The organism is Pseudomonas pichavaramensis (assembly GCF_050473265.1).
Lineage (GTDB): Bacteria > Pseudomonadota > Gammaproteobacteria > Pseudomonadales > Pseudomonadaceae > Aquipseudomonas.
Map to the genome: position 1 here is coordinate 109,530 of NZ_JBJKFJ010000007.1, position 178,381 is coordinate 287,910.

General features: G+C 61.9%; 161 protein-coding genes and 4 pseudogenes (1 of these 165 running past the window's edge). 84 read left to right on the forward strand and 81 right to left on the reverse strand.

Annotated features, from left to right (window positions below; translation table 11 throughout):
* The 5 genes and pseudogenes from ACJRW5_RS13375 to cobA form a co-directional block, all read left to right on the forward strand.
* Positions 1-432, forward strand: partial view of a polysaccharide lyase family 7 protein gene (locus ACJRW5_RS13375; protein WP_484570994.1) — the 3' portion only. The gene continues 258 nt to the left of window position 1, outside the view; the window shows 432 of its 690 coding nt (coding positions 259-690); its start codon lies off the left edge, out of view; its stop codon occupies positions 430-432.
* A gap of 48 nt (positions 433-480) precedes the next feature.
* Positions 481-927, forward strand: coding sequence for a thioesterase family protein (locus ACJRW5_RS13380; protein ID WP_484570995.1), 447 nt, complete (start codon positions 481-483; stop codon positions 925-927).
* A 658-nt stretch (positions 928-1,585) separates the two neighbouring features.
* A pseudogene (locus ACJRW5_RS13385) lies at positions 1,586-2,785 on the forward strand (NAD(P)/FAD-dependent oxidoreductase); the annotation flags it as partial.
* A gap of 104 nt (positions 2,786-2,889) precedes the next feature.
* Positions 2,890-5,601 (forward strand): nitrate reductase, encoded by a 2,712-nt coding sequence (locus tag ACJRW5_RS13390; protein ID WP_484570996.1) that lies wholly within the window; start codon positions 2,890-2,892, stop codon positions 5,599-5,601.
* Positions 5,602-5,621: 20 nt separating this feature from the next.
* Complete coding sequence (gene cobA / locus ACJRW5_RS13395) at positions 5,622-6,365, forward strand: uroporphyrinogen-III C-methyltransferase (RefSeq protein WP_484570997.1); 744 nt, start codon at positions 5,622-5,624, stop codon at positions 6,363-6,365.
* Between the two features lie 67 nt (positions 6,366-6,432).
* Here the strand turns inward: cobA and ACJRW5_RS13400 are convergent, their stop codons facing one another.
* The 8 genes from ACJRW5_RS13400 to ppsA all read right to left on the reverse strand — a co-directional run bounded on the left by ACJRW5_RS13400 (position 6,433) and on the right by ppsA (position 14,598).
* Entirely contained in the window at positions 6,433-7,410 is a 978-nt protein-coding gene (locus tag ACJRW5_RS13400) for an OmpA family protein (RefSeq protein ID WP_484570998.1), read from the reverse strand.
* A gap of 108 nt (positions 7,411-7,518) precedes the next feature.
* Positions 7,519-8,109: an RNA polymerase sigma factor SigX gene (sigX, locus tag ACJRW5_RS13405; RefSeq protein WP_484570999.1), complete on the reverse strand. Its 591-nt coding sequence runs from the start codon at positions 8,107-8,109 to the stop codon at positions 7,519-7,521.
* 82 nt (positions 8,110-8,191) lie between these two features.
* On the reverse strand, positions 8,192-9,016 hold the full coding sequence (locus ACJRW5_RS13410; protein ID WP_484571000.1) for a mechanosensitive ion channel family protein: 825 nt from the start codon (positions 9,014-9,016) through the stop codon (positions 8,192-8,194).
* A gap of 1 nt (position 9,017) precedes the next feature.
* Complete coding sequence (locus tag ACJRW5_RS13415; RefSeq protein WP_484571001.1) at positions 9,018-9,263, reverse strand: CrfX protein; 246 nt, start codon at positions 9,261-9,263, stop codon at positions 9,018-9,020.
* A gap of 55 nt (positions 9,264-9,318) precedes the next feature.
* Positions 9,319-10,305, reverse strand: a complete 987-nt coding sequence (locus tag ACJRW5_RS13420; protein WP_484571002.1) for a zinc transporter ZntB — start codon at positions 10,303-10,305, stop codon at positions 9,319-9,321.
* Between the two features lie 4 nt (positions 10,306-10,309).
* Entirely contained in the window at positions 10,310-10,798 is a 489-nt protein-coding gene (gene rraA, locus ACJRW5_RS13425) for a ribonuclease E activity regulator RraA (protein WP_484571003.1), read from the reverse strand.
* A gap of 211 nt (positions 10,799-11,009) precedes the next feature.
* On the reverse strand, positions 11,010-11,999 hold the full coding sequence (locus ACJRW5_RS13430) for an alpha/beta fold hydrolase (RefSeq protein WP_484571004.1): 990 nt from the start codon (positions 11,997-11,999) through the stop codon (positions 11,010-11,012).
* Positions 12,000-12,225: 226 nt separating this feature from the next.
* Complete coding sequence (ppsA, locus tag ACJRW5_RS13435; protein WP_484571005.1) at positions 12,226-14,598, reverse strand: phosphoenolpyruvate synthase; 2,373 nt, start codon at positions 14,596-14,598, stop codon at positions 12,226-12,228.
* Between the two features lie 178 nt (positions 14,599-14,776).
* Between ppsA and ppsR the strand changes: the two genes are divergently transcribed.
* Positions 14,777-15,595 (forward strand): posphoenolpyruvate synthetase regulatory kinase/phosphorylase PpsR, encoded by an 819-nt coding sequence (gene ppsR, locus ACJRW5_RS13440; protein ID WP_484571006.1) that lies wholly within the window; start codon positions 14,777-14,779, stop codon positions 15,593-15,595.
* A 66-nt stretch (positions 15,596-15,661) separates the two neighbouring features.
* Here ppsR and prpF read toward each other — a convergent pair whose 3' ends face one another.
* The 5 genes from prpF to ACJRW5_RS13465 all read right to left on the reverse strand — a co-directional run bounded on the left by prpF (position 15,662) and on the right by ACJRW5_RS13465 (position 22,385).
* Positions 15,662-16,849, reverse strand: a complete 1,188-nt coding sequence (gene prpF / locus ACJRW5_RS13445) for a 2-methylaconitate cis-trans isomerase PrpF (protein ID WP_484571007.1) — start codon at positions 16,847-16,849, stop codon at positions 15,662-15,664.
* Positions 16,850-16,967: 118 nt separating this feature from the next.
* Complete coding sequence (gene acnD / locus ACJRW5_RS13450) at positions 16,968-19,577, reverse strand: Fe/S-dependent 2-methylisocitrate dehydratase AcnD (RefSeq protein ID WP_484571152.1); 2,610 nt, start codon at positions 19,575-19,577, stop codon at positions 16,968-16,970.
* A gap of 13 nt (positions 19,578-19,590) precedes the next feature.
* Positions 19,591-20,748, reverse strand: a complete 1,158-nt coding sequence (gene prpC, locus ACJRW5_RS13455; RefSeq protein ID WP_484571008.1) for a bifunctional 2-methylcitrate synthase/citrate synthase — start codon at positions 20,746-20,748, stop codon at positions 19,591-19,593.
* Between the two features lie 30 nt (positions 20,749-20,778).
* Positions 20,779-21,666, reverse strand: coding sequence for a methylisocitrate lyase (prpB, locus tag ACJRW5_RS13460; RefSeq protein WP_484571009.1), 888 nt, complete (start codon positions 21,664-21,666; stop codon positions 20,779-20,781).
* Positions 21,663-22,385, reverse strand: coding sequence for a GntR family transcriptional regulator (locus tag ACJRW5_RS13465; RefSeq protein WP_484571010.1), 723 nt, complete (start codon positions 22,383-22,385; stop codon positions 21,663-21,665). The genes prpB and ACJRW5_RS13465 overlap by 4 nt, the downstream gene beginning before the upstream one ends.
* A 304-nt stretch (positions 22,386-22,689) precedes the next feature.
* Here ACJRW5_RS13465 and rloA point away from each other — a divergent pair, with 304 nt between their 5' ends.
* Genes rloA through ACJRW5_RS13480 form a run of 3 tightly spaced genes read left to right on the forward strand, consistent with a single transcriptional unit; the run spans position 22,690 to position 25,749 of the window.
* Entirely contained in the window at positions 22,690-23,226 is a 537-nt protein-coding gene (gene rloA, locus ACJRW5_RS13470; protein WP_484571011.1) for a retropepsin-like aspartic peptidase RloA, read from the forward strand.
* Between the two features lie 5 nt (positions 23,227-23,231).
* Positions 23,232-24,758, forward strand: a complete 1,527-nt coding sequence (rloB, locus tag ACJRW5_RS13475; protein WP_484571012.1) for an osmotic stress tolerance membrane protein RloB — start codon at positions 23,232-23,234, stop codon at positions 24,756-24,758.
* A gap of 4 nt (positions 24,759-24,762) precedes the next feature.
* The gene (locus ACJRW5_RS13480; protein ID WP_484571013.1) at positions 24,763-25,749 is read left to right on the forward strand and encodes an alpha-L-glutamate ligase-like protein; all 987 of its coding nucleotides are present in this window, start codon (positions 24,763-24,765) and stop codon (positions 25,747-25,749) included.
* 172 nt (positions 25,750-25,921) lie between these two features.
* Here ACJRW5_RS13480 and ACJRW5_RS13485 read toward each other — a convergent pair whose 3' ends face one another.
* The 7 genes from ACJRW5_RS13485 to ACJRW5_RS13515 all read right to left on the reverse strand — a co-directional run bounded on the left by ACJRW5_RS13485 (position 25,922) and on the right by ACJRW5_RS13515 (position 36,668).
* Positions 25,922-27,073 carry a MalM family protein gene (locus tag ACJRW5_RS13485; RefSeq protein ID WP_484571014.1) on the reverse strand — a complete coding sequence of 384 codons (1,152 nt, stop codon included), beginning with the start codon at positions 27,071-27,073 and terminating at the stop codon, positions 25,922-25,924.
* Between the two features lie 4 nt (positions 27,074-27,077).
* On the reverse strand, positions 27,078-28,667 hold the full coding sequence (locus ACJRW5_RS13490; RefSeq protein WP_484571015.1) for an outer membrane protein transport protein: 1,590 nt from the start codon (positions 28,665-28,667) through the stop codon (positions 27,078-27,080).
* Between the two features lie 18 nt (positions 28,668-28,685).
* The gene (locus ACJRW5_RS13495; protein ID WP_484571016.1) at positions 28,686-29,690 is read right to left on the reverse strand and encodes a transporter; all 1,005 of its coding nucleotides are present in this window, start codon (positions 29,688-29,690) and stop codon (positions 28,686-28,688) included.
* Positions 29,691-29,728: 38 nt separating this feature from the next.
* Entirely contained in the window at positions 29,729-30,490 is a 762-nt protein-coding gene (locus tag ACJRW5_RS13500; RefSeq protein ID WP_484571017.1) for a C39 family peptidase, read from the reverse strand.
* A gap of 83 nt (positions 30,491-30,573) precedes the next feature.
* Complete coding sequence (locus tag ACJRW5_RS13505) at positions 30,574-30,996, reverse strand: DUF6160 family protein (RefSeq protein ID WP_152488800.1); 423 nt, start codon at positions 30,994-30,996, stop codon at positions 30,574-30,576.
* Between the two features lie 237 nt (positions 30,997-31,233).
* Positions 31,234-33,957: a helix-turn-helix transcriptional regulator gene (locus ACJRW5_RS13510; protein ID WP_484571018.1), complete on the reverse strand. Its 2,724-nt coding sequence runs from the start codon at positions 33,955-33,957 to the stop codon at positions 31,234-31,236.
* Complete coding sequence (locus ACJRW5_RS13515; RefSeq protein WP_484571019.1) at positions 33,954-36,668, reverse strand: winged helix-turn-helix domain-containing protein; 2,715 nt, start codon at positions 36,666-36,668, stop codon at positions 33,954-33,956. Before ACJRW5_RS13515 ends, ACJRW5_RS13510 begins: the two co-directional genes overlap by 4 nt.
* Positions 36,669-36,834: 166 nt before the next feature.
* Between ACJRW5_RS13515 and pabB the strand changes: the two genes are divergently transcribed.
* Positions 36,835-38,178: an aminodeoxychorismate synthase component I gene (gene pabB / locus ACJRW5_RS13520; protein ID WP_484571020.1), complete on the forward strand. Its 1,344-nt coding sequence runs from the start codon at positions 36,835-36,837 to the stop codon at positions 38,176-38,178.
* A 77-nt stretch (positions 38,179-38,255) separates the two neighbouring features.
* On the opposite strand, the gene thrH is transcribed toward pabB, so the two are convergent.
* Entirely contained in the window at positions 38,256-38,873 is a 618-nt protein-coding gene (thrH, locus tag ACJRW5_RS13525) for a bifunctional phosphoserine phosphatase/homoserine phosphotransferase ThrH (protein ID WP_484571021.1), read from the reverse strand.
* Positions 38,874-39,048: 175 nt separating this feature from the next.
* Between thrH and ACJRW5_RS13530 the strand changes: the two genes are divergently transcribed.
* Positions 39,049-39,669, forward strand: coding sequence for a phosphoadenosine phosphosulfate reductase domain-containing protein (locus ACJRW5_RS13530; protein WP_179544796.1), 621 nt, complete (start codon positions 39,049-39,051; stop codon positions 39,667-39,669).
* A gap of 61 nt (positions 39,670-39,730) precedes the next feature.
* On the opposite strand, the gene cysB is transcribed toward ACJRW5_RS13530, so the two are convergent.
* From cysB to ACJRW5_RS13555, 5 genes are all read right to left on the reverse strand, one after another.
* Positions 39,731-40,705 (reverse strand): HTH-type transcriptional regulator CysB, encoded by a 975-nt coding sequence (gene cysB / locus ACJRW5_RS13535; RefSeq protein ID WP_484571022.1) that lies wholly within the window; start codon positions 40,703-40,705, stop codon positions 39,731-39,733.
* Positions 40,706-40,811: 106 nt separating this feature from the next.
* Positions 40,812-41,312: a universal stress protein gene (locus tag ACJRW5_RS13540; RefSeq protein ID WP_484571023.1), complete on the reverse strand. Its 501-nt coding sequence runs from the start codon at positions 41,310-41,312 to the stop codon at positions 40,812-40,814.
* 120 nt (positions 41,313-41,432) lie between these two features.
* Entirely contained in the window at positions 41,433-42,338 is a 906-nt protein-coding gene (locus tag ACJRW5_RS13545) for a 5'-nucleotidase (RefSeq protein WP_484571024.1), read from the reverse strand.
* A gap of 2 nt (positions 42,339-42,340) precedes the next feature.
* A complete protein-coding gene (locus ACJRW5_RS13550) occupies positions 42,341-43,297 on the reverse strand; it encodes a putative 2-dehydropantoate 2-reductase (protein WP_484571025.1) in 957 nt (318 codons plus the stop codon).
* Positions 43,297-43,683, reverse strand: coding sequence for a YbbN family protein (locus ACJRW5_RS13555; protein ID WP_484571026.1), 387 nt, complete (start codon positions 43,681-43,683; stop codon positions 43,297-43,299). Before ACJRW5_RS13555 ends, ACJRW5_RS13550 begins: the two co-directional genes overlap by 1 nt.
* Between ACJRW5_RS13555 and ACJRW5_RS13560 the strand changes: the two genes are divergently transcribed.
* Both ACJRW5_RS13560 and ACJRW5_RS13565 read left to right on the forward strand, forming a co-directional pair.
* A complete protein-coding gene (locus ACJRW5_RS13560) occupies positions 43,682-44,095 on the forward strand; it encodes a PilZ domain-containing protein (RefSeq protein WP_484571027.1) in 414 nt (137 codons plus the stop codon). The two genes, ACJRW5_RS13555 and ACJRW5_RS13560, sit on opposite strands and share 2 nt — an antisense overlap.
* 213 nt (positions 44,096-44,308) lie before the next feature.
* Positions 44,309-45,385: a 3-deoxy-7-phosphoheptulonate synthase gene (locus ACJRW5_RS13565; RefSeq protein WP_484571028.1), complete on the forward strand. Its 1,077-nt coding sequence runs from the start codon at positions 44,309-44,311 to the stop codon at positions 45,383-45,385.
* Positions 45,386-45,446: 61 nt separating this feature from the next.
* On the opposite strand, the gene ACJRW5_RS13570 is transcribed toward ACJRW5_RS13565, so the two are convergent.
* On the reverse strand, positions 45,447-45,725 hold the full coding sequence (locus ACJRW5_RS13570) for a GNAT family N-acetyltransferase (protein WP_484571029.1): 279 nt from the start codon (positions 45,723-45,725) through the stop codon (positions 45,447-45,449).
* A 132-nt stretch (positions 45,726-45,857) separates the two neighbouring features.
* Positions 45,858-47,231: a GntP family permease gene (locus ACJRW5_RS13575; protein ID WP_484571030.1), complete on the reverse strand. Its 1,374-nt coding sequence runs from the start codon at positions 47,229-47,231 to the stop codon at positions 45,858-45,860.
* A gap of 269 nt (positions 47,232-47,500) precedes the next feature.
* On the opposite strand from ACJRW5_RS13575, the gene oprI reads away from it, so the two are divergent.
* Positions 47,501-47,752: an outer membrane lipoprotei OprI gene (gene oprI, locus ACJRW5_RS13580; protein ID WP_003239826.1), complete on the forward strand. Its 252-nt coding sequence runs from the start codon at positions 47,501-47,503 to the stop codon at positions 47,750-47,752.
* Positions 47,753-47,882: 130 nt separating this feature from the next.
* Here oprI and ACJRW5_RS13585 read toward each other — a convergent pair whose 3' ends face one another.
* The 3 genes and pseudogenes from ACJRW5_RS13585 to ACJRW5_RS13595 form a co-directional block, all read right to left on the reverse strand.
* Positions 47,883-48,839, reverse strand: coding sequence for a L,D-transpeptidase family protein (locus ACJRW5_RS13585; RefSeq protein ID WP_484571031.1), 957 nt, complete (start codon positions 48,837-48,839; stop codon positions 47,883-47,885).
* 74 nt (positions 48,840-48,913) lie between these two features.
* Entirely contained in the window at positions 48,914-49,195 is a 282-nt protein-coding gene (locus ACJRW5_RS13590) for a hypothetical protein (protein ID WP_484571032.1), read from the reverse strand.
* 77 nt (positions 49,196-49,272) lie between these two features.
* Positions 49,273-49,608: pseudogene (locus ACJRW5_RS13595) on the reverse strand (SGNH/GDSL hydrolase family protein); the annotation flags it as partial.
* Between the two features lie 188 nt (positions 49,609-49,796).
* Here ACJRW5_RS13595 and ACJRW5_RS13600 point away from each other — a divergent pair.
* The 3 genes from ACJRW5_RS13600 to ACJRW5_RS13610 all read left to right on the forward strand — a co-directional run bounded on the left by ACJRW5_RS13600 (position 49,797) and on the right by ACJRW5_RS13610 (position 52,256).
* Positions 49,797-51,083: a tyrosine-type recombinase/integrase gene (locus ACJRW5_RS13600; RefSeq protein ID WP_484571033.1), complete on the forward strand. Its 1,287-nt coding sequence runs from the start codon at positions 49,797-49,799 to the stop codon at positions 51,081-51,083.
* Positions 51,084-51,402: 319 nt separating this feature from the next.
* Complete coding sequence (locus ACJRW5_RS13605) at positions 51,403-51,633, forward strand: hypothetical protein (protein WP_484571034.1); 231 nt, start codon at positions 51,403-51,405, stop codon at positions 51,631-51,633.
* A gap of 110 nt (positions 51,634-51,743) precedes the next feature.
* A complete protein-coding gene (locus ACJRW5_RS13610) occupies positions 51,744-52,256 on the forward strand; it encodes a BRO-N domain-containing protein (protein WP_484571035.1) in 513 nt (170 codons plus the stop codon).
* On the opposite strand, the gene ACJRW5_RS13615 is transcribed toward ACJRW5_RS13610, so the two are convergent.
* A complete protein-coding gene (locus tag ACJRW5_RS13615) occupies positions 52,225-52,698 on the reverse strand; it encodes a hypothetical protein (protein WP_484571036.1) in 474 nt (157 codons plus the stop codon). The two genes, ACJRW5_RS13610 and ACJRW5_RS13615, sit on opposite strands and share 32 nt — an antisense overlap.
* A gap of 789 nt (positions 52,699-53,487) precedes the next feature.
* Here ACJRW5_RS13615 and ACJRW5_RS13620 point away from each other — a divergent pair.
* The 3 genes from ACJRW5_RS13620 to ACJRW5_RS13630 all read left to right on the forward strand — a co-directional run bounded on the left by ACJRW5_RS13620 (position 53,488) and on the right by ACJRW5_RS13630 (position 55,462).
* Positions 53,488-53,772, forward strand: coding sequence for a hypothetical protein (locus ACJRW5_RS13620; protein ID WP_484571037.1), 285 nt, complete (start codon positions 53,488-53,490; stop codon positions 53,770-53,772).
* Between the two features lie 249 nt (positions 53,773-54,021).
* A complete protein-coding gene (locus ACJRW5_RS13625; protein WP_484571038.1) occupies positions 54,022-54,408 on the forward strand; it encodes a hypothetical protein in 387 nt (128 codons plus the stop codon).
* A 37-nt stretch (positions 54,409-54,445) separates the two neighbouring features.
* A complete protein-coding gene (locus ACJRW5_RS13630; RefSeq protein WP_484571039.1) occupies positions 54,446-55,462 on the forward strand; it encodes a hypothetical protein in 1,017 nt (338 codons plus the stop codon).
* A gap of 449 nt (positions 55,463-55,911) precedes the next feature.
* On the opposite strand, the gene ACJRW5_RS13635 is transcribed toward ACJRW5_RS13630, so the two are convergent.
* Positions 55,912-56,517, reverse strand: a complete 606-nt coding sequence (locus ACJRW5_RS13635; protein ID WP_484571040.1) for an arylesterase — start codon at positions 56,515-56,517, stop codon at positions 55,912-55,914.
* 11 nt (positions 56,518-56,528) lie between these two features.
* Between ACJRW5_RS13635 and ACJRW5_RS13640 the strand changes: the two genes are divergently transcribed.
* Genes ACJRW5_RS13640 through greB form a run of 3 tightly spaced genes read left to right on the forward strand, consistent with a single transcriptional unit; the run spans position 56,529 to position 60,268 of the window.
* The gene (locus tag ACJRW5_RS13640; RefSeq protein ID WP_484571041.1) at positions 56,529-57,212 is read left to right on the forward strand and encodes an ABC transporter ATP-binding protein; all 684 of its coding nucleotides are present in this window, start codon (positions 56,529-56,531) and stop codon (positions 57,210-57,212) included.
* Positions 57,212-59,716: an ABC transporter permease gene (locus ACJRW5_RS13645; RefSeq protein ID WP_484571042.1), complete on the forward strand. Its 2,505-nt coding sequence runs from the start codon at positions 57,212-57,214 to the stop codon at positions 59,714-59,716. Before ACJRW5_RS13640 ends, ACJRW5_RS13645 begins: the two co-directional genes overlap by 1 nt.
* Positions 59,717-59,770: 54 nt before the next feature.
* Positions 59,771-60,268, forward strand: a complete 498-nt coding sequence (greB, locus tag ACJRW5_RS13650; protein ID WP_484571043.1) for a transcription elongation factor GreB — start codon at positions 59,771-59,773, stop codon at positions 60,266-60,268.
* Between the two features lie 61 nt (positions 60,269-60,329).
* On the opposite strand, the gene ACJRW5_RS13655 is transcribed toward greB, so the two are convergent.
* Positions 60,330-60,638 carry a class I SAM-dependent methyltransferase gene (locus ACJRW5_RS13655; RefSeq protein ID WP_484571044.1) on the reverse strand — a complete coding sequence of 103 codons (309 nt, stop codon included), beginning with the start codon at positions 60,636-60,638 and terminating at the stop codon, positions 60,330-60,332.
* A gap of 500 nt (positions 60,639-61,138) precedes the next feature.
* On the opposite strand from ACJRW5_RS13655, the gene ACJRW5_RS13660 reads away from it, so the two are divergent.
* Both ACJRW5_RS13660 and ACJRW5_RS13665 read left to right on the forward strand, forming a co-directional pair.
* Positions 61,139-62,092: an alpha/beta fold hydrolase gene (locus ACJRW5_RS13660; RefSeq protein WP_484571045.1), complete on the forward strand. Its 954-nt coding sequence runs from the start codon at positions 61,139-61,141 to the stop codon at positions 62,090-62,092.
* Positions 62,093-62,198: 106 nt separating this feature from the next.
* Positions 62,199-63,221: a lipase secretion chaperone gene (locus tag ACJRW5_RS13665; RefSeq protein WP_484571046.1), complete on the forward strand. Its 1,023-nt coding sequence runs from the start codon at positions 62,199-62,201 to the stop codon at positions 63,219-63,221.
* A 5-nt stretch (positions 63,222-63,226) separates the two neighbouring features.
* Here the strand turns inward: ACJRW5_RS13665 and gntR are convergent, their stop codons facing one another.
* The 4 genes from gntR to ACJRW5_RS13685 all read right to left on the reverse strand — a co-directional run bounded on the left by gntR (position 63,227) and on the right by ACJRW5_RS13685 (position 67,937).
* Positions 63,227-64,246, reverse strand: a complete 1,020-nt coding sequence (gntR, locus tag ACJRW5_RS13670; RefSeq protein WP_484571047.1) for an HTH-type transcriptional regulator GntR — start codon at positions 64,244-64,246, stop codon at positions 63,227-63,229.
* 171 nt (positions 64,247-64,417) lie between these two features.
* Entirely contained in the window at positions 64,418-65,431 is a 1,014-nt protein-coding gene (locus ACJRW5_RS13675; protein ID WP_484571048.1) for a TRAP transporter substrate-binding protein, read from the reverse strand.
* Between the two features lie 57 nt (positions 65,432-65,488).
* The gene (locus ACJRW5_RS13680; RefSeq protein ID WP_484571049.1) at positions 65,489-66,766 is read right to left on the reverse strand and encodes a TRAP transporter large permease subunit; all 1,278 of its coding nucleotides are present in this window, start codon (positions 66,764-66,766) and stop codon (positions 65,489-65,491) included.
* 49 nt (positions 66,767-66,815) lie between these two features.
* On the reverse strand, positions 66,816-67,937 hold the full coding sequence (locus ACJRW5_RS13685; protein WP_484571050.1) for a gluconokinase, GntK/IdnK-type: 1,122 nt from the start codon (positions 67,935-67,937) through the stop codon (positions 66,816-66,818).
* A 266-nt stretch (positions 67,938-68,203) separates the two neighbouring features.
* On the opposite strand from ACJRW5_RS13685, the gene ACJRW5_RS13690 reads away from it, so the two are divergent.
* The gene (locus ACJRW5_RS13690) at positions 68,204-70,138 is read left to right on the forward strand and encodes a sigma-54-dependent Fis family transcriptional regulator (protein ID WP_484571051.1); all 1,935 of its coding nucleotides are present in this window, start codon (positions 68,204-68,206) and stop codon (positions 70,136-70,138) included.
* 158 nt (positions 70,139-70,296) lie between these two features.
* Here the strand turns inward: ACJRW5_RS13690 and aldA are convergent, their stop codons facing one another.
* Both aldA and ACJRW5_RS13700 read right to left on the reverse strand, forming a co-directional pair.
* A complete protein-coding gene (aldA, locus tag ACJRW5_RS13695; protein ID WP_484571052.1) occupies positions 70,297-71,730 on the reverse strand; it encodes an aldehyde dehydrogenase in 1,434 nt (477 codons plus the stop codon).
* A 62-nt stretch (positions 71,731-71,792) separates the two neighbouring features.
* Positions 71,793-73,970: a PQQ-dependent dehydrogenase, methanol/ethanol family gene (locus ACJRW5_RS13700; RefSeq protein WP_484571053.1), complete on the reverse strand. Its 2,178-nt coding sequence runs from the start codon at positions 73,968-73,970 to the stop codon at positions 71,793-71,795.
* A gap of 496 nt (positions 73,971-74,466) precedes the next feature.
* Between ACJRW5_RS13700 and ACJRW5_RS13705 the strand changes: the two genes are divergently transcribed.
* A complete protein-coding gene (locus tag ACJRW5_RS13705) occupies positions 74,467-76,539 on the forward strand; it encodes a TonB-dependent receptor family protein (protein ID WP_484571054.1) in 2,073 nt (690 codons plus the stop codon).
* Between the two features lie 72 nt (positions 76,540-76,611).
* Here the strand turns inward: ACJRW5_RS13705 and ACJRW5_RS13710 are convergent, their stop codons facing one another.
* The 3 genes from ACJRW5_RS13710 to ACJRW5_RS13720 form a co-directional block, all read right to left on the reverse strand.
* Positions 76,612-77,739, reverse strand: coding sequence for an acyl-CoA dehydrogenase family protein (locus ACJRW5_RS13710; protein WP_484571055.1), 1,128 nt, complete (start codon positions 77,737-77,739; stop codon positions 76,612-76,614).
* 84 nt (positions 77,740-77,823) lie between these two features.
* A complete protein-coding gene (locus ACJRW5_RS13715) occupies positions 77,824-79,014 on the reverse strand; it encodes an acetyl-CoA C-acyltransferase (protein ID WP_484571056.1) in 1,191 nt (396 codons plus the stop codon).
* Positions 79,015-79,097: 83 nt separating this feature from the next.
* Entirely contained in the window at positions 79,098-79,865 is a 768-nt protein-coding gene (locus tag ACJRW5_RS13720; protein ID WP_484571057.1) for a 3-hydroxyacyl-CoA dehydrogenase, read from the reverse strand.
* A gap of 86 nt (positions 79,866-79,951) precedes the next feature.
* Between ACJRW5_RS13720 and ACJRW5_RS13725 the strand changes: the two genes are divergently transcribed.
* From ACJRW5_RS13725 to ACJRW5_RS13760, 8 genes are all read left to right on the forward strand, one after another.
* Entirely contained in the window at positions 79,952-80,332 is a 381-nt protein-coding gene (locus tag ACJRW5_RS13725; protein WP_484571058.1) for a MerR family transcriptional regulator, read from the forward strand.
* A gap of 73 nt (positions 80,333-80,405) precedes the next feature.
* Positions 80,406-81,569, forward strand: a complete 1,164-nt coding sequence (locus tag ACJRW5_RS13730) for an isovaleryl-CoA dehydrogenase (RefSeq protein WP_484571059.1) — start codon at positions 80,406-80,408, stop codon at positions 81,567-81,569.
* Between the two features lie 89 nt (positions 81,570-81,658).
* Entirely contained in the window at positions 81,659-83,266 is a 1,608-nt protein-coding gene (locus ACJRW5_RS13735; RefSeq protein ID WP_484571060.1) for a carboxyl transferase domain-containing protein, read from the forward strand.
* A gap of 109 nt (positions 83,267-83,375) precedes the next feature.
* Complete coding sequence (locus ACJRW5_RS13740) at positions 83,376-84,170, forward strand: gamma-carboxygeranoyl-CoA hydratase (protein WP_484571061.1); 795 nt, start codon at positions 83,376-83,378, stop codon at positions 84,168-84,170.
* Positions 84,171-84,172: 2 nt separating this feature from the next.
* Entirely contained in the window at positions 84,173-86,098 is a 1,926-nt protein-coding gene (locus ACJRW5_RS13745; RefSeq protein ID WP_484571063.1) for an acetyl/propionyl/methylcrotonyl-CoA carboxylase subunit alpha, read from the forward strand.
* 84 nt (positions 86,099-86,182) lie between these two features.
* Positions 86,183-87,106: a hydroxymethylglutaryl-CoA lyase gene (locus tag ACJRW5_RS13750; protein ID WP_484571064.1), complete on the forward strand. Its 924-nt coding sequence runs from the start codon at positions 86,183-86,185 to the stop codon at positions 87,104-87,106.
* Between the two features lie 185 nt (positions 87,107-87,291).
* The gene (locus ACJRW5_RS13755; RefSeq protein WP_484571065.1) at positions 87,292-89,250 is read left to right on the forward strand and encodes an acetoacetate--CoA ligase; all 1,959 of its coding nucleotides are present in this window, start codon (positions 87,292-87,294) and stop codon (positions 89,248-89,250) included.
* 63 nt (positions 89,251-89,313) lie between these two features.
* Entirely contained in the window at positions 89,314-90,063 is a 750-nt protein-coding gene (locus tag ACJRW5_RS13760; protein ID WP_484571066.1) for a substrate-binding periplasmic protein, read from the forward strand.
* A gap of 3 nt (positions 90,064-90,066) precedes the next feature.
* On the opposite strand, the gene ACJRW5_RS13765 is transcribed toward ACJRW5_RS13760, so the two are convergent.
* Positions 90,067-91,287: a PilT/PilU family type 4a pilus ATPase gene (locus ACJRW5_RS13765; RefSeq protein WP_484571067.1), complete on the reverse strand. Its 1,221-nt coding sequence runs from the start codon at positions 91,285-91,287 to the stop codon at positions 90,067-90,069.
* A gap of 149 nt (positions 91,288-91,436) precedes the next feature.
* Between ACJRW5_RS13765 and ACJRW5_RS13770 the strand changes: the two genes are divergently transcribed.
* Complete coding sequence (locus tag ACJRW5_RS13770) at positions 91,437-91,715, forward strand: peptidylprolyl isomerase (RefSeq protein ID WP_484571068.1); 279 nt, start codon at positions 91,437-91,439, stop codon at positions 91,713-91,715.
* A 7-nt stretch (positions 91,716-91,722) separates the two neighbouring features.
* Here ACJRW5_RS13770 and ACJRW5_RS13775 read toward each other — a convergent pair whose 3' ends face one another.
* From ACJRW5_RS13775 to ACJRW5_RS13790, 4 genes are all read right to left on the reverse strand, one after another.
* Positions 91,723-92,634, reverse strand: coding sequence for a LysR family transcriptional regulator (locus ACJRW5_RS13775; protein WP_484571069.1), 912 nt, complete (start codon positions 92,632-92,634; stop codon positions 91,723-91,725).
* Between the two features lie 67 nt (positions 92,635-92,701).
* Entirely contained in the window at positions 92,702-93,181 is a 480-nt protein-coding gene (locus ACJRW5_RS13780) for a nuclear transport factor 2 family protein (protein ID WP_484571070.1), read from the reverse strand.
* Positions 93,182-93,215: 34 nt separating this feature from the next.
* Positions 93,216-93,782 (reverse strand): TetR/AcrR family transcriptional regulator, encoded by a 567-nt coding sequence (locus ACJRW5_RS13785; protein WP_484571071.1) that lies wholly within the window; start codon positions 93,780-93,782, stop codon positions 93,216-93,218.
* Positions 93,783-93,899: 117 nt separating this feature from the next.
* Positions 93,900-94,820 (reverse strand): LysR family transcriptional regulator, encoded by a 921-nt coding sequence (locus tag ACJRW5_RS13790; protein WP_484571072.1) that lies wholly within the window; start codon positions 94,818-94,820, stop codon positions 93,900-93,902.
* A 142-nt stretch (positions 94,821-94,962) separates the two neighbouring features.
* Here ACJRW5_RS13790 and ACJRW5_RS13795 point away from each other — a divergent pair, with 142 nt between their 5' ends.
* Positions 94,963-95,358, forward strand: coding sequence for a RidA family protein (locus tag ACJRW5_RS13795; RefSeq protein WP_484571073.1), 396 nt, complete (start codon positions 94,963-94,965; stop codon positions 95,356-95,358).
* A 48-nt stretch (positions 95,359-95,406) separates the two neighbouring features.
* Here ACJRW5_RS13795 and nfsB read toward each other — a convergent pair whose 3' ends face one another.
* Entirely contained in the window at positions 95,407-96,057 is a 651-nt protein-coding gene (nfsB, locus tag ACJRW5_RS13800) for an oxygen-insensitive NAD(P)H nitroreductase (RefSeq protein WP_484571074.1), read from the reverse strand.
* Positions 96,058-96,481: 424 nt separating this feature from the next.
* On the opposite strand from nfsB, the gene ACJRW5_RS13805 reads away from it, so the two are divergent.
* The 10 genes from ACJRW5_RS13805 to ACJRW5_RS13850 all read left to right on the forward strand — a co-directional run bounded on the left by ACJRW5_RS13805 (position 96,482) and on the right by ACJRW5_RS13850 (position 106,227).
* Positions 96,482-97,396, forward strand: a complete 915-nt coding sequence (locus ACJRW5_RS13805; protein ID WP_484571075.1) for an ABC transporter substrate-binding protein — start codon at positions 96,482-96,484, stop codon at positions 97,394-97,396.
* On the forward strand, positions 97,396-98,397 hold the full coding sequence (locus ACJRW5_RS13810; RefSeq protein WP_484571076.1) for a FecCD family ABC transporter permease: 1,002 nt from the start codon (positions 97,396-97,398) through the stop codon (positions 98,395-98,397). Before ACJRW5_RS13805 ends, ACJRW5_RS13810 begins: the two co-directional genes overlap by 1 nt.
* Before the next feature lies 1 nt (position 98,398).
* Positions 98,399-99,463 carry a FecCD family ABC transporter permease gene (locus tag ACJRW5_RS13815; protein ID WP_484571077.1) on the forward strand — a complete coding sequence of 355 codons (1,065 nt, stop codon included), beginning with the start codon at positions 98,399-98,401 and terminating at the stop codon, positions 99,461-99,463.
* Positions 99,460-100,281 (forward strand): ABC transporter ATP-binding protein, encoded by an 822-nt coding sequence (locus ACJRW5_RS13820; protein ID WP_484571078.1) that lies wholly within the window; start codon positions 99,460-99,462, stop codon positions 100,279-100,281. The genes ACJRW5_RS13815 and ACJRW5_RS13820 overlap by 4 nt, the downstream gene beginning before the upstream one ends.
* A gap of 240 nt (positions 100,282-100,521) precedes the next feature.
* Positions 100,522-101,055, forward strand: a complete 534-nt coding sequence (locus ACJRW5_RS13825) for a Csu type fimbrial protein (RefSeq protein ID WP_484571079.1) — start codon at positions 100,522-100,524, stop codon at positions 101,053-101,055.
* Positions 101,056-101,104: 49 nt separating this feature from the next.
* Positions 101,105-101,605, forward strand: coding sequence for a Csu type fimbrial protein (locus tag ACJRW5_RS13830; RefSeq protein WP_484571080.1), 501 nt, complete (start codon positions 101,105-101,107; stop codon positions 101,603-101,605).
* Positions 101,606-101,640: 35 nt separating this feature from the next.
* On the forward strand, positions 101,641-102,183 hold the full coding sequence (locus tag ACJRW5_RS13835; RefSeq protein ID WP_484571081.1) for a Csu type fimbrial protein: 543 nt from the start codon (positions 101,641-101,643) through the stop codon (positions 102,181-102,183).
* 3 nt (positions 102,184-102,186) lie between these two features.
* The gene (locus ACJRW5_RS13840; RefSeq protein WP_484571082.1) at positions 102,187-102,945 is read left to right on the forward strand and encodes a fimbrial biogenesis chaperone; all 759 of its coding nucleotides are present in this window, start codon (positions 102,187-102,189) and stop codon (positions 102,943-102,945) included.
* A gap of 61 nt (positions 102,946-103,006) precedes the next feature.
* Positions 103,007-105,268: a fimbria/pilus outer membrane usher protein gene (locus tag ACJRW5_RS13845; protein ID WP_484571083.1), complete on the forward strand. Its 2,262-nt coding sequence runs from the start codon at positions 103,007-103,009 to the stop codon at positions 105,266-105,268.
* Entirely contained in the window at positions 105,265-106,227 is a 963-nt protein-coding gene (locus ACJRW5_RS13850; RefSeq protein WP_484571084.1) for a Csu type fimbrial protein, read from the forward strand. The genes ACJRW5_RS13845 and ACJRW5_RS13850 overlap by 4 nt, the downstream gene beginning before the upstream one ends.
* 4 nt (positions 106,228-106,231) lie before the next feature.
* On the opposite strand, the gene ACJRW5_RS13855 is transcribed toward ACJRW5_RS13850, so the two are convergent.
* Complete coding sequence (locus ACJRW5_RS13855) at positions 106,232-106,528, reverse strand: hypothetical protein (RefSeq protein ID WP_484571085.1); 297 nt, start codon at positions 106,526-106,528, stop codon at positions 106,232-106,234.
* A 149-nt stretch (positions 106,529-106,677) separates the two neighbouring features.
* Positions 106,678-107,550 (reverse strand): pyridoxal kinase PdxY, encoded by an 873-nt coding sequence (pdxY, locus tag ACJRW5_RS13860; RefSeq protein WP_484571086.1) that lies wholly within the window; start codon positions 107,548-107,550, stop codon positions 106,678-106,680.
* Positions 107,551-108,161: 611 nt separating this feature from the next.
* Here pdxY and ACJRW5_RS13865 point away from each other — a divergent pair.
* The 7 genes from ACJRW5_RS13865 (at position 108,162) to tauD (ending at position 115,809) form a co-directional block, all read left to right on the forward strand.
* Positions 108,162-108,881, forward strand: a complete 720-nt coding sequence (locus ACJRW5_RS13865) for a gluconate 2-dehydrogenase subunit 3 family protein (protein ID WP_484571087.1) — start codon at positions 108,162-108,164, stop codon at positions 108,879-108,881.
* Positions 108,882-108,921: 40 nt separating this feature from the next.
* Entirely contained in the window at positions 108,922-110,691 is a 1,770-nt protein-coding gene (locus ACJRW5_RS13870; RefSeq protein ID WP_484571088.1) for a GMC family oxidoreductase, read from the forward strand.
* A gap of 11 nt (positions 110,692-110,702) precedes the next feature.
* The gene (locus ACJRW5_RS13875) at positions 110,703-112,025 is read left to right on the forward strand and encodes a c-type cytochrome (protein WP_484571089.1); all 1,323 of its coding nucleotides are present in this window, start codon (positions 110,703-110,705) and stop codon (positions 112,023-112,025) included.
* Between the two features lie 313 nt (positions 112,026-112,338).
* A complete protein-coding gene (tauA, locus tag ACJRW5_RS13880; RefSeq protein WP_484571090.1) occupies positions 112,339-113,319 on the forward strand; it encodes a taurine ABC transporter substrate-binding protein in 981 nt (326 codons plus the stop codon).
* Positions 113,320-113,349: 30 nt separating this feature from the next.
* Entirely contained in the window at positions 113,350-114,132 is a 783-nt protein-coding gene (gene tauB, locus ACJRW5_RS13885; protein WP_484571091.1) for a taurine ABC transporter ATP-binding subunit, read from the forward strand.
* Complete coding sequence (gene tauC, locus ACJRW5_RS13890; RefSeq protein WP_484571092.1) at positions 114,129-114,962, forward strand: taurine ABC transporter permease TauC; 834 nt, start codon at positions 114,129-114,131, stop codon at positions 114,960-114,962. The genes tauB and tauC overlap by 4 nt, the downstream gene beginning before the upstream one ends.
* A 13-nt stretch (positions 114,963-114,975) precedes the next feature.
* A complete protein-coding gene (gene tauD / locus ACJRW5_RS13895; protein ID WP_484571093.1) occupies positions 114,976-115,809 on the forward strand; it encodes a taurine dioxygenase in 834 nt (277 codons plus the stop codon).
* 172 nt (positions 115,810-115,981) lie between these two features.
* Here the strand turns inward: tauD and ACJRW5_RS13900 are convergent, their stop codons facing one another.
* From ACJRW5_RS13900 to ACJRW5_RS13910, 3 genes are all read right to left on the reverse strand, one after another.
* The gene (locus tag ACJRW5_RS13900; protein ID WP_484571094.1) at positions 115,982-116,530 is read right to left on the reverse strand and encodes a peroxiredoxin family protein; all 549 of its coding nucleotides are present in this window, start codon (positions 116,528-116,530) and stop codon (positions 115,982-115,984) included.
* Between the two features lie 12 nt (positions 116,531-116,542).
* Positions 116,543-117,163, reverse strand: a complete 621-nt coding sequence (locus ACJRW5_RS13905) for a cysteine hydrolase family protein (RefSeq protein WP_484571095.1) — start codon at positions 117,161-117,163, stop codon at positions 116,543-116,545.
* Between the two features lie 91 nt (positions 117,164-117,254).
* Positions 117,255-118,076: a hypothetical protein gene (locus tag ACJRW5_RS13910; RefSeq protein ID WP_484571096.1), complete on the reverse strand. Its 822-nt coding sequence runs from the start codon at positions 118,074-118,076 to the stop codon at positions 117,255-117,257.
* A 293-nt stretch (positions 118,077-118,369) separates the two neighbouring features.
* Between ACJRW5_RS13910 and ACJRW5_RS13915 the strand changes: the two genes are divergently transcribed.
* Positions 118,370-120,433 carry a PAS domain-containing sensor histidine kinase gene (locus ACJRW5_RS13915; protein ID WP_484571097.1) on the forward strand — a complete coding sequence of 688 codons (2,064 nt, stop codon included), beginning with the start codon at positions 118,370-118,372 and terminating at the stop codon, positions 120,431-120,433.
* 139 nt (positions 120,434-120,572) lie between these two features.
* Positions 120,573-120,923 carry a hypothetical protein gene (locus ACJRW5_RS13920; protein WP_484571098.1) on the forward strand — a complete coding sequence of 117 codons (351 nt, stop codon included), beginning with the start codon at positions 120,573-120,575 and terminating at the stop codon, positions 120,921-120,923.
* A 15-nt stretch (positions 120,924-120,938) separates the two neighbouring features.
* Here ACJRW5_RS13920 and ACJRW5_RS13925 read toward each other — a convergent pair whose 3' ends face one another.
* The gene (locus ACJRW5_RS13925; RefSeq protein ID WP_484571099.1) at positions 120,939-121,316 is read right to left on the reverse strand and encodes a response regulator transcription factor; all 378 of its coding nucleotides are present in this window, start codon (positions 121,314-121,316) and stop codon (positions 120,939-120,941) included.
* A 90-nt stretch (positions 121,317-121,406) separates the two neighbouring features.
* Positions 121,407-122,036: a response regulator transcription factor gene (locus ACJRW5_RS13930; RefSeq protein WP_484571100.1), complete on the reverse strand. Its 630-nt coding sequence runs from the start codon at positions 122,034-122,036 to the stop codon at positions 121,407-121,409.
* A 361-nt stretch (positions 122,037-122,397) separates the two neighbouring features.
* Here ACJRW5_RS13930 and ACJRW5_RS13935 point away from each other — a divergent pair, with 361 nt between their 5' ends.
* The 5 genes from ACJRW5_RS13935 to ACJRW5_RS13955 all read left to right on the forward strand — a co-directional run bounded on the left by ACJRW5_RS13935 (position 122,398) and on the right by ACJRW5_RS13955 (position 127,130).
* On the forward strand, positions 122,398-122,913 hold the full coding sequence (locus tag ACJRW5_RS13935) for a hypothetical protein (protein WP_484571101.1): 516 nt from the start codon (positions 122,398-122,400) through the stop codon (positions 122,911-122,913).
* 87 nt (positions 122,914-123,000) lie between these two features.
* Positions 123,001-123,825, forward strand: coding sequence for an alpha/beta fold hydrolase (locus tag ACJRW5_RS13940; protein WP_484571102.1), 825 nt, complete (start codon positions 123,001-123,003; stop codon positions 123,823-123,825).
* A 53-nt stretch (positions 123,826-123,878) separates the two neighbouring features.
* Positions 123,879-124,445, forward strand: a complete 567-nt coding sequence (locus tag ACJRW5_RS13945) for a cysteine hydrolase family protein (protein WP_484571103.1) — start codon at positions 123,879-123,881, stop codon at positions 124,443-124,445.
* 103 nt (positions 124,446-124,548) lie between these two features.
* On the forward strand, positions 124,549-125,985 hold the full coding sequence (locus tag ACJRW5_RS13950) for a catalase (RefSeq protein ID WP_484571104.1): 1,437 nt from the start codon (positions 124,549-124,551) through the stop codon (positions 125,983-125,985).
* Between the two features lie 92 nt (positions 125,986-126,077).
* The gene (locus ACJRW5_RS13955; protein WP_484571105.1) at positions 126,078-127,130 is read left to right on the forward strand and encodes an aldo/keto reductase; all 1,053 of its coding nucleotides are present in this window, start codon (positions 126,078-126,080) and stop codon (positions 127,128-127,130) included.
* Positions 127,131-128,002: 872 nt separating this feature from the next.
* Here ACJRW5_RS13955 and ACJRW5_RS13960 read toward each other — a convergent pair.
* Genes ACJRW5_RS13960 through ACJRW5_RS13975 form a run of 4 tightly spaced genes read right to left on the reverse strand, consistent with a single transcriptional unit; the run spans position 128,003 to position 129,525 of the window.
* Positions 128,003-128,281 (reverse strand): Rho-binding antiterminator, encoded by a 279-nt coding sequence (locus ACJRW5_RS13960; protein ID WP_484571106.1) that lies wholly within the window; start codon positions 128,279-128,281, stop codon positions 128,003-128,005.
* Positions 128,282-128,292: 11 nt separating this feature from the next.
* The gene (locus ACJRW5_RS13965) at positions 128,293-128,547 is read right to left on the reverse strand and encodes a DUF2024 family protein (protein ID WP_484571107.1); all 255 of its coding nucleotides are present in this window, start codon (positions 128,545-128,547) and stop codon (positions 128,293-128,295) included.
* On the reverse strand, positions 128,547-129,284 hold the full coding sequence (locus ACJRW5_RS13970; protein ID WP_484571108.1) for a hypothetical protein: 738 nt from the start codon (positions 129,282-129,284) through the stop codon (positions 128,547-128,549). The genes ACJRW5_RS13965 and ACJRW5_RS13970 overlap by 1 nt, the downstream gene beginning before the upstream one ends.
* Before the next feature lie 10 nt (positions 129,285-129,294).
* Positions 129,295-129,525, reverse strand: a complete 231-nt coding sequence (locus ACJRW5_RS13975; RefSeq protein WP_484571109.1) for a thioredoxin family protein — start codon at positions 129,523-129,525, stop codon at positions 129,295-129,297.
* A gap of 116 nt (positions 129,526-129,641) precedes the next feature.
* Here ACJRW5_RS13975 and ACJRW5_RS13980 point away from each other — a divergent pair, with 116 nt between their 5' ends.
* Positions 129,642-130,208 (forward strand): MarR family winged helix-turn-helix transcriptional regulator, encoded by a 567-nt coding sequence (locus ACJRW5_RS13980; protein WP_484571110.1) that lies wholly within the window; start codon positions 129,642-129,644, stop codon positions 130,206-130,208.
* A complete protein-coding gene (locus ACJRW5_RS13985; protein WP_484571111.1) occupies positions 130,205-130,900 on the forward strand; it encodes an MOSC domain-containing protein in 696 nt (231 codons plus the stop codon). The genes ACJRW5_RS13980 and ACJRW5_RS13985 overlap by 4 nt, the downstream gene beginning before the upstream one ends.
* A gap of 241 nt (positions 130,901-131,141) precedes the next feature.
* Here ACJRW5_RS13985 and ACJRW5_RS13990 read toward each other — a convergent pair whose 3' ends face one another.
* On the reverse strand, positions 131,142-131,987 hold the full coding sequence (locus ACJRW5_RS13990; RefSeq protein WP_484571112.1) for a TetR/AcrR family transcriptional regulator: 846 nt from the start codon (positions 131,985-131,987) through the stop codon (positions 131,142-131,144).
* Here ACJRW5_RS13990 and ACJRW5_RS13995 point away from each other — a divergent pair.
* The 14 genes from ACJRW5_RS13995 to ACJRW5_RS14060 all read left to right on the forward strand — a co-directional run bounded on the left by ACJRW5_RS13995 (position 131,881) and on the right by ACJRW5_RS14060 (position 147,105).
* The gene (locus ACJRW5_RS13995) at positions 131,881-133,119 is read left to right on the forward strand and encodes an NAD(P)/FAD-dependent oxidoreductase (protein ID WP_484571113.1); all 1,239 of its coding nucleotides are present in this window, start codon (positions 131,881-131,883) and stop codon (positions 133,117-133,119) included. The genes ACJRW5_RS13990 and ACJRW5_RS13995 overlap by 107 nt on opposite strands.
* 591 nt (positions 133,120-133,710) lie before the next feature.
* On the forward strand, positions 133,711-134,769 hold the full coding sequence (locus tag ACJRW5_RS14000) for an alpha/beta fold hydrolase (protein WP_484571114.1): 1,059 nt from the start codon (positions 133,711-133,713) through the stop codon (positions 134,767-134,769).
* A gap of 74 nt (positions 134,770-134,843) precedes the next feature.
* Positions 134,844-135,614, forward strand: coding sequence for an alpha/beta fold hydrolase (locus ACJRW5_RS14005; protein ID WP_484571115.1), 771 nt, complete (start codon positions 134,844-134,846; stop codon positions 135,612-135,614).
* Positions 135,615-136,008: 394 nt separating this feature from the next.
* On the forward strand, positions 136,009-137,247 hold the full coding sequence (locus ACJRW5_RS14010; RefSeq protein ID WP_484571116.1) for an SfnB family sulfur acquisition oxidoreductase: 1,239 nt from the start codon (positions 136,009-136,011) through the stop codon (positions 137,245-137,247).
* Positions 137,248-137,250: 3 nt separating this feature from the next.
* Positions 137,251-138,444: an SfnB family sulfur acquisition oxidoreductase gene (locus ACJRW5_RS14015; protein ID WP_484571117.1), complete on the forward strand. Its 1,194-nt coding sequence runs from the start codon at positions 137,251-137,253 to the stop codon at positions 138,442-138,444.
* A complete protein-coding gene (locus ACJRW5_RS14020) occupies positions 138,444-139,850 on the forward strand; it encodes an LLM class flavin-dependent oxidoreductase (protein WP_484571118.1) in 1,407 nt (468 codons plus the stop codon). The genes ACJRW5_RS14015 and ACJRW5_RS14020 overlap by 1 nt, the downstream gene beginning before the upstream one ends.
* 56 nt (positions 139,851-139,906) lie before the next feature.
* Positions 139,907-140,701 carry a MetQ/NlpA family ABC transporter substrate-binding protein gene (locus ACJRW5_RS14025; RefSeq protein WP_484571119.1) on the forward strand — a complete coding sequence of 265 codons (795 nt, stop codon included), beginning with the start codon at positions 139,907-139,909 and terminating at the stop codon, positions 140,699-140,701.
* Between the two features lies 1 nt (position 140,702).
* A complete protein-coding gene (locus ACJRW5_RS14030) occupies positions 140,703-141,800 on the forward strand; it encodes a methionine ABC transporter ATP-binding protein (RefSeq protein ID WP_484571120.1) in 1,098 nt (365 codons plus the stop codon).
* Positions 141,784-142,434, forward strand: a complete 651-nt coding sequence (locus ACJRW5_RS14035; protein ID WP_484571121.1) for a methionine ABC transporter permease — start codon at positions 141,784-141,786, stop codon at positions 142,432-142,434. Before ACJRW5_RS14030 ends, ACJRW5_RS14035 begins: the two co-directional genes overlap by 17 nt.
* Positions 142,435-142,585: 151 nt before the next feature.
* Positions 142,586-142,888, forward strand: a complete 303-nt coding sequence (locus tag ACJRW5_RS14040; RefSeq protein ID WP_179527598.1) for an ArsR/SmtB family transcription factor — start codon at positions 142,586-142,588, stop codon at positions 142,886-142,888.
* Positions 142,889-143,041: 153 nt separating this feature from the next.
* Positions 143,042-144,031: a zinc-dependent alcohol dehydrogenase family protein gene (locus tag ACJRW5_RS14045; protein WP_484571122.1), complete on the forward strand. Its 990-nt coding sequence runs from the start codon at positions 143,042-143,044 to the stop codon at positions 144,029-144,031.
* A gap of 26 nt (positions 144,032-144,057) precedes the next feature.
* Entirely contained in the window at positions 144,058-144,396 is a 339-nt protein-coding gene (locus ACJRW5_RS14050; protein WP_484571123.1) for an antibiotic biosynthesis monooxygenase family protein, read from the forward strand.
* A 337-nt stretch (positions 144,397-144,733) separates the two neighbouring features.
* Entirely contained in the window at positions 144,734-144,994 is a 261-nt protein-coding gene (locus ACJRW5_RS14055) for a DUF2790 domain-containing protein (protein WP_484571124.1), read from the forward strand.
* 203 nt (positions 144,995-145,197) lie between these two features.
* Positions 145,198-147,105 (forward strand): patatin-like phospholipase family protein, encoded by a 1,908-nt coding sequence (locus tag ACJRW5_RS14060; RefSeq protein WP_484571125.1) that lies wholly within the window; start codon positions 145,198-145,200, stop codon positions 147,103-147,105.
* Between the two features lie 29 nt (positions 147,106-147,134).
* Here the strand turns inward: ACJRW5_RS14060 and ACJRW5_RS14065 are convergent, their stop codons facing one another.
* From ACJRW5_RS14065 to ACJRW5_RS14125, 13 genes are all read right to left on the reverse strand, one after another.
* A complete protein-coding gene (locus ACJRW5_RS14065) occupies positions 147,135-148,139 on the reverse strand; it encodes an ABC transporter substrate-binding protein (protein ID WP_484571126.1) in 1,005 nt (334 codons plus the stop codon).
* Positions 148,140-148,379: 240 nt separating this feature from the next.
* Complete coding sequence (locus ACJRW5_RS14070; protein ID WP_484571127.1) at positions 148,380-149,246, reverse strand: ABC transporter permease; 867 nt, start codon at positions 149,244-149,246, stop codon at positions 148,380-148,382.
* A gap of 12 nt (positions 149,247-149,258) precedes the next feature.
* On the reverse strand, positions 149,259-150,128 hold the full coding sequence (locus ACJRW5_RS14075) for an ABC transporter ATP-binding protein (RefSeq protein WP_484571128.1): 870 nt from the start codon (positions 150,126-150,128) through the stop codon (positions 149,259-149,261).
* Positions 150,129-150,133: 5 nt separating this feature from the next.
* Positions 150,134-151,177 carry an ABC transporter substrate-binding protein gene (locus tag ACJRW5_RS14080; protein WP_484571129.1) on the reverse strand — a complete coding sequence of 348 codons (1,044 nt, stop codon included), beginning with the start codon at positions 151,175-151,177 and terminating at the stop codon, positions 150,134-150,136.
* 53 nt (positions 151,178-151,230) lie between these two features.
* On the reverse strand, positions 151,231-152,121 hold the full coding sequence (locus ACJRW5_RS14085; protein WP_484571130.1) for a TauD/TfdA dioxygenase family protein: 891 nt from the start codon (positions 152,119-152,121) through the stop codon (positions 151,231-151,233).
* 212 nt (positions 152,122-152,333) lie between these two features.
* The gene (locus ACJRW5_RS14090; protein ID WP_484571131.1) at positions 152,334-153,176 is read right to left on the reverse strand and encodes an alpha/beta hydrolase; all 843 of its coding nucleotides are present in this window, start codon (positions 153,174-153,176) and stop codon (positions 152,334-152,336) included.
* Complete coding sequence (locus tag ACJRW5_RS14095; protein WP_484571132.1) at positions 153,173-155,548, reverse strand: TonB-dependent siderophore receptor; 2,376 nt, start codon at positions 155,546-155,548, stop codon at positions 153,173-153,175. Before ACJRW5_RS14095 ends, ACJRW5_RS14090 begins: the two co-directional genes overlap by 4 nt.
* Before the next feature lie 64 nt (positions 155,549-155,612).
* Positions 155,613-156,530: a DUF4880 domain-containing protein gene (locus tag ACJRW5_RS14100; RefSeq protein ID WP_484571133.1), complete on the reverse strand. Its 918-nt coding sequence runs from the start codon at positions 156,528-156,530 to the stop codon at positions 155,613-155,615.
* Positions 156,527-157,045 (reverse strand): sigma-70 family RNA polymerase sigma factor, encoded by a 519-nt coding sequence (locus tag ACJRW5_RS14105; protein ID WP_484571134.1) that lies wholly within the window; start codon positions 157,043-157,045, stop codon positions 156,527-156,529. The genes ACJRW5_RS14100 and ACJRW5_RS14105 overlap by 4 nt, the downstream gene beginning before the upstream one ends.
* Before the next feature lie 234 nt (positions 157,046-157,279).
* Positions 157,280-157,600 carry a DUF2149 domain-containing protein gene (locus ACJRW5_RS14110; RefSeq protein WP_484571135.1) on the reverse strand — a complete coding sequence of 107 codons (321 nt, stop codon included), beginning with the start codon at positions 157,598-157,600 and terminating at the stop codon, positions 157,280-157,282.
* Positions 157,600-158,076, reverse strand: a complete 477-nt coding sequence (locus ACJRW5_RS14115; protein WP_484571136.1) for a MotA/TolQ/ExbB proton channel family protein — start codon at positions 158,074-158,076, stop codon at positions 157,600-157,602. Before ACJRW5_RS14115 ends, ACJRW5_RS14110 begins: the two co-directional genes overlap by 1 nt.
* The gene (cobN, locus tag ACJRW5_RS14120) at positions 158,073-161,927 is read right to left on the reverse strand and encodes a cobaltochelatase subunit CobN (protein WP_484571137.1); all 3,855 of its coding nucleotides are present in this window, start codon (positions 161,925-161,927) and stop codon (positions 158,073-158,075) included. The genes ACJRW5_RS14115 and cobN overlap by 4 nt, the downstream gene beginning before the upstream one ends.
* Positions 161,927-163,882 (reverse strand): TonB-dependent receptor domain-containing protein, encoded by a 1,956-nt coding sequence (locus tag ACJRW5_RS14125; RefSeq protein ID WP_484571138.1) that lies wholly within the window; start codon positions 163,880-163,882, stop codon positions 161,927-161,929. The genes cobN and ACJRW5_RS14125 overlap by 1 nt, the downstream gene beginning before the upstream one ends.
* A gap of 602 nt (positions 163,883-164,484) precedes the next feature.
* Here ACJRW5_RS14125 and ACJRW5_RS14130 point away from each other — a divergent pair.
* A complete protein-coding gene (locus ACJRW5_RS14130; protein ID WP_484571139.1) occupies positions 164,485-166,071 on the forward strand; it encodes an ABC-F family ATPase in 1,587 nt (528 codons plus the stop codon).
* A gap of 61 nt (positions 166,072-166,132) precedes the next feature.
* On the opposite strand, the gene ACJRW5_RS14135 is transcribed toward ACJRW5_RS14130, so the two are convergent.
* Positions 166,133-166,741, reverse strand: a complete 609-nt coding sequence (locus ACJRW5_RS14135; protein ID WP_484571140.1) for an FMN-dependent NADH-azoreductase — start codon at positions 166,739-166,741, stop codon at positions 166,133-166,135.
* A 117-nt stretch (positions 166,742-166,858) separates the two neighbouring features.
* Between ACJRW5_RS14135 and ACJRW5_RS14140 the strand changes: the two genes are divergently transcribed.
* Complete coding sequence (locus tag ACJRW5_RS14140; RefSeq protein WP_484571141.1) at positions 166,859-167,761, forward strand: LysR substrate-binding domain-containing protein; 903 nt, start codon at positions 166,859-166,861, stop codon at positions 167,759-167,761.
* Between the two features lies 1 nt (position 167,762).
* Here ACJRW5_RS14140 and ACJRW5_RS14145 read toward each other — a convergent pair whose 3' ends face one another.
* Both ACJRW5_RS14145 and ACJRW5_RS14150 read right to left on the reverse strand, forming a co-directional pair.
* Positions 167,763-169,445 (reverse strand): methyl-accepting chemotaxis protein, encoded by a 1,683-nt coding sequence (locus ACJRW5_RS14145; protein WP_484571142.1) that lies wholly within the window; start codon positions 169,443-169,445, stop codon positions 167,763-167,765.
* Between the two features lie 116 nt (positions 169,446-169,561).
* Positions 169,562-170,881, reverse strand: coding sequence for a Na+/H+ antiporter family protein (locus ACJRW5_RS14150; RefSeq protein WP_484571143.1), 1,320 nt, complete (start codon positions 170,879-170,881; stop codon positions 169,562-169,564).
* A 420-nt stretch (positions 170,882-171,301) separates the two neighbouring features.
* Between ACJRW5_RS14150 and ACJRW5_RS14155 the strand changes: the two are divergent.
* The 3 genes and pseudogenes from ACJRW5_RS14155 to ACJRW5_RS14165 form a co-directional block, all read left to right on the forward strand.
* Positions 171,302-172,369, forward strand: a pseudogene (locus ACJRW5_RS14155) (cache domain-containing protein); the annotation flags it as partial.
* A gap of 342 nt (positions 172,370-172,711) precedes the next feature.
* A pseudogene (locus tag ACJRW5_RS14160) lies at positions 172,712-173,227 on the forward strand (methyl-accepting chemotaxis protein); the annotation flags it as partial.
* Between the two features lie 87 nt (positions 173,228-173,314).
* Complete coding sequence (locus tag ACJRW5_RS14165) at positions 173,315-173,911, forward strand: NADPH-dependent FMN reductase (RefSeq protein WP_484571144.1); 597 nt, start codon at positions 173,315-173,317, stop codon at positions 173,909-173,911.
* A 13-nt stretch (positions 173,912-173,924) separates the two neighbouring features.
* Here ACJRW5_RS14165 and ACJRW5_RS14170 read toward each other — a convergent pair whose 3' ends face one another.
* From ACJRW5_RS14170 to ACJRW5_RS14185, 4 genes are read right to left on the reverse strand one after another with little or no spacing between them, the layout of a single operon-like run.
* Complete coding sequence (locus tag ACJRW5_RS14170) at positions 173,925-175,238, reverse strand: ATP-binding protein (RefSeq protein ID WP_484571145.1); 1,314 nt, start codon at positions 175,236-175,238, stop codon at positions 173,925-173,927.
* Complete coding sequence (locus ACJRW5_RS14175) at positions 175,235-175,903, reverse strand: response regulator transcription factor (RefSeq protein ID WP_484571146.1); 669 nt, start codon at positions 175,901-175,903, stop codon at positions 175,235-175,237. Before ACJRW5_RS14175 ends, ACJRW5_RS14170 begins: the two co-directional genes overlap by 4 nt.
* The gene (locus ACJRW5_RS14180; RefSeq protein WP_484571153.1) at positions 175,903-176,181 is read right to left on the reverse strand and encodes a PepSY domain-containing protein; all 279 of its coding nucleotides are present in this window, start codon (positions 176,179-176,181) and stop codon (positions 175,903-175,905) included. The genes ACJRW5_RS14175 and ACJRW5_RS14180 overlap by 1 nt, the downstream gene beginning before the upstream one ends.
* 35 nt (positions 176,182-176,216) lie before the next feature.
* Positions 176,217-176,525 (reverse strand): PepSY domain-containing protein, encoded by a 309-nt coding sequence (locus ACJRW5_RS14185; protein WP_484571147.1) that lies wholly within the window; start codon positions 176,523-176,525, stop codon positions 176,217-176,219.
* Positions 176,526-176,670: 145 nt separating this feature from the next.
* Here ACJRW5_RS14185 and ACJRW5_RS14190 point away from each other — a divergent pair, with 145 nt between their 5' ends.
* Positions 176,671-177,750, forward strand: a complete 1,080-nt coding sequence (locus ACJRW5_RS14190; protein WP_484571148.1) for a patatin-like phospholipase family protein — start codon at positions 176,671-176,673, stop codon at positions 177,748-177,750.
* 124 nt (positions 177,751-177,874) lie between these two features.
* Positions 177,875-178,231 carry a 6-carboxytetrahydropterin synthase QueD gene (gene queD / locus ACJRW5_RS14195; RefSeq protein WP_119690949.1) on the forward strand — a complete coding sequence of 119 codons (357 nt, stop codon included), beginning with the start codon at positions 177,875-177,877 and terminating at the stop codon, positions 178,229-178,231.
* Positions 178,232-178,381: the final 150 nt, after the last annotated feature.

Genomic DNA, 178,381 nt, shown 5'->3' on the forward strand with positions numbered 1-178,381 from the left:
GTACTCAAGGTCGACCAGGTCCCCAGCCGCAACAAGGTGGTGATCGGGCAGATTCACAGTACGGACGTCCCTGGCAGCCAGAATGACCCGTTGCTCAAGCTGCAGTATCACTACCTGCGCGGCGTTGGCCGGCTCGAGCTGCTGTTGCGCGCCCGCCCGGGCGACAGTGAAGTGAAGAACATCCTGCTGGCTGAAAACGTGCAGCTGGGCGAGCGCTTTGGCTACGACCTGCGCGTCACCCCCAGCGGTCGCGTTGGCATCAGCGTATCGAGCACCGACGGCGATAGTGGCTCCTACTATCGCCAATTGAGCAGCAGTTGGGACACCCAGTACCTCTACTTCAAAGCAGGTGCCTACATCCAGGACAACTCAGGGCCGGACAGCGAAGGCGGTCGTGTGACCTTCTACCACCTCAACAGCCTGCACCGCTGAGCTGGCCAGCCGCTTACAATCGCCACTTTCCCTGACAGTGACACGATCATGGCGCGCCTGACCCTCGAGTTTCCCGAAGACCAGTACTGCTACAGCACCCATCTCACCGTTCGCGTTACCGACATCAACGGCGCCAACCACCTCGGCAACGATTCGATGATCTCGATGATTTCCGAGGCCCGGGCGCGCTTTCTCTTCGAGTTCGGCATCCGTGAAACGGACGGCAACGGCGTTGGCATCATCGTCACCGATCTGGCGACGACCTACCGCGCCGAAGCGCATGCACGCGACCAGTTGATGTTCGAAGTGGGCGTCATGGACTTCAACAAGTACGGCGGCGATATCACCTTCCGCATTACCCGCCCTGCCGATGGCAGGTTGATCGCGATGGCCAAATCCGGCTTCGTGTTCTTCGATTACCCTCAGTCGAAGGTCGTGCAGATGCCGGAGCAGTTCAGCGCCAAGTTCCCCAAGGTCAATCGCGTGGTCGGATAACTGACCTGTTGGCGTGACAGTTGCTGAATCCTCTGCTACGCCTTAGGGCATAACGATAAACGGCCTGTCACGCCAGGTTCATCGACGAATCGAAACATGGCAGGTCGACCTTGGGAGGAATCGCAATGCCAGCCATACGCAAACGCGCACAACGCACCGCACTGATCGCAAGCCTTGCAGCCTGGTCCCTACTCGCACTCCCCTTGCCCACTCACGCCCTCTCCTCATTCATGCATGCCACGTCTGGCGCAGCGACTTCGTCTGAGACAGTCGCTTGTAACAGCCCGCTCAGTTCCTGAGCAGAATGCGGCAAGCCGCACCATTTCAGCGCCCTGCGCCTTGAAAAAGTGCAAATAACCGGCCCGAGATCGCAAACGATCGCCTGCAACGCAGCGGTAGCCGCACCTCTGCCGACCTGGCACAAGCGCTGCATTGGCCACACTACAACTTGATTAAAGCGCGACGCTCAACGAAGAGCGCCGCACTTCCCGGAGTTTCGGGACTTGGACAAAGGCGTCCTCGCTAGGTGACTAGCGGGACGCCTTTTTTGTTGCGTGCCGTTCGGCCGCCACTCTGAACGCTTTCAAGCCCGGACAAGCGATCCGAAGATCGCTTCCGGCACCGGCCTTGCGCAGTGGCTCATTCAGGAGAATGCCGCATGGAAAAACTCAAACTGGTCATGATCGGTAACGGCATGGCAGGTGTACGCACGCTGGAAGAGCTGCTCAAGCTCGCACCGGACCTCTACGACATCACGGTATTCGGCGCCGAGCCTCACCCCAATTACAATCGCATCCTGCTCTCTCCGGTTCTCGCCGGTGAACAGAGCTTCGAAGACATCGTCCTCAACGACCTCGACTGGTACGAGCGCCATGGCATCAGGCTGCTGCTGGGGCGCAAGGCGGTGAAGATCGACCGCAAAGCGCGCCGCGTGCTGGCCGATGACGGCAGCGAGGCGCGCTACGATCGCCTGCTGATCGCCACCGGCTCCAGTCCCTTCATCCCACCGCTGCCCGGCACGGAGCTGGAAGGGGTGATTGGCTATCGCGACATCGCCGATACCCGAATGATGATGAACAGCGCCACGACTCACCGCCATGCAGTGGTCATCGGCGGCGGCTTGCTCGGTCTGGAAGCAGCGCATGGCCTGAAGCGGCGCGGCATGGACGTCAGCGTGGCGCATATCGGCCAGTGGTTGCTCGACCGACAACTGGATCGCACCGCCGCAAGCATGCTGCAGCGCTCGCTGCAGGAACGTGGACTGAACGTCCTTCTGGGTAAACACACTGCAGAACTACAGGGCAATGCTGAGGGTCGCGTCTGCGCGGTGAAATTCAAGGATGGCCAGGTGATACCCGCCGACCTGGTGATCATGGCTGCCGGCATCCGCCCCAATATCGAGCTGGCCCGCAGCGCCGGGCTTCCCTGCCAGGGCGGCATCGTCGTCACTGACACACTGCAGACCTACGACCCGCGCATCTACGCGATCGGCGAATGCGCCGATCACCGGGGTATTGCATACGGCTTGGTAGCGCCGCTCTACGAACAGGCCAGGGTGTGCGCCAATCACCTGGCCCGACTGGGCTTCGCCCGTTATTCAGGGTCGGTCACCTCGACCAAACTCAAGGTCACGGGTATCGATCTATTTTCCGTCGGCGATTTCATGGGCGCCGAGGATAGCGAGACCATCACCCTGTGCGACCCCATCGGCGGGATCTACAAGAAGCTGGTCATCAAGGACGAGATACTGATCGGCGCCTGCCTGTACGGCGATACCGCCGACGCCTCCTGGTATCTGCAGCTGATCCGGGGAAAACAGCCTATCGGCGAGATTCGCGACTCGCTCATCTTCGGCGATATCACCGTCCGGCACACGGACGAGGCCGCCACCGACCAGCCCTTTGCAACCGTCAGGCAATGCGCCTGAGCACCCTGCCCGACTGCCGCCAGGAGCGCCCAGCCATGAACTCTCACCAAGTCACCGCCTCCACCTGCTGCTACTGCGGGGTCGGCTGCGGCGTACTGATCGAACACGACGGCGAAAAGATTCTCGGCGTCAGCGGCGATCCGGATCATCCGGCCAACTATGGCAGGCTGTGCAGCAAGGGCTCGACGCTGCACCTGACCGGCGACCTCGATGCCCGCGCGCTGTACCCCGAACTGCGCATGAGCAAAAGCCTGGCACGCGTCCAAACGGATTGGGATGCCGCCCTGGATCATGCAGCCACCCTCTTCGCCGAAACCATCCGCGAGCACGGCCCGGACAGCGTTGCCTTCTACATATCCGGCCAGCTGCTGACCGAGGATTACTACGCCTTCAACAAACTCGCACGGGCGCTGGTCGGCACCCACAACATCGATTCGAACTCGCGCCTGTGCATGAGCTCGGCGGTGGTCGGTTACAAGCGCAGCCTGGGCGCCGACGCACCGCCCTGCTCCTACGCCGATATCGAGCAGAGCGACTGCCTGCTGATCGCCGGCTCCAACATGGCCTACGCCCACCCCGTACTGTTCCGACGACTGGAAGAAGCCAAGGCCAGACGGCCACAGATGAAGGTCATCGTCATCGACCCCAGGCGCACCGACACCTGTGAGCTGGCCGACCTGCACCTGGCATTGCAGCCTGGCAGCGACGTGGCGCTGTTTCACGGGATCATGCACGTACTGCTACAGCATGGCTGGGTCGACCGTGGTTTTATCGAAGCGCATAGCGAAGGCTTCGAAGCCCTGGAAAACCTGGTACAGGACTATCCGCCATCCGTAACGGCGCAAATCTGCGGTATCAGCATCGACGACCTGATGACCTGCGCGCGCTGGATCGGCGAAGCGCCGAGTTTTCTATCGCTGTGGTGCATGGGGCTTAACCAGTCCAGCGCCGGCAGCGCCAAGAACAGTGCGCTGATCAACCTGCACCTGGCCACCGGGCAGATCGGCAAAGCCGGCGCCGGCCCGTTCTCCCTGACTGGCCAGCCCAATGCCATGGGCGGCCGTGAAACCGGTAGCCTGAGCAATCTGCTGCCCGGCCACCGAGACGCCAGCAATGCCGAACATCGCGCCGAAGTGGCCAGCTACTGGGGCGTAGATGGCCTATCGGACATTCCGGGGCTGTCCGCCATCGAGCTGTTCGACGCCGTGCACGACGGGCGTATCAAAGCACTGTGGATCGCCTGCACCAACCCCGCGCAGTCGTTGCCCGATCAGCGCAAAGTCCACGAGGCGCTGGCGAAGTGCCCGTTCGTGGTAGTTCAGGAAGCCTTCCACACCACAGAAACCTGCGCCCATGCCGACCTCCTGCTGCCCGCTGCCAGCTGGGGAGAAAAGGAAGGTACGGTGACCAACTCCGAGCGCCGCGTCAGCCATGTGCGGCGCGCCGTACCAGCACCAGGACAGGCACGTGCCGACTGGTCGATCACCTGCGACTTCGCCCGGCGTCTGGAAAAACGACTACGCCCCGGCCTGCCCAGCCTGTTCGACTTCAGCAACGCCGAGGCCTTGTTCGAGGAATACAAGCACCTGACCGCTCAGCGCGACCTCGACCTTTCCGGCTTGAGCTACGCCTATCTCGACGACCTGGGGCCTCAGCAGTGGCCATTCCCGCCCGGCGCCGAACAAGGCTGTGCGCGACTGTACGTCGATGGCCGCTTCCCGACTGCCAATGGCCGCGCCCGCTTCCATGCAGATCCCTATCGAGCGCCGCAGGAACGGCGCAGCAGCGCCTACTCGTTGACCCTCAACACCGGCCGCCTGCGCGACCAATGGCATGGCATGAGCCGCAGTGGAACGGCCGCACGCCTGTTTGGCCACGTCGACGCAGCTCTGCTAAGCCTGCATCCGGACGACATGCACAGCCGTGACTTGCACGATGGCGAGCTGATCAGAGTGCAGAGCCGCCGCGGCAGCCTGATCCTCCCGGTACAGGCCGATGACGCATTGCAACCCGGCCAAGCCTGGCTGCCGATGCACTGGGGCAACCGTTTTCTCAAGGGGTTGGGCAGCAACGTGCTGACCTTGCCGGCGTTCGACCCGCTGTCCAGGCAGCCCGAGCTCAAGCATGCAGGCGTCGAAATCAGCAAGGTCGAGCTGCCCTGGCGCCTCTTCGCCCTGGTCGAAGGCGACGTACAGGCACGCCTGCAGGCGCTGCGTCCGCTGTTCGAGATGTTTGCCTATGCCAGCCTAGTGCCGACCGGGCGAGAGCGCCCGGCCCTGTTGATTCGAGCTGCCAATGTCGAGCCTGTCAGCGCAGAACAGCTGAGCCAGATCGACCGCCTGCTGCAACTGACTCAGGGCCCAGTGCTGAGCTACGACGACCCACGGCGCAGCGTGAGCAAACACCTGCGCATCGAAGCCGGCCGTATCGTCAGCTTCCGTCTCGCCGGCGAGACGGCTGCCTGCGAATGGCTGCGCAGCCTGTGGCAGGAAGGTCGCATCGACGGCGATCTGCAGCGCTGGCTGCTGGCACCTCTTGCGGCACCGCCGGGCAATAGCGCGGTGCTTGCGCGCAGCAGAGTCCTGTGTAACTGCCTGAACGTCAGCGAAGCCAGGGTGCGCGCCGGCATTGAGGAAGGGCTCGACCTCAATGGCCTCAAGGAGACGCTCAAGTGCGGCACCAGTTGCGGCTCCTGCGTCCCCGAAATCAAGCGCCTGCTGGCCCAGCAGGCTGCAACGACCGCATGACACTAGGCGAGGAATTGGAGATGAATGCAAAAGTCTGGCTGGTGGGTGCCGGTCCTGGCGATCCTGAACTGCTGACCCTCAAGGCGGTGAAGGCGCTGAAGCAGGCGGAAATCGTCATGCTCGACGATCTGGTCAACCCGGTCGTGCTCGAACACTGCCGCCAGGCACGCGTCATCGCCGTGGGCAAGCGCGGTGGCTGCCGCTCAACACCACAAGCGTTCATCCATCGCCTGATGTTGCGTTATGCGCGCCAGGGCAAGTGTGTGGTACGCCTCAAAGGCGGCGACCCATGCATTTTCGGACGCGCCAGCGAGGAAGCCGACTGGCTGACCGCACGGGGTATCGAGGTCGAGATCGTCAACGGCATCACCGCTGGCCTGGCCGGCGCCACCCAATGTGGTATCCCGCTGACCTTACGCGGCGTGGCCCGCGGCGTGACCCTGCTGACCGCGCACACCCTCGATGACAGCGCCTTGAACTGGTCCGCACTGGCACAAAGCGGTACTACCCTGGTGGTCTACATGGGTGTGGCCAAACTGGCCGATATCCGCGACGGCCTGCATGCCGGCGGCATGTCAGGGCAGATGCCGGTGGCAATGATCGAGAATGCCTCATTGCCACAGCAACGCGAGTGCCGCAGCCACCTCGGCACGATGCTCGAAGACGCCGCAGCATTCGCGCTGAAGAGCCCGGCCATAGTGGTGATAGGTGAAGTCGTGGCCGAGGCAGCTCTGGCAGAGATAGCCCTGCTGGAACACGGCTAAAGCTTTTGTCAGCCTCATAAAAAGAAAAACCCGGCCAAGGCCGGGTTTTCTCAGAGCACCAGAAGCATTACTGCTGGATCTGGGCTTCTACTTCAGCTTCAACGCGACGGTTGATGGCGCGACCGGAATCGGTGGCGTTGTCAGCAACCGGGCGAGTCTCACCGTAGCCAACAGCGTTCACGCGGTCACCGTCTACACCGTACTGGTTAACCAGCACGTTGCGCACGGCGTTGGCACGACGCTCGGACAGACCCTGGTTGTAAGCGTCAGTACCGACGGAGTCGGTGTGACCTTCAACGGTGGTGGTGGTCTGCGGATACTGGTTCATGAAGTCAGCCAGGTTTTTGATGTCACCGTAGCTTTCTTCTTTCACGCGATCCTTGTCGAAGTCGAACTTGACGTCCAGCTCGACGCGAACGGTTTCCATGGCCGGTTCCGGAGCCGGCTCAGGAGCAGGCTCGGCAGCGGCAACAACCGGAGCCGGGGCCGGCTTGCTGCCGCCACCGAAGTTCAGACCAACACCCACGCCAGCTTGCCACTCGGTGTCGCCCTGGTCGATGTTGTACAGAGCGTCAACGCCAGCACGGGCGTAGAACATCTCGGTGAAGTAGTACTTGGCACCCGCGCCAGCGATGGCCAGGGTGGAGTGATTACGACCGCTGCCATTGGCATCGCCGATGCTCTGGTGACCGAAGCCGGCAGACACGTACGGACGCAGACCGGCAGTCGGCTGACCGAAGTGGTAGATGGCCTTCAGGTCAGTCAGGTTGCCTTTGATGTTCTTGCTACCGGCAGAACCTTCACCACGCAGATCGTGATACTCGCCGTACGACAGTGCGAGTTCGACATCATCGGTCAGGTAGTAGCCAATGCTGCCGCCGAACAGGTTGCCTTCATCCTGAGCGAAGTCACGCTGAGAGTCGGTGAAGTAGCGATTGACGAAACCCTCCACCTCGACAGCGCCTTGGCCTTGTGCCAGCGCACCGAAGGAAGTTGCGGCAACGATAGAGCCAATTACAACGCCCAAGGTGTTTTTTACTTTCATCCGTTAAATCCCCATCTTGGTGGTTAGTCAGTTGCCAGGTAAATCAGTCGGCAACTTGGCGGCGATTTTATCAGGTCTCGCCATCCCCTTAGTGGTCGGAAAGCTGAACTAAGTTTCGGAGGTTTCCGAAAATTTATCCCGCAACCGATCCAATGCTCGCTTGTAACGCATTTTCGTTGCGCTCAAGCCCATGTGCATGATGTCTGCGATCTCCTGAAACTCGAGCTCTGCAACAAAACGCAACACGAGAATCTCTCGGTCGATTGGATTGACGTGGACCAACCATCGATCCAGACCGCCTCGCTCTTCGACCTTGGGCGTCTTTTCGTCGGACGCTTCCTCAAGCGGATCCAAACTTAAGGCGTCAATCAGTCGACGCTTACGCCGTTCTTTCCGGTACTGAGTAATACATTCGTTGTAAGTGATGCTGTAAAGCCAGGTCTTGAACTTGGACTTACCTTCAAAGTTCTTCAGGCCGTAGAGCACTTTAAGCATGACCTCCTGACAGACATCGTCAGCATCCCTTTCGTTCCCTAAATAACGCGCGCAAACATTGAATAATGTTCGCTGGTAGCGCCTCATCAACTCCTCGTAGGCACGAGTAATGTGAAACAGCTCGTCGTGGGCGCGCGCCACCAGCTCTTCATCGGTGAGCTCGCGGGGGTCATAGCGCTTGGGCAGTGGCTGAACTTTGTTCAAAACGGGTCGGGCCGACGGTCAGGACGAAAAGTGCCCGACAGGTCATGCCTGCCGGGCAGCTGCATAAAATACCAGATTGGCGTCAGCGACTGTTCACACGTTGCTCAAGCATCACTCGATTTGCGACCGAAACCAGCTCGCCGCTGTCGGTCAGTAACGTGGTTTTCACCGTGCCGATCTCTTCGATCTGCCCTTCGACCTCACCAACCTGCACTTGTTGCCCGACCTGGTACAACTCACGCACGTAAATTCCCGCCAGAATCTGACTGGCGATATCACGACTTCCCAGCCCCAGTGCCAGCGCCACCGCCAGGCCGACGGAAATCAGCACGATGGCGATCACGTTGTTGAGCAGCTCGGTCTTGACTTCCAGCTGGCCAATGGCCACCGAGATACTGATGATGATCACCAGACCCTGCGCCACCCGGCCCAGTCCGTGGGCGTAATCCAGGCCCACGCCATCTGCCGCGCCACGTACCAGGCTGCTGACCAGTTGCGCCAGCAGGACACCAGCAAGCAGCACCAGCGCGGCACCAAAGACCTTGGGCAGATACAACGCCAGAACGTCGAGCGTGGCAGAAACACGCTGCAGCCCCAGGGACTCCGCCGCAGAAACCAGAAAGATCAGCAGTACGAACCAATAGACGATCTTGCCGATCAGGGTCGAAACCGAGGCATGAATACCGACACGGCCGAGCATCTTGGTCAGGCCGGTGCCCATCATCAAGCGATCCAGGCCAACCTTGCCAAGCAGCTTGGACAGCAAGGTGTCGAGCAGCTTGGCCACGACGAAACCGAGCAGCACCAGAACCAGCGCGACGAACAGATTGGGAATGAAGCCGGCAACCTTAGTCCACAGTGCGGTCATCGCGGAAATCAGGCTTTGGGTCCAGGGGTCGAGTTCCATTTCAATCGGCCTTATCAGCAGAAGCAGAGGATTGGGTACGGCGCGAAACCGGCGCCACATGCGCCGAACCGTTGTTCAGGGCGATCATCAAGGCCTGCACCCAGTTGCCCACCAGGCTGAACAGGTCACCCGCACCGACTTGCCGGTTGGCAGTCTTGAGAACCCGATGCAGGCAAGCATCGTCGTCATGGCTGGACGGCGAGGACTTGAGCAAATCGCGTAGAGATTCTTCAAATGGATCGTGCATACGCACCTCACGGGATGTCACGGCTAGACGACATGGCCTGGCAGCGAGTCACACATCACAACCAGCGCCAACGGCGGAAAAGCAGTAACTGCCCCACGGCAAGCAGCACCATCAGGCCGCAGGCAATGAAAAAACCGGTCGGATTGTCCGCCCCGGGAATCCCGCCTACGTTGATCCCCAACAGCCCGGTCAGGAAGCTGAGCGGCAGGAACAGCCCGGTAATCACCGTGAAGCGATACATGATCCGATTCATGCGCTCGCCCAGCCGACTGCTCTCCGCCTCGAGCACCAGACTGACCCGCTCACGGACCAGCTCCAGCTCTTCCAAATAGCGAGTCAGCCTGTTGTTGAGTTCGTTCCAGTAATCGTCGTCGTCCTCGACGAACCATGGCTGCTTGTTACGAGCCAGCTGCGCATACAGGTCGCGTTGCGGCGCCAGAAAACGCCGCAGGCTGGCAGCGCGTCGGCGCACTTGCAGCATCAGGCCATGATCGGGACGATAACTCTCATCTTCATCGAGACGATCCTCCTCATCGTCGAGCTGTTCACTCAGTTCGGTGACCAGATCATCGACGCGACTGGTCAGGTGTCGCGCCAGCTCCAGCAACAGTTCGGAGGAGGTTCTCGGCCCCTTGCCAGCCTGCAGATCGGCAATCAGCGCATCAGTGGCCAGCAGCGGGCGTAAGCGCAGGGAAATGACACGCCGCGCGTCGGCAAAGATGCGTACCGAAACCATGTCCTCCGGCTCGGCCCCCGGGTTGCGATTGACGCCGCGCAAAAATACCAGCAGCTCGTTGTCCGGTAGCGGCAGCAACCGTGGCCGGGTATTCTCTTCCAGCAACAGATCGCAGCTGAACTCATCCAGCCCACTGTCCTGACGCAGCCAGCGTTGCGCCTGCTGCTGGCTTCGATCCCAGTGCAACCAGAGACTTTCCTGTTCACCCAGCTGCAGGTTGTCCAGCTGGGCCCGTTCGATGCTGCGCGCCCCGCCCTTACCATCGAGTACGAAGGCATGCAGCAGCGCCAAATCCTGATCCTGCATCGGCTTATTCCGGCATCTTCAGGGCTTGCGGGGAAACGATGGCGCCATTGTTATCGGCATACAGGTATTCACCCGGCTTGAAGGTCACGCCGCCAAAGGTGACCGGCACATTCAGGTCACCGATGCCGCGCTTGTCGGTTTTCATCGGATGGCTGGCCAGCGCCTGCACACCCAGATCGGTCTGTGCGATCACGTCGACATCACGGATGCAGCCATAGATCAGGATGCCTTCCCAGCCGTTCTTCGCGGCTTTTTCGGCAAGCATGTCGCCTAGCAGCGCACGACGCAGGGAGCCGCCGCCATCAACCACCAGCACCTTGCCCTGTCCAGGTAGATCGACCTGCTCCTTCACCAGCGAGTTATCTTCGTGGCACTTGATCGTCACGATCTGCCCGCCGAAGGAGTCGCGCCCGCCGTAGTTGGCGAACATCGGTTCGACTACTTGAACCAGTTCCGGATAGGCGTCGCACAGATCAGGGGTGATGTAGTGCATGGCAGAACTCCTTTCGACAATGAATGAGCGATTAGCGCCTGGTGATCCTGTTCATTGACCGGCCATGGCCATGACAATTCAGCGCATGGCCGTTGTTGACAGAAAACCGCCAAGTGAACGAAGGGCAATGAGCAACCCCGGAAATGACCAGCTGCGCACAATGCGTCACATATTAGCGATAAGCGCACCATGAAGAAACGCCCGCAACACCTCAGGCACCCTCGACGCCGACAGGCACGGTAACGCTCTCGGGCAGGCGCAGATGTCGCAACCAGTATTCGGCGAGCGGCCACACCTCACGTTGCGCCTCTTTGCTGACCAGCATCTCGATGTGACCGAAGTCGCTGGAGAAGCCGTTTTCCCTGGCCAGCAGCAGGAAGTGTCTGGCAGCACCGGTGCATTGCTCAAGCAGCTTGCGACACGCCCAAGCCGGATCCTGATGATCATTTGCGGCGCTGACCGCCAGCACGGGCACACTCACGCGCGCCAGACCTGCCCACCAGTCCTGCTCGCCATTACCGAAACGACCGAACAAACGAAGCCAGCGCAGTGCTTCCAGCGCCAGGCCGACGGGTTCGTCTTCGGGTCCGCGCTTGAGTCGTCGCCCGGACAAGTAAGGCATGGCTCGCAGCAAAAGGCGGCTGCCCCACTCCACTGGTGGGATTTTCAGCGGCCAGTAGCTACGACTGACCTGACTGCCAAACAACGCAGCCGAACCTATACGCGCCTCATCAAGGTGAGCGCCACCCAGTGCAGCGGCAAGAATCACCCCGCCAAGCGAATGGCCGAGCCAGTGAGCCGGTTGACCGCTTTGCTCGTAGACGAAGTCGGCGATGGCCGGCAGGTCGTAGCGGACATACTGGGCCACGTTGTTGTCCCGATAGCCCTGGTTTCGCGGCGACAGCCCATGACCACGCATCTCGCTGATCCACACGTCGAAACCGGCGCGAGCCAGGTAGGCTCCCAGCCCGATACCTTTGGGCGAGTACCAGAAGCGTCGATTGGAGAAGCTGCCATGCAGCAGGACCACGGGTACGCCCCGTTCACTTCGATCGCCGGCCAGGCCAAGACGGGTCAGCGCCAGTTCGACGCTAGGGTCAGGACTGTTGTTGGGCTTGAGAAGATAGATGTCTTCGCTGAGATCACCACGCAGTTCGGCACTGATCAGGGAGACGGGGAAAAGCTCACTACTGCTTTGCATGGACCATGAAAACCACAATGGAGCTGAGCGACTGCCGGAAAATTGCCGTGAGCATTCCCTGCTGTCGCGGGCAGCTGAGCGGAAGGTTGCCTGTCGGGATAACAGGCAACAAAAACCGCCGTGGCGATTTATACATCGCTAACGACGGCCCGACATCAATAACGAAAAAGCAGCGGGCATCAAAAAGGGCGGGATCAACCCGCCCTTTTTGGGATGGCCCTAGGCCTCAGGCTGGCTGCGCTTCTGCCAGGAAGAACCAGGTATCGAGTACCGAGTCCGGGTTCAGCGAGACGCTCTCGATGCCCTGCTCCATCAGCCAGCGCGCCAGATCCGGGTGGTCCGACGGGCCTTGACCGCAGATGCCGATGTACTTGCCAGCCTTGTTGCACGCGGCAATGGCGTTGGCCAGCAGCTTCTTCACCGCCGGATTACGCTCATCGAACAGGTGCGCCACGATGCCCGAGTCACGGTCCAGACCCAGAGTCAGCTGAGTCAGGTCGTTGGAACCGATGGAGAAACCATCGAAGAACTCGAGGAACTCGTCGGCCAGCAGGGCGTTGGACGGCAGTTCGCACATCATGATGACCTTCAGGCCATCCTGACCGCGAGCCAGACCGTTGTTGGCCAGCAGCTCGACGACCTGGCTGGCTTCGCCGAGGGTACGCACGAACGGCACCATGATCTCGACGTTAGTCAGGCCCATCTCGTTACGCACTTTCTTCAGCGCGCGGCACTCGAGCTCGAAGCAGTCGCGGAACGACTCGCTGATGTAGCGCGAGGCGCCACGGAAGCCCAGCATCGGGTTCTCTTCTTCCGGCTCGTAGAGCTTGCCGCCGATCAGGTTGGCGTATTCGTTGGACTTGAAGTCCGACAGACGCACGATGACCTTCTTCGGCCAGAACGCGGCGGCCAGGGTGCTGATGCCCTCGACCAGCTTCTCGACGTAGAAGTCGACCGGATCACCGTAACCGGCGATGCGCTTCTCGACGCTGTCCTTGATCTCCGGCGGCAGGCCGGCAAAGTTCAGCAGCGCTTTGGGGTGCACACCGATCATGCGGTTGATGATGAATTCCAGACGAGCCAGGCCCACGCCCTCGTTGGGCAGCTGGGCGAAGTCGAAGGCACGATCCGGGTTGCCGACGTTCATCATGATCTTGAACGGCAGATCGGGCATGGCGTCGACCGAATTCTTACGGATGTCGAAGCCCAGTTCGCCTTCGAAGATGAAGCCGGTGTCGCCTTCGGCGCAGGAAACGGTAACGCCCTGGCCGTCTTTCAGCAGCTGAGTGGCGTTGCCGCAACCGACCACTGCCGGAATACCCAGCTCGCGGGCAATGATCGCCGCGTGGCAGGTACGACCGCCACGGTTGGTCACGATGGCGCTGGCGCGCTTCATTACCGGTTCCCAGTCCGGGTCGGTCATGTCGGAGACCAGTACGTCGCCCGGTTGCACCTTGTCCATCTCGGACACGTCGTGGATCACGCGGACCTTGCCGGCGCCGATGCGCTGACCGATGGCACGGCCTTCAACCAGTACGGTGCCCTTCTCTTTCAGCAGGTAGCGCTCCATCACGGTGGCGCTGGAACGGCTCTTCACGGTTTCCGGGCGGGCCTGGACGATGTACAGCTTGCCGTCGTCACCGTCTTTCGCCCATTCGATGTCCATCGGACGGCCGTAGTGCTTCTCGATGATCAGCGCCTGCTTGGCCAGTTCGCTGACCTCAGCGTCGGTGATGCAGAAACGCGCACGATCAGCACGGTCGACGTCGACGGTCTTGACCGAGCGACCGGCCTTGGCCTCGTCGCCGTAGATCATCTTGATCGCCTTGCTGCCCAGGTTGCGACGCAGGATCGCCGGACGACCGGCTTCCAGGGTCGGCTTGTGCACGTAGAATTCGTCGGGGTTGACCGCACCCTGCACCACGGTCTCGCCGAGGCCGTAAGCGCCGGTGATGAACACCACGTCACGGAAGCCCGACTCGGTGTCGAGGGTAAACATCACGCCGGCGGTGCCGGTTTCCGAACGCACCATGCGCTGCACGCCGGCAGACAGGGCGACCAGCTTGTGGTCGAAGCCCTGGTGCACGCGGTAAGCGATGGCACGGTCGTTGAAGAGGGAGGCGAAAACTTCCTTGGCTGCGCGGATCACGTTGTCCACGCCGCGAATGTTAAGGAAGGTCTCCTGCTGACCGGCGAACGAGGCGTCCGGCAGGTCTTCGGCGGTGGCCGAGGAGCGCACGGCGACAGCCATGTTATCGTTGCCGGCGCTCATGGCGGCGAAGGCTTCGCGGATTTCGGCGTCGAGGCGGGCCGGGAATTCGGCATCCATGACCCACTGGCGAATTTCAGCGCCAGTCTTGGCCAAGGCATTGACGTCATCGACGTCCAGCGCATCCAGAGCAGCGTGGATGCGGTCGTTCAGACCGCTCTGCTCGAGGAAGTCACGGTAGGCCTGAGCGGTAGTGGCGAAACCACCGGGAACCGAAACGCCGGCGCCGGCCAGGTTGCTGATCATCTCGCCGAGGGATGCGTTTTTGCCCCCCACATGCTCTACATCGTGGACGCCGAGCTTATCGAGGGAAACTACGTACTCTACCAAGGTGATCTCTCCACTAACGGTGTTGGAAAAGCTCAGTGGGCTGCGCAATGTCGAACGACTCAAGTCGTGCGATTGTGGCCTGGCCCTTGAATAAGTAACAATGCCGAGCCAGGGGCCCGGTGAAAAACGCGGCCTATCATAGCCAAGAATCGAACTCAGCTTAAGGCCTTTGGTGCAAATGAAACGAACCGCTTTCTTCATCTCCGACGGCACCGGCATCACAGCCGAAACCTTGGGTCAGAGCCTGCTCGCGCAGTTCGAAAACATTCAGTTCACCAAACTTACGCGCCCTTATATCGACAGCGTCGAAAAAGCGCGCGCAATGGTACAACAAATCGACGCAGCTGCCGAAAGGGACGGCGTACGCCCGATCATCTTCGACACCATCGTCAACCGCGATATTCGTGCGATCCTGGATACCGCAAATGGTTTCATGATCGACATCTTTTCTACCTTTCTCTCGCCGCTGGAGCAGGAGTTGAGTTCGCACTCCTCCTACTCCGTTGGCAAGTCCCACTCCATTGGACAGAACTCCAATTACATGGAGCGGATCGAGGCGGTTAACTTCGCCCTGGACAACGACGACGGCGCACGTACGCATTATTACGACAAGGCCGACCTGATCCTGGTTGGCGTCTCGCGCTGCGGTAAAACGCCGACCTGCCTCTATATGGCCATGCAGTACGGCATCCGCGCCGCCAATTACCCGCTGACCGAAGACGACATGGAGCGCCTGCAGCTGCCCGATTCTCTGAAAAAGTATCGCGACAAGCTGTTCGGCCTGACCATCGACCCGGACCGCCTCACCGCCATCCGCCACGAGCGCAAGCCCAACAGCCGCTATGCCAGCTACGCGCAATGCGAGTTCGAAGTACGCGAGGTGGAAAGCCTGTTCCGCCGCGAAAACATCGCCTTCATCAACTCCACGCATTTCTCGGTCGAGGAAATATCAGCCAAGATTCTGGTGGAGAAAGGTGTTGAGCGCCGCCTTAAATAACCCTCGTAACCAATTGATCTAAAAAGAAAAAGGCTCGTAACTTCGAGCCTTTTCTAGCTTGCTTGATCAGAAGCTGTCGCCTGGCACCCTGATCCAACCCTCCATCAGCACGCGCGAACTGCGGCTCATCACCGCCTTGGTCACCTGCCACTGCCCGTCATTCAGGCATGCCTCTGCGCCGACGCGCAGCACACCGGATGGATGACCGAAGCGCACCGCCCCACGCTCGCCACCACCTGCAGCCAGATTGACCAAGGTCCCGGGAACTGCCGCCGCCGTCGCAATGGCGACCGCTGCAGTGCCCATCATGGCGTGGTGCAACTTGCCCATCGACAACGCTCTTGCCAGCAAGTCTATCTCCGCGGCATGCACCGTCTTGCCACTGGAGGCGACATAGTTCGTTGGCTCAGCGACAAATGCGACCTTAGGCGTATGCTGCCGAGTGGCGGCCTCTTCGGGGTGGGCGATAAGCCCCATACGCAGCGCACCGGCGATACGGATTTGCTCGAAGCGCGCCAACTGCTCTGGATCGCCGTTGATGTCTTCGCGCAACTCGGTACCTCGATAGCCGATATCCTTGGCGTTAACGAACACCGTAGGGATCCCGGCAGTGATCATGGTCGCCTTGAGCGTGCCAATGCCTGGCACATCCAGATCGTCGACCAGGTTGCCGGTGGGGAACATCGAACCGCCCTCCTCGCCGTCATCGGACGGATCGAGGAATTCCAGCACGATCTCCGCTGCGGGAAAGGTCACACCGTCCAGTTCGAAATCGCCGGTTTCCTGCACCTGGCTATTGGCGATCGGCACGTGGGCGATGATGGTTTTCTGGATATTGGCCTGCCAGATGCGCACTACGCAGGTACCGTTCTCGGGAACCCGTGCCGGGTCTAGCAGGCCAGCATGAATGGCAAAGGCTCCGGCGGCCGTAGACAGATTGCCGCAGTTGCCGCTCCAGTCGACGAAGGCCTTGTCGATGGACACCTGGCCGTAGAGGTAGTCGACGTCGTGTTCCGGCTGGCTGCTTTTCGACAGGATCACGCACTTGGAAGTGCTCGACGTGGCACCGCCCATGCCATCGATCTGCGCCGAATACGGATCCGGGCTGCCAATCACGCGCATGAACAGCTTGTCGCGTGCTTCACCTGGCACCTGGCAGCGCTCGGGTAGATCCTGCAGACGGAAGAACACCCCTTTACTGGTGCCGCCACGCATATAGGTAGCGGGGATTTTCACTTGCGGCAGAAAAGACATAGCTGCTGTCCTGATAAGTAGCCCGGATGCAACCCGGGAATGACGACGCTCAGTTCTCCCCGGCTTGCATCCGGGCTACGCGATTGCCTCGCTCTCCCATGAATGGGAGAGCGAGCGATCAAGCCACTGCGCCTTCGAGGAAGTCCTTGGCAAAACGCTGCAGCACGCCACCGGCCTTGTACACGCCGACATCGGCAGCAGTGTCCAGGCGACAGGTAACCGGCACCCTTAGCACTTCACCGTTACGGCGATTGATCACCAGGGTCAGCTCGCAACGCGGCGAAATCTCGCCTTCGATGTCGTAGGTCTCGGTGCCGTCCAGCCCCAGAGTCAGGCGCGTGGTGCCCGGCTTGAACTCCACCGGCAGTACGCCCATGCCCACCAGGTTGGTACGGTGAATGCGCTCGAAGCCTTCGGCGACGATCACTTCCACGCCAGCCAGGCGTACGCCCTTGGCCGCCCAGTCGCGCGAGCTGCCCTGGCCGTAGTCGGCACCGGCAACGATGATCAGGTTCTGCTTGCGGTTCATGTAGGTTTCGATCGCTTCCCACATGCGCATCACCTGGCCTTCCGGCTCCACGCGCGCCAGCGAGCCTTTCTTGACGGTGCCGTCGACCACCACCATCTCGTTGACCAGTTGCGGGTTGGCAAAGGTGGCACGCTGCGCGGTCAGGTGATCGCCACGGTGCGTGGCGTAGGAATTGAAGTCCTCCTCCGGCAGGCCCATCTTCGCCAGGTACTCGCCAGCTGCCGAGTCCGCCAGGATGGCATTGGACGGCGACAGATGATCGGTGGTGATATTGTCCGGCAGGATCGCCAGCGGACGCATGCCCTTGAGCGTGCGTTCGCCAGCCAGGGCGCCTTCCCAGTAAGGCGGACGGCGAATGTAGGTAGACATCGGCCGCCAGTCGTACAGCGGGCTTTCCGCCTCCTGCACGCTACCGAGATCGAACATCGGAATGTAGACCTGGCGGAACTGCTCCGGCTTCACGCTGGCGGCGACGATCGCGTCGATCTCCTCGTCGCTCGGCCACAGGTCTTTCAGGGTGACCGGGTTGCCGTTCGAGTCTGTGCCGAGCACGTCCTGCTCGATATCGAAGCGCACGGTGCCGGCAATGGCATAAGCCACCACCAGTGGCGGCGAAGCAAGGAAGGCCTGCTTGGCGTAGGGATGGATGCGCCCATCGAAGTTGCGGTTACCCGAAAGCACGGCAGTGGCGTACAGGTCGCGATCGATGATCTCCTTCTGGATCTTCGGATCGAGCGCACCGGACATGCCGTTACAGGTGGTGCAGGCGTAAGCGACGATGCCGAAGCCGAGCTTCTCTAGCTCCGGCAGCAGCCCGGATTCCTGCAGATACAACTTGGCGACTTTCGAACCCGGCGCGAAGGAGGTTTTCACCCAGGGCTTGCGCTGCAACCCCAGGGCATTGGCCTTCTTCGCCACCAGGCCAGCCGCGACCACGTTGCGCGGGTTAGAGGTGTTGGTGCAACTGGTGATGGCCGCGATGATCACCGCGCCATCGGGCATCAGCCCCTCGGCTTCCTCGCCCTTGCCGGACTGCAGCTTGGCTTCATCGGCGATGCCGCGCTCGGCCAGGGCCGAGGTCGGCAGGCGTCGATGCGGGTTGGACGGCCCCGCCATGTTGCGCACCACGCTGCCCAGATCGAAACGCAGTACCCGCTCGTACTCCGCGCTTGTCAGCGCATCGCTCCACAGCCCCAGGGTCCTGGCGTAGTGCTCGACCAGCGCCACCTGCTCCGGCTCGCGACCGGTGAGCTTGAGGTAGTCGATGGTCTGCTCGTCGATGTAGAACATCGAGGCCGTGGCGCCGTATTCCGGGCACATGTTGGAGATGGTCGCGCGGTCGCCGATGGACAGGCTGTCGGCCCCTTCGCCGAAGAACTCGACGTAGGCACCCACCACGCGCTCCTTGCGCAGGAACTCGGTCAGGGCGAGGACGATATCGGTGGCGGTGATGCCTGGCTGGCGTTTGCCGGCCAGCTCGACGCCGACGATATCGGGCAGGCGCATCATCGACGGATGGCCGAGCATCACGGTCTCGGCTTCCAGGCCGCCGACGCCGATGGCGATCACGCCCAGCGCATCGACGTGCGGAGTGTGCGAGTCAGTGCCGACGCAGGTGTCGGGAAACGCGATGCCGCCACGCGCCTGGATCACCGGGCTCATCTTCTCCAGGTTGATCTGGTGCATGATGCCGTTACCGGCCGGGATCACATCGACGTTCTTGAACGCGGTCTTGGTCCAGTCGATGAAGTGGAAGCGGTCCTCGTTACGACGGTCCTCAATGGCGCGGTTCTTCTCGAAGGCATCCGGGTCGAAGCCCGGTGCCTCCACGGCCAGGGAGTGGTCGACGATCAGCTGGGTCGGCACCACCGGGTTGACCTTGGCCGGGTCGCCGCCCTTGTCGGCGATAGCGTCGCGCAAGCCGGCCAGGTCGACCAGCGCGGTCTGCCCGAGGATGTCGTGGCACACCACGCGCGCCGGATACCAGGGGAAATCCAGGTCGCGCTTGCGGTACACCAACTGCTCCAACGAAGCAGTCAGATCCTGCGGGTCGCAGCGGCGCACCAGTTGCTCGGCGAGCACGCGCGAGGTGTAAGGGAGCCTCTCCCAGGCACCGGCCTGGATCGCCTCGACCGCCTCACGGGCGTCGAAGTAATCCAGCGCGGTGCCGGGCAGGCGCTTGCGGTATTGGCTATTCACGGTGTCGTTCATTTTATTTACGATCCTTGAGCGGCACGAACTTCAGGTCTTCGGGGCCTGTGTAGTTGGCGCTCGGGCGGATGATTTTGCCGTCGATGCGCTGCTCGATGACGTGCGCGGACCAGCCGGCGGTGCGGGCGATGACGAACAGCGGGGTGAACATCGCGGTGGGCACACCCATCATGTGGTAGCTGACGGCGCTGAACCAGTCGAGGTTGGGGAACATCTTCTTGATGTCCCACATCACGCTCTCCAGGCGCTCGGCGATGTCGTACATCTTGCTGTTGCCCTGCTCCACCGAGAGCTCGCGAGCCACTTCCTTGATCACCTTGTTGCGCGGGTCGCTGACGGTATAGACCGGATGACCGAAGCCGATCACCACTTCCTTGCGCTCGACCCGGGCACGGATGTCGGCCTCGGCTTCGTCCGGGCTGTCGTAGCGCTTCTGCACTTCGAAGGCCACTTCGTTGGCGCCGCCGTGCTTCGGCCCGCGCAGCGCACCGATGGAACCGGCGATGCAGGAGAACAGGTCGGAGCCGGTGCCGGCGATCACCCGCGAGGTGAAGGTCGAGGCATTGAACTCGTGCTCGGCGTACAGGTTGAGCGAGGTGTGCATGGCACGCACCCAGGACTCGCGCGGTTTCTCGCCGTGCAGCAGATGGAGGAAGTGGCCGCCGATGGACTCATCGTCGGTGTCCACCTCGATACGCTTGCCGTTGTGGCTGTAGTGGTACCAGTACAGCAGTGCCGAACCCAGCGAGGCCATCAGCTTGTCGGCAATGTCGCGGGCACCCGGATGGTTGTGATCGTCCTTCTCCGGCGCCAGGCAACCGAGCACGGACACCGCGGTACGCATGACGTCCATCGGATGCGCCGACGGCGGCAGCTGCTCCAGCGCGGCCTTCACCCCGGCCGGCAGGCCACGCAGCGCCTTGAGCTTGGCCTTGTATCCGGCCAGCTCGGCGACATTCGGTAACTTGCCGTGGACCAGCAGGTGGGCGATTTCCTCGAACTCGCAGCGATTGGCGAAATCGAGCACGTCATAGCCACGGTAGTGCAGGTCGTTACCGGTGCGGCCGACGGTGCACAGTGCGGTGTTGCCGGCGGCGGTACCGCTCAGGGCGACGGACTTCTTCGGTTTGAAGCCAGGGGTGGTTTCAGTGGCACTCATGGTTATCTCCTCGAATCCTTGTTCTTGTCTTTATTTCTTGCCGGCGGCGAACAGCGCATCGAGCTTCTGCTCGAAGGCGTGGTAGCCGATACGGTCATAGAGTTCGGCGCGGGTCTGCATCAGCTCGATCACGTCCTTCTGGTGGCCGTTCTGGCGAATCGAGGTGTAGACACTCTCGGCCGCCTTGTTCGCCGCACGGAAGGCGGACAGCGGATAAAGCTGGATGGCGACGCCGACCGAGGCCAGCTCATCGCGGGTGAACAGCGGCGTGGCACCAAACTCGGTGATGTTGGCCAGTACCGGTACGTTCAGCGCATCGACGAAGCGCTTGTAGGTCGGCAAGTCGTAAGCGGCCTCGGCGAAGATGCCATCGGCGCCGGCCTCGACGTAGGCCTGGCAGCGTTCGATAGCGGCGTCCACGCCCTCGGCCTGGATGGCGTCGGTACGGGCAATGAGGAAGAAATCGGGGTCGGTCTTGGCATCGGCAGCGGCGCGTACGCGGTCGCACATCTCCTCGGCGGAGACGATCTCCTTACCCGGGCGGTGGCCGCAGCGCTTGGCGCCGACCTGATCCTCGATGTGTGCGGCCGCAGCGCCGGCCTTGATCAGGTTCTTGATGGTGCGCTCGATATTGAAGGCGCTGGGACCGAAGCCGGTATCGATGTCCACCAGCAGCGGCAGATCACAGACATCGGTAATGCGGCGTACGTCGGTGAGCACGTCATCCAGGGTGTTGATGCCCAGGTCAGGCAAGCCCAGGGAGCCAGCCGCCACACCACCACCAGACAGATAGATGGCGCGAAAGCCCGCACGCTGAGCCAGCAGCGCGTGGTTGGCATTGATCGCGCCGATCACCTGCAGCGGTTGCTCTTCGGCGAGGGCCAGACGGAAACGCTGGCCGGCGGAAAGCTGAGTCATGAATCACCTCGGGTCTTGGATGGAGTGGTGAGCGCTTCTTTGTAGTGGCGCTCGATATTGCGCTTGGATGCGCCGATATGACGGCGCATCAGCAGTTCGGCCAGTTCGCCGTCACGGTCGGCGATGGCATCGAGAATGCGGTGATGCTCGGCGAACGCCTGGCGCGGTCGGTTAGGCGTTGCGGAAAACTGCAGGCGGTACATGCGCACCAGCTGGTACAGCTCGTCGCAGAGCAGCTTGGCCAGGGTGCGATTGCCGCTGCCCTGAATGATTCGGTAATGGAAGTCGAAGTCACCTTCCTGCTGGTAGTAGCCGACACCCGCCTTGAAGGCGGCATCCTGCTCATGCAGCTCCAGCACCCGGCGCAGCTCGCCGATTTCCGTCTGAGTCATGCGTTCGGCAGCCAGGCGGCAGGCCATGCCCTCAAGCGATTCGCGAATTTCGTACAGTTCGATCAACTCGGCGTGACTCAACGACACGACGCGCGCACCCACATGCGGCACACGCACCAGCAGCTTCTGCCCTTCCAGGCGGTGAATCGCCTCGCGTAGCGGACCGCGACTGATGCCGTAGGTCCGCGCCAGCTCCGGCTCGGAGATCTTGCTGCCGGGGGCGATCTCACCTTTGACAATGGCAGCCTGAATCAGGCGGAAAACATGTTCGGAAAGTGTTTCCGAGTCCACCTGGGGCGTTACGAGCTCATCCGATTCCAGCAGCATGATTGTCAACACCATAGCCTTTCAATGACGACAAACCTACGCTCAAACGCCATTTATGTCAAAGCAGACCAAAGTATTGTCGACAATAATTTCAAGAAGGTCAGATGAATCAAGCGCGAGCTTACTTGCAGAAAGCTACATAAGCGTCTGTCAGCATGGAAAATCCCCATGTTAGAATTGGCCCGTTCGCACCCGGCTGCCGCCTTCTGCCTTGCCTGCTAGACTTCATGGCACGCAGTTGTATGGCAGGATGCCGCCAGACACTGTTTCCACCCTCCCCCTGGCAAGACCATCTCAAGGACACATGAGACTGAAACCCTTCTTTTTACTGATTTGTCTGTTGACCCTGTCCTGCCCTGCTCTGGCCATGGGCAAGTCCATCTATGGCCTAAACGAATACATTCATATCGAAGAACTTGACCTGCAGGTGGCAGCCAAACTCGACACTGGCGCCAAGACTGCCTCTCTCAGCGCTCGAGATATCGAGCGTTTCAAGCGTGACGGGGAAACCTGGGTGCGTTTTGTCCTGGCCATCGACGACGCCCACGAGCGTACGATCGAACGTCCGCTGGCACGAATCAGCAAGATCAAACGCCGTGCCGGTGACTATGACCCGGACGAAGACAAGACCTACACCGCACGCCCGGTAATCGACCTTGAACTGTGCATGGGGCAAGCCTTGCGCACGATAGAAGTGAACTTGACCGACCGAAGCGCATTCCAATACCCGCTTCTGATCGGCTCCGAGGCGCTCAAACGCTTCGGCGCAATGGTCGACCCAAGCCTTAAATATGCAGCTGGCAAGCCTGGCTGCACCGATGACGCAACCCCTGGCGAGTAATTCCCATGCGCTCTCTGAACCTGCATCTGAAAGTCCTGATCACCCTGCTGGTGACCCTGGGCGTTCTGATTACGGCATACCAAATCTTCATTCTCGGCATCCCGGTAACCGAGGACGAGACCGACGATCTGTGGAATATCGACGCCAAGGTCGAGTTTCAGGCCAGCCCGCGTGAGCCGGTCAAGCTGCAGATGTTCGTGCCGCCATTGAACCAGGATTACGTAAGCCTCAACGAGAGCTTCATCTCCAACAACTATGGTGTCAGCGTCAATCGTGTCGACGGCAATCGCCGCGTCACCTGGTCGGCACGCCGTGCCAACGGCAAGCAGACGCTCTATTACCGCTTGGTACTGACCAAGCGTTACAGCGGCGAGCAAGCTCCAGCCAAGGGGCCGATCTTCCGTGACAGCCTTCCAGTAGAGGGCCCGGAAAAGATTGCCGCAGAAGCCCTGCTGGCGCCGATTCGCCAACACTCGGCCGATGTCGAGACCTTCATCAGCGAAACCATCAAGCGCGCCAACAACGTCAACGACGACAACGTCAAGCTGCTGCTCGGCGGTGATGCGTCCACCGTCAACAAGGCCAAGGTCGTCGATCTGCTGTTGTCTATCGCCCACGTACCGATGGAGCGCGTGCACACCATTCGCCTGCAAGCCGAGGTGGCACAGTCGCCCGAACTCTGGCTGCGTAGCTTCAATGGCCAGAAATGGCTGTACTTCAACCCGGAGACCGGTGAGCAAGGCCTGCCGGCCGATCGTCTGGTCTGGTGGATCGGTGACGAAGAGCTGGTCAACCTCGAAGGCGGTCGCCAGGCGCAAGTCAGCTTCAGCCTGAACAACAGCGAGATGAACGCCATTCGCCTGGCCAAGCTGACCGACGAGAACACCGACGCCAGCTTCCTCGAATACTCGCTGTACGGCCTGCCGCTGCAGACCCAGCAGACCTTCATGATCATGGTGATGATCCCCATCGGTGTGCTGGTCATCCTCATTCTGCGCAACCTCGGTGGCCTGCAGACCCTGGGTACCTTCACCCCGGTACTGATCGCCCTGGCCTTCCGCGAGACCCAGCTGGGCTTCGGCATCTTCCTGTTCACCGTGATCACGGCACTCGGTCTGTCGCTACGGTCTTATCTGGAGCACCTGAAGCTGCAGATGCTGCCGCGCCTGTCGGTGGTGCTGACCTTCGTGGTGGTGCTGATCGCCGCGATCAGCCTGTTCAGCCACAAGCTGGGCCTGGAACGCGGTCTGTCGGTAGCGCTGTTCCCGATGGTGATTCTGACCATGACCATCGAACGCCTGTCGATCACCTGGGAAGAACGCGGCGGCGGCCATGCCTTCAAGGTGGCCATCGGCACCCTGTTCGCCGCCACCATCGCACACCTGCTGATGATGGTTCCGGAGCTGGTGTACTTCGTCTTCACCTTCCCGGCGATCCTGCTGATCCTGGTGGGCTTCATGCTGGCGATGGGGCGTTATCGCGGCTACCGCCTGACCGAACTGTTCCGTTTCAAAGCCTTCCTCAAGGACTAAGACCATGTTCGGCCTGATCAAGACGTGGAAGGCCCTTGAAGCCAAAGGCATCATGGGCATCAATCGACGCAATGCGGACTACGTGCTGAAGTACAACAAACGGCACCTGTACCCCATCGTCGACGACAAGATCATCACCAAGGAGCGCGCCATCGAGGCCGGCATCGATGTGCCGGAAATGTACGGCGTCATCGAGACCGAGAAGGACATCGACAAGCTCGACCAGATCATTGCCGGGCGCAATGACTTCGTCATCAAGCCGGCGCAAGGCGCTGGCGGTGACGGCATCACGGTGATCGCCGACCGTTTCGAGGATCGCTTCAAGACGGTCTCCGGTAAGATCGTCAGCCACGAGGAGCTGGAGCAGCAGATTTCCAGCATTCTCTCCGGGCTGTACTCGCTCGGCGGCCACCGCGACCGCGCGCTGATCGAATACCGCGTAACCCCCGACACCATCTTCAAGAGCATCAGCTACGAAGGCGTGCCGGACATCCGCATCATCGTGTTGATGGGCTACCCGGTGATGGCCATGCTGCGCCTGCCGACCCGGCAGTCCAACGGCAAGGCCAACCTGCACCAGGGCGCCATCGGCGTGGGTGTGGACCTGGCCACCGGCGTGACCCTGCGCGGCACCTGGCTGAACAACAAGATCAGCAAGCACCCGGACACCACCAACGCGGTGGACGGCGTGCAACTGCCGAACTGGGACGGTTTCATGAAGCTGGCCGCTGGATGCTACGAGCTTTGCGGCCTGGGCTACATCGGTGTCGACATGGTGCTGGACCAAGAGAAAGGCCCGCTGATTCTCGAGCTCAACGCCCGCCCCGGCCTGAACATCCAGATCGCCAACGATTGCGGCCTGACTCATCGCACCCACGCCGTCGAAGCACGCCTGGAAGAGCTGAAGGCCAAGGGCATCCAGGAGAACGCCGAAGAACGGGTACGTTTCTCTCAGGAGCTGTTCGGCCACATCGTCAGCAAGGAAGTCTGACGTTCGCCGTGCACGCATCAATTCGTAGGGCGTGTGCAACCCGCCAGCCCGCTAATGGCGGGTTGCTCCCGCCCTACCTGGCGTTAGTTTTCCGGGGGATTGGTCGGCAAACCGCCCCGGATTTCACCCGGGCTACGGGCTGATACCGCCAAGCCGGTGCGCGCGGCGTCCCCTACCGCACTATCGCCAGCTCGAACGCCCCCTCATCGGCATGTGCATGGCGCTGCATGCCGGCCTCATCCACCGCCAGCGCTTGCAGAGGTCGCTTGAACGGCTTGTTGTCGAGCGTCTGCAGGCTGCGGTCCTCGTCGGTGGTGATCAGCAGCACATAGCGCTCTCCGCGTTCGGCACGTACCTGCACCGTACCTTCGATGAAGGCATAGCGGTACCAGGTTTCCGGGTGCAGCTGGTACACCGCATCGCTGACCAATCGCGTCGGTCGCTTCGCCTCGTCGAGAAACAACAGCGACGGATAGACCACCTGACGGTTGGCGAAACTGCGCACCCGCAAACCATAACTCTGCCGTGACGCCGGAAGTTTCAAGGCCGCGTAATAACTGCGCCCCATGGGAAAGTCGAAGCTGGGCGAGAACCGATCCAGCTCTTCGTAACGCGGCTCCTCTGCCGACAGTGCGCTGAAATCACTGTCGCGCAACTGACCGCAGCAACGTGTCGACAATTCATCGTACAGCCCCTCGCCACGCGACTGGCTGCCTGCGAGCAATGCCTGCATCGCTGCAGTTGGTTGGCCATCGAGCATCGGTAGCGCCGGCCTGCTGCGCTCGAACTCGATCTGCCGGCCTTCGCTGTAACGCACCGCGGAAGAGGCCGTGCCCGCCTGGCCATTGCCCGCCCCAGAAGGAACCGGTGAGTTGTGCATGCGCCCCTGCTCATCGACCCAGGTGTAGTAGGCGCTGTCGCTGCCGCCGCGCGAGAAGCCACGACCTTCCAGCACCTCCGAGTCGATGTAGTCCCCAGCCCGCTCACCGCTGGCCAGCACGCGCTCATGCTCGGACGTGCCGGCAACCTGCGCGCCAGCGTAGAAGCTGTTCTGCAGTTGGCCATTACCGTCGACCCAGGTGAAATAACGGCGCTTGCTCTCCCCCGTGCTCGGCGCACTCCCAGGCCAGGCTCCGCCATCACCAAGCCGGGCCTGATCGCTCTGTTCGGCACGACGTTTGGCCTGGCTCTGCTGATCAGCGAAGCGCGTGTCGACGAAGGTGTTGTGCACCCTGCCGAGATCATCCACCCAGGTCAGATAGCGGCTGCTGGCGTTGGCCGGTATCAAGGGCAGCAACGCCAGGATGACAATCAGACTGCGCATCGCCTCAGAACCTCGAGTTATAGGTCATGGCAAAGATATAGGCCTTGACCGTGGTTTCGATATTGAGCCCGGCGTAGGGGTTGTAGACGAGGTTATCCAACCCTTCGCAGCTGACGTTGCAACTGCTGCCAGCCGGAATGCTCTGCTTGGAAACGAAGTAGTTGAAGCCGACGTCGATGGTGGTGTCCTTGTCCCAGCGATAGCCCAGGCCGAGGCCGTAAAGGTCGGCATCACCGACCGGTGCCAGCACGTCGGCCTTGTCCTTGGGGATGGCCGAGGGGCGGTACTCGTAACCGGCCCGCAAGGCCAGGCGGTCATTGACGTCGTATTGAACGCCCACACCCCAGCTCCAGGTATCGCGATACCCACGGTCGAGAATGATGCTGCGATCGGTGGCGTTGCCGCCGCCGAAGGTCTTGGCGATACGCAGCAGGTCGAGCTCGCGATCGAACTCAATCTCAAAGCTGTTCCAATCGCTGTAACCCACCCAGCGCAGATCCAGGTTGAACTGCCACTTGTCGAAAGGACGCACCTTGATGCCGGTGCTGAAGGCATCCGGATAGGTCAGTTTGAGCGAGGCGTTACCACTCTCTTCATCAGCGCCGTAAGGGAATATCGGGCTGAGAATCTGACCGAACAGCGAGCTTTGCAGGCCCGACCAGAAGCCCGCCCAGTCCTCGCTATAGTCGACGCGATACTTGCCCTTGAGGTTCATCCGCGCCTCGCTCTGGTAGGTCGCGCCCCAGGCGAACCAGTCGGTCGGTTCCCAGAGGATCCCCAGGTTGTAGGTCGGCGACAGGCTCTGCTGCAGATCCAGATCAAGATTGGCCAACGAGTCGAACGGACCGATCTTGCCGCTGCAAACATTGATGAAGGGCCCGGTAATCTCTTCCAATCCGGGCAGGCACAACGCCTCGTTGAGAATACGGGTCAGACCGGTGAGCATGCCCGGGTTACGGAAATCCTGATTGAGCGCCACCGCCTGGTGGGAAAAGCCGATGGACAAGCCCAGCGACAGCTCGTCATTGACCTGATAAGCCAACGACGGCGAGAAATAGGTGATGCGCTGCAGCGACACCTGACGCCCCTGGAAACGCCCCGGATCGTCGTCCGAATCCCGCGAATAACCCAGTGCCATGGGCGCGTATACATTGGTGGCGAAGGTGAATTTCGAGCCAGGCGGATTGATCGACAAGCCGGCAAGCGGCGCCACCAGCACAGGTAGCTCGGTCATCCCACCGACACCCGGCAGGTACATGGTTGGCGTCAGCGTGCGGCTGCTGGAGTTCTTGAAGGGGTCATCGTCGAACCCCATGAAGCCATAATCCTCCTTGGCCTTGAACTTGGCGCGAATGTCCATCACCCCGCTGAGCAGCTTGACCGTGGTCTGCCGCCCCTTGAGCTTGCTCAAGGCGGCAGGGTTGTAGTGCACCGCATCGATACCGGTGACATCGGCAGTGACGGCGTTGCCCATGGCCATGGCCTTGGGATTGCCGATGGTCAGGTTGTTGGCCAACTGCGCCTGTGCGGGCAGCACGCAGCCCGCGCCCAGCCCGACCAGCAGCAGCGCCTGCAGCTTGGCAAGATTAGTCATATCCAGTTCGCTCGCTGCTTACTCGGCCTTGAGGCCCTTGATATCCAGGGGCATGGAAATTCCGAGCAGGACATCGGGCGAATCTTCGGTCATGCCGAAGCCGGCATTGACGTTGACGATGGTGTTCGGCGCCGTGCGCAGCCCCAGCGAGAAGTTCATCACCGCGCTGGTCTGTTCGTTTCCTTCGAGCTCGACATCGCTGAATTTGAAGGTCGGCGCCAGGTTGTGCGCCATTTGCAGGGAGGTCGCCAGCGAAACGTCGTAGGACAGCGCATAGGCGAAACCCATGCTCAGCGACAGGCTGGACCCCGGCTCCACCTCTTCCAGCAGGCGGCCGCCGCGCACCTGATCGGCATCGCGGATCGGCAGGTTGTAGGTGTACCCCAGCGATCCGAACAGCACCACCGGGTCGATCACATAGGACATGTTGGCGCCGACACCCAGGCTGTAGTAGCCGTTACCGGTCGCCAGACCGTCGTCCAGGCTGACGTCGTAGGGGCTATCCCCCGTTGGCAGGCCGAGCGTGGCGAACAGTGTGGTGACCGGCCGGCCCCGTGCTGACGACCAGGGTTGCCAGCGCAGGCTGGCGGAGATGTCGCCCAGGCTGTAGGTGCTGAGATCGCGCTCGGTGTCGTACTTGGCCAGGAACGGCACGCGCATGCTGAAGGTAAGGTTGTCCCAGACGCCGTAGTCGAAGGTGAAGGAATTGGTGAAGGTGTGTTGCGCCTCGCTCTGGCCGATCACGCTGTAGACGTTCTGCCCGGTGCGCACGGTCTGGATCTGCGTATCGCGCAGCAGCGAATAATCGAAGCCGTAGGTCAGCGTACGCTCGCCCTTCTTCAGTAGCGTGTAGCTCTTCTCCGCGGCCTGGAACACCTCTTCCAGTGCCTTGGCGCTGTCGGCGTCATCGTCCTTCTTGGTCAGCGCATCACGCGCATCGTCGACCGTGGTTTCATCGGCCAGCACCGGCTGTGTCGCAGCAAGCGTCAGCATGGCCAGCCATGCATACCCCCAAACTCCCATGACGCTATCCCCAGATCGTTATTGTTATGCCGGGTGAATCACTTGCGGCGAATGTATTGAATGTCGCCTCCCGACCCTAAACGGTCGGCCTGATTCGTGGTGAATTTGGCAATCTGCGGAAACTCGCGGAAAGCCAGCATGCTGATGGTGCGGTCATCGATGATGCGCAGGTCGCGGTCGGTCAGCGCCATGGCGTTGGCCGGCTCGTTGCCGCTGGGGAAGATCACGAACAGCACGTTCTGATCCCATATTTCCTCGAAGCGCACGCGAGTGAAGCTGATGTTGCCCAGTGCCGGATCGGCGACGAACACGTGCTCGTTGTAGACATCGCGCACCACCACGAAGTGTTTGAAGCCGGCGTACTCGATCGGCACGATGGCCGGATGCTCGAGCTGCGCCAGGTCATCGAAGCCGGCGCGGAAGCCGCCACTCTTGTAGCCCAGGGCGGTGACGAAGCGCTTCATGTCGAGCAGCGAGAAGCCACGCCGCTCGACGATCTTCTCTGCCTCGCCGAAGTGCAGCAGCCCCTCCATGACCTGACGCTCTTCCAGATTGCGTCCCAGGAAGTAGTCCAGCAGCGTGGTCAGCGCTGCGGAGCCGCAGCTGTAGTCATAGGCCTGACGAATGACGTTGCGAAACTGCAGCTGGCTCATCGGCTCCAACGTCACCGACTCACGCAACGGACCGTTGGGTAGCAGCGGCTGAGTGATATTCACCGTGCCGGCGGGTTGCGGCTTGATGTCGACAGCCTCGGTAAAGCCATACAAACCGATCAGGCTGCCCACGAGAATTTCGATCATCGGTCGATCCAGAACTGGGTAAATCGAGGCAGGTTTCCGCCCCATGCAGGTGGCGGAAACCTGAGGCTCAGCTCAAGCGAGGATCAATGACCCCAGATCTTGACGGTGGAACCGGCCATGTCGAGACCGTTGATGGCGACGCCACCAATGGTGCCGTTGCCGATCTTCACGGCGTCTACAGCCACACCGCCATTGATACCCGGCAGGCCGATTTCCAGTTTGTTGTCGACCACGTCGATGGTCAGCGGGTTGGCTTCGTCGATGTTGAAGCCGGACAGGGTGACGGTGTTCAGGCTCAGGCTGTTGCTGCCGTCGCTGACACCGGTCTCGGTATCGGTGTAGACGATCGAGCCAATGGTGGCATCGAAGTTACCGGCAATGCTGATACCAGCCTGACCGGTTACACCTGCCAGGTCAGAATCATCCAATGCTTTCAGGTCGGCCTGGGCCATGAACGGAACAGCCATGACGGCGGCGGCAAGAGCGAGTTTTTTCAGGGTCATCATTGTTGTTATCTCCACAGTTCAAATGGGGGTTCCCCGGGCTCTGCCGGTGACGTCCTGTCACGAGCAGCCTGATCGGCTCATGCCGATCACCAGACCTGCCGTGGCTTCCCTAAATACGCCAGGTTTGGATTCACGAAACGCGCTGCGCTTCGAGATGGCTACACGCTACTAACCCATCAGCCAACTGCCAGCCCATCCAATGAATGGAGCACGGCAATCGGACATCCCCTTCACCCCTCACGCCTCACTGAGCAGCCCCAGGCTCTTGCCTTTGAGTACAGCCTGGGTACGACTGCGCACCCCCAACTTGGAGAACAGATTGTGCAGATGCCACTTGATGGTGGCCTCGGACAGGTGCACCGCCTGAGCAATATCACGATTGGAAAGACCTGCGGCGACGAGCCGTAAAATCTCTCGCTCGCGATGGCTAACATCCTGATTTTCCTCAAAACTTTTGGGATCTATAGCCAACCTGCGACACTGTTCGCGAAGCATCTCGGCCACTCCTTGCCAGGCCGATGCCGGCGTCGGCTCAGCCTCGTACCAGGCTTCCCAGAGCGGTAACAGCCACATGGCATCGTCCTGGAACAGACGGCGATAGCCACATTGCCAGGCCTCTTGCAGTGTTGCCTGCAGCAGTGCAAAAGCCTTGTCGCTGTTACCTTTGCGCCAGATCGCCACAGAAAGTAACAGGCTCAGACGCAGACGCCGGTCACGCTGGTGCTCGGCCGCCTGATGGGCCAGACAGGCCTCCAGACTGGCTTGCGCCTTGTCTGCCCGCCTCTCGCTCAGCGCCAGTCGCGCCTGACTCAGAGCCAGTGCAGTATGGGCATCGCCGTAGCGCTCGATCGGCAGCACAGCCAGGTGGCGCTCCAGCTGGAGATAGATGCGCTGCGCCTCGTTGGGCCTGCGCAACCACAGCAAAAACTGCACCTTGCAGGCCATACCGATGGCGAACACCCGCTCATAGCCCTGCCCCTGCAAGCCCGCCAGCCACTCGTCAAGTTCTTCCAGCCCTTGCTCGGCAGCGCCGGCAAAGAAGCGCGCCCGCGCCATGACCAGCTTGCCGCGGCTGATCAGCTCCACCGGCGTCGCCACATCGCGCCAGGTGGTGGCCAACGGCAGTTCGGCGAGTATCGCGCCATGGCGATCCTGTTCGTAGAGCAGGTCGGCATAGGCCAACCCGAGCGGCCCGCCTACCCGGCTGCGCCGCCCGAACACCTGCTCGACGCGTGCGCGCGCCGTTTCGGCAAGGGCTCTGCCGCGCTCCAGCTCGCCGTATTCCTTGCAGATCAGCGCTTCGATCAGGCTGGCCATCACGTGCAGGTATTCACTCTCGCACTGGCGCAGATTCTCCCGCGCCACGGCAATGGCCTTGGCTGCTTCGCCGAACTCACCCAGCAGCGCGAAGGCTGCGGCCTGGACGCAGGCCAGGCTGGCGCGGAACACCGGCTGGTTCTGCGGCACCAGGGCCAGCCAGTGGCCGGCGACCTTGAGGCAGGCCTCGAGTTTGTCCTGATACAGCAGCACCAGCGCCTTGAGCACCTGGGCCGCAGCCAACAACTCTATCAGGCCGAAATGCATGCCCTTGCCGCGCCCTTGGGTCAGGCGCGTGCTGACGTCTTCGATCAACGCCTCGGCCTCGGCGAACTTCTGCTCGAACGCCAGTTGCCAGGCGTAGAAAATCTGGAACACCGGTTGTTCGGCGATCACCACCGGTGGAATGTCCTTGAGGATGGCCAGAATGCCGTAAACCCGGTTGCCAGCGATCAGCCGCGCCCCCTGACGCTCCAGCAGCTCAGCGGCCAGGGTGTAGTCACGCGCGCGCAAGGCGTACTTGATCGACTTGTCGGCCAGATCGCGGCCTTCGCACCAGCGGGCGGCAGCATGCAGCAGATGCGCGGGATCACCGCGCTTGGCCAGGCGTCCCTGAAGGAACTCGGCAAACAAGTGGTGATAGCGAAACCACTCGCCCTGCTCATCCAGGGCGATGACGAACAACTGCTCGCCCTGCAGGCGACGCAGCATGTCGGCACCGTCCTGGCGGCCGGTGAGCGCATTGCACAATTGCGCATTGAACTCATCGAGCACCGAGGTCTGGTCGAGGAACAACTGCAGCGCCTCGGGCAGGCTGGCCACCACGTCCTCCGCCAGGTAGTCGGCAATGTTGCGCTCGGCACCGGACAGTCCGGCGAGAAACTCCGCACGGTTCTGCTGCCGCGGCAAGGCCAGAGCCGCCAGGTGCAGCGCGGTGATCCAGCCTTCGGTGCGCGCGAACAGCTGACTCAGCTCACTCTCTGCCAACGCCAGATGCTTGACATCGCGGAAATACGCTGCGGTTTCCGCGCGAGTCAGGCGCAGGTCCTCAGCACGAAGACAGAATGCCCAGCCTCCGAGCGACGGTGGTTCGTTGAGAAAACGAGGTTGATGACGCGTGCTGACTACCAGCCTTACATGCTTGGGTAGACGCTCGGTCAGATAACGTGAGCCCTGGCCAAGTGACGGATGGCGAATACGGTGAAAGTCGTCGAGCATCAGATAGAGCGCTTCGTGCAAGGCATTCAGGTCATCGAGAAACGCATCGATCACCGCCTCCAATGGCCAGCTGATCTCGCCTTGCAGCAATGCCGAGGCGCTACTACCAAACCCCGGACAGGCCGCGTCGACGGCAGCCACGAGGTACTGCAGAAATCGCGCAGGTTCGCTGTCGCTTTCATCGCAGGACAGCCAGGCAACTCGTGCTCCCTTTGCCTGTAGACGGCTGCGTAACTGGCTGAGCACGGTGCTCTTGCCGAATCCAGCGGGCGCGCTCAGCACGATCAGACGCTGATCGCGGGCCTCCAGCAGGCGCTCTAGCAGCGCGGAGCGCTCCAGCAACAGCGCACCCTCGGCATGGGCAGGATAAAGTTTGGTGCGCAACAACGGCACAGGGGCATGACAGGCGGAATGATGACTATTCATGATTCGAGCAGACTCAACTCGCGGGCACGACGGATGGCTTGAGTACGGTTACGCACCTTGAGCTTTTCGTAGATGTTATGCAGATGCCATTTGACGGTACCGAGGGCCAGCGAGAGCTGCTGGCCGATTTCCTCGTTGGACATGCCCTTGGCAGCCAGACAGACCACCTCGCGCTCGCGCTCGGTCAGGCCCTCCTCCAGTACGTCCAGCGCCTGGCGTGAGTCCTGGCCCGGCCAGACGCTCAACAGGCTGCGAATGAAGGCCTGCAACGCCGGTTGACGCTCCGCTGCCTCCAGTTGCTGGAGCAGCTGGCGGATCGCCTCGCCCTCTTCCATGAACAGGCTGCGCACTTCTTCCCGTTCGGCACTGATCAGGCACTGCACCAACAGACTCTGGGCCCGCTCCTGATAGCCCAGGCGCTGATAGCTCAATGCAGCCAACAGGTCCAGACGCAGGCGCTGCAAGCCATGCCAGCCATCTTGCAACTGGCCACGCAACTGGGTGATTTCGTGCAGCGCCTCACTGAAGTGCCCACGCGCCTGCTGCAGGCGGACGCGGCTAAGCCCGAGGACCCAGAGCACCGGATTGAAACTGCGTGCCTTGTAATGAGCGGCCAGTTTGTTCCAGTCGACGGACTTCAGTCGTTGCTCGGCACGCTTGCTGCGGTCCGCCGCTGGTTCCTGCAGAATCAGCGCGATCTCGTCGCCCACGGCCTGAACGTAGAAGCGCCAGGAATGATTGCGCGCCGCCAGATTCTGCATCAGCACCAGCGTCGCGGCGGACTCTTTCGAGGTTTCCTGCAAGCGCTGCACGCGCGCCAGACAAAGCATGGCTCGCGCATAAAGATCGATTGGGTTGATCACGTCGACGGTGGCCAGCGCCCAACGCAACCTGTCCTGCAGGCCATCCAGACGCCCCTGGTGGTAGGCGATCAGCGCCTCGCTGATCGTTGGCAGTGCCAGCGCGCGCGCTCGCTCACCGAAGCAGGGCAGCATGCGCCCGCGCAGCTGCTCGAACAGCAACTGCGCCTGTTTGATCTGCCCACGCTCGAGGCATAGAAGCACCTCCACGTTGGCCAATTGCATATCGAGATAACGACCTTCGAGGAACTGATTGCGTTGCTGCGCCAGCGCCAACAAGCGGCGCGCCTGCTCGTCCTGGCCAAGCATCACATTGGCCAGCGCACCGACCGCCAGGATTGCCACCTCGAGAAAGGCAGTGTGCTGGCCGAGTTGCGCTTCGATGCGGCGGGCCAGGCTCACGCAGCTATCCAGATCATCCTTCTGCAGCGCGATCACCGCCTTGATCGCGAGGGTCGCCAGCACCTTGTCACTCAGCGGCCCGGTTGCACGCGATACGCCCCAGCGCTCGAGCAACTCATCGAGCACGCGGTTGGCTTCGTGCAGACCGAGCTCAGTCGCTCGAGTCCAGACATCGGCCAGTACCAGCATCGGAAAGCCCTCGACGATTTCGTCCGGAACGTGCTGGCGCCACTTGTAGATCAGATTCAGCTGGCCACGATTGATCAGTTCAAGCCCACAGCCATCGAGCAGGGCGGCAAGCATCTCGGGGTCTTCGGCGAGGCAGGCATGCTCGATGGCCAGGTTCTGCATATGGTGATTGGTGAACCACAGGCTCGCGTTGAAATGCAGCTGCTTGAAGCGCTCAGGATCACGCTCCTTGAGCCGCGCGCGAAGAAACTCGGCGAACAGATTGTGGAAGCGGTACCACTGACGCTCACGGTCCAGAGGCATCAGGAACAACTGCATGGCCTCCAATTCTTCCAGCAGTTGCTGACCATCCTGGCGCCCGGTCAGCGCGTTGGCCAGGTCGCCGCTGAGTTGTTGCGCGACGCCCAATGCCAACAATTGCTCCTGCTGCTCCAGCGGCAATTGCTCGAACACCGAGCGCAACAGATAGTCGCCCACCGCGGTCTGGTCAGCGCCCAGGTCGGTCATTTGCTGTGCGGCCTGAGGATGATGCCTGAGCCACAGGCTGGCCAGGTGCACACCGACCATCCAGCCTTCGGTATGGCTGTACAAGCTTGCCAATGCATCCGGATCCAGTTGCAGACCAGCGCGCTCGAGATAGCCACGCATCTCTTCCGAACTGAGCCTGAGCTCTTCACTACCGAACTCCAGCAGCATGCCCTTGGCGCGCAAGGTTGCCAGGCTCAGGGCCGGCTGCGAACGGCTGCCGATGGCCAGGGTGAAGCCTGGCGGCGCCAGCTTGACCAGGCGATTGAGCGTGCCAAGCAACTCCACATCCTGCAGCAGATGCAGATCGTCGAGTACCAGCAACAAAGGTTCTGCACAGTGCGCCAGCTCCGCGAGAAGGCTCTCCATGACGGCCTCGACCGGCACGCGCATGGTGTTGCGCAAATACCCCAGAGCGTCCTCACCGAACCCCGGTAGAGAACGAGCCAACGCATCGATCAATTGCTGGAAGAAGCGTACCGGATCGTCATCACCGGCACTCAGCGATACCCAGGCGACCGAGGCGCCCGCCTCACGACGACGCTCGGCCAGCATCATCAAGGCAGTGGTCTTGCCAAAACCGGCCGGCGCGGAAAAAAGCACGAGGCGGGGGTGGGGATGGGCTGATAGCGCCGCCTCGACCTGAGGCCGTGCCAGGTATTCGGTGAACGCCTGAGGCGGCGACAATTTCGAACGCTGCAGGCTTCCAGCGGCTGGACCTATGACTTCATCCATGGCCTGGATCCCTTCATTTAATTATTGTTCTGGTACGACAGTTCAATGTCCTGGCGCGGCTCAATACTAATCAGCCATATGCGCCTGAGTAAACCCGGCGCAAGCTCTAGGATGAATGTTGGCGGCGGACTACAATCGCGCTTTCAGCCAACACCGATGTCCACGCATGCCAAGCTGCTCTCTGCACTCCCTGCCCTACCACACGGACCCCAGCGACTATTTTCAGCGTATTCGCCACGCGCCAAGGGCTGTGCTGCTGGATGCCGGGCGACCGGGTGCCGAGCGTGGACGCTATGACGTTATGAGCGCCTGGCCATTGGCAGAACTGGCACCAGCGCCCGACGAATCGGCCAACGATTTCCTGCAACGCCTGCGTGGCGCGCTGCAGAGCCTTGGCGAGGCCGAGGCTCCGACAGAACAGAGCCTGCCATTCGTCGGTGGGTTGATCGGCTATCTGTCCTATGACTTCGGTCGCCGTCTGGAGCACCTGCCAGGCAACAGCGCCGACGACCTCGGCATCGAAGACGCCGTGTTCGGCCTGTATGCCTGGGCACTGATCAGCGATCACCAACTCGGGCGTACGGTACTGATGTTCCACCCCGCGCTGCCGCAAAGCGAACGCCAGCGCCTGCAAGCCCTGTTCGAAGCACCATGCAGCGAGGAGCCGGCCAGCTTCCGCTTGTCCAAGGCCTTTCAGGCCGATATCGACGAAAGCCGTTATCGCCAGGCGATCGAGCAGATTCAGCGTTACATCCTCGCGGGCGACTGCTATCAGGTGAATTTCACCCAGCGTTTCCAGGCGCCCTGCCAGGGTGATCCCTGGACCGCCTACCTGGCATTGCGTCAGGCCTGCCCCACACCGTTCTCGGGCTTTCAGAGCCTGGGCAATGGCGCTGCCATCCTCAGTCTGTCGCCTGAACGTTTTATCAAGGTCAGCGGCGGCCAGGTGGAAACCCGGCCAATCAAGGGCACTCGGCGTCGCGGAAGCGATGCGGAAGATGACCAGGCGCAGGCGCAAGAGCTACTGGACAGCCGCAAGGATCGTGCGGAGAACCTGATGATCGTCGACCTGCTGCGTAACGACCTTGGCCGTAGCTGCCGCATCGGCTCGGTCAAGGTCCCCGAGCTGTTCGCCCTGGAGAGCTACCCCAACGTGCACCATCTGGTCAGTTGCGTGACCGCTGAACTGGCACCCGACAAGGATGCCCTGGACCTGATCGCTGGCAGCTTTCCTGGCGGCTCGATTACCGGTGCGCCGAAGATCCGCGCCATGCAGATCATCGACGAGCTGGAGCCCACCCGTCGTGGGCTCTACTGCGGCTCGCTGCTGTATCTGGACGTACGTGGCGAGATGGATAGCTCCATCGCCATCCGCAGCCTGCTGGTCAAGGACGGCAAGATCAGTTGCTGGGGCGGCGGCGGCATCGTCGCCGACTCCGACTGGCAGGCCGAGTATCAGGAGTCCATCACCAAGGTGAAGGTGCTGCTGGATACGCTCGAACGTCTGTAAACACACCTATGACCACTTAGTAAGACGCCGCGGTTTCTCACTGAAGTCGCGGCGTTTTCACGAGGGCTCTCAGGGCTTCACAGATTCAGCTTGCGATTCGACGCCTTGAGGAACTCTTGCTTGAGATCGGCATAGCTGTGCACTGCCGGGAACTGCGGGAACTCACGGATCACGTTGTCCGGCGCATGGAACAGGATGCCGGCGTGAGCTTCGCTGAGCATGGTGGTGTCGTTGTACGAGTCGCCAGCGGCAATCACCCGGTAGTACAGACTCTTGAAGGCAATCACCGACTGACGCTTGGGATCCTTCTGGCGCAACTGGTAGCTGACCACGCGATCATTCTCGTCGGTGATCAGGCGGTGGCACAGCAAGGTCGGGAAACCGAGTTGGCGCATCAGCGGCTGGGAGAATTCATAGAAGGTGTCGGAAAGAATCACCACCTGAAAACGCTCGCGCAACCAGTCGACGAACTCCACGGCGCCATCGAGCGGCTTGAGCGTGGCGATCACGTCCTGAATGTCCTTCAGTTTCAGCCCATGCTCATCGAGGATGCGTAAACGCTGCTGCATCAGCACGTCGTAGTCGGGGATGTCGCGGGTTGTCGCCTTGAGCGACTCGATACCGGTTTTCTCGGCAAAGGCAATCCAGATTTCCGGGACCAGTACACCTTCCAGGTCGAGACACGCGATTTCCACAGCACACTCCTTGGTTATGCCAAAAGGTGGCAGAACTCTAACCAGAGGATCACACCCGCGCAAACCTGGCAGACTTATAACCAAATTAAAGGGCTTAGAAGTAGCTGGTTATTTAGAAGCATAACCAGCCTTTGCTACCATCGCGCCTTCACGCACACGATCTGGAGTCCTCAGCATGGAACTCGACCTGGACGCGCTCAATGCCGAATTCGGCAACCAGCCTGAAAAGCTGGTTCAGTGGGCCATCGGGCTAGGCAAACCTGCCATCTGCACCACCAACTTCCGCCCCTTCGAAGCGGTGATTCTGCACATGGTCAGCCAGGTCAAACCGGATATCCCGGTGGTCTGGATGGACAGCGGCTATAACACCGAAGCCACCTACCGCTTCGCTGACGAAGTGGCGCGCAAGCTGAACCTCAACCTGATCACCTACCTGCCCAAACGCTCGCGCGCACACCGCGAAGCCATCGACGGCCCGGTACCGGCTCTGGATGATCCGCGCCACGCGGCGTTCACCGAAGAGGTCAAACTCGAGCCCTTCGCCCGCGCCTTGCGCGAGACTGCGCCAAGCGTGTGGTTCACCGCTCTGCGCGCCACCGATACCGCCGTGCGTGCACAGATGGATCCGATCAGCATCAACCCCGATGGTCTGATCAAGGTAGCCCCGCTGCTGCACTGGTCCTCCAAGGATCTGTATCAGTACTTGGTCGCCCATGACCTGCCGAACGAATTCGATTACTTCGACCCGACCAAGGGCGAAGACAATCGTGAGTGCGGCCTACACCTCAGTCACTGAGGCAGATAGGTGAAACGAAAAATGGCGCCCAAGGGCGCCATTTTTCGTTCTCACGCAAGTGTCAGTGAACCGGCAGGTCGACGCCCTCGAACAGTTCTTCCAGTTCGGACTTGTTATGGCACTGCACGGCCTTGGCCAGTACGTCGCGGGTCAGGTGCGGGGCGAATTTCTCGATGAAGTCGCACATGAAGCCACGCAGAAAAGTGCCACGGCGAAAGCCGATCTTGGTCACGCTAGGCTCGAACAACTCGTCGGCGTCCAGTACTACCAGGTCCTGATCCAGCTTGCTGTCGACGGCCATCTTGGCCACGATGCCAACCCCCAGGTTGAGGCGCACGTAGGTCTTGATCACGTCGGCATCGGCTGCGGTGAATACCACCTTCGGTGTCAGACCGCGATGACTGAAGGCTTCATCCAGCTTCGAGCGGCCGGTGAAACCGAATACATAGGTCACGATGGGATGTTCGGCCAGCGCTTCGAGCGTCAGCTTCGGCAGCTTGGCCAGCGGATGCCCCTGCGGCACCACCACGCAGCGGTTCCAACGGTAGCAAGGCATCATGATCAGATCGTTGAACAACTCCAGCCCTTCGGTGGCGATGGCGAAGTCTACGCTGCCATCGGCGGCCATCTCGGCGATCTGCGTCGGCGAGCCCTGATGCATGTGCAGCGCCACGTCCGGATACTGTTTGATGAAAGTGCTGATGACAGGCGGCAAGGCGTAACGCGCCTGGGTGTGGGTAGTCGCGATGGACAGCGTGCCTTTCTTCTCGTTGGAGAACTCCTGGGCGATCTGCTTGATGCTTTCGACCTTGCGCAGAATCTCACCGGCGGTGGTGATGATGCGCTCTCCGGCGGGGGTGACGCGCGTCAGGTGCTTACCGCTGCGGGCGAAAACCTCCACGCCCAGCTCGTCCTCGAGCAAACGAATCTGCTTGCTGATCCCTGGTTGCGAGGTGTAAAGGCTTTGCGCAGTAGCCGATACGTTGAGGTCGTGGTGCGCGACTTCCCAAATGTAGCGCAGTTGCTGAAGCTTCATAGATTTCCCTCAGAGCAGTAAGGCAGGCCAGCAGCCGCCAATGCCGTATATAACCATATTATTGGTTTAATCTGACAGCCTAGAACGTTTTAATAGATCCCCCCATTTACAAATCACCATGTCCACGGTGCTGCAGCATTGGCACCAGATACACCGGAGCCTCCGACAGCTGCACGATACGGGCGGCGGTGCGCCCCAGTGGCACGGTAAGATCCGCGCCGTGGCTGTGACTGCCTACGACCAGTAGATCCACCCCAAGTTTCTGCGCCTCCTCGAGAATCACCGTCGGCGGATCACCCTGCAGCACCCGCACCGCACGAATCAGGTGCAAATCCTGAAGCCCGTCTCCCAGTTCGTCGCGAAAGCCCTCGAGGACACGCTGCTCGATACTGGCCATCACCGTGCTCAGACCGTTACGCCTTAGTTCACCGAGGGTTTCTTCATCCAGGTAGGTTTGCAGCACGGACTCGGCGAACAAGCCCATGGGTTCGACTGCATGCACCACGTACAGATCGGCCTTGAAACTGCGGCTTACCGCCAGGGCATGCTGCAGCACATAGGAGGCATAGAGCCCCAGGTCGGTGGCATAGAGTATCGAGCGGATCACGTGGCCTCCTTGACTGCTGGCGCAGGCCCTTGATTGAGCTTAGCAGCGCATCAGGTAAAGCAAGGTCGGCCGCATTATTTAGGACGAATGGCTATATGCAGGTAAGCAGCGGGCCAGCAGTCAAGGCAGCAATTCGTTGCTCACGCCATGGGGTACATGACCTGTAGCCACGACCTGCCGGGCTTTCTCGCAGTGCCCGGTTTGATCATCGAAGAACACATCCGCCGCGAACGCCTCGAGCACAGCCGATTTGTCCAGCCCGCCAAGGAAGAAGGACTCATCCAGGCGAATGTTCCACTCGCGCAAGGTACGAATCACCCGCTCATGTGCCGGCGCTGAGCGCGCGGTGACCAGCGCGGTACGAATCGGACAATCCACTTCCGGAAACTCCTGCTGCAGGCTGTGCAGCGCCGCGAGAAATGGCTTGAACGGCCCACCCGGCAGTGCCTGCCGGGCCGCCTCGCGCTCATGGCTCTGAAAGGCGTGCAGCCCGCCACTTTGGTAGACACGCTCGGAGTCATCGGAAAACAGTACGGCATCGCCATCGAAAGCGATGCGCAGCTCGTTGCTGTTCGCCCGCCGCGTACCGCCCGATAACAGCGTCGCTGCACCGAAGCCGGCCTTCAGTGCATTACGTACGTCATCGGCGTGAGTGGACAGAAACAGGTGGCAACCAAAGGCTGCCAGATAAGGATCGGGGCTACGCCCACCGACGAAGGCCGCGCGGGAAATACCCAAGCCATAATGCTGGATCGAGTTGAAGGCCCGCAGGCCGGTATCAGCGCTGTTGCGTGACACCAGAATGACCTCGACACGCTGCTCGCTGAGGCGCTGATTGAGGCTGAGCAGCTTTTCCACCAGCGGAAAGGCATCCCCCGGCATCAGCACTTCGTCTTCATGCTCGATCTGGTAACGGCGGTAGGCCTCGACACCCTCGTTTTCGTAGATCTGATGACTCTCGCCAAGGTCGAACAGCGCCCGTGAGGAGATCGCCAATACCAGCTTGTCCCCCAATCCTTTGCCCATGCCTAAGCCTCCTGGCGAGCCTGAATGAAACGCAGCGCCTGATACAGCGCACGTACCTTAGGCATATCGAAACCGATGGCATCGGCCGCCGCCAGCGGCACCTCATAAATCGCATGCAGCTCTGCCGGGCGACCCTGAGCGAAATCGTGGTACATGCTCGGCAGGTAGTCCGGCATTTTGTCGGTCGCACTCAGCAGCTTGCTCGCATAGTGCTCCGGCATGCTGTAGCCAAGTGCCTGGGCTGCCAGCACCACCTCCTGCATGATGCCCTCTACCAACGCCCGGCTGTCAGGGTTGCCCATCAGTCGCCGCGTGTCGGCATCGAGCAGCACGGAAAGACCGTTGTAAGGCGCATTCCATACCAACTTCTGCCAGCGCGTCTGGGCCAGGTCACGCATCGGGGTCGACTCCAACCCTGCGCCACGCAACAAGCCAACGCCCTCTTCCACCAGAGCCAGGCGTGACGCTTCATCAGTTGCAGGGCCGGAATGGTAGGCAAGGTTGATCGCACCCAGCGCCTGGTGCTCGATAACCCCTGGCGCACTGCGATGGACGCAGATATAGCAGAGGCCTCCAAGCAGATGGAGATCATCAGGCAGCAGCGGTCGCAATTCATCTTCCACCGCCAGCCCGTTCTGCAACAGCACCACCTTGGCGTTGGGTGCTGCAGCCTTTGCAATAAGCGGCGCCAGTTCGACATTGGCCGTGGTCTTCGCGCCGACCAGCAGCCAGTCGCATTGCGGCATGTCTTCGATATTGCGATAGACCTGTACGGGCGCAAGCGTCAGCGCGCCATGTACAGCGCTGTTCAGCTGCAACCCGCGCTCTGCCACGGCCGCATACTCGCTGCGCAGAAAAAAGTGAACGTCATGACTGGCTCGCGCCAACAGCAGCCCATAAAAGCCACCGATAGCCCCCGTGCCGATGATGCCAATGCGCGGCGCTGGTGATTGAGACATCAGGGAAGCTCCTCAGCCTGTCGAAGCAGCGCCTCGTCCATGGCAGTCGTTAAATCGGAAAGAGTGAGTCGGGCGCGCAATGCGCCAAAGAAGTGTCCGTTTCTGACCAGAAACAGCGCGGGCAGATGAAAAACCTCGTAACGCGCCACCAACCCGGCGTTATGCCCCGCATCGATCCAGCACAAGCGGTCGATCGGCAGCCCCATGCCAGGCAGAGCCTGACGTGCCCAGCGGCAACTGGCACATCCCGTGCTAGTGAACACTACTAACGACGTACCGGAAAGGTCGAGCAGGCGGCGATCCGCATCCAAATCGGTCAGTTCCAGTTGCGCCGCTATACTGAATTCACTGATATCAGTTTGCCTGCATTCAAGGTCGGTGTTCATGCGTAAGTTTCTGCGTCATCCAAGCGACATGCCAGTGGAGCTGGTGTTGCGCAAACAGGCCTGTATTCCCAGGCAGCGGCTGAACAATATCAGCCTCGGCGGGGTCGCTTGCAACTCATCGCGAGGCTTTCGCCGTGGCACCTCGATCGAGTTGCGTATTCCGCTGCTGGGCGATCAGGCGCGCTATCCCGGGATCGTCGCCTGGTGTCGGCGCCTGGAGAACGGCTATCTGGTTGGCGTTGCCTTCATCGACGAAGACACGCTGTTCCGCGCACGCATGGTCGAACAAGTCTGCCAGATCCAGCATTACCGCCAACAACTGGAACAGGAATCAGGCCAGCCAATGGCCATCGAGCAATGCGCTCAGGACTGGATAGCCAAGCATGCAGCTGAATTCCCTTACCTTGCCTGAGACGTCGCCGCGGCAGTAGAAACTTAAAATGGTTGCGTCCACCCGCACCGATACGACCAATCTATGAGGCGCATTGAACTCATCGCCCATTGTGGCGCAGCCGCGTACGCGCTAAGGTTCGGCTCCCCCTGCGCAAACTAGCTGTGCACCGCCACAGGGGCTTGCTGGCGGCCGGCAAACGTGACCCGACGACCTGACCCGATGAGTAGCACGATGGCTGATTTACCGATCGACGACCTCAACGTCGCCTCCAACGAAACGCTGATCACTCCCGACCAGCTCAAACGCGAAATCCCCCTGACCGATGCCGCGCTGAAGACCGTCTCTCAGGGTCGTCAGGTGGTACGCGACATCCTCGATGGCAAGGATCATCGCCTGTTCGTGGTAGTCGGCCCCTGCTCCATCCATGACATCAAGGCCGCTCACGAGTACGCCGAGCGCCTCAAGGTATTGGCCGCCGAGCTGTCCGACAGCCTGTTTCTGGTCATGCGCGTGTACTTCGAAAAACCGCGCACCACCGTTGGCTGGAAAGGTCTGATCAACGACCCGTACCTGGATGACTCGTTCAAGATTCAGGATGGCCTGCATATCGGCCGCCAGCTGCTGCGTGACCTGGCAGAAATGGGCTTGCCCACCGCCACCGAAGCACTCGACCCGATTTCTCCGCAATACCTGCAGGATCTGATCAGCTGGTCGGCCATCGGCGCACGTACCACCGAATCGCAGACCCACCGGGAAATGGCCTCGGGCCTGTCCTCGGCAGTCGGCTTCAAGAACGGCACCGATGGCGGCCTGACCGTAGCGATCAACGCGCTGCAATCGGTATCCAGCCCGCACCGCTTCCTCGGCATCAATCAGGAAGGTGGCGTGTCCATCGTCACCACCAAGGGTAACCCCTATGGTCACGTTGTACTGCGCGGCGGTAACGGCAAGCCCAATTACGACTCGGTCAGTGTCGCCATTTGTGAGCAGGAACTGACAAAAGCCGGCATTAGCCCGAACATCATGGTCGATTGCAGCCACGCCAACTCCAACAAGGACCCGGCCCTGCAACCGCTGGTTCTGGAGAACGTGGCCAATCAGATTCTCGAAGGTAACAACTCGATCGTCGGCCTGATGGTGGAAAGTCACCTGGGCTGGGGTAACCAGTCGATTCCGAAGGATCTGGGCGACCTCAAGTACGGCGTTTCCATCACCGATGCCTGCATCGACTGGGACACCACCGAAAAGAGCCTGCGCAGCATGCACGCCAAACTCAAGGATGTGCTGCCCAAGCGCCAGCGCGGCTGATTGCAGGCGCAGATACGAAAACGCCGGGCAATGCCCGGCGTTTTGCTGTCGACACCAGGCGTCAGCTAGCCTGGTGACGCTGACGACGCTCCATATAGCGTTCGACGTAGGAGCAGGATGGAATAACCGTATAGCCCCTACCCTCAGCATAACGCAGGGCATGCTCGGTCAGTGCAGCTGCGATCCCTCGACCACGCAATGCGTTGGGTACGAAGGTGCGGTAGATGTCCAGCGTCTGTTTGCCCAGATCCATATAGGCCAGATAGGCACGATCACCTTCGATGGTGGTCACGAACTGATGACTCGCCTGGTCATGGTGAATGGACAAACCCTCGCTCATCTTCTCTCCTCTAGCCGCGAACCACTCACGGCACATTTCTACTTCATACCGACGCTTTGACAAAAGCGCAAATCCGTTTCCTGTCTGCTCAGGTGCAACTGCAGGAGCTTACCACAGGCAAACCAGGCTCTTTCAGAGGCTCAGTACCCCGATGCAGAGCAGCGCAGCCACCACCGGGACCAATACCGTGATGACAAAAATGTCCTTGTAGGCCTGCTTGTGGGTCAACCCCATGATCATCAGCATGGCGATTACCGCACCGCAATGCGGCAGCGAGTCCAGCCCGCCTGCCGTGATATTGGCAATACGATGCAGAACCTCGGGGTCGACGCCCATGTCCAGATAATGTGGTGCCAGCGTCTGCATGAATATCTGCAGGCCGCCAGAAGACGACCCGACGATTCCAGAGACCACACTGACGGATGCGAAAACGGACAGCAACGGCGGCAGGTCCACCGATAGCACCCATTGGGCAAACTGGGCGAATCCTGCAGTCTGTGTGACAACACCACCGAAGCCGATGACCGCTGCCGTATTGAGTAGCGGCATGATCGCGTCGTCTGCTCCCTGGCCCAGCAAGCCCAGAGTGTTGCGGCGCAATGCGGGGAACATCAGCACCGCCACGCCCGTAGCGATTACCAGGGCCAGACTGGGCCAGAGTATCGGCTGGGCCAAGCTGAATGCCAGCAGCCTGCCAAGAACGCCCTCGCCCGCGACTACAGCTCCAGAGAGCACAAAAAGACGCGGTAGCAGGATCACACCCAGCACCACGATGATCGGCACCAGCGCCATGCCCCAGTGCGGACCGCTTCCCGGGGCGCCGGCCAACTGCTGCATGCGTTCATCCTGAGCATTGACCTCGAACCCTTCGCCACGCTCACGAGCCAGGCGCCACTCGCGCTGCAGATATCCCATACCCAGGCCAATCATCACCGCAGTGGCAAACAGTCCAATCCAGGCCCCTGCGAACAGGTCAGTGCCCAATGCACTGGCCGCAATCACGTTATGAATGGACGGCGAACCTGGCAGTGCCGTCATGGTGAAAGTGCCGGCACCCAGTGCGATAGCCGCACAGAACAGACGCTTGGGCAGATTGGCCTCACGCATCAGGGTAATCCCCAAGGGGTACATGGTGAAAATCACCACGAATACGACGACGCCACCGTAGGTCAGGACGGCGCATACCAGCATTGCCACCCACAGCGTGCGCTGCGTGCCCAAACCCTGAGTGATCGCTTGCGCAATGCTGTTGGCGGCCTGGCTTGCCGCCATTACCTTGCCGAAGATGGCGCCGCAGAGAAACAGCACGAAGAACTTCCCGGCAAAAGTGAACGCCCCCAATGGCCCGAATGGAAAATGCTCGAGTAAGGCGCCGGGTACAGCCACCCCGTTGCTCAGCGCGACCAGGATCGAACACGTCAATGCCGCAATAAAGATGTTAACCCCACGTAGCGCCATGAAGATCAGTAGCGCCAAGCCCAGTAACAAGCCTAAATTTCCCAGCATCTCCATCCCCCCTTTATTGTTTTAGTTCTCCAGCCAGGACAGTTATAACAGTTCGTGCAGATGCTGCACCGCAACAGCGGAAAATCTGGCTGTTTTTTAAGCAACCCCCATGATCCCTGCCTTTCAGCCCTGCTTGCCAGAAAAAAAAAGTGCAACTCTTGCCCCTGCTCCGTTTACTTACTAAAAGTAATAGGTAGTATGTAGGCCGGCTAATTTCCCGCAATTGGGGAATTGCTTTATATGGAAAACTCCACCTCAAGGGGAACACGATGAACAACGTTCTGAAATTCTCTGCTCTGGCTCTGGCCGCAGTTCTGGCTACCGGTTGCAGCAGCATGTCCAAAGAAACCGAAGCTCGTCTGACTGCTACCGAAGACGCAGCTGCTCGCGCCCAAGCCCGTGCCGACGAAGCCTATCGCAAGGCTGATGAAGCTCTGGCCGCCGCTCAGAAAGCTCAGCAAACTGCTGACGAAGCCAACGAGCGCGCTCTGCGTATGCTGGAAAAAGCCAGCCGCAAGTAATTTGCGACTCGTTTTTTCAAAAGTCGGCCCAGGAAACTGGGCCGGCTTTTTTATTGCCTGCCTACATGATCACCAGACAATAAAAAACCCGCCGACACGAGTGCGGGCGGGCTTGCTTGGTCAGCCGAGGTCAGAATGGACCGTTGCTACTGACCACTGCGTTGTCGACCTGGGCGGCAATTGGCACCGGCAGGCCATCTTCAGAAGCGACCACCTCGCGAACCATCTCCCAGTCCAGGCGTAAGCCACTGAGTTCGTCCCGTTTGAGCAGCGCATTGATCACCGCTGTGTGCTTGTCGACGACAGAGGCATTGCCTTCATCGTCCAGGGGCGCATGCGCTTCCAGGTAGACCTTGCCACCACTCACGCCGAACTTGTAAGGCTCGTTGACGATACGCACCGGCGTGCCCACCGGCACCATTGCAGCCAGCTCCAGCACGTTGTGGTTGAGCATGCGGAAGCACCCGTGGCTGACGCGCATGCCGATACCGAACTTCTTGTTCGAGCCGTGAATCAGGTATCCCGGAAACGACAGCGTCAACTTGTACGGCCCCAGCGGGTTATCCGGACCAGGCGGCACTACGGTGGGCAGAAAATCGCCCTCTGCCGCGTGCTCCTCGCGAATCGACTTGGGCGGATACCAGGCCGGGTTCGGCGTTTTCACGGTCACGCGACCCGCCCCAAGAGGCGAGCCCCAGCCTTCACGGCCGATACCGAGAGGAAAGGTATGCACGACATCCTGCCCTTTCGGAAAATAGTAGAGGCGGTATTCGGCGAGATTGATCACGATCCCCTCACGCGGGCCAGACGGCAGCACGTAGCGGGTCGGCAGAATGATCTCCGCGCCCTCGCCCGGCAACCAGGGGTCGACGCCCGGGTTGGCCGCCACCATCTCCAGATAGCCCAGGTCGTTGGCGGTACCCAGATCCGCAAAGGTGTCTTCGTATTTGGCTTTGATAACCTGCACCTGCCCCACTACATCCTCGCCAAGTGCAGGCAGAGGAAACTCGAGCGCCTGAACGCTTGAGCTGGCGCAAAGCGCAACGAAAGTCAGACAGCGGTTGACCGCAGAGAAGCGCGAGAACATTCAAGATGTCCTTGAAGAGTTAGTTGAGTGATATTGCAGCGATTGTACACCGCCATTCCGCGGCCGGGCAGACGTCAGCCATCCGCCCAGTTCGAGCACAGCCCCTGCCGCTGTGCCTCGAAAGTCGCCCGGCAATCCGGGCACAGTCGACGATCACGCAGCCAGGCCTTGTCCAACTGGTGCCAGCGCGGCCCTGCCGGAAGCAGCCCGCCGCAGAGCGTCCTGTCGGCGTGACCGCCCAAGCGTAGCTGCCGGGCGACCAGATGCACACGCGCCTCGCGACAGGCGAACAGATCCAGCTGCTCGTCTGGCTCGATCAGGTGATAGGCATACAAGGACCAGGCGGGACGCGGCATCTGGGGCTCCGTGACAGGTCGGCCACATTAGCCGAAAGGCATGAGGCGGAAAAGCCTGGCCGTCACTCGGTTTCACTTCAAAGAAGAGGTTTGAGACTTGGCCAGACGTTATCCAATAGCACTGGCTGAGCAGCGACATTCGGATGGATGCCATCGGCCTGCATCATCGAAGGCACGCCACCTATGCCTTCCAGCACGAATGGCACCAACGCAGCGCCGGACGCTTCGGCCACTTTGGGGAATACCTCGGCGAACGCCGTGGTGTAACGCACGCCGTAGTTCGGTGGCAGGCGCATGCCCAAAAGCAGTACCTTGGCCCCTGCCTGCTGCGACTTCTCGACCATCGACGCAAGATTCTGTTGCAATTCGGACTGAAGGACAGGAACCCCATCAATTCCAAGGGTTCCAGCCAATGAACAGCATAACGCATACCCAAACTGGCACAAGTCTGTTACAAGTCGCGCCGCCCAAACTGACCACCCAGCTCGCAAAGCCCTGGCACTTTCGTCGCCATGGTCGCTACTACCTCCGATTTAGGCCACGGAATCAGACCTTGGGCGTCTTCACGATCTCACTGCGCACCACAGACCGAGCCACAGCCATGGAAATCTCCAACAACATCCAGAAGGCGCTTGCCTACTTTCACCTCAGCAATCCTGAGGCGACTTGGCCAGAGCTTCGGGAGCGACTACGCGCAATCGCACAGGAGTGCCTTGAGGCAGAGTTTGGTGACCTGGGGTCGGACTACGCACGAAGCGAGTTCTACCACGACATGTATGGGGCTTTGCGCACGATCAGCAAAAAGGGCGACATGAGCCTTGCCCAGCACCGGGCTGTGTCTATTGGTCAGGGCATCATGGCAGCTACGCATGCTCGCCTTGAGGGCCGACCTGGGGCACTGGTGGACGTTATTGATAGGCTCAATTGTGGAGACCAAATCGATAGTCAATCTGGTGTTCACCTGTCCCTATCTGTAGGCGCCCCTATAAGCTGGGACGATTTGTCGGCCCTGTACATGGAAGAACGTAGAGTCAACCTCAAGGACTCCAGCAGGAAAGCCGCCATAACCGCCCATACGGTCATCGGGAACGCCTTTGAGGCCATCGGCTTGACTGACCTACGGACTCACACACGAGATGACATGGTGACGCTTCGGGCGAACCTGCTGGATGAGCGCAAGGCGTCCACAGTGAACAATCTTTTGGCGCAGCTCCGAGCTGTAATGGTCTGGGCTGTCCAATCTGACAAGCTGGCTAAGGAGTACACGGCAGGGCTCAAGCTCACCAAGGGCGCAGACAGCGCGCGCGTGGCGTTCCTCCGGGGACAGGTAGAAACCCTGATGGCGCATACCAACGCTCTACCATCGGCCTCCTGGGAGCGTTGGGCGCTTTCCCTTCTGGCAGTCACAGGGGCTCGTGTGGGTGAAGTCAGCTATCTGACCAAGGCTGACATCAAGCAGGTAGAGGGTCTGTGGTGCATCGACATCAACGAGGATGCAGATGGTAAGTCCATCAAGAACAAGCACAGCAAACGCCGCGTGCCTCTTGTGGATGGCGCCCTTGGGTTCAACTTGCCTGCATTCCTTGAGGCTGTCGAAAAGGGCGCCCTGCCCTCTGACCATGGCATTAATCCTGGCAAAGCCAGTAAGCGGCTCAATCAGATGCTGAGGGACGCTCTCGGGGATAGCAAAGGTGAGAACCAGACGCTGCATTCACTGCGTCACCACCTGATCTCCTCAATGCAGGCCGCAGGCGTTCCCGTAGCCTTCGCGCAGGCCGCAGCCGGACAATCCTCGGGCACCATCGCATACGACACATATGGCTCAGGCTCACCAATCCAGCGGGTCTACGAAGCACTCAAGCAAGGTCTGATGGAGGACGCCCAATGAACGCCTTTGTGGACATGAATCCGCAAGCCGCACAGCTCTGCGAAGCATACGATGCTGAGGGCCTATCGAATCCCATCGGCACGTTCGTGTGCCCTCACTGCCAGCAGACAGCATCCGTCGAGTACGCCACCACGGACTACACGTTTCCCAGTGGCGCCAGTAGGGAGGGTCGCGCTGATTCCGTAGACGTGGCCCGCTGCTTCCAGTGTGACGGTGTGTCTTACTGGCTGATTCTCGACATGGGCAGCGGTAGCGATTGGCGGGACCTCCCTCGCGTCTTGCTTCACCCCAGAGCCTCAGGGGTCAAGAAGGATGCAGTATGACCATCTGGGAATTACTCGGTGCGATGGCCGTTTCCTACGGTGGCTTTCTTCTTCTGCTGGACTGGGACTGGAAGCGGCGACTATTCGAGACCTATCAGGAGCGGATGGCCCGTGACCCGAAGTACCGCGACAAGGAGCTGAAGCGGCGCCTACGGGACAAGCCTTGGCTCATTCCAGGCAGCAGGTCGTGGCACGAGCGGGAGAAGGAACGCCAGAGACGCCAGTGAACAAATCCAAGCGCGGCTTGTGAACACCAGGGGTCGGCCCTTAACTGGGTCGGCCCTTTGTATGTGTATCAGCTCAAGGACATCCAGGGCCGTATCGAGGTGCAACTGTGATGACCATGCAATTCGAGAAGAAGAACTTCATGGGCATCGAGCTGGATGTTCTCGTGGGTCACCCTGAGCATGACTTGCTGTTCATCGCTGCACAGGTGGCAAGGGCGGCGGGCCTGAAGGCTGGGTCCGACCACTTCAAGCGTGTGGCTGAAAAGTATCCTGCCTGCCGCGCCATTGAAGCCTTAGGAGCCAATCTGGCTTCTATGAGACCATCTGGAGTTCACGCCCCCACCTGGCACAAGATGTTCTTGTTCCCTGAGGGGACTGTTTACCAGATGCTCCTTCGCGGCCATGCGCCGGCCTCCGAACCGTTCCGCAAATGGGTCACCGAGGAAGTCCTACCCTCGATCCGCAAGACCGGCAAATACAACGCCGAAGAGTCCTCCAACCCCATTGCCCAAGGCATCATGGACCGCCTGATGTCCCTCGAAGGGATCATCCTGAAGCAGGGCGAGACCCTGGAGGCGCTACGCCAGGAACTCAGAGACCGTCCTCCCACCCCATTACACTGACATTCCACTTGATATCAGAGTGGGAAACGCTGATGTAGATCGTCCGGCTAACCAGCATCATCGATAGCTGCCCCGAAGAGCCAGAGGCGAAAGCCTGAATACCGCTACCGTCAGCCTCTGATGCAATCCGCATCTCTAAGGGAGTACGTGTATCCGATGCCTGCATTGAGTACCCAACAAGGATTTGGGAGGCCGTTGGTGGCGCGAAACTTTCCACTGAGACACCTACCGGCTCCGACCACTGGCGCTCATGGGGAACAGTTGCTTGTTCAGCAGTGCCTTGAACCTTAAGAAGAGTTTGCCAAACGCCTTCTCCAGCAAGGTTGCTGCCCACAAACATCAAGGCCCCACCCGACAACGCGGCCAAGCCTCCTACAAAGGAAAGCCAAAACCCTACTACATTGAGACGCTCACCGAGCCCCATAGCCATAATCGCTTCCATGATCAAATCCACTACCGTGAAGACTGGAATTTAAGAAAGCGCGGCGCTGATGTCCAATCCATTGCTGGCAGCCAAAAACCCTCACTATTAGGGAGATAGAAGGTAAGCCCGTGGCATCACCCCACGGCCCTTCCGTTTCACCTACCGCCAGCCTTCGGGCTGGTCTGCTGGCCGATCACAAGGCCGCCTCCTTGTCCGTCGCCAGTCGCTGCCCTTCGTTAGCTGTTCACCAGCTCACACCGGGTCATGCCAAGGCGGACACAGGAGGACAATCGGGACAGCTACCTTCGGTGTGATTAGCACCACTGAGTAGCGCAATGAGCCCGACCCTCAGGCAGACAGGGGTATCGTGGTGTTCGCTCGGGTTGACGTGTCCCGAGCCTTTTCGAGAACTGGGGGCGCTCGAACTGACCACGAGAACAAGGGGGCTTTAAGAACCTAAAGATTCTCTTAGGATCAATAATTATCTTGTTATAAAACAAGTAATTATATCAATTAGTTAATCCTGAAGATAAACCTAAACCCTTCAGGATTCCAGAAGCAAGGACGGGTCTGTTCAGACCACGATCCCGACTCCTTTGGGTCATCCATTAAAAACCCTCACTTGTAGGACACCCGCTCAGGTTGTCCCGTAGCTGCTTGCCAGCTCACCGTCATCGCCCGTCGCTGGGCGCCACCATCAACACAGCTTTTCTGATTGCTCCTTGTGCCGATGCCGATCCCTTGTCGTGGGTCTGTGTGCCGGTCATCGGGAGCGAACTCAGGGAGCAATCAAAAAGGAACACGACAATGCGCCATCAAATCCAAGCCACTCCGAACGCCACCGAAGAACACTTAGCGATCCTGGGAGGTCTGCGTGAAGCCATCGACAATAATGCAGCACGCGTCAAGCTGCTGATCGACCTTCGGGCATCCTTCAAGCCCCACCGAGACTGGCAAAGCGAACAGCAATATCTGATTGAGCGTAATCGATCACCGCTGCTGTCCAAGCTGCTGGCGTCCCTGGAGGCATCCGGGGTTCCTCTTCGGGATGCACTCAGCGTCCCGGCGCGGTTCGTAATGAATGCCCGATAGACCGAATCGGAACCTACAAGAATCTTGTATGTTGCAGATGTCTGCCACACCCCGCTTTACCTTCAGCCCCCACCTGAAGCGACTTCGTTAGCTGTTCGTCAGCTCACACCTGAGCCCACCGCTGGGCATCCAATCGAAACCAAGAAACCATAGAGCATCCTTCAGGGTCGGCGTGTCCACGTCTCCTTGTGTCTTGTCGCGCCTACCGTGCGGACTGAAGGATGCTCTATGGGCAGGAGACAACTACCCATGAAAATCATCATCACCGCTGTAACTCCCACCAAGGCGACCATCAACGGTCAGCCCATGGCCCGCGAATATGCCGAGGGCATCTTGCTGCCTCTGATGGTAGCCGCTCAGGGGAAAGACCACGCAGGAGTCCTCAAGGTCGCCAAGGCGTTCGCCCTCGCAGGCTTGCCGCTGGATGCCTCCCCGGTCGCTTCCCGTGTTCACAGTGAGCACCTGATCGAACAGGCCCGCCTTGAGGCCCGACAGCGTGCCGAGGCCAAAGCACACGCTGAGCGCTGCCGAGTGCCCACACCTCAGGAGATTGCCGAGAAGAAAGCCGAGCGTGAGCGCAAGGCTGCGGCAATTCGTGACCACGGCGCACGCCTGCGTGCCCAGATGGGCCGCTGACAGCATTTACCTACAGAATCCTTAGGAGTTACAGACAATGAAACCGTTTCAATACAAAGCCCCGGAGCGGGTCTATACCCAATCCGTCGCGTCCCTCGGGCTAACCCAAGTGTCCTTTCATGGCTCAGACATCCGCGCCGCTGAGATGGCCGCGACTGACCCAGTGATTTACGCCCAAGCGCTGCTCGAAGCTGCTGACGATCACCTCAATGGTGGCGAATGGCGTGAGAACATGAACGCCGCTTTCCCTTCTGAAGTTCGCCCGTTCGGATCCGTTCCGACATGTCCTCAGGTCGCCCTGATGGCTGATCGTTCGGTGTCCTTCGATCCCCGCCAGACCTACGATGGTCGCTCAGTGTCCAAGGGTGTCGCAGTGGCAGGCTCGCTGGTGTCCATGCAGGCGCCTGAGGTTGGCGTACTGGTGTCCGCCCGAGTATCGATCCTTGATCACACCGTTCAATTCGGCTTCACGGAACGCTCTATGCAGCAGACCGGGGACAAGGCACTAAACGACCTTGAACTGTCGTTGGCCGGTAAGATCGCTCAGAACCTTGAGGGACAGCCCTCGGTCTCCAAGGTCTACGCTGGGCAACTCAGCGGAACGCCTGCGACTCAAGCTGAAGACATCCTCGACATTATCGCCGTCCGCCTGGATACCTTTTGGGGCCGCGATATTTCCGAGTTTGGTGTCTTGATCCCCGTGAGCCTTCGCCCCGTCCTAAACCGAGCCGCCCAGCGTGCAGGCCTTGAAGACATCGATGAGCTGGTAGGCACCCGCGTGCAGGTCTACAGCGGCACCGACCGGGGCATCTTCCTGGCGCCCAAGGCATTCGCCATGCTGTCCTTCCGTGAGAACAAGGACGGTGACGTGTGGCGCCTTGAGCTATCCCGCAATAGCTCCATGATGAGCTGGGAACTGGAAGTAACCGCAGTGGTGGACGTAATGGCCACCGCCATGGTGGAGGTAAAGGTAGGCGGCTCGGACTGGGAGACGACCTCGGTAGCACTGCCGATCATCAAGCAAATCGTATTGGCTGACGAGCCGGCGCCTTGAGCCATCTCGGGGTGTTCGCTGAGTCGCCTAAGCGTGGAGGGAATAGCTGATAACCACCCTCCCACCACAAAGGATTGAGCCCCTGGAAAGCCTGGGGCCGTCCTACCGAGTCCATAGCCGACAACTGGCAGACATTGGTTCTCGTAACCTGAGAAACCTCCTTGATAGCTCCGAGCGCCCTTATGGCCTCGGGGCTTCTTTTTGTAATACCCGACTGAATTACTTGGTCTCTGCTGGGTCGGCCTTAGGGGACAAATTGTCCCCTGTGAAGCCCTTGAGAAAATGGGCCAAAAATTTGAGCCCCCATCTCATATAGAGCGCTGCCAGGAATACCCCCTTGGCCCCTGCGACTGTTACAAAAACTGGCACAACCCTGGCACAAATCGAGATTGACAGACGCCCTGAGCCAGCCATTAAGATGGCGCCTCCTGACCTACTTCAGGATTGTTTCAGAGCAATGGTTTGAGACTTGGCCAGACGTTATCCAATAGCACTGGCTGAGCAGCGACATTCGGATGGATGCCATCGGCCTGCATCATCGAAGGCACGCCACCTATGCCTTCCAGCACGAATGGCACCAACGCAGCGCCGGACGCTTCGGCCACTTTGGGGAATACCTCGGCGAAAGCCGTGGTGTAACGCACGCCGTAGTTCGGCGGCAGGCGCATGCCCAAAAGCAGTACCTTGGCCCCAGTCTGCTGCGACTTCTCGACCATCGACGCAAGATTCTGTTGCAATTGCGCAGGAGGCTGGCCGCGCAGACCATCGTTACCGCCAAGTTCGATAATCACCAGCTCTGGCTTGTGCTCCGCAAGTAGCGCAGAGAGCCGTGCGGCGCCGCCTGCGCTGGTATCACCACTGATCGATGCATTGACCACCGAATGCTCGAAACCCTCTTGTTCAAGGCGTTCTTCGAGCAAAGCGACCCAGCCCAGGCGGCTATCCAGGCCAAAAGCGGCGCTGATACTATCGCCGACCACAAGCAGTGTGCCTGCAACCGCTCCCTGAGCCCAGAACATCAGGGCCAAGGCACCACTGAGCCACCATGCACGCATTTGGAATCTCCATGACTTCGAGCATTCTCGCTGCGCGAAACCTTAACAAAGTGGTCAGCAGCGCGGAAGGTGAGCTGACCATCCTCCATGACCTCGACCTTGAGCTGGCCAAAGGCGACAGCCTGGCCATAGTCGGCAGCTCAGGCTCAGGTAAATCCACCCTGCTCGGCCTGCTTGCCGGCCTCGACCTGCCTAGCGGCGGCGCCGTGCTGCTGGCTGGCAAGAACCTCAGCGAACTCGATGAAGACCAGCGCGCACGCCTGCGCGCCGAGCACGTTGGCTTCGTGTTCCAGTCCTTTCAGTTGCTCGACAGCCTCAATGCACTGGAAAACGTGATGCTGCCGCTGGAACTCGAAGGCCATGCCGATGCCCGCCAACGTGCCCGCGCCCTGCTCGAGCGCGTTGGCCTGGGCCAGCGCCTGACCCACTACCCGCGCCAGCTCTCCGGCGGCGAGCAGCAACGTGTGGCTATCGCCCGCGCCTTCGCAGCAGACCCCGACGTGTTGTTCGCCGATGAGCCGACCGGCAACCTCGACAGCCACACCGGCGAACGTATCAGCGACCTGCTTTTTCAGCTCAACCAGGAGCGCGGCACCACCCTGGTGCTGGTCACTCATGACGAGCGCCTGGCGCATCGCTGCCAGCGGCTGATCCGCCTGGAAGCCGGACATCTGATCGACAGTGTGGAGCCCTGATGAATCGCGTTCCCGCCACACGCCTGTTTTCGCTCGCTGCCCGCCAACTGCTGCGCGATGCGCGTGCCGGCGAGTTGCGGGTACTGTTCTTCGCCCTGCTCGTCGCAGTGGCCGCCAGCAGCGCCATCGGTTACTTCAGCGCCCGACTGAATGACGCCATGCTGCTGCGCGCCAGCGAATTTCTCGCCGCCGACCTGCGCCTTAGCGGCAGCACGCCTGCCAGCCAGGAACAGATTGATGCGGGTCTCAAACTGGGGCTCGACCATGCCAAAGCGGTGGAGTTTTCCAGCGTGGTTGCGGCGCAGGACGGGATCCAACTGGCCAGCATCAAGGCAGCCGGTGACGGCTACCCGTTGCGCGGCGAACTGCGCAGCGCGGCCGAACCTTATGCCCCCGAACAGGTCGGCTCCGGTCCGCAGCATGGGGAAGCCTGGGCAGAAGCGCGGCTTATGGTGGCGCTCAACCTGAAGATCGGCGACGAGATCGAAATCGGCGCCAAGACTCTGCGCCTGAGCCGCGTGCTCACCTACGACCCCGACACTGCGGGCGATTTCTACAGCCTGACGCCACGCGTGCTGATGCATCTCGATGACCTGGCGGCGACCGAAGTGGTTCAGCCCGGCAGCCGCGTACGCTTCCGCGAGCTCTGGCGCGGCGATGCCGACACGCTGGCAGCCTATCGCCAGGCTGTCGAAGCCGACCTGGAACCGAATCAGCGACTCGATGATGCACGCGACGGCAACCGCCAGGTTGGCGGTGCCCTGGGCCGTGCCGAGCGCTACCTCAATCTGGCCAGCCTGGCGGCCGTGTTGCTCGCTGGCGTGGCAGTAGCCTTGTCGGCGGCACGCTTCGCCGCGCGGCGTTTCGATGCCAGCGCCCTGCTGCGCTGCCTCGGCCTTTCAAGACGTGAAGCCTTGACGCTCTTCACCCTGCAACTGGCTTTGCTCGGCCTCGTAGCCTGTCTGCTGGGGGCTCTGCTGGGCTGGGGCGGACAGTACATCCTGTTCCATCTGCTGCGCGGCCTGATCCCGGCCGATCTGCCGCCCGCCGGTATCTGGCCGGCGCTCGCAGGCATGGCGACGGGCCTGGTGGCACTGGCCGGCTTCGCCCTGCCACCACTGGCGGCCCTGGGCCGTGTGCCGCCGCTGCGCGTGTTGCGTCGCGACATGCTGCCGGTGCCTGCCAGCTCCTGGCTGGTCTATGGTGCTGCGCTGGTCGCACTTGGCTTGATCATGTGGCGTCTGAGCCTGGATCTGCGCCTGACCCTTGCCCTGTTGGGGGGTGGTTTGCTGGCCGCCACGCTACTTGGCGGCCTGCTATTGCTCGGTTTGCAAAGCCTGCGTCGACTGCTGCAACGAGCGGCCCTGCCCTGGCGCCTGGGGCTGGGCCAATTGCTGCGTCACCCACTGGCAGCAGCCGGGCAGTCGCTGGCGTTCGGCCTGATCCTGCTGGCCATGGCACTGATCGCCCTGTTGCGCGGCGAGCTGCTCGATACCTGGCAGGACCAGTTGCCAGAGGACGCGCCAAACCATTTCGCCCTCAACGTACTGCCTGCCGAGCGCGATGCCTTCGCTGCTCGCCTGGCTGAGCTTTCGCCCCATCCTGCACCGCTGTATCCGGTAGTACCAGGCCGCCTGATCATGATCAATGACGAGCCGGTGCGGCAGCTGGTGACCAAGGAGAGTCGCGGCGAGCGGGCCATTCAGCGCGACCTGAGCCTGACCTGGGCCGAGGAACTGCCAACGGATAACCAGATCAGCAGCGGTAGCTGGTGGGGTGTCGCGCACGCCAGCGAACTGCCGGGCGTTTCCGTCGAGGCTGAATTGGCCGAAAGCCTGCAACTGAAGCTCGGCGACCGTCTGCGTTTCAATGTGGGTGGCATCGAGCGCGAGGCGCAGGTCACCAGCCTGCGCCAGGTCGACTGGGACAGCTTCCAACCCAACTTCTACATGATATTCGAACCGCAGACCCTGCAGGACCTGCCGGCCACCTACCTGACCAGCTTCTACCTGCCGCCAGGCCATGACAGCGAGTTGATCGCCCTCAGCCGCGCGTTCCCCAGCGTCACCCTGCTACAGGTCGACGCGCTGCTGGCGCAGCTGCGCAGCATTCTGGCCCAGGTCACCCTGGCCATCGAATACGTACTGCTGTTCGTACTGGCTGCCGGCGTCACCGTGCTGCTGGCCGGATTGCAGGCGACATTGGACGAGCGTATTCGCCAGGGCGCTCTGCTGCGGGCGCTGGGTGCCGAACGCAAGCTGTTGATCAGCGCTCGCCGCGCGGAATTCGGCCTACTCGGCGCGGCTGCCGGCCTGCTCGCCGCATTGGGCTGCGAACTGGTGAGCTTCCTGCTCTATCGCTATGCCTTCGACATGAGCTGGCAGCCGCATCCCTGGTTGTTGTTACTGCCACTGATCGGCGCCTTGCTGATCGGCCTCGCCGGCGTCCTGGGTACCCGCCGCGCACTGAATGCCAGCCCACTGAGCGTGCTGCGAGAGGGCTGAGCGTGACGGCAGGGGTTTGCTAGACTGGCGCCCCTGCCAGCCAATAGAACTACCATGAGCCGCTATCGCCCCCCTCGCCCTGCCGGTACACCATTGATCACGCCCGAAGGCGAAGCACGCATGCGCGCCGAACTGCATGAACTCTGGCACGTGCGCAGACCGCAAGTGACGCAGTCGGTCAGCGAAGCCGCCGCGCAGGGTGATCGCTCGGAAAACGCCGAATACACCTACGGCAAGAAGATGCTGCGTGAGATCGACAGCCGCGTGCGCTTTCTCACCAAGCGCCTGGAGAAGCTCAAGGTCGTCAGCGATAAGCCGTCGGACCCGAACAAGGTGTATTTCGGTGCCTGGGTCAGCATCGAGGATGAGGACGGCGAACAGTCGCGCTATCGCATCGTCGGCCCCGACGAGTTCGATCTCAAGCAGGGTCTGATCAGCATCGACTCGCCGCTGGCACGTGCGCTGGTGGGCAAACCTCTGGATGCCGAAGTCCGTGTGCATAGCCCTGGCGGCGAGAAGACCTGCTATATCGTCGAGATCGAGTATCCCTAAGGAGCGCAGCAGGTCGCGGCTGAAGCCCCTCCCACAAGACTTACTTCGCGCCTCCAGGGTTCTAACGTCGGGTAATGAGTCCCTGGCGCGCCACACGAACCAGCTCGCCGACGGTTTGTGCCACGTCCTCGGCGCTGGGTGCCTGGATTACCGCCAGGTCGAAGCTGTCGCGGGCAAAGCGGCTCAGCGACTCGCCGTTCTGCACGAACTGGATACGAAACGCACGCGACCCGACCCAGCGCTTGGGCCAGCCTTCGAGATAACGCAGCAAGGTAGGCTGGTGGCTGCCGCCAAGCAGCACACGCGGATTGCGCAGCAGCAGGCCCGAAGTGATGGGCGCCAGGCGAATAAGGGGTTGGGGACAGATCATGGTCAAGTCTCCGCCTCGAGAATCCCGCTGGGCAGCGGTGAGAGGCGACACCGAACCAGCGCTTTAGCGGAATTTCAGGTGTCGTAGATAACACCCTGAGGCGCCCCGCAAGTAGCTGTTTAAATCGGCGCAGCGCGCATCCTAGAGAAGCACATGGCGAGCTGTCAAGACGCCACCCCAACCTTCGATTGGCTGACGCACTACCCAGGCGGCCAGCGCTCCCTGGAAGCCGCCTCACCCTTGTTTTTTTACGCGCGCAAAGCAAGGCAGTCGCTTCACTTTTTCGCCTTGACGTGTCGACTCGTAACAGAGAAACAGAAGCGATCAGGTCGCTAAAACAAGGCAAGCTGCAGAGAAATACCGAACTAGAGGGCCCGCCCGCAACGCGCAGATGCTGGCATGTTTCCTGCGCTATCGATTGCGCCTTACGCGCCACCGGATGGGCGCGCACATATTGCAGGACGCTGCTGACCGCCTTCCCAAAACCATCGAGAGCACCCATGAAGAACAATAAGACTCTGCTCGCCCTCTGCCTCGGCGCCGGCCTGCTCGCCAGCGGCCAGACTCAGGCTTTCTGGTTCGGTTCATCCGACTACACCCAGACCAAATACCCCATCGTCCTTGGCCACGGCATGCTCGGTTTCGACAGCATCCTCGGCGTCGATTACTGGTACGGCATCCCCGCGGCATTGCGGCGTGACGGTGCCAGCGTGTACGTCACCGAGGTCAGTCAGCTGGACACCTCCGAGGCACGCGGCGAGCAACTGCTGCAGCAGGTCGAAGAGATCGTCGCCATCAGCGGCAAGGGCAAGGTCAACCTGATCGGTCACAGCCACGGCGGCCCGACCACCCGTTACGTCGCCGCCGTGCGTCCGGAGCTGGTCGCGTCGGTCACCAGCGTCGGCGCGCCGCACAAAGGCTCGGCCACTGCCGACTTCCTCAAGGGCATCAGCGACGGGCCAGCCGGGCCGGTGGCAACCCCTGTACTGGTCGGCATCGTCAACGGCCTCGGCACGTTGATCAACTTCCTTTCCGGCAGCTCCAGCACTACACCACAGAATGCGCTCGGCTCGCTCGAATCACTCAACAGTGAAGGCGCTGCGCGTTTCAATGCCAGGTTTCCGCAAGGCCTGCCCACCAGCGCCTGTGGCGAAGGTGCTTACAGCGTGAATGGCGTGCGCTACTACTCTTGGAGCGGCACCAGCCCACTGACCAATGTGCTGGACCCCAGTGATCTGCTCATGGGCGCCTCGTCGTTGACCTTCGACAGCGAAGCCAATGACGGACTGGTTGGCCGCTGCAGTTCGCGCATGGGCCAGGTGATCCGCGACAACTACCGGATGAACCACCTCGATGAGGTCAACCAGACCTTGGGGCTGACCAGCCTGTTCGAGACCGATCCGGTGACGGTCTATCGCCAGCACGCCAATCGGCTGAAGAACGCCGGACTTTAACCTGCTGTTCCTCGCAGGGTGCCCATGAAGCACCCTGCGAGGTATTGCTCTAAGCCCCGCTTCGGAGCAGGCACCATCCTGACCCGGCGCACGACTGGAACCTGCCGTGAAGAAAGCCCTGTTCGTCCTCCCTGTACTGATCACCGCCGCTCTGGCGTTGATGCTTTACCTGCAACCCGGACACCAACCGACCTCGTTCACACCTGCCACCGCCACTGCCGTGCAGCCTGTACCGGAACCGACTGCAGAGGCCGTATCGCCAAGCAACCGCGACACGCAGAAGAGCGCCGCCAAGCTGGCCCTGCCCAGCTCCTTCGCTGGCACCGAAGTCGACGGCAGCTTTCGCGTCGATGCCGCAGGCAATCTGATCGTCAGCGAGGATATTCGTCGCATCTTCGATTACTTCCTCGCCAGCATCGGCGAAGAGAGCCTGCAAGCCAGCGTCTCGCGGCTGCGCAGCTACATCGACAGTCAATTGCAGCAACCCGCGCGAGCCCACGCCCAGGCGCTGTTGGCGCAGTATCTGAACTACAAACGTGAGCTGGTACTGCTGGAGCGCGACCTGCCGCAGATGGCCAGCCTGGATGCCATGCGTCAACGAGAAAGTGCGGTGCTGGCGCTACGTGCGCGAATTTTCGATGGCGAAACCCATCAGGCCTTCTTCGCCCGTGAGGAAGGCTACAACCGCTTCACTCTGGAGCGACTGGCTATCCAGCATGATGGGGAAATGAGCGCCGAGGAGAAAGGCGCCGCTGTCGACAGACTGCGAGCAGCTCTGCCCGAAGACCTGCAGGACGCAGTACTGCCGCAACTGCAGCAGGAGCTGCGACAGAGCACCGCCCGTTTGCAGGCCGAAGGCGCCAGTGCGGCGCAGATTCGCCAGATGCGCCAACAACTGGTTGGAGCCGAGGCCACAGCCCGCCTGGAGACGCTGGATAGCCAACGACAAAGCTGGCAAAAGCGCCTGGACGCCTACCTTGCCGCCAAAGCGCAGATCGAGAACAACCCGGGGCTCAGCAGCGGCGACAAACGCAGCGCCATAGAAGCGCTGGCGACAGAAGGATTCGACGAGCGTGAACGCCTGCGCCTGGACGCCGCCGAACAGCTGGCGGCTGCCAAACGTCAATAAACAGGTCAGGCGCTGTCGCGCAGCACCAGCTCGAAACCGACGTCGATGCAGTGTTGCTCGGGCACTTCACCGCGCATCAGTTCCAGCAGCATGTTCGCCGCCAGCTCACCGATACGACCACGGGTGGTGCGCACGGTGCTGAGCGCCGGATGCATCCAGGCCGCTGCCGGCAGGTCGTTGAACCCGGCGATGGCCAGCCGCCCGGGAACATCCAGGCCGAGCTGACGCGCACGGAACAGGGCGCCCATGGCCAGGTCGTCGTTGTTGAAGAACACCGCATCGATCTGCGGCTGCTGCGCCAACAGGCGGTCGAGCAACTCGGCGCCAAGGCCGATGGAAGACAGTTCCGGCGTCAGCAACTCCAGTGCGGGGTCGTGACGGTTCAGATAGCGCATGACCTGGCGATAGCCCTCGGCGCGCTGCAGGGTGCGCGGGTCGAGCTGCGCAGCAGCGAAGGCGATATGCCGATAGCCACGCTGCACCAGGGCTCGGGTCATAGCGGCACCGGCCTCGATCTGGGAGAAGCCGACGCAGTAATCCTCCGGCTCCTCGCTCAGTTCCATCAGCGTCACCAGCGGACAGGTGCTGGTACCAAGAATCTCGCGCGCCGCGTCGCTGCGCTCGAAGCCGGTGACCAGTAGCCCCGCCGGCTGATGCGCAAGGTAGGAGCGCAGCAGACGCTCGTCTTCCTCGACCCGGTAGTGGCTGACGCCGATCATCATTTCAAAGCCGGCCGGCATCAGCACCCGCTGAATCGCCTCGACAGTATCGACGAATACCGAGTTCGACAGCGACGGGATCACCACTGCCACCAGATTGGAGCGTGAGCTGGCCAGTGCCCTGGCCGCGGGATTGGGCACATAGCCCAACGCCTGGGCCGCACGCATCACTTGCTCACGCAACGCGTCAGAAACCCGCCCCGGCTGCGACAGCGCACGCGACGCAGACATCAGCGAGCAACCCGCTGCCTTGGCTACATCGGACAGGGTGACTCGTTCTGCAGAGCGGCGACGGCGTTGGCTCATAGCGCCTCCATTGTTTACCAGCGGGCGATTCTACCAGCCCAGCCGGTGAATAAAGCGCGGGACACGCCGCCCGGGGAAACGCCACCATGCAAGGAGCGTTGCCACCTGCGTGCCCCGCGAAACTTCAAGCTGCCCGTGATCAGCCCTACCCGGCCTGATCACGGCTCAGCTTTACAAAGCAGCCTTGTCGACTTCGGCCTGAACCTGATCGAACAGTTGCTGGCCGACGCTATCGACGACCTGCTGGATAGCCGGAGCAGCCTGCTCACGCATGCGCTGCATCTCAGCCGGTGCCACTTCATTGATCTGCATGCCCTTGTCCTTCAGCTCGGCCAGCGCGCGGGCGGCTTCCTCGCGGGTGTCCTGGCGCTCGAAGTCACGCGCCTTCTTCGCCGCTTCCAACAGGATGTCCCGCTCGGTTTGCGACAGACCGTCCCACCAGCGCTTGGACACCGTAACGATCCACGGGCTGTACACATGGTTGGTCACGGTCAGGTACTTCTGCACCTCGTAGAACTTCGAGGAAAGAATGGTATTGAACGGGTTCTCCTGACCGTCCACGGCCTTGGTCTCCAGCGCAGTGAACAGCTCGGAGAACGGCATCGGCACCGCGTTGGCGCCCATCAGCTTGAAGGTTTCGAGGAACACCGGATTGGGCATGACCCGCAGCTTGACGCCGGAGAAGTCCTCCAGCTTGCTGATCGGCCGGGTGTTGTTGGTCAGGTTACGGAAGCCGTTCTCCCAATAGACCAGCCCGACCAACCCCTTCTCTTCCAACTTGTCCATCACCTGGCGGCCAACCGGGCCGTCGAGCACCACATCGGCCTGTTCGGCACTGCTGAACAGGAACGGCGTGTCCCAAACCGCCATTTCCTTGGTGATGCCCACCAGGGTCGCGGTGGAGCCAACCATCATTTCCTGCGCACCGCCGATCAGCGCACTCTGCATCTGATCATCGGAACCCAGGCTGGCAGCGCCGAAGGTACGCACCTTGAGCTTGCCATCGGAGGCCTTGGCCACCTCTTCGGCAAACAGCTTGGCCGCGCGGCCCTGGTTACTGTTCTCGTTGAGTCCATAACCGAAACGGATCATGCGCGAACGCACATCGTCGGCATGGGCACTCATACTGGCGAGCGGGCTGCACAGCATGGCAGCGGTGAGGATGGCGAGCAGTGGACGTTTCATCGGGGTTACCTCTTATTGTTGTGAATTAAGCCGGCGCGCCAGCGCCGGTGGATCAACTCAACGCAACCAGGCCAGCGGCACGGTGACGATGGCCGGGAAAACCAGCAGCAACGCGACGATACCCAGGTAGATCAGAAAGAACGGCAGCACACCGCGCACGAGAATCTCCATGCGCAACTTGCCGATACCGCCAACGACGTTGAGCACGGTACCGACCGGCGGCGTGATCAGGCCAATCGAGCCGATCAGCACGAACATCACGCCGAAATACACTGGGTCGACCCCGGCCTTGATCGCGATCGGCGCCAGTACCGGAGCCAGGATCAGGATCGTCGGCGTCAGGTCCAGAACCATACCCACCGCGATCATCAGCAGCATGATCGCCAGCATCAGCAGACGCGGATGCTCGCCCAACGGACCGAGCATGGCACCGATTTCGTCAGGCAACTGAGCCAGGGTGATCATGTAGGCCGACACCGTCGCTGCCGCGCAGAGGAACATCACCGAAGCAGTGGTACGGCTGGCACGCGTCAGCGTTTCCATCAACTGGCTCCAGCTCAGCTCGCGATACAGCAGCGTGGAAACGGCCAGTGCATAGACCGCAGCGACCACCGCCGCCTCGGTAGGCGTGAAGATGCCGAAGCGCAGCCCGCCGACGATGATCACCGGCAGCATCAGCGCCGCCACGCCATCGACCAGCACACGGCGACGCTCGGCGGCGCTGGCCTTGGGCGGTGTTGGTTCGGTGAAGCCACGGGCGATCAGGGTCCAGGCGATGATCAAGCCAGCGCCCATGATCAAGCCCGGCACCAGGCCGGCCATGAACAGCTGGCTGATCGAGGTATTGGTGACCACGCCATAGATCACGAACGGCATGGACGGCGGGATGATCGGCGCGATGATGCCGCCGGCCGCGACCAGGCCAGCCGAAGAATGCACGGGATAACCACGCTGACGCATCATCGGCAGGAGCAGGGTCGCCAGCGCAGCGGTATCGGCCAGTGCCGAACCGGACATGCTGGCCAGCAATACGGCTGCAGCGATGGCCACATAGCCAAGCCCACCTCGCAGGTGGCCGAAGTACGCCTGCGCCATGGCGATGATGCGCCGCGAAATGCCGCCGGCATTCATCAGCTCACCCGCCAGGATGAAGAACGGCACCGCCAGCAGCGGAAAACTATCAGCACCGGCGAGCAGATTCTGCGCCAGCAACTGGACATCCCAGAAATCCAGATACCACATCAATACTGCCGCTGTGAGAATCAGGGCGAACGCGATGGGCATGCCGAATGCCATGAATCCCAGCAGGGAGGAAAGAAATACTGCGACCGTCATCGGCAGGTCCTCGGTGGGCAGTGCCCGTCTTGTTGGAATGGGCCAAACATCATTCGACCAGCGCCTGGCTCATCGACTGCCGCGGCGTACGGCGCCAGAGATTGATCAGTTGCACGAACGCCAGGATGGCCAGTACCAGCATGCTGGCCAGCACCGGGAACATGGCCAGCACCACCGGGTAGCCGACCACCGTGCTGACATTGCCCCAACCGAACTGCACCTGATTCCAGGCGCCCCAGGCCGACAGCAGGCTGGCCCCTGTCACCAATATCCAGCTGAGCGAATCCAATAGCCGCTGCGCCAGTAACGGGAAACGATCACGAATCATGCGGAAGGTCATCAGCTCGCCACGCCGCATGCTGGAGGCCACACCGACGAAGACCAGCCAGACGAAAGCCAGGCGCGACAGCTCTTCCGCACCCGGCCAGCCCGTACCGAACACGTAGCGCAACACCACGTTGGCGAAGACCGCCACCACCATGAACGCCATCAGCGCAGCCATCAGGCCGTCCGTCAGGCGGTCGAAGATGCGGGCCACACGCCCCTCATAAATGGGCTCGGCACCCAACTGGGCGTCTTGGTTAGCGCTATCAATCTCCGCATCATCAATAGCGGCTTCGTCGCTGCCGGCAGCTTCCTGCAGATCGCGCCGCACCCAGGCTTCGATCTCGCCAACCAGTGTTTGTCGTGACTGTTGCGCATCGAGCACCAGCACCAGCGGCTCACCAGCGGGAGACTCGAGGGTGGCGAACTGGCTGTCGACCAGCGAAGTCGGCATGAAATGCCCGGGACGGGAACCAACACGTTGCAAGGCGGTGGCGTGATCGATGTCCAGGTGGACGAACTGCAAGCCAGTCACTGCAGCGCGCAGACGATCACGGTAGACACGCTTGAGTGAAGAACAGGCCAGCACGAAGCCCTCGCCTGCTGCCTGCGCGGCCAGCATCTGCTCGCACAGGGCATCCAGCCATTGGCGACGATCGTCGTCGCTCAGCGGGATACCCGCGCGCATGCGCTCGACATTCTCGGCAGGATGGAAATGATCGGCCTCGATATGGCGCCAGCCTAGCGCGGTAGCGACCGCCTGGCTGATATCGCTCTTGCCGGAGCCGCTGACGCCCATAACCACCAGGGCAGTGTGGGAAGGCAGTACGGAAGGCTGCTGTTGCATGGAAACTCCAGGGCACCATCGAGGTGGGCCGCTCATTGTTTGCGCCGGATGTTAGCGCTATCCAAAATATCCGACAACCCCATGCAGAGAACATTTTCCGATCCGGGCCAGTGACCGTTGTACGCAGTCCCGATCAGACCCGCCGGTTCCCAACCCCTGCCATTGAAGCTAGAGTGTCAGTCAAACCGCTTGCCTGGCCTGCCTGCCAGACCGCAGCGGTGAAACAACAAAAGGTTGCGATACAACGCACCACTGAAGGATCGCCCATGAGCTTCCATCTCTCAGGGTCCGAAACCAGGGACCTTTCTGCCTTCGTCGCCGACCATTTTCAGGAACGCGGCATCCACCCGGACGAGCAAATCGCTCGCTCCTGGTACCGCAGCGTGGTGCAGCATCGTCTCGATCCCCATGGTCTCGGCGAGAAGCATGTACTCACCGCCAGCGAGCTACGGGAACATCAGCGCCAGCATCAGGAATACCTGGCCATTGCCGGCCAGGGCGTGACCGGTCTGGCCAAACGCGTAGTGCCGGCCGGTTTCGCTGTGCTGCTGGGCGACGAGCATGGGGTGACCCTCGATACTCGCCTCCCGCTGCAGTACGACCTCTATACCGAGGCTGGGCTGATCGCCGGCGCCTGCTGGGACGAATCCACCGTTGGCACCAATGGCATCGGCACCGCGCTGGCATCACGTCAGGCCATGACCATTCACCAGCAGGAACACTTCCTGGTTTCCAACTTCCGTCTCAGCTGCTCGGTGGCGCCCATCTATGACGCGCAGAACATTCTGCGCGGCTGCCTCAACGCCACCTGCCTGAACAGCTCTGGCCCGAAGGAGACTCAGTACCTGACCCTGCAACTGGTGATCATGTATGCACGGATGATCGAGAACGCCAGTTTTCGCCAGCGCTACCGCGACCGCGTGACCTTGTCGCTCAAGTCTCACGACGACATCAGTGACCTGGCCAATGAACAGCTGCTGGCGCTGGATGAACAAGGCCGCATCATCGGTGCCAACCACGCTGCCTTCGTCAGCTATGAGAGCGAACGGCAGATCGACCTGCTGGGGCGACGTATCGATCAATTACTCCCCGCAAATGTCGATGAGTTGCTGAGCCTCAGCGCCGGCGGTGCCCGTGGTGTAAACCTGCGCTCACTGGATAATGACGTGCCCCTAGGCGTCAGCCTGCGCGTACCGGCTGTGTCGCGACCCAGGCCGGCCAAAACGCCAACACCCGGCCCTGCCGAACACCCAGGGCTGGACCGCCTGAGTAGCGCCGACCCACGCCTGCAGGAAGGTGTCCGACGCCTGCGCAAGGTACTGGACAAGGACATTGCCATCCTCATCACTGGTGAAACCGGCACAGGCAAGGAAGCGTTCGCCCGCGCTATTCACCAGGCCAGCGCACGAGCACGTGGCCCGTTCGTGGCACTCAATTGCGCAGCAATCCCGGAAAGCCTGATCGAGAGCGAGCTGTTCGGCTATCGTGGCGGCAGCTTCACCGGTGCCAACAGAAAGGGCATGAAGGGCAAGCTGGAGCTGGCCAATGGCGGCACCCTGTTCCTCGATGAGATCGGTGACATGCCGGCGCACCTGCAAACGCGCCTGCTGCGCGTACTTGCCGAGCGCGAGATTTCACCCTTGGGCGCCGACACTCCGGTGCCGCTGGACGTGCAAGTGATTTCCGCCACCCATCAGGACCTGGCGCAGATGATTGCCTGCAAAGCCTTTCGCGAGGATCTCTTCTATCGCCTGAACGGCATGCCTCTGGCCCTTCCCGCCCTGCGTGAGCGCGCGGACCGTGGCGAACTGATCGATAGCCTGCTGCTTGGCTACGGCCACCTGCGCCTGAGCGAAGCGGCACGCCAGCGCCTGCTCGAACACCCCTGGCCCGGCAATATCCGCCAGTTGAGCAGTTGCTTGCGTTATGCCGCGGCGCTGGCCGAGGATGGCTACATCGACCTCGATTGCCTGCCAGCCGACGTGCAGCAGACGTGCCAGTTTGTCGAAAGCGTTGCGCCTGGCGGCGCAGGCCACCTTGCCAGCCAGCTGGAGAATGACGAAGCCCGCCATTTGCAAACGGCGCTGCGCCAGCACCGCTGGAACATCAGCGCCGTGGCAACGGCCTTCGGTGTGGCCCGCTCGACCCTGTACCGCAAGATGAAGAAGTACGGGATCGTACAGCCCAACGAGCGCTTCTGATCGCTGCGCATGAAGCTAAGAACGCAGTGTAGGAGCGGCTTCAGCCGCGATTGAGCCGTAACGCCTGCCCCTTCTCCAGGTGCAAGATTACCCGTCATCGAGACAAAAAAGAGCGGACCCGCACTGCCGCGCGGGTCCGCTCCGGTATGCCCTCTGCCTTATTCCTGCGCGTAGATCACATGGGTGTGGGTGTACTCGTACAGGCCGTGCTTGCCGTCGGCGCCGCCGATGCCGGACTTGCGCGTACCGGCGTGGAAGCCCTGCATCGCCTCGAAGTTCTCGCGGTTGATGTAGGTTTCGCCGAAGTCCAGCTCGCGGCTGGCCTTGAGCGCGGCACTGAGGCTGCGCGTGTAGATCGACGAGGTCAGGCCGTACTCGCTGTCGTTGGCCAGGGCGATGGCTTCATCGAGGCTGTCGACGATCTGGATCGGCAGCACTGGGCCGAAGATCTCCTTGCGCATGATCTCCATCTCGGCGGAGCAGCCGGCCAGCACCGTCGGCTGATAGTGAAAGCCCTTGCCCAGATCGGCCAGCGCGCCGCCGGTAACCACCTGCGCGCCATGGCCGATAGCGGTTTGTACCATCTGCGCCACCTTGTCCAGGCCGGCCTGGTTGATCAGCGGGCCCATGTCCAGATCACGCTCGACAGATGGGTCGCCATAGCGGGTCGCGGCCATCGCCGAGGCAATCTTGTCGATGAACTGATCGGCCACCTTGCGCTCGACATAGACCCGCTCGGCGCAGTTGCACACCTGCCCGCTGTTGATCACCCGCGAGGCCTTGATGGCGTTCACCGCCAGATCCAGATCGGCGTCGGCGAGGACGATCGCCGGCGCCTTGCCGCCCAGTTCCAGATTGAGCTTGGTGATGTTCGGCGCCGCCGCAGCCATGATCCGCGAGCCGGTGCCGACGCTGCCGGTGAAGCTGATCAGATCGACCCCGGCATGGCTGGTCAGTGCGCTGCCGGCACCGGCGCCGGTGCCGCCGACAACGTTGAACACGCCAGTTGGCAGGCCCACTTCAGCCACCAGCTTGGCGAACTCGAAGCAGTTGATCGGGGTTTCCTCGCTGGGCTTGATGACGATGGTGTTGCCGGTAATCAGCGCCGGCGCCATCTTGCGCGCGATCAGGAAGAACGGGAAATTCCACGGCAGGATGCCGGCCACCACCCCCAGCGGCTTGCGCAGCAGGAAGATGTGCTCGCCGGCGCGGTCGCTGGTCAGCACCTCGCCTTCCAGACGACGTGCCCACTCGGCCATGTAGTCCAGGTAATCGGCAGTGAAGTTGACCTCCACCTCGGCAAGCGCCGGCACCTTGCCGCCTTCGCGAGTAATGATCTGCGCCAGGCGCGGCGCGTTGGCCCGCACCTTCTCGGCGATACGGCGCAGGTAACCGGCGCGTTCGATGGCCGGCGTCGCCGCCCAGCCCTGCTGCGCCTTGCGGGCGGCAGCGATGGCGCGGTCGACCTGCTCGTTGCCGGCCTCGGGAATCCGCGCCAGCAGTTCGCCGTTGGCCGGGTTGCGCACTTCGATCAGCTTGTCGCTGCTTACGAAGGCGTTGTCGATGTAGTTCTGATAAATGGTTTCGCTCATGGTCGCTCTCGCTGTGCGATGGGAGTGACCAGCGCACGCCGCTCAGGCGTGCGCTGGCATGGTCAGTTGGCGCTGAATTTCTTCCAGGCCTCGCCTTCTTCCTGGAGGTCGTGGGCGCGCTTTATCAGGTACTGGTGAATCTGATCGACCTGCTTGGCGTCGAAGGCCTCGGCGAAGGACGGCATGCCGTCCGGCACGCGGCCGCCATAGAGGATGCCGAGGAACATCTGATGCTTCTCCGGGGTCAGCTTGCGCAGATCCGGCAGCACGCCGCCGCTCACCGCATGGATGCCGTGACATTGCGAGCAGTAGCTGTCGTACAGCTTGGCGCCGGCCTCGACGCTGGCGGTATCGCCGGTCAGGGGCGGCGGTTTCGGCGCGTCAGCCGGTGGTGTCGGCTCCTGCAGCTTGGCCGTGCCGCCGAGCTTGTAGGTCAGCACCTGGGCAAAGGGCTGCACCCCGGCGCGCAGCGACAGAGCGCCGGCGAAAGTGGAGAAGGCGCCGCCCCAGCCCGCCATGAAGGTGACGTATTGCTCACCGTCCACCGAGTAGGTGATCGGCGCAGCCATCACGCCACTGGCAGCCGGCTGCTCCCAGAGCTTCTTGCCATCCTCGGCGGCGTAGGCGATCACCCGGCCATCGGCGCTGCCTTCGAACACCAGATTGCCCGCAGTGCTCAGGGTGCCGCCGTTGAAGATGGTGATGTAAGGCTGTTCCCAAACGGCCTGCTGCTTAACCGGATCCCAGGCGATCAGCTTGCCGGACCAGGTCTTGGCCATTTCCAGCAGGCCATCGGCGCCCTCGGGCATCATGCCGGTGCGCAGGCCCAGTTGGTACATGCTCTTGAACGGATTGCGCGTGGGCGCCTCGGGGATGTGCTCGTAGTAGGCGGACATGATGTGCGCCGGAATGTAGACCAGCCCGGTCTGCGGGTTGTAGGACATCGGGTGCCAGTCATGCGCGCCCCAGAATGCCGGGGTGACCAGGTTGCGCTTGCCGTTTTTCCAGTAGGCGGCGTTCTCCTCATCGATGATCGGCCGGCCGGTCTTCATATCGATGCCCTTGGTCCAGTTCTGCGGCACGATGCCCTTGGCCGACAGCAGCTCGCCGGTGGCGCGGTCGATGACGTAGAAGAAGCCGTTCTTCGGCGCCTGCATCAGCACCTTGCGCGGTTTGCCGTCGATTTCCAGCTCGGCCAGGATCATGTGCTGGGTGGCGGTGAAGTCCCAGGCATCGCCCGGCGTGGTCTGGTAGTGCCAGACGTATTCGCCGGTGTCGGCGTCGACCGCGACGATGGACGACAGGAACAGGTTGTCGCCCTTGGCCTCGCTGCGCCATTTCGGGTCCCACAGCGAACCGTTGCCGACGCCGATGTAGAGCAGGTTCAACTCCGGGTCGAAGGCGAAGGAATCCCACGCGGTACCGCCGCCGCCCTGCTTGGCGAAGGCATCGCCATGCCAGGTCTTGGCGGCGATCTCCATCGCCTTGTTCTCCGGCGGCAGCTTGGGATCACCCGGCACGGTGTAGAAGCGCCAGGCCTGCTTGCCGGTCTCGGCATCGTAGGCGGTAACATAACCACGCACGCCGAACTCGGCACCGCCGTTGCCGATCACCACCTTGCCGTTGACCACCCGCGGCGCGCCGGTGATGGTGTAGCTGCGGGTGTGATCGGCGCGGGTATCGACCGACCAGACCCGCTGCCCGCTCTTGGCATCGATGGCCTCCAGACGCCCGTCGAGCACGCCGACATAGACCTTGCCCTTCCACACCGCGACGCCACGGTTGACCGCATCGCAGCAGGCCTCGCCGGCACGGTTGCGGTCCGACTGCGGGTCGTACTTCCACAACAGCTTGCCGTTGCGCGCATCCAGCGCGTACACCACCGAGAACGGCCCGGTGGTGTACATCACGCCGTCGACCACGATGGGCGTGGCCTCCACGCCTCGGTCCAGATCCAGCTTGTAGCTCCAGGCCAGGCCGAGCTGGTCGACGTTCTGCTGGTTGATCTGCTGCAGCGGGCTGAAGCGCTGTTCGTCGTAGGTACGACCATGGGTCATCCAGTTACCAGGTTCCTGGTCAGCAGCGATGATGCGCTTGCCGTCGACGTCGGCCGCCTGCACGGCTTGGCAGAAGCCGCTCAGCAGCATGGCGGTGAACAAGGCGGTACGCGGAAGACGCGAGGTCAGATGCCTGCCGAGAATCGAGCGGGCGATAGGCATGTCCGGGCCAATCGATCTCATGGTTTTTCTCCAGTTATTGTTGTGACCGCAAACATGGTTTCGCGGCTTGCAAGCACTGGAGCAACGCCTATGCCAGAGCCTGGAGATTGTCTGCAGCCCCTATGCTGCTTGGCTTTCGCCGATCCACAGAGCATCGCATCGCAGTCTTGTCGCGCTACAGGTGTAGCGCCGGACGCAACAGCTGTTGCAGCGCTGCTACAGAAACGCGGCGGCACTCCTCGGCAAATGCGCCGTAACACATTCGGCCAGCGCGCAGGCCTGCCCCAAGGGCTCGCCTGCTAACCTGCGTGCCTCGCGACAGCGTCCTGGCGCTTCACAAACCAGTCCCGCGGCGAACTGTCAGCCATAAACCGGCGTGGCCTTGATCCTGCCGTACGCGCTTCGACACACACCCGACAAACCTGGCACGACCTATGGATGCCACTGCTTTGCGTGGCCGGCACCGAACTGCGCCGCAAGCGGTACATACAAGAAGAAGTTGAAGAAGGATCGTTTCATGCGCCTCACGTTGACCTGCATCGCCCTGCTACCGGGGCTGGCCTTGGCTGAACAGACACCCTACGAGATCGACGAGCTGGTGATTACCGGCAGCCGCTACCAGGCCAGCGGCGGGCGATTGCCCTTCTCCGTCAACCGTGTCGATGCCGAGCAGGCGACGCTGGGCAAGCCGGGTGTGAACCTGTCCGAAGCACTGGGCAGCGTGCCGGGCCTGGTCGTGCAGAACCGCCAGAACTACGCACAGGATTTGCAGATTTCCTCGCGCGGCTTCGGCTCGCGCGCAGCCTTCGGCATTCGTGGCATCAAGCTGCTGGCCGACGGCGTGCCGCTGTCCAACCCCGATGGCCAGGGCCAGGCCGCCACCTTCGACCTCGACACCCTGGAGCGCATCGAAGTGCTGCGCGGCCCGTTCGCCAGTGTCTACGGCAGTAACTCCGGCGGCGTGATCCAGCTGTTCTCGCGTGATGGCGAAGGCCCGCCAAAGATCGCCGTCGACACTTCGCAAGCCGCCTATGGCAGCAGCCGCACACGCGTGGCTGCCGAGGGCGGCAACGACAAGGCCGGCTTCATCATCAACCGCTCGCACTTCGAAACCGACGGCTACCGCGACCACAGCGGCGCCATCCTCGACAAGACCTTCGCCAAGCTGACGTTGCACCCGGACGACCTCAGCAAACTCAGCCTGAGCTTCAGCGAACTGGACCAGAACGACACCCTGGACCCGCAGGGGCTGACCTGGGATCAGGTACGCGACGATCGCCGCAGCGCCGCGCCCAGTGCCCTGCAGTTCGATACGCGCAAGACAGTCGACCATCGCCAGTTCGCCCTCAACTATGAGCGCAGCTTCGCCGCTGGCACCTGGCAAAGCACGCTGTACAGCGGTACACGGCGGGTGATCCAGTTCCAGTCGATACCGGTGGCAGTACAGGCCCCAGCTTCACAGTCCGGCGGCGTGATCGATTTCGAGCGCAACTTCCACGGCATCGGCAACCGCTGGATACAACCCTTCGACCTCGGCAGCAGCCTGCTCACGGTTACCGCTGGTCTGGATTACGACTATTCGCGCGACGACCGCCAGGGTTACGAGAACTTCGTCGGTAGCACGCTTGGGGTCAAGGGCGATCTGCGCCGCGACGAGCGTAATGAGGTCACCAGCCTGTCGCCCTATGTACAGGCCGCCTGGCAGTTCGGCGACCTCGGCTTGCAGGCGGGCTTACGCCACAGCCAGGTGGAGTTCGACGTCGACGACCGCTTCCTCGGGAATGGTGATGACAGCGGCTCGGTGACCTACCGCGAGCTGACCCCGACCCTGGGCGCCAGCTACGCGCTGCTGCCGGAACTGAATATCTACGCCAGCTGGGGCAAGGGGTTAGAGACACCGACGCTGAACGAGCTGTCCTACTCGGGTCCCGACAACAGCTTCGGTTTCGACCTCAAGCCTGCGACCAGCGAGCAAATCGAAGTCGGCCTCAAGGCGCGCCTTGCCGAAGCCAGCAGCCTGCAGGTGGCGCTGTTCCAGATCGATACTGACGACGAACTGGTGGTGGAATCGGCCAGCGGAGGCCGTTCGCGCTTTCAGAACGCTGCGCAGACACGCCGCCGCGGCCTGGAGCTGGCGCTGGAAAGCCGGCTGAGCGAAACCCTGCGCGCCAATCTTGCCTACACCTATATCGACGCCACTTACAGCAAGGACTTCACGACTCGCACCGGGTTGATCGAATCCGGTAATCACCTGCCTGGCATTCCAACCAACACCCTGTACGGCGAGCTCGCCTGGAAACCGTGGCAGGGTTTCAGCACCGCTCTCGAGGGCCTGTACCGCAGCAAGCTTTACGTCGAGGACAGCAACGACGCCAAGGCCGCGCCCAGCTATGCGTTGCTCAACTGGCAGGCGCGCTTCGAACAGCAGGCCGGCGCGCTGACCTTCAATCAGGTGCTGCGCATCGATAACCTGCTGGATCGCCAGTACATCGGCTCGGTGATCGTCGGCGATGGCAACGGTCGCTACTACGAACCCGGCCCGGAACGCGCCTGGTATGTCGGCGCAGGCGTGCAGTATCAGTTCGATTGAGGCGGGTTGATTTGTGGGAGGCGCTTTAGCGGCGAGCGCTTGTCGCGGCTAAAGCCCCTCCCACATGTCCCATCACAAGCTCCGCGCTATCACCATCCGCTGCACATCGCTGGTGCCTTCGTAGATTTGGCACACCCGCACGTCGCGGTAGATGCGCTCGACCGGAAAGTCCTTCAGGTAGCCATAGCCACCCAGCGTCTGAATCGCCGCCGAGCACACCCGCTCGGCCATCTCCGAGGCGAACAGCTTGGCCATCGAGGCCTCAGTCAGGCACGGCTGACCCGCCTCGCGCAGACTCGCAGCGTGATGCACCATCTGCCGCGCCACGGCGATCTGCGTGGCCATGTCGGCAAGGCGGAAGGCCACCGCCTGGTGCTCGATGATCGGCTTGCCGAAGGTCTTGCGCTCGTGCGCATAGTCGCGCGCCGCTTCGAACGCGGCGCGCGCCATGCCGACCGACTGCGCGGCGATACCGATGCGTCCACCTTCCAGATTGGCCAGGGCGATACGGTAGCCCTCGCCCTCCTCACCCAGGCGCAGACTCGCCGGGATGCGCACTTCATCGAGCTGGATCTGACAGGTGTCGGAGGCATGCTGGCCAAGCTTGTCCTCGACCCTCAGCACGGAAAATCCCGGCGTATCGGTCGGCACGATAAAGGCGCTGATGCCCTTCTTGCCCGCCTGCGGGTCGGTCACGGCGAAGACGATGACCATGCCAGCCTGACTGCCGGAGGTGATGAATTGCTTGGCGCCGTTCAGCACGTAATGCTCGCCATCACGCCGGGCGCGGGTGCGCAGATCACTGGCGTCGGAGCCGGCCTGCGGCTCGGTCAGGGCAAAGGCGCCAAGCATACGTCCCTCGGCCAATGGGCGAAGGAAGCGCTGCTTCTGCTCCTCGCTGCCGTATTTCAGAATCGGCATGCAGCCCACCGAGTTGTGCACGCTCATGATGGTGGAACAAGCGCCATCGCCAGCCGCCACTTCCTCCAGCGCCATGGCATAGGCCAGGTGGCCGGTCTCGGCACCACCCCACTGCTGCGGCACCAGCATACCCATGAACCCCAGCTCGCCCATCTCGTCGATCGCTTCAGCCGGGAAGCGGTGCTCGCGATCCCAGTCGACAGCGAAGGGTTTCAGTCGCTCCTGGGCGAACTGGCGAGCCATGTCACGGATGAGTATTTCGTCTTCGTTGGGCAGCATGGCTGGCTCCATACGTAGGGTGCGCCGTGCGCACCGCTGATTGGCAGAAACTCTGGGTGCGCACAGCGCACCCTACGGGTCGGTTCAATACAACTCGATGGCCACGGCGGTGGCTTCACCGCCACCGATGCAAACGGACGCAACGCCCCGCTTGAGGCCTCGCTGTTGCAGCGCCGCCAGCAGGGTGACCAGGATGCGTGCACCGGACGCCCCGATGGGATGGCCCAGGGCGCAGGCGCCGCCGTGCACGTTGAGCTTGTCGTGATCGATGCCCAGCTCGCGCATGGCCACCATTGGCACCACAGCGAACGCCTCGTTGATCTCGAACAGATCCACCGTCTCCAGCGCCCACTCGATACGCGCCAGTAGGCGCTGGATCGCTGCTATCGGCGCCGTGGTGAACAGGTTCGGCGCCTGCGCATGTCCGGCGTGACCGACGATACGGGCCAGCGGCGCCAGGCCACGCTCCTGAGCCTGGGACAGGCGCATCAGCAACAACGCGGCAGCGCCATCGGAAATGGAGCTGGCATTGGCCGCCGTCACCGTGCCGCCTTCGCGAAATGCCGGCTTCAGAGTGGGAATCTTCTCCGGGCGCGCCTTGGGCGGCTGCTCATCGCTATCGACCAGACGCTGTTCACGGCCCTGCGGTGCCTTCACGGCGACGATCTCACGGGCGAAGTCACCCTGCTCGATGGCCTGCCGAGCGCGACGCAGTGACTCCAGCGCATAAGCATCCTGCTCCTCGCGACTGAAACGATACTGCTGCGCGCAATCCTCGGCGAAGGTGCCCATCAGTCGACCGCGTTCGTAGGCATCCTCCAGTCCGTCGAGGAACATGTGATCAAGCACCTGGCCGTGGCCCATGCGGTAACCGCTGCGGGCGCGAGCCAGCAGGTAGGGCGCACCCGACATGCTTTCCATGCCGCCGGCCACCAGTACGTCGGTGCTGCCAGCGAGCAACTGGTCGTGGCCAAGCATCACGGCCTGCATGCCGGAGCCACACATCTTGTTCAACGTGGTGCACTGCGCCGCCTGGCTCAGACCAGCCCCCAGCGCCGCCTGGCGCGCCGGTGCCTGGCCCTGCCCGGCCTGCAACACGCAGCCCATCAGTACCGTGTCCACCGCCTCGGCAGCGACGCCGGCACGTTGCAGGGTGGCGCTAATCGCCGCTGCGCCCAGTTCGGCTGCAGTAAGCCCGGCCAGATCACCGAGAAAGCCACCCATGGGCGTACGGGCGGCGCCGACAATGACGATGGGATCGAGTTGCTGATTCATGAGTTCACCTGCAGATCCTGTAGTCCGGATGCAATCCGGGGAATGTGGGCGCGGGGTCTTCCCGGATTGCATCCGGGCGACCGTTACTTCGCCGCCATACGCAGCGCGCCATCGAGGCGGATCACCTCGCCGTTGAGCATCGGGTTCTCGACGATATGCCGCACCAGCGCGGCGTACTCATCAGGTCGCCCCAGGCGCGGCGGGAACGGCACGTTGGCTGCCAGCGAGTCGCGTACTTCCTGCGGCATGCCGGCCATCATCGGGGTCTCGAATACGCCGGGGGCGATGCACATTACACGGATGCCCGAGCGCGCCAGATCACGCGCCGCTGGTAGTGTCAGCGCCGCCACCCCGCCCTTGGAAGCGGCATAGGCCACCTGGCCCATCTGCCCATCGAATGCGGCTACCGAGGCCGTGTTGATGATCACCCCACGTTCACCACCTGCGTTCGGCGCGTTCTGCGCCATGGCCTCGGCGGCCAGGCGCAGCAGGTTGAAACTGCCAATCAGGTTGACCTCGACCGTACGGCGGAAGCTGTCCAGGCCATGTGCACCATTGCGCCCCAGCACTTTTTCGGCCGGCGCGATCCCTGCGCAGTTGACCAGTCCGTGCAGGCTGCCGAACGCCTCCAGCGCCTGTTCCACCGCGCTGCGGCCATCTTCCTCGCAGGTGATATCGGCACGCACGAAACGCGTGCTTACTCCCAATTCGGTGATGGCCTGCCGGCCCGCCTCCACGTTGATATCCAGCAAGACCACCTTGCCGCCTTGCCCGACCAGCTCACGGGCAGTGGCCAGACCGAGACCGGAAGCGCCGCCGCTGATCAGGAACGTGGATTCGTCGATACGCATGCTCAACCTCTGTGATTGTTGTGGGGTGAGATTGACGCCAGATTTGCACAGGTTTACGTTAACGTAAAGGTAAACGAGCAATGACCATGGCAACCACCTATTCCATCTCCGATCTGGCCCGCGAACTCGACATCACCACGCGCGCCATCCGCTTCTACGAGGAGCAAGGCATGCTCGCCCCGGAGCGACGCGGGCAGGAACGTATCTACAGCGCCAAGGACAAGGTGACGCTGAAACTCATTCTGCGTGGCAAGCGCATTGGCTTCTCGCTGGCCGAGTGCCGCGAGCTGATCGAGCTGTACGACCCGGAAACCGGCAACCGCAAACAGCTGGAAACCTTCATGGGCAAGATTGCCGAACGCCGCCTGCAGCTTGAACAACAGTTGTTGGACATCCAGCAGATGCAACTGGAACTGGATACCGCCGAAGAGCGCTGCCTGAGTGCCTTGGCCGAGACTCAAGCGTAGGGTGCGCCGTGCGCACCACTGAATCCGATCCGGTGCGCACGGCGCACCCTACGACAACAACAAGAGGTGCCCCATGAGCTACCCAACTCTCAACTTTGGCCTCGGCGAAACCCTCGACATGCTGCGTGACGCGGTGCACCACTTCGCCCAGGCCGAGCTGGCGCCGCGCGCCGCACAGATCGACCGCGACAACGAATTCCCCATGGACATGTGGCGCAAGTTCGGCGACATGGGCCTGCTCGGCATGACGGTCAAGGAAGAGTACGGCGGCACCGACATGGGCTACCTGGCCCACGTACTGGCCATGGAAGAGATCAGCCGCGCCTCGGCCTCGGTGGGCCTGTCCTACGGCGCGCATTCGAATCTGTGCGTCAACCAGATCCACAAGAACGGCAGCGAAGCGCAGAAACAGAAATACCTGCCCAAGCTGTGCTCCGGCGAGCATATCGGTGCCCTGGCCATGAGCGAGCCCAACGCCGGCTCCGACGTGGTGTCGATGAAGCTGCGCGCGGAGAAACGCGGCGACCACTACGTGCTCAACGGCAACAAAATGTGGATCACCAACGGCCCGGACGCCCACACCTACGTGATCTACGCCAAGACCGACATCAACGCCGGTTCGCGCGGCATGACTGCCTTTATCGTCGAGCGCGACTTCAAGGGCTTCTCCCGCCACCAGAAGTTGGACAAGCTCGGCATGCGCGGCTCCAACACCTGCGAATTGCTGTTCGAGGACTGTGAGGTACCCGAGGAAAACATCCTCGGTGTCGAAGGGGGCGGCGTGCGCGTGCTGATGAGCGGCCTGGACTACGAGCGCACCGTACTCTCCGGCGGCCCGACCGGGATCATGAGCGCCTGCATGGACGTGGTGCTGCCCTACGTGCACGAGCGCCAGCAGTTCAAGCAGTCGATCGGCGAATTCCAACTGGTGCAGGGCAAACTGGCCGACATGTACGCCGGCATGAACGCCTCCAAGTCCTACCTGTACGCCGTCGCCCGCGCCTGCGACCGTGGCGAGGAATCGCGCAAGGACGCCGCCGCGGTGATCCTCTACACCGCCGAGATGGCGACCAAAATGGCGCTGGACACCATCCAGCTGCTTGGCGGCAACGGCTACACCAACGAGTACCCGGCCGGTCGCCTGCTGCGTGACGCCAAGCTCTACGAGATCGGCGCCGGCACCAGCGAAATCCGCCGCATGCTGATCGGCCGTGAGCTGTTCAACGAGAGCAAGTAAGCCCGCAGGGTGCACCACGCGCACCACCCAAAACGGCATGGTGCGCACGGCGCACCCTACACACGGTAGCCAGAAACGGAGCGCCCCAGATGGCCATCCTGCACACCCAGATCAATACCCGCTCACCGGAGTTCGCCGCCAACCAGGCGGCCATGCTCACTCAGGTGGACGACCTGCGCGCCCTGCTCGCCCGCGTCCATGAAGGCGGCGGCGCCAGGGCGCAGGAGCGCCATATCGCACGCGGCAAGCTGCTGCCACGCGAACGCATCAATCGTCTGCTCGACGCCGGCTCGCCCTTCCTCGAGATCGGCCAACTTGCCGCCCATGAGGTCTACGGCGAGGACGTGCCAGCAGCCGGGGTGATCGCTGGCATCGGCCGCGTAGAAGGCGTGGAATGCATGATCGTCGCCAACGACGCGACGGTAAAAGGTGGCAGCTACTACCCGCTGACCGTGAAGAAGCACCTGCGCGCCCAGGCCATTGCCCGCGAGAATCGCCTGCCGTGCATCTACCTGGTGGACTCCGGCGGCGCCAATCTGCCGCGCCAGGATGAGGTGTTCCCCGATCGCGAGCACTTCGGTCGTATCTTCTTCAACCAGGCCAATATGAGTGCGCTGGGCATCCCGCAGATCGCCGTGGTCATGGGCTCTTGCACCGCTGGCGGTGCGTACGTGCCGGCCATGAGCGACGAGACCATCATGGTCCGGGAACAGGCCACCATCTTCCTCGCCGGCCCGCCGCTGGTGAAGGCCGCCACCGGCGAGGTGGTCAGTGCCGAGGAGCTGGGCGGCGCCGACGTGCACTGCAAGACCAGCGGTGTGGCCGACCACTATGCCGAAAACGACGAACACGCCCTGGCCCTGGCGCGGCGCAGCATCAGCAATTTGAACTGGCGCAAGCTCGGCCAGCTGGACAGCCGTGCGCCCATCGCCCCCCGTTATGCAGCCGAGGAGCTGTACGGGGTGATTCCAGCCGATGCCAAGCAGCCATTCGACGTGCGCGAGGTCATCGCCCGTATCGTCGACGACTCGCAACTGGATGAATTCAAGGCGCTGTTCGGCACTACCCTGGTCTGCGGTTTCGCCCGTATCAACGGCTACCCGGTGGCGATTCTGGCGAACAACGGCATCCTCTTCGCCGAATCGGCGCAGAAAGGTGCGCACTTCGTCGAGTTGGCCTGCCAGCGCGGTATCCCGCTGCTGTTCTTGCAGAACATCACCGGTTTCATGGTGGGCAAGAAGTACGAAGAAGGCGGTATCGCCAAGCACGGCGCCAAGCTGGTCACCGCCGTGGCCTGCGCCCAGGTGCCGAAGTTCACCGTGATCATCGGCGGCAGCTTCGGCGCCGGCAATTACGGCATGTGCGGCCGCGCCTATGATCCGCGCTTTTTGTGGATGTGGCCCAACGCGCGCATCGGCGTGATGGGTGCGCAGCAGGCCGCCGGCGTGCTGGTGCAGGTCAAACGCGAACAGGCGCAACGCGCTGGCCAGCCGTTCGGCGATGACGAGGAACAACGCTTGAAACAGCCTATCGTCGAGCAGTACGAGCAGCAGGCGCACGCCCTCTATTCCAGCGCGCGGCTGTGGGACGACGGCGTGATCGACCCGGCGCAGACCCGTGAGGTGCTGGCCCTGGCGCTGTCGGCCAGCCTCAACGCCGCCATCGAGCCGACCCGTTTCGGTGTGTTCCGCATGTAATCCGTGGGAGGGGCTTTAGCCGCGACTGGCAGCGCGATTATCGCGGCTAAAGCCCCTCCCACAATGAATCCCATGTATCGGTGCGCACGGCGCACCCTACGGAATGACCATGACCGACTTCACCACCGTACAGCTTGAAACCGACAAACGCGGCTTCGCCACCCTGTGGCTGAACCGCCCGGAAAAGAACAACGCCTTCAACGCCGAGATGATCCGCGAGCTGATCCTCGCCCTCGACGCCGTCGGCGAGGACAAGAGCCTGCGTTTTCTCCTGCTGCGCGGCCGTGGCAAGCACTTCTCCGCCGGCGCCGACCTGGCCTGGATGCAGCACGCCGCTACCCTCGACTACAACGCCAACTTGAATGACGCCCGCGAACTGGCCGAACTGATGTACAACCTCAACGCGCTGAAGATCCCAACGCTGGCCGTGGTGCAAGGCGCAGCGTTCGGCGGCGCCGTGGGTCTGGCCAGTTGCTGCGACATGGCCATCGGCGCCGAGGACGCGCTGTTCTCGCTGTCCGAGGTGCGTATCGGCCTGGCCCCGGCGGTGATCAGCCCCTTCGTCGTGCAGGCCATCGGCGAACGCGCGGCCAAGCGCTATGCGCTGACGGCCGAGCGCTTTGACGGCAAGCGTGCCCGCGAACTGGGCCTGCTCGCCGAGTGCTTCCCGAGTGGCGAGCTGGACGCCCAGGTCGAGGCCTGGGTCGCCAACCTACTGCACAACAGCCCACAGGCCATGCGCGCCAGCAAGGACCTGCTGCGCGAGGTCGGCAGCGGCGAGCTGAGCCCAGAACTGCGCCGCTACACCGAGAACGCCATCGCCCGCCTGCGTGTCAGTCCCGAGGGTCAGGAAGGCCTGCGCGCGTTCCTGGAAAAACGCCAACCGTCCTGGCAGGAGCAATGACCATGATCGACACCCTGCTGGTCGCCAACCGCGGTGAAATCGCCTGCCGCGTGATGCGCACGGCCAAGGCCATGGGCATCCGCAGCGTGGCCGTGCACAGCGCCATCGACGCAGACGCACGCCATGTGCGCGAGGCCGATGTCGCGGTGAACCTCGGTGGCGCCAAGCCTGGCGAAAGCTATCTGCTGATCGACACCATAATCGCCGCCGCCACGGCCAGCGGCGCCCAGGCCATCCACCCCGGCTACGGTTTTCTTTCGGAGAACGCCGGCTTCGCCCGCGCCATCGAGCAGGCCGGGCTGATCTTTCTCGGCCCGCCCGCCTCGGCCATCGAAGCCATGGGCAGCAAGTCGGCGGCCAAATCGCTGATGGAAGCCGCCGGTGTGCCGCTGGTGCCCGGTTACCACGGCGAAGCGCAGGATTATGAAACCTTCCGCGAGGCCGCCGCGCGCATCGGCTACCCGGTGCTGCTCAAGGCTGCTGCCGGCGGCGGTGGCAAGGGCATGAAGGTGGCCGAATCCGAAGCCCAGCTCGCTGAGACGCTGGAGTCGGCGCAGCGCGAAGCGCAATCGGCCTTTGGCGACTCGCGCATGCTGGTGGAAAAATACGTGCTCAAACCGCGCCACGTGGAGATTCAGGTATTCGCCGACCAGCACGGCAACTGCCTGTACCTCAACGAGCGCGATTGCTCGATCCAGCGCCGCCACCAGAAGGTGGTCGAGGAAGCGCCGGCACCTGGGCTGAGTCCCGAGCTGCGCCGCGCCATGGGTGAAGCGGCAGTCAAAGCGGCGCAGGCCATCGGCTATGTCGGCGCCGGCACGGTGGAGTTTCTGCTCGACGAACGCGGCGACTTCTTCTTCATGGAGATGAACACCCGTCTGCAGGTCGAACACCCGGTCACCGAAGCCATCACCGGCCTCGACCTGGTGGCCTGGCAGATTCGCGTTGCCCGTGGCGAGCCGCTGCCGATCCGCCAGGATCAGGTGCCGCTGCATGGCCACGCCATCGAGGTACGTCTGTACGCCGAAGACCCGGATCACGACTTCATGCCTGCCACCGGCACCCTCGCGCTGTACCGTGAGGCCGCCAGCGGCGACGGTCGCCGGATCGACAGCGGCGTGACCGAGGGCGACAGCGTTTCGCCCTTCTACGACCCGATGCTGGGCAAGCTGATCGCCTGGGGCGAGAACCGTGAACAGGCGCGCCTGCGCTTGCTGGCCATGCTGGCAGACACCCTGGTTGGCGGGGTGAAAACCAACCTGGCGTTCCTACGCCGCATCCTCGCTCACCCGGCTTTTGCCGCATGCGAACTAGACACGGGCTTTATCCCGCGTCACCAGCAGCAGTTGCTGCCCGCCCCCGCTGAGCTGCCGGAAGACTTCTGGCAACTGGCCGCCGATGCCTGGGTGCAGAGCGAAACAGCGCAACAACGCGACGACGACCCACATTCACCCTGGGCCGCCCGCAGTGGTTGGCGCGCCGGTGGCGCGGCGGAAATCGAGTTGCACCTGAATTGCCAGGGGGAAAGCCGCAAGGTACGTGCGACCAACAAAGCCAGCTTGCAAGGCGAACAGCTGCAGACGGAGATCGACGGCACACGTCAACGTCTGTGCGCCATCCGCCGTGGCGACACCCTTTACCTGCAATGGTGTGGCGAACTGCACGCCATCACCTGCTTCGACCCGATCGCCGTCGCCGAGGCCGGCCATGCCCAACACGGCGGCCTGAGTGCCCCCATGAACGGCAGTATCGTCCGTGTTCTGGTCGAACCGGGCCAGGCGGTGGAAGCCGGCACCGCACTGGTGGTGCTGGAAGCGATGAAGATGGAGCACAGCATTCGCGCCCCCGAAGCCGGCACGGTCAAGGCGCTGTATTGCCGTGAAGGGGAAATGGTCAGTGAGGGCGCGGTGCTGGTGGAGCTCGAGTAGGCTGTGCCCTGCGCACTAGGCTGCGAAAGATCGTCAAATCCATGCTGCGCAAGGCGCACCCTACGATGAACACGAGGGAACCCAATGAACCTGCCTAAATCCGTGCGCCTGGTCGAAGTCGGCCCACGCGACGGCCTGCAGAATGAAAAACAACCGATCAGCATCGCCGACAAGGTGCGCCTGGTGGACGACCTGACGAGCGCCGGCCTGAGCTACATCGAAGTCGGCAGTTTCGTCTCGCCCAAGTGGGTAGCGCAGATGGCCGGCAGTGCCGAGGTGTTCACCGGCATCCAGCGCAAACCGGGCGTTACCTACGCCGCATTGACGCCGAATCTCAAGGGATTGGAAGGCGCGCTGCAGGCGAAAGCGGATGAAGTCGCAGTGTTCGCTGCCGCCAGCGAAGCCTTCTCGCAGAAGAACATCAATTGCTCCATCGCCGAGAGCCTGCAGCGTTTCGTGCCGCTGATGGAGGCGGCCAAAGCGGCGAACGTGCGCGTGCGCGGCTACGTTTCCTGCGTGCTCGGCTGCCCCTATGACGGCGAGGTCGAACCGACTCAGGTCGCCAGCGTCGCCCGCGAGTTGTATGCCATGGGCTGCTACGAAGTGTCGCTGGGCGACACCATCGGCACCGGTACCGCTGGCAAGACCCGGCAACTGATCGAGACGGTGGCCCGCGAAGTGCCGCGCCACCTACTGGCCGGGCACTTCCATGACACCTACGGTCAGGCCCTGGCCAATATCTACGCCAGTTTGCTCGAAGGCGTCGGCGTGTTCGACAGCTCGGTCGCCGGGCTTGGTGGTTGCCCCTACGCCAAGGGCGCCACCGGCAACGTCGCCAGCGAGGACGTGCTCTACCTGTTGCAAGGTCTGGGCATCGAGACCGGTGTGGACCTGGACCAACTGATCGCAGCTGGCCAGCGCATCTGCGAGGTACTGGGCAAGGCCAACGGCTCGCGGGTGGCGCGAGCGCGGCTGGCGAGTCACTGGACGCCAAACTGCAATCCGTAGGAGCGGCTTTAGCCGCGATTTTCGCGGATAAAGCCGCTCCTACAGCTAGGTGTAGCGTATCGACGATAGCCTCTGAACACCTGAAAAAGGTCGGTGCGATAGCAGCAACGGTCGCCTGGGTTACAGGTCGAATGCCCCGAACGCACTAATCTGAAGCTTAGGGACAAGTACGACGAGGACTCGCCATGCCGCAACCTCTGTGGGCACCTTCCGCCGAACGTATCGCCGCCAGCCGAATGGATGCTTTCCGCTGTTTCGTCAACGAGCGCCACACCTTGCAGCTGGACGACTACCCTGCCCTGCACGCCTGGAGTGTCGATCAGCGCGAGGCTTTCTGGCAGGCCATCGTCGACTTCTTCGACATTCGTTTCCACACGCCCGCCCAATGTGTCTTGCGTGAAGGGCCGGCGATGCCCGATGCACAGTGGTTTCCCGGCGCTACGCTGAACTTCGCCGAACACCTGCTACGCCGCCGCGACGGTCACCCGGCGCTGGTGGCCATTGGCGAGGATGGCAGCCGCGAACAACTCAGCTATGCGCAACTGGCCGCACAGGTCGCCGGCCTGGAGCGTGCCCTGCGTGATGCCGGCGTGGGTATAGGTGACCGCGTCGCGGCATTCATGCCCAATACCTGGCAGAGCGTAGTCGGCATGCTGGCCACGGCCAGCCTGGGCGCGACCTGGTCGAGCTGCTCGCCGGACTTCGGTACTCAGGGCGTGATCGACCGTTTCGGCCAGATCGAACCCAAGGTGCTGATCGCCGCTGCCGGTTATCGCTATGCCGGCAAGGACCTCGACCTGACCAACAAGCTCAACGAAATCCTCGAGCAACTCCCCAGCCTGGAGCAGTTGCTGATCGTGCCCTATGCACGACCTCTGGCCTGCCCCGAAGATTACCGCTCACCTGCCCAGATATCCCTGTGGCGGGACTTTTACCAGCCCGGTGGCGCTCCACAGTTCACACCTGTGCCCTTCGACCAGCCGCTGTACATCCTCTACTCCAGCGGCACCACCGGCGTGCCCAAGTGCATTGTGCATGGCGGTGGTGGCACCCTGCTGCAGCACGTCAAGGAACACGGTTTGCACACCGACCTGGGCGCCACCGACACCCTGTTCTACTACACCACCTGTGGCTGGATGATGTGGAACTGGCTGGTATCCGGGTTGGCATTGGGCGCCACCCTGGTGCTGTATGACGGCTCGCCCTTCCACCCTGAGCCAACTCGCCTGGTCGAGTTGATCGATGCCGAGGACATTTCCATTTTCGGCACCAGCGCCAAATTCATCGCCGCGCTGGACAAGGCCGGCGTCAAACCGCGCGAAAGTCACCAACTGACGCGGCTCAAGGCCATTCTTTCCACCGGCTCGCCGCTGGCGCATGAAAGCTTCGACTACGTCTATCGAGATGTGAAACGCGATGTCTGCCTGTCATCGATCTCCGGTGGCACCGACATCGTCTCCTGCTTCGCACTGGGCAACCCGACCCTGCCGGTCTGGCGCGGCGAACTGCAGTGCAAGGGCCTGGGGATGGACGTTCAGGTCTGGGACGAGGCCGGCCAGCCGCTGCATGGCGACAAGGGCGAACTGGTCTGCGCCCGGCACTTTCCCTCGATGCCGGTGGGCTTCTGGAACGATACGGACGGCGAGAAATTCCACGCGGCCTACTTTGCGACCTTCCCCGGCGTCTGGGCCCATGGCGACTATGCCGAGGAAACCGCGCACGGTGGTCTGATCATCCATGGCCGTTCCGATGCAGTGCTCAACCCCGGCGGCGTGCGCATCGGTACTGCGGAAATCTATCGCCAGGTGGAAAAGGTGCCGCAGGTGCTGGAATCCATCGCCATCGGCCAGGACTGGCAAGGTGACGTGCGGGTGGTGCTGTTCGTACGCCTGCGCGATGACCTGACACTGGACGACGCGCTGCGCGAGGAAATTCGTCGGGTGATTCGCGCCAACACCACGCCTCGTCATGTGCCGGCGAAGATCGTCCAGGTCGCCGACATACCGCGCACCATCAGCGGCAAGATCGTCGAACTGGCGGTACGCAATGTCGTCCATGGACGCGCGGTGAAGAACACCGATGCACTGGCCAATCCACAGGCATTGGCGCTTTATCGCGATCTGCCCGAACTGCGGCAGGAATAACCACCGGTGCACAAACGCTCGTGCACCACAGGGAATCTATACTCACTCGACTCGAACAGCGGGATGTTCGCCTTGCCCTACTTTCTCTGCTTGATCGCTGCCTGGTTGTTCGCAACGTCGGCATCAGCCGACGAGCCTCTGGAGCTGTACATGCCAGATGCACCACCCTTGACTCTCCCCGATTACCAGAGAGGCCACGGCATGGTCGGCGACGTAGTTCTCACAGCGTTGGCGAAGATAGGCAAACTGTCGCACGTGGTCGTCGAGCCTTGGTTGCGCGCTCAGGTCAGAGTTTCCAGGGGACGCAACATGCTGATCATTCCCTTGTCGCGAACACCCGAGCGTGAGGAGCTGTACACCTGGGTTGCACCGATCATGCAGCTGGAGCGCGCATTTTTCAGCCTCGACGAACCGGTCAAGACCTTCGCCCAGGCGCGCCAGCGTTACCAGCGCATAGGCGTTGGCATGGGCACCGCTCAGGTGCAGATTCTGCAGCGTGAAGGCTTCAGCGATAAGCAGATCGTACAGTTCGCGCTGGGTGAGAACCCGGCCCATTTGCTCAGCCTTGGGCGTATCGACGCCTGGTTCACCGGCGTGCCGGAAGCGCTGTATATCTGGGAAAGGTCCATCTATCGCGAGCAGAACCTGCGCCGCAGCCCGACACTGGCCAGCACCGGTCTGTACCTGGGCTGCTCGAAGGACTGCGATGCGCAGTTGGTCGCACAGCTCCGTAACGCCATCGAGGAACTGGAACACGAAGGCGTCAACCACCTCCTGCGCCAGGCCTATCTCCCCCTGCAGCCCGACCCCTGAGTTTTATATTCCCTGGCGCCCCGGATCCTCCGGCGGCTGCTCTTGTTCGATATCTTCCAGTTTCAGCTCCAAGCCCCAGTCGCCAGCCGACGCGGCCTTGGCTGCAGGGGCAGGCGCTGCCACCGGAGCAGCGGCGGCTGGCGCAGGCTTGGCGTTTGCCGGGTTGTCGCGGTAGAGCTTGAGTTTCAGCCGCACGTTGTTCGCCGAGTCGGCGTTCTTCACCGCCTCTTCTTCATCGATGGCGCCCTCGTGTACCAGATCGATCAGCGCCTGATCGAAGGTCTGCATGCCGAGATTCTTGGATTTCTCCATGATCTCCTTGAGCTCGGAGAATTCATTGCGCTTGATCAGATCGCGCACCGTCGGCGTACCCAGCATCACCTCCACTGCCGCGCGGCGCTTGCCGTCGACGGTCTTGACCAGGCGTTGAGAGACGAAGGCCTTGAGGTTGTTGCCCAGATCGTTGAGCAACTGCGGCCGGCGCTCTTCAGGGAAGAAGTTGATGATGCGGTCCAGCGCCTGGTTGGCGTTGTTGGCGTGCAGGGTGGAAATCGCCAGGTGCCCGGTATCGGCGAAGGCCAGCGCATGCTCCATGGTCTCGCGGTCGCGAATCTCGCCGATCAGGATCACGTCCGGCGCCTGGCGCAGGGTATTCTTCAGCGCCGCATGGAAGCTGCGTGTATCCACGCCGACCTCGCGCTGGTTGATGATCGACTTCTTGTGCCGGTGCACGTACTCCACCGGGTCTTCGATGGTGATGATGTGTCCGCCGCTGTTGCGGTTGCGGTAGTCGATCAGCGCCGCCAGCGAGGTCGACTTGCCCGAGCCGGTACCACCGACGAACAGCACCAGACCACGTTTTTCCATGACCGTGCTGAGCAAGACCTCGGGAAGCTTCAGATCTTCGAAACGCGGGATCTCCATCTTGATGTTGCGCGCGACGATGGACACCTCGTTGCGCTGCTTGAAGATATTGATACGGAAGCGACCGACTCCAGCCAGCGAAATGGCCAGGTTCATTTCCAGTTCACGCTCGAATTCTTCACGTTGCGCGCTATCCATGATCGAGTCGGCGATGGCTGCGACGTCCCCGGATTTCATCGGCTCCTGGCTGAGCGCCTTGAGCACACCGTTGAACTTGGCACAGGGCGGCGCACCGGTAGACAGATAGAGATCGGAACCATCCTGGCTGGACAGGATTTTCAGCATTGCGTGGAGATCCATGGCGGCGTTTCCGTCAGCAGCGATTGAAATACCATAGGCCATGATTGATCCGCTGTGCGGACAACACATGTCCCATAAAATTGACGTCATTCTGCTGGCGCAGCGAATGCTGGCACAATAGCGCTCTGAAAGAATTGAGGACCCCATCAATGGCAAAGGCAATGGCCCGCCACATCCTGGTCAAGACCGAAGCGGAAGCCGCCGCCCTGAAAAAGCGCATCGCTGCCGGAGAAGCGTTCGATGTACTGGCACGCAAGCACTCCACCTGCCCTTCCGGCAAGAAGGGTGGTGATCTGGGAGAGATCCGTCCCGGGCAGATGGTCCGCGCGGTGGATCAGGTGATTTTCAAGAAGCCCCTGCGCGAGGTGCACGGCCCGGTGAAGACCCAATTCGGCTATCACCTGATCCAGGTGTTCTACCGCGATTGAGCCGCGCTCAGGCGTCCGTCTCGCCCATGAACTCGACGATCTTGCTCCTGAGCCAGCGCTCGGCAGGATCGTTGTCGGTCACCCCGCTCCAGACCATGGAAAGATCCGAGTTGACCAACTCGAATGGTGGATCGTCGGCTCGCAGATGGGTCCCTTCGATCAATGCCGCAGCTGCGAAATCCGGGACGGTGGCGAGCATCTCCGTACCGGCGATGATCGAGCGCAGGCCACTGAACTGTGGCACCGCCAGCACCACACGACGTGATCGATTCAGACGGGCCAGATCGTTGTCGATGTTGCCACACAGGTCGCCCGAGAAGGACACCAACGCGTGTGGCCGCGCGCAGTACTCATCCAGTGTCAGTTGCCCCGGGCGATCATCGCCACGCAGCACCTTGACCCGCATCTCACGTAACTTGCGCCGTTTGGCGTTGGCTGGCAGCTCCGTGGTGTAGCTGACGCCAACGGAGATCTCCCCAGATGCCAGCATCGACGACATCAGCAGGAAGTTGACCCGACGCACCACGATCACCACCTCCGGTGCCTCCTCGCGGATCTGGTTGAGCAGCGCCGGAAACAGCCCGAACTCGGCATCGTCCGACAGCCCGATGCGGAAGGTGTCGCGATTGGTTGCCGGGTTGAACTCGCGGGCGCGGCTCACTGCACCCGAGATGGTGTCCATTGCCGGCTGCAGCTCCTTGAGAATCGCCAGAGCCCGCGCCGTCGGCTCGAAACCACGACCGTTGCGCACCAGCAGCGGGTCGTCGAACAGATCACGCAAGCGCGCCAACGCCGCGCTGACCGCCGGTTGACCGAGAAACAGCTTCTCGGCGGCGCGGGTCAGGTTCTTCTCGAACATCAACGTTTCGAAGATCACCAGCAGATTGAGGTCGACACGGCGCAGGTCGTTGCGATTCATCCAGCATCCTTGGAGTTCAGAATTGACGGCGCATTAAAGCAGCAAGTCTCATGCCTGGGCAGCCCATTCAGAGACCGAGTTCGGACAGCCCTGGGTGATCATCCGGGCGACGGCCCTGCGGCCAGCGGAATTTGCGCTCAGATTCCTCAATCGGCAGGTCGTTGAGGCAGGCGTAGCGATTGATCATCAAGCCATCGGCGCCGAACTCCCAGTTCTCGTTACCGTAGGAACGGAACCAGTTGCCCGAGTCGTCGCGCCATTCATAGGCATAGCGCACGGCGATACGGTTATCGGTGAAGGCCCAGAGCTCCTTGATCAGGCGATATTCCAGTTCCTTGTCCCACTTGCGCTCGAGAAAGGCCTGTGCCTGGTCACGGCCGTTGATGAACTCGGCACGGTTGCGCCAGCGTGTGTCCAGGCTATAGGCCTTCGCCACCTTGGCCGCATCGCGGCTGTTCCAGCCATCCTCGGCCAGACGGACTTTCTGAATGGCGCTCTCGCGGGTGAACGGCGGTAGCGGCGGACGAACCTCTTCATTGGACGACATAACGGCACCTCTTGCTTTCAGGGAATTGTGCCCGTCACCGGGCGGTCAGGGTCTGCAACAGTATTGACGCGGTTTTGCCTGCACAGTCAGCAGCGTCGGCCTGGCGGGTGACCATGGCAACGGCAGTCGCGCCATCGATCAACAGCAACAGTTGCCTGGCCACGCCTTCGGGGTCAGCCAACCGACAGGCTTCAGTCAGTTGATTCAGGTAGTCGAGCAGCCGCTGCTTGTGCAGTACCGCAACGGCGCGAATTTCGCTGGCCGGATCACCTATCTCACCGGCCGCATTGATGAAGGCGCAGCCATGGAAATCTGCCAATTCGAACCAACTGCGCAACAACGGAAAGATCGCCTGCAGCCGTTCCTGGGGCTCACCGTTGGAAGTGCCGGCGATGAACCATTGCATCCAACGCTCATCACGGGCCCGCAGCGCCGCTGCCACCAGAGCCTCCTTGGTCGGATACAGGCGGTAGATGCTTTTGCGCGCCACGCCCGAGGCCTTGACGATGGCATCCATGCCCGTGGCATTGATGCCTCCGGCGTAGACCAGGCGTTCGGTTGCCTGTAGCAGGCGGTGCTGGATGGAAGGGTCTTCGTGCATGTTCAGCCAACAAGTAGAATGATCGCTCTCGAAGAGACTAGAACGATCATTCTCCACCGTCAAGCGAGCGTACAGAACCGTCTTTGCGTTGCCCCTGTGCGCGAGCGCAATCGCGCTCTAGGGGCGCGCTAACCTGGGCGCATGCTCGGCCATCAGATCGACCACCCAGTCGATGAATACCCGCAGCTTGGCGCTAACATGTCGGTTTGGCGGGAAGGCCAGGTACATCGGCATCGGTGTCATCTGCCAGTCATCGAACAAGTGCACCAGCTCGCCGCTGGCCAGATGCGGCCTGGCCATGTAGTGCGGCAACCAGAGCATGCCCAGGCCCGCCAGGCCGGCCGCCAGATAGGCGTTACCGTCATCAACCGTCAGCAATGGCCGGCCCTGCGCCTCGACGCGCTCATCACCTCGCTGCATGGCGTAGGGCAAGGCCTTGCCGGTGCGCGACCAGAGAAAGCCCACCGTGCTGTGCCCCGCTGCCTCCAGCTCTCGCGGATGCATCGGCGTACCGCAGCGCTGCAGATAATCTGGCGTGGCATAGATCCCGAGCTGCAGATCGCCGACATGACGGGCGACCAGCGATTGGTCGGTGATCTCGCCACCGCGCACCACGCAATCGATGTTTTCGCCGATGATGTCGACGATGCGGTCACTCACGCCCAGCGTCAGCTGAATCTCCGGATAGCGTGCGTAGAACGCCGGCAGCGCAGGAATCAGCAGCATGTGCGCGAACGGGCTCGGTACATCCACTCGCAAACGGCCGCGTGGCGCCATCGATGCGCTGGACAGACTAGTCTCGGCATCGTCGACATCGGCCAGCAGGCGCACGACTCGCTCGTAATAGGCCGCACCGTCAGCGGTGACGTTGACCTTGCGCGTGGTGCGATTGAGCAGGCGCACACGCAAGCGCGCTTCCAGTTGCTGGACGAGCTGCGTGACGCTGGTCTTGCTCATGTGCAGGGTCGCGGCAGCCTTGGTGAAGCTGCCGGTCTCAACGACCCGAGCGAATGCCTGCATCGCATCGAAACGGTCCATATCGCGCCTCTCTCGACTCTTGATTGTTTGGATTCTACAAACAGTCATGACCAGAGTTGCCGGTTTATCCAGGCCGGCCGTCTTTTTACAGTGACTCCATCGTTAACAACGGGCGGTAATCCAGCCCAGATGGAGGCATGTGATGAGCAATAAACGTGATGTGGTTTTCCCGGCCGACCGCCATGCGCTGTACGAACTTCACCGCTATTCTCCGGCGATTCGTTCCAACGGCTTTCTGTTCGTGTCCGGCCAGGTCGGCAGCCGCAAGGACGGTTCCGCCGAACCGGACCTCAAGGAGCAGGTGCGCCTGGCCTTCATCAATCTCAATGCAATCCTGGCCGAGGCTGGCAGCAGCTTCGACGATGTCGTCGACACGACCATCTTCATGGTCGATCCCCACGCACAATTCGAAACCATCTGGGAAACCGCGGCCGAGTACTGGGGCCAGGCGCCCTACCCGACCGTGACCGCCATCGGCGTGACCTGGTTGTCCGGCTTCGATTTCGAGATCAAGGTGATCGCCAAGCTGCCACAGTGAGTCCTTCGCATCCCTCTGCGCCATGCAAAGGGATGTGTTGCGCCAGACTCAGAGATGGGTGAAGACACGCTCGGCAGGCAGGCGCGACTTCGGCAGCGCGGCGTTGAAGTCGCTGTCGCTGTGATAACCCAGTGCCACGGCGACGACGCTGTTCAGCCCTTTGGCAGCCAGACCCAGCTCTTTGTCCAGAGCCTCATGGTCGATGCCCTCCATCGGCGTGGCATCCACGCCTTTGGCAGCAGCCCCCAGCAGCAGCGTACCCAGCGCCAGGTAGGCCTGTTTCTCCGTCCAGTGCGACATATCGCCAAGATCACGGTGCAATTCCACGTAGCTGCTACGGGTGTTTTGCTGGGTGGTGCGCGCCGCGTCATCGCGGAAACGGCCGTCGTCCGCTTCCTGCTGCAGTACGTCAGCAAGATGGGCCTCGGTGATATCACGACGTGCGCAGATCAGGATCACATGCGAAGCGTTGAGAATCTTCGGCTGGTTGTAGGCGTAGCCGTCCTGGGTACCCTTGGCCAGACGCGCCTTGCCCTCGGCGGTGCTCGCCACGATGAAGTGCCAGGGCTGCGAATTGACCGAAGACGGCGCCAGGCGCAGCAATTCGAGCAACTCGTCGATGATGGCCTGATCCACCTGGCGGCTGGCATCGTAAGCCTTGGTGGTATAGCGCTGGCGAGCGAAGGAAACGGGGCTCATGGACAATCTCCTGATCAATGAATGACGCGAAACGGGCGCTAGTCTGAACCAGGCAAGCAAGCGAAAAAAGCGCTCGAAACAGCTAGGAGTTTCAAACAGAAAAAGAAAATACGGATCCGCGCCCAGCAACACCGCACGTGTAGGAGCGGCGCCCCGCCGCGAATCTGTACCAGAACAACTTCGCCCCGGGCGGGGCTCCCACGAAAAGCCGCCAGGAAAGCCTTATCCCAGGGTCTCTCACATTACATCTGCTTACTGGGGCTGCGACAAGCTGCAAACGTATAGGCCGCACTACAGCTGAGTTACGGGTGTAAACATTTAGTAAACGCAATGGATTTTCATTAACTTTAATAGTAAAAGATAGCTTGCTTTCGATCCTGTACCGGCCAGCTCCCCTGCTGGCTGTTTCGGCCTGGAGTCCAGCATGTCTATCCCCTCTTTTCTCAAGCGCACGGCGCTGCTGACCGCCGCGATACTGCTGTTCAATTCCCCCCTGCACGCCAGCGAACGTACCCTCGATAGCGCGCATGGCCCGCTCACGCTCAGCGGCACGCCACAGCGCGTGGTCGCATTGGGCGACAGCGCCCTGGATGCGGCGTTGTCGCTTGGCATTCAGCCGGTTGGTACCCTGGCCAGTCGCGGCGGCGATGACGTACCGGACTACCTGAAGTCCAAGACCGGCCCGATCACCCTGGTCGGTAGCGTGCGTGAGCCCAACCTCGAGGCCATTCTGCGCCTGCAACCGGATCTGGTACTGGCCTCGAGCGAACTGGCACCGGAGATGTATGCGAAGTTGAGCCTGATGGCGCCAACCGTGGTGCCCAAGGGCGACAGTTTCCAGGACTGGCGCCTGACCTACGGCACTTATGCCGAGGCGCTCGACAAGGCTGAGGACGGCAAGCAACGCATCGCCGAGATCGAGGCACGCAGTGCTGCGCTGCGTGAGCGCCTGCAGCAGGGCCAGGAAGTCAGCGTGGTGCGCTGGAATCCGCAGGGGCCGGTGATCATGTCCAGCCACCTGTTTGTCGGCCAATTGCTCGATGAGCTTGGCCTGCGCCCCAACGAGCTGGCCGCCGCGCAGGACAAGAAGCCGCACAGCGATGTACTCAGCCTGGAAAATCTCTCACGCATCAATGCCGACTGGATCTTCCTTGCCACGCTCAATCCGGATGGCCGTAAAGCCCTGGAAGAAGCCCGCAAGCAACCCGCGTTCTCACGCCTGAAAGCTGTTGCCGAAGATCGCGTGGTAACCGTCGATGGGCAGATCTGGAGCAGTAGCGCCGGCTACCTGGCCGCTGAGCAGGTGCTCGATGACGTGGAGAAGGCTTTGCTCGACTGATGCTCGCGCCACGCCTTCCAGTTGCCAAGGCACTGGGTTTGACCGCCCTGTGCCTTTTGCTTTTGTGCGTCGCCAGCCTGCTCCTGGGGGCAGGTGATATCGGCATTGTGCCCAGCCTGCAGGCGCTGCTGGGCGGTAGCGATGACGACGCCCGCTTCATCGTCTTCGACTTGCGCTGGATACGTACCGAGCTGGCGCTGCTGGTGGGGCTCGCCCTCGGCGCTGCGGGTGTTCTGCTGCAGGCGGTGACCCGCAACCCACTGGCCGAACCCGGGCTTCTCGGCGTCAGCGCCGGTGCTTCCTTCGCCGTGGTACTGGCGATCAACCTGGGCGCATCCGCCGCCAGCCTGCATCTGGGCGTCGCCATGCTCGGTTCACTTGTCGGCTGCGTACTGGTGCTGCTGGTGACTCGCCTGCGCGGCGTCGGTGACGATCCGGTACGCCTGGTACTGGCCGGTGCCGCTTTCTCCGGCATGCTCGGCGCGCTGAGCAGCCTGTTGCTGCTGTGGGACCAACGCACGGCCGACGAGATGCGTTTCTGGGTCATCGGCGCTCTGGCAGGTCGCCCGCTGGATACACTTGACTGGAGCCTGCCCGGGCTTATCGCCGGGCTGGTCATGGCGTTGCTGGTCGTTCGACCACTGGCCGCCCTGGCGCTGGGCGAGCGTGTTGCCAGCGGCCTCGGCCACCATCCGCAACTGACCCGTCTGGGCACCCTGCTGGCCGTGGCGATTCTGGTCGGTACGGCAACTGCGGCGGCCGGTCCCATCGCCTTCATCGGTCTTATCGTGCCCTACATCGCCCGCCGCCTGGTCGGCTCCGACATCCGCCGTACCCTGGGTTTGAGCATGCTGCTCGGTCCTTGCGTGCTACTGCTTGCGGACGTCATCTCGCGGTTGCTGGTGCGCCCTTACGAATTGCCGGTCGGCGTGGTGACGGCATTTGTCGGCGCGCCGATCCTCATCGCCGTGGTGCGCAACCACCGCATGCCGACCCTGTGACATGAACGCACCTTCCTCACGCCCGCTACTCGCCCCTCACGGTCATTACCTGCTAAGCATGGGCCGATACAGTCTGTTGCTGCATCGCCGCAGCCTGGCCGTCGCCTGCATTCTCGGCGTGCTGCTGCTCGCGGTGAGCTCCTGGCTGCTGGCTGCCGGTGACGACGCCCTGACGCCCTGGAAGGCACTGCAGGCCGCCTTCGGCCAGGGCGAAGCACTGCAGGTATTCCTGATTCAAGAGCTACGCCTGCCGCGTCTTGTCGCCGGCCTGCTCAGCGGCGCAGCACTGGGCGCCGCGGGTTGCCTGCTGCAGACCCTGGCGCGCAACCGCCTGGCAACGCCCGGGGTGATCGGCATCGATAACGGCGCGACGGCCTTTGCCGTCGCCTCCATCGTTGCCGTTCCCACCAGCCTGGCGCCCTCGGCACTGGCCCTGAGCGGCGCCGCCACGGCTGCGGCACTGACTTTCGCGCTGGCCGCAGGCGGTGGCGCCCGAGGTTATCGCTTCATCGTCGTCGGTATCGCCATTGGCGCGCTGTTCGGCGCCTTGACCAACCTGATGCTGGCGCGCAGCGACATGGACGCGGCCAACGCCGCCTACCCCTGGACCGTCGGCAGCCTGAATGCACGTCCGGCAGACTCGGTCATGCTGCTGGGCATTGGCCTGGCGCTTGGCTTGCCGCTGGCCAAGCTGCTGGTGGGTGCGCTGAGCCTGATGCGTTTTTCCGACAGCGTGGCCATTGGCCTCGGCGTGCGCCTGCGGCTGATGCGCTTGCTCACCCTGATCCTGTGCGTCTGGCTCACTGCTCTGGCCGTGGCTGTAGTCGGCCCTGTCGGGCTGATAGCCCTGGCCGCGCCGGAGATGGCCCGCCACCTGTGCAGCCGCCATGGCGTTCCGGTATGCAACGCAGCGCTGTCCGGTGCGCTGATGATGATTCTGGCCGACTGGATCGGTCGTACCCTGCTGGCCCCCATCGAGATTCCGGTCGGCATCATTGCCGCTGTGGTCGGCGGCCCCTACTTGCTGTGGATTCTGCTGCGTCAGACCCCGCGGAGCTCGACATGACCCTGCTTTCCTCTCTGCTCGGCAACGCCAGCCAGCCAGACGTGACGCTGCAAGCTCGCGACCTGAGCATGGGCTATGCCCAGAACCTGATCATCGACAACCTCAACCTGCTGATCCCCACCGGCAAGGTCAGCGCCATCGTCGGCCCCAATGGTTGCGGCAAATCCACCCTGCTGGCCGGGCTGGCACGCCTGCACAAGCCCATTTCGGGCTCTGTACTGCTCGACGGCAAAGCGATCGGTAGCCTGCCCTCGCGCGAGGTGGCGCGTCGGCTCGCATTGCTGCCGCAGGATGCCAGTGCACCCGATGGCCTGACCGTCAGCGAACTGATCCGCTTCGGCCGCCAGCCCCACCAGAGCCTTCTGCGCCAGTGGAGCGAGGAAGATCAGGCGATCGTCGACGCCGCGCTAGTCGCGGCTGACCTGGTACAACTGGCTGATCGCCCTCTGGAGTCGATGTCCGGAGGCCAGCGCCAGCGTGCCTGGATTGCCATGGCCATCGCCCAGACCACGCCTCTGCTGCTGCTCGACGAGCCCACCTCGGCGCTGGATCTCGGCCACCAGATCGAGGTATTCGAACTGATCCGGCAACTGGCTGCAGCCGGCAAAACCATCGTCATGGTGGTCCACGATCTCTCCAGTGCCTGTCGCTATGCCGACCATCTGATCGCCATGCATCAGGGCCATGTCATTGCCAGCGGCAGCCCCGACGAGATCGTCACCTCGGACCTGGTGGAACGACTGTACGGCGTCAGTTGCACCTTGTTACGCGACCCAGTGAGCGGGACGCCAGTGATCGCAGGCGTCAGCAAGATGTAACGCCACGCGGGGCGCACCGACGCCTCATGCGCAGTTGACGCAACGCTCTCAAATAAATGTAAGAAATTGACGATTCTGCCTTTCTGAAATCTCTTACATGGCCGCGAATTTTACTGACCAATCAGTCATTTATCAGTGACGATTCAATTCCTAGCGTAACCGTCGGAAATACGTGCTTTTTGAGCACTTGCAGTGCTTGAACTATGGTCCAGACAAGTCCATCTGGAAGGTACTTGACCGATGAAGTGCGCCATGAGAACCGCTGTTCTGGCTCTTTCCCTCCTCTCCACGCCGGCCTTTTCAGCCGGTGAATTGCAAGGCCAACTGAACGTACAGATCACCATTGGTAGCGGCTGCACGGTCACAAACGGCAGTGCCAGTGGCAGCAGTAATACCTTCGGTTCGATTTCATTCGGCGACTACACCGACCTCAACAACTTGATCGACGGCCGCTCATTCGGCAGTGCGGGTGGTAGTTCATTCGGCCTTCAATGTACGCAGGATACGCCCTACACCATCGCCCTGAGTCCCGGACAGAATGCAACCGGCGGACAGCGACGCATGATCAGTGGCGGTGCGTACGTGGCCTACAACCTTTACCAGGACAGCGCCCGCTCCGACCCCTGGGGAGACGGTGGCGCAACAGGTGACATCGTCTCCGGGACAGGCACAGGCAGCGACGAGGAAGTGATCGTCTATGGTCGTGTGCCGGCGCAAACCACACCGGCAGCAGGCACTTACACGGACACCGTGCAAGTCACCATCGCCTGGTAATCCCCTCCTTCACGCAAGAGGACCGCACACAGCCCAGGGAAGAATCGTCATGGAGCGTCTGATCGCCTTTCTACTACTGCTGACGCCGGGAATGCTGCTCGCAGTCGACAAGACAGCCACCATCGGGCTGAGTGTAGAGGTGCTTCCAGCCTGCCAGGCAGGGACCAACAGTGGCTCGGGAGTCAGTTTCGGCACCCTGGATTTCGGCACCCATATTCGGCTCGACAACCTGATCAGCCAAGTTGGCCAACCCGGCGCCGGCGCACTTCGCGTCAACTGCCAGCAGAACGTCCCCTATCGCGTTCTGATCAATGCGGGCCACAGCGGTACCACCAGCAATCGGCAAATGGCCGGCCCTGGAAGCGCAGTCGTTGCTTACAACCTCTACACCAACGCAGACCACACGACGATCTGGGACGACACCACTGGCATGAGTGCGCTGGGCAACGGTCAAGACCAGTGGCTACCGATCTACGCCCGCGTTCTCGCGCAAAGCGCTCCGCCAGCCGGCAGCTATGGCGACACCCTGACCGTCACGGTGAGTTGGTGATGCCGTGCCACAGGCAAACGCTCGTCATAGCCCAGATGGTCTGCCTGTTCGCCATGACGGCGTCTGCGCCGCCACTGCAGGCCGACACGGGAGTCAACGACCAGATCGTCAGCCAGAGTTTTCAACTGCGCGCCGAAATCGTGCCCGGCTGCCTGCTCGGGACGGGCGCCAGCGACGCCACTTCGTTCGGCAACATGTCGTTCGGCCAGATCAGCAACCTGCCAAGCAATCTGGATATCGTCAGTACACCGGGCAACGGCTCGATCATTCTGCAGTGCTCGCCGGGCACTGCAGTGAGCCTGTCGTTGAATGCGGGGCTGAATACTGGCGGCGCCGGTATCGGGACTGGCCGGTACCTTGCCAGGGGCACCGAGCGCCTGCGTTACCAGCTCTATCAGGACGCTGCGCGCAGCGTCGTCTGGGGCGACGACAGCAACGGCGGTACCCGCATGAGCATCAATTTTCCGGGCGGTGGCGCCAGCCAGACCTATGCCGTTTACGCCAGGCTGTTCAGTGTCAGCCCCATGCCCTCTGCTGGTATTTACACCGACACCATCACCGTTACCGTGAGTTACTGAACCATGTGGACGCGCGCCCTGCTGATCTGCTTCCTGCTTCTGATAGCTGCCGTGATGAGCATGACCACGCACGCGGCCACATCCATACTCATCTGGCCGATCAATCCGATGATCGAGGCGGATCGTCAAAAGTCTGCCGCGCTCTGGCTGGAAAACCGGGGGCAAGACCCTGTGGACCTGCAAGTCAGGGTACTGACCTGGGAGCAGGAAGCCTTCGAAGATCGGCTGACGCCGCAGAAGCAGGTGGTTGGCAGCCCGCCGATGGCTACCTTGCAGCCCGGCAAGCGACAACTGGTAAGGCTGGTCAACCTGGAACCGCCAAGTGCCGGCATGCTGCGCACCTATCGTGTGCTGGTAGACGAGGTTCTGCCGCCACAGGCCCGTCCGTCACAACTGGGCGTGCAATTCCAGATGCGCTATTCGGTGCCGCTGGTGGTAGTCGGACCAGGGGCCTATCTGGATGACGGGCTGCGCGAGCCACCCAGGCAAGGCCGACCACTGGCCCCTGAGCTGCGCTACCGCTTCGTCGACGGGCAAGACGGCACCTTCCTCTATTTGCGCAATACCGGTCCGGCGCCAGCAAGACTGTCTCAGGTCGACCTGCTGCAAGGCAGTGGCCGCAAATCCTTTGCTGAAGGGCTTCTCGGTTATGTGCTTCCTGGCGCGCAGATGCGCTGGCCGTTGCCGGCCGGAACGCGCAGCGGCCAGGTACAGGCCCGCATCAACGAAAGTCGACAAGCGCAGACGCTGCTACCTGAGTAGGTCGCTCGCACTGCTGGTGCTGGTTGCTTCGCTCTCCGTGCAATTCGCTTGCGGGGAAGACATGGAACAACTGGCGCAGGCTCAAGAGCTGTATCTGGAGTTGGTCGTCAATGAACTGCCCAGCGGCAAGGTCACGCAAGTGAAGGAACAACAGGGTCGGTTATTCGTGCAGCGCGACGATCTGCTCGCAGCAGGCGTACGCCTGCCTGCGACGACCTCATCATGGATTGCCCTTGATCAGATCGAGGCGCTGCAGAGCGAATACCAGCAGGAGAGCCAACGCCTGCTACTGACCCTGCCCAGCGAGTGGCTGCCGCATCAGCGCTTCGGGCCGAACAGCCTGAGTGAGCCAGTGCCAGCACAAAGCAGCTTCGGCGCACTGTTCAACTATGACCTTTATTACAACCACACCGAGAACGCAGCCCATTTTGCCAACACCTGGCTGGAGCAGCGCGTGTTCGACGGTTTCGGCATGATCTCCAACACCGGCGTCTATCGCCACAGTTTCTCGGGCGCCGGCTACCGTGATGGCTATACCCGCTACGACACCACCTGGCGTTTCAACGATCAACGCCGCATGCTCAGCTTCAGCGGCGGCGACCTCATCACTGGCGCCCTGACCTGGAATAGTGCGGTACGCCTCGGCGGCGTGCAGATCTCCCGTGATTTCTCCCTGCGCCCGGATCTGATCACCTATCCCCTGCCTCGCTTCGACGGCGACGCAGCGGTTCCCAGTACGCTGGATCTGTTCATCGATGATGCGCGCATCAGCCAACAGGATTTGCGCCCTGGCCCCTTCACCCTCAATACCGTGCCTTACATCAGCGGCGCAGGCACGGCGACACTGGTCACCACGGATGTACTCGGCAGACAGGTGTCGACGACCGTGCCCTTCTACGTCACCGACAGCCTGTTACGTAAAGGCCTCTCCGACTTCTCCCTGTCACTGGGCAAGCTGCGCCGCAATTATGGTGTCGAGGACTTCGCCTACGGCAGCTTCGTAGGCAGCGGCAGCCTGCGCTACGGGCTGACAGACAGAATCACTCTGGAAGCACACGGCGAGACTGGCGCAGGCCTGAGACAGGCCGGCGCAGGCGCCACGCTAGGGCTGGGCCTGCTCGGCACGCTGACCAGCTCGATCAGCCAGAGCAGCGGTATTGGCAATGGCCAGCAGTACAGCCTTGGCTACAGCTACTATGCGCGCCGCTTCGGCATCACGGCGCAGCGTATTCAACGCACTTCCGACTACGCCGACTTGAGCGTTGCCCATGCACTGGACAATGACCTGGCCGGAGGGCCGTTGAGCAAGATTCAGGATCAGCTCACCTTCAGCTTCAGCCCGGAACGCCTCGGGTCCTTCGGCATCGGTTATTTCGCCAGCCAGGAACACAGCGGCCGACGGACACGACTGCTCAACCTGTCCTGGTCACGCAGCCTGTGGGGCAACAGCAGCTTCTATCTTTCCCTCAACCGCCAACTGGACGACGGCACCCACTCCGTTCAGGCCCAACTGGTCGTCCCATTTGACCTGTATGCCAGCCTGACGACAGGTGTAGAGCGCGACGGCAACGGCAACCAGAGAGCCCGGGTCAATTACAGCCGCAACCCTCCGAGCGAAGGCGGCGTCGGCTGGAACCTGGGCGTCGCCGACGGCGACAGCCAATACCGTCAGGCGGATCTGACCTGGCGTACCCCTCATGCCCAGATTCAGGCTGGCATGTACGACAACGACGGTATTACCACGCAATGGGGCGGCGTCAGTGGCTCGCTGGTGGCCATGCAGGGGCAGGTTTTCGCCAGTAACCGTATCGACGATGCCTTCGTACTGGTCAGCACCGAAGGCCAGGCGAACGTGCCGGTCCGTTATGAGCACCAATTGCTCGGCCGTACCGACAACGCAGGATATCTGCTGGTACCTTGGGTGCCGGCTTACTACCCCGGCCAGTACGAAGTGGATCTACTGGACCTGCCAAGCAATCTGCAACTCTCCGAAACGCGCAAACGCATCGCTGTCCATCAGGGCAGCGGCGCAGTGCTCGACTTCCCCATGGTCATGACGTTATCCGCCAGCATTCAGCTGGTCGACGGAGCTGGCCAGCCACTGCCTCGCGGTAGCCAGGTCGTGCACCACCCCAGCGGGCAAAACACCTACATCGGCTGGGACGGCCAGCTCTATTTCGAGGGACTGGCAGAGAAAAACCGGCTGGATGTGCGTACGCCCGATGGGAACAGTTGCAGCAGCGAATTTGCTCTGGACGACAAAGCCGTGGAAATGGCGGTGCTGGGACCGCTACCGTGCCTGAGCCCCGGAGGTCGACCATGACCCGCCTGGTGCTTCTCGCATTACTGCTTTGCTCGACACTCGCAGCCGTACCAGCACAGGCCTGCAATATCTATGCGGCCTCCGTGAGCCTGGGCAACACCAATTCCCTGAGCCTACGCAATATGCCACAACAGGCTGCAGCAGGCGCGGGACTGTCCTGCCCGGGTGTTCTCCAGGTGCTGACCGCTGCCTACGTAAGGGTGACCCTGCAACAAGCTGGCCCCCTGGTATTGCAGGACGGCCAAGGCAACCAGATCCCCTTCCAGATCTATCGGGACGCTGGCTACAACCAGGCCTTGGTAGCGGGTCAGCCCCAGCAGCTCGATGCGATCAACCTGCTGGCACTTGGCGGCAGCGCCAGTGCGATCGGCCTGTACTTTCGCACCAACCTCGGTCCTAACGTTCCGGCGGGCACTTACACAGCCACGGTAACCCTGCGCTGGGACTGGGCCATCTGCACGGTCGGACTGATCAATCTCTGCTCATGGAGCCGCAGCCCCGGCCTCACTCAACCCTGCCTGGCAATCTGTGGCCCACCCAACAACTGGGGTACGGGTTCTCTCGCCACGCTGACCATTACCCTGGTCGTCAACAAAGCCTGTCGCATCGACACCCTGCCGACCGTGAATTTCGGTGCGAATGCGCTGATCAGTCAGTTCAGCGCGCAACAACGCACCTTTGCGGTCACCTGCACCAATAGCGAGGGCTACACACTCACCTTCGACAACGGCCAGAACTACCAGGCACCCTGGCGACGACTGAGAAACGGCAGCGAATACATACGCTACAACCTCTATCACAACGGCAGCAGCCTGATCTGGAACAACGCCTCGCCACTGACGGCCAGCGGCACCGGCAATTCGCAGAACTTTACCTACCAGGCGATACTCGACCCCGGGCAGGCCAATGCCCCGGTAGGGGTTTATACCGACAATGTGCTGTTGATCATCAACTATTGAGGCGTTACCAGTACACCACCAGTGTCGAGCCGGCATTCTCGAATGATTGCCTCGACGCGGCTGTACCCGAGGTCAATGGCAAAGGCTGCCCACGCTCATCCTGCAGCTGATAAGGCGCATCCCCACAACCGCGCCCATCGACCTGCACCACTGCCTCCGTGCGTTGGGTGAGCACTTCGCATGTCTTGAGAATGGTGAGGCTGATCTGGAGCTGCCCGCTGATCTGCTCAGCGAGAGAATGATTGGCCGAGAGGCACAGGCCCACAGCCGACAGAAAGGCAATAAGTCGTTGGGACGGCATGACGGAGGATCTACGGTGGTAATGGCCTGCTGGGGTTAAGGTCAAAATCCATCCGTAGAAACGGTCACCACAGCGAGACGGTGACCGAAAGTCAGGCCAGACTACCGCGATATCATTATGAAATCACGCCGATTCCGACGAACGCCTGTTCAGGGTAAGCGATGGGCCACGAAACGCCGGGCAGGCTCCACGATCTGCTCCTGAGCCACCACCAACGGCAGGTCCCGCGCGCCCTCGCCGGTCTGCCCGACCAATGCGTACAGCGTCGCCGTAGCCAGCTCCAGCGCAGTCGGCAGTGGTTGCCCCGCCAGCAACCGGCCAAGCAGGGTCGCCGAAAACACATCCCCCATGCCATTGGGTAGCGGATGCAATGCCAGGCGCGGTGTCGTCACCAGCCAGGCGCCCTCGCCATTTACCGCCAGCGTACCCAGCTCGTTATCGGCAATGTCCGGGGTGGACAGGCTGGTGACGATCACCACATCCGGCCCGCGCCCACGCAACTGACGCGCGACCTTCACCGCCTCGTGCAGGTTGGCCGGTTTCGAGCCGGTCAGCAGCTCGAATTCGAACTGGTTGGGCGTGATGATATTGGCGAAGGGGATCGCCTGATCGCGCAGGAAATCCGGAATGGCCGGATTGACGAACACACCGCGCCCAACATCGCCCATCACCGGATCACACAGATAGCGTACCGCTGGATTGTGCTGACGAATCTCCCCCACCGCTTCGAGAATCACCCGTCCCGTGTCGGCATCGCCCAGGTAACCGGAAAGCACCGCCGACAGACGCGGCAGCACGCCGCGCTCACGCAAGCCAAGCAGCACCTCACGCACATGCTCGGCACCGAACACCTGGCCGCGAAACTGGCCATAGCCAGTGTGATTGGAGAACTGCACGGTGTGGATCGGCAGCACCTCGAAGCCCAGGCGCTGTAGCGGAAACACGGCAGCCGCATTGCCCACATGGCCCCAGGCGACATGCGACTGGATGGACAGAACGAGGGGCGGCAAATTGGCACTCATGGCGATCCTGATAGTGGCTCGATGACAGTGAAGAGGTCGCGATTATTCGCCAAGTAACGTTCTCGCACCACCACTGCCGCAGCTCATCCGTCCATGCAAAGGACACCAGGATGGCAGCAAACGCCCAGACAGCCCGCGTTAGCGGTCGCAAAACGATCATCTATAGACTTATCAGTCACAGCGAAACAAAAAGATACATACACCCATGAATGTGTTAAGGTCAGCGCTCCCGTGATGAGCGGACGATGCCTCAGCGCATCACACAGCCGTACTGTGCCGGGCGTTGCTGATGCCCGACATCCTCACCAAGCGAATCACAAATAGAGCAGCCCTGAGGCTTGCCAGCCCTGTTTTGGATCGGACCCTCGCGTCCGAGCGATATCAGGTTGAGCGTCCATGCCGGCTTCATGCCGACCGTCAGGCAACGCTTTGATGCGCGTGCGCTCCACCCCATCGCCACTCCCGTCCAGAACTTGAACAGCCGATAGCGATCACCTCGATGTGAGGCCTTCGGCTACCCGCCATGTTCGCTGTTCAGGTGGCCCACAGGGCCCAGTCATCTGTGCTGTTCATCCGGAGTGCCCCGTGTGCAGCCATAGGTGAACATAGAGATGCTGTTGTCCAAACCAACCTCGCGAAGGAAGTTTCTGCTTTCCTCGCTGATTGCCCTTCCCGCCTTGGGTGTAGCCGTCCAGGGCCTGAGCGCCGCCGCCGCCGCGGAAATGATCGCGCCCGACCTGCTCAGCTACAGCCCGGTGTTCTTCAGCAGCGCCGAATGGACCTTCGTCATGGCGGCCTGCGACCGCCTGATCCCGGCTGGCGGCCGTGGCCCCGGCGCGCTGGAAACCAACGTGCCGGTGTTCCTCGACCAGCAACTGGCCGGCGATATCGGCAGCGAGATCTACCTCGAAGGCCCGTTCGACCTGAACGCCCCGCCCACCCTCGGCTACCAGATCCCCTACACCCCGCAGGAGATCATCCGCAAAGGCATCCAGTGCGCCGAAGCCCTCAGCCAGCAGGCCTACGGCCAGCGCTTCGCCCTGCTCAAGCCGGAGCAGCAGGATGAGTTGCTCAAGCAACTGGACAGCGGCCAGGCCGACTTCAGCGCCTTCGGTGAAGACGTGCTGAAGGCCAAGGTGTTCTTCAGCGAACTGCTGGCCCTGACCCAGCAGGGTTATCTGGCCGACCCGATCTACGGCGGCAACAAGGGCATGAAGGCCTGGATCGCCATCGGCTTCCCCGGCGCCCGCGCGAGTTACCTGGAATGGGTGACCCAGCACAACGTCCAGTACCCGCTCGGACCGGTCAGCCTCAACGGCGACCGCGGCTGAACCCCATTTCGCAACGCGTTACACGCAAGCAAGGTTTCTTATGGCAAACATTACCAATGATGCCGTCGACGTGGTCGTCGTCGGTCTGGGCTGGACCGGCTCGCTGATGAGCATCGAGCTGGCGCAAGCCGGCCTCAAGGTACGCGCCCTGGAGCGCGGTGAAGATCGCAACAACGCAGACTTCGCCTACCCCAAACCCGCCGACCAGTACGCCTACGCCGTACGCAACAAGATCATGGTCAGCCCCAAGGATGGCGCCCTCACCGTGCGTCACAACATGCAGGGCACTGCCCTGCCGACGCGCAAATGGGGCGCCTTCGTGCCCGGCACCGGCGTGGGCGGCTCCGGCCTGCACTGGACCGGCGTGCTGATCCGCCCGACGCCCACCGACATCAAGCTCAAGACCTACGCCGACCAGGCCTACAAGCCGGGCATCCTCCAGGAAGACATGCGCATCGGCGACTACCCCTTCACCTGGGATGAAATCGAGCCCTTCCTCGACAAGTTCGACAAGATCTGCGGCCTCTCCGCCAAGACCGGCAACCTGCGCGGCGAGATCCTCGTCGGCGGCGACCCCTTCGAAGGCCCGCGCTCCAACCCGGCGCCGCTGCCGCCGCTGGAAGACACGCTGAACTGCTCGATGTTCGCCGACGCCGCACGCAAGCTGGGCTACCACCCCTTCCCCAACCCGTCGGCCAACGTCTCGCGCGCCTGGACCAACCCCTACGGCAACCAGATCGCGCCGTGCAACTACTGTGGCTACTGCAGCAAGTACCCCTGCCTGAACTACTCCAAGGCCTCGCCGCAAACGGCGGTGATGGATGCGCTCAAGCGCATGCCCAACTTCGACTACCGCTGCAACGCCAACGTGCTCAAGGTCGAACTGCACCCCGACGGCAAGACCGCCAAGGGCGTGACCTACGTCGACGCCGACGGCAACACCGTGTTCCAGCCGGCAGACATCGTCGTGCTGGCCGGCTTCCAGTTCGTCAACGTGCGCCTGATGCTGCTCTCCGGCATCGGCAAGCCGTATGACCCGATCACCGAGACCGGCACCATCGGCCGCAACTACGCCTTCCTCAGCAACGGCGGCACCACCCTGTTCTTCAAGGACAAGCACTTCAACCCGTTCGCCACCGCCGGCGCCACCGGGCAGATGTTCAACGACGTCTCCCCCGGCAACTACGACGGCCCCTCCCTGGGCTTCATCGGCGGCGCCAAGATCCACAGCTCGCAAGCCACCGGCACCCCCATCGGTACCGCACTGCCGAGCGGCACGCCAGGCTGGGGTCAGGGCTGGAAGGAAGGCATGCAGGACTGGTACGGCCACTCGATGAAGGTCAGCATCAGCACCGGCTGCATGTCGTATCGCGACCACTATGTCGACCTCGACCCGACCTACAAGGACCCCTGGGGCCAGCCGCTGCTGCGCATCACCTTCGACTGGAAGCGCAACGAACTGCTGCTGCAACAGCACCTGCGCAAGATCGTGCAGAACATCACCAAGGAGCTTGGCCCGGACAGCTACTCGGAAAGCTTCCTCAGCATGGACTCGCACTGGGACATCACCAAGTACGTCTCCACCCATAACGTGGGTGGCGCCGTCATGGGCGAAAACCCGAAAACCAGCGCGCTCAACCGCTACCTGCAGAGCTGGGACGTGCACAACGTCTTCGTGCCGGGCGGTAACGCCTTCCCGCAGAACTTCCAGGCCAACCCCACCGCGCTGATCGGTGCCCTGACCCTGTTCTCGGCGCAGGCCATCAAGGATCAGTACCTGAAAAACCCAGGCCCGCTGGTGCAGGCATAAGGAGCGTGAAGATGACTGTGAAATTGCGTTCCGCCCTGATCACCCTGGTCATTCTAGCCGTGCTCGCCTGGCTGCTCAGCTTCGCCCTGAACAGCTCCGGCGACGCCGACGCGAAAATGAGCCAGGCCATCACCCCGCAACTGGTCAGCCAGGGCGAGTACCTGGCCCGCGCCGGTGACTGCGTGGCCTGCCATACCAGCCGCGGCGGCAAGCCGTTCGCCGGCGGTCTGGGCATGCCCTCGCCGATCGGTACCATCTATTCCACCAACATCACCCCGGACCCGCAGACCGGCATCGGTGCCTGGAGCTACGGTCAGTTCGAGCGCGCCGTGCGCCGTGGCATCGGCCACAACGGCGATGCGCTGTACCCGGCCATGCCCTACCCGTCCTATGCCCGCATCAGCGACGCCGACACCGAAGCGCTGTATGCCTACTTCATGCAGGGCGTAGAGCCGGTGACGCAGGCCGATAAGGCCAACGACATCGCCTGGCCGTTGTCGCTGCGCTGGCCGCTGGCTTACTGGCGCACCTTGTTCTCGCCCTCCAGCGAGGACGCGGCCAAGGCGCTGCAACGCTCCAGCGCCGACGCCAGCGCGCAGATCGCCCGCGGCGCCTACCTGGTGCAGGGCCTGGGCCACTGCGGTTCGTGCCACACGCCGCGCGCCCTGACCCTGCAGGAGAAGGGCCTCGACGAGGCGGATGGGCAGTACCTCAGCGGCAGCGAGCTCAACCACTGGGCCGTTCCGGCCCTGCGCGGGGTCAAGCACTGGAGCGAAGACGAGCTGGTCGACTACCTCGCCACTGGCCGCAACGCCAAGGCCGCGGTTGCCGGCGAGATGACCGACGTGGTCGCCAACAGCACCTCGCACATGAGTAGCGACGACCTGCACGCCATCGCCGCCTACCTGCAGTCGCTGCCCGCCACCGGCGAGGCCAGCTACAGCCATCAGGCGCAACGCAGCGCAGCGACCACCAGCAAGCTGACCGCCGCCAAGGACCTGAGCCTGGGCGAGCGCCTGTACCTGGACAACTGTGGCGCCTGCCACTTCGTTGCCGGTAGCGGCGCCGAGCGCGTGTTCCCGCGTCTGGATGGTGCCTCGGTGGTCAACGCCGACAACCCCAGCGCGCTGATCCACGTGATCCTCGCCGGCGCGCAGACGCCGTCCACCGAGCGCGCGCCTTCGGTGCTGCCGATGCCGGGCTTCGCCCAGCGCATGGACGATGGCGAAGTCGCCGAACTGGCCACCTTCCTGCGCCAGGGCTGGTCGAACCAGGCCCCTGCGGTCAGTGCCGAGCAGGTCGCCAAGGTCCGCGCCAGCCTGAGCCAGCACTAAGCGGCTCCGCCTGCCCTTGTCGCTCGCCAGCGACAAGGGCAGCGCATTGCCGGCATCGCTCCCCCCGACAAGCACTGCCGCCCCCCCTGGATGCCTGTCAGGCAGCCACCCTCTCCCGAGCCTGTGGCATTTCACCCGCCTACAGACGCCTCGCAGAAAAATATAAAAATATTCTAAAAAAGTATTTATCTATTCCATTTAGCATGGATAGTCTTGCTCCACCGGACCGCCGGACACCCAGCAACACCCGAACAATGTCCCGCGGCTCGGCATCCTCGTTTGCAGGGCCAGCCCGTTTTCGAGGAGCACCAGCATGACCCCACTTCCCTTCGTGCGCCGCGTGCTGGCCGCACTGACGCTGTCGAGCGCCTCCCTGGCCATACAGGCGGCTGACCTGACCATCGCCTACCAGACCGGCATCGACCCGAGCAAAGTCGCCCAGGCCGATGGCGACTACGAACGTGCCACCGGCCAGAAGATCGACTGGCGCCGCTTCAACAGCGGCGCCGAAGTGGTCACCGCCATCGCCTCCGGCGACGTGCAGATCGGCAACCTCGGCTCCAGCCCACTGGCCGCCGCCGCCAGCCGCAACCTGCCGATCGTCACCTTCATCGTCGCCGCGCAGATCAACGCCGCCGAAGCCCTGGTGGTGCGCGACGGCAGCAGCATCGAGCAACCTGCCGACCTGGCAGGCAAGACCATCGCCACGCCGTTCGTCTCCACTTCGCACTACAGCCTGCTCGGCGCGCTCAAACACTGGCAGATCGACCCGACCAAGGTGCGCATCGTCAACCTCAACCCGGCCGAGATCAACGCCGCCTGGCAGCGCGGCAACATCGATGGCGCCTTCGTCTGGTCGCCGGCCCTGGGCGAAATCAAGAAAACCGGCAAGGTGCTCACCGACGCCGCCGAAGTCGGCGCCTGGGGCGCACCTACTTTCGAAGTCTGGGTCGCGCGCAAGGACTTCGCCGAAAAGCACCCCGAAGTACTGGAGCAGTTCGCCAAGGTCACCCTCGACAGCTTCGCCCGCTATGCGGCGGAGAAAGACCAGTGGACAGCCGACTCCGAACCGGTGCGCAAGATCGCCAGGCTGACCGGTTCCAACCCCGAGGACGTGCCCGAACTGCTGGCGGGCTCCGCCTTCCCCGATCAAACGCAACAACTGGCCCTGCTCGGCGAGCGCACCGCTGCCGACATCGCCGCCACCGCCACCTTTCTCAAGGAGCAAGGCAAGGCCGACCGCGTACTGCCGGACTATTCGCCCTACGTCAGCAGCCAGTACATCAAACCCTGAACCCGCGCCTGCCTTGAAGAGAACCTGAACATGGCCCTACTCGAACTGGAGCACATCAGCGCACAGTACCCGGGCGCCGCCAAGGCGGTACTGAGCGACCTGTCCTTCAACCTTGGCCCGGAGCAGTTGCTGGTCGCCCTCGGCCCCTCCGGCAGTGGCAAGACCACCCTGCTCAACCTCATCGCCGGCTTCGTTGCGCCCAGCGCCGGGCGCATCCGTCTCGACGGCAAGGCCGTTGCCGGCCCTGGCGCCGAGCGTGGCGTGGTGTTTCAGGACGACGCCCTGCTGCCCTGGCAGAACGTGCTGGAGAACGTCGCCTTCGGCCTGCAACTGGCCGGCGTGGGCCGCGCCGAACGCGAAGCCAAAGCGCGCGAGCTGCTTGCCCTGGTCGACCTGGCTGGTTTCGAACAGCGCCACATCTGGGAACTCTCTGGCGGGCAGAAACAGCGCGTGGGCCTGGCCCGCGCACTCACTGCCGACCCGCGCGTACTGCTGATGGACGAGCCGTTCGGCGCCCTCGATGCCTTTACCCGCGAGCAGATGCAGGAGCTGTTGCTGCAGGTCTGGCAGCGCACGCACAAGCCGGTATTCCTGATCACCCACGACATCGAGGAAGCCGTGTTCCTGGCCAGCGACCTGGTGCTGCTGGCCCCCAATCCGGGGCGCATCGTCGAGCACCTGCGGCTGGACTTCGGCCGTCGCTACGCGGCTGGCGAAAGCGCCCGGGCGATCAAATCCGACCCCGCCTTCATCGAAACCCGCGAGCACGTACTCGCCCAGGTCTTTGCCCAACGCCAGGTGAATCGCGCATGAGCAGCTACGAATATCTCTACGCCAAGACGCCAGAAGAACAACGCGCGCCCAAGCCGCGCCGTGAGCTGAGCCTGCCAGTCATCAGCAGCCTGAGCATCGCCAGCCTGCTCTGGCTGTGGTGGGCAGTCACCACCGCAGGCCTGATCGAGCCCTTGTTCCTGCCCAGCCCGCAAGCCGTACTTGCACGCGGCTGGCAACTGCTCGGCGAGGGCTACATGAATGCCAGCCTCTGGCAGCACCTCGGCGCCAGCCTCGGGCGCATCGGCCTTGGCCTGCTGGCCGCCGTACTCACCGCCGTGCCGCTGGGCATCGCCATCGGCCGTCACCGCATCGCACGTGGCATCTTTGACCCGCTGATCGAGTTCTACCGGCCGATCCCGCCACTGGCCTACCTGCCCCTGATCGTCATCTGGTGCGGCATCGGCGAGCTGTCCAAGGTCCTGCTGATCTACCTGGCCATCTTCGCCCCCGTAGCCATCGCCACTGCCACCGGCGTGCGCAACGTCGACCCGGCGAAACTGCGCGCCGCGCAATCGCTCGGCGCCACGCCCGCGCAACTGGTGCGCCACGTGATCCTGCCCAGCGCCCTGCCCGATATCCTCACCGGCATCCGTATCGGCCTTGGCGTCGGCTGGTCGACCCTGGTCGCCGCCGAACTGATCGCCGCCACCGAAGGCCTGGGTTTCATGGTGCAGTCGGCAGCGCAGTTCCTGGTCACCGATGTGGTGATCCTCGGCATCCTCGTCATCGCCCTGATCGCCTTTGCCCTGGAAATGGGCCTGCGCGCCCTGCAACGCAAGCTGGTGCCCTGGCACGGCCAGGCGCACTGAGCGAGAGACAGACATGAGCCTGCACATCACCCCACTCAGCCCGGCACTCGGCGCCCAGGTCAGCGGCATCGATCTACGCCAGCCACTCACTGCCGACCTGCGTCAGCAACTGGAAGATGCCCTGCTGCAGCATCAGGTGCTGTTCTTCCGCGAGCAGCCCATCGCCCCAAAACAGCAGGCCGCCTTCGCCGCCCAGTTCGGCGACCTGCACATCCATCCGCTCTACCCCAACGTGCCCGAGCAGCCGGAAATCCTAGTGCTCGACACCGCCGTGACCGATGTACGCGACAACGCCATCTGGCACACCGACGTCAGCTTTCTAGAAACCCCGGCACTCGGTGCAATACTCGCCGCCAAGCACCTGCCAGCCTACGGCGGCGACACCCTGTGGGCCAGCAGCAGCGCGGCGTACGATGCCCTGTCAAAGCCGCTGAAGCAGTTGCTCGACGGACTTACCGCCACCCATGACTTCACCCGCTCCTTCCCGCTGGAGCGCTTCGGCAATACCCCAGAAGCCTTGGCGCACTATCACGAAGTGCAGCGCACCCACCCGCCCGTGGTGCACCCGGTAATACGCAGCCACCCCGTTAGCGGTCGTAAGGGCCTGTTCGTCAACGACGGCTTCACCACCCACATCAACGAACTGCAAGCCGCCGAAAGCGACGCCCTGCTGCGCTTTCTCTTCGCCCACGCCACCCGCCCGGAATTCACCATCCGCTGGCGCTGGCAAGAGAACGACGTGGCCTTCTGGGACAACCGCATCACCCAGCACTACGCCGTCGACGACTACCGCCCGCAGCGGCGCGTGATGCATCGCGCGACGGTGTTGGGTGATAGGCCGAGGTGAAAGAAACTGAAAGCGGCTTTGGCGCGACCTGCCCTGATGGGAGAGAGGCAGGCATGAATTGCGGGGCCAGCTTTCGGCCAGAAGCAGGTGCTTCTGGTCAGTTGCTGAAAACAGGTTAGATGCCGATCAAAAGCCAGCTCGCATGGATACGAATGCCCCACAATCAAGAGCCCTAAGGAACGCAAGCACCATCGGCACATCCTGACATCTGCTCAGATGAAGGATCCTGATTCGCCTCGCTCAATGAGCCCGCCTCGGCAATTAGAAATGCGATCTGGGCACCTAATTGCAGCTCATCTACCCGCCCAAAGTAATGCAGGCGAATACGTCCCGCCTTATCAATTAGCACCATGCTCGGGGTACCGCGCATAGCATAGGCCCGCATGGTCAGAGGTGCGGAACCTTGAGGATCTGGGAGGTCGACGGCGACTGGAAAAGTGATGCGGTACTCGTATAGAAATGCCTCGAGAGAGACGGGCGTCATTGCTTGGTGGTGTTCGAATACCGTGTGTAATCCGATGACGGCAACCTGTTCGGACGGAAAGCTTGCCTGAACCCGCTGGGCTTGCGGCAGACCTTCGCTCACACACCCTGGGCAAAGCATCTGAAAGGCCTCCAGGACAATGACCTTGCCACGCAGACGCTCAAGGCTAAGGGGTTCGGAGGTATTGAACCAGCGCTCTACTTGCCAAGCCGGCGCCTGGCTGTACGACTCAGTCATGGCTGTTATTCCTTATCCAAGGGCAACGATGAACTCGCTTGTCGTGGCGATCACATGTGCATAGGTTGGACCGTTGATTTCATGAGCGGCATGCATTGCCTCGCTTGAGAAAGCGGCAGTCGCATCGCGCACCAATGTCACGTGATAACCCAGTTCGGCGGCCCACTTTCCAGTTGATTCAATGCAGGTATTGGCCAGCATGCCGGCCAACACGACCTTCTCAACCCCCAGCTGCTTCAGCTGGAAATCCAGGTCGGTATTGGCGAAACCACTTGCCCCCCAATGCTCCTGAACAACGATATCCCCGGGATGAGGCCGGAAGTCGGGATGCCACTCTCCGCCCCAGCTGTCAGCCGCAAATACCTGCAGTTGCCGAGCACCTAGTTGATAAGGGCTGGGATGCTTCCACATCAAATAGTCTCCAGGCCGCGCGCGGTGATGCGGCACGTAGAGTATCTGGATGCCCGCCGCGCGCACCGCCTCGACCAAGTCTTTCAGGTTCTGCAGTGTGCCAACCGCATCCGCTACCAGCTTGGCCTCGCCACTCAACTTTCCGCCTTCGCTGAGAAAGTCGTTGTAAGGGTCTACCAGCAAGAGAGCGGTTCTTTCTCGGGCATAGATGGGAAGGCTCATGACAGACTCCACGAGATGAGGATCGAGCCAGGCGCAGCAGGTCATCACACCTGCTGGCTGGCGCCGCGAAGTGCGGCTGCAGACTCAGACACTAGGGTTGCCGTTTCCAGGTGGCGGGCAAGGAAAGATCGCCGGAAGCCACATCCCAAACACCGGACACGCATAACAGCGGGTTGTGCAGATCGGCATTGACCTGCAGCGCAGCGGTCACCCCGTCGTAGTTGAAACTCTCAGGGAAACCCACCGCTTTGAGCGGCACTCGGATCTGCGCGGCATTGTCCTTCACGCTCAGGTCGTAGCCGGGTGAGTCGATATAGATCGGCGCGCCGGGCCAGGTCGGCGGCAGCTTGGGCTTGGCGCCTTCGGGGATGTCACGCACCTTGAGCCCCGATGGGCCGCAGGTTTCGTCCTTGGTCAGCACCACCCAGTGCGAATGCCACAAGCCACCATCGTTGTCTTTCTTGCCATCGCCGTTCTCGTCGAGCTGCGGGGTGTCGTCGAAGTCCGGATGGGAAGTCAGGGCCAGGGCGAGAATCCCGGATTCCTGTTCAAACCCGACTGCACCACTGTCCAGACTGGTCGGCCAGACGTAGCTGTACACCTCAGCGCCAGCGAAGCTGCCCTTGGGCGACGGCATGCGGCTGCCAGCCTTGCCGTCGACCAGTTGTTCGAAAACCAGCATGTCGCCGTCACGTGAGACGCGGGTATGCACCAGGTCGAAGGCGGCATCGACCTTCGCGGTCTTCTCGCTGTGGATACCTCCAGGCTCATAAGCTAACGCACGCGCTGCAAAGACGGCGATGAGCGTCATCATCAAGTATGTGGCCAGGCCATGCTTTTGTAGCGTTGATTCGGATGGGTTAACGCGGCTGAGAGCGTTATCGCTGGCCAACGCAGTACGTGAAGTATTCATGCTCGGCTCCTGCTAGTTAAATATTCCGGGATTGATTAGGATTTCTGGATGCGAATATTTCCGCACTACCAAGGCCCCTACAGTTGCCAGGCCTCGAATCATTCGCTGGAGATCAGCGAGTAGCGTTTCGAGCCTCTGATCACTGGCAGTGCGTGAATGGATAGTGAGACGCTCCGGAACAGCCCGCCATCAGACCGGCGGACATTCAGCTCATATCTTGGTATGAGCCTCGTTGGCATCAGCGACAGGGAGACGCGTGCAGGACACGCCAACTCCTTACAGGACGGTGCGGCATGATCGATGATCGCAAACTGACGTCAGACCTGGGCTCGGACATTCTCGAGCTGATCCACGAGAGCATTTTTCTGCGCGATCTCGAGGGACGCATTCGCTACTGGAACAAGGCCAGTGAAGAGCTATACGGCTGGAGCAGCACCGAAGCGTGTGGGCAGATAGCCCACGACCTGCTCTCCTCGCAGCCCGCCGCCTCGATTATTGAGTTCGAAAGCCAGGTGCGCGCCAGTGGCCGCTGGGATGGCGAGCTCAGGCGCATCAACGCGGCGGGTGAGCAAGTGTTGATCGAAGCGCGCTGGTCCCTGCGGCGCAATGCGCAAGGCAATACCATCGGCATCGTCGAAACGGGTCGCGACATCACGGCGCGACGCGCCACCGAGCTGACCCTGGCGGAAAGCGAGTACCGATACCGCAACCTGTTCCAGGCCATGGCCGCATCATTCTGGGAACTGGACTTCACCCAGGTCGGGACAATGGTCAAGAGTCTCTTCGCCAGTGGAGTGAAGGACCTGGGCAAGCACTTCAACGACCACCCCGAACTGGTTCGCGAGATGATGCGCGCGACCCGCGTGCTGGACATCAATGAGCAGACGGTGGCGCTGTTCGGTCGTGGCGATAAGCAGGAAATGCTCACCTCGGTCGAGCCATTCTGGCCCGAAGCAAGCACACAGGTGTTTGCGCAGAGCATTCTCGCCGCCGTATCCCGCAAGCTCAGCTACGTCAAGGAAACGACCCTGCGCACGATCGACGGCCGCGAGTTCGATGCGCTGTTCACCGCCTCCTTCCCGCCGGAGAACATGCAGAAAGGCATTCTCATGGTCGGGGTCATCGACCTTTCTGCGCGCAACCAGGCCTTCGCGGCCCTTGAGCAGAGCGAGTTCCGCTACCGCAACCTCTTCGAGGTGATGGCAGTGTCGTTCTGGCAATTGGACTCGAGCGGTCTCAATCAGTTGTTTGCCGAGTTGCGTCAACAGGGGGTCAACGATCTCTCGACCTACATCGACGAGCATCCGGACTTCGTCGAAAAAGCCATGTCCGCCAGCCGAGTCATCGATGTCAACCAGCGTACCCTGACTTTGTATGGCGCAAAGGACCGGGCCGAGATGCTGGGCCCGGTCACCCGCTTCTGGATTCCGGGCCAATACGATGCCTTCCGACGCAGCATCGAGGCCGCTTATCGCGGTGAGTCAGGCTACCTTGCGGAAACCAAGACCCGCGCCCTCGACGGCAGGGAAATCGACGTTCTGTTCTTCGTCACCGCACCGCCGGAAATGCGCGCCAAGGGCATGGTCTTGGTCGGCAACATCGATATAGGCGAGCTTGTCACCTCGCGGATCGCGCTCGATAACATGCAAGCAGACCTGATGCATGCCGCACGTGTATCCATGCTTGGCGAGCTGACGGCATCCATTGCTCACGAGGTCAACCAGCCTCTGGCTGCCATTGCTACAAACGGCGAAGCCGGTCTGCGCTGGCTCAACCGCCCCGAGCCGGAAATCAGCGAGGTCCACGATCTGACGGTACGCATGGTGGCCGATGCCCGCCGTGCCTCTGACATCATTGCGCGTATCCGCACCATGGCCAGCCATCAAGCCCCTCAGCGGGTAACCTTGCCACTGAACAACGTGGTCAAGGAAGCCGTGCAGTTCCTCCGCCACGAGCTGCAGGCGCAGAACGTCGAGCTGTGCCTGGCGCTGACGCCAAATCTGCCACGCATACGCGCCGATCGCACCCTGTTGCAGCAGGTGATCGTGAACCTCGCGGTTAACGCCATGCAAGCGATGACTCAGGCACAAACCGCGTCGCCGAAGTTGAGCATCAGCACGACCAGCCAGGATGCCTCCAGCATTGAGCTGTTGGTTGAGGATAATGGTCCCGGCATCGCCAGCGACAACCTCGACCAATTGTTCAATAGCTTCTTCACCACGAAGAAGACCGGCATGGGCATGGGGCTGCCGATCTGCCGCACTGTGGTACAGAGCCTGGGAGGCAGCATCCACGCCGGTAACAATGCGCGGGGCCCCGGAGCGCGCTTCAGCGTAAGCCTGCCAACGGTTGGTTGATCCCGCGTCTCATACCATGGTTTGCATGTGGCTATGCCCATCGATGATTGGCGTCCGCCTCTACTTTCGCGATCATCGAATATGACCGGCATAGGCCGGCAGCAACCCTCGCGGTATCCGCCAGACAGGGAGCACATCGATGAAAAGGCAAGCGAAAGGCAGATCTGGCCTCGCCAAGCTGTTATTGATCCAGGCCACGGCACACCAGGCGGCCACCCTGCACGAACAACTGCTAGCGGCGGCGACAGCCACTCTTCGCTTGCCCGGCTGCATGGTTTGCCAGCTTCATGCCAGCAGGCGCAGTGCACGGCACTGGATCATGAGGTTTGAATGGTTGGATCAACAGGCGCTGCAGCTCAGCATCGACCAGGTATTCGAGCCACTGCTGCAGCAGCTATTCGACACTGGCGCGCTCAGTGCTTTGCAGGTATTCGGCGGGCCAGATGCGCTCCCGCCAGCGGATGTTCTGCACGATATAGAACCGATATAGCGCACCAGTCAGCCCTTATCTTTCGCCTTCCGACTCCAGAGCCTTGTCCACGCACCTGAGCAACGAGTCAGCCCCGAATGGCTTCTGCAGCAGGCAAACCGCCCCGCTCTCCCGCGCCCGCTTATGAATATCGCTTTCGGTACGGGCAGTCATCAGTACCACCTTCGCCTGACCATTGGCGGCAATCAGCTTGTGCGTAAGATCGATGCCGCTCATGCCAGGCATCTGTATATCGGCGACCACACAGGCAAAGCGTGACAGGTCGCCAGAGTTGAGAAAATCTTCAGCACTGGCAAAGAACTCGGTGATGTAGCCCATCGAGCGCAGCAGGCTGGAGGTCGCCAGTCGCAGCGACTCATCGTCATCAATGATGGAAATCAGGTCATGCGGCACATCTACATCCTCAGTGCGCGCCACCTGGCTTGTGCCTGGGCGGCGCGACTTTCAAAAACTTGCCCGAGCATCAGTCCGACCATCGGCCTTTCAAAGGCTGCCGTTAGCCTTGAGCTGCAGAATGCTGGCCATCTTCACCAGGTCGGCCAGCGAGCGCGCCTGCATCTTCTGCATCGCATGCCCCCGGTGAATTTTCACGGTGATCTCACTGAGGCCCAAGCTAGCTGCTACCTGCTTGTTCATTTTCCCTGCGGTGACCAGTGCCATTACCTGACGCTCGCGCAGGCTGAGACTGGCGAACCGCTCATGTAACTTTGCGACTCCAAGGTCCTGCTCGCGCTGCATACGGTCCTTTTCGATAGCAGCTGCCACCGCATCCAGCATGTCCTGATCACGAAAGGGCTTGGTCAAAAAATCCACGGCGCCAGCCTTCATGCTGCGCACAGACATGGATATATCCCCGTGGCCGGTCATGAACACGATGGGGATGGGGATATTCATCTCGAGTAACTGGTTCTGGAAATCCAACCCGCTTTTTCCCGGCAGACGCACGTCCAGCACCAGGCAGGAAGGGCAATCAGGGCGCTCGGCATTCAGAAAATCCTGGGTTGATCCGTATTGCCGCGTGGCCATGCCTACCGAGCGAAACAGACTATCGAGTGCCTGCCGCAGGGATTCATCGTCGTCGATGATGTGCACCAGCGAAAGCGGGTTGGCCATCAGGAACTCCTTCAAGGCGGGCCGGGATCAGTACCTGCATTCTAGTCAGCCGCCCATCTACATGGACATCGCCAATGAAGCTGTTGCACCAGGCCATTGGTTCAATCGCCTCATACCTAGGTATAGGTGCGTGCATTTCCAGCTGCCTGCGGGCACGCCTGTAACCTTACCGATCACCCATCTCATACCTAGATATAGCCGCAGCGACCCTTCGTAGAATGGTTTACCGAAGTTCACGTTCCTATAGTCGATCTCACCAGGCCAACACGTTCGACCCGGCCTGACAAGACGGCACTTCCGTGCAGTTGCCACTGGCATACGGAGCCCTCACCAGCGGTTTGTCTGCATGAGGAAAAGGAACATGGCCACTTCACTGTCCGCGCTCGGCATCATTCACTCCACGCTGAGTCTTCTGCCTGTCATCGCCGGCGCCTACGCCTTTCGCCAATACGGGCGCATCATTCCCGATCTGGCTAGCGGCCGTTGCTATCAGTACGGCCTGCTCGCCTCGGTACTCACCTCCTTCGGCCTGTCCAGTACGGGAGGTTTCACCACCGGGCATGCTCTGGGCCTGATTGCACTGGCGGCTATCGCCGTCGGTCGCAGCGCGCCACGGTTGCGGCGTCTGGGAAAGGCTCGTGAATACCTGCAAGTCAGCGCCATGAGCTTCAGCTACCTGGTGCTGATGATCCCCGGACTCAACGAAACCCTTTCGCGCCTGCCGGTTGGCAATCCCATCGGCAACGGCCCCGAATCGCCGCAAGTGAAGGCCGCAGTGTTCATCGCTGGGGTGATCTTCGTGGTCGGCCTGAGCTATCAGCTGCTGCGCCTGCGCGGCCAGCGAGCGCACCTGCAACACGCCACCCCCCATCACTGACCCACCCATGCGTGCGCCGGCCATCACCCATGATCGGACACCACGCTGCTTTGCCTGTGATACCTCAAACGAAAACGGAGAACGACCATGAGCACAATCACCACTCGCGACGGTACCGAGATCTACTTCAAAGACTGGGGCAGCGGCCAGCCCATCGTCTTCAGTCACGGCTGGCCGTTGAACGCGGATAGCTGGGAATCACAAATGATCTTCCTGGCTAATAACGGCTACCGCGTGATTGCCCATGATCGCCGTGGCCATGGCCGCTCCAGCCAGCCATGGGACGGTAACGAAATGAACAGCTACGCGGACGACCTCGCGGAGCTGCTCGAAACACTCGATCTTCAGAAAGCGGTGCTGTTCGGCTTTTCTACTGGTGGAGGCGAGGTTACGCGTTATATAGGTCGCCATGGCACCAAACGCGTGGCCAAAGTCGGCCTGATCTCTGCGGTGCCACCGCTGATGCTGAAGACCGAGGCCAACCCCGGCGGCCTGCCGCGAGAAGTGTTCGATGGCATTCGCGCAGGCTCCCTAGCCGACCGTTCGCAGCTCTACAAGGACATCGCCAGCGGCCCTTTCTATGGCTACAACCGCCCAGGCGCCAAGCCTTCCCAGGGCGTAATCGATGCGTTCTGGATGCAGGGCATGATGGCCGGACACAAGAGTGCCTATGACTGCATCAAGGCGTTCTCCGAGACCGACTTCACCGAAGACCTGAAGAAGTTCGATGTGCCCACCCTGATCCTGCACGGCGACGACGATCAGATCGTGCCAGTGGATGCGGCGGCGCGCGCCTCGGCCAAGCTGGTGCCTCACGCCAAGCTGGTGATCTACCCCGGCGCTCCACATGGCATTACCGATACCCACAAAGATCAGCTCAACAACGACCTGCTGACATTTGTGCGCAGCTAAGCACTCGTATGCCCGCCGCAGTTTGGCGGGCCACCTCGAATAGGAGAAACGCAATGAACGGCAAGCAAGCACTGATCGTGGTGGATATTCAGAACGACTATTTCCCTGGCGGCCTGTGGACATTGAGCAAGGTCGAAGCCGCTGCCGCCAAGGCGGCCCAGGTTATCGCTCTGTTCCGCGAGCGTGGCGACCTGGTGGTGCATATCCGCCACGAGTTCACGAGCCAGGACGCCCCCTTCTTCCGGCCCGGCAGTGAAGGCGCACAGATTCACCCCAGCGTGCTCAACAACCCGGGCGAGCCGGTCGTACTCAAGCATTACATCAACTCGTTCCGCGAAACCGAGTTGAAGCAGGTACTCGACGAGCATGGCGTGAGCGAGGTGGTGGTCGTCGGCAACATGAGCCACATGTGCGTGGATGGCATCACCCGCGCCGCCGTCGACTTCGGCTACCAAACCACCGTGCTGCACGACGCCTGCGCCACCCTCGATCTGGAGTTCAACGGCGTGAAGGTGCCGGCCGAGCAGGTGCATGCGGCGTTCATGGCGGCGCTGCAGTTCGGTTATGCACCGGTCATCTCCACCGCCGAGTACCTCGGTCAGGCTCGCAGCGCCGCATGAGAACCCACTGCTGAAGGCGGGCAAGTCTTCGGGTTGAACGGAGGCTTGCCCGCTACAGCAGCTGTTGTGCCAACCGCCATTGCTTAGTCGAAGGAGCAAAACGATGAAGAAGCTCACTACCGCCTCCGGCGCCCCTGTCGTAGACAACCAGAACATCCAGACCGCCGGCCCCCGCGGCCCGGCGTTGCTGCAGGACGTGTGGTTCCTGGAAAAACTCGCCCACTTCGACCGCGAGGTGATCCCAGAGCGGCGCATGCATGCCAAGGGCTCCGGCGCCTACGGCACCTTTACCGTGACCCAGGACATCAGCCGCTACACCCGTGCTGCGCTGTTCTCGCAGGTGGGCAAACAGACCGACATTTTCGTGCGCTTCTCCACGGTGGCCGGTGAGCGCGGCGCAGCGGACGCCGAACGGGATATTCGCGGTTTCGCCATCAAGTTCTACACCGAGCAGGGCAATTGGGACCTGGTGGGTAACAACACGCCGGTGTTCTTCCTGCGCGACCCACTGAAGTTCCCCGACCTCAACCATGCGGTGAAGCGCGACCCGCGCACCGGCATGCGTAGCGCGCAGAATAACTGGGACTTCTGGACCAACCTGCCGGAGGCGCTGCATCAGGTCACCATCGTCATGAGCGACCGCGGCATTCCCGACGGCTACCGACACATGCACGGCTTCGGCAGCCATACCTTCAGTTTCATCAATGCAGCCAACGAACGGCACTGGGTCAAGTTCACCTGGAAGAGCCAACAGGGCATTCGCAATCTCAGCGACGCAGAGGCTGGGCAGGTGGTGGCGAGCGACCGTGAGAGTAGCCAGCGCGACCTGTACGACAATATCGAGCGGGGCAACTTCCCACGCTGGACCTTCTACGTGCAGGTGATGCCGGAGCAGGACGCCGGCCGCTACCCCATCAACCCCTTCGACCTGACCAAGGTCTGGCCGCACAAGGACTACCCGCTGATCGAGGTCGGCGTGCTGGAGCTCAATCGCAACCCGGAGAATGTCTTCGCCGAGGTCGAACAGGCCGCCTTCAACCCGGCCCACGTGGTGCCCGGCATCGGCTTCTCGCCGGACAAGATGCTGCAGGGGCGACTGTTCTCCTACGGTGATGCACAGCGCTACCGGCTCGGCGTCAACCACACGCATATCCCGGTCAATGCGCCGCGCTGCCCGTATCACAGCTACCACCGCGACGGGCAGATGCGCGTGGACGGCAACCAGGGTGCGCGCCTGGCCTACGAGCCCAACAGTTACGGAGAGTGGGCCGAGCAACCCGAGTTCGCGGAGCCGCCGCTGACGCTGGAGGGCGCGGCCGATCACTGGAATCACCGCGTCGACGAAGACTACTACTCTCAACCTGGCGCGCTGTTCCGCCTGATGTCGCCAGCGCAGCAGCAATCGCTGTTCGACAACACCGCGCGGGCAATCCGCGGCGCCTCGCAGCAGGTGATAGAACGTCACATCGGCAACTGTAGCAAGGCCGACCCGGCCTATGGTGCCGGGGTTGCAGCAGCCATCGAGCGGCTCGGCCAGTAATCCGCGCCGCCTTGCATGGAGGGCGCGATACGCAACCTTCATGCTTTTTTTAAAAGCGGTGGCTGCCTTCAGCGGCCATCAGGAGGATTCCCATGCGTTACAGCACCTTCGGCCGGCGCACCGGCCTGCGCGTATCCGAGCTCGCTCTGGGCACTGGCAACTTTGGCACGGGTTGGGGCCATGGCGCCGAACGCGGCGAAGCCCGGCAGATTTTCGACGGCTATGTGGAAGCCGGTGGCAACTTCCTCGACACCGCCAATGGCTATCAGGCGGGCCAGGCAGAGACCCTGCTTGGAGAATTCATCGCATCCGACCGCGACCATTTCGTTCTCGCCACGAAGTACAGCATGGGCACGACACCGGCGGCCGGCATTTCCCAGCTCGGCAATAGCCGCAAGAACATGGTGCGCGCAGTAGAAGAAAGCCTGCGGCGCCTGAACACCGACCATATCGATTTGCTCTGGGCACACATCAGCGATGAGTTGACGCCTATGGAAGAGATCATGCGTGGTTTCGACGATCTGGTGAGCACCGGCAAGATCCATTACGTGGGTCTTTCCAACTTTCCCGCTTGGCGCATTTCCCGCGCCGACATGCTGGCTGAGTTACGCGGTTGGGCTCCAGTGGCTGGCATTCAACTCGAATACAGCTTGGCAGAACGCAGCGCCGACCGTGAGCTGATACCCATGGCAGAGGCCCTGGGTCTGGCCGTCACCCAATGGTCACCGCTGGCTGGAGGGCTTTTAACGGGCAAGTACCGCAGCGGTACCGACGACAGCCGCGCGACCAAGCTGGGTATGCTCGTGCACGCTGAAACCAGCGCCAGGGAAACCGCGATCATCGACACGCTTATCGATGTCGCAGGGACCATGGGTAGCACGCCAACCGAGGTTGCCATTGCCTGGCTGCTGCACAAGGCCCGGCAGTCCAGCACCAGCCTGATTCCAATCCTTGGCTCGCGCACGCGCGCGCAGTTTGACGCCACGCTTGGCGCCCTTGATCTGCAGTTGTCCGAGTCGGACTACGCGCGTCTGAACAGTGCCAGCGCCATTGCCCTTGGAGTGCCCCACGAGCAGACCATTGAGATGCGGACCTCTCTGGCAGGAGGCTGCCACCTCGCTCGAGCAAAAATCCCGGTGGCTTAACCGCAGTATCGCTGGCCGCTCGCGAGGAATGGATGCCGCGAGCGCCCATGCCAAACACCTGATCGCACATCCCAAACAGCGTCGTCGGGATGATTTCGCGGCCCTGGGCAAAGATGGGCCAGTCAATCGGCACCCGAGATGAGGCTTGCGGGCTTTCGCGGCAATGGCACGATAGCGTCCCGGTAATGGCGATCAAGCGCAGCAATGCCGGATGCAAGAGAGAGTGGTGGTGTCGACGGCATCGGTTACCTGCTTTGGCATGAGGTGTGAAACATGGGCAATCCGTCCCAGGCGCCGCTGTGCTCCGGTTGCTGTACCTTGCTCACAGAGCAACTCCGCGGAAGGCATGAATAGGCAGCTGCGTTCTCAACTGCATCAGCCCGAAGCAACGCTGGCATCAAGCCGCTGGGCTAATGAATGTACTGAGGTGCCCGGGCTCGCAAACCTCACCAAGAGGTACTGAACTGTCCAGCAAGCAGGGCCTATCCGGATGTTAGTTGTCGCGTCTGAATATCGGTTCACTGTGCATGACGCGAATGCCCTCTGGGCCACAGTCCAGTATGCGGCGCTCGCTATCGGAAATCATAAGCTCAAGCCCGTAACCGGCGGCGCTCAAACAATCGGCGATCTCCTGCACGGCTTCCTGCGCCCAGGGCGTTATGGAGTCGAAATGTCCCAGCAATTTTTCGTCTCTGTGGACCATGAGTCGGTATCTAGTCATCCTATTCACTCAGCAGTAAGTGCAGCAGTTCGGGGCCGCAGCCGGCACCTGCCAGTGGCAGGCGCTCAGCCAACAGCTGATGACACGCTGGGCAGCTTCGGCCAGGTAAGGTTATGTCTCACCTGCCTGGGCGCGCAGCTCGAACGAAGGTTCAAAATGCGCAATGACTTCCCGCCAGTTCGATACGGCCGAAACTCGCATTGGCGCCAAGCGGCGTAATGGCCAGCAACTGGTCGAGGCGTACCTCGAACTGGCCGTTATCGCTGTGCAGCACGAGAAACTCCTCCTTGCTCGACGCCGTGCGCGTGGTCAGCGCCCTGGCTGCGAAGCTCGGTCCGTCGAGCAGTTCGATATGCAGGTCGTAACGGTGCATACAGGCGATCTCCAGGTAATCGTGCAAATCGCAGTTCAGGGGCTGATACCTGTTCATAGATGGGTCTCCTAACAGCCTTGCAGCTTGATGATGTAGTAGCCCTGTCGCGCGATGGCGGCAGCGATCTCGGGGTGAGCCGGCTGGCTGTGACAGAACTGGCAGCGGCTCTGTTCGATGTCGGCATCCTGCACACCGAGTTCGGTCATCCAGTCGCGGGCGTACTGGTTAGCGCGAGCCTGGTCGCTGCCCTCGATCAAGACGTCGAAGTGCAGATAGCGGCCATCGCGGGTGCGCACATGGGTGTCGAATACGTTCACCTTCATCACGGTTGCTCCTTCCAGGTAGCCGGCAGCGACAAGTCGCCAGAGGCTACGTCCCACACGCTGGAGACACACAGCAACGGGTTATGCAGATCGGCGTTGACCTGCAGCGCAGCGGTCACTCCGTCGTAGTTGAAGCTGGCCGGGAACCCGACCGCAGCCAAGGGAACGCGAATTTGCACGGCGTCTTTGTTCAGGCTGAGGTCGTAGCCGGGCGAATCGATATAGATAGGCGCTCCAGGCCAGGTGGCTGGCAGCTTCGGCTTGGCGCCCTCGGGGATGTCGCGAACCTTGAGGCCACTAGGCCCGCAGCTGGCGTCCTTGCTCAGCACCACCCAATGTGAATGCCACAGACCACCGTCATTGGCGTTGTCGCCATCGCCATTTTCATCGAGCTGCGGCGTGTCATCGAAGTCCGGGTGCGAAGTCAGGGCCAACGCGAGGATGCCCGAGTCGTCAGCGAAACCAACTGCGCCGCTGTTCAGACTGGTCGGCCAGACATAGCTGTAGACCTCGGCACCGGCGAAGCTGCCTTTGGCAGTGGGTGTGCGGCTGCCGGCTTTACCATCGACCAACTGCTCGAATACCAGATCCTGGCCGTCCTTGAACACGCGGGAATGCACCAAGTCGAAAGCAGCCTCGACCTGGGAGCCGTTCTCACTATGGATGCCACCCGGACCATGGGCCCAGACAGAGCTGGCGAATAACGCAGTGAGTGCGAACGCGAAAGGCGCTTTCATGGCCATCTCCTTACTTCAGATCTTCGATGGAAGCGCCGAAGTTCAGGTGCAGCACCTGGCCATCGACCACCAGTGCGGGTACCGACTTGACGCCGGCCTGTTCGGCTTCCGCTACCCGTCCGGACTGCTCGCCGAGGTGAACGATCTCCACCTTGACCTCCGGAGCCAGCAGGTTCAGCAGGGTCTGTTCGGCCGATACGCAGACGGGGCAGCCAGCGTGATAGAAGCGTGCTTGAGTCATGGTCAATCTCCTGCTGAGTATTTAGTATCGATTCGATACCGATATGCAGGCTACGCTCAAATTGGCCTTTGTCAACATGGTATTTAGTCGATACTATATTTCGACAGGAGTGATACATGACCGACACGACTCTCTTCGATCTGCTCGAACGGCTGTCCAGCCTGACCCGCATCTGGTTTCGCCAGCACCCGCTGCTGGCCGAGCTGCAGCCCATCCAGCTGAGCGCGCTGATGTACCTGGCGCGCTGTAACCGTTATTCGAATACGCCGCTGGGGGTGACCGACTACCTTGGCCTGACCAAGGGCACGGTGTCGCAGTCGCTCAAGGCGCTGGAAGGCAAGGGGCTGATCGCCAAGACGCAGGACGCGCGCGACAAGCGCAGCGTGCACCTGGCGCTGACCGATCCCGCCTGGCAGTTACTAGAAGCTCTGCTGCCACCGGACTTTCTCGCCGCTGGCGAAGCTCGTCTGGGCGCGCGTGGCGAGCAGCTCAAAGCCTTGCTGACCGACCTCTTGCGGGAAATTCAGCGTGACACAGATGTGCCTAGCTTTGGCCTGTGCGGCAGTTGTCGTTTTCATCAGCAGGTCGATGGCCAGCCGTTCTGTGGCCTGACTCAGGAGCCGCTGCAGCCAGGTGATGCCAGGCTGATCTGTCGCGAGCACCAGCCCCCGGAGGCCGCATGAACGATTTGCTACTCGACACCCTGCTGACAGGCCGCGCACAGCCCTTCATCCGGCCTGGCTCGCGCAGCGGCATCGCCAAGACACCACGCCAGGAGCCCCTGGCGGTGACTACGCTGGGGCTGGCTGGCGACGAGCAGGGCGACCTGCGGGTGCACGGCGGCGCAGAAAAGGCCATCCACCATTACCCAAGCGAACACTACGCCGCCTGGCGTCGCGAGCTTGGTGAACACCCCCTTCTGGAACAGCCGGGTGCCTTCGGCGAGAACTTCAGCACCACGGGCTGGACCGAAGACGATGTCTGTCTGGGGGACGTCATTAGGGCCGGCAGCGCCTTGCTGCAGGTCTCCCAGGGGCGCATGCCATGCTGGAAGCTGAGCGACCGTTTCGGCATTGCCGATCTGGCGCTACGGGTGCAGGAGTCCGGGCGCACGGGTTGGTACTACCGGGTCATCGAGGAGGGCATGGTTCGGGCGGGTGATCCTCTGCAACTGGTGGAGCGCGCGCATGCTGACTGGTCACTGAGCCGCCTTTCGGCTGTGCTGTTCGACAGACGCGTGGAGCCGGAGCTGTTGCGTAAATGTCTGGCTCTGCCACTGGTGCCGTCGTGGCGAAAGACGCTCGAGCGGCGCCTGGACAAGGCACAAGTCGAGGACTGGGCGCCGCGACTGCAAGGCACAAACATTACTCAATAACGAGCGAAGCGCGCAGGTGCCGGAAGTCAATTAACCCGTTTGTAAGGGCTGCACTGTTGCTACTGGACGCTCCAAAAGGACGAGTCGTATGGGATGAGGCGATTGATGCTAGCGACGGGTAGCTTCTGACCACAATCCGTAAATCACACAGATTGCCCCAGCGCTCTATAAACGCGCGAAGTCCGCGCATTTTCGGGTGACCTCGAAAGCCACTCGTGGTCTTGGGCCTCTGCCCTGGCGCTCAGGAATGCGTTGATCGAAGGGGATAAGTCAGGAAGGCGTATATAGCATCCACGATTGCGGGCTCGACCTGGCTAACGTCCAAATCCTGTGGGGGATAGAGAATGGCTGAATGGACCAGCGATTCGGTCATGCGCATGATCATCCAGGCTGCAATCGCTAGATTAGGGTGCTTGACCTCACTGGGGTGCTCCTCAAGCAATCGCTGAATATGGCGATGCACCTCGCCATCGACCCCACTACTGTGGGCGTTACCCTCGAAGAATGGGCGCTCCTTTTCCAGCAGCCGGTGCAATTCAGGCTCCACCTCGTGGGCCGCCATAGCCGCTCGCACAAACCGGACTATGGCCCCTCGCAACCCCGCTCCGCCCAGCGGCTCGGCCAGAATCACGCCAATGGAGTGCCCCATCTGTTCGGCGTGGCGATCATGCAATGCCGCCAACAACGATTCCTTGTTGGGGAAATATTGATACAGCGACCCCACGCTCACTCCAGCGCACTGAGCTACGGCATTGGTGCTCATTCCGGCATAGCCACGCTCGAGCAAAATGCGAGCACTCGCTTCGAGAATAGCGTCCACCATCGCGACGGAACGGCTCTGGCGCGGGAGTTTTCGGGGTCTAGAGGTACGAGTGTCGGGCATGACCTGAGGCGAGTACTTTATGCGAGTTATAGCTCGTATTATTTGCGCTCTCACGCCTGTCGTCAAACTGACGTGGGCTCGATTGGAGGAAAGCGCTTTGAAACGAATTCTGATCATCGGTGGCGGTTTCGCGGGGTTGTGGAGTGCCGCTTCGGCTGCTCGCCAACTTGCCGAATTACAGCAGGTAGCCGATATAACCCTCATCAATCCGGATCCCTGGCATAGCATCCGTGTTCGTAATTATGAAAAAGACCTGTCAGATACACGGTTGCCCCTTTCCTCGTTACTTTCACCGATCGGCGTTCGTTTGCTGGTAGGCAAGGCGGTTTCCATCGATACGGACACTCGAGTCGTTACAGCTCAGATAGAGGGGGCGTCCAGACTTATCGGTTATGACAAGTTGATCCTTGCCAGCGGCAGCCAGTTGGCGCGTCCCTCCACGCCAGGTGTGGCCGAACATACATTCGATGTGGACTCTTATGCGGCCGCTCTTCAACTGCAAAGTCATATCGATAGTCTGCCAAACGCACCGATCACCGCCGGGCGGTTCACCGCATTGGTGGTGGGCTCCGGTGCGACCGGTGTCGAAATCGCATGCGAGTTGCCGGCCCGGCTGAGCGAAGTTGCGGCGAAACTTGGTCTGAATGGTGCGGCGGCTCCGATACGGGTGATCCTGGCTGATCGTGGAGCGATGATTGCCGGTGGGCTGGGAGGTGGCCAACCGGTAATAGAACAGGCGTGTCGTGAGCTGGGGATAGAACTGCTGCCGAATTTTTCCCTGGCGTCCGTGGACGCTCAGGGTGTGACGTTGGCTGACGGCAGCCGTATTGAAGCATCCACCATCGTTTGGTGCGCCGGGATGAGAGCCAGCGATCTAACCGGTAACGTCGCAGGAGAGTTCGACCCTCAGGGGCGCCTCAAGGTTGATCAATACATGCGCGTGACAGGAGTCGAGCATGTCTTTGCAGCAGGCGATACCGCCCATGCATTGATCGATGGCGAACAACCATCCGTTATGTCCTGCCAACACGCCCGTCCTATGGGACGATTCGCAGGACATAACGCAGTTAACGAAGTATTTGGCATGAAGATGGAGCCTTTGACCATCGATTGGTACACCAACATCATTGACCTGGGCTCATGGGGAGCGGTGTATACGCAAGGCTGGGACCGCGAGGTCGTTGCTCAAGGCCATCAGGCCAAACAGACCAAAGCGGTGATAAACCGCGAGCGCATCTACCCTCCTCGCAATGGCACCCGGGAGCAAATTCTAGCGGCGGCGTCATTAGAGCTGCAGAAGCCACCGCAGCTCAAACCCATCAAGATGCTCGGTTAGCCGGCGGCTCCCTGACCTTTTCCCTGAGGCCATTGAGTTCGGAAATTTCTCGGTGCTGAAAAGGGGAACGCTCTTCACTGGAACATTTCAGTTCAGCCGCAGTGTCCGGAAACCTGGTGCCTGCTCTTGGTTGCCGGACCTGGTAGATCAGCATCGGTGTCTGACAGCCGATTCTTGATCACACAGGGCACGGCGCAGAGACCCGACGTTTGTCGGGTCTTTGTTAACCAACTCGTCAACTTCTCCGTTTCTAACGCTTCCACTCGATCGGTTTCATCGCCATAGATGCTGACCAAATCGATCCTCTGCTCGCCATCAACTGACGGCACTCCTATCGGTAACGCCCCCTGATCTCTGGCTGGATGAAGCCCATCTTTTCGTATCGGTACGGATCACTGCCGCATCGGCGCGCCACCCAATAACGGCCGGACGCCTCTCCACCGCATTTGTATCGCTCTGTATCTAAGCCGTGTAGCTACACGAACGATTACGCTCGCCGTCGTTCGTGACACATGGCAGATACCTCTGCGGACTCCAATAACCCCATCGAGACGGCACCGGGCCGCTCGCTTGTGGAACTGGAGAGTCATGATGAAAAGCACTGCTGTGAATACCGTTCTGCCGGGACGCAGGCTTGCCCGCTCGATGCTTGCCGCTGCCCTGCTGCAAGGTGGTGTGCTGCTAAGCCTCGGCGCTCAGGCCACCGAAGTTCCGGCCGGCAAGATCGAGGCCATCAGCGTCGGCAGCCACACTTCGTTCGGTGAGCTGAAGCATGTCCAGGCAGGGCTGCTGGATGTGTCCTACGCGGAGCTTGGTCCGGCCGATGGCCCCGTGGTGATCCTGCTGCACGGCTGGCCATACGACATTCACAGCTATCTCGATGTGGCACCTGCGCTGGCCAAGAAGGGTTATCGGGTGCTGATCCCGTCGGCCCGCGGCTATGGCGAGACGCGCTTCCTTTCCGACAAAACGCTGCGCAACGGCCAACCGGCTGCGCTGGCCAGCGACCTGATCGACTTCATGGATGCGTTGAAGATCGATCGCGCCGTGCTCGGCGGCTACGACTGGGGTGCGCGCACCGCTGACATTGTCGCGGCCCTGTGGCCAGAGCGGGTCAAGGCGCTGGTTGCCGTGAGCGGCTACCTGATCGGCAGCCAGGACGCGGGCAAGGCACCTCTGCCGCCGGAAGCCGAGTTGCAGTGGTGGTATCAGTTCTACTTCGCCACCGAACGCGGCCGACTGGGCTACGAGAAGAATACCGAGGCCTTCGCCAAGCTGATCTGGAAGCTCGCCTCGCCCGAATGGAAGTTCGACGACGCCACTTATGCGCGCAGCGCAGCATCGCTGCACAACCCGGATCACAGCGCCGTGACCATCTTCAACTATCGCTGGCGCCTGAATCTGATCGAGGGCGAGCCGCAGTACGACGCCATCGAGAAAAAGCTGGCGACCTTCCCCGCCATCAGCGTGCCAACCATCGCCCTGGAGGGCGATGCCAACGGCGCACCACACCCGCCCGCCGAGGCCTATGCCAAGCGCTACACCGGCAAATACGAGTACCGCCTGATCAGTGGCGGCATCGGCCACAACCTGCCGCAAGAGGCGCCGCAAGCCTTCGCTCAGGCGGTGATCGACGCAGACCACCTCTGACCGCCAACCCGGTGCAGGTCCACCCGCCCCGCACCGAGTAACACTGCCGTACCTACCACTTCGAGGAAATCCGCATGAAAAACATCGTTGCCGCACTGGCCATCGCGACCAGTCTTGCCATGGGCAATAACGCCCTCGCCGCAGAGAAACCCACCGTCGTTCTGGTACACGGTGCGTTCGCCGATACTTCCAGCTGGAATGGCGTGGTGAACATCCTGGAACACGATGGCTACAAGGTCATCGCTGCGGCCAACCCCTTGCGTGGGGTGAAGAGCGATGGCGCAGCCGTGGCCGCGTTACTGACCAGCGTGAAGACGCCTGTCGTGTTGGTCGGGCACTCCTATGGCGGCAACGTCATCAGCAGCGCCGCCTACGGCCAGCCGAATGTAAAAGCGCTGGTCTACGTCAGCGCCTTCGCTCCCGAGGCCGGTGAAACCGTCGCGCAGCTGGCGGGTAAATTCCCCGGCAGCACGCTCGGCCCGACGCTGGCCGCCCCCGTCGCACTCGCCGATGGCGGCAAGGATCTGTACATCCAGCAAGACAAGTTCCACGACCAGTTCGCCGCGGACGTATCCACCGAGCAAGCCGCGCTCATGGCTGCCACGCAGCGGCCGGTCACCGAGGCAGCCCTGAACGAAAAGGCCACTGCGCCCGCCTGGAAGAGCATTCCCTCGTGGCACATCTATGGCGATGCGGACAAGAACATCCCGCCTCAGGCCATGGCTTTCATGGCCAAGCGGGCGCAGGCCAAAGACGTTGAAGTGGTCAAGGGCGCGTCACATGTGGTGATGGTGTCTCACCCCGAGTCCGTCGCCCGGATGATCGAGAAAGCAGCCGAGCAATAGGAACAGCGGGAATGGCGCTCTGACCAGAGTCAAATCCATTGAGCAGGACTCTGGCGTTGTGCCTCAGTGATTCCCGCTCGCCCTATCCCACGCGTCAGTCCACCCGGTCACGGCCAAACCCGTGACCGGGCTTGAAACCTGAACATTACTCAAAGTGCAAAAGCGCCATGGCCACTTCGCCGGCGCTTTAGTGCGTGGTGCTCCCGGAACGGTTCAGGGGGTCGCCCCCAAGCCAAACAACTTCCAGGCACATGAATATTCCAAAAATGTATTTATCTAAGAGTTTTAAAACTTATAGGGTATAAAAACCGGACCACCGGAGCCTCGAATTTCCCGCTGCTCCGTTGCGCCCTCATCCCGGTGCCGTTGCGGCATATCGACAGATGAGGTTTGCATGAGCAGTCCGATTGCCCTTGAGGACAGCGACCAGGACGTCGCCCCTCCACTCTACCCCGCCGCCATTCTCGCCACTGATGCCGACGCCCTGCAGGCCGCGCATGCTCTGGCCGAGGCGGCACAGGCCGAAGTGATACTGCGCGACCGCGAGCGGCGCCTGCCGTGGGAGCTGGTGGAGCGTTTCACCGCCAGCGGCCTGGGCAGCATCGCCGTGCCACGTGAATTCGGCGGCCCGCAACTGTCGTACGTGACCATCGCCGAGGTGTTTCGCATCATCTCCGCCGTCGACCCGGCTCTGGGGCAGATTCCGCAGAATCAGTTTGGCCTGTTGCAGCTGTTGCGCACCGGCGCCAGTGTCGAACAGCAGCAACGCCTGTTCGCCAGCGTGCTGGCCGGCGCTCGCATCGGCAACGGCGGCCCGGAGCGTGGCAGCAAGCACACGCTGGATATCCAGGCACGCCTGGTGCAACACGACGGCCGCTGGCTGTTCAGCGGCGAGAAGTTCTACTCCACCGGCGCGATTTTCGCCCACTGGATCGCCGCCAAGGCGCTGGATGATCAAGGCCGTCCGTGGCTGGCCTTCATCCAGCGCGGCCGTACCGGCTTGAGCGTGATCAACGACTGGTCCGGCTTCGGCCAGCGCACCACGGCCAGCGGCACGGTGCGTCTGAACGAGGTGGAAGTGGATGCGGACAACCTGGTTCCGCTGTGGCCACTGACCGAGCGCCCCAGTATTCAGGGCGCCTTCTCGCAACTGATCCAGGCGGCCATCGACCTGGGCATCGCCGAAGGTGCCGTGGGCGATGCCATCGCCTTCGTTCGCGACAAGGCCCGCCCGTGGATCGACGCCAAGGTCGAGCGCGCCGCCGACGATCTTTATGTGATTGCCGATGTCGGCCGCCTGCAGATCGAGCTGCACGCCGCTCAGGCGTTGCTGCGCAAGGCCGGCAGCGTACTCGACGCGGTCGACGCTGCGCCCATCGACGACGATGCGGCGGCGCGTGCGTCGATTGCCGTGGCCGAAGCCAAGGCGCTGAGCACCGAAATCTCGCTGACTGCCAGCGAGAAGCTGCTGGAGCTGGCCGGCAGCCGCGCCACCCTGGCCGAGTTCGGCCTGGACCGCCACTGGCGCAACGCCCGCACTCACACGCTGCACGACCCGGTGCGCTGGAAATACCACGCCATCGGCGCCTGGCACCTCAACGCCAGCCGTCCCAACCGCCATTCCTGGATCTGAGCCATGAACGCACCTTTGAATACCGGCGCGGCAAGACTCCGCGACGATGCCCAGGCGCTGGCCAGCGCCGAACGCCTGGCCCAGCAATTCACCAGCGGCGCCGCAGGCCGTGACCGCGTGCGCCAGCTACCGCACGCGGAACTGGAGCAGTTCAGCCAGGCCGGCCTGGGTGGCATCAGCGTGCCCCGGGCATTTGGCGGCGCCGGGTTTTCCAGCGTCACCCTGGCCAAGGTCATCGCCCGGATTGCCCAGGCCGATGGCTCGCTGGGGCAGATTCCGCAAAACCATTTCTATGCCCTGGAAGTGCTGCGGGTGAACGGCAGCGAGGCGCAGCAGAGCCGGCTGTACGCCGAGGTGCTGGCCGGCCAGCGCTTTGGCAATGCGCTGGCCGAGCTGGGCACCAAAACCGCACTTGATCGCAACACCCGCTTGAGCCGCGATGGCGACGGTTATCGCATCGATGGACGCAAGTTCTACTGCACCGGCGCATTGTTCGCCCAGCGCATCCCCACCCTGGCCGTGGATGAAAACGGTGTCGGCTTTCTGGCCTTCGTCCCTCGCACCGCCAGCGGTGTGGAGGTGGTCGACGACTGGAGCGGCTTCGGCCAGCGCACCACCGGCAGCGTGCTGTTCAATGCTGTGGCGGTTGCCGCCGAGGACGTAGTGCCGTTCCAGAGCGCCTTCGAGCGTCCGACCACGGTCGGCCCGTTCGCCCAGTTGCTGCACGCCGCCATCGACACCGGCATCGCCCGCGGCGCGTACGAGGACTTGCTGCAGTTCGTACGGCACAAGTCGCGGCCGTGGATCGATGCCGGCATCGACAAGGCCAGCGACGACCCGCTCACCCAGCAGGAGATCGGCAAGCTGCGCGTGCGCCTGGCCGCCAGCGAGGCGCTGCTGGAGCGTGCCGGCGAGTTCGTCGACCGCGCCCAGGCCGAGCCGGATGCTGACAGCGTCGCCGCTGCATCCATTGCAGTGGCCGAGGCCCGCGCCATCAGCACGGAGACCTCGCTGCTGCTCGGCAGCAAGCTGCTGGAGCTGGCCGGCAGCCGCGCCACGCTGGCCGAGCACGGCCTGGATCGCCACTGGCGCAACGCCCGCACTCACACCCTGCACGATCCGGTGCGCTGGAAGTACCACGCCATCGGCGATTACTACCTAAACGACCGACTGCCGCCACGCCGGGGGACCATCTGATGGCCAGGCATATTCTTCTCAACGCCTTCAACATGAACTGCGTCGGCCACATCAACCATGGCTTGTGGACCCACCCGCGCGACCGCTCCGTGGACTTCAATCGCCTCGACTACTGGACCGACCTGGCTCGCCTGCTGGAACGTGGCCTGTTCGACGGGTTGTTTCTCGCCGATATCCTCGGTGTCTACGACGTGTATCAAGGCGGCGTCGACCTAACCCTGCGCGAGGGCATCCAGCTACCGGTCAACGATCCGCTGCTGTTGGTTTCGGCCATGGCCGGCGTCACCTCGCACCTGGGTTTCGGCGTCACCGCCAACCTCAGTTACGAGCCTCCTTTCACCTTCGCCCGGCGTATGAGCACGCTCGACCATCTCACTGGCGGGCGTGTCGGCTGGAACATCGTCACCGGCTATCTGGAAAGCGCGGCCCGCGCCATGGGCCAACCCGAGCAGGTCGAACACGACCGTCGCTACGACCAGGCCGATGAATACCTGGAGGTGCTCTACAAGCTCTGGGAAGGCAGCTGGCAAGACGACGCCGTGCTCGCCGACCGCCAGCGGCGCATCTACGCCCAACCGCACAAGGTGCAGCCGGTTCGTCACCACGGCGAGTTCTACCAGGTGGAGGGTTATCACCTCAGCCAGCCTTCGCCACAGCGCACGCCGTTGCTGTTTCAGGCCGGCTCGTCGGCACGCGGCCTGCAGTTCGCCGGGCGCCACGCCGAGTGCGTATTCATCGGCGGGCAGAACAAGCAAGCCGTGCGCAGCCAGGTCGACAAGGTGCGCGCCGCTGCCGTCGCTGCCGGTCGTCCGGCGGATGCGATCAAGGTGTTCATGGGCATCACCCTGGTGGTCGCAGCCAGGGCAAGCGAGGCCCAGGACAAGCTGGCCGAATACCTGCGCCATGCCAGCCCGGAGGCCGGCATCGCGCATTTCTCCGCCTCCACCGGGATCGACCTGGCCGGCTTCGGCCTCGACGAGCCGATCACGGAACGCAAGACCAACGCCATCGAGTCGGTGGTCAAGAGCTTCAGTGGCTGGACCAAGCGCCGTCTGCTGGAACAGCACGCCCTCGGCGGCCGCTATCCGCAGGTGGTCGGCTCACCCACAGAGGTCGCCGAGCAGTTGTTGAGCTGGATCGACGAGACCGGCCTGGACGGTTTCAACCTCACCCGCACCGTCACCCCGGAAAGCTACATCGACTTCATCGACCTGGTAGTGCCCGAGCTGCAAAGCCGTGGCCGCTACAAGACCGCCTACGCAGACGGGGCCTTGCGCCACAAGCTGTTTGGCCAGGGTCCGCGCCTGCCGGCCGATCACCCTGGCGCGGCGTTTCGCCAACACATCGAAACCTTTCACAGCCCCCGTCGCAGGAGCCAGCTTGCTGGCGATCAATCACACCGCTGAAACCTGGGATCGCCGGCAAGCCGGCTCCTGCACCGACCCCATAAAAGGACGCCATCATGCTCAAAACCCTGAAAACCCTGACCCTCGGCACCCTGCTTGCCGCCAGCAGCCTGGCCCTGGCCGAACCAGCCCTTAAGCTGGGCACTACCGCCGCCTTCGCACCGCCACTGGAGGTGGCCGTGGCCGAAGCCAGGAAGCAGGGGCTGGAGGTCGAGCTGATCGAGTTCAGCGACTGGATCGCGCCCAACGTCAGCCTGGCCAATGGCGACATCGACGTGAACTACTTCCAGCACATCCCCTTCCTGGAAAACGCCAAGGCCGAAGGCGGCTACGACCTGCAGCCGGTCGCACGTGGCGTGCTCAACAACGTCGGTCTGTACTCGAAGAAGCACAAGGACTTCTCCACCCTGCCGGACGGTGCCACGGTGGCCATCGCCAATGACCCGATCAATGGCGGGCGTGGCCTGCAGTTGCTGCGCAAGGCCGGGTTGATCGAACTCAAGGATGGCGTTGGCTACAAGGCGACCCTGGAGGACATCACCGCCAACCCGAAACACATCCGCATCATCGAGCTGGAGGCCGTGCAACTGGTACGCGCACTGGATGAAGTCGACCTGGCCCTGGGCTACCCGCACTACATCCGCCTGGCCGGCACCCATGACCCAGAGTCGGCGTTGCTGTTCGACGGTCTGGAGAACCCGGAGTACATCATCCAGTTCGTCGCTCAGCCGGCCAAGGTCCAAGATGCCCGCCTGCTCAAGTTCATCGACATCTACCAGCATTCGCCGGAAGTACGCGCGGCACTGGACAAGGCCCACGGCAAACTCTACCAGCCGGGTTGGGAAAGCTGACATGAGCGGTTTCGATCTCCACTTGCAGCAGGCCGCAGCCGTCAGCCAGGCCGTCGAGGCGCACCTGCGCTTCGACAACCTGGGCAAGCACTATGAAAGCCTGCACGGTACGGTCCAGGCGCTGCGCAACATCGACCTGACGATCCAGCGTGGCGAAGTATTCGGCATCATCGGCCGCAGCGGCGCGGGCAAGTCCTCGCTGCTGCGCACCATCAACCGCCTGGAACGCCCCAGCAGCGGCCGGGTGCTGATCGACGGCAGCGATATCGCGGCCTATGACGAAACACGCCTGGTCACCCTGCGCCGGCGCATCGGCATGATCTTTCAGCACTTCAATCTGATGTCGGCCAAGACCGTGTGGCAGAACGTCGAGTTGCCCCTCAAGGTCGCCGGGCTGCCGCGCGCAGCACGCCAGCGCAAGGTCAGCGAGCTGCTGGAACTGGTCGGCCTGCAGGACAAGCACAGCGCTTACCCGGCGCAGCTGTCCGGTGGGCAGAAGCAGCGCGTGGGCATCGCCCGCGCCCTGGTACATGACCCGCAGATTCTGCTCTGCGACGAAGCCACCAGCGCCCTGGACCCGGAAACCACCCAGGCCATCCTCGGCCTGCTGCGCGACATCAACCGCCGCTTGAATCTCACCGTGGTGCTGATCACTCATGAGATGGCGGTGATCCGCGAGATCTGCGACCGCGTGGTGGTGCTGGAACAAGGCGAAGTGGTCGAGCAAGGGCCGGTGTGGCAGGTGTTCGGTGCGCCGCAACACGAGGTCACCCGCACCTTGCTGGCGCCCTTGCAACACGCCCTGCCCGCGCGCCTGCAGCAACGCCTGAGCGATGAGCGCAAGACACCGGGGGATGAGCTGGTGCTACGCCTGCACTTCACCGGTACCGGGCTGGAGCCGGATATTCCCGCCCTCGGCGCGGCGCTGGGGGGCCGCGTGACCCTGCTCGACGCCAGCCTGGAACAGATCCAGGGGCACGGCGTCGGCCATCTCATCGTTGCCGTCGGCCAGTCGCCCTTCACCCCTCAACAACTGCTCGATAACGCGCGGCCGCTGGCCGATCATCTGGAGGTACTGGGCTATGTCGCTACTGCTTGAACGCCTCTGGCAAGGGCTGCTCGATACCCTGCTGATGGTCGGCGTGTCGTCACTGCTGGCGCTGCTGGTCGGCATACCACTGGCGGTGTTTCTGGTCACCAGCAGCCAGGGCGGCATCTTCGAGGCACCGCGCCTGAACCGGCTGCTCGGCACCATCGTCAACCTGTTCCGCTCGATCCCCTTCCTGATCCTGATGGTGGCGCTGATCCCCTTCACCCGCCTGATTGTCGGCACCACCTATGGCGTCTGGGCCGCCGTGGTACCGCTGACCATCGCCGCCACGCCATTCTTCGCCCGTATCGCCGAAGTCAGCCTGCGCGAGGTGGATCATGGCCTGATCGAAGCGGCCCAGGCCATGGGCTGCCGACGCCGGCATATCGTCTGGCACGTGCTGCTGCCCGAGGCCCTGCCGGGCATTGTCGGCGGCTTCACCATTACCCTGGTGACCATGATCAACTCCTCGGCCATGGCCGGCGCCATCGGCGCGGGCGGCCTGGGTGATCTCGCCTATCGCTACGGCTACCAGCGTTTCGACAGCCAGGTGATGCTCACCGTGATCGTCGTGCTGGTGGTGATGGTCAGCCTGATCCAGCTGGGCGGGGATCGCCTGGCACAACGCCTGAACAAGCGCTGAGGCAGATGCCGAGCCCCGGAGCTCCGGGGCTTGGCTGTCAAACCTCACTACAACATCGCCACCTCGCTCCCCTTCCCCTCCAAAAACAGATGGACGACGAATGGTCGTATCATGAATTGACATATCGGTAAATCTCGATATTATCGCCCCCATGGACCTGATCAACGTATTCAAAGCCCTCTCGAATCCCACGCGCCTTGGAATCCTCAAGGGGCTGAAGGACCCGGTGAAGAACTTCCCTCCGCAGGATGAAGGGGACGTTCATACCGTGGGCGTCTGCGTCAGCAGTATTCAGGAAGGTGTCGGTCTGTCCCAGTCGACGGTGTCGGATTACCTTGCGACGTTGCAACGAGTGGGCCTGGTCGAAGTGCGCCGGGTCGGACAGTGGACCTACTACAAACGCAATGAAGCCAACATCCGCGCCCTGGCCGAGATCATTGGCAAAGAGCTGTAATTTTTTGATCTTGTATATCGATATTTCTCGATATCCCTTTTAATCGAAACGAGGACTGCCAATGGAGAGAGCCTAAGCACAGCCGCGTAAATTTTTTTGATTCAACATATCGAAAATTCCCTATATCCCTTATTCCAGAAACAAGGAACCACAATGAAAGCGCAAATTCTCAAATCCTTTGGCGGCCCGGAATCGTTCGAACTGAGCGAAGTGGCCAAACCTATCCCTCAGGCAGGGCAAGTCCTGGTGCGGGTTCACGCCACCTCGATCAACCCGCTGGACTTCCAGGTACGCCGTGGCGACTACGTCGACTACGTTCCCCTCCCCGCCATTACCGGGCATGACGTATCCGGTGTCGTCGAAGCGGTCGGCCCGGGGGTGACGAGCTTCGTGCCGGGCGATGAAGTCTGGTACACCCCGCAGATCTTCGACGGCGATGGCAGCTACGCCGAGTATCACGTTGCGTCCGAAAGCATCGTCGGGAAGAAACCTGCCTCCCTGAGCCACCTCGAGGCGGCCACTCTGACACTGGTAGGCGGCACCGCGTGGGAAGCGCTGGTGGTGCGCGCATCCCTCCGGGTGGGTGAAAGCATCCTGGTGCACGGCGGCGCCGGTGGCGTCGGTCATGTGGCGATTCAGTTGGCGAAAGCCATGGGCGCTCGTGTGTTCACCACCGTACGCGAAGCGAATTTCGAGTTCGCCAGAAGCCTGGGTGCCGATGTGGTCATCGACTACGAACAAGAGGACTACGTGGACGCCATCCTGCGGGAGACCGACGGCCATGGCGTGGATGTGATCTTCGACACCATCGGCGGCGACACCTTGTCGCGCAGCGCCGACGCGCTCGCCCAACTCGGCCGTGTGGTCTCGATCGTGGACATCGCCATCCCGCAGAACCTGATTCAGGCCTGGGGCAAGAACGCCAGTTATCACTTCGTGTTCACCCGCCAGAACCGCGGCAAGCTCGATGAACTCAGCGCCCTGGTCGAACGCGGGCAACTGCGGCCGCATGTCGGCGCGGTGTATTCGCTCGCCGACATCCCGGCCGCCCATGCCCGCCTGGAAACGCCGAACAATGGCCTGCAGGGAAAAATCGCAATTGCCGTCGTGCCCCAAACCGACTTGAGCGATGCCAACGCTTAACCGCAGACCTTCCGGAGGAACACACCATGATTCATGAAATCGCACTACTGCCTGTTCAGCCCGAACAGATCGAACCGTTCAAACAGGCATTTGCCGACGTGGTTCATTTGCTCAAGCGCGCCAAAGGCTACGGCGGCCATCTGCTCGCGCAAGGTATCGAAAGCCCCGCGACGTTCAACCTGATAGTTCGCTGGCAATCCCTTGAGGATCACACGCCGGGTTTCGAGGCGAGTGAAGACCATCAGACGTTCATGGCGGCTCTGGAGAACTATTTCTCCGAGGAACCGACGGTCTATCACATTCAAGAGACTGCTTACGCGAGTGGCGACGTCGAGGGTTTCGACATTACAGCGCCAGCATCCTAGCGTCACAACACGGATCACATGTCGGCATGTGCTCGGGTGCTTTTGGGTAGGGTGCGCTGCGCGCACGGTGAAGACCGTAGTGCTTGCCTGGTGCGCACGGCACACCCTACGAAAAGCCGAGCGACAGTTGACCTGTGAGCTACCGCTGTAAGCACGCGCTCGCCCGAGCCAGCACCGCCACTACCGCTGTGGCCACGATCTGACAGCACTGAAGTACCAGGCTGTCAGGTCGAATGACCCGAACCCAACCCAATCGTCTGCTTCGCACGTCAGCTGACCGTTCAGCTCGGCTGCTGGAAGCACGCGGCATTTATTCGTCTTTTTTTGGAGTTTTCACATGACCCGCACTCGTAAACCGGTAAACGTTCTGATTGCCGGCCTCGCCTTACTCTTGTCCTGCAACGCACTGGCTGCAAGCAGTGCCACCACTTACGAATATGGAATGAAACTTGATATAGCCAAGGTTCTATCCATATCGAAGCCGAAAACCCATACCTGCAAGACGGTCGACCAGGTAATGAAGTACGTGGACTCCGCTGGAAAAGTGCAAACGCTGAAGTTCAGGGCGCTCTCGGATGCGTGCAGCAAAGGACACTGACATCACGCTGGAAACGCCAGGGACGGCAACTTTGCGTAGAAATGAACGACGCAGTGCAGCGCCCCTTCCCACCTCCGCCACTCGCCCCGAATGGCATTGCCCACCTGTTGATTCTGATCATCGCTCGCGATACTGGCATATAGCCGTAAAAGCCGCGTTATCATGCCCGCGCCCGCGTTCGGCATGACGACAAGGAGCAGTAGATGAACGATTCGCGCCAGGCGGTATTCGCCAGGGAATGCGACCTGATCATGAAAGGCGGCATCACCAGCGGCATCGTCTACCCGCTGGCGATAACCGAGATTGCCAAGGCATTTCGTCTGCGCAGCATCGGCGGCACCAGCGCCGGCGCTATCGCCGCAGCTGCAGCCGCTGCCGCCGAACTGGGCCGTCAGCGCTATCGACAGGGTCAGCTGAGCAGCGACCCCGCCGGTTTTGCCGAAATCGAACGCCTGCCGGAATACCTCTGCACGCCTGCGGCAGAAGATCGGGGCACCAAGCTGCTGGCGTTGTTCAAACCCATTCCTGCGCTGCGCACGCTGTTCGACACCTTCATCGCCATACTCGAAGCCAAGGGCAAGGGCACCAGAGCCCGCCTGCTTGCGCCCCTCAAGGTGATGCTGGCGCGCCACAAGCTCGCCGCCCTCGCCGGCGCCCTGCTCGCGGGTGGCCCGCTGTGGTGGAGCGCCATCAGCAGCGGCAATCTGCTGGTCTGGCTCTGGGTGCTGCTGTTCGCTGCAATCGGCAGCGTGGTGGCTGTCGCTGGCCGCTTGCTGATATCGGCACTGCGGGAACTGCCGAACAATGGTTTCGGTCTGTGCACCGGCTTGCCCGGAGCCGATGACCAGGCCCCGGAGGAAGCCCTGACCAGCTGGCTCACTCACTACCTGGACCGCCTCAGCGGGCAGCAGGCATTTTGCGCCGGGCAGACAGAACACATCGAGTGCGAACGGCCACTGACCTTCGGCGACCTGCGCCAGCAGGGGATCGATCTGCAGGTGATGACCACCTGCCTGAGCATGGCGCGGCCTTTCCGCCTGCCATTTCGCGATGACGAGCAGGTACGCGACAACAACCAGTTTCACTTCCGCGAGGAGGAATTCTCGCGCCTCTTCCCCCGCCGCGTGGTGGCCTGGATGAGTGCCCATCAACGCCCTGGTGGCGATGAGCGCAAAGACGGTTATCTGCGCATGCCGCTGCCAGACGACCTGCCGGTGATCGTGGCGGTGCGCATGAGCCTGAGCTTTCCCCTGCTGCTCAGCGCCGTGCCGCTGCATGCCGTGGATTACCGCAAGAGCGAGAAGAAGCTGGAGCGCTGCTGGTTCACCGATGGCGGTATCAGTTCCAACTTCCCCATTCACTTCTTCGACGCCGCCCTGCCCCGGCGCCCGACCTTCGGCCTGGATCTGGGGCCGACCGACGGTGCTGACCCGCAGCGCGTGCGCTTCCCACGTAACAATGGCGATGCCCGGCTCGCCTACTGGCGACGCTTCCCCCAGTATGGCCTGCCGGCGCTACGCGGGTTTCTCGCTCAGCTCAGCAACGTCGCCAAGGACTGGAACCACGAAACCCTGTCGTTGATGCCAGGGTTTCGTGACCGCATCGGGCTGATCCAGCTGACCCGCGAAGAAGGCGGCCTCAACCTGACCATGCCCAGAGAGCGTATCGAACGGCTGACCCGCTACGGACGCGAAGCCGGCCAGCAATTCGTCCTGCGCTTCGGCGACCCGGCGTACTGGCAGCCCACTGCCGAGGCCTCGCCGATGAACTGGGAAAATCACCAGATCATCCGCCTGCGCCTGCAACTGGCCAGCGTTGCCGAACAACTGCAGAGTCTGGAAACTGCCTGCCGCGAACTGCACGGCAGCGCGCATGACTACCAGCGCTTCTTCACCGCCGAAGCCAGGCGCTACAGCTATCCCTTCAAAGGGCTCAACGACCTGGAGCAGGACCCGGACAGCGGCCTCTATCGCACCCAGGCCGGCCTGGCGCAGGCCATGCTCGAGCAGTTGCGGGCCATCGCCCAGATGATCGAGCAGCACCCCGACAGCCACCCGGCCAAAGGGGCCCCGAAACCCACGCCCGAACTGAAACTGCGGCCGCGTATCTGAAGGAACTCAGACAGGCGGCCCCTGAATCATCAGCTGCCTGGATTGGCCTGCGCTTCTTCGAAGAAGTAGTCCTTCCACGACGCGGCCTTGTTCTTCAGCACGCCCAGCTCATGCAGCTTCTCGGCATAGATGAAGGTGCGCTGTGGCGACACGGTGAAGTCGTTCTCCGGGTCTTCGATGATCTTCTTCACGAATTCCAGCGGCAGCTTGGAGTTCTCCACGCGGATGTAGGTCTCGGCAGCGGCGGCCTTGTCAGCCTTGATGATCTGCTCGGCTTCGACCAGCGCATCGTAGAAGGCGCGGTAGGTCTTCGGGTTCTCGTCGTGGAACTTCTCGGTGGCATAGAGCACGTTAAAGGTGGCCTGGCCGCCGAGGATGTCATAGCTGCTGATCAGCTTGTGCACCTTGGGGTTTTCCAGTGCCTGGTACTGGAACGGCGGGCTGGAGAAGTGCGCGGTGATTTCCGATCCCCCCTTGCTCAGCGCTGCGGTCGCGTCCGGGTGCGGCAGGCTGACGGAGATTTTGTCGAAGCGCTGGAAGTCGTCATTGCCGTAGCGCTTGGCCGTCTCGATCTGCAGGGTCCGCGACTGGAAGCCGACACCGGCGGCTGGCACAGCGATGCGATCCTTTTCCGACAGGTCATCCAGCGTCTTCACCTCCTCGCGGTTGCTCAGCAAGTAGCCTGGCAGGGAGCCGAGCGCGGCCACGGCCTTGACGTTCTGCCGGCCATGGGTGCGGTCCCAGACAGTCAGCATCGGCGGCACGCCGGCAGACACCACATCGATGGCACCGGCCAGCAGGGCTTCGTTCATCGCGGTGGCACCGGAGATGGTGCGCCACTCCACGTCTATCTTGTCCAGGCCCTGGGCCTTGGCATGCTTCTCGATCAGTTGCTGGTCCTTGACCACATGCAACACCAGGTAGCCGATGCCGAACTGCTGGGCGATGCTGATCTGTCCTTCGGCCTGGGCGGCCAGCGGTAGTGTCAGGGCGCCGAGCAAGCTCAGTGCGACGGCGATGCGGTTTTTTTTCATGATGCTCTCCTGTGTGCCCGGCGTTGGCTGGCCAGGCGGTTAAGTGTCTGTTTGTGGTTCGAATCGAGTGGTGGCCGGTGTTGTGGCTGGGTGGAAGTGAAGATCTATGTCCCTGTAGGAGCGGCGCCCCGCCGCGAAGCGCTCGCCCAAACGCCACAAAGCCAAAGCTTCGCCCCGGGGCGGGGCTCCTACACCCATACCGCAGTCACCGCCGCTCCCGCGGATGGCGTTGGAGCATGTCTACCGCTGCATACCCCAGCGCTTGACCGTGAGCCGCTCGACGCTGGCGAACACCAGGTTCTCCACCAGCAGGCCGATCAGAATCACCGCGGCAAGGCCGGCGAATACCTTGTCGGTGTAAAGCTCGTTGCGGTTCTGGAAGATGTACCAGCCGAGGCCGCCCTTGCCGCTGGAGGCACCGAATACCAGTTCGGCGGCGATCAGCGTGCGCCAGGCAAAGGCCCAGCCGATCTTCAGGCCCGCGAGAATCGACGGCAGCGCGGCGGGCACCAGAATGAACAGCACGAAGCGCAGGTCTCTGAGGCCATAGTTGCGCCCAGCCATGCGCTGGGTTTCCGAGACGCCGAGAAAGCCGGCATAGGTATTCAGCGCCAGCGCCCAGAGCACCGAATGCACCAACACGAAGATCAGACTGTTCTCACCCAGGCCGAACCACAGCAGCGACAGTGGCAGCAACGCGATGGCCGGCAACGGATTGAACATCGAGGTCAGGGTGGACAGCAAATCGCGCCCCAACTGGGTCGACACCGCCAGGGTGGTGAGCAGGAAGGCCAGGCCGATGCCGACCAGGTAACCCTTGACCAGCACGGCCAGCGAGATCGCCACCTTTTCCACCAGCTCGCCACTGCCGATGCCCTCGAAGAAGGCCCTGGCCGTCTGCAGGAAACTGGGCAGCAGCAGGTCATTGGCCTGGTAACGGGCCGCCAGCTCCCAGATCAAGGCCAGCGCCAGCAGGATCAGCGTCTTGCGCAACCAGCCCTGTTGCCACAGGCGCTGCACAAACGACAGCTCGCGCTCCAGCCTGAGATCCGGCAGGGGCTGCAGCGGTATTTCGTATTCCTCACGCCGTGCGGGGGAAAGGCTCATGCGGGTCGCTCCTCAGTAGGCGATGCGGATGTCGTGGAAGCCCAGCTCGGCAGCGGCGCGTGCGCCCTCCTCGCTGTCCTCCTCGAACAACAGGCGATGAATGCGCTGCGCGCTCTGCTGGAACGACGTGCCGCCCAGGCTGTGCAGGTCGAACTGGTGGCTGCCGACCTCTGCCCGCACCCGCCCCGGATGCGGCGACAGCAACAGAATGCGATTGCCGACGATCAGCGCCTCCTCGATGGAATGAGTGACGAAGAGCAAGGTGAAGCGCACCTCCTCCCACAGCTGCAGCAACTCCTCCTGCATCTTGCGTCGGGTCAGGGCATCGAGCGCGGCGAAGGGCTCGTCCATCAGCAGGATCTTCGGCTGCATGGCCAGCGCGCGGGCAATCGCCACACGTGCCTTCATGCCGCCGGACAGGGTATGCGGGTAGGCGTCGGCAAATGCCGCCAGGCCGACCTTGTCGAGGTAGTGCAGCGCGCGCTCCTCGGCTTCCCTGCGCTTCAGCGTGCGTGAAGCCAGCAGCGGGAACATGACGTTCTGCTTCACCGTCTTCCATGGCGGCAACTGGTCGAACTCCTGAAACACCACGATGCGATCCGGCCCGGGTTCACGCACCTCGGCGCCATCCAGGCGAATGCTGCCGGCGACCGGTTCGATGAAGCCGGCCACGGCCTTGAGCAGCGTGGACTTGCCGCACCCCGAAGGGCCGAGCAGGACGAAGCGGTCACTACGATCCACCTCGAAACTGACTTCGTGGGTGGCGCGTACCACGCGCTGCGGGGTGCGGTATTCCAGGCTGACCTTCTCCACCTCGAGCAACGTGTCGAAGGCCGCCGGGTTCTGGGTGCTGGCCGTGTGGCCTTGCAGTAAAGCGTTCATCAGGCTCAGCTTCCTTGACCGATGGTGGTATCTGCGAAGAAGTAGTCCTGCCAGGTGGCCGGCTTGTGCTTGATCGCGCCCACACGGTGGAGGAACTCCGCCAGGGGGTAGGTATTGGTTGGCGTGACGCTGAACTGGAATTGCTCGTTGTCGATGATCTTCAGCAGCGCTTCGCGACTGATCTTGGTGCCGGTCACACGGATGTAGGTTTCCGCCGCTGCGCCCTTGTCGTTCTGCGCGAACTGCGCCGCTTCGGCGAGCGCGGCGACGAAGGCCTTGTAGGTCTTGGGGTTGTCGTTGCGGAATTTCTCGGTGGCATAGAGCACGGTCGGTGAATTCGGCCCGAGCAGGTCGTAGGTGTTCAGCACCACGTGCACGTCCGGATTCTCCAGCGCCTGATTCTGGAACGGCGGGTTGGCGAAATGCCCGGTCAGCTCGGTGCCGCCGGCCTTCAACGACGCGGTTGCATCCGGGTGCGGCAAGGCCACGGTGTATTTGTCCAGGCGGTCGTACTGGTCATCACCCCACTGCTTGGCGGCGGCGTACTGCAGGAAGCGCGACTGCACCGACACGCCCACCGCCGGTACCGCAATACGGTCCTTGTCAGTGAAGTCGGCGATGGTCTTGACCTGCGGGTTGTTGCTCAGCAGGTAGTAAGGGAAATTCCCCAACGAGGCCACGCCCTTGACGTTCTGCTTGCCCTGGGTGCGATCCCAGACCGTCAGCAACGGGCCGATACCGGCGCCGGCAATGTCGATGGCCCCGGACAGCAGCGCATCGTTGACCGCCGAGCCACCGGAGAGCTGCTGCCAGTCGACCTGAATATCCAGGCCCTCGGCCTTGCCGTGCTTCTCGATCAACTGCTGGTCACGCACCACATTGAGCAGCAGATAGACGATGCCGAACTGCTCGGCGATGCGGATCTGCCCTTCGGCATGCGACGCTTGAGGCAACGCCAGCGAACCTGCCAGCAGGCTCAGGGATAGACCGATAGCACTGGCCAGGCGGCCAAAACGCGGAATGAAGGGAAAGCGCTTGCCCAGAGACATGGCGTGACTCCATTTAAAAGAGAGCGGGAAAGAAAGTGCGCGACTGCGCGGGATCAGAACGGCACGTCGCCCTGAATGGTCGTGCGGTGCATGCGCCGACGCAGATGGCTGGGGCAGCCGGTGGCCAGATGGATCAGCGCACGGTTGTCCCAGAACACCATGTCGTGCGGCTGCCACTGATGGCGATAGATGAACTCGGGCTTGGCGCTGTGGGCGTAGAGCTCGGCAAGAATCTGCCGGCTTTCGTCCTCCGCCACATCGAGGATGTGGGTGGTGAAGTTCTCGTTGACGAACAGTCCTTTGCGCCCGGTTTCCGGGTGGGTACGCACCACCGGATGAACCACGGCCTTGACCTCGGCCAGTTGCGCCTCGGTCAAAGTCGGGCGGCGGACACCGGCAAACACTTCGTCGGCATAACGTGCGGTATAGGAATGTGCGGCGCGCTTGCCCTCAAGCGCCTGACGCAGCTCGGCGGGTAGCGTTTCATAAGCCAGCTGCTGGCTGGCGAACAGGGTGTCGCCACCCTCCTCCGGCAGCTCCTGGGCCAGCAACATGGAGCCCAGGCTGGGGAACTCCTTGTAGGACAGATCCGAGTGCCAGAACTTGCCGGCATCGCCCAGACCGATCGGCTGACCGTTCTCCTTGATGTTGGAGATGATGAAGATTTCCGGGTGACCTTCCAGCAGGAACTGCTTGAGCACGTGAATCTGCAGCGGGCCGAAGCGGCGGCTGAAATCGATCTGCTGCTGCGGGGTGATGCGCTGATCGCGGAAGACCAGCAGGCCGTGATCCAGATGAGCCTGATGCACGCGGGCGAAATCGGCGTCGATCAGCGGCCGGGACAGATCCAGGCCAATGATCTCGGCGCCGAACGGTGCCTCGAAAGGACGAACCTCGAAGGCCTGGGCGGACGCCGACGGGAGGGAATGAGCTGCTGCCGACATAGAAGACTCCATGCAAGGGCGCCAATCGGCGCATCACTTTGACCGGCCGAAACTCGGCCATGTGTTCAGTGCGGCGCGCCGATTGGTCGGCAGGTACGCATGGGTAAAACCTTATAGGTATAAAAAAATTAATTTAAATACCGTTTAATCATATGTATATGACGCGTCTGCAGTGCTGGCACAACCCGCTCGCATTCAGCGAGCCGGGTCATTCAATAGCGCCGCGTGCTCATCAGCTCCTCCAGTACCCGCGTGGTAACTCGAAACGGAATCGACATGTGGTCCTCGCCCGCCTCCAGCTCGAAGCTGCTGCGTAAGCCATATTGCGACAGGCGCTCCAGGCGCAATTGCAGCGAGCGCACGTCCTGGATTTCCTGCGGCATTTCGCGATCGCCCACCCACATGCTCAGGCTGCGGTGGGTCAGGTTCAGCTCACCCGCCCGCGCCTGCTCGGTAAACCTGCGCTCATGCTCCAGCAGGTAACGGTCGCGCCACCACAGGCTAGGGCTGATGGCGACCACATGCTGGAACAGCTGCGGCCGGGTGAACAGCGCGTAGATGCCGAACATACCACCAAAGGAATGCCCGACCAGGCTGACCTGATCCTGATCGACCGCAAAGCGCTGGTTGACCCGCGGCATCAGGCGCTGTTCGATGAAATCGAGAAACAGATCCTGGCCACCCTGGGGTGGGTCGTTGCGCTCGGGCAGTTGCGGTGGCGACAGGTCGAAGGCGCGGCGCTGGAAATCCAGCGGTGTGTCGCTGGGGTAGCCGATGGCGACGACGATTGCCGTGCGCCAACGCTCCTGCGCACGCTTGGCGGCGTGGAAGGCCGGGAAGTAGGCATTGCCGTCGAGCAGGTAGATCACCGGATAGCCGCCGGTATAGGGCACATCGCCCTCCGGCAGGCTGACCATGATGCGGTAGTCGCGGCCCTCGGCACTCTTCATCTGCCACACTTCGCTGCCGTCCAGCTGGACCGGATCGGCATGAGCAGCGACAGCCCCCAACAGCAGCGCCGTCATGGCGCTGCGCAACCAGTTCAGCGCACTCACCAGCTGTAGCTCAGGCTGGTGACTACACTGCGCGCCTCACCGCGGTAGCAGTAGCCGTCCTGGCAGTTGACGTACTGCTTGTCGGTAAGGTTGCGCGCGTTTACGGCCAGGCGCACACCATCGAGCTGGCCGGCGAAGTCATAGTGCACCCCGGCGTCGAACAGGGTGTAGTCCTCGCTTTTCACCGTGTTCATATCGTTGCCGTAGACGCTGCCGGTGTAGCGCGCGCCAGCGCCAAAACCAAGGCCGAACGGCAGCTTGTAATCCAGCCACAACGCAGCCATGTGGCGCGGCGTGTCTTTCGGATCCTTGCCTTCGTTGCCGTCGTTGCTCTTGGTCACTTCCGGGTCGTTGTAGCTGTAGCTGGCCGTCAGGTGCAGGCGCTCGCTGAGGTCCGCTACTGCCTCCAGTTCCAGCCCGCGCGACACCTGCTCGCCGGTCTGTACGGTATTAAGCGGATCGAGTGGGTCGCGGGTGGAGACGTTCTGCTGGGTCAGGTGATAGAGCGAGGCGGTGAACAAGGCGCTGGTGCCAGGTGGCTGATACTTCAGACCGATCTCGTATTGCGTCCCTTCGGTCGGTTTGAGTGGGCCGGCGGCGTTGCTGCCGCTTTGCGGCAGGAAGGACTCGGCGTAGCTGGCATAAGGCGCCAGGCCATTGTCGAACAGGTACAACGCGCCGAGCTGGTAGGTGGTAGCGGAATCGCTGATCTTGCTGTTGCTGTCGGTCAGGTTGTCACTGTTGCGTACGTGCACCCAGTCACGGCGCACGCCGGCGGACAGGCGCCAGCGGTCGAGTTCGATCTGGTCCTGCAGGTAGATGCCACTGCGCTGGGTCAGGCTGTCCTCATCGGCCAGCGGGCTGCCAGGGCGGTTGACCGGCTGGTGATAGTCCGGCGCATTCATATCAATGGCCGGCGCCGGTCCCGAAGCATAGAGCACCGAGCTGTCGAACCAGGTGTAATCCCAACCGCTGAGCAGCGTGTGCTGCAGTTGACCGGTCGCGAAGCGGCTGATCAGGCGGGTGTCGCTGCTCACCGACTCCATATCCTCGTACACACCGACGGCATAGCGCTGCATGATGCCATTGACGATGGGCGCATTCGTATCGGGCTGCAGGTACTGGTTGGTGGTCGCCAGCTGGCCGTAGCGCAGGTTCTGCTGCAGGCTGAAGGTGTCGTTGAAGATGTGCTCGAACTCATAGCCGAACGTCCACTGACGCTGGTCGAGCTTGTCGAAGTACTCGTCGCCCTGCCAGAAATCGGTCAGGCGGTTGCCGTCGTGGTAGAGCATCGGCGAGGCGGCGGTTTCGCGCTCCTGGTACTGCGCGAGCAGGGTCAGGCTGGTGTCCGGATCGATTTGCCAGCTGAGCGAGGGTGCCAGCAGGCGCACATCATTGTTCAGTTGCTCGATGTCATATTCAGCGTCGCGATAGACGCCGACGGTACGAAACAGCACGTCGCCGTCCTCATCCAGCTTGCCGCCGATATCGAACTGGCCCTGCTGGTGCTCATGATTGCCGGCCTGGATTTCCACCTGATTCTTGGCCTGCAGGCTCGGTCGCTTGCTGACCCGGTTGACCATGCCGCCCGGGCTGATCTGCCCGTACAGCACCGAGGCCGGCCCCTTGAGCACCTCGATGCGCTCCAGGGCGAAGGCCTCGGTACCGTAAATCGACAGCCAGCCGTTGTAAGGTTGGCGCAAACCATCGAGAAAGTCGGCGGACATGGTGGTGTCGAAACCGCGGATATTGATCTGATCGAAACGCGGATCGAGCCCCGAGCCGCCGGTGCGCACGCCGGCGCTGTAGGCCACGGCGTCCTCGATACGGTCGACCTTGCGATCGGCGATCTGTCCGGCCGTGACCACGCTGATGCTCTGGGCGGTTTGCAGAATCGGCAGATCGGTCTTGCTCGCGGTACTGGCGCTGCTGGCGAAGTACCCAGGCACTGGAGCGAAGGCACTCTGCGCCGGTGCGGCCTCGACGGTGACCGGCTGCAACTGATAGCTGTCATCGGCACGTAGCGGCCGCACCACGTAACCGGAGGCAGTTTTCTCGGCCACCAGCCCGGAGCCGCGCAACAGCTGCGCCAGCCCCTCCTCCACCGACTGCGCGCCGCTCGACCCCAGGCTCATCTGGCCACGAACCCTCTCCGGGGAGTACGACAGGGTAATACCGGCGCGCTCGGCATACAGGCTCAGCGCCTGGTCCAGCGCACCGCCGGGCACGTCCGGTGCCGTCACGCGGGCAGCTGGCTCGGCCGCCATCAGCACGGGGCTGATGGCGCCGCCGCACAGCAGCAGAGCGACGCAGATGGCAGAGGACAGCTTGCGCGGTTGCAGATGCGATGGCAGAGAGCAGGTATAGCGCATGAGGGTATCCATTCAGGGAGTGATCATCCCTAACCGGATGAAACGCCAAAGTCCGACAAACTTTTTACGCGACGGGCACCACGCGTACCCACCAGCGGGTTCGCTCGACCAATACGACCGGCAGTAGCTGGGTGATGTTGCGCAGCATCAGTTCAGGTTCGGCGAGGCGGAACACCCCGGACAGACGCAGGTCGGCGACCGCCGCATCGCAGCCCAGCCAGCCACGCCGGTAGCGCCCGGCCTCGGCCAGGAAATCCGCCAGGCGAATATCGCTGACCACCAGCAGACCGCGCGTCCAGGCGAAAGGATCGAGCGCACCGCGCGACAACGCCATCATCCCCCTGGCGCTCACCGCCAGCCCGTCACCGGCCTGCAGCTGGCGCTGCCCGCCTGCCGCACGCACCAGCACTTCGCCCTGCTCGACCCGCAACTCGCTGCGCCCCTCGCGTTCACGTACCACCAGGCGCGCATCACGCCCCTGGCAGTCGGCAAAGGCGCAGCGCAGCTGCCAGCGGCGACCCTCAACCAGCGCCTCACCACTGCGCAGCGCCAGCTGCTCGCCATGCACATCAAGCGTGCTTCCAGTGTTGAGCAGCACCTCGACATCGCCCGGCAGATTCAGCCGGCGCGTTTCCCCCGTGGCAGTGGCATAGTCCGCGCGCCACAACGGCGCCGCGCCCGCGGCCAACAGCGTGGCGCTGCCGGCCGTGAGGCCGAGCAACTTGAGCGCGCGACGACGGCTCAGGTCCGCCTCGGCCCGCTGCAACAAGGGGATACTCTGCGCGCCATCGCCCAGTGTGTTGACACTGAAAAGCCCGGCCATCTGCTGCAGACGCTGCCAGGCCAGATCGTGACGTTCGTCCTGCTCCAGCCAGTCCTGCAACTGACGCTGCAGCACGGCGCTGCCGGGATTGGCACGCAGACGCATCTGCCACTCGATGGCGGCGCGCACGATGGTTTCCGTCGGACGCCCAGCGCTCACAGCGACGCCTCGAAACACAGCCGATAACAGTGCAGCAGCGCGCTGGCCACATGGCGCTCGACCGTACGACTGGAGACACCCAGTTGCTCGGCCACCTGCGCATGGCTGAGGCCGCCCAGCTGATACAGCAGAAAAGCCTCGCGCACGGCCGGTTTCAGGCCTTCGAGCAGTTGGGCGATGCGCTCCAGCGACTGCAGCGTTTCATAGCGCACCTCCGGCGAGGGATGACTGGCCTCGGGTATCTGCGCCAGCGCTTCGAGATAGGCCCGCTCCAGCGCATCGCGCCGCCACTGATCGATCACCAGCCCGCGTGCGATCCGTGCCAGCAAGGCACGCGGGGCGCGGCTGTCGACCGGCTGATCGCGCACCAGCAAGCGCACGAATGTGTCCTGCACCAGGTCCGCCGCCTGCTGCGAACAGCCGACCGAACGCCGCAACCAGCCATGCAGCCAGCCCTGATGCGTGCCGTACAGCACCTCGAGAGGAATGATCGAATTGGTTTCAGACGAAGACATAGCGCGGCCCCAACCACCAGGCTAACCACCATGAAGGTGCATGGCGACCGCGCGAACATTAATAGCGAATCATTCTTATTTCAACCTTTCAACACTCATCTGAACGGTCAGAACTGTGCCGGGCCCTCTTCGTAGACTTAAGCGTTTACGCCGAGAGAGACACTGAAACGCTGCGGTTACCGCACCCGCCTTGGCAGGAACGACGTCAGCACCTCTCGAGGGCCGCTGTGCCGACTACTCGACGGCGGCGTCTTCCGGAACGTAGATCATCCGCCCATCCGCCAGACGATAGGTGACCCCCGCCTTGGTGCCCTGCCCTTCACCAATGGCGCCATTGGCTTCGTAGCGTTTCAGTTCCTCGCCATCTTTGACCAGCATGCGCATATCGGCTTCACCGGGGTTTTCGATGACCACGACCTTGTCCTGGCTGAAGGGATTGAGCGGGTTCTGCACGATGACCACCATCAGGATGCCGATCACCACCAGAAACAGGTCGATCAGGTTGACCATCGAAATGATCGGATCATCCGCCTCGTCATGTTCGAGAAAGCGCATCAGGCCTGCTCCTGCGCGCGCTCGATGCTGCGCAGCTCCTGCAACAGCCAGCGACGGCGAACGGTCAGGATGAAGAAGGTGATGCTGGCGCTGACCAAGGCGACGATCACCGAGGAGAAGGCCACCACCATGTTCTCGCCAATGCCCTGAGCGTCGTTGCGGGTCAGCGCCAGCAGCGCAGGCCCCATCGGAATCATGGTGGCCACCAGGCCGAGCATCGGTGCACTGCGCGAGGTGATCCGCAGCCATTCCAGCTGCTTCATGATCCAGAGTTCGAGATCATCGCTGCTGCCGCCATGTTGCGCGTACCACCTGGCCAGCCTCGACTGATAGCGGGCACGGTGACGTTGCCAGGCTTCCAGCGCGAAAGCCCCCAGAGCAAAGCAGGCATAAGCCAGCGACGCCAGAATCAGGAGCATGACTGGAACGAGAAAAATCCGGGTGATTTCGTAGATGCTGGTTTCTAGACCGTTCATAACGCGTGTTCCGTCATTCGAGAATTTGTAAGACCTTGCCGAATGGCACCGGCCATGAAAAAGGCAAACAGCAGGGCGAAGCCGAGCCATAACAGCCACTGAGGTTGCTCATCGCCCTGGGCAGGCATCACTTCCTCGAGCACCTGACCGCTGACGACCTGAGCTGCAGCCCCTGCATCCGGCAGCGGAGTGCTCTGGCCGGGGCTGTCCAGGCCAAAACCTGCGGCCAGCTGTTCGACAAACTGCCGGGTAAGCGCTTCGCCAACCTCACCCGTTTCTGTGCTTGCCAACTGCTGACGACGCTCGACCAGCTCGCGGCGGGTCTGCTCGCTGGCATCCCAGTAGCCTTTGCGTATGGCCTCGAGCATGCGCTCGATGAGCTGAGCCTGGGCCGTTGGGTTGTGCTGCTCGAACCAGGCGTCGAGACCGAGCTCGCGCTTGTCCATGACGTAGGTGTCGTGAATCGCCTGCCACTGATCATCACGCACCATGTTGCGATCAGTGGCCTGCCAACCCCACAGGTTGTTCACCAGGTTGAGCATCTCCAGCGTGCCGGCGTAGCCCTCCTTCTGCATCTCGCCGATCCATTGCGGATTCAGATAGCGGCCACGCAGCTCGGTCGCGAGGAACCGGGCTGCGCCCGTGGTACGTGGCTCGCTTTTGCGCAAATCGGCGATGTACAGCGCCGGGCTGCTGCCATCGAGATGGCGCACTGCAGCCGAGAGGCCGCCGAGAAATTCGAAGGGATGATCGGTGGACAGCAGGCCATTGAGTTCGGACGAGCGCGACATCACGGCGGCCTGAACCCCCTTGAGCTGCTCGGCGAAAAGGTTGCCGCCCTCCAGCTTCACGCCCCAGGCCTGCGCACCGTAGCCATATTGCAGGCGCTGCAGGAACTGCTGACCGAGCGCCGCATCGTCGTCCCATTGCGTCGAATCCAGCGCCAGCCTGGAAACGCCGCTGCCGTAGTCACCGGGCTCATTGCCGAACACGCGCAGACGCGACAGCTGCCGGGCCTGCTCCGCGGGTATGCCCTGCGCCTGCAGACGCGAGGCTAGCGCCCGGCTGTTCGCGGCGATGACATTTCCCGGCTCGTCCAGCTCGGCCAGGCGATCCGCTGCCTCGGCAAGCAAGCGCATGAAGCCATCGAACTGATCCCGGTAGACACTGGTGACCTGCAGGACGGCATCGATGCGTGGCCGCCCCAGTTCGGCGGCCGGGATGATATCCAGCGCCAGCACACGGCCAGCGTCATCCCACACCGGGCGAAGGCCCATGGCATGCAGCACCTGGCTCTCGACAATGCCCAGGTGCCTCAGCGCTTCCGATGACCACAGGCTGAACGCGAGTTTTTGCGGCGCCAGGCCCTCATGGTCGGCCTGGTACTGACTGATCAACTGCGCCAGCGCCTCTTCACCAGCCGCATAGGCGGCTCGTGTCGGTACCTTGTCAGCCTCGAAGGCATACAGGTTGCGGCCACTCGGCACGTCGGGATTGCGCACCGGGTCACCGCCCGCCCCCGGCGCGACGAAAGCACCGGAAAGACCTGCCAACAGTGCTTCCAGCTCCTGCGTATCGTCAAGCTGTCGATCCAGCTCGATGCCCCTGTCGATCAGCTCACGCAGTTCGGCAGACTCGATCGTCTCCGCGGCCACGCCATCCCTGAGATAACGCTGCAGGGTTAGGTAAGGCAGCGACTCCTGCAGTGCGCTGTAATCGCTGGCGAATACCTCGTCGCGCTCCAGCCCCAGCGCCTGGTAATAAGGTGTGCCCAGCTGCTGCATCACCGTGCTCAGGCGATGTTCGGGCGACGCTGGCTCACCGAAGGTATGCAGCCCGAGCGGCGTGGCGCCGCCTGCGAGTTCGTGCAGATGGTCGTGCAACACGGCGAAGAATGCCGGGAAGTCCGCGCGCATCGACGCCTCGTCCCAACCCAGGTCGGCGAGCATGTCCATGCTCACGACCGCGCTGCGGATCTGCTCGGCGGTTTGCTCGCGTACAGCGCCTTCGTCCAGCTGCTGGTACTCGTGAATCATCTGGTGCAGATCGCGCAACTCGTCATAGAGGCCGGCCGGAGCGAAGGCCGGCGTCTGATGGCTGATGGTGACGGCGCGCCCCCTGCGCCTGGCCTGAATGGCCTCGCCGATGTTGTCCTGGATATAGGGATAGAAGACCGGCAGGTCGCCGACGGCGAGAAAGGGATAATCATCGGCGGACAGGCCGCGATCCTTTCCTGGCAGCCACTCCTGCGTACCGTGCGTGCCGAAATGGATCAGCGCATCTGCGCCGAAGCGCTCGCGCACCAGTTGGTAGGCCGCCATGTAGAGATGGTCCGGCGGCACCTTGCTGTCGTGGTAGGACTCACCTGGCCGCCCCGCTCTCGGTGGCTGGGGTAAAAGCAGCAACTTGCCCAGGTGCATGGCCGGGATCACGAACTGCATGACGCCATCGACCTCGCGCAGCGCCCAGTGCTGCCCCGGCTCGCCCCAGCGCGCGATCAGTGCAGTGCGCATCGCCGGCGGCAGGCGCTGGAACCAGGCCTGGTAATCCTGCAATGGCAGGGTGTCGGCCAACCCCTCATGCAGCAGTTCATCCAGGGTTTCCGGGCGGTAGTAAGCCGCCAGCAGGCGTTGAGCGGCAGCGATCAAATCGGCCTCCGACGTCGCGGGCACCTCGTATCCCGCGCGGCTCAGCGCAGCACTCAGCGCGGCCAGGCTGGCAGGCACGTTGAGATGGGACGCGGCAACGTTACGTTCGCCGTCCGGGTGATTCCAGAACATCAGCGCGAGTCGTTTGTCCTGCGCTGGCAGCTGACGCAGACGAATCAGTCGATCCAGCTTGTCGAGCAGCGCTTCGGCCTGACCGGGCATGAGCCTTGGCTCCCCCTCCTCCAGCGCGCTGATCACCAGCGGGTCACTCATGCCCCAGCTTTCCGGAACACTGAGAAAGGTCGCCGCCGAGCGCGCCTCCATGCCACTGCTCTGGGCCTGCCAGTGCTGCTCGTTGCCGCCGCGATGAGCGAATGTCTGCAACACCGGCACACCGAGCTGCAGGAATTCCAGCTTTCGCGCCGGACCGTTCTGCATGTGCTGAAGATTCACCAACGCCTGCAGCTCGGCAGTGGCGAATAGCTCGCCAAGCGCATGCGGGTTGGCATCATCGAACCAGAACACCAGCGGCAACTGCCCATGTCGCTCGCTGCGTTCGATAAGTTCGTCGATGGCTTGCAACTGGGCATCGGCAATGGCACCGCGGTGAATGGCGAACGCCACCCGTGGCGCACCTGGCTGCCACCGTTCGCGCCCCCATTCGAGGTAGTCATCCAGCGTGGCGAATGGCGACGGCGCATCAGGATGATAGAAGCCGGTTTTCGGCAGTTCGACAGGGGCCGGCAAATCATCGAAAGGCAGTCCCGCCTTCCTGCGCTGAGTCAACCTGAACAGTTGTTTGAGGTTGGCCTCGCCACCATTGCCGTAGTAGCCGATCAGTCGCATCGCCAGCGGCGGCGGCAGGTTGCCGTAGGCTGGCGGGCCGCCACCGACGCGAATCCAGGGCACGGGCACACGCTCCAGCACGTCGCCCAGGCGCTGCTGCACGGCCAGAAGATCGGACGGGCGCGGCGTGTCCATGATCAGCAGATCGACCGCCGCCAGCCACTCGTCATCAGGCGCCTGCTCGGCACCACTGCGCAGGCTGGCGAACTCGACGCCCTGCTGCTTCGCCCAGGCAGCGAGGCGGGCATGCTTGCCGGCCAGCACGAAGTCGCTGCTGAGCATGCGTACCTGTGCAGGCTCGGCAGCGGCCTGCAGGCCCCAGCTCAGGCAGCAGAGCAGAAGGATCAGGCCACGCATCAGAACGTGGCGACCAGGCCGATGTGATAGGTGCGCCCAGGCTCGGCATAGACGAAGCGTTCATTCTGATCCGCCAGGCGCTCGTCACCGATGTTCTCGATACCCCCACGCAGCGTCAGGTTACTGCTCAGCTTCTGGCTCATTTCCAGATGCCACAGGCTGTATGCCGGCAGCGAGTAGGCCACGTTGCTGCTGTAGGTCAGCTGACTGCCAACGTACTCGGTGCGCAACTGAGCATCGAAGGTGGATGTCGGGCGCCACTGCACCACGCTGTTGGCGAGATGTCGGGAGCGATCCCCCAGGCGCTGGCCCAGAGTGCGGTTGCGCGCGTCCAAGTAGGTGTAGTTGAGCTTCCAGCTCAGCGTGCTGCTCAGATCCACCCCGGCGCCCAGCTCGACACCGCGAATGCGGGCCTTGTCCACGTTCTCGTAGTTGCGCAGTTCGCGCCCGCGAACGCCACAGCTGGCGACGCAGACCGTCTGGATCAGATCCTCCACGTCATTCTCGAAGAGCATGCCGCTCAGCGACCAGCCCTGCGCCTGATAGTCCGCGCCCAGCTCATAGGACGTATTGGTCTCCGGCTGCAGGTCGGGATTGCCAACGATGGTGAAGCGACCACCGCCGCCGACGGCGGAGTAACCCGGCGACAACTGTTTCAGGCTTGGCGCCTTGAAGCCTTTGCCGACACCGGCGCGCAGGGTCAGCCGATCATTGAAATGATGCAGCAGATAGACACGCGGGCTTTTCTCCCAGCCGAACTGCTCGTGTTTGTCGAAGCGGCTTCCCAGCGTCAGCGACCAATCGGGACTGAAGGCAATCTCGTCTTGCAGGAAGATCGCGCGATGCAGCGCTTCATCTTCGCCCTGGTCGTTGACCGAGCGATCCTCCAGCTCCTCCTTGCGCCATTCGCCGCCAACGGTCACCCGGTGTATGTCGAGCAACGGCACGCTCAGGTTGCCATCCACTACGCTGTCGGTCAGACGCTGCGGGCTGCTGGGTGCGACCCCGTCGCTGCGAACATTCTTGCGGTCCAGCTGGTTGCGATAAGCACGCAACTGACTGCTGCCCCACTGCCAGTCAGCGGAATGCGCCAGCGACCAGCGCTCACGCTCGATGATGTCGGTCGACTCGTAGTCAGTCGAAGCCGGGCCGCCCGTTTCGGTGTTGCGCCAACGCCGCTCGCGGCCGGTTTCGTAGCCCAGGTCGATGCGCTGTACGTCATCGGGCGTCCAGCTCAGCGTTGCCCCACCACTGTTGCCGTTGCGCCCTTCCAGCTCGGAAAGGTTGCGGCTGTCGAAATCAGGCGTCTCCTGCTGGCGCTGACTCTCGGCATTGAGTGCCAGCCCCAGAACACCCGGCAACAGAGGGCCGCTGGCGTAACCGCCGATCTGGTGCGTCTGTCCGCCCAGATCGTCTTCACGCACACCGCCATCGATAACAGCGCTGCCCAACCAGGTGTCGGTCGCCTTGCGCGTAATCACGTTGACCACGCCGCCCAATGCTTCCGAACCATAGAGTGACGACATCGGCCCACGAACCACCTCGATGCGCTCGATGGCCTCGACCGGCACCCACCCCAGATCGAAATCGGAGTGAGCGATGGCACCAGCCGATGGGCTGATGCGCTTGCCGTCGATGAGTATCAGGGTGTGCTCGCTGGACATGCCACGAATGCTGATGCCACGTCGGCTCATACCGATGCCGTTGAACTGCAGGCCTTCGCTGCCACGCAGTGCCTCCTGCAGATCCCGCACAGGACGCTTGCTCAGCTCCTCGGAAGTAATCACGGACATGCTGGCAGGCGCATCCTTCAGTGCCCGCTTGGTGCTGGTGGCACTTACCACGGTGGGTTCCAGCGCCAGCACTTCGGCCTGGCCGGTTAGCGGTAAAAAGCCGAATGCAAGCAACGACAAAGAACGGCGCGGCGCGAAGCGACGCATCTTCAAGACAGGCATAGCGATCCTTACAGAGGCAGATCTGCGATCTGATGTGACGAGATGAAATTCGACCGGACAGAACCCAAGGCATGAGCCGTCCAATGAGCACAAAAGAAATGTTATGTCATAACATTATAAAAGATCAAACCCGGGTCAATCCCCTTCCAGAGCCCAGCCAGGTCAGACCATCACCGGGTCTGCCTTTCGCTCAGGATGATCTCCGTCGAACGTCTGGACCGCTTGAAGTGGCGCCATTCAAAATTGCTGTCCCAGTTCAGAAGCGCAGTTGTGCGAGCACCTTTTGTCTCGCGTAGAGCATGGATGGGCTGTGGATCAACGGGCCAAGTGTTACCATTGCCACTTCGTCGTCGCACCGGATGCTTCTAGTATCCCCGGCGCCCGTAACACAACGCCCGACACTCCCACGCGATCCTCAGCCTGATAGCAGCATGAACCCGTTCATGCTGAGTGTCTTAGGGCATGGCGTGCAGATGTTGCTTCCATCCTTGCCGACATGCTGAGCAAGCTCCCGGCCCAAGCCCGGAACCAGCCTGCCAGATCATGGATTGGCAGAGATGAGAAGACGGCGACCAATCACCGCTGTAACCCAGGATAAGCTCTTGATCTCCACCGCTAATATCACCATGCAGTTCGGCGCCAAGCCGCTGTTCGAGAATGTTTCCGTCAAGTTCAACAACGGCAATCGCTACGGCCTGATCGGCGCCAACGGCTGTGGCAAGTCGACCTTCATGAAGATTCTCGGTGGCGATCTGGAGCCGAGCGCTGGCCAGGTCATGCTCGAGCCCAATGTGCGTCTCGGTAAGCTGCGCCAGGATCAGTTCGCCTATGAGCAGTTCAGCGTCATCGACACGGTGATCATGGGCCATCAGCGCCTGTGGGAAGTCAAAGCGGAGCGCGACCGCATCTACTCGCTGCCGGAAATGAGCGAAGAAGATGGGATGAAGGTCGCCGAGCTGGAAGGCGAATTCGCCGAGATGGACGGCTACACCGCCGAGTCCCGCGCCGGTGAATTGCTGCTCGGCCTGGGCATCCCGCTGGAACAGCACTTCGGCCCGATGAGCGAAGTGGCACCGGGCTGGAAACTGCGCGTGCTGCTGGCTCAGGCGCTGTTCTCCGACCCGGAAGTGCTGCTGCTCGACGAACCGACCAACCACCTGGATATCAACACCATCCGCTGGCTGGAAAACGTCCTGGTGCAACGTAACAGCACCATGATCATCATTTCCCACGACCGTCACTTCCTCAACTCGGTCTGCACTCACATGGCCGACCTGGACTACGGCGAACTGCGCCTGTTCCCAGGCAACTACGACGAGTACATGACCGCCTCGACCCAGGCGCGTGAGCGTCTGCTGGCCGACAACGCCAAGAAGAAAGCGCAGATCGCCGAACTGCAAACCTTCGTCAGCCGTTTCTCGGCCAACGCCTCCAAGGCCAAGCAGGCCACCAGCCGCGCCAAGCAGATCGACAAGATCCAGTTGGAAGAGGTCAAACCGTCCAGCCGCGTCAGCCCGTTCATCCGTTTCGACCAGAACAAGAAGCTGCACCGCCAGGCCGTGACCCTGGAGAAAATCAGCAAGGGCTTCGACGACAAGCAGCTGTTCAGCAACCTCAGCCTGCTGGTCGAGGCCGGCGAGCGCGTGGCCATCATCGGCCCTAACGGCATCGGCAAGACTACCCTGCTGCGTACCCTGGTCGGCGAGCTTACGCCCGACGCCGGCGCCGTGAAGTGGACCGACAGCGCCGAAGTCGGCTACTACGCGCAGGACCACGCGCACGACTTCGAAGCCGACGAAACCCTGTTCGACTGGATGGGCCAGTGGACCAGCGGCGAACAGAACATCCGTGCCGCCCTGGGCCGCATGCTGTTCTCCTCCGACGAGATCCAGAAGTCGGTCAAGGTGCTCTCCGGCGGTGAGCAGGGCCGCATGCTGTTCGGCAAGCTGGCCTGCCAGAAGCCCAACGTGCTGGTGATGGACGAACCGACCAACCACCTCGACATGGAATCGATCGAAGCGCTCAACCTGGCGCTGGAAAACTACCCGGGCACCCTGCTGTTCGTCAGCCATGACCGTGAGTTCGTCGGCTCCCTGGCCACCCGCATCATCGAACTGTCGGATACCGGCGTGACCGATTTCAGCGGTACCTACGACGATTACCTGCGCAGCCAGGGCATCATCGTCTGAGCCTGCTGCCTGCAGAAACGAAAAAGCCCGCGTAAGCGGGCTTTTTGTTGCGGCTGTCGACTCAGGCAGTAGCGAACAGCTCGGTAATACGCTGCGCGGCGCCCTTCATCGCTTCGGCGCGCGGCTCTTCACCATAGGCCAGACCTTCGGCGCGAACGATCTCGATATCATCGATGCCAACGAAGTTCAGCATGCGCACCAGATAGTCCTCGTGCGCCTGCCCCGACGGCAAACCGGCATGAATACCACCGGCGCTGGAGGCGATGATCACAGTCTTGCCACTAGCCAGGCCTACCGCACCGGTCTCGGTGTATTTGAAGGTTTTGCCGGCTACGGCGATGCGATCGATCCACGCCTTGAGTTGGCTGGGAATGGCGAAGTTGTACATCGGCGCACCGATGACTACGGCGTCAGCGGCGAGGAACTCTTCCAGCGTGCGCTCCGCCAGTTCGACTTCGTGCTTCTGTGCAGCATCACGCAGCTCTGCCGGAGTACCTGCAGCCACCAGGCTGGCAGCGGAAAAGTGGCCCAGCGCATCACTGGCCAGGTCACGGTAAGTAACCTGGACACCCGGAGTGGCTGCGCTCCAGGCTTCGACCACGGCTTTGCTGAGCTGACGAGAGGCAGATGCATCACCCAGGATGCTGGAATCGAGGTGCAGAAGTTTCATGAGGCTCTCCGAGAGTAGTAAGAGTCGACAAAGTGATGGCGTGGATACTACTAATGGAACCAATAGCCGATAAGACAGCATAAATGCGATAGTTCGTCCCACTCATAGGACACTGAAATGCATGACCTCAACGATCTGTTCTACTTCGCCAAGGTAGTGGAAGCTGGCGGTTTCGCCGCAGCCGGACGGGCCCTGGGCATTCCCAAGTCGCGCCTTTCACGACGTATCGCCGAGCTGGAGCAGCGCCTGGGCGCGCGCCTGCTGCAACGTAGCACCCGTAAGCTGGCGCTGACCGACATTGGCGAACGCTACCTGCGCCACTGTCAGGCGATGTTGCTGGAGGCCGAGCAGGCCGAAGAAACCGTGGCCAACCTGACCAGCGAACCGCGCGGCCGGGTGCGCTTCTCCAGCCCCAATGGGCTGACCCTGCTGCCCGAGATCATCAATGGGTTTCTTGCACGCTACCCGCAGGTTCAGCTGGAAGTACTGCATACCAATCGACGCGTGGATCTGCTCAACGAGGCAGTGGACGTCGCGCTGCGTGTGCGCATGGCCGAGGACGAAGAACCTGGCCTGATCACCCGGCGCCTGGTACCGGCGCGGGCCTATATCGTCGCTCACCCGAATCTGGTTGCCGGGCTGCCACTGAGCCACCCCAGCGACCTGCAACAGCTGCCGGCCCTGGGTGCAGTTGCAGCCGACCGGCGCATTCATTGGCGTTTCCACCATGAAGCGACGCATGAGGTCAGCGAGATTGCCATGGAAGCCCGGCTGGCCATCGACGACTTCCCCATTCGCAAATCGGCAGCACTGGCAGGGTTGGGGATCACCCTGCTACCAACGACCTTCTGCAACGAGGAGCTACTCGATGGCCGGCTGGTTGCCCTGCTACCGGAGTGGCATGTGCCACAGGGCCATGTGCAGCTGGCCTATGCACACAGGCGCGGCATGTCGCCGGCGGTCCGCGCCTGGATCGAGCACCTCAGCGAAGCGATAAGCCGCTGGAAATTGCCGGACTGAATCAGATACGGAACTGACGCACCAGCGCACCCAGACGCTCGCCGAGCCCGGCCAGGCTGCGTGCGGTCTGCGCGCCACGCTCGGTTTCGTCCGCCACGCTGTCCACCGCGACGGCGATCTGATGCACGCTGCGGTTGATCTCCTCGGCAACGGCCGTCTGCTCCTCAGCGGCGCTGGCGATCTGCGCGTTCATCGCGTTGATGGTGGCAATCAGCTGAGCGATGGCGTCGAGCGACTCCCCGGCTTTGTTGGCCTGCTCGCTGGTGATCTCACCGGCATCGCTGGAGCGACGCATCGAGGTCACCGACTCCTGAGTGCCCTGCTGCAGGCGATCGATCATGCCCTGGATTTCCTGGGTGCTCTGTTGAGTCCGACTGGCCAGCGCACGCACCTCATCGGCGACCACGGCGAAACCACGGCCGGCCTCACCGGCGCGCGCCGCCTCAATGGCAGCGTTGAGCGCCAGCAGGTTGGTCTGCTCGGCAATAGAGCGGATGACATCGAGCACGCTGACGATGGACTGCACGTCCTGCTGCAGACTATCCAGCGAGACACCACTGCTGCGGATGTCCTCGACCAATGAATGAATACGCTGGATGCTGCCGTCGACCACGCTTTTCGCCGATTGACCTTCACGATCCGTCTGCTGCGCAGCTTCCGCCGCATTCTGTGCGCTCTTGGCCACCTCGTGCGCAGCAGCCGACATCTCATTGATCGCCGTGGCGACCTGATCGGTCTCGTGACGCTGCTGCGCCATGGCCTGCTCGGAACGCTGGGCCTGCTGCGAAACCTGGGTAACCAATTCGGTGAGCTGGCCCGTCATCTCGACGATCTGCCGCACCAGACCATGCACTTTTTCGACGAAGCGGTTGAAAGAGCCCGCCAGTTGACCCAATTCATCCTCACTGGTGATCGGCAGACGACGTGTCAGGTCACCCTCGCCTGCGGCAATATCATCGAGATTGGCCTTGATCTGCTGCAACGGGCGCAGGAAGGCATTGCCGAGCCAGACACCGACAATTCCGAAGACCAGCAGCAACACCGCCGCAACGATCATGATGCTGGTGATGATGGTGCTGATACGGTGTTTGATCTCTGCTTCGACCTCCCCGACCTGTGCCTCGATACCATCGAGATTCAGCGCCGTGCCCACCGCCATATCCCACTTCGGCAGGTAATAGCTGTACGCCAGCTTGGGTACCTGTACCGACTCGTTACCCGGCAGCGGCGAGGAATAGTTGACGAAGTAGGTGTTGTTCTTCGCCACGTTGACCAGCTCGCGATTGATGTAAACCCCATTCGGGTCACGACGGTCAGCCAGGCTTTTGCCGACATCGACCGGACTATCGCCGCGGAAAAGCCGCACGACGTTGGAGTCATGACCGAAGAAGTAGCCGTCGGCGCCATATTTGATCTTCGAGAGAATCACGATGGCCTGGGCACGACCGGCCAGGTCACCCTGAGCAGCGCCGTCGTACAGCCCCTGAACGGAACCCAAGGCGATCTGCATGTAATGCTCCAGCTCACTGCGCTTCTCCTGCAGCAAGCGCTCGCGTGTTTCGCTCACTTCTTTCGCCGCCATGCTCTGCAATACCTTGGCTGCGGTGCCGCTCAACACCAACGCGAACAGGATGACCGGAACCAGCGCAAGCAGGATTACCTTGGTTTTCAATGTCAGGCGCATTCTTATTGTCCTTATGTACGAACCAAAACGGGGCTACCGATATATCGGCAGCCCCGTACAGGAGTTAAGCGACTAGAGATGCCGAGAACTTAATCCAGCGCATCATGTGCACACCTTTACAGCAGCATAGCGGCGCCCCAGCCGAACGCCAGAAGCGGCAGGTTGTAGTGCAGAAACGTAGGCACCACGCTGTCCCAGATGTGATTGTGCTGACTATCGGCGTTCAGGCCCGAGGTTGGCCCGAGGGTCGAGTCAGAAGCGGGTGAACCCGCGTCTCCCAAGGCGCCGGCAGTACCGACGATAGAGACGATCGCCAACGGGCTGAAACCGAGCTGCATGCCGAGCGGCACGAAGATCGCGGCGATGATCGGGATGGTCGAAAAGGACGAACCGATGCCCATGGTCACCAGCAGCCCCACCAGCAGCATCAACAGCGCACCGACAGCCTTGTTGTGGCCAATCAACTTGGCAGCGCTATCAACCAGCATCCCGACCTGGCCAGTGGTCTTCATCACTTCCGCAAAGCCGGCAGCGGCGATCATGATGAAGCCGATCATGGCCATCATTTTCATGCCCTCGGTGAACAGGCCGTCCGCTTCTTTCCAGCGCACTACGCCGGATACCGAGAAGACCACGAAACCGACCAGCGCACCGATGATCATCGAATCCAGCCACAGCTGCACGACGAATGCAGCTGCGATCGCCAAACCCGCTACCAGCAGGCTCAGTGGGTTGTACTGCACATCCAGGCGCTCGCTCTGTGCAACCTTATCCAAGTCATAAACACGCTTGCCCCGGTAAGTGAACAACACCGCCACGAGCAGACCGCAGAACATGCCCAATGCCGGAATGGCCATCGCCTGGGTGATGCTGATACCCGTCACATCGATACCGGACTTGGCGACATTGGCCAGAAGAATCTCGTTGAGAAAGATGCCACCGAAGCCGACCGGCAAGAACATGTATGGCGTGATCAGACCGAACGTCAGCACGCAGGCAATCAAGCGACGATCGAGTTGCAACTTGCTCAATACATAGAGCAGTGGCGGCACCAGCAACGGAATGAAAGCGATATGAATCGGCAGCAGGTTCTGTGAGGAAATGGCCACAGCCAGCAGCAGCCCGATCAGCACCCATTTCAGCGCTCCACCGCCACCTTCCTGCTGTTTGCCGACCAGTGCCAGAGCCTTGTCCGCCAGGGCATGAGCAAGGCCGGATTTGGCAATTGCCACAGCGAAGGCGCCCAGTAGTGCATAGGACAATGCAACCGTCGCACCGCCGCCCAATCCCTGGTTGAAGGCCTGGAGCGTGCCCTCGATACCCAGCCCACCCAACAACCCGCCTACAAAAGCCCCAATGATCAGCGCCACCACCACATGCACGCGACAGAGACTGAGCAGCAACATGATGCCGACTGCGGCTATAACAGCATTCATAAAACGTTCTACCTGCAGGTATGCCAGCCAGGGCCGGCGCAAAAAGCCGCGTACTCTGCCGCAAGCTGACTATCCTGTCAAAAATGGCCTGCGTTCATTATCTAAAGCATTTCGTGCATAATTTCGACCGCGCGCCATAACGGTCAAGAAAGCTGCCCGGGCACCGATAACCGCATTAGCCCTTGTAGAAAGGAACGCATCATGCTGTTCAGCCGTCTTTCGATCCAATGGAAGATCACACTGCTCGCCGGCCTTTGCCTGCTCGCCATCGTCACGTTGCTGGTTGGCGCCTCACAGTTCCAATCCAGCCGCAGCACCAATATGGTGCGCGAGGCCAGTTCCGGCATGCTGGAAGAGAGTGCCAAACTGCGCTTGAAGGCCCGAGCTCAATTGCAGGCGATCCGCATCCAGCGCTACTTCATGGACGCCTATCAGTACGGCAAAGGATTCTCCAGACAGATCCTGTTTCTGCGCGAACAAGCCGAGAAGCGCTTCCTCGATGCATTCGACCTGCGTGAGGACCTGACGCAACAGGTACGTACCAGCCTGGAAGCCAACCCAGCTTTGCTCGGCCTCTATCTGGTATTCGAGCCCGACGCACTGGATGGCAAGGACGAACTCTTCGCGGATCAGCCCGACCTTGGCAGCAACGGGGCCGGGCGCTTTGCGCTGTACTGGGCGCAGCCGACGGCAGGCCAACTGGAAGCCGAGGCCATGAGCGAAGAAATGCTTGGCGACACCACTCCCGGTGAAAACGGTGTGGCCTACAACGCCTGGTATACCTGCCCCCGAGACACTCATCAGCCCTGCGTGCTGGAACCCTACTACGACGAAGTCGGCGGCCAGCAGATACTGATGACCAGCATCGCCTTTCCACTGCAACTCAACGGCAAGATCATCGGTGTCATGGGCGTCGACATCAGCCTGGCGAGCCTGCAGCAGATCAGCCAGGAGGCCAACAGCGAGCTTTACAACGGCCAAGGCCACGTCAGCATCTTCAGCCCCGGTGCACTGCTCGCTGGACACAGCAGGGACGGCAGCCTGCTCAGCCAGCCCGTCGATCGCGCGTTCCCGGATCATGCCAGCGAGCTGCGCGGCCTGATTCAGAGCGGCAGCGATGCCGAACTGAGTCACGCAGACATGCTCCGCGAGCTGAGCCCCTTCAAACCGATTCCCGAATCCAAGCCCTGGACCGTTCTACTTGAAGTGCCTCAGCCAGTGCTTCTGGAACGCGCCATGAAATTGGCTGCTCAACTCGATGCCAACCGCGCCAGCGACAGCCTGGCAGCCCTCTTGATAGGCCTAGTCGCGGGGCTTGCCGGCCTGCTTCTGATGTGGCTGACCGCACGCGGAGTTACCCAGCCGATTCTTGATGTAGCCGCCATGCTGAAGGATATCGCCAGCGGCGAAGGCGACCTGACCCGCCGCTTGCAGTACCCCAGACAAGATGAACTCGGCGAACTGGCCGGATGGTTCAATCGATTTCTCGACAAGCTGCAGCCCATCATCGCTGATGTGAAAAACAGCGTGCTCGATGCCCGTAGCACCGCAGACCAGGCCGCCGCGATAGCCAGCCAGACCAGCGCCGGCATGCAACAGCAATATCGTGAAGTCGATCAAGTGGCCACAGCCTTCCAGGAGATGAGCGCAACCGCTCAGGACGTCGCGCACAATGCAGCGCAAGCCGCCGAGGGTGCACGCAACGCGGACCAGGCCGGTCGAGAAGGTTTGCAGGTCATCGCTCAGACCACCAACAGTATCGAACTGTTGGCCAACGAGATGAATGTCGCCATGCAGGAAGTCGAGGGCCTGGCCAGCAGTAGCGAGCAGATCGGCTCCGTGCTCGAAGTGATTCGTTCCATTGCCGAGCAGACCAACCTGCTCGCCCTCAACGCCGCCATCGAAGCTGCTCGTGCCGGAGAAGCCGGACGCGGTTTCGCCGTAGTCGCCGATGAAGTACGCAATCTGGCCAAGCGCACGCAGGACTCGGTCGAGGAAATTCGTCAGGTCATCGAAGGCCTGCAGAGCGGCACCCGCGACGTGGTAAGCACCATGCACAGCAGCCACCGCCAGGCCCAAGGCAGTGTGGAGCAGGTCAGCCAGGCCGTTGCGGCCCTGCAACGTATCAGCCAGGCAGTCAGTCTGATCACAGACATGAATCTGCAAATCGCCAGCGCTGCTGAGGAGCAGAGCTCTGTGGCTGAGGAAATCAACCGAAATGTCGCGTCGATCCGTGATGTCACGGAGTCAATCAGTGCGCAGGCCGATGAGTCAGCCCAGGTGAGCCAGAGCCTCAATCGCCTGGCCAACCACCAGCAGAGCCTCATGGATCAGTTCCGCGTGTGACGCCAAATCATCCCTGAGCTGGCGGCGCTTTCCTTGCAAGGCAGGCGGTCAATCGCCTAGCCTGCGTTCTTTTTATGGGGAAGCAGTATGCTCAATATCGCCTTGGTCGCCGGCTCCAGCCGTAACAACAGTCAATCGGGAAAGGTCGCACGCGTGCTGCGTCAGCGCCTGATCGAACTGGGCCACACCAGTCATGATTCCAGCAGCATCATCGACCTGGGCCTGGCGCCGTTACCACTCTGGCCGGCGGAAGACACTGGCCCCTGGGCGATGTATCAGCAGCAACTGGCGGCCGCCGATGCCCTGGTGATCATTGCCCCGGAGTGGAACGGCATGGCCTGTCCGGCGATCAAGAACTTCTTCATTTACGCCAGCAAGGCCGAACTGGCGCACAAGCCCGGGCTACTGGTGGGCGTTTCGTCGGGTATCGGCGGTGCGTATCCCATCGGCGAGCTGCGTGCTTCCAGCTACAAGAACTGCCGCCTGTGCTATCTGCCGGAACACCTGATCGTGCGCCAGGTCGAGAAAGTCCTGAACACCCCGCAGCCGGTGGATGAGGCTGACGAGCGCATCCGCGCCCGTATCGATTACGCGCTCGACGTACTGGTGCGCTACGGTCAGGCCCTGCAGCCAGTGCGCGCGGCCATCCACTTCGACAATCCGGCTTTTGCCAACGGCATGTAACCTGGCGCTCGGCTCAACGCCGCGGCAGGCTGACCATCACTTGCAGCCCACCCAGTGGGCTGTCCCGCAACTCGATGTGACCGTTCCAGGCCTCGATGATGTCACGTACGATGCCCAATCCCAGGCCGTGCCCCGCCACCTGTTCATCCAGCCGGGTGCCGCGACCGAGAACAGCCTCGCGGCGCTCAGCATCGATTCCGGGCCCGTCGTCATCGACATATAGTCGATAACCCTCGCCACTCTCCTCCACCTTCAACTCCACGCGTTGCTCGGCCCATTTACAGGCGTTGTCGAGCAGATTGCCGAGCAACTCCAGCAGATCCTCACGATCACGTGGCAGCACAAGACCTGCAGGCGCCTGCCAGTCGAGCGCCAGGCCACGGTCGTGGATCATCGACAGGGTCGCGAACAGCCCCGGTAATTCCTGCGCACAATCGAAACGTGCGCCAGGCAGTACCTCGCCGGCCAGGCGAGCACGTCCCAATTCGCGGCCGAGGCGCTGCTCGATCTGCTCCAGCTGCTCGCGCAGGCTGGCCTGTAATGCCGGATGCGCAGCCAGTTCTTCTCGCCCCGAAAGGCTGACCAAAACCGCCAGCGGCGTTTTCAAAGCATGCCCCAGGTTGCCTAGCGCATTGCGCGAACGCTTGAGGGTGTCTTCGGTATGGGCCAACAGATGATTGATCTGCGCCACCAAAGACTCCAGCTCCTCCGGTACCTCGGCATCCAGATCGCTACGTTTGCCCTGTTGCAGTTGCACGATCTGCTGCCTTACCTGCTCCAGAGGTCTCAACGCCCGGCGAACGGTGTAGCGCTGAGCCACCAGTATCAACAGCAGTGCAATCCCCCCCAGTCCCAGCCCCACCCATTGCATACGGCGGAAACTATCGAGGATGGGTTGGTAGTCCTGCGCCACGCTGATGGAGAGGTTCTCACCGTAGCGGCGGTAGTCGGCACGATAAACCAGCAACCGCTGTCCCTGCGGGCCATCTCCCAGTTCTGCCTGCATGCCCGTGCCGTTCGGTTTGAGCAGTTCGCGATCCCACAGCGAACGTGAACGCCAGCTGCGATCGGAGAAATCGACACGAAAGTAATGCCCGGAGAATTGACGCTGAAACGATGGGTCGAGGCGCTGCTCGTCCAGTTGCAAACCAGACGGGCCCCGCACCAGAGCGGTCAACAGTCCCTGAGCTTCGTCACGCAGGTCATCCTCCAGATAGGTACGCAGACCACGGTCGAAGACCCAGAGACTGGCCTGAGCCAGAATCACGCCAGCCAGTAACAGCGTTCCCGCCAGACCAAGGCCAAGGCGACGCTGAATGGACCTCAAGCCTGCTCTCCAGTGAAGCGGTAACCCTGCCCTCGCCGCGTTTCGATCACGTTGCGCCCGAGCTTGCCACGCAGTCGGTTGACGTGCACCTCGAGCACATTGGAGTCGCGCTCGGTTTCACCATCATATAGATGATCAGCCAAGTGACTCTTGGACAGAATTTGCCCAGGGTGAAGCATGAAGTAGCGCAAGAGCCGGAACTCAGCTGCAGTCAGGTCGACGGCCTCCCCTCCCTTGGTTACGCATTGGCGGCTCTCATCCAACTGCAGGCCAGCGGCCTCCAACTGTGGCTGGTTGGCGAGGCCGTGTGCACGACGTAAAAGTGCCTGAATACGCAGTAGCAGCTCTTCGGGGTGGAAAGGCTTGGTCAGGTAATCATCCGCCCCGGCCTTCAATCCCTCGATACGTTCAGCCCAGGAGCCACGCGCTGTAAGCACCAGGACAGGGGTGACCAGGCCTGCCGCACGCCATTCCTGCAACACCTCGAGACCGGGTTTTCCCGGCAGGCCGAGATCGAGAATGATCAGATCATAAGGTTCGCTAGCCCCCTGATAAGCCGCATCGCGACCATCGGCCAGCCAGTCTACGGCGTAGCCCTGATGGCTCAGGCTGCCCGTCAGTTCATCAGCCAGGGGAACATGATCTTCAACCAGCAACAGACGCATCAGTCGTCTTCCTCATCCTTCAGAATACGCCCGTCACGAGCGTCCAGCTCCAGTTCACGCACCACGCCGACAGTAGTGAGAATTTCCACTTCGTAGACCAGCACGCCATCCTCCTCCTCCAGCTCGGCTTCCAGCAGGGTGGAGTCCGGATAGGCGCGCCCTACATGCTGCATCAATTGCTCAAAAGGCATGATGATGCCTTCGCGGCGCAGACGCAGTGCCTCGTCCTGATCGAGATCACGCGCCTGCCCCGGCACACTGGCAAAAGCGCATGCCATTAGCAGCAGGCGCGCAGTGGTACGTCGAAACGTCATTAGTCGTCCTGGTGATTCTTGAGTAGTTTTCCGGTGCTGGCATCCAGCTCCAGGTCCCATGGCACGCCCTGAGCGTCGCGCAGCTCTATCTGATAGATATAGCGGCCGTATTCGTCTTCGAGTTCGGTTTCCTCGATGCGTCCGCCCGGATGCTGGGCAAGCGCTGTCTCGTTGAGTTCCTCGAAGGACTTGATGGTTCCAGCATCACGCAGACGCAGAGCTTCATCTGGGCCCAAGTCGCGGGCGTGGGCAATGGTAACGGTGCTGGCAAGGGTGACAAGTGTCGTGAAGATGATCAATGGTTTCATGGCGCTCTCCAGCAGTGGATCAGTGACCACCACTCTAGGGCCAGGTACTTAATTAAAGCTGAATTCACCACTGTCATTCAGCGCATGAAGTCGCTTGGTCTCCGAAGCAAGCGCTTTATAATCGCCTGCAGCAAAAGGAGACATGATGAGCGCGATCCAGATCAAATCGCCTGCCCTGACCATCAAGGCAGGTTCCAAGGCGTTGGCACGCATTCGCCAGAACGGTTTGAGTCCGGCGGATGTTGGCATCCTGCCAGGCGCGGCCGGCGGCCCCAAAGGCATTGGCATTCAGGGCCTGGATCTCGCGCTTTTTGCTGACTGGCTGCCCCGTGCTCCACGTGAGCGCGCCCTTATCGGGGCCTCTATAGGCTCCTGGCGTTTCGCCAGCGCCTGCCTGCCAGATCCAGCTACTGGCATCCGCCGGCTCGGTGAGCTGTATACCTCTCAGCGATTCGCCAAAGGCGTGAGCATGGCAGACGTATCGGGCAGTTGCCGGCAGATGCTCAACGAACTGCTCACCGACCAGGACGCCAACATCATCGCCAACCCACACTATCGTCTGCATATCGTCGTGGTGAAAAGCCATGGCCTGTTGCAGCACGACCATCGCGGCAAACTGAGCCTCGGCCTGTCGTCAGTGATTGGCAACAACCTGTTGGCACGGCAGCGCCTTGGCCGTCACTTCGATCGGGTGATTCTGCATGATGCACGGCAGGCGCCCCCGCTGGCGCCGCTGAGTGACTTCCGCTCGCACTTCCATGCCCTGACAGCCGAAAACCTGCGCCATGCCTTGTTGGCATCAGGCTCGATCCCTATGGTGATGGAGGCCATCCGCGAAATCCCCGGCCTGGAACCGGGCGCGTATCGTGATGGTGGCTTGCTCGACTACCACCTCGACTTGCCCTATGACGGCGACGATATCGTCCTTTATCCGCACTTCACTGATCGGGTGATACCTGGCTGGTTTGACAAGAGCATGCCCTGGCGCCGGGGTGATCGCACTCGCCTGCAAAATACGCTGCTACTCGCGCCATCGCGCGAATACCTGGCGAAGCTGCCGCACGGCAAGTTACCGGATCGAACCGACTTCAAGCGCTATCTGGGTAATGATGAAGGACGCGAACGCTACTGGCGCCTGGCAATGGCCGAAAGCGTGCGGCTTGGTGACGAATTTCTCGAGCTGGTGGAAAGTGGCCGGCTAGCCGAGCGCCTGCAGCAACTGTGACGTCCAATACCACCGGCCACTGCTAGCATCGAGCAGACCACTGAGTGCCCTGGCTGACGGACAGACCTGATAAACTGCGCTGCTAAACGCCAGTCAGGCGAAATCATTACGCGAGCGCTGTTAAGTGGAATTGTTCAAAGAGTTCATCTTCGAGGCGGCCCACCGCCTGCCCCACGTGCCAGAGGGACACAAGTGCGGCCGTCTGCATGGCCACTCCTTCCGGGTAGCCATCTACATCGAAGGTGAAGTCGATCCCTATACCGGCTGGATTCGAGACTTTTCCGAGATCAAAGCGATCTTCAAACCGATCTACGAGCAGCTCGACCATAATTACCTGAACGAGATTCCTGGCCTGGAAAATCCAACCAGTGAAGTACTGGCCAAGTGGATCTGGCAACAGGTAAAGCCGCTACTGCCGGAACTGTCGCGAGTACGCATTCACGAGACCTGCACCAGCGGCTGCGAATACCGCGGCGATTGATCACCCCGCCCAAAAAACCAAGGCCACCTTTACGGTGGCCTTTTTATTGAAGCAGCGACAGGCCAGTAAACCGTAGGGTGCGCCGCGCGCACCGGCATGTCGGCGTCATCAGCGGTGCGCATGGCGCACCCTACGCTTGCACGCTTGCCT

What these genes read in the sequence shown, in the direction of transcription:
- ACJRW5_RS13620 (WP_484571037.1), top strand. Translation starts at nt 53,488, where the DNA reads ATGCGCCATCAAATCCAAGCCACTCCGAACGCCACCGAAGAACACTTA.
- ACJRW5_RS13870 (WP_484571088.1), top strand. Translation starts at nt 108,922, where the DNA reads ATGGCAAACATTACCAATGATGCCGTCGACGTGGTCGTCGTCGGTCTG.
- ACJRW5_RS13585 (WP_484571031.1), bottom strand. Translation starts at nt 48,839, where the DNA reads ATGTTCTCGCGCTTCTCTGCGGTCAACCGCTGTCTGACTTTCGTTGCG.
- ACJRW5_RS13730 (WP_484571059.1), top strand. Translation starts at nt 80,406, where the DNA reads ATGAGCTACCCAACTCTCAACTTTGGCCTCGGCGAAACCCTCGACATG.
- ACJRW5_RS13655 (WP_484571044.1), bottom strand. Translation starts at nt 60,638, where the DNA reads ATGATCTGTCCCCAACCCCTTATTCGCCTGGCGCCCATCACTTCGGGC.
- ACJRW5_RS13950 (WP_484571104.1), top strand. Translation starts at nt 124,549, where the DNA reads ATGAAGAAGCTCACTACCGCCTCCGGCGCCCCTGTCGTAGACAACCAG.
- ACJRW5_RS13985 (WP_484571111.1), top strand. Translation starts at nt 130,205, where the DNA reads ATGAACGATTTGCTACTCGACACCCTGCTGACAGGCCGCGCACAGCCC.
- tauB (WP_484571091.1), top strand. Translation starts at nt 113,350, where the DNA reads ATGGCCCTACTCGAACTGGAGCACATCAGCGCACAGTACCCGGGCGCC.
- ACJRW5_RS14150 (WP_484571143.1), bottom strand. Translation starts at nt 170,881, where the DNA reads ATGAATGCTGTTATAGCCGCAGTCGGCATCATGTTGCTGCTCAGTCTC.
- ACJRW5_RS13940 (WP_484571102.1), top strand. Translation starts at nt 123,001, where the DNA reads ATGAGCACAATCACCACTCGCGACGGTACCGAGATCTACTTCAAAGAC.
- ACJRW5_RS13575 (WP_484571030.1), bottom strand. Translation starts at nt 47,231, where the DNA reads ATGCTGGGAAATTTAGGCTTGTTACTGGGCTTGGCGCTACTGATCTTC.
- ACJRW5_RS13735 (WP_484571060.1), top strand. Translation starts at nt 81,659, where the DNA reads ATGGCCATCCTGCACACCCAGATCAATACCCGCTCACCGGAGTTCGCC.
- ACJRW5_RS13840 (WP_484571082.1), top strand. Translation starts at nt 102,187, where the DNA reads ATGTGGACGCGCGCCCTGCTGATCTGCTTCCTGCTTCTGATAGCTGCC.
- ACJRW5_RS13805 (WP_484571075.1), top strand. Translation starts at nt 96,482, where the DNA reads ATGTCTATCCCCTCTTTTCTCAAGCGCACGGCGCTGCTGACCGCCGCG.
- ACJRW5_RS13640 (WP_484571041.1), top strand. Translation starts at nt 56,529, where the DNA reads ATGACTTCGAGCATTCTCGCTGCGCGAAACCTTAACAAAGTGGTCAGC.
- ACJRW5_RS13705 (WP_484571054.1), top strand. Translation starts at nt 74,467, where the DNA reads ATGCGCCTCACGTTGACCTGCATCGCCCTGCTACCGGGGCTGGCCTTG.
- ACJRW5_RS14190 (WP_484571148.1), top strand. Translation starts at nt 176,671, where the DNA reads ATGAGCGCGATCCAGATCAAATCGCCTGCCCTGACCATCAAGGCAGGT.
- ACJRW5_RS14065 (WP_484571126.1), bottom strand. Translation starts at nt 148,139, where the DNA reads ATGAAAAAAAACCGCATCGCCGTCGCACTGAGCTTGCTCGGCGCCCTG.
- ACJRW5_RS13510 (WP_484571018.1), bottom strand. Translation starts at nt 33,957, where the DNA reads ATGAATAGTCATCATTCCGCCTGTCATGCCCCTGTGCCGTTGTTGCGC.
- ACJRW5_RS13905 (WP_484571095.1), bottom strand. Translation starts at nt 117,163, where the DNA reads ATGAGCCTTCCCATCTATGCCCGAGAAAGAACCGCTCTCTTGCTGGTA.
- ACJRW5_RS13980 (WP_484571110.1), top strand. Translation starts at nt 129,642, where the DNA reads ATGACCGACACGACTCTCTTCGATCTGCTCGAACGGCTGTCCAGCCTG.
- ACJRW5_RS14045 (WP_484571122.1), top strand. Translation starts at nt 143,042, where the DNA reads ATGAAAGCGCAAATTCTCAAATCCTTTGGCGGCCCGGAATCGTTCGAA.
- ACJRW5_RS13680 (WP_484571049.1), bottom strand. Translation starts at nt 66,766, where the DNA reads ATGACGGTCGCAGTATTTCTTTCCTCCCTGCTGGGATTCATGGCATTC.
- rloA (WP_484571011.1), top strand. Translation starts at nt 22,690, where the DNA reads ATGAGACTGAAACCCTTCTTTTTACTGATTTGTCTGTTGACCCTGTCC.
- ACJRW5_RS13485 (WP_484571014.1), bottom strand. Translation starts at nt 27,073, where the DNA reads ATGCGCAGTCTGATTGTCATCCTGGCGTTGCTGCCCTTGATACCGGCC.
- ACJRW5_RS14165 (WP_484571144.1), top strand. Translation starts at nt 173,315, where the DNA reads ATGCTCAATATCGCCTTGGTCGCCGGCTCCAGCCGTAACAACAGTCAA.
- ACJRW5_RS13750 (WP_484571064.1), top strand. Translation starts at nt 86,183, where the DNA reads ATGAACCTGCCTAAATCCGTGCGCCTGGTCGAAGTCGGCCCACGCGAC.
- ACJRW5_RS13945 (WP_484571103.1), top strand. Translation starts at nt 123,879, where the DNA reads ATGAACGGCAAGCAAGCACTGATCGTGGTGGATATTCAGAACGACTAT.
- ACJRW5_RS14110 (WP_484571135.1), bottom strand. Translation starts at nt 157,600, where the DNA reads ATGCGCTTTCTCGAACATGACGAGGCGGATGATCCGATCATTTCGATG.
- ACJRW5_RS13910 (WP_484571096.1), bottom strand. Translation starts at nt 118,076, where the DNA reads ATGAATACTTCACGTACTGCGTTGGCCAGCGATAACGCTCTCAGCCGC.
- ACJRW5_RS13390 (WP_484570996.1), top strand. Translation starts at nt 2,890, where the DNA reads ATGAACTCTCACCAAGTCACCGCCTCCACCTGCTGCTACTGCGGGGTC.
- prpC (WP_484571008.1), bottom strand. Translation starts at nt 20,748, where the DNA reads ATGAGTGCCACTGAAACCACCCCTGGCTTCAAACCGAAGAAGTCCGTC.
- ACJRW5_RS13505 (WP_152488800.1), bottom strand. Translation starts at nt 30,996, where the DNA reads ATGATGACCCTGAAAAAACTCGCTCTTGCCGCCGCCGTCATGGCTGTT.
- cobA (WP_484570997.1), top strand. Translation starts at nt 5,622, where the DNA reads ATGAATGCAAAAGTCTGGCTGGTGGGTGCCGGTCCTGGCGATCCTGAA.
- ACJRW5_RS13690 (WP_484571051.1), top strand. Translation starts at nt 68,204, where the DNA reads ATGAGCTTCCATCTCTCAGGGTCCGAAACCAGGGACCTTTCTGCCTTC.
- ACJRW5_RS13745 (WP_484571063.1), top strand. Translation starts at nt 84,173, where the DNA reads ATGATCGACACCCTGCTGGTCGCCAACCGCGGTGAAATCGCCTGCCGC.
- ACJRW5_RS13645 (WP_484571042.1), top strand. Translation starts at nt 57,212, where the DNA reads ATGAATCGCGTTCCCGCCACACGCCTGTTTTCGCTCGCTGCCCGCCAA.
- ACJRW5_RS14070 (WP_484571127.1), bottom strand. Translation starts at nt 149,246, where the DNA reads ATGAGCCTTTCCCCCGCACGGCGTGAGGAATACGAAATACCGCTGCAG.
- ACJRW5_RS13550 (WP_484571025.1), bottom strand. Translation starts at nt 43,297, where the DNA reads ATGTCTCAATCACCAGCGCCGCGCATTGGCATCATCGGCACGGGGGCT.
- ACJRW5_RS13555 (WP_484571026.1), bottom strand. Translation starts at nt 43,683, where the DNA reads ATGAACACCGACCTTGAATGCAGGCAAACTGATATCAGTGAATTCAGT.
- ACJRW5_RS13855 (WP_484571085.1), bottom strand. Translation starts at nt 106,528, where the DNA reads ATGCCGTCCCAACGACTTATTGCCTTTCTGTCGGCTGTGGGCCTGTGC.
- ACJRW5_RS14050 (WP_484571123.1), top strand. Translation starts at nt 144,058, where the DNA reads ATGATTCATGAAATCGCACTACTGCCTGTTCAGCCCGAACAGATCGAA.
- ACJRW5_RS13410 (WP_484571000.1), bottom strand. Translation starts at nt 9,016, where the DNA reads ATGGAACTCGACCCCTGGACCCAAAGCCTGATTTCCGCGATGACCGCA.
- ACJRW5_RS13790 (WP_484571072.1), bottom strand. Translation starts at nt 94,820, where the DNA reads ATGGACCGTTTCGATGCGATGCAGGCATTCGCTCGGGTCGTTGAGACC.
- ACJRW5_RS13400 (WP_484570998.1), bottom strand. Translation starts at nt 7,410, where the DNA reads ATGAAAGTAAAAAACACCTTGGGCGTTGTAATTGGCTCTATCGTTGCC.
- ACJRW5_RS13430 (WP_484571004.1), bottom strand. Translation starts at nt 11,999, where the DNA reads ATGCAAAGCAGTAGTGAGCTTTTCCCCGTCTCCCTGATCAGTGCCGAA.
- ACJRW5_RS13415 (WP_484571001.1), bottom strand. Translation starts at nt 9,263, where the DNA reads ATGCACGATCCATTTGAAGAATCTCTACGCGATTTGCTCAAGTCCTCG.
- ACJRW5_RS13835 (WP_484571081.1), top strand. Translation starts at nt 101,641, where the DNA reads ATGGTCTGCCTGTTCGCCATGACGGCGTCTGCGCCGCCACTGCAGGCC.
- ACJRW5_RS13775 (WP_484571069.1), bottom strand. Translation starts at nt 92,634, where the DNA reads ATGAATCGCAACGACCTGCGCCGTGTCGACCTCAATCTGCTGGTGATC.
- ACJRW5_RS14040 (WP_179527598.1), top strand. Translation starts at nt 142,586, where the DNA reads ATGGACCTGATCAACGTATTCAAAGCCCTCTCGAATCCCACGCGCCTT.
- rloB (WP_484571012.1), top strand. Translation starts at nt 23,232, where the DNA reads ATGCGCTCTCTGAACCTGCATCTGAAAGTCCTGATCACCCTGCTGGTG.
- oprI (WP_003239826.1), top strand. Translation starts at nt 47,501, where the DNA reads ATGAACAACGTTCTGAAATTCTCTGCTCTGGCTCTGGCCGCAGTTCTG.
- ppsR (WP_484571006.1), top strand. Translation starts at nt 14,777, where the DNA reads ATGAAACGAACCGCTTTCTTCATCTCCGACGGCACCGGCATCACAGCC.
- ACJRW5_RS13490 (WP_484571015.1), bottom strand. Translation starts at nt 28,667, where the DNA reads ATGACTAATCTTGCCAAGCTGCAGGCGCTGCTGCTGGTCGGGCTGGGC.
- ACJRW5_RS14125 (WP_484571138.1), bottom strand. Translation starts at nt 163,882, where the DNA reads ATGCCTGTCTTGAAGATGCGTCGCTTCGCGCCGCGCCGTTCTTTGTCG.
- ACJRW5_RS13600 (WP_484571033.1), top strand. Translation starts at nt 49,797, where the DNA reads ATGGAAATCTCCAACAACATCCAGAAGGCGCTTGCCTACTTTCACCTC.
- ACJRW5_RS13675 (WP_484571048.1), bottom strand. Translation starts at nt 65,431, where the DNA reads ATGAAACGTCCACTGCTCGCCATCCTCACCGCTGCCATGCTGTGCAGC.
- ACJRW5_RS13700 (WP_484571053.1), bottom strand. Translation starts at nt 73,970, where the DNA reads ATGAGATCGATTGGCCCGGACATGCCTATCGCCCGCTCGATTCTCGGC.
- ACJRW5_RS13465 (WP_484571010.1), bottom strand. Translation starts at nt 22,385, where the DNA reads ATGCTGCTGGAATCGGATGAGCTCGTAACGCCCCAGGTGGACTCGGAA.
- prpF (WP_484571007.1), bottom strand. Translation starts at nt 16,849, where the DNA reads ATGTCTTTTCTGCCGCAAGTGAAAATCCCCGCTACCTATATGCGTGGC.
- ACJRW5_RS13515 (WP_484571019.1), bottom strand. Translation starts at nt 36,668, where the DNA reads ATGGATGAAGTCATAGGTCCAGCCGCTGGAAGCCTGCAGCGTTCGAAA.
- prpB (WP_484571009.1), bottom strand. Translation starts at nt 21,666, where the DNA reads ATGACTCAGCTTTCCGCCGGCCAGCGTTTCCGTCTGGCCCTCGCCGAA.
- ACJRW5_RS14025 (WP_484571119.1), top strand. Translation starts at nt 139,907, where the DNA reads ATGCTCAAAACCCTGAAAACCCTGACCCTCGGCACCCTGCTTGCCGCC.
- ACJRW5_RS14055 (WP_484571124.1), top strand. Translation starts at nt 144,734, where the DNA reads ATGACCCGCACTCGTAAACCGGTAAACGTTCTGATTGCCGGCCTCGCC.
- ACJRW5_RS14000 (WP_484571114.1), top strand. Translation starts at nt 133,711, where the DNA reads ATGAAAAGCACTGCTGTGAATACCGTTCTGCCGGGACGCAGGCTTGCC.
- ACJRW5_RS13635 (WP_484571040.1), bottom strand. Translation starts at nt 56,517, where the DNA reads ATGCGTGCATGGTGGCTCAGTGGTGCCTTGGCCCTGATGTTCTGGGCT.
- ACJRW5_RS13900 (WP_484571094.1), bottom strand. Translation starts at nt 116,530, where the DNA reads ATGACTGAGTCGTACAGCCAGGCGCCGGCTTGGCAAGTAGAGCGCTGG.
- ACJRW5_RS13590 (WP_484571032.1), bottom strand. Translation starts at nt 49,195, where the DNA reads ATGCCGCGTCCCGCCTGGTCCTTGTATGCCTATCACCTGATCGAGCCA.
- ACJRW5_RS13570 (WP_484571029.1), bottom strand. Translation starts at nt 45,725, where the DNA reads ATGAGCGAGGGTTTGTCCATTCACCATGACCAGGCGAGTCATCAGTTC.
- ACJRW5_RS13920 (WP_484571098.1), top strand. Translation starts at nt 120,573, where the DNA reads ATGAAAAGGCAAGCGAAAGGCAGATCTGGCCTCGCCAAGCTGTTATTG.
- ACJRW5_RS14010 (WP_484571116.1), top strand. Translation starts at nt 136,009, where the DNA reads ATGAGCAGTCCGATTGCCCTTGAGGACAGCGACCAGGACGTCGCCCCT.
- ACJRW5_RS13770 (WP_484571068.1), top strand. Translation starts at nt 91,437, where the DNA reads ATGGCAAAGGCAATGGCCCGCCACATCCTGGTCAAGACCGAAGCGGAA.
- ACJRW5_RS13755 (WP_484571065.1), top strand. Translation starts at nt 87,292, where the DNA reads ATGCCGCAACCTCTGTGGGCACCTTCCGCCGAACGTATCGCCGCCAGC.
- ACJRW5_RS13545 (WP_484571024.1), bottom strand. Translation starts at nt 42,338, where the DNA reads ATGGGCAAAGGATTGGGGGACAAGCTGGTATTGGCGATCTCCTCACGG.
- ACJRW5_RS14080 (WP_484571129.1), bottom strand. Translation starts at nt 151,177, where the DNA reads ATGTCTCTGGGCAAGCGCTTTCCCTTCATTCCGCGTTTTGGCCGCCTG.
- ACJRW5_RS13935 (WP_484571101.1), top strand. Translation starts at nt 122,398, where the DNA reads ATGGCCACTTCACTGTCCGCGCTCGGCATCATTCACTCCACGCTGAGT.
- rraA (WP_484571003.1), bottom strand. Translation starts at nt 10,798, where the DNA reads ATGCACTACATCACCCCTGATCTGTGCGACGCCTATCCGGAACTGGTT.
- ACJRW5_RS13380 (WP_484570995.1), top strand. Translation starts at nt 481, where the DNA reads ATGGCGCGCCTGACCCTCGAGTTTCCCGAAGACCAGTACTGCTACAGC.
- ACJRW5_RS13780 (WP_484571070.1), bottom strand. Translation starts at nt 93,181, where the DNA reads ATGTCGTCCAATGAAGAGGTTCGTCCGCCGCTACCGCCGTTCACCCGC.
- ACJRW5_RS14140 (WP_484571141.1), top strand. Translation starts at nt 166,859, where the DNA reads ATGCATGACCTCAACGATCTGTTCTACTTCGCCAAGGTAGTGGAAGCT.
- ACJRW5_RS13825 (WP_484571079.1), top strand. Translation starts at nt 100,522, where the DNA reads ATGAAGTGCGCCATGAGAACCGCTGTTCTGGCTCTTTCCCTCCTCTCC.
- ACJRW5_RS14015 (WP_484571117.1), top strand. Translation starts at nt 137,251, where the DNA reads ATGAACGCACCTTTGAATACCGGCGCGGCAAGACTCCGCGACGATGCC.
- ACJRW5_RS13930 (WP_484571100.1), bottom strand. Translation starts at nt 122,036, where the DNA reads ATGGCCAACCCGCTTTCGCTGGTGCACATCATCGACGACGATGAATCC.
- ACJRW5_RS13480 (WP_484571013.1), top strand. Translation starts at nt 24,763, where the DNA reads ATGTTCGGCCTGATCAAGACGTGGAAGGCCCTTGAAGCCAAAGGCATC.
- ACJRW5_RS13495 (WP_484571016.1), bottom strand. Translation starts at nt 29,690, where the DNA reads ATGGGAGTTTGGGGGTATGCATGGCTGGCCATGCTGACGCTTGCTGCG.
- ACJRW5_RS13530 (WP_179544796.1), top strand. Translation starts at nt 39,049, where the DNA reads ATGGAACTCGACCTGGACGCGCTCAATGCCGAATTCGGCAACCAGCCT.
- ACJRW5_RS14030 (WP_484571120.1), top strand. Translation starts at nt 140,703, where the DNA reads ATGAGCGGTTTCGATCTCCACTTGCAGCAGGCCGCAGCCGTCAGCCAG.
- ACJRW5_RS13760 (WP_484571066.1), top strand. Translation starts at nt 89,314, where the DNA reads ATGTTCGCCTTGCCCTACTTTCTCTGCTTGATCGCTGCCTGGTTGTTC.
- ACJRW5_RS13615 (WP_484571036.1), bottom strand. Translation starts at nt 52,698, where the DNA reads ATGGAAGCGATTATGGCTATGGGGCTCGGTGAGCGTCTCAATGTAGTA.
- greB (WP_484571043.1), top strand. Translation starts at nt 59,771, where the DNA reads ATGAGCCGCTATCGCCCCCCTCGCCCTGCCGGTACACCATTGATCACG.
- ACJRW5_RS14075 (WP_484571128.1), bottom strand. Translation starts at nt 150,128, where the DNA reads ATGAACGCTTTACTGCAAGGCCACACGGCCAGCACCCAGAACCCGGCG.
- ACJRW5_RS13685 (WP_484571050.1), bottom strand. Translation starts at nt 67,937, where the DNA reads ATGCAACAGCAGCCTTCCGTACTGCCTTCCCACACTGCCCTGGTGGTT.
- ACJRW5_RS13830 (WP_484571080.1), top strand. Translation starts at nt 101,105, where the DNA reads ATGGAGCGTCTGATCGCCTTTCTACTACTGCTGACGCCGGGAATGCTG.
- ACJRW5_RS14115 (WP_484571136.1), bottom strand. Translation starts at nt 158,076, where the DNA reads ATGAACGGTCTAGAAACCAGCATCTACGAAATCACCCGGATTTTTCTC.
- cysB (WP_484571022.1), bottom strand. Translation starts at nt 40,705, where the DNA reads ATGAAGCTTCAGCAACTGCGCTACATTTGGGAAGTCGCGCACCACGAC.
- ACJRW5_RS14105 (WP_484571134.1), bottom strand. Translation starts at nt 157,045, where the DNA reads ATGTCTTCGTCTGAAACCAATTCGATCATTCCTCTCGAGGTGCTGTAC.
- ACJRW5_RS13500 (WP_484571017.1), bottom strand. Translation starts at nt 30,490, where the DNA reads ATGATCGAAATTCTCGTGGGCAGCCTGATCGGTTTGTATGGCTTTACC.
- ACJRW5_RS13865 (WP_484571087.1), top strand. Translation starts at nt 108,162, where the DNA reads ATGCTGTTGTCCAAACCAACCTCGCGAAGGAAGTTTCTGCTTTCCTCG.
- ACJRW5_RS13875 (WP_484571089.1), top strand. Translation starts at nt 110,703, where the DNA reads ATGACTGTGAAATTGCGTTCCGCCCTGATCACCCTGGTCATTCTAGCC.
- ACJRW5_RS13660 (WP_484571045.1), top strand. Translation starts at nt 61,139, where the DNA reads ATGAAGAACAATAAGACTCTGCTCGCCCTCTGCCTCGGCGCCGGCCTG.
- ACJRW5_RS13810 (WP_484571076.1), top strand. Translation starts at nt 97,396, where the DNA reads ATGCTCGCGCCACGCCTTCCAGTTGCCAAGGCACTGGGTTTGACCGCC.
- tauA (WP_484571090.1), top strand. Translation starts at nt 112,339, where the DNA reads ATGACCCCACTTCCCTTCGTGCGCCGCGTGCTGGCCGCACTGACGCTG.
- ACJRW5_RS13610 (WP_484571035.1), top strand. Translation starts at nt 51,744, where the DNA reads ATGACCATGCAATTCGAGAAGAAGAACTTCATGGGCATCGAGCTGGAT.
- ACJRW5_RS13630 (WP_484571039.1), top strand. Translation starts at nt 54,446, where the DNA reads ATGAAACCGTTTCAATACAAAGCCCCGGAGCGGGTCTATACCCAATCC.
- tauD (WP_484571093.1), top strand. Translation starts at nt 114,976, where the DNA reads ATGAGCCTGCACATCACCCCACTCAGCCCGGCACTCGGCGCCCAGGTC.
- nfsB (WP_484571074.1), bottom strand. Translation starts at nt 96,057, where the DNA reads ATGAGCCCCGTTTCCTTCGCTCGCCAGCGCTATACCACCAAGGCTTAC.
- ACJRW5_RS14135 (WP_484571140.1), bottom strand. Translation starts at nt 166,741, where the DNA reads ATGAAACTTCTGCACCTCGATTCCAGCATCCTGGGTGATGCATCTGCC.
- ACJRW5_RS13955 (WP_484571105.1), top strand. Translation starts at nt 126,078, where the DNA reads ATGCGTTACAGCACCTTCGGCCGGCGCACCGGCCTGCGCGTATCCGAG.
- ACJRW5_RS14185 (WP_484571147.1), bottom strand. Translation starts at nt 176,525, where the DNA reads ATGAAACCATTGATCATCTTCACGACACTTGTCACCCTTGCCAGCACC.
- ACJRW5_RS13850 (WP_484571084.1), top strand. Translation starts at nt 105,265, where the DNA reads ATGACCCGCCTGGTGCTTCTCGCATTACTGCTTTGCTCGACACTCGCA.
- ACJRW5_RS13815 (WP_484571077.1), top strand. Translation starts at nt 98,399, where the DNA reads ATGAACGCACCTTCCTCACGCCCGCTACTCGCCCCTCACGGTCATTAC.
- ACJRW5_RS14020 (WP_484571118.1), top strand. Translation starts at nt 138,444, where the DNA reads ATGGCCAGGCATATTCTTCTCAACGCCTTCAACATGAACTGCGTCGGC.
- ACJRW5_RS14060 (WP_484571125.1), top strand. Translation starts at nt 145,198, where the DNA reads ATGAACGATTCGCGCCAGGCGGTATTCGCCAGGGAATGCGACCTGATC.
- ACJRW5_RS13990 (WP_484571112.1), bottom strand. Translation starts at nt 131,987, where the DNA reads ATGAGGGTTATATCGGCTACCTGCTGTAATTCGGCAAGTTGGCGAGCA.
- ACJRW5_RS13795 (WP_484571073.1), top strand. Translation starts at nt 94,963, where the DNA reads ATGAGCAATAAACGTGATGTGGTTTTCCCGGCCGACCGCCATGCGCTG.
- ACJRW5_RS13820 (WP_484571078.1), top strand. Translation starts at nt 99,460, where the DNA reads ATGACCCTGCTTTCCTCTCTGCTCGGCAACGCCAGCCAGCCAGACGTG.
- ACJRW5_RS13845 (WP_484571083.1), top strand. Translation starts at nt 103,007, where the DNA reads ATGGAACAACTGGCGCAGGCTCAAGAGCTGTATCTGGAGTTGGTCGTC.
- ACJRW5_RS13725 (WP_484571058.1), top strand. Translation starts at nt 79,952, where the DNA reads ATGGCAACCACCTATTCCATCTCCGATCTGGCCCGCGAACTCGACATC.
- ACJRW5_RS13765 (WP_484571067.1), bottom strand. Translation starts at nt 91,287, where the DNA reads ATGGATCTCCACGCAATGCTGAAAATCCTGTCCAGCCAGGATGGTTCC.
- ACJRW5_RS13625 (WP_484571038.1), top strand. Translation starts at nt 54,022, where the DNA reads ATGAAAATCATCATCACCGCTGTAACTCCCACCAAGGCGACCATCAAC.
- ACJRW5_RS13785 (WP_484571071.1), bottom strand. Translation starts at nt 93,782, where the DNA reads ATGCACGAAGACCCTTCCATCCAGCACCGCCTGCTACAGGCAACCGAA.
- ACJRW5_RS13975 (WP_484571109.1), bottom strand. Translation starts at nt 129,525, where the DNA reads ATGACTCAAGCACGCTTCTATCACGCTGGCTGCCCCGTCTGCGTATCG.
- pdxY (WP_484571086.1), bottom strand. Translation starts at nt 107,550, where the DNA reads ATGAGTGCCAATTTGCCGCCCCTCGTTCTGTCCATCCAGTCGCATGTC.
- ACJRW5_RS13740 (WP_484571061.1), top strand. Translation starts at nt 83,376, where the DNA reads ATGACCGACTTCACCACCGTACAGCTTGAAACCGACAAACGCGGCTTC.
- ACJRW5_RS14180 (WP_484571153.1), bottom strand. Translation starts at nt 176,181, where the DNA reads ATGGCATGCGCTTTTGCCAGTGTGCCGGGGCAGGCGCGTGATCTCGAT.
- ACJRW5_RS13605 (WP_484571034.1), top strand. Translation starts at nt 51,403, where the DNA reads ATGACCATCTGGGAATTACTCGGTGCGATGGCCGTTTCCTACGGTGGC.
- ACJRW5_RS13420 (WP_484571002.1), bottom strand. Translation starts at nt 10,305, where the DNA reads ATGCAGGATCAGGATTTGGCGCTGCTGCATGCCTTCGTACTCGATGGT.
- gntR (WP_484571047.1), bottom strand. Translation starts at nt 64,246, where the DNA reads ATGAGCCAACGCCGTCGCCGCTCTGCAGAACGAGTCACCCTGTCCGAT.
- ACJRW5_RS14085 (WP_484571130.1), bottom strand. Translation starts at nt 152,121, where the DNA reads ATGTCGGCAGCAGCTCATTCCCTCCCGTCGGCGTCCGCCCAGGCCTTC.
- ACJRW5_RS13560 (WP_484571027.1), top strand. Translation starts at nt 43,682, where the DNA reads ATGCGTAAGTTTCTGCGTCATCCAAGCGACATGCCAGTGGAGCTGGTG.
- cobN (WP_484571137.1), bottom strand. Translation starts at nt 161,927, where the DNA reads ATGCGTGGCCTGATCCTTCTGCTCTGCTGCCTGAGCTGGGGCCTGCAG.
- ACJRW5_RS13965 (WP_484571107.1), bottom strand. Translation starts at nt 128,547, where the DNA reads ATGAAGGTGAACGTATTCGACACCCATGTGCGCACCCGCGATGGCCGC.
- ACJRW5_RS13715 (WP_484571056.1), bottom strand. Translation starts at nt 79,014, where the DNA reads ATGAATCAGCAACTCGATCCCATCGTCATTGTCGGCGCCGCCCGTACG.
- ACJRW5_RS14095 (WP_484571132.1), bottom strand. Translation starts at nt 155,548, where the DNA reads ATGCGCTATACCTGCTCTCTGCCATCGCATCTGCAACCGCGCAAGCTG.
- tauC (WP_484571092.1), top strand. Translation starts at nt 114,129, where the DNA reads ATGAGCAGCTACGAATATCTCTACGCCAAGACGCCAGAAGAACAACGC.
- ACJRW5_RS13915 (WP_484571097.1), top strand. Translation starts at nt 118,370, where the DNA reads ATGATCGATGATCGCAAACTGACGTCAGACCTGGGCTCGGACATTCTC.
- ACJRW5_RS14175 (WP_484571146.1), bottom strand. Translation starts at nt 175,903, where the DNA reads ATGCGTCTGTTGCTGGTTGAAGATCATGTTCCCCTGGCTGATGAACTG.
- ACJRW5_RS14145 (WP_484571142.1), bottom strand. Translation starts at nt 169,445, where the DNA reads ATGCGCCTGACATTGAAAACCAAGGTAATCCTGCTTGCGCTGGTTCCG.
- pabB (WP_484571020.1), top strand. Translation starts at nt 36,835, where the DNA reads ATGCCAAGCTGCTCTCTGCACTCCCTGCCCTACCACACGGACCCCAGC.
- ACJRW5_RS13710 (WP_484571055.1), bottom strand. Translation starts at nt 77,739, where the DNA reads ATGCTGCCCAACGAAGACGAAATACTCATCCGTGACATGGCTCGCCAG.
- ACJRW5_RS13970 (WP_484571108.1), bottom strand. Translation starts at nt 129,284, where the DNA reads ATGAAAGCGCCTTTCGCGTTCGCACTCACTGCGTTATTCGCCAGCTCT.
- aldA (WP_484571052.1), bottom strand. Translation starts at nt 71,730, where the DNA reads ATGAGCGAAACCATTTATCAGAACTACATCGACAACGCCTTCGTAAGC.
- ACJRW5_RS13960 (WP_484571106.1), bottom strand. Translation starts at nt 128,281, where the DNA reads ATGAACAGGTATCAGCCCCTGAACTGCGATTTGCACGATTACCTGGAG.
- ACJRW5_RS14035 (WP_484571121.1), top strand. Translation starts at nt 141,784, where the DNA reads ATGTCGCTACTGCTTGAACGCCTCTGGCAAGGGCTGCTCGATACCCTG.
- ACJRW5_RS13720 (WP_484571057.1), bottom strand. Translation starts at nt 79,865, where the DNA reads ATGCGTATCGACGAATCCACGTTCCTGATCAGCGGCGGCGCTTCCGGT.
- ACJRW5_RS14005 (WP_484571115.1), top strand. Translation starts at nt 134,844, where the DNA reads ATGAAAAACATCGTTGCCGCACTGGCCATCGCGACCAGTCTTGCCATG.
- ACJRW5_RS13565 (WP_484571028.1), top strand. Translation starts at nt 44,309, where the DNA reads ATGGCTGATTTACCGATCGACGACCTCAACGTCGCCTCCAACGAAACG.